The organism is uncultured Azonexus sp. (assembly GCF_937982035.1).
Lineage (GTDB): Bacteria > Pseudomonadota > Gammaproteobacteria > Burkholderiales > Rhodocyclaceae > Azonexus.
This window is the reverse complement of sequence record NZ_CALJNI010000008.1, coordinates 115,344-308,166: the sequence shown is the minus strand read 5'-3', so window position 1 is coordinate 308,166 and position 192,823 is coordinate 115,344. Positions and strand designations below refer to the sequence as shown.

191 protein-coding genes, 4 tRNA genes and 4 riboswitches (1 of these 199 running past the window's edge) are annotated in these 192,823 nt (G+C 64.7%); of the genes, 91 read left to right on the top strand and 104 right to left on the bottom strand.

Annotated features, from left to right (window positions below; translation table 11 throughout):
- Positions 1–173: 173 nt before the first annotated feature.
- A complete protein-coding gene (locus Q0799_RS07460) occupies positions 174–314 on the bottom strand; it encodes a hypothetical protein (RefSeq protein WP_298396454.1) in 141 nt (46 codons plus the stop codon).
- On the opposite strand from Q0799_RS07460, the gene Q0799_RS07455 reads away from it, so the two are divergent.
- Positions 313–2,295, top strand: a complete 1,983-nt coding sequence (locus Q0799_RS07455; protein ID WP_298396451.1) for a primosomal protein N' — start codon at positions 313–315, stop codon at positions 2,293–2,295. The genes Q0799_RS07460 and Q0799_RS07455 overlap by 2 nt on opposite strands.
- A 51-nt stretch (positions 2,296–2,346) precedes the next feature.
- Positions 2,347–3,330, top strand: coding sequence for a hypothetical protein (locus Q0799_RS07450; protein ID WP_298396448.1), 984 nt, complete (start codon positions 2,347–2,349; stop codon positions 3,328–3,330).
- Here the strand turns inward: Q0799_RS07450 and Q0799_RS07445 are convergent.
- Genes Q0799_RS07445 through Q0799_RS07430 form a run of 4 tightly spaced genes read right to left on the bottom strand, consistent with a single transcriptional unit; the run spans position 3,280 to position 6,757 of the window.
- Positions 3,280–4,497, bottom strand: coding sequence for a nitrate/nitrite transporter (locus Q0799_RS07445; protein WP_298396445.1), 1,218 nt, complete (start codon positions 4,495–4,497; stop codon positions 3,280–3,282). The genes Q0799_RS07450 and Q0799_RS07445 overlap by 51 nt on opposite strands.
- The gene (locus Q0799_RS07440; protein ID WP_298396442.1) at positions 4,494–5,195 is read right to left on the bottom strand and encodes an MOSC domain-containing protein; all 702 of its coding nucleotides are present in this window, start codon (positions 5,193–5,195) and stop codon (positions 4,494–4,496) included. The genes Q0799_RS07445 and Q0799_RS07440 overlap by 4 nt, the downstream gene beginning before the upstream one ends.
- 18 nt (positions 5,196–5,213) lie before the next feature.
- Positions 5,214–6,107, bottom strand: a complete 894-nt coding sequence (locus tag Q0799_RS07435; protein WP_298396440.1) for an ROK family protein — start codon at positions 6,105–6,107, stop codon at positions 5,214–5,216.
- Positions 6,107–6,757, bottom strand: a complete 651-nt coding sequence (locus tag Q0799_RS07430; RefSeq protein ID WP_298396437.1) for a hypothetical protein — start codon at positions 6,755–6,757, stop codon at positions 6,107–6,109. The genes Q0799_RS07435 and Q0799_RS07430 overlap by 1 nt, the downstream gene beginning before the upstream one ends.
- Before the next feature lie 303 nt (positions 6,758–7,060).
- On the opposite strand from Q0799_RS07430, the gene Q0799_RS07425 reads away from it, so the two are divergent.
- The 11 genes from Q0799_RS07425 (at position 7,061) to Q0799_RS07375 (ending at position 18,797) form a co-directional block, all read left to right on the top strand.
- Positions 7,061–7,960 (top strand): glutamate/aspartate ABC transporter substrate-binding protein, encoded by a 900-nt coding sequence (locus Q0799_RS07425; RefSeq protein ID WP_298396434.1) that lies wholly within the window; start codon positions 7,061–7,063, stop codon positions 7,958–7,960.
- Positions 7,961–8,047: 87 nt separating this feature from the next.
- Positions 8,048–9,112, top strand: coding sequence for an asparaginase (locus tag Q0799_RS07420; protein WP_298396431.1), 1,065 nt, complete (start codon positions 8,048–8,050; stop codon positions 9,110–9,112).
- 58 nt (positions 9,113–9,170) lie between these two features.
- A complete protein-coding gene (locus tag Q0799_RS07415; protein ID WP_298396428.1) occupies positions 9,171–9,908 on the top strand; it encodes an amino acid ABC transporter permease in 738 nt (245 codons plus the stop codon).
- Positions 9,909–10,592, top strand: a complete 684-nt coding sequence (gltK, locus tag Q0799_RS07410) for a glutamate/aspartate ABC transporter permease GltK (protein ID WP_298396425.1) — start codon at positions 9,909–9,911, stop codon at positions 10,590–10,592. It abuts the gene before it with no gap.
- 23 nt (positions 10,593–10,615) lie between these two features.
- On the top strand, positions 10,616–11,344 hold the full coding sequence (locus Q0799_RS07405) for an amino acid ABC transporter ATP-binding protein (RefSeq protein ID WP_298396420.1): 729 nt from the start codon (positions 10,616–10,618) through the stop codon (positions 11,342–11,344).
- 31 nt (positions 11,345–11,375) lie between these two features.
- Entirely contained in the window at positions 11,376–13,016 is a 1,641-nt protein-coding gene (locus Q0799_RS07400; protein WP_298396417.1) for a methyl-accepting chemotaxis protein, read from the top strand.
- Positions 13,017–13,018: 2 nt separating this feature from the next.
- The gene (locus tag Q0799_RS07395; protein WP_298396414.1) at positions 13,019–13,669 is read left to right on the top strand and encodes a MarC family NAAT transporter; all 651 of its coding nucleotides are present in this window, start codon (positions 13,019–13,021) and stop codon (positions 13,667–13,669) included.
- A 39-nt stretch (positions 13,670–13,708) separates the two neighbouring features.
- On the top strand, positions 13,709–15,109 hold the full coding sequence (locus Q0799_RS07390) for an aspartate ammonia-lyase (RefSeq protein WP_298396411.1): 1,401 nt from the start codon (positions 13,709–13,711) through the stop codon (positions 15,107–15,109).
- 108 nt (positions 15,110–15,217) lie between these two features.
- Positions 15,218–17,101: an ATP-binding protein gene (locus Q0799_RS07385; RefSeq protein ID WP_298396409.1), complete on the top strand. Its 1,884-nt coding sequence runs from the start codon at positions 15,218–15,220 to the stop codon at positions 17,099–17,101.
- Positions 17,101–18,420 carry a sigma-54 dependent transcriptional regulator gene (locus tag Q0799_RS07380; RefSeq protein ID WP_298396407.1) on the top strand — a complete coding sequence of 440 codons (1,320 nt, stop codon included), beginning with the start codon at positions 17,101–17,103 and terminating at the stop codon, positions 18,418–18,420. The genes Q0799_RS07385 and Q0799_RS07380 overlap by 1 nt, the downstream gene beginning before the upstream one ends.
- 41 nt (positions 18,421–18,461) lie before the next feature.
- Positions 18,462–18,797, top strand: a complete 336-nt coding sequence (locus tag Q0799_RS07375; RefSeq protein WP_298396404.1) for a DUF1840 domain-containing protein — start codon at positions 18,462–18,464, stop codon at positions 18,795–18,797.
- 9 nt (positions 18,798–18,806) lie between these two features.
- Here Q0799_RS07375 and Q0799_RS07370 read toward each other — a convergent pair whose 3' ends face one another.
- The gene (locus Q0799_RS07370; RefSeq protein ID WP_298396400.1) at positions 18,807–19,376 is read right to left on the bottom strand and encodes a hypothetical protein; all 570 of its coding nucleotides are present in this window, start codon (positions 19,374–19,376) and stop codon (positions 18,807–18,809) included.
- A 25-nt stretch (positions 19,377–19,401) separates the two neighbouring features.
- The gene (locus Q0799_RS07365; RefSeq protein ID WP_298396397.1) at positions 19,402–19,776 is read right to left on the bottom strand and encodes a cupin domain-containing protein; all 375 of its coding nucleotides are present in this window, start codon (positions 19,774–19,776) and stop codon (positions 19,402–19,404) included.
- 88 nt (positions 19,777–19,864) lie between these two features.
- Here Q0799_RS07365 and Q0799_RS07360 point away from each other — a divergent pair, with 88 nt between their 5' ends.
- Positions 19,865–20,584 carry an N-acetylmuramoyl-L-alanine amidase gene (locus Q0799_RS07360; RefSeq protein ID WP_298396394.1) on the top strand — a complete coding sequence of 240 codons (720 nt, stop codon included), beginning with the start codon at positions 19,865–19,867 and terminating at the stop codon, positions 20,582–20,584.
- Here Q0799_RS07360 and murB read toward each other — a convergent pair.
- The 10 genes from murB to metH form a co-directional block, all read right to left on the bottom strand.
- Positions 20,559–21,569, bottom strand: coding sequence for a UDP-N-acetylmuramate dehydrogenase (murB, locus tag Q0799_RS07355; RefSeq protein ID WP_298396391.1), 1,011 nt, complete (start codon positions 21,567–21,569; stop codon positions 20,559–20,561). The genes Q0799_RS07360 and murB overlap by 26 nt on opposite strands.
- A 41-nt stretch (positions 21,570–21,610) precedes the next feature.
- Positions 21,611–22,957 (bottom strand): sigma-54 dependent transcriptional regulator, encoded by a 1,347-nt coding sequence (locus Q0799_RS07350; protein ID WP_298396388.1) that lies wholly within the window; start codon positions 22,955–22,957, stop codon positions 21,611–21,613.
- A complete protein-coding gene (locus Q0799_RS07345; protein ID WP_298396386.1) occupies positions 22,947–24,764 on the bottom strand; it encodes an ATP-binding protein in 1,818 nt (605 codons plus the stop codon). Before Q0799_RS07345 ends, Q0799_RS07350 begins: the two co-directional genes overlap by 11 nt.
- Complete coding sequence (locus Q0799_RS07340) at positions 24,761–25,174, bottom strand: DUF1850 domain-containing protein (protein ID WP_298396383.1); 414 nt, start codon at positions 25,172–25,174, stop codon at positions 24,761–24,763. The genes Q0799_RS07345 and Q0799_RS07340 overlap by 4 nt, the downstream gene beginning before the upstream one ends.
- The gene (locus tag Q0799_RS07335; protein WP_298396379.1) at positions 25,171–27,240 is read right to left on the bottom strand and encodes a TRAP transporter permease; all 2,070 of its coding nucleotides are present in this window, start codon (positions 27,238–27,240) and stop codon (positions 25,171–25,173) included. The genes Q0799_RS07340 and Q0799_RS07335 overlap by 4 nt, the downstream gene beginning before the upstream one ends.
- 6 nt (positions 27,241–27,246) lie before the next feature.
- Entirely contained in the window at positions 27,247–28,191 is a 945-nt protein-coding gene (locus Q0799_RS07330) for a TAXI family TRAP transporter solute-binding subunit (RefSeq protein ID WP_298396376.1), read from the bottom strand.
- Positions 28,192–28,389: 198 nt separating this feature from the next.
- Positions 28,390–29,046: an HAD hydrolase-like protein gene (locus Q0799_RS07325; RefSeq protein ID WP_298396373.1), complete on the bottom strand. Its 657-nt coding sequence runs from the start codon at positions 29,044–29,046 to the stop codon at positions 28,390–28,392.
- 67 nt (positions 29,047–29,113) lie between these two features.
- The gene (locus Q0799_RS07320; RefSeq protein WP_298396369.1) at positions 29,114–29,938 is read right to left on the bottom strand and encodes an SDR family oxidoreductase; all 825 of its coding nucleotides are present in this window, start codon (positions 29,936–29,938) and stop codon (positions 29,114–29,116) included.
- Positions 29,935–30,147: a DUF3079 domain-containing protein gene (locus Q0799_RS07315; RefSeq protein ID WP_298396365.1), complete on the bottom strand. Its 213-nt coding sequence runs from the start codon at positions 30,145–30,147 to the stop codon at positions 29,935–29,937. The genes Q0799_RS07320 and Q0799_RS07315 overlap by 4 nt, the downstream gene beginning before the upstream one ends.
- Positions 30,148–30,160: 13 nt before the next feature.
- The gene (gene metH, locus Q0799_RS07310; RefSeq protein ID WP_298396477.1) at positions 30,161–33,820 is read right to left on the bottom strand and encodes a methionine synthase; all 3,660 of its coding nucleotides are present in this window, start codon (positions 33,818–33,820) and stop codon (positions 30,161–30,163) included.
- A gap of 74 nt (positions 33,821–33,894) precedes the next feature.
- A riboswitch (S-adenosyl-L-homocysteine riboswitch) is annotated at positions 33,895–33,965 on the bottom strand.
- A 292-nt stretch (positions 33,966–34,257) separates the two neighbouring features.
- Here metH and Q0799_RS07305 point away from each other — a divergent pair.
- From Q0799_RS07305 to Q0799_RS07295, 3 genes are all read left to right on the top strand, one after another.
- Complete coding sequence (locus Q0799_RS07305) at positions 34,258–34,461, top strand: cold-shock protein (protein ID WP_298396362.1); 204 nt, start codon at positions 34,258–34,260, stop codon at positions 34,459–34,461.
- Between the two features lie 128 nt (positions 34,462–34,589).
- Positions 34,590–34,766, top strand: a complete 177-nt coding sequence (locus Q0799_RS07300; protein WP_298396359.1) for a hypothetical protein — start codon at positions 34,590–34,592, stop codon at positions 34,764–34,766.
- A 67-nt stretch (positions 34,767–34,833) separates the two neighbouring features.
- Positions 34,834–35,196, top strand: a complete 363-nt coding sequence (locus Q0799_RS07295; protein ID WP_298396474.1) for a hypothetical protein — start codon at positions 34,834–34,836, stop codon at positions 35,194–35,196.
- Between the two features lie 35 nt (positions 35,197–35,231).
- Here Q0799_RS07295 and Q0799_RS07290 read toward each other — a convergent pair whose 3' ends face one another.
- Positions 35,232–37,229, bottom strand: coding sequence for a cache domain-containing protein (locus Q0799_RS07290; protein WP_298396356.1), 1,998 nt, complete (start codon positions 37,227–37,229; stop codon positions 35,232–35,234).
- Complete coding sequence (locus Q0799_RS07285) at positions 37,226–38,608, bottom strand: sigma-54 dependent transcriptional regulator (RefSeq protein ID WP_298396353.1); 1,383 nt, start codon at positions 38,606–38,608, stop codon at positions 37,226–37,228. The genes Q0799_RS07290 and Q0799_RS07285 overlap by 4 nt, the downstream gene beginning before the upstream one ends.
- 130 nt (positions 38,609–38,738) lie before the next feature.
- Here Q0799_RS07285 and Q0799_RS07280 point away from each other — a divergent pair, with 130 nt between their 5' ends.
- Positions 38,739–40,085 (top strand): DEAD/DEAH box helicase, encoded by a 1,347-nt coding sequence (locus Q0799_RS07280; RefSeq protein WP_028993963.1) that lies wholly within the window; start codon positions 38,739–38,741, stop codon positions 40,083–40,085.
- A gap of 9 nt (positions 40,086–40,094) precedes the next feature.
- Here the strand turns inward: Q0799_RS07280 and selD are convergent, their stop codons facing one another.
- Positions 40,095–41,153 (bottom strand): selenide, water dikinase SelD, encoded by a 1,059-nt coding sequence (selD, locus tag Q0799_RS07275; RefSeq protein ID WP_298396349.1) that lies wholly within the window; start codon positions 41,151–41,153, stop codon positions 40,095–40,097.
- Positions 41,154–41,216: 63 nt separating this feature from the next.
- Between selD and mnmH the strand changes: the two genes are divergently transcribed.
- From mnmH to mobA, 14 genes are all read left to right on the top strand, one after another.
- Positions 41,217–42,296, top strand: coding sequence for a tRNA 2-selenouridine(34) synthase MnmH (mnmH, locus tag Q0799_RS07270; RefSeq protein WP_051295234.1), 1,080 nt, complete (start codon positions 41,217–41,219; stop codon positions 42,294–42,296).
- 175 nt (positions 42,297–42,471) lie between these two features.
- Complete coding sequence (fdnG, locus tag Q0799_RS07265; RefSeq protein WP_298396345.1) at positions 42,472–45,537, top strand: formate dehydrogenase-N subunit alpha; 3,066 nt, start codon at positions 42,472–42,474, stop codon at positions 45,535–45,537.
- Positions 45,538–45,549: 12 nt separating this feature from the next.
- A complete protein-coding gene (gene fdxH / locus Q0799_RS07260) occupies positions 45,550–46,458 on the top strand; it encodes a formate dehydrogenase subunit beta (protein ID WP_298396343.1) in 909 nt (302 codons plus the stop codon).
- Positions 46,455–47,075 carry a formate dehydrogenase subunit gamma gene (locus Q0799_RS07255; protein ID WP_028993968.1) on the top strand — a complete coding sequence of 207 codons (621 nt, stop codon included), beginning with the start codon at positions 46,455–46,457 and terminating at the stop codon, positions 47,073–47,075. Before fdxH ends, Q0799_RS07255 begins: the two co-directional genes overlap by 4 nt.
- A 92-nt stretch (positions 47,076–47,167) precedes the next feature.
- Positions 47,168–48,085 (top strand): formate dehydrogenase accessory protein FdhE, encoded by a 918-nt coding sequence (gene fdhE, locus Q0799_RS07250; RefSeq protein WP_298396338.1) that lies wholly within the window; start codon positions 47,168–47,170, stop codon positions 48,083–48,085.
- Positions 48,086–48,129: 44 nt separating this feature from the next.
- Positions 48,130–49,527 (top strand): L-seryl-tRNA(Sec) selenium transferase, encoded by a 1,398-nt coding sequence (selA, locus tag Q0799_RS07245; RefSeq protein WP_298396335.1) that lies wholly within the window; start codon positions 48,130–48,132, stop codon positions 49,525–49,527.
- Between the two features lie 132 nt (positions 49,528–49,659).
- Positions 49,660–50,994, top strand: a complete 1,335-nt coding sequence (locus Q0799_RS07240) for an FAD-dependent oxidoreductase (protein WP_298396332.1) — start codon at positions 49,660–49,662, stop codon at positions 50,992–50,994.
- Positions 50,995–51,078: 84 nt separating this feature from the next.
- Positions 51,079–51,630, top strand: coding sequence for an NAD(P)H-dependent oxidoreductase (locus Q0799_RS07235; protein ID WP_298396329.1), 552 nt, complete (start codon positions 51,079–51,081; stop codon positions 51,628–51,630).
- A gap of 10 nt (positions 51,631–51,640) precedes the next feature.
- Positions 51,641–52,195: a dihydrofolate reductase family protein gene (locus Q0799_RS07230; RefSeq protein WP_298396327.1), complete on the top strand. Its 555-nt coding sequence runs from the start codon at positions 51,641–51,643 to the stop codon at positions 52,193–52,195.
- Positions 52,192–54,069: a selenocysteine-specific translation elongation factor gene (gene selB / locus Q0799_RS07225; protein ID WP_298396325.1), complete on the top strand. Its 1,878-nt coding sequence runs from the start codon at positions 52,192–52,194 to the stop codon at positions 54,067–54,069. Before Q0799_RS07230 ends, selB begins: the two co-directional genes overlap by 4 nt.
- A 5-nt stretch (positions 54,070–54,074) precedes the next feature.
- Positions 54,075–54,170: transfer RNA gene (locus Q0799_RS07220), tRNA-Sec, on the top strand.
- A gap of 143 nt (positions 54,171–54,313) precedes the next feature.
- Positions 54,314–54,748, top strand: a complete 435-nt coding sequence (locus Q0799_RS07215) for a glycine cleavage system protein H (RefSeq protein WP_298396323.1) — start codon at positions 54,314–54,316, stop codon at positions 54,746–54,748.
- Positions 54,741–55,106: a DsrE family protein gene (locus Q0799_RS07210; RefSeq protein ID WP_298396320.1), complete on the top strand. Its 366-nt coding sequence runs from the start codon at positions 54,741–54,743 to the stop codon at positions 55,104–55,106. Before Q0799_RS07215 ends, Q0799_RS07210 begins: the two co-directional genes overlap by 8 nt.
- On the top strand, positions 55,106–55,693 hold the full coding sequence (gene mobA, locus Q0799_RS07205; RefSeq protein WP_298396471.1) for a molybdenum cofactor guanylyltransferase MobA: 588 nt from the start codon (positions 55,106–55,108) through the stop codon (positions 55,691–55,693). Before Q0799_RS07210 ends, mobA begins: the two co-directional genes overlap by 1 nt.
- Here the strand turns inward: mobA and Q0799_RS07200 are convergent.
- Positions 55,690–56,172, bottom strand: coding sequence for a hypothetical protein (locus Q0799_RS07200; protein ID WP_298396317.1), 483 nt, complete (start codon positions 56,170–56,172; stop codon positions 55,690–55,692). The genes mobA and Q0799_RS07200 overlap by 4 nt on opposite strands.
- Positions 56,173–56,255: 83 nt before the next feature.
- On the opposite strand from Q0799_RS07200, the gene Q0799_RS07195 reads away from it, so the two are divergent.
- A complete protein-coding gene (locus Q0799_RS07195) occupies positions 56,256–56,648 on the top strand; it encodes a rhodanese-like domain-containing protein (protein WP_028993978.1) in 393 nt (130 codons plus the stop codon).
- On the opposite strand, the gene Q0799_RS07190 is transcribed toward Q0799_RS07195, so the two are convergent.
- Genes Q0799_RS07190 through Q0799_RS07180 form a run of 3 tightly spaced genes read right to left on the bottom strand, consistent with a single transcriptional unit; the run spans position 56,628 to position 59,571 of the window.
- Entirely contained in the window at positions 56,628–57,827 is a 1,200-nt protein-coding gene (locus tag Q0799_RS07190; RefSeq protein ID WP_298396314.1) for a multidrug effflux MFS transporter, read from the bottom strand. The two genes, Q0799_RS07195 and Q0799_RS07190, sit on opposite strands and share 21 nt — an antisense overlap.
- A 4-nt stretch (positions 57,828–57,831) precedes the next feature.
- Complete coding sequence (locus tag Q0799_RS07185) at positions 57,832–59,319, bottom strand: YifB family Mg chelatase-like AAA ATPase (RefSeq protein WP_298396312.1); 1,488 nt, start codon at positions 59,317–59,319, stop codon at positions 57,832–57,834.
- A gap of 6 nt (positions 59,320–59,325) precedes the next feature.
- The gene (locus tag Q0799_RS07180; RefSeq protein WP_028993981.1) at positions 59,326–59,571 is read right to left on the bottom strand and encodes an accessory factor UbiK family protein; all 246 of its coding nucleotides are present in this window, start codon (positions 59,569–59,571) and stop codon (positions 59,326–59,328) included.
- A gap of 247 nt (positions 59,572–59,818) precedes the next feature.
- On the opposite strand from Q0799_RS07180, the gene Q0799_RS07175 reads away from it, so the two are divergent.
- The 3 genes from Q0799_RS07175 to amt all read left to right on the top strand — a co-directional run bounded on the left by Q0799_RS07175 (position 59,819) and on the right by amt (position 62,436).
- Positions 59,819–60,613, top strand: coding sequence for a TorF family putative porin (locus tag Q0799_RS07175; protein ID WP_298396307.1), 795 nt, complete (start codon positions 59,819–59,821; stop codon positions 60,611–60,613).
- A 72-nt stretch (positions 60,614–60,685) separates the two neighbouring features.
- Positions 60,686–61,024 (top strand): P-II family nitrogen regulator, encoded by a 339-nt coding sequence (glnK, locus tag Q0799_RS07170; RefSeq protein WP_028993983.1) that lies wholly within the window; start codon positions 60,686–60,688, stop codon positions 61,022–61,024.
- Positions 61,025–61,035: 11 nt separating this feature from the next.
- Positions 61,036–62,436, top strand: a complete 1,401-nt coding sequence (amt, locus tag Q0799_RS07165; protein WP_298396303.1) for an ammonium transporter — start codon at positions 61,036–61,038, stop codon at positions 62,434–62,436.
- A gap of 106 nt (positions 62,437–62,542) precedes the next feature.
- On the opposite strand, the gene Q0799_RS07160 is transcribed toward amt, so the two are convergent.
- From Q0799_RS07160 to Q0799_RS07135, 6 genes are read right to left on the bottom strand one after another with little or no spacing between them, the layout of a single operon-like run.
- The gene (locus Q0799_RS07160) at positions 62,543–63,085 is read right to left on the bottom strand and encodes a hydrolase (RefSeq protein ID WP_298396300.1); all 543 of its coding nucleotides are present in this window, start codon (positions 63,083–63,085) and stop codon (positions 62,543–62,545) included.
- Positions 63,085–63,948 carry a formyltetrahydrofolate deformylase gene (gene purU / locus Q0799_RS07155; RefSeq protein ID WP_298396297.1) on the bottom strand — a complete coding sequence of 288 codons (864 nt, stop codon included), beginning with the start codon at positions 63,946–63,948 and terminating at the stop codon, positions 63,085–63,087. The genes Q0799_RS07160 and purU overlap by 1 nt, the downstream gene beginning before the upstream one ends.
- A gap of 5 nt (positions 63,949–63,953) precedes the next feature.
- The gene (thrH, locus tag Q0799_RS07150) at positions 63,954–64,565 is read right to left on the bottom strand and encodes a bifunctional phosphoserine phosphatase/homoserine phosphotransferase ThrH (protein WP_298396294.1); all 612 of its coding nucleotides are present in this window, start codon (positions 64,563–64,565) and stop codon (positions 63,954–63,956) included.
- A 43-nt stretch (positions 64,566–64,608) separates the two neighbouring features.
- Positions 64,609–66,624 (bottom strand): EAL domain-containing protein, encoded by a 2,016-nt coding sequence (locus Q0799_RS07145; protein WP_298396291.1) that lies wholly within the window; start codon positions 66,622–66,624, stop codon positions 64,609–64,611.
- Positions 66,621–67,481, bottom strand: a complete 861-nt coding sequence (locus Q0799_RS07140) for a phosphate/phosphite/phosphonate ABC transporter substrate-binding protein (RefSeq protein ID WP_298396288.1) — start codon at positions 67,479–67,481, stop codon at positions 66,621–66,623. Before Q0799_RS07140 ends, Q0799_RS07145 begins: the two co-directional genes overlap by 4 nt.
- Positions 67,482–67,536: 55 nt before the next feature.
- The gene (locus tag Q0799_RS07135) at positions 67,537–69,450 is read right to left on the bottom strand and encodes an ATP-binding cassette domain-containing protein (RefSeq protein WP_298396285.1); all 1,914 of its coding nucleotides are present in this window, start codon (positions 69,448–69,450) and stop codon (positions 67,537–67,539) included.
- Positions 69,451–69,490: 40 nt separating this feature from the next.
- Between Q0799_RS07135 and Q0799_RS07130 the strand changes: the two genes are divergently transcribed.
- The 3 genes from Q0799_RS07130 to Q0799_RS07120 are packed head-to-tail and all read left to right on the top strand — an operon-like array spanning position 69,491 to position 72,448.
- The gene (locus Q0799_RS07130) at positions 69,491–70,699 is read left to right on the top strand and encodes an HD-GYP domain-containing protein (RefSeq protein WP_298396282.1); all 1,209 of its coding nucleotides are present in this window, start codon (positions 69,491–69,493) and stop codon (positions 70,697–70,699) included.
- Positions 70,663–71,232: a hypothetical protein gene (locus tag Q0799_RS07125; protein WP_298396279.1), complete on the top strand. Its 570-nt coding sequence runs from the start codon at positions 70,663–70,665 to the stop codon at positions 71,230–71,232. Before Q0799_RS07130 ends, Q0799_RS07125 begins: the two co-directional genes overlap by 37 nt.
- A gap of 16 nt (positions 71,233–71,248) precedes the next feature.
- On the top strand, positions 71,249–72,448 hold the full coding sequence (locus tag Q0799_RS07120; protein ID WP_298396276.1) for an HD-GYP domain-containing protein: 1,200 nt from the start codon (positions 71,249–71,251) through the stop codon (positions 72,446–72,448).
- Here the strand turns inward: Q0799_RS07120 and mutY are convergent.
- Positions 72,420–73,457: an A/G-specific adenine glycosylase gene (mutY, locus tag Q0799_RS07115; protein ID WP_298396273.1), complete on the bottom strand. Its 1,038-nt coding sequence runs from the start codon at positions 73,455–73,457 to the stop codon at positions 72,420–72,422. The two genes, Q0799_RS07120 and mutY, sit on opposite strands and share 29 nt — an antisense overlap.
- Before the next feature lie 63 nt (positions 73,458–73,520).
- Between mutY and Q0799_RS07110 the strand changes: the two genes are divergently transcribed.
- Complete coding sequence (locus tag Q0799_RS07110; protein WP_298396270.1) at positions 73,521–74,012, top strand: flavin reductase family protein; 492 nt, start codon at positions 73,521–73,523, stop codon at positions 74,010–74,012.
- 9 nt (positions 74,013–74,021) lie between these two features.
- Here the strand turns inward: Q0799_RS07110 and Q0799_RS07105 are convergent, their stop codons facing one another.
- Complete coding sequence (locus tag Q0799_RS07105) at positions 74,022–74,483, bottom strand: hypothetical protein (RefSeq protein WP_298396267.1); 462 nt, start codon at positions 74,481–74,483, stop codon at positions 74,022–74,024.
- A 1,065-nt stretch (positions 74,484–75,548) separates the two neighbouring features.
- On the opposite strand from Q0799_RS07105, the gene Q0799_RS07100 reads away from it, so the two are divergent.
- The 7 genes from Q0799_RS07100 (at position 75,549) to Q0799_RS07070 (ending at position 81,779) form a co-directional block, all read left to right on the top strand.
- A tRNA-Gly gene (locus Q0799_RS07100) sits at positions 75,549–75,622 on the top strand.
- Between the two features lie 79 nt (positions 75,623–75,701).
- Positions 75,702–77,465: a site-specific integrase gene (locus Q0799_RS07095; protein ID WP_298396264.1), complete on the top strand. Its 1,764-nt coding sequence runs from the start codon at positions 75,702–75,704 to the stop codon at positions 77,463–77,465.
- Positions 77,466–78,012: 547 nt separating this feature from the next.
- A complete protein-coding gene (locus Q0799_RS07090; RefSeq protein ID WP_298396261.1) occupies positions 78,013–79,494 on the top strand; it encodes a SulP family inorganic anion transporter in 1,482 nt (493 codons plus the stop codon).
- Positions 79,495–79,504: 10 nt separating this feature from the next.
- Positions 79,505–80,371 (top strand): universal stress protein, encoded by an 867-nt coding sequence (locus Q0799_RS07085; RefSeq protein ID WP_298396258.1) that lies wholly within the window; start codon positions 79,505–79,507, stop codon positions 80,369–80,371.
- A gap of 161 nt (positions 80,372–80,532) precedes the next feature.
- Positions 80,533–81,117, top strand: a complete 585-nt coding sequence (locus Q0799_RS07080; RefSeq protein WP_298396256.1) for a hypothetical protein — start codon at positions 80,533–80,535, stop codon at positions 81,115–81,117.
- Between the two features lie 19 nt (positions 81,118–81,136).
- A complete protein-coding gene (locus Q0799_RS07075) occupies positions 81,137–81,415 on the top strand; it encodes a hypothetical protein (RefSeq protein WP_298396253.1) in 279 nt (92 codons plus the stop codon).
- Positions 81,399–81,779 carry a molecular chaperone DnaK gene (locus Q0799_RS07070; RefSeq protein ID WP_298396250.1) on the top strand — a complete coding sequence of 127 codons (381 nt, stop codon included), beginning with the start codon at positions 81,399–81,401 and terminating at the stop codon, positions 81,777–81,779. Before Q0799_RS07075 ends, Q0799_RS07070 begins: the two co-directional genes overlap by 17 nt.
- 258 nt (positions 81,780–82,037) lie before the next feature.
- On the opposite strand, the gene Q0799_RS07065 is transcribed toward Q0799_RS07070, so the two are convergent.
- Together Q0799_RS07065 and Q0799_RS07060 are read right to left on the bottom strand one after the other, a co-directional pair.
- Positions 82,038–84,560, bottom strand: a complete 2,523-nt coding sequence (locus Q0799_RS07065) for a DNA polymerase (protein ID WP_298396246.1) — start codon at positions 84,558–84,560, stop codon at positions 82,038–82,040.
- Between the two features lie 78 nt (positions 84,561–84,638).
- Entirely contained in the window at positions 84,639–85,025 is a 387-nt protein-coding gene (locus tag Q0799_RS07060) for a hypothetical protein (protein WP_298396243.1), read from the bottom strand.
- 192 nt (positions 85,026–85,217) lie between these two features.
- Here Q0799_RS07060 and Q0799_RS07055 point away from each other — a divergent pair, with 192 nt between their 5' ends.
- Positions 85,218–86,426 (top strand): MobA/MobL family protein, encoded by a 1,209-nt coding sequence (locus Q0799_RS07055; protein WP_298396240.1) that lies wholly within the window; start codon positions 85,218–85,220, stop codon positions 86,424–86,426.
- A 222-nt stretch (positions 86,427–86,648) separates the two neighbouring features.
- Here the strand turns inward: Q0799_RS07055 and Q0799_RS07050 are convergent, their stop codons facing one another.
- Complete coding sequence (locus Q0799_RS07050) at positions 86,649–87,602, bottom strand: LysR family transcriptional regulator (RefSeq protein WP_298396237.1); 954 nt, start codon at positions 87,600–87,602, stop codon at positions 86,649–86,651.
- Positions 87,603–87,706: 104 nt separating this feature from the next.
- Here Q0799_RS07050 and Q0799_RS07045 point away from each other — a divergent pair, with 104 nt between their 5' ends.
- Positions 87,707–88,663 carry a sodium-dependent bicarbonate transport family permease gene (locus Q0799_RS07045; protein ID WP_298396234.1) on the top strand — a complete coding sequence of 319 codons (957 nt, stop codon included), beginning with the start codon at positions 87,707–87,709 and terminating at the stop codon, positions 88,661–88,663.
- Positions 88,660–88,968, top strand: coding sequence for a hypothetical protein (locus Q0799_RS07040; protein WP_028993998.1), 309 nt, complete (start codon positions 88,660–88,662; stop codon positions 88,966–88,968). Before Q0799_RS07045 ends, Q0799_RS07040 begins: the two co-directional genes overlap by 4 nt.
- Here the strand turns inward: Q0799_RS07040 and Q0799_RS07035 are convergent.
- From Q0799_RS07035 to rapZ, 5 genes are read right to left on the bottom strand one after another with little or no spacing between them, the layout of a single operon-like run.
- Positions 88,965–89,576, bottom strand: coding sequence for an LON peptidase substrate-binding domain-containing protein (locus tag Q0799_RS07035; RefSeq protein WP_298396228.1), 612 nt, complete (start codon positions 89,574–89,576; stop codon positions 88,965–88,967). The genes Q0799_RS07040 and Q0799_RS07035 overlap by 4 nt on opposite strands.
- Before the next feature lie 19 nt (positions 89,577–89,595).
- Complete coding sequence (locus Q0799_RS07030; protein ID WP_298396225.1) at positions 89,596–90,207, bottom strand: flavin prenyltransferase UbiX; 612 nt, start codon at positions 90,205–90,207, stop codon at positions 89,596–89,598.
- A complete protein-coding gene (locus Q0799_RS07025) occupies positions 90,204–90,737 on the bottom strand; it encodes a Gx transporter family protein (RefSeq protein ID WP_281985598.1) in 534 nt (177 codons plus the stop codon). Before Q0799_RS07025 ends, Q0799_RS07030 begins: the two co-directional genes overlap by 4 nt.
- Positions 90,718–91,092, bottom strand: coding sequence for a NusG domain II-containing protein (locus Q0799_RS07020; protein ID WP_298396222.1), 375 nt, complete (start codon positions 91,090–91,092; stop codon positions 90,718–90,720). The genes Q0799_RS07025 and Q0799_RS07020 overlap by 20 nt, the downstream gene beginning before the upstream one ends.
- Positions 91,092–91,934, bottom strand: coding sequence for an RNase adapter RapZ (gene rapZ / locus Q0799_RS07015; RefSeq protein ID WP_298396220.1), 843 nt, complete (start codon positions 91,932–91,934; stop codon positions 91,092–91,094). Before rapZ ends, Q0799_RS07020 begins: the two co-directional genes overlap by 1 nt.
- A gap of 70 nt (positions 91,935–92,004) precedes the next feature.
- Between rapZ and Q0799_RS07010 the strand changes: the two genes are divergently transcribed.
- Positions 92,005–93,180: a M20 aminoacylase family protein gene (locus Q0799_RS07010; protein ID WP_281985591.1), complete on the top strand. Its 1,176-nt coding sequence runs from the start codon at positions 92,005–92,007 to the stop codon at positions 93,178–93,180.
- Between the two features lie 3 nt (positions 93,181–93,183).
- Here the strand turns inward: Q0799_RS07010 and Q0799_RS07005 are convergent, their stop codons facing one another.
- From Q0799_RS07005 to Q0799_RS06920, 18 genes are all read right to left on the bottom strand, one after another.
- Positions 93,184–94,797 carry a methyl-accepting chemotaxis protein gene (locus Q0799_RS07005; RefSeq protein WP_298396215.1) on the bottom strand — a complete coding sequence of 538 codons (1,614 nt, stop codon included), beginning with the start codon at positions 94,795–94,797 and terminating at the stop codon, positions 93,184–93,186.
- 59 nt (positions 94,798–94,856) lie between these two features.
- Entirely contained in the window at positions 94,857–95,771 is a 915-nt protein-coding gene (locus Q0799_RS07000; protein ID WP_298396212.1) for an MBL fold metallo-hydrolase, read from the bottom strand.
- Positions 95,768–95,950: a DUF1289 domain-containing protein gene (locus Q0799_RS06995; RefSeq protein ID WP_298396209.1), complete on the bottom strand. Its 183-nt coding sequence runs from the start codon at positions 95,948–95,950 to the stop codon at positions 95,768–95,770. Before Q0799_RS06995 ends, Q0799_RS07000 begins: the two co-directional genes overlap by 4 nt.
- Positions 95,947–96,138 (bottom strand): DUF1289 domain-containing protein, encoded by a 192-nt coding sequence (locus Q0799_RS06990; RefSeq protein WP_298396206.1) that lies wholly within the window; start codon positions 96,136–96,138, stop codon positions 95,947–95,949. Before Q0799_RS06990 ends, Q0799_RS06995 begins: the two co-directional genes overlap by 4 nt.
- Complete coding sequence (locus Q0799_RS06985) at positions 96,138–97,124, bottom strand: hypothetical protein (RefSeq protein ID WP_298396203.1); 987 nt, start codon at positions 97,122–97,124, stop codon at positions 96,138–96,140. The genes Q0799_RS06990 and Q0799_RS06985 overlap by 1 nt, the downstream gene beginning before the upstream one ends.
- The gene (locus tag Q0799_RS06980) at positions 97,121–98,026 is read right to left on the bottom strand and encodes a hydroxymethylglutaryl-CoA lyase (RefSeq protein WP_298396468.1); all 906 of its coding nucleotides are present in this window, start codon (positions 98,024–98,026) and stop codon (positions 97,121–97,123) included. Before Q0799_RS06980 ends, Q0799_RS06985 begins: the two co-directional genes overlap by 4 nt.
- Positions 98,023–100,023 (bottom strand): acetyl/propionyl/methylcrotonyl-CoA carboxylase subunit alpha, encoded by a 2,001-nt coding sequence (locus tag Q0799_RS06975; protein ID WP_298396201.1) that lies wholly within the window; start codon positions 100,021–100,023, stop codon positions 98,023–98,025. The genes Q0799_RS06980 and Q0799_RS06975 overlap by 4 nt, the downstream gene beginning before the upstream one ends.
- Positions 100,024–100,027: 4 nt before the next feature.
- Positions 100,028–100,813 carry an enoyl-CoA hydratase/isomerase family protein gene (locus tag Q0799_RS06970; protein ID WP_298396198.1) on the bottom strand — a complete coding sequence of 262 codons (786 nt, stop codon included), beginning with the start codon at positions 100,811–100,813 and terminating at the stop codon, positions 100,028–100,030.
- A 9-nt stretch (positions 100,814–100,822) separates the two neighbouring features.
- Positions 100,823–102,430, bottom strand: coding sequence for a carboxyl transferase domain-containing protein (locus Q0799_RS06965; RefSeq protein WP_298396195.1), 1,608 nt, complete (start codon positions 102,428–102,430; stop codon positions 100,823–100,825).
- A 54-nt stretch (positions 102,431–102,484) separates the two neighbouring features.
- The gene (locus Q0799_RS06960) at positions 102,485–103,084 is read right to left on the bottom strand and encodes a TIGR00730 family Rossman fold protein (RefSeq protein ID WP_298396192.1); all 600 of its coding nucleotides are present in this window, start codon (positions 103,082–103,084) and stop codon (positions 102,485–102,487) included.
- Positions 103,085–103,101: 17 nt separating this feature from the next.
- Positions 103,102–103,722 carry a 2-hydroxychromene-2-carboxylate isomerase gene (locus Q0799_RS06955; RefSeq protein WP_298396189.1) on the bottom strand — a complete coding sequence of 207 codons (621 nt, stop codon included), beginning with the start codon at positions 103,720–103,722 and terminating at the stop codon, positions 103,102–103,104.
- Between the two features lie 63 nt (positions 103,723–103,785).
- Positions 103,786–104,922, bottom strand: coding sequence for an acyl-CoA dehydrogenase (locus Q0799_RS06950; protein ID WP_281985567.1), 1,137 nt, complete (start codon positions 104,920–104,922; stop codon positions 103,786–103,788).
- Positions 104,919–105,833, bottom strand: a complete 915-nt coding sequence (locus Q0799_RS06945; protein ID WP_298396182.1) for a DMT family transporter — start codon at positions 105,831–105,833, stop codon at positions 104,919–104,921. The genes Q0799_RS06950 and Q0799_RS06945 overlap by 4 nt, the downstream gene beginning before the upstream one ends.
- Positions 105,834–107,024, bottom strand: a complete 1,191-nt coding sequence (locus Q0799_RS06940) for an acetyl-CoA C-acyltransferase (protein ID WP_298396179.1) — start codon at positions 107,022–107,024, stop codon at positions 105,834–105,836.
- A gap of 46 nt (positions 107,025–107,070) precedes the next feature.
- The gene (can, locus tag Q0799_RS06935; protein ID WP_298396176.1) at positions 107,071–108,213 is read right to left on the bottom strand and encodes a carbonate dehydratase; all 1,143 of its coding nucleotides are present in this window, start codon (positions 108,211–108,213) and stop codon (positions 107,071–107,073) included.
- A gap of 110 nt (positions 108,214–108,323) precedes the next feature.
- The gene (locus Q0799_RS06930) at positions 108,324–109,496 is read right to left on the bottom strand and encodes an isovaleryl-CoA dehydrogenase (protein WP_298396173.1); all 1,173 of its coding nucleotides are present in this window, start codon (positions 109,494–109,496) and stop codon (positions 108,324–108,326) included.
- The gene (locus Q0799_RS06925) at positions 109,493–109,969 is read right to left on the bottom strand and encodes a PaaI family thioesterase (RefSeq protein WP_298396170.1); all 477 of its coding nucleotides are present in this window, start codon (positions 109,967–109,969) and stop codon (positions 109,493–109,495) included. Before Q0799_RS06925 ends, Q0799_RS06930 begins: the two co-directional genes overlap by 4 nt.
- Before the next feature lie 53 nt (positions 109,970–110,022).
- Positions 110,023–110,412, bottom strand: coding sequence for a MerR family DNA-binding transcriptional regulator (locus tag Q0799_RS06920; protein ID WP_028994025.1), 390 nt, complete (start codon positions 110,410–110,412; stop codon positions 110,023–110,025).
- A 96-nt stretch (positions 110,413–110,508) separates the two neighbouring features.
- Between Q0799_RS06920 and Q0799_RS06915 the strand changes: the two genes are divergently transcribed.
- The 3 genes from Q0799_RS06915 (at position 110,509) to Q0799_RS06905 (ending at position 114,216) form a co-directional block, all read left to right on the top strand.
- Entirely contained in the window at positions 110,509–111,549 is a 1,041-nt protein-coding gene (locus tag Q0799_RS06915; RefSeq protein ID WP_298396165.1) for an MBL fold metallo-hydrolase, read from the top strand.
- Positions 111,550–111,565: 16 nt separating this feature from the next.
- The gene (gene phaC / locus Q0799_RS06910; RefSeq protein WP_298396162.1) at positions 111,566–113,401 is read left to right on the top strand and encodes a class I poly(R)-hydroxyalkanoic acid synthase; all 1,836 of its coding nucleotides are present in this window, start codon (positions 111,566–111,568) and stop codon (positions 113,399–113,401) included.
- A gap of 152 nt (positions 113,402–113,553) precedes the next feature.
- On the top strand, positions 113,554–114,216 hold the full coding sequence (locus Q0799_RS06905; protein ID WP_298396157.1) for an OmpA family protein: 663 nt from the start codon (positions 113,554–113,556) through the stop codon (positions 114,214–114,216).
- 39 nt (positions 114,217–114,255) lie between these two features.
- Here the strand turns inward: Q0799_RS06905 and Q0799_RS06900 are convergent, their stop codons facing one another.
- Genes Q0799_RS06900 through Q0799_RS06890 form a run of 3 tightly spaced genes read right to left on the bottom strand, consistent with a single transcriptional unit; the run spans position 114,256 to position 116,617 of the window.
- Positions 114,256–114,708, bottom strand: a complete 453-nt coding sequence (locus Q0799_RS06900) for an SCP2 sterol-binding domain-containing protein (RefSeq protein ID WP_298396154.1) — start codon at positions 114,706–114,708, stop codon at positions 114,256–114,258.
- Complete coding sequence (locus Q0799_RS06895) at positions 114,705–115,607, bottom strand: U32 family peptidase (RefSeq protein ID WP_298396151.1); 903 nt, start codon at positions 115,605–115,607, stop codon at positions 114,705–114,707. The genes Q0799_RS06900 and Q0799_RS06895 overlap by 4 nt, the downstream gene beginning before the upstream one ends.
- Positions 115,608–115,609: 2 nt before the next feature.
- Positions 115,610–116,617: a peptidase U32 family protein gene (locus Q0799_RS06890; protein ID WP_298396148.1), complete on the bottom strand. Its 1,008-nt coding sequence runs from the start codon at positions 116,615–116,617 to the stop codon at positions 115,610–115,612.
- Positions 116,618–116,742: 125 nt separating this feature from the next.
- Between Q0799_RS06890 and Q0799_RS06885 the strand changes: the two genes are divergently transcribed.
- The gene (locus Q0799_RS06885; protein WP_298396144.1) at positions 116,743–117,645 is read left to right on the top strand and encodes a response regulator; all 903 of its coding nucleotides are present in this window, start codon (positions 116,743–116,745) and stop codon (positions 117,643–117,645) included.
- A 6-nt stretch (positions 117,646–117,651) separates the two neighbouring features.
- Here Q0799_RS06885 and Q0799_RS06880 read toward each other — a convergent pair whose 3' ends face one another.
- From Q0799_RS06880 to Q0799_RS06855, 6 genes are read right to left on the bottom strand one after another with little or no spacing between them, the layout of a single operon-like run.
- Positions 117,652–118,566 (bottom strand): septal ring lytic transglycosylase RlpA family protein, encoded by a 915-nt coding sequence (locus Q0799_RS06880; RefSeq protein WP_298396140.1) that lies wholly within the window; start codon positions 118,564–118,566, stop codon positions 117,652–117,654.
- Complete coding sequence (gene rodA / locus Q0799_RS06875) at positions 118,563–119,666, bottom strand: rod shape-determining protein RodA (protein WP_298396138.1); 1,104 nt, start codon at positions 119,664–119,666, stop codon at positions 118,563–118,565. Before rodA ends, Q0799_RS06880 begins: the two co-directional genes overlap by 4 nt.
- A complete protein-coding gene (gene mrdA / locus Q0799_RS06870) occupies positions 119,653–121,584 on the bottom strand; it encodes a penicillin-binding protein 2 (protein ID WP_298396135.1) in 1,932 nt (643 codons plus the stop codon). The genes rodA and mrdA overlap by 14 nt, the downstream gene beginning before the upstream one ends.
- Positions 121,585–121,596: 12 nt before the next feature.
- Entirely contained in the window at positions 121,597–122,118 is a 522-nt protein-coding gene (mreD, locus tag Q0799_RS06865) for a rod shape-determining protein MreD (RefSeq protein ID WP_298396465.1), read from the bottom strand.
- A complete protein-coding gene (gene mreC / locus Q0799_RS06860; protein WP_298396132.1) occupies positions 122,118–123,032 on the bottom strand; it encodes a rod shape-determining protein MreC in 915 nt (304 codons plus the stop codon). Before mreC ends, mreD begins: the two co-directional genes overlap by 1 nt.
- 33 nt (positions 123,033–123,065) lie before the next feature.
- Positions 123,066–124,109 (bottom strand): rod shape-determining protein, encoded by a 1,044-nt coding sequence (locus tag Q0799_RS06855; RefSeq protein ID WP_028994038.1) that lies wholly within the window; start codon positions 124,107–124,109, stop codon positions 123,066–123,068.
- 104 nt (positions 124,110–124,213) lie between these two features.
- Between Q0799_RS06855 and gatC the strand changes: the two genes are divergently transcribed.
- The 4 genes from gatC to gatB are packed head-to-tail and all read left to right on the top strand — an operon-like array spanning position 124,214 to position 127,941.
- Entirely contained in the window at positions 124,214–124,501 is a 288-nt protein-coding gene (gene gatC / locus Q0799_RS06850) for an Asp-tRNA(Asn)/Glu-tRNA(Gln) amidotransferase subunit GatC (RefSeq protein ID WP_298396129.1), read from the top strand.
- The gene (gene gatA / locus Q0799_RS06845) at positions 124,498–125,955 is read left to right on the top strand and encodes an Asp-tRNA(Asn)/Glu-tRNA(Gln) amidotransferase subunit GatA (RefSeq protein ID WP_298396126.1); all 1,458 of its coding nucleotides are present in this window, start codon (positions 124,498–124,500) and stop codon (positions 125,953–125,955) included. Before gatC ends, gatA begins: the two co-directional genes overlap by 4 nt.
- Positions 125,956–126,477 carry a hypothetical protein gene (locus Q0799_RS06840; RefSeq protein ID WP_051295237.1) on the top strand — a complete coding sequence of 174 codons (522 nt, stop codon included), beginning with the start codon at positions 125,956–125,958 and terminating at the stop codon, positions 126,475–126,477.
- A 12-nt stretch (positions 126,478–126,489) separates the two neighbouring features.
- Complete coding sequence (gatB, locus tag Q0799_RS06835; protein ID WP_298396122.1) at positions 126,490–127,941, top strand: Asp-tRNA(Asn)/Glu-tRNA(Gln) amidotransferase subunit GatB; 1,452 nt, start codon at positions 126,490–126,492, stop codon at positions 127,939–127,941.
- On the opposite strand, the gene Q0799_RS06830 is transcribed toward gatB, so the two are convergent.
- Together Q0799_RS06830 and pyrE are read right to left on the bottom strand one after the other, a co-directional pair.
- Entirely contained in the window at positions 127,938–128,570 is a 633-nt protein-coding gene (locus tag Q0799_RS06830) for a hypothetical protein (RefSeq protein ID WP_298396119.1), read from the bottom strand. The two genes, gatB and Q0799_RS06830, sit on opposite strands and share 4 nt — an antisense overlap.
- Positions 128,563–129,204, bottom strand: coding sequence for an orotate phosphoribosyltransferase (pyrE, locus tag Q0799_RS06825; protein WP_298396116.1), 642 nt, complete (start codon positions 129,202–129,204; stop codon positions 128,563–128,565). Before pyrE ends, Q0799_RS06830 begins: the two co-directional genes overlap by 8 nt.
- Positions 129,205–129,246: 42 nt before the next feature.
- On the opposite strand from pyrE, the gene Q0799_RS06820 reads away from it, so the two are divergent.
- The 5 genes from Q0799_RS06820 (at position 129,247) to Q0799_RS06800 (ending at position 131,419) form a co-directional block, all read left to right on the top strand.
- Entirely contained in the window at positions 129,247–130,044 is a 798-nt protein-coding gene (locus Q0799_RS06820; protein WP_298396113.1) for an exodeoxyribonuclease III, read from the top strand.
- Between the two features lie 63 nt (positions 130,045–130,107).
- Positions 130,108–130,422, top strand: coding sequence for a DUF883 family protein (locus Q0799_RS06815; RefSeq protein WP_298396111.1), 315 nt, complete (start codon positions 130,108–130,110; stop codon positions 130,420–130,422).
- 4 nt (positions 130,423–130,426) lie between these two features.
- A complete protein-coding gene (locus Q0799_RS06810) occupies positions 130,427–130,831 on the top strand; it encodes a phage holin family protein (RefSeq protein WP_298396109.1) in 405 nt (134 codons plus the stop codon).
- The gene (locus tag Q0799_RS06805) at positions 130,828–131,118 is read left to right on the top strand and encodes a YqjK family protein (RefSeq protein ID WP_298396107.1); all 291 of its coding nucleotides are present in this window, start codon (positions 130,828–130,830) and stop codon (positions 131,116–131,118) included. The genes Q0799_RS06810 and Q0799_RS06805 overlap by 4 nt, the downstream gene beginning before the upstream one ends.
- A 1-nt stretch (position 131,119) precedes the next feature.
- Positions 131,120–131,419, top strand: a complete 300-nt coding sequence (locus Q0799_RS06800) for a hypothetical protein (RefSeq protein WP_298396104.1) — start codon at positions 131,120–131,122, stop codon at positions 131,417–131,419.
- Here Q0799_RS06800 and Q0799_RS06795 read toward each other — a convergent pair.
- The 3 genes from Q0799_RS06795 to Q0799_RS06785 are packed head-to-tail and all read right to left on the bottom strand — an operon-like array spanning position 131,403 to position 134,412.
- Positions 131,403–132,674 (bottom strand): AmpG family muropeptide MFS transporter, encoded by a 1,272-nt coding sequence (locus tag Q0799_RS06795; RefSeq protein ID WP_298396101.1) that lies wholly within the window; start codon positions 132,672–132,674, stop codon positions 131,403–131,405. The genes Q0799_RS06800 and Q0799_RS06795 overlap by 17 nt on opposite strands.
- Positions 132,674–133,285: a methionine biosynthesis protein MetW gene (gene metW / locus Q0799_RS06790; RefSeq protein WP_298396097.1), complete on the bottom strand. Its 612-nt coding sequence runs from the start codon at positions 133,283–133,285 to the stop codon at positions 132,674–132,676. Before metW ends, Q0799_RS06795 begins: the two co-directional genes overlap by 1 nt.
- On the bottom strand, positions 133,282–134,412 hold the full coding sequence (locus Q0799_RS06785) for a homoserine O-acetyltransferase (protein WP_298396462.1): 1,131 nt from the start codon (positions 134,410–134,412) through the stop codon (positions 133,282–133,284). Before Q0799_RS06785 ends, metW begins: the two co-directional genes overlap by 4 nt.
- A gap of 228 nt (positions 134,413–134,640) precedes the next feature.
- On the opposite strand from Q0799_RS06785, the gene Q0799_RS06780 reads away from it, so the two are divergent.
- A complete protein-coding gene (locus Q0799_RS06780) occupies positions 134,641–135,231 on the top strand; it encodes a PilZ domain-containing protein (protein ID WP_298396094.1) in 591 nt (196 codons plus the stop codon).
- Between the two features lie 10 nt (positions 135,232–135,241).
- On the top strand, positions 135,242–137,299 hold the full coding sequence (locus Q0799_RS06775) for a TonB-dependent siderophore receptor (RefSeq protein ID WP_298396090.1): 2,058 nt from the start codon (positions 135,242–135,244) through the stop codon (positions 137,297–137,299).
- A gap of 15 nt (positions 137,300–137,314) precedes the next feature.
- Here the strand turns inward: Q0799_RS06775 and Q0799_RS06770 are convergent, their stop codons facing one another.
- From Q0799_RS06770 to bluB, 7 genes are read right to left on the bottom strand one after another with little or no spacing between them, the layout of a single operon-like run.
- Complete coding sequence (locus Q0799_RS06770; protein WP_298396088.1) at positions 137,315–139,411, bottom strand: diguanylate cyclase; 2,097 nt, start codon at positions 139,409–139,411, stop codon at positions 137,315–137,317.
- Positions 139,408–140,301, bottom strand: coding sequence for an ABC transporter substrate binding protein (locus Q0799_RS06765; protein ID WP_298396085.1), 894 nt, complete (start codon positions 140,299–140,301; stop codon positions 139,408–139,410). The genes Q0799_RS06770 and Q0799_RS06765 overlap by 4 nt, the downstream gene beginning before the upstream one ends.
- A gap of 49 nt (positions 140,302–140,350) precedes the next feature.
- Positions 140,351–141,151: a cobalamin-binding protein gene (locus Q0799_RS06760; RefSeq protein ID WP_298396082.1), complete on the bottom strand. Its 801-nt coding sequence runs from the start codon at positions 141,149–141,151 to the stop codon at positions 140,351–140,353.
- Positions 141,152–141,158: 7 nt separating this feature from the next.
- On the bottom strand, positions 141,159–142,043 hold the full coding sequence (locus Q0799_RS06755; protein WP_028994054.1) for a cobalamin-binding protein: 885 nt from the start codon (positions 142,041–142,043) through the stop codon (positions 141,159–141,161).
- Positions 142,040–143,032: a threonine-phosphate decarboxylase CobD gene (cobD, locus tag Q0799_RS06750; protein WP_028994055.1), complete on the bottom strand. Its 993-nt coding sequence runs from the start codon at positions 143,030–143,032 to the stop codon at positions 142,040–142,042. Before cobD ends, Q0799_RS06755 begins: the two co-directional genes overlap by 4 nt.
- Complete coding sequence (gene cbiB, locus Q0799_RS06745; protein WP_298396077.1) at positions 143,025–143,939, bottom strand: adenosylcobinamide-phosphate synthase CbiB; 915 nt, start codon at positions 143,937–143,939, stop codon at positions 143,025–143,027. Before cbiB ends, cobD begins: the two co-directional genes overlap by 8 nt.
- Positions 143,936–144,676: a 5,6-dimethylbenzimidazole synthase gene (gene bluB / locus Q0799_RS06740; protein WP_298396074.1), complete on the bottom strand. Its 741-nt coding sequence runs from the start codon at positions 144,674–144,676 to the stop codon at positions 143,936–143,938. The genes cbiB and bluB overlap by 4 nt, the downstream gene beginning before the upstream one ends.
- 39 nt (positions 144,677–144,715) lie before the next feature.
- Positions 144,716–144,900: riboswitch (cobalamin riboswitch) on the bottom strand.
- A gap of 59 nt (positions 144,901–144,959) precedes the next feature.
- Here bluB and Q0799_RS06735 point away from each other — a divergent pair.
- Both Q0799_RS06735 and Q0799_RS06730 read left to right on the top strand, forming a co-directional pair.
- Entirely contained in the window at positions 144,960–146,435 is a 1,476-nt protein-coding gene (locus Q0799_RS06735) for a cobyric acid synthase (protein WP_298396070.1), read from the top strand.
- 56 nt (positions 146,436–146,491) lie between these two features.
- Positions 146,492–147,163 (top strand): class I SAM-dependent methyltransferase, encoded by a 672-nt coding sequence (locus Q0799_RS06730; protein ID WP_298396067.1) that lies wholly within the window; start codon positions 146,492–146,494, stop codon positions 147,161–147,163.
- On the opposite strand, the gene cobU is transcribed toward Q0799_RS06730, so the two are convergent.
- Positions 147,164–147,718, bottom strand: a complete 555-nt coding sequence (gene cobU / locus Q0799_RS06725) for a bifunctional adenosylcobinamide kinase/adenosylcobinamide-phosphate guanylyltransferase (protein ID WP_298396064.1) — start codon at positions 147,716–147,718, stop codon at positions 147,164–147,166.
- Positions 147,692–147,906, top strand: a riboswitch (cobalamin riboswitch). It overlaps the preceding gene by 27 nt.
- Before the next feature lie 73 nt (positions 147,907–147,979).
- Between cobU and cobT the strand changes: the two genes are divergently transcribed.
- The 3 genes from cobT to cobC are packed head-to-tail and all read left to right on the top strand — an operon-like array spanning position 147,980 to position 150,308.
- On the top strand, positions 147,980–149,023 hold the full coding sequence (gene cobT, locus Q0799_RS06720; protein WP_298396061.1) for a nicotinate-nucleotide--dimethylbenzimidazole phosphoribosyltransferase: 1,044 nt from the start codon (positions 147,980–147,982) through the stop codon (positions 149,021–149,023).
- Between the two features lie 2 nt (positions 149,024–149,025).
- Entirely contained in the window at positions 149,026–149,787 is a 762-nt protein-coding gene (locus Q0799_RS06715; RefSeq protein ID WP_298396058.1) for an adenosylcobinamide-GDP ribazoletransferase, read from the top strand.
- Positions 149,775–150,308, top strand: a complete 534-nt coding sequence (gene cobC, locus Q0799_RS06710) for an alpha-ribazole phosphatase family protein (RefSeq protein ID WP_298396055.1) — start codon at positions 149,775–149,777, stop codon at positions 150,306–150,308. The genes Q0799_RS06715 and cobC overlap by 13 nt, the downstream gene beginning before the upstream one ends.
- On the opposite strand, the gene Q0799_RS06705 is transcribed toward cobC, so the two are convergent.
- From Q0799_RS06705 to Q0799_RS06690, 4 genes are all read right to left on the bottom strand, one after another.
- A complete protein-coding gene (locus Q0799_RS06705; RefSeq protein WP_298396052.1) occupies positions 150,287–152,272 on the bottom strand; it encodes an LTA synthase family protein in 1,986 nt (661 codons plus the stop codon). The genes cobC and Q0799_RS06705 overlap by 22 nt on opposite strands.
- A 70-nt stretch (positions 152,273–152,342) precedes the next feature.
- Positions 152,343–153,662 carry a sensor histidine kinase gene (locus tag Q0799_RS06700; RefSeq protein WP_298396049.1) on the bottom strand — a complete coding sequence of 440 codons (1,320 nt, stop codon included), beginning with the start codon at positions 153,660–153,662 and terminating at the stop codon, positions 152,343–152,345.
- Positions 153,652–154,323 (bottom strand): response regulator transcription factor, encoded by a 672-nt coding sequence (locus Q0799_RS06695; RefSeq protein ID WP_298396046.1) that lies wholly within the window; start codon positions 154,321–154,323, stop codon positions 153,652–153,654. Before Q0799_RS06695 ends, Q0799_RS06700 begins: the two co-directional genes overlap by 11 nt.
- Positions 154,320–155,030: a PepSY domain-containing protein gene (locus Q0799_RS06690; RefSeq protein ID WP_298396044.1), complete on the bottom strand. Its 711-nt coding sequence runs from the start codon at positions 155,028–155,030 to the stop codon at positions 154,320–154,322. The genes Q0799_RS06695 and Q0799_RS06690 overlap by 4 nt, the downstream gene beginning before the upstream one ends.
- A 120-nt stretch (positions 155,031–155,150) precedes the next feature.
- Here Q0799_RS06690 and Q0799_RS06685 point away from each other — a divergent pair, with 120 nt between their 5' ends.
- Complete coding sequence (locus Q0799_RS06685) at positions 155,151–156,092, top strand: SdiA-regulated domain-containing protein (RefSeq protein ID WP_298396041.1); 942 nt, start codon at positions 155,151–155,153, stop codon at positions 156,090–156,092.
- Here Q0799_RS06685 and Q0799_RS06680 read toward each other — a convergent pair.
- The 7 genes from Q0799_RS06680 to polA form a co-directional block, all read right to left on the bottom strand.
- On the bottom strand, positions 156,058–157,434 hold the full coding sequence (locus Q0799_RS06680) for an ATP-binding protein (protein ID WP_298396038.1): 1,377 nt from the start codon (positions 157,432–157,434) through the stop codon (positions 156,058–156,060). The genes Q0799_RS06685 and Q0799_RS06680 overlap by 35 nt on opposite strands.
- A complete protein-coding gene (locus tag Q0799_RS06675) occupies positions 157,431–158,093 on the bottom strand; it encodes a response regulator transcription factor (protein ID WP_298396035.1) in 663 nt (220 codons plus the stop codon). Before Q0799_RS06675 ends, Q0799_RS06680 begins: the two co-directional genes overlap by 4 nt.
- The gene (locus Q0799_RS06670) at positions 158,094–158,735 is read right to left on the bottom strand and encodes a TRAP transporter TatT component family protein (protein ID WP_298396032.1); all 642 of its coding nucleotides are present in this window, start codon (positions 158,733–158,735) and stop codon (positions 158,094–158,096) included.
- A 32-nt stretch (positions 158,736–158,767) separates the two neighbouring features.
- Entirely contained in the window at positions 158,768–159,553 is a 786-nt protein-coding gene (locus tag Q0799_RS06665) for an SDR family oxidoreductase (protein WP_298396029.1), read from the bottom strand.
- Positions 159,544–161,667 (bottom strand): AMP-binding protein, encoded by a 2,124-nt coding sequence (locus Q0799_RS06660; RefSeq protein ID WP_298396027.1) that lies wholly within the window; start codon positions 161,665–161,667, stop codon positions 159,544–159,546. Before Q0799_RS06660 ends, Q0799_RS06665 begins: the two co-directional genes overlap by 10 nt.
- The gene (locus Q0799_RS06655; RefSeq protein WP_298396024.1) at positions 161,660–162,259 is read right to left on the bottom strand and encodes a thermostable hemolysin; all 600 of its coding nucleotides are present in this window, start codon (positions 162,257–162,259) and stop codon (positions 161,660–161,662) included. The genes Q0799_RS06660 and Q0799_RS06655 overlap by 8 nt, the downstream gene beginning before the upstream one ends.
- A gap of 85 nt (positions 162,260–162,344) precedes the next feature.
- Positions 162,345–165,044 carry a DNA polymerase I gene (gene polA, locus Q0799_RS06650; protein ID WP_298396021.1) on the bottom strand — a complete coding sequence of 900 codons (2,700 nt, stop codon included), beginning with the start codon at positions 165,042–165,044 and terminating at the stop codon, positions 162,345–162,347.
- Between the two features lie 28 nt (positions 165,045–165,072).
- On the opposite strand from polA, the gene Q0799_RS06645 reads away from it, so the two are divergent.
- Genes Q0799_RS06645 through Q0799_RS06605 form a run of 9 tightly spaced genes read left to right on the top strand, consistent with a single transcriptional unit; the run spans position 165,073 to position 170,663 of the window.
- Positions 165,073–165,777, top strand: coding sequence for a TIGR00730 family Rossman fold protein (locus Q0799_RS06645; RefSeq protein ID WP_298396459.1), 705 nt, complete (start codon positions 165,073–165,075; stop codon positions 165,775–165,777).
- A 31-nt stretch (positions 165,778–165,808) separates the two neighbouring features.
- The gene (locus Q0799_RS06640; protein ID WP_298396018.1) at positions 165,809–166,138 is read left to right on the top strand and encodes a DUF2782 domain-containing protein; all 330 of its coding nucleotides are present in this window, start codon (positions 165,809–165,811) and stop codon (positions 166,136–166,138) included.
- A gap of 3 nt (positions 166,139–166,141) precedes the next feature.
- Positions 166,142–167,068 (top strand): homoserine kinase, encoded by a 927-nt coding sequence (locus tag Q0799_RS06635; protein ID WP_298396015.1) that lies wholly within the window; start codon positions 166,142–166,144, stop codon positions 167,066–167,068.
- 9 nt (positions 167,069–167,077) lie between these two features.
- Positions 167,078–167,824 (top strand): BPSS1780 family membrane protein, encoded by a 747-nt coding sequence (locus tag Q0799_RS06630; protein ID WP_298396012.1) that lies wholly within the window; start codon positions 167,078–167,080, stop codon positions 167,822–167,824.
- Positions 167,825–167,827: 3 nt separating this feature from the next.
- Complete coding sequence (locus Q0799_RS06625; protein WP_298396009.1) at positions 167,828–168,601, top strand: BPSS1780 family membrane protein; 774 nt, start codon at positions 167,828–167,830, stop codon at positions 168,599–168,601.
- A complete protein-coding gene (gene nadD / locus Q0799_RS06620) occupies positions 168,594–169,247 on the top strand; it encodes a nicotinate-nucleotide adenylyltransferase (protein WP_298396007.1) in 654 nt (217 codons plus the stop codon). The genes Q0799_RS06625 and nadD overlap by 8 nt, the downstream gene beginning before the upstream one ends.
- Positions 169,247–169,612 carry a ribosome silencing factor gene (gene rsfS, locus Q0799_RS06615; protein WP_028994082.1) on the top strand — a complete coding sequence of 122 codons (366 nt, stop codon included), beginning with the start codon at positions 169,247–169,249 and terminating at the stop codon, positions 169,610–169,612. The genes nadD and rsfS overlap by 1 nt, the downstream gene beginning before the upstream one ends.
- Positions 169,609–170,079, top strand: a complete 471-nt coding sequence (gene rlmH / locus Q0799_RS06610; RefSeq protein ID WP_298396003.1) for a 23S rRNA (pseudouridine(1915)-N(3))-methyltransferase RlmH — start codon at positions 169,609–169,611, stop codon at positions 170,077–170,079. Before rsfS ends, rlmH begins: the two co-directional genes overlap by 4 nt.
- Positions 170,079–170,663 carry a nucleoside triphosphate pyrophosphatase gene (locus Q0799_RS06605; RefSeq protein WP_298396001.1) on the top strand — a complete coding sequence of 195 codons (585 nt, stop codon included), beginning with the start codon at positions 170,079–170,081 and terminating at the stop codon, positions 170,661–170,663. The genes rlmH and Q0799_RS06605 overlap by 1 nt, the downstream gene beginning before the upstream one ends.
- Here the strand turns inward: Q0799_RS06605 and Q0799_RS06600 are convergent.
- The gene (locus Q0799_RS06600; protein WP_298395998.1) at positions 170,638–171,717 is read right to left on the bottom strand and encodes a hypothetical protein; all 1,080 of its coding nucleotides are present in this window, start codon (positions 171,715–171,717) and stop codon (positions 170,638–170,640) included. The two genes, Q0799_RS06605 and Q0799_RS06600, sit on opposite strands and share 26 nt — an antisense overlap.
- A gap of 67 nt (positions 171,718–171,784) precedes the next feature.
- Between Q0799_RS06600 and Q0799_RS06595 the strand changes: the two genes are divergently transcribed.
- Positions 171,785–172,390 carry a cysteine hydrolase family protein gene (locus Q0799_RS06595; protein ID WP_298395994.1) on the top strand — a complete coding sequence of 202 codons (606 nt, stop codon included), beginning with the start codon at positions 171,785–171,787 and terminating at the stop codon, positions 172,388–172,390.
- 3 nt (positions 172,391–172,393) lie between these two features.
- Here Q0799_RS06595 and Q0799_RS06590 read toward each other — a convergent pair whose 3' ends face one another.
- Together Q0799_RS06590 and Q0799_RS06585 are read right to left on the bottom strand one after the other, a co-directional pair.
- Complete coding sequence (locus Q0799_RS06590) at positions 172,394–173,167, bottom strand: enoyl-CoA hydratase (RefSeq protein ID WP_298395992.1); 774 nt, start codon at positions 173,165–173,167, stop codon at positions 172,394–172,396.
- A gap of 126 nt (positions 173,168–173,293) precedes the next feature.
- Positions 173,294–174,916: a PAS domain-containing methyl-accepting chemotaxis protein gene (locus Q0799_RS06585; RefSeq protein ID WP_298395989.1), complete on the bottom strand. Its 1,623-nt coding sequence runs from the start codon at positions 174,914–174,916 to the stop codon at positions 173,294–173,296.
- A gap of 223 nt (positions 174,917–175,139) precedes the next feature.
- Here Q0799_RS06585 and Q0799_RS06580 point away from each other — a divergent pair, with 223 nt between their 5' ends.
- Positions 175,140–177,098 (top strand): acetoacetate--CoA ligase, encoded by a 1,959-nt coding sequence (locus Q0799_RS06580; RefSeq protein ID WP_298395986.1) that lies wholly within the window; start codon positions 175,140–175,142, stop codon positions 177,096–177,098.
- On the opposite strand, the gene Q0799_RS06575 is transcribed toward Q0799_RS06580, so the two are convergent.
- Positions 177,046–178,119 (bottom strand): acyltransferase, encoded by a 1,074-nt coding sequence (locus Q0799_RS06575; RefSeq protein ID WP_298395983.1) that lies wholly within the window; start codon positions 178,117–178,119, stop codon positions 177,046–177,048. The two genes, Q0799_RS06580 and Q0799_RS06575, sit on opposite strands and share 53 nt — an antisense overlap.
- Positions 178,120–178,160: 41 nt before the next feature.
- The gene (yegQ, locus tag Q0799_RS06570) at positions 178,161–179,453 is read right to left on the bottom strand and encodes a tRNA 5-hydroxyuridine modification protein YegQ (RefSeq protein ID WP_298395980.1); all 1,293 of its coding nucleotides are present in this window, start codon (positions 179,451–179,453) and stop codon (positions 178,161–178,163) included.
- Between the two features lie 36 nt (positions 179,454–179,489).
- On the opposite strand from yegQ, the gene rng reads away from it, so the two are divergent.
- The 3 genes from rng (at position 179,490) to Q0799_RS06555 (ending at position 182,337) form a co-directional block, all read left to right on the top strand.
- Complete coding sequence (gene rng, locus Q0799_RS06565) at positions 179,490–180,941, top strand: ribonuclease G (protein WP_028994089.1); 1,452 nt, start codon at positions 179,490–179,492, stop codon at positions 180,939–180,941.
- Between the two features lie 21 nt (positions 180,942–180,962).
- Complete coding sequence (locus Q0799_RS06560) at positions 180,963–181,838, top strand: dienelactone hydrolase family protein (RefSeq protein WP_298395975.1); 876 nt, start codon at positions 180,963–180,965, stop codon at positions 181,836–181,838.
- Between the two features lie 70 nt (positions 181,839–181,908).
- On the top strand, positions 181,909–182,337 hold the full coding sequence (locus Q0799_RS06555; RefSeq protein ID WP_028994091.1) for a ProQ/FINO family protein: 429 nt from the start codon (positions 181,909–181,911) through the stop codon (positions 182,335–182,337).
- 93 nt (positions 182,338–182,430) lie between these two features.
- Here the strand turns inward: Q0799_RS06555 and Q0799_RS06550 are convergent.
- The 8 genes from Q0799_RS06550 to metK form a co-directional block, all read right to left on the bottom strand.
- A tRNA-Lys gene (locus Q0799_RS06550) sits at positions 182,431–182,506 on the bottom strand.
- A gap of 15 nt (positions 182,507–182,521) precedes the next feature.
- Positions 182,522–182,597, bottom strand: a tRNA-Lys gene (locus Q0799_RS06545).
- 71 nt (positions 182,598–182,668) lie between these two features.
- Positions 182,669–183,505: an HDOD domain-containing protein gene (locus Q0799_RS06540; protein WP_281981888.1), complete on the bottom strand. Its 837-nt coding sequence runs from the start codon at positions 183,503–183,505 to the stop codon at positions 182,669–182,671.
- Between the two features lie 39 nt (positions 183,506–183,544).
- The gene (gene metF / locus Q0799_RS06535; RefSeq protein WP_298395969.1) at positions 183,545–184,369 is read right to left on the bottom strand and encodes a methylenetetrahydrofolate reductase [NAD(P)H]; all 825 of its coding nucleotides are present in this window, start codon (positions 184,367–184,369) and stop codon (positions 183,545–183,547) included.
- Positions 184,366–185,187: a TlyA family RNA methyltransferase gene (locus Q0799_RS06530; RefSeq protein ID WP_298395966.1), complete on the bottom strand. Its 822-nt coding sequence runs from the start codon at positions 185,185–185,187 to the stop codon at positions 184,366–184,368. The genes metF and Q0799_RS06530 overlap by 4 nt, the downstream gene beginning before the upstream one ends.
- Before the next feature lie 36 nt (positions 185,188–185,223).
- The gene (gene ahcY, locus Q0799_RS06525; RefSeq protein WP_298395963.1) at positions 185,224–186,624 is read right to left on the bottom strand and encodes an adenosylhomocysteinase; all 1,401 of its coding nucleotides are present in this window, start codon (positions 186,622–186,624) and stop codon (positions 185,224–185,226) included.
- A gap of 73 nt (positions 186,625–186,697) precedes the next feature.
- Positions 186,698–186,762: riboswitch (S-adenosyl-L-homocysteine riboswitch) on the bottom strand.
- Positions 186,763–186,782: 20 nt separating this feature from the next.
- A complete protein-coding gene (locus Q0799_RS06520; RefSeq protein ID WP_298395960.1) occupies positions 186,783–187,988 on the bottom strand; it encodes an HD-GYP domain-containing protein in 1,206 nt (401 codons plus the stop codon).
- A 63-nt stretch (positions 187,989–188,051) separates the two neighbouring features.
- On the bottom strand, positions 188,052–189,215 hold the full coding sequence (gene metK / locus Q0799_RS06515; RefSeq protein ID WP_298395957.1) for a methionine adenosyltransferase: 1,164 nt from the start codon (positions 189,213–189,215) through the stop codon (positions 188,052–188,054).
- Between the two features lie 159 nt (positions 189,216–189,374).
- Between metK and Q0799_RS06510 the strand changes: the two genes are divergently transcribed.
- The 5 genes from Q0799_RS06510 to xerC all read left to right on the top strand — a co-directional run.
- The gene (locus Q0799_RS06510) at positions 189,375–190,214 is read left to right on the top strand and encodes a lysophospholipid acyltransferase family protein (RefSeq protein WP_298395954.1); all 840 of its coding nucleotides are present in this window, start codon (positions 189,375–189,377) and stop codon (positions 190,212–190,214) included.
- A gap of 85 nt (positions 190,215–190,299) precedes the next feature.
- Positions 190,300–190,803, top strand: coding sequence for an N-acetyltransferase (locus Q0799_RS06505; protein ID WP_298395951.1), 504 nt, complete (start codon positions 190,300–190,302; stop codon positions 190,801–190,803).
- Between the two features lie 60 nt (positions 190,804–190,863).
- Entirely contained in the window at positions 190,864–191,694 is an 831-nt protein-coding gene (dapF, locus tag Q0799_RS06500) for a diaminopimelate epimerase (RefSeq protein WP_298395948.1), read from the top strand.
- On the top strand, positions 191,691–192,362 hold the full coding sequence (locus tag Q0799_RS06495) for a DUF484 family protein (RefSeq protein WP_298395945.1): 672 nt from the start codon (positions 191,691–191,693) through the stop codon (positions 192,360–192,362). Before dapF ends, Q0799_RS06495 begins: the two co-directional genes overlap by 4 nt.
- Positions 192,359–192,823: the 5' portion of a tyrosine recombinase XerC gene (gene xerC, locus Q0799_RS06490; RefSeq protein ID WP_298395940.1), read on the top strand. Its footprint extends 429 nt past the window's final position; only the first 465 of its 894 coding nucleotides appear in the window; its start codon is at positions 192,359–192,361; the stop codon falls past the right edge of the window. The genes Q0799_RS06495 and xerC overlap by 4 nt, the downstream gene beginning before the upstream one ends.

The following is a 192,823-nucleotide window of genomic DNA, read 5'->3' as shown; positions in this document are numbered from 1 at the left end:
CAGGGCGCGGAGTCATTTTTGCACGAAGATTTCCGCGCCCTGTCAAGCACAAAAATTCAGATTCAGGCTTGACTTATACACAACAAAGAGTTTCGCCCTGTTTTCACGCCGGAAACCCGCTGTTTATGCGGATAAAAACATAGGTCATTGAAAAACAACAAGTTTTAATCTGCCTATTGTTGGGGCAAAGCAGCAAAAATGCTTACGCGACGCAGGCTTGCAGCGCTTTCACCCACTTTTCCCACAAAGTTATCCACAGCTTTTGTGGACAACTGAAACGCGCCGACCGCCAAGCGTTTTTCCGGACCGATCATGCCTGTTCTGCGCGTCGCCCTCGATCTGCCCCTGCATCGCCTGTTCGACTACCGGGCCGACGATGCCACGCCTGCCGATGTCGGCCTGCGGGTGCGGGTGCCGTTCGGGCGGGGCGAGCGGATCGGCGTCATCGTTGCCGTGGTCGGACAGAGCGAATGGCCGGCCGGCCAGTTGAAAACGGCCGGGGAAATCTTGCGCGATCCCGGACCTTTGCCCGACGATTTCTTTGCCTTGTGCGAGTTTGCCAGTACTTACTACCAGGCTCCGCTCGGCGAAGTCCTCCTGCAGGCCTTGCCCGCCGGTCTCAAGCGCCTGTCGCCGCCGGAACGCCGCGCCGGGCGCCCGCGCAAACCGCCGCCGGCCCTGCCGGAGCCGGCGCTGACCGAAGAGCAGGCCGCCGCCATCGCGCAGGTCGACATCGACGGCGGCTATTCCGCCCACCTGCTGTTCGGCGTCACCGGCAGCGGCAAGACCGAGGTCTATCTGCGCCTGATCGACCAGGCACTGCAACTTGGCCGCCAGGTGCTGCTGCTGGTCCCGGAAATCAACCTGACGCCGCAACTGGAAGACCGCGTCCGCGGGCGTTTCCCGGACCGTTGTGTGGTCTCGCTGCACAGCGAACTGGCGGAAGCCGCGCGCGAGCGCAACTGGCGTAGCGCCTTTGCCGGTGAGGCTGATCTGGTGCTCGGCACCCGCCTGTCGGTGTTCACGCCGCTGCCGCGCCTGGGGCTGATCATCGTCGATGAGGAACACGACCCGTCATTCAAGCAGCAGGACGGCATGCGCTATTCGGCACGCGACGTCGCCGTGGTCCGCGCCCGCCAGTTGGCCGTCCCGGTGCTGCTCGGTTCGGCGACGCCGTCGCTGGAAAGCTGGGCCAACGCCCAAGGCGGGCGCTACAAGCTGCTGACCTTGAAGGAACGGGCCAATCCGGCGGCTCGCCTGCCGGCTGTGCATGTGCTCGATACCCGCCGGATGACGCTCAAGGAAGGCATCAGCGAACCCTTGCTGGCGGCGATCCGCGAACGTCTGGCGCGCGGCGAGCAGAGCCTGGTCTTCCTGAATCGTCGCGGCTACGCGCCGGTACTGGCGTGTGCGGCCTGCGGCTGGGTATCGCGCTGCCAGCGCTGCGCCGCCAACCTGGTGCTGCACCTGGCCGACCGCCGCCTGCGCTGCCACCACTGCGGCTTCGAGAACGGCATTCCGCGAGCCTGCCCGACTTGCGGCAACCAGGACATCCATCCCTACGGCCGCGGCACGCAACGGGTCGAGGAATGGTTGCAGGGCGAATTTCCCGACGCGCGCATCCTGCGCGTCGACCGCGATTCGGTGAAAAGCCGGACGCAATGGGAGACCATGCTCGAACGCATCCACGGCGGCGAGGCCGACATCCTGGTCGGTACGCAGATGCTGGCCAAGGGCCACGATTTCCCCAAGCTGACGCTGGTCGGCGTGCTTGGTGCCGACGCTGCGCTGTACGCCGCCGACTGGCGCGCCCCGGAGCGACTGTTCGCGCAACTGATGCAGGTCGCCGGCCGCGCCGGACGGGCCGAATTGCGCGGCGAGGTGCTGGTCCAGACGCAGTATCCCGATCATCCGCTGTTCGCGGCGGTGGCCAGCCACGATTACCCGGGTTTTGCCGCGACCCAGTTGCAGGAACGCGAGCAGGCCGGCTTTCCGCCTTACGCCTTCCAGGCCGTCCTGCGCGCCGAGGCGCCGGCGATGGCCGACGCCGTGGCCTTTCTCGAACTGGCGGCGGCGCTGCCGGTGGTCAAGGCGCACGATCAGGTCATGCTCTACGACCCGGTGCCGATGAAGATGGCCCGGCTGGCCAACCTCGAACGCGGGCAGCTGCTGGCCGAGGCCTTTTCACGACCGGCCTTGCAGGCCTTCCTGCCGCGTTGGCGGGAAGCCATCGAAGGCCTGAAAACCTCGAACAAATTGCGCTGGCACCTGGAAGTCGATCCGCTCGAACTTTGACGGGCATGTCCCTTGCAATGGCTTGAGCCCAATGACTGCAAGGAGTGCATCATGAGAATCCAGGAATCGGCCGTCGACATGACCGCCAGTCATACCGCAGCCAGCAGCCGCAGCGTGGCGATCGAGAGCGAACTGCGCTTTGACCAGCTTTTCCAGCGCCTGGCAAGCGACGAAACCGACAAGGGTGACAAGCTGCGCGAGCGGGTGCAGAAGATGCTCGAATCGCTGCTTGAGTCCATCCTGGCGGCAATGGATGGCCGGCAATGCCGGAAGGAAATTGCCGCCGACCTGCCCGCCGATGCCGATGGCGGCAGTCCGGAGCCCGGCCCGGCCCGGCAGATGCACTGGCGCCGCGCGGTGTACGAACGGGTCAGCGAATCCGAATCGACCCAGGTATGTGGCAGTGGGCTGGTCAAAACCTGTGACGGCCGGGAAATCGCCTTCAATTTCAAGGTCGACATGGCGCGCGCCTACACCTGGGAAAGCTCCGCCGAGGAATCGGGCAGTGTCGAGTTGCGCGATCCGCTCGTGCTCAACTTCGATGGCACTTACTGCCAGTTGGTGGACAGCCGCTTCTCGTTCGATCTGGACGCCGACGGTACGCCTGAGTGGTTGCCTGAATTGGCCGACGGCAGTTGCTTCCTGGTCTTCGATCGCAACGGCAACGGCCGGGCCGACGATGGCAGCGAATTGTTCGGCACCCGCAGCGGCAACGGCTTCGCCGATCTGGCCAAGCTCGACGAAGATGGCAATGGCTGGATCGACGAGGGCGACAGCGCCTTTGCCAGACTGGCCCTATGGTCCGGTGACAGCTTCCGCTCGCTGGCCGAGGCCGGGGTTGGGGCGCTATATACCCGGGCGGTCGATGCGCCGTTCTCGCTCAAGAACGCCGACAACGAACTGCTCGGGCAGATCCGGGCGGCTGGCGTGTACCTGATGGAGAGCGGCAGTGCCGGGCTGATGCAACAGGTCGACCTGGCGACCTCAGACCGCTCGCCGGGGACGCAGGAACCAGATCAGCGACAGCGCCTGTAGACCGAGCAGGCAGTAGAAGGCCGTCCGGTAAGCCGCAGCCGTATCCTGACCGGCGGCCTGCAGGGCATCGACGAAACCGCCGATGCCCCATTGCAGGCCGAAGGCGCCGAAGAAGACGAGCAGGTTCAGCGCGGTATTGGCGCGTCCCGACATGGTCGGCGGGAAGGCCTGGGCGACCAGCGAATAGGCAATGTTGGAAAGCGAGAAGCAGGCGCCGAGCAGGGGCCACAGCCAGTCGCCGGCCCAGCCGGGTTGCAGGCAGATTGCGGCGAAGGCCGCAAAAGCGGTGAGCATCGCCCAGCGGAACAGCTTGTCCAGCGGCACGCCGCGATGCACCAGCGCGGTGGCGAAAAAGCCCATGAACAGGAAACCGCCGAGCATGGCCACGCCCATCCAGGTCAGGCGGGCGGCGACAGCGGTGGCGTCCAACTGTTCGAGCACGTTCATCCAGCGCGAGGCCCACAGCCCCTGAACAGCCATGAAACCGCCGGTGAAGCAGAAACCCATCGGCGCGTAGCGCCAGAAATGGGCGCTGGCGAAAATCTGGCGGATGCCGGCCATCTGTTCGGCGAAGCTGGCGCTGTTGCCCGTGCTTGGTTTGTCCGGCACCAGCCGCCACAGCAGGGCGGCGACGAGCAGGGTGATGAGGGCCAGCGCGAGGACGATTTCCCGCCAGCCGGTGAAGCCGAGGGCGATTTCCAGCGGCTTGGCGGCGGCCAGCGCGCCGAGCCCGCCGGAAGCCATGATCCAGCCGGTCAGCGAGGCCTGGCGTTCGGGCGGAAACCACTGGGTGAAGGCCTTGAACGAAGCCATCAGACAGGCCGAGACGCCGAGCCCGATCAGGGCCCGGCCCAGCGTCAGCCCGCTGAGGCCGTCGGCCAGCGCAAAGACGGCGGCCCCGGCGGCGGCAACGCACAACAGCGCCGCTTCGACACGGCGCGGACCGAAGCGGTCGAGCAGCATGCCGAGCGGCAACTGGGCGGCGCCGAAGGCGAGGAAATAGGTGCTGGTCAGCAGACCGAGCGCGTTGTCCGGCAAGGCCAGTTCGCCGGCGATGACCGGGCCGAGCACGGCGTTGACCGTGCGGTAGAGGTAGGACAGGAAGTAGCCTGCGGCAAAAGGCAGGAACAGGCGCAGCATCAGGCTGCGCGGATCGGGGTGGCTCATGCCTGCTCCGGTTTCACGTGGAACGTTGCCGGCGCTGCGGCCGGGGTGTCGGGACTGCGCCTCAGCCAGGCGAGCCGTTGTTCGATTTTCTGCCGCCAGTGCTCGGCGATGCCCGGGGTGGCGGCCAGCCGCTCAAGTTCGTCGATGGCTGGGCGATGGTCTTGCCAGAGCAGCATGGCGGCTGCCAGCGTCGGCCCGCTACCGGTTTGCTCCAGCCGCAAGGTGTCACCGGGGGCGACCGTGCCCGGCGTCAGGACGCGCCAGTACCAGCCGGTCAGACGCTGTTCGGCAATGAACTGTGCCATGCCCTCGGTGGCGAAGCGCTCGTCGATCTTCCAGCAGGGATTGCGTGGCTGGCAGACCTGCAGGCGGGCGTCGCCGAGTTGCCAGATGTCGCCGATGCGCACACTGCTTTCGTCGAGTTCAGCGGTGGACAGGTTTTCGCCCAGACTGCCCGGTACCAGTTGCCCGGCGATTTCGGGAAAACGGGCGGCGAGCCGGGCGTAATGTGCGGCCGGGTAGAGATGGACGGCCTTTTCCGGGCCGCCGTGCACGCGCCGGTCAGCCTGGCTGTCGGCGAGAAAGCCTTCCGGGCCGAGCGCCAGTGGGCCGGTCGCCGGTTGTTTGTAGATGCCGGTCGGTCGCCCGGATTCGGGAAGCAGGCGGATGCTGCCGACAAAAAGGGAGATCTGTGCCATGGGACGGCGATTGTGCCATCAATTCCACAGCCATGCAGCGCCGCGTACCCCCGAGGAATCCCCGTGGGCGGGCGGCAGGATGCGGGTGCGCAGATCGTCGGAGAACACGTGGGGCCGGCAATAGCCCGGGAGCTTTTCGTAGAGCTGCGCCATCTGCGACAATCCGCCGCCGAGGACGACGACGTCGGGGTCGAGCAGGTTGATGACGCTGGCCAGCGCCCGCCCGAGACGGCGCGCGTGGCGGTCAAGGGTGGCCGCACAGGCGGCATCGCCGGCGGCTGCCTGTTGGGCAATCTCGACGGCGGAGAGGGCGATTCCGGTGCGGCGCTGATGGTCGGCTGCCAGGCCCGGCCCCGACAGCCAGGTTTCGTTGCAGCCGTCGCGGCCGCAGTAGCAATGCAGGGGCGGCAGCGGATCGAGCGGGTCGGCGGGCAGGGGATTGTGCCCCCACTCGCCGGCAATGGCGTTGGCGCCGACCAGTACCCGGCCATCGATGACGATGCCGCCACCGACGCCGGTACCGAGAATGACCCCGAACACGCAGGCGGTGCCGCGTCCGGCGCCGTCGATGGCTTCCGAGAGGGCAAAACAGTTGGCGTCGTTGGCCAGGCGGATTTCCCGCTGCAGCAGGTGCTGCAGGTCGGCGCGCAACGGCTGGCCGATCAGGCAGGTCGAGTTGGCGTTCTTGATCCGCCCGTCGATCAGCGATTCGGCGCCGGGAATGCCGATGCCGACGCTGCCGTACCGGCCCAGTTCTTTCTCGGCATCGGTGACCAGACCGGCGATGGCCTGCAGGGTGGCGGGATAGTCGCCCTGCGGCGTGGCGACGCGTCGACGCAACAGTTCGCTGCCGTCGTCGGCGAGGGCGGCAATCTCGATCTTGGTGCCGCCGAGATCGATGCCCAGCCGCATCAGACGCGGACGGCGACCGCCTTGACGTTGCCCCAGGTGGTGGTCATCGTGCGCAGGACGCTGGCGCCGGATTCGAGCAGCAGGAGGAAGAGGTCGCGCTCGGAATAGAGGCAGACTTCGTTGCGGATATCGTACTTGCGCGCCATCGCCGGGGACAGCTTGCTGTAGCGCTCGTAAATCGACTGTTCGCGTCCCGGATAGCCGTCGCCCAGTTCCGAATGCAGGCCGAGGATGGAAATGTAGAGCTTGCCGCCGATCTTCAGCTTTTGCATCAACTGGCGGATCAACTGTTTGCCTTGCGCGTAGGGCAGGCTGCACAGGCCGCGGCGCAACACGATGATGTCGAAGGGGGCACCGCTGTCGGTTGTGGGCGGTGCCGGCAGTTCGGTCGGCGTGAAATGGATGCTGCCGGTCAGGCCGGAGGCCAGGATGCGGCCTTCGATTTCGCGTTGCCGGTCGGCGACGTCGGCCACCGTGACCTGAGCGTCGAGCTGGGCAAAGCGCACGGCCAGCTTGCACTGTCCGGCCGGCAGTACGAGCACGGGGACGCTGTGATCGATACGCTGGCGCTTGGCACATTCCTCCAGCGCCAGTTGCTGGATGGCGTCGTTGTCCTCGGACCAAGGATTGGCATTTGTATTGTTGTGCACTGGCGTCTCCCCCTTTGGGACATTGTGCATGAGCGTTGATGCTCCTGGCAACCCGGCCTGTCGGGGAAAACCGCGATTGACCTTGGCGCGCTACCGGGCAGAATCGGTGCTGCCGTCGGAATTCCGAGGGCAGGTCGGCGAGGGACGTCGGTTTTCCGTGAGCCGGCCTGGTGTTGGTGGAGTCAAATTGCCAGAAAATCAATGGCTTGTTATTTTTGTCGGCGCTTGGAAACGCTGGCACATGGCTTGCGATGTATCGCCTGCCGAAGCCCGCTCGCGGCTTCCTTACCTTCAGGAGAAGACATGAAACGTATCGCCCTCGCCGCCGCCCTCGCCGCCGTGTTTTCCAGTGCCGCCATCACGCCGGCTTTTGCCCAGGAAGCTTCGACGCTGAAGAAGATCAAGGACACCGGCAGCATCACGCTCGGTCACCGTGAATCCTCGATTCCCTTCTCTTATTACGACGACAAGCAGCAGGTCATCGGCTACTCGCATGAGCTGATGCTCAAGGTCGTCGATGCGATCAAGAACGAACTCAAGCTGGCCAAACTGGATACCCGCCTGATGCCGGTGACGTCGGCCAACCGCATCACCCTGCTGCAGAACGGCACGGTCGATATCGAATGCGGCTCGACGACGAATAACCTGGAACGCCAGAAGCAGGTCGGTTTCTCGACCACCATCTTCGTCATCGGCACCCGCCTGATGACCAAGAAGGGTTCGGGCATCAACGATTTCGCCGATCTCGCCGGCAAGAACGTGGTCACTACCGCCGGTACCACTTCCGAGCGCCTGATCCGCCGGATGAACGAAGAAAAGCAGATGAAGATGAACATCATCTCGGCCAAGGATCACGGCGAAGCCTTCCTGACCCTGGAAACCGGCCGTGCCGTCGCGTTCATGATGGACGACGCGCTGCTCTACGGCGAAATGGCCAAGGCCAAGAAGCCGGGCGACTGGACCGTGGTCGGTACCGCCCAGTCCAAGGAAGCTTACGGCTGCATGCTGCGCAAGGACGACGCCGAGTTCAAGAAGGTCGTCGATGCTGCGCTGACCAAGGCGATGACTTCCGGCGATGCCGAGAAGATCTACAACAAGTGGTTCATGAACCCGATCCCGCCCAAGGGCCTGAACCTGAACATGCCGCTGTCGGCTGAAATGAAGGCCTTGTACAAGGCGCCGAACGACAAAGCGTTCGAGTAACCCTCCCCAATTTATTTGCTGTGCTGCCGGTGCCTCCTGAGTGAGGTACCAGGCCCGGCTCATCCCCAAAAAACAGAGGAGTTCACCATGTTCAAGAAAATTTTCACCCGCTGTGCGGTCTTCGCCGCCGGCTGCGCCGCCTCGCTGGCGGTCATGGCTGCCCAGCCCAACGTCGTCATCCTGGCCACCGGCGGCACCATCGCCGGTGCCGGTGCCGAAGCCACCAACAGCGCCACCTACCAGGCGGCGAAAGTCCCGGTCGACAAGCTGATCGCCGGCGTGCCGGAACTGGCCAAGGTTGCCGCGGTGCGTGGCGAGCAGGTCTTCCAGATTGCTTCCGAGAGCTTCACCAACGACCACCTGCTGGCGCTCGGCAAGCGCGTCTCGGCGCTGGTCAAGCAGGCCGATGTCGACGGTATCGTCATCACCCATGGCACCGATACGCTGGAAGAAACCGCCTACTTCCTGAATCTGGTGATCAAGAGCGACAAGCCCATCGTCCTGGTCGGCTCGATGCGTCCGGGCACCGCGATGTCGGCCGACGGCATGCTCAACCTGTACAACGCCGTTGCCGCCGCCGCGGCCAGGGATGCTCGCGGCAAGGGCGTGCTGGTGGCGATGAATGACGAACTGAACAGCGGCCGCGACGTCTCCAAGATGATCAACATCCAGACCGGCGCCTTCAAGAGCCCCTGGGGTCCGCTGGGCATGATCGTCGAGGGCAAGAACTACTGGTTCCGCCTGCCGGCCAAGCGTCACACCGTCAATTCCGAGTTCGACATCGACAAGATCGACAGCCTGCCGGCGGTCGGCATCGCCTACGGTCACGGCAACGTTGCCGACACCGCCTACAAGGCATTGGCCGCCAGCGGTGCCAAGGCAATCATCCACGCCGGGACCGGCAACGGCTCGGTGGCCAAGAATGTTGTCGCCGGCCTGCGCGAACTGCGCGGCCAGGGTGTGCACATCATCCGTTCGTCGCACGTCAATGCCGGCGGCTTCGTCCTGCGCAACGCCGAACAGCCGGACGACCAGTACGACTGGGTCGTCGCCCACGACCTCAACCCGCAGAAGGCCCGCATCCTGGCCACCGTCGCCCTGACCAAGACCGGCGACAGCAAGGAACTGCAGCGCATTTTCTGGGAATACTGATCCCGGCCCGCGGGCGGCCGAGCAAGGCCGCCCTTACTTTCCCTTTCAGGAGTTCCGCATGAATTACCAATGGAACTGGTCCATCTTCCTGCAGCCGACCGTGGTCGGTGACACGACCTACCTCGGCTGGATGTTCGCCGGCCTGCAGATGACGGTGATGCTATCGCTCAGCGCCTGGGTGCTCGCGCTGCTGCTCGGCGCCGTCGTCGGCGTTCTGCGCACCGTCCCGAACAAGCTGCTGAGCGGGCTGGCTACCGCCTACGTCGAGTTGTTCCGCAACATTCCCCTGCTTGTCCAGTTGTTCATCTGGTATTTCGTGATGCCGGAACTGGTACCGCAGAGCCTGGGCGACGCCTACAAGCAATCGCATCCGGTGCAGCAGCAGTTCCTGGCGGCGATGCTCTGCCTGGCGCTGTTCACCAGTGCCCGCGTGGCCGAGCAGGTCCGTTCGGGCATCAATTCGCTGCCCAAAGGCCAGAAAAACGCCGGTCTGGCGCTCGGCTTCACGTTGCCGCAGGTGTATCGCCACGTGTTGCTGCCGATGGCGTTCCGCCTGATCGTGCCGCCGCTGACTTCGGAGTTCCTCAACATCTTCAAGAACTCCGCCGTCTGCTCGACCATCGGCCTGCTCGAACTGGCCGCCCAGGGGCGCCAGCTGGTCGATTACACGGCGCAGCCCTACGAATCCTTCATCGCCGTCACCGTTGCCTACGTGGCGATCAACGTCATCGTCATGACGCTGATGAAGTTGCTGGAAGACAAGGTCCGCGTGCCGGGCTACATGGGGGGCAAGTAAATGGCTTACGAATTCGACTGGTCTTCGATTCCCGGCGCCTTGCCGATACTCTGGGACGGCATGGCGGTATCGCTGGAAATCACCCTGATCGCCATCGTCGTCGGCATTGTCTGGGGCACTCTGCTGGCGATGATGCGGCTGTCGTCGATCAAGCCGCTGTCGCTGTTTGCCGCCGGCTATGTGAACCTGTTCCGCGCCGTGCCGCTGGTCATGGTGCTGCTCTGGTTCTTCCTGATCGTACCGCGCTTCATCGCCGACCTGTTCGGTCTGCCGCCCAATACCGACCTGCGCCTAGCTTCGGCGATGATTGGCTTTGCCTTGTTCGAGTCCGCCTACTACTCGGAAATCATCCGTGCCGGCATCCAGTCGGTGCCCAAGGGCCAGATGGCGGCCTGCCAGGCGCTGGGCATGACCTACGGTCAGGCGATGCGGCTGGTGATCCTGCCGCAGGCCTTCCGCAACATGGTCCCGCTGCTGCTGACCCAGGCCATCATCCTGTTCCAGGACACCTCGCTGGTCTACGTGTCCGCGCTGGCCGACTTCTTCGGTTCCGCCTACAAGGTCGGCGACCGCGACGGCCGCCTGGTCGAGATGCTGCTGTTTGCCGGCCTCGTCTATTTCATCCTCTGCTTTGCCGCGTCGATGCTGGTCAAGCACCTGCAGAAAAAATACCAACCGGCCTGAGGCCGCGTTTCCAGGAGATAGTCATGATCCAGATTTCCCATGTCAGCAAGAACTACGGCACTTTCGACGTGCTCAAGGATTGCAGCACCACGGTCAGCAAGGGCGAGGTCATCGTCGTTTGCGGTCCTTCGGGTTCCGGCAAGTCGACGCTGATCAAGTGCGTCAATGGCCTCGAACCCTTCCAGTCGGGCGAAATCATCGTCAACGGCACCTCGGTCGGCGATCCGAAAACCAATCTGTCCAAGCTGCGCGCCCATGTCGGCATGGTTTTCCAGAACTTCGAGCTGTTTCCGCACATGAGCATCACCCAGAACCTGGCCATCGCCCAGGTCAAGGTGCTCGGTCGGAAGCAGGACGAGGCTGTCGACAAGGGCTTGAAGCTGCTCGACCGGGTCGGCCTCAAGGCGCATGCGCACAAGTTCCCCGGCCAGTTGTCCGGCGGCCAGCAGCAGCGCGTGGCAATCGCCCGGGCGCTGGCCATGGACCCGATCTGCATGCTGTTCGATGAACCGACCTCGGCGCTTGATCCGGAAATGGTCAACGAAGTGCTCGACGTGATGACCGAACTGGCCCAGGAAGGCATGACCATGATGTGCGTGACGCACGAAATGGGCTTTGCCAAGCGGGTTGCCAACCGCGTCATCTTCATGGACCACGGCCGCATCGTCGAGGACGACAGCAAGGAAGCCTTCTTCGCCAATCCGCGTTCGGAACGGGCGCAGCAGTTCCTGGCCAAGATCCTGCACCACTGATGGCCAGCCTGGACGCTAAGGAAAGCATGTCATGAAAGCCTTGTTCCGCCTGGGCATCGGTCCGCAACTGGCGATGGCATTTACCGTCGTCGTCGGCCTGTTTGTCGTTGTCGCCGGCTGGACGACGTTCAGTCTGGGGCGCGTCGATGCGGCGGCCGAGCGCATCGCCACGGTGTCTTTGACCAAGGACAGCCAGATTGCCGAGCTGGGCTATGCCTACGCCGGCATGCGCGAAAGCGTGCGCAACAACATCATTTTCACCGATGCCGAGGTGATGAAGGCGGAAGCCGCACGCTACGAGCGCGAGAAGGCGCGCTTCTTCGCCGCCCTCGGGGCACTGGAGAACATTGCGGTCGACCATGCCGTCGCCGGCGAAGGTGCCTTGCTGCAGCGGGTCAGGCAACAGGCGACGGCGGCCATCGAGATCCAGGACAAGGCGATGGCCGAGGCCATGCAGTTCCTGTCGACGGTGGCCATGGGCATCCTGCAGCAGGAAGCCGAGCCGCGCATGCAGGTGCTCGAAGCCAGCATCGCCGAAGCGCGCCAACTGGTGCAGGCGCAAAGCCGCGAACGGGCCGGCGACATCGTGGCCGAGTCGGCGAATACCCGTCGCCTGACGCTGATCCTGGTGGTCGTTGCCGTCCTGATCGCCGCCGTACTCGGTTATCTGCTGACCGGGGGCGTGCGTCGTCCGCTGGAAACGACAGCTCGCCTGATGGAAAGCATTGCTGCCGGCGACCTGACGCAGCGCATCGAGCCGAACGGCTTTGCCGAAATCCGCCGTGTCCAGGCGGCGGCGATGAAGACCACCCAGTCGCTGGCCGACATTCTGGGCGCCATCCGCCTGGAAGCCGGGCAACTCAAGCATGCCGTCACCGCGCTTTCCGGTTCGGCCGACGAAATGCGCGGCGGTTCGGAAGCGCAGGCCGCGGCCAGTGCCGCCATGGCCGAAACGCTGCAGACCATGTCGGTCTGCATCACGCATATCGCCAACCTCGGTCAGGAGGCCCAGGATCTGTCCGGCAAGGCCGGGCAGCAGGCGGCCGGTGGTTGCCAGACGATCCAGACCATGGTCGACGAGATTCGTCAGATTGCCGGGCTGGTCACCGATTCGGCGGCAACGGCAACGACGCTGGGGCAGGAGTCGGAGCGCATCTCGGCGATTACCTCGGTGATCCACGATCTGGCCGACCAGACCAACCTGCTGGCGCTGAATGCCGCGATCGAGGCGGCGCGGGCCGGCGACAGCGGTCGGGGCTTTGCCGTGGTCGCCGACGAGGTGCGCAAGCTGGCCGAAAAGACGACCGCTTCGGCCAGCCAGATCGCCGCCATGGTCAGCGCCATCCAGAACGGCGCGCGCTCGATGGCCGAACACATGCAGCGCTCGGTCAGCCGCGTCGACGAGGGCCTGCGCATGGCCTGTGCGGCCGGCGAATCGATGAGCGCCATCGAAAGCAGCAACCGCCACGTCGCCCGGGTCATCGAAGAGGTCTCGGCCAGTCTGCGCCAGCAGTCGTCCGGCGGCGAGGAGATCGCCGCCCGGGTCGAGCACATCGTCCGGATGATCCATGAAAACAATCGGGCCACCGCCAGCATGGCGACCACGGCGCGGCAACTGGACAATCTGGCGAGCAGTCTCGAATCGGGTATCGCCCGTTTCCGGACGGCCTGAAAATGACCATCGACGAGCACCTGCTCAGACTGCTGGTCAGTTTCTTTCTTGGCGGCCTGATCAGTCTGGCAACGATCACCAACCCCTTGTCGAAGATACCGCTCTTTCTCTCCCTCGCGGCCGGCCGAGCGGCGCCGGAGGCTACGCTGGAAGCCCGCCGGGCGTGTTTCTACGGCTTCCTGCTGCTGGCCGGCGGATTGTTCGCCGGCGTGATGATCCTCGAAGCCTTCGGCATCTCCTTCGGTGCCCTGCGCATCGCCGGTGGCCTGACCGTGTCCATCATCGGTTACCGCATGCTGTTCGGCACCAGCGATACGACGCTGACCGGCGGTGGCGGCAGCTTTGCCTTTTTCCCGCTGGCGATGCCGGGTATCGCCGGGCCGGGGGCGCTGGCGACGGTGATCGGCATTTCCTCGGAGATTGCCGAACTCGATAGCGGCATCAGTCGCTTGCTGGCCTATTCGGCGACGGTGGCGAGCATCGCCATGACCTGCCTGCTGATCTGGCTGGTGCTGCGCTCGGCGCGCTGGGTATCGCGCCGGTTGGGCAGCGAGGGCATCAACGTCGTCGCCCGCCTGAACGGCTTCCTGCTCGTCTGCATCGGCGTCCAGTTCGTCGGTTCCGGCATCCGCAGTTTTGTCGCCGGCACCTGAGCCGGCAACGCATCAACCACAACCATCAATGGAGACAACATGACCACACGACTCGAACACGATCTGCTCGGCGACGCCGAGGTACCCGCCGGCGCCTATTGGGGCGTGCATACGCTGCGCGCCATCGAGAACTACCCGATCACCGGCAAGAGCATCGGCAGCTATGGCGAACTGGTGCGCGCCCTGGCGCTGACCAAGCAGGCGGCGGCGCTGGCCAATGCCGAGCTCGGCCAGCTCGACCGCACGCGCGCCGACGCCATCGTCGCCGCCTGCCAGGAAATCGCCGGCGGCAAGCTGCACGACCAGTTTGTCGTCGACGTCATCCAGGGCGGCGCCGGTACCTCGACCAACATGAACGCCAACGAAGTCATCGCCAACCGGGCGCTGGAAATCCTCGGCCACCGGAAGGGCGACTACGCCCACCTGCACCCGCTCAACCACGTCAACATGTCGCAGAGCACCAACGACGTCTATCCGACGGCACTGCGCGTCGCGGCCTGCTTCGCCATCCGCGGCCTGCTGTCGGCAATGGCCGGGCTGCGCGAGGCTTTCGCCGCCAAGGCCGAGGAATTCAAGGACGTGCTCAAGATTGGCCGCACCCAGTTGCAGGACGCCGTGCCGATGACCCTCGGTCAGGAGTTCTCGACCTACGCGGTGATGCTGCAGGAGGATGAGCTGCGCGTCGCCGAAGCCATCGCCCTGATCCGCGAGATCAACCTCGGCGCCACCGCCATCGGCACTGGCATCAACACCGACATGCGCTACTCCAAGCTGGCCATCGACCACCTGTCGCGCCTCGCCGACCTGCGCCTGGAAGCGGCGCCCAACCTGATCGAAGCGACCCAGGACTGCGGCGCCTTCGTTCAGCTTTCCGGCGTGTTGAAGCGCGTCGCCGCCAAACTGTCGAAAACCTGCAACGACCTGCGCCTGTTGTCGTCCGGTCCGCAGGCCGGGCTCAATGAAATCAACCTGCCGCCGCGCGCCGCCGGCTCGTCGATCATGCCGGGCAAGGTCAATCCGGTGATCCCGGAAGTGGTCAACCAGATCGCTTTCGAGGTCATCGGCAACGACGTCACCATCACCATGGCGGCCGAAGGCGGCCAGTTGCAGTTGAACGCCTTCGAACCGATCATCGCCCACAGCCTGTTCAAGAGCATCGAACACCTGACCGCCGGCTGCCGCACGCTGACCGCCCATTGCGTACGCGGCATCACCGCCAACCGCGAGCTGCTGGCCGAGCGCGTACGTACTTCGGCCGGGCTGGCAACGGCGCTGAATCCCCATATCGGCTACGAGAACGCCACGCGGGTTGCTCAGGAAGCACTACGCAGCGGCCGCGGTGTCGCCGAGCTGGTCGAGGAGATGGGGCTGATGGACAAGGCGCAGCTGGCCGCCGTGCTGGCCCCCGAGGTGCTGACCGCGCCGCGCCGGCCGGGCTGAGTTGCCATGGCGGGCCGTGCCGTTGCCCGGCATTGCCGGGCAGCGAGCGTTTGATCATACAATGACCCATCCCTGAGCCCGCCTGTCATGCCGGAACCCGAGACCATCTTGCCATCCCCGCTGCCCAATCCGCACCGCGTGCTCGGTCTGGCGGGGTTGCTGGTGATTTTCCTGCTGCTCGGTCTCGCCTCCTACCGGATTTCCGAGCACTATGGGGTCGAAAGCATGCGCCAGGCAGCGTCGCATCAGCTCGACATCCTGGGCGCGGCGATCGACAGCGAGGTGACCCGGCATGCTTCGGTGCCCAGCGCGGTCGAGTTGAACCCCGATGTCGTGATGCTGCTGCGCGCGCCCAGCGAAGAGGCGGACATCCGCCAGGCCGAGGCCAATCGCTTCCTGCAGAAACTCAACGATCATCTGGGCGGGCCGGCGATATTCGTCCTCGATCTGAGCGGCCGCGTGGTGGCTTCGAGCGACTGGATATTCTCGGATAACCTGCTCGGTTCTGATCTCTCCTACATGCCGTTCTTTCGCGATGCGGTGCGCGGTACGCCGGCCCGCCATTACGCGGTTGATCATATCCGGCATGAACCGGGCTATTACTTTGCCTTGCCGATCCGCGACGAGAGTCGTGAATGGGCGATCATCGGTGTCGCCGTCGTCAAATCCGGCATCCGCGAAGTCGAGCGCCGCTGGCTGGCGCAGGAAGCGCCGGCCCTGATCGTCGACCGCAACGACGTGGTGCTGCTCGCCTCGCCGCCGGAATGGCGCTACGCGACGCTGCGGCGGCAGCCGCCGGAGGTGCTCGAACGCCTCGGCCGGCAGCAGTTTGCCGGTCAGTCGCTGGGAGCGATCAGCCTGGACATCGACCTGGCCGGCGCCGATGAAGGGCGCGTGGTACGCCTGCCCAAGCATCTGCGCGACGACGTGGCGCCGGCGCAGGGGGCGCGTCCTTATCTGGCGATGGCCCGGAATCTTTCGGGCACGGCCTGGCGCATCGTCGTCTTCTCCGATCTGCGCGCGGTCGGCGTCCAGGCGGCGACGCATGCCGCGCTCAGCGTGGCGGCCCTCGGTTGCCTACTGCTCGGTGTCTTGTACGCCCGCCAGCGGCGCCGCCTGGCGCGCGGGCGCGAGGAGGCGCGGGCGATGCTCGAACTGGCCAACCAGGAACTGGAGCGCAAGGTCGAGGCGCGCACCGTCGACTTGTCCGAGGCGGTCTCCGGTCTGCAGCGCGAGGTCCAGGAACGCCAGCGCGCCGAACAGACCTTGCGTGCCGCCCAGAATGAACTGGTCCAGGCGGCCAAGCTGGCCGTGCTCGGCCAGATGGCGACGGGGATTACCCACGAACTGAGCCAGCCGCTCGGCGCCATTCGTACCCTGTCGGCCAACGCCGCCGAATTCATGCGTCGTGGCGAGGCGGCGACCGCCGAACGCAATCTCGCCATCGTCGAGCAGTTGACCGAGCAGATGGGCAACATCATCGGCCCCTTGAAGACCTTTGCGCGTAAATCGCCAGCGGTTTCAAGCGCGGTCGATATCGGGCAGGCGGTGGATAGCGCGCTGTTCCTGTTCGAATCGCGATTGAAGAAGGATTCGGTGATTGTCGAGCGCCATTTTGCCCCCGGCGCCACGACCGCCTGGTGCGATCGCAACCGGCTGCAGCAGGTGCTGGTCAACCTGGTCGGCAACGCCCTTGACGCGATGCACGACGAGCCCGTCCGCCGCTTGAGTTTCAGCAGCGAATCCAGTAGTACGGGCAAGATCGCGCTGTCCATCGTCGATAGCGGTCACGGTTTTTCCGAGGAGGCGGTGGCGCATCTGTTCGAACCCTTCTTCACCACCAAGCAGCCCGGTGAAGGCCTGGGACTTGGCCTGACCATCTCGCGGGATATACTCCGCGATTTCGGCGGTGATCTGATGGCCGGCCCGGCACCCGGTGGTGGTGCCCGCTTCGTCGTCCTGCTACCGCCCCTGTCGTCGGGAAGCGCTTGATGAAAACATCCTTGCAGGTCCTGCTCGTCGAAGACGACCCCAATGTCCGCCTGGGGTGCGAACAGGCCATGCAACTGGCGGGAATTCCCGTGCTCTCGGTGGCTTCCGCGGAAGCTGCGGAAAAGTACCTGAAGCCCGATTTTGCCGGCATCGTCGTCACCGACATGCGGCTGCCGGGGGGTAGCGGCATGGACCTGCTGCGTCTGGTCAGGGAACGCGATCCCGATCTGCCGGTGATCATCATCACCGGCCACGGCGACGTCACGCTGGCGGTCGAGGCGATGCGCAACGGTGCCTACGATTTCATGCAGAAGCCGTTCTCCACCGACGATCTGGTCGATGTCGTCCGCCGGGCGCTGGAGAAGCGGGCGCTGGTGCTGGAAGTCGAGGCCCTGCGCCGGCGCCTGGATCAGCGCGACGACCTTGAATCCCGCTTGATCGGGCGTTCGCCGCAGATGCAGCAGGTGCGCCGGCTGATCCTCGACATCGCCGATGCCGGCGTCGATGTGCTGATCTACGGCGAAACCGGTACCGGCAAGGAAATGGTCGCCCGCTGCCTGCACGACCTGTCGCGTGCCGGTCAGGAAAACTACGTCGCCCTCAATTGCGGCGGCATGGCCGACAACATCCTCGACAGCGAATTGTTCGGCCACGAGGCCGGTGCTTTCACCGGGGCGCAGAAACGGCGTATCGGCAAGATCGAGTACGCCAGCGGCGGCACGCTCTTCCTCGACGAGGTCGAGAGCATGCCGATGAGCATGCAGATCAAGTTGTTGCGCGTGCTGCAGGAACGCGTCATCGAGCGGCTCGGCTCGAACCAGCAGGTACCGGTCAATTGTCGCGTGGTGGCGGCGAGCAAGGAGGACCTCAAGAGCTGGTCGGAACAGGGCAAGTTCCGCGCCGACCTCTATTACCGCCTCAATGTCGTACGTATCGAACTGCCGCCGTTACGCGAACGGCGCGAGGACATCCCGGCGCTTTACGATGCCTTCCTGCTGCAGGCGGCCAAGCGCTACAACCGGCCGCTGCCGGCATTGACGCCGGAGGTCCTGCAGCGGCTGATGGTCCAGGACTGGCCGGGCAACATCCGCGAATTGAAGAATGCCGCCGATTGCCATGTTCTCGGCATCGGCAAGGCCTGCAGCGGGATCGATCCGACCGTCAAACCGTCGCTGGCCGAGGCGGTCGAGAATTACGAGCGCCTGCTGATCGCCGACGAGTTTTCGCGTCAGGAAGGCAACATCCAGCGTACCGCCGACGTCTTGAGGACTGCCCGCACGACCTTGCACGACAAATTGAAGAAATACGGTCTGCTATAGTGCCTCTCCCTTGAGAGAGATGACGCGAACGGACAGATGCGATGATCGTTACCTTCGAATCCAGCGAAACCGGTGAATTGCTGATGTACGCCGAAACGGCGAAAACCTTGCTGGAAATTGTCGGCAAGGAAACCGGGGCGCGCGGTGTATTCACTCAGCCCGAAATGTTGCCGGCCGCCGCCAAGTTGCAACGCGCCGTCGATGAGGCGCGTCGTCAGATGGCGGGTGCGCCGGAACCGGACGATGAGGAAGAGCGGCAGAAACCGCCGCCGGTTGGCCTGCCGCAACGTGCTTGGCCGATGATCGATATGCTCGAGCGGACCGCGAAAAGCGGCCCGGAAGCACACATCGTCTGGGAAGCGGCGACCGACTTCTGAGCGTCGGGCTCAGAACAGCTCGATATCGTCGTTCTTTTCCTTCATCTCGGCCATGAAGCGTTCGACCGCTTCCTGAACCGGGATGCCCTGCATGACCGCGTCGAACATCGCGATTTCCTCGCGCGTCGAATATTTGGCCTTGATCCGGTCCTGCAGACCGACCCATTCGCCGGGGTTGTAGAGGCGGGCCGGTTCGGCGACCAGGTCGCTGAGTTCGCCCAGGCTCAGGCCGACGTGGGCCAGGCGCTGTACCAGCTTGTCGTAGAACTGGAAGGCGATGATCGCCTGGTGCACCATGCCGGAAACGTTGCCGGCAGCGCCGAGCAGTTCGGCCCGGGCAGTACCGGTAGCGCCGTCGGCGGGCAGGGCTTCGACCTTGCCGACGATTTCCTGCATGCAGCCGGCCATTGTGGTGAAGGACTGCGTCAGCACATCGACGGAGGCATTGCTGTCCTTCATCGCGTGCTCGATCTGCACGGCGGCAAGCTCGAGCATCAATACGGTTTCGCGGACCTGGCTCCAGTTGAGGTCCGGGGCGTGCGCGGTGGAGCCGCGCGGCGGAACGATCTTGTCGGTCATGGTGGTGTCCTGTTCTGGTCGGCGACTATAACCCACTTCCGGCTACCCGTTCCAGCACAACGTAATGCTTGCGGACGGCTTCGAGCACGGCGAAGGTGCCGGTGAATCCGGCCGGGATCACGCCGGCCTCGCCAGGACCGAATTCGGTCGCCTCGCCGTCGCTGTCGGTGATGCGGATACGGCCTTCGATGACGCAGAAGAACTCGTCCTTGCCCTCGGCAAAGGCGATGCGCCAGGCGCCCGGCTCGCAGGCCCAGATGCCGGCAACCAGATCGCCCTGCGGCGCCGCGAAATGTTCGTGCGTGGTGCGCAGCGGGTTGCCCTCGACCCGGCGGTCGGGACGCGGGTGATCGTAAGTCGCCGGTGGCGACTGACGGGAAAAGACGGTCAATTTCGGCATGACGTGATCTTGATGACTAAGGGCGCAATTTTACGGCGCGCCCCGGGTAATTGGCACCTGCAGTGCATTTTCACCGGATAATCCGCGCATGTCCGCTCTGTTTTCCCTGCTCGCAGCACTGTCGCTGCTGTTACTGCCGATCACGTCGCTGCAGGCCGCGCCTGAAATCGCCATCGACGTCGGCCACGGCGGGCGCGATACCGGCGCCATTTCGGCACGCGGGCGCAGCGAATTCGAGTTCAACCGGGATCTCGCGGCGCAACTGGCGCAGACCCTGGCCGAGCGCGGCCGGGGCGTACGCCCGGTCAATTTCGACGGCAATATCGGCAGTCTGGCCGCTCGGCCCGAGGCTGCGGTCGGCAGCGACTTCTTCGTTTCCATCCATCACGATTCGGTCGGTGAGGCCTGGTTGCTGCCGTGGACCTGGGAAGGCGTCGAGCGGACGCATACCGAGGTCAAGCGCGGCTACGGCATCTTCGTCTCGGGCAATAATCCGGACCCCGCGACCAGCCTGCTCTGCGCGTCGGCGATGGGCGCCATGCTGCGCCGCGCCGGCTTCGTGCCGAGCGACTGGCATGGGCGCAAGCACGCGCCGGCCGATGCGGAAAATGGCGTCTGGTATTTCGACAATCTGGTCGTCCTCTACCGGACGACGTTGCCGGCCGTGCTGTTCGAAGCCGGCGTGATCAAGCACAAGGACGAGGAGCTCGAACTGCTTGACCCCGGGCGTCAGGCGCGCATGGCCGATGCGCTGGCGACCGGGCTGGCCGCCTGCCTCCAGGTCACAGGAAAACCGGTTCCGGACTGAGATCGACGGCGAATTTCTCGCGCACGGCCGCCTGGACGGCCGCCATCGTGGCCCGTACATCGGCGCCGCTGGCGCCGCCGCGATTGACCAGCACCAACGCCTGTTTCTCGTACATGCCGACCGGGCCGAGATCCTTGCCCTTCCAGCCAGCCTGTTCGATCAGCCAGCCGGCGGCCAGTTTGACGCGCCCGTCGGCTTGCGGATAGTGCGGCAACTTGGGGTAGGCGGCGAGCAGAGCGTCGGCCTGCGTCCGCTCGACCACCGGGTTGTGGAAGAAGCTGCCGGCATTCGGCGTCACCGCCGGGTCCGGCAACTTGCGCCGGCGTACGGCGATGACGGCGTCGGCCACATCGCGCGCGCCCGGTTCGGCGATGCCGCGCTCGGCCAGTTCAAGGCGCAGGTCGGCGTAACCGATGTTCGGCCGGTAATTCCTGGGCAGGCGGAAAACCACCGAGACGATGGCGACACGGCCGTCGAGGTGCCAGCCTTCCTGCTTGAACAGGCTGTCGCGGTAGGCGAAACGACAGGCGGCGCGGTCGAGGGTGAACAAGGCTTGCCTGGCAAAATCCCAGGCCGTCACCGAATGCAGGCGCTCGCCGACTTCCAGCCCGTAAGCGCCGATGTTCTGCACCGGCGCGGCACCGACGGTGCCCGGGATCAGCGACAGGTTTTCCAGCCCGGGACAGCCATGCGCCAGCGTCCACTCGACGAATTCGTGCCAGTTTTCACCAGCGCCGGCCTCGATGTAGACGGCCTCGTCGTCCTCGCGCCAGACGCGCTTGCCGGCGATCGCCATGTGCAGCACCAGGCCGTCGAAATCGCCGGTCAGCACCAGGTTGCTGCCGCCGCCAAGGATGAAGCGGCGCTCGCCGGGGGCGACGGCCGCCAGTTGCCCCGGATCGGTGACCCTCAGGTAACGCGCCGCCTTGCCCGGCAGCGCGAGGGTGTTGAAGGGGGTGAGGTCGATGGCGGTCTGTACGGTCATGGCGCCATTGTCGCCGATCACCCGGTGGCTGGGAACCGTTGTCAGTGCGTCCGGAAGCTGTCGGCGCTGATGCCGTGGCGGGTCAGCTTGTCGTACAAGGTCTTTTTCGGCACTTGCAGCAGTTCGGCGGCCTGGGCGACGTTGCCGGCGCAGTGCTGGAGGGCGGTTTCGATGGCGCGGCGTTCGGCGGCGTCGACCTGGGCGCCGAGCGAAGCGGGCGGGGCTTCGGGGGTGCCGCTGAGGGCGTCGGACAGGCCGAGCGCCCAGCGGTTGGCGACGTTCTTCAGCTCACGCACATTGCCCGGCCAGTCGTGTGCCTGCCAGCGGGCGAGGTCGGCCGGCGTCCAGCTGGCCGGCGGGCGCTGGTAGCGCTGGGCGGCTTCCTGGAGGAAGGCGGCCATCAACAGCGGAATGTCGTCGCGGCGTTCGCGCAGCGGCGGCAGGTCGATGCTGACGACGTTGAGTCGGTAGTAGATGTCGGCGCGGAACTGGCCGGCGTCGGCCAGCGCCTTGAGGTCGGCCTTGCTGGCGGCGACGACGCGGCAATCGACGGCGATGCTGTGGTTGCTGCCCAGGCGTTCGATGCAGCGCTCCTGGAGCACGCGCAGCAGCTTGACCTGCAGGTTGAGCGGCATCGACTCGATTTCATCGAGGAACAGTGTGCCACCGCTGGCGTGTTCGATGCGGCCGATGCGCCGCTTGCCGGCGCCGGTGAAGGCGCCCGCCTCGTGGCCGAAGAGTTCGCTTTCGAAGACCGTTTCCGGCAGCGCCGAGCAATTGACCGCGACGAAGGGGCCGCGCCGGCCGCTGGCGTCGTGGATGGCGCGGGCGACGACCTCCTTGCCGCAACCGGTTTCGCCGTTGATCAGGATGTCCACGCCGGTCGGCGCGAGGGCGCCGATCAGCCGGCGGATGTCCTGCATCGCCGGGGTCTGGCCGATCACCGCGCTCAGGCCGGCGGCGTGCAGTTGCTCCTTGAGCTGGCGGTTCTCGACCAGCAGGGCGCGTTTGTCGAGGGCGCTCCTGACCGCCGCGATCAGGCGTTCGGAGGGAAAGGGTTTTTCGATGAAGTCGTAGGCGCCGTCGCGCATCGCCTCGACGGCCATGGCCACGTCGCCGTGGCCGGTCATCAGCAGCACCGGCAGTTCGCGGTCGAACTGGCGCAGTTCGCGCAACAGCGTCAGGCCGTCGCGGCCGGGCAGGCGGATGTCGCTGACGACCAGCGCGGGCCGTGTCGTCGCCAGCGCGGCAAGCATGCTTTCGGCGTCGGCGAAGGCGCGCACCGGGATGTCGGCGATGGTCAGCGCCTGCGCGCAACCCTTGCGCACGGCGCTGTCGTCCTCGATCAGGAAGACCGGCAGCACCGGTCGGCTGGCATCATCGCTCATCGTCGTCCTTGCCGGCAGCGGGCAGCGTCAGCACGAACACGGCGCCGCCGTCGGCCGCGTTGTCGGTGCGTAGTGTGCCACCGTAGCTTTCGACGATGGCCAGCGAGATCGCCAGGCCGAGGCCGAGGCCTTCGCCGGCGGGCTTGGTGGTGTAGAAAGGCTCGAACAGGTGGCTGCGTACTTCGTCGGCAATCCCCGGGCCGTGATCGCGCACGCTCAGGCGGACCTGGCCGGCGCTGCCGGTGACGGTGATTTCCAGACGGGGTGCGGGCTGGCCGTGCATGGCGTCGAGGCCGTTGAGCATCAGGTTGACCAGCACCTGTTCTAGGCGGCCGGCTTCGGCGACGACCTGCAACCCGCTATCGTTCTGGCTGACTTCGATGCTGGCCGCGGTGTCGCGGCGGCGCGGCTCGACCAGCAACAGCGCATGTTCGATCGCGCTGGCGACGCTGACCGGCTGCGGCGTCGCCGCTTCTTTACGGGCGAAGGTCTTCAACTGGCGGACGATGCGTCCGGTACGGCCGACCAGTTCGCCGATCATCTGCAGGTTTTCCGCGACTTCCTCGTGGCGGCCCCGGGCGAGCAGGGCGCTGGCGTTGTCGGCGAAGGTCTGCAGCGCCGCCAGCGGCTGGTTCAGCTCGTGGCTGATGCCGGCCGACAACTGCCCGAGGACGGCCAGCTTGCCGGCCTGTACCGCAGCGTCGCGGGTTTCGTGGAGGATTGCTTCGGTGCGTTGCAGTTCGGCGATCTTGGCGGTCAGGTCGGCGGTGCGTTCGGCGATCCGCTGTTCGAGTTCGCCGTGGATGCGCTGCAATTCCTCGCGCCGACGACGGCGATGACGCAGGTGGGCGGCGACGCCGATGGCGAAGGCGGCGGCGAAGACCAGCGCCGTGGCGCCGGAAAACGCTGCCGCCCGGGCTTCGTCGAGGCGGCCGAGCTGCACCACCTGCCAGCCGAAATTGCCGACCGGGCGGGTCACCAGCAGGTGCTCGCGCGGCATTTCGTCGGGCAGTGCCAGACGCAGGGGGGCGCTGGCTTCGAACGGCACGGGCCGGTCGGCCAGGGCGACGATGGCCTGGTTGCCGTACTGGCGGGTCTCCGCCAGGCGGGCCGTGGTCGCTGCCGGCAGCGGCGCCAGCGTGCGATAGCGCAGGCGGCGTTCCGACGACAGGAAGACGATGCCGTCGGCGTCGGCCAGCAGCAGGATGTCGCTGGCGCCGGCCATGGCCTGTTCCATGGCCTCCAGGCCGATCTTGAGGACGACGACACCGAGTATCTGCTGTCCGTCGCGGACTGGTGCGGCGATGAAGTAACCGGGTTCGCCGGTGGTCACGCCGACGCCGTAGAAGCGCCCCAGGCCTTGCGCGACGGCATCGGTGAAGTAGGGCCGGAAGGCGTAGTTGTGGCCGATGAAACTGCGCGGCTGGCGCCAGTTGCTGGCAGCCAGCGTCAGGCCGTTGGCGTCGATCAGGTAGGTGGCGGCCACCGCCGCCCCCTGTTGCGCGGCTTCGAGATAGGCGTTGGCCGCGTCGATCCGCTGTTTGTTGCCGGGGTCGCGCAGCAGCGCGGCCAGCGAGGGTTCGAGCGCAAGCAGGCCGGGCAGCGATTCGTGCCGGTTCAGCGTGGCGTCGAGCGACAGGGCGAAGGCGTCGAGACGCTGCGTGGCCAGCCGGCGTTCGTGGGCCAGGTTGTGGTCGAGCAGCAGGCGATAGCCGAGCAGGCCGATCAGCAGGCAGGCCAGCGTTGCCAGTACGGTCAGCAGCCAGGTGCGGGAAGGCGCTTTGGAAGGGATGACAGGACGGCTCATGGCCGCATCGTAACCAGTTTTTCGTGTTGCGGCGCAGGGGCCGGGCAGGCTTTCAGGTCGACCACGGTGTCGGCAGGCAGCGTCGGCAGCCAGTCCGGCAGCGGTCGGCAGTTACCGGCCGTACACACCACATAGGGCGCGACATGCGGCGAATGGCGCAAGCTCACCGCCGGCAGCAATGGCAAGGTGGGGGTGTAATGCCAGGCGCCGTCGCGGTAGACCGCGTCCGTCGGCGGTTCCATGCCGGCGCCGGTGCCTAGCACGCGGGCCGAAGTCAGCCGGAGTTGATCGCCCTGCAGGCGGTAGTCCTCCGCCCACAGGGTTTTCTGGATCGAGTGCGTCCATTGCAGCGTGACTGCCTCGCCGAGCGGCGCCACCAGCAGGCCGGCGACGAGGCAGATCACGTTCATGCCGGCTGCAGGCGACGGGTACGCAGCAGGTGCCAGCCAATGAAGGCGGCGCAGGCGGCGAAGCCGATCTCGTCGGTGAGCGGCATGGCGGCGACCAGCATGAAGGCGGCGGCCGCAGCCCAGACGCGTTCCCAGGCGGCCAGCGGTGCGCGCAGGTAGCCGATGCTGGCGGCGCCCCACAGCGTGATCGCCAGCAGCGCCTTGCCGACGATGTAGGCCACTGCCAGGGCCGACGGGTCGCCTTGCAGCATCAGCGCATTGTCGTACACCGCCATGAACGGGACGACGAAGCCGGCGATGGCGATCTGCACCGCCTTGATGCCGATCTTCATCGCCGGTTCCTTGGCCACCGAGCTGGCGGCGAAGGCGGCGAGTGCCACCGGCGGCGTCAGGTCGGCCATGATGCCGAAGTAGAAGACGAACATGTGGCTGACGATCAGCGGTACGCCGAGCTCGAGCAGCGCCGGGGCGGCGATCGAGCTGGTGATGATGTAGTTGGGAATGGTCGGGATGCCCATGCCCAGCACCAGGCAGATCAGCATGGTCAGCAGCAGCGAGACGAACAGGCTGTCTTCGCCGACCTTGAGGATGAAACCGGCGAAGTTGGTGGCGGCGCCGGTCAGCGTCAGCACGCCGATGATGATGCCGACGATGGCGCAGGCGACACCGACCGGCAGCGCCTGCTTGGCGCCATCGACCAGGCTGTTGCGCATCACCTGCAGCGTGTCGCGGCCGCCCTGGACAAACAGGCAGGCGACGATCAGTAGCGCAATGACGATCAGCACCGGATAGACCCCCCACTTGACCAGCGCCGAGGCGCCGAGACCGACCGCGATCCAGAAGACGAAGCGGAAGGCGGTGCCGGAAAGGCGGGCGGCGACGGCGGCGCCGAGGATCAGGATGGCGCACAGGGCGAGGCCGACCATGCCCGAGTACATCGGCGTGAAGCCGTTGAACAGCATGCCGACCAGGCCGACCAGCGGCAGCACCAGATACCACTGCTCACGGATCGCCCGCCAGGGGTTGGGGCAGTCTTCCTTGGCCAGTCCGCCGAGATTCTTGCGGCCGGCTTCGAGGTGCACCATCCAGAACACCGTCACGTAATAGAGGATGGCCGGGACCAGCGCCGCCTTGACGATCTCGATGTAGGGGACGTTGAGGTTTTCGGCCATGATGAAGGCGACCGCGCCCATCACCGGCGGCATGATCTGGCCGCCCATCGAGGCGGTGGCCTCGACGGCGCCGGCGAAGGTGCCGGAATAGCCGAAGCGTTTCATCAGCGGGATGGTGAACTGGCCGGTGGTCAGCACGTTGGCGACGCCAGAGCCGGAGATCGAGCCCATCAGACCGGACGAAACCACCGATACCTTGGCGGCGCCGCCCTTGGCGTGGCCAACGAAGCCGAGCGCCACCGAGTTGAACAGGTTGATCATGCCGGCGTGTTCGAGGAAGGCGCCAAAGAGCACGAAGAGGAAGATGTACATCGCCGAGACCATGGTCGGGATGCCGAAGATGCCTTCGGTGCCGAAAGCCAGCTGGTCGACGATCTGGGCGAAGTCGTAGCCGCGGTGGGCGAGGTCGCCCGGCAGATACTGGCCGAACAGGCCGTAGAGCAGAAAGAGGGCACAGATGGTCGGCAGCGCCAGGCCGAGGATGCGGCGGGCGGCCTCGAAAACGAGGACGATCATCGCCGTACCGACGATCAGGTCGGTGGTGCTCGGGTCGCCGGCGCGCATGATCAGGTCGACTTCGAAAACCCATTGATAGGCGGCGAGCGCGAAAGCGAGGCCGGCCAGCAGCCAGTCGCCGTAGGGAACGCGGTCAAGGCGACCGTTCTTGCGGATCGGGAAGAGGATGAAGGTCAGGGTCAGCAGGAAGCCGACGTGCAGCGCGCGCATGACCAGACTGGAGAGCGGATGGAAGGCCGCGATTGCCAGCTGGTAGATGGAAAAGCCGAGCGCGATGCCGGTCAGCACGAGGAGCGCGACGCCTCCGAGACGGCGCTGGGCGCCGTGCTCGGAGAACGTCTCCTGCTCGATGTTCGGCGGGGAGACGTGAGCCGTCATGATCGCTTACTTGAGCAGACCGGCTTCGCGGTAGTACTTCTCGGCGCCCGGGTGCAGCGGCACCGGCGAGCCGGTGGCCAGCTTTTCCTTCTTGATCGCCTTGGCGGCGGCGTGGGCGGTGGCCATCGCGTCGAGGTTCTCGGCCATCGACTTGGTCATCTTGTAGACGGTGTCGGCCGGCACGCCTTCGTGGGTGATCAGGTAGTTGGGCACGAGCACGGTGTTCACGTCGGTGGTCTGGCCGTTGTAGGTGTTGGCCGGGATGGTGCCGGACTGGTAGGCGGCGTCGCCGATCTTGGCGACCACATCGGCCGGGATCGGGATGACGACGATCTTCAGCGCGGTTGCCAGGTCACGCACGGCGGCGACGCCGAGGCCGGACGACAGCAGGGTGGCGTCGAGCTGGCGGTTCTTCATCAGTTCGACCGACTCCGAGTAGCCGAGGTATTCGGTCTTGGCGAAGTCCTGGTAGCTCATGCCGACGGCCTTGAGGATGTCGCGGCTGTTCAGTTCGGTACCGCTCTTCGGCGCGCCGACCGAAACGCGCTTGCCCTTGAGGTCGGCCAGCGACTTGATGCCGGAATCGGCGGAGGCCAGGAAGTGGATGTAGTTCGGGTAGATCGCGGCGACCGTGCGCAGCTTGTTCAGCGGCGCCTTGAAGCCGACTTCGGCGTTACCCTTCCAGGCTTCGGACAGGGTGTCGCCGAGCGTGAAGGCGATTTCGCCCTTGCCGGCCTGCAGCAGGTTGAGGTTTTCGGCCGAAGCCTTGGTCGCCTGCACCGACATCTTGGCATCGGGCAGCACCTTGCCGTAGATCTGGGTCAGCGAGACGCCGAGCGGGTAATAGACACCGCTGGTGCCGCCGGTCAGGACGTTGATGAAGCCGGATGCGTTGGCGGCAGTGGCGCCGACGGCCAGCGAAGCGGCGACGATCAGGGAACGCAGTTTCATATTATCTCCTCCGTGGAATTGGGACGCGCCGCAAGGCGGCAGCGGAGGAAGACATCGCAGGACCTGTGCCAGCCGCGTCGCCGGCTGGCAAATCATTGATTTATTGAAGTTGTTTTCTGGCTGACGATAACTGGCGACGGTCACTCAGTGCGGAATTCCGGAATCAGGCAAGGCGCCGGTGCGGAAATCCGCACAAGCTCAGTCGGCCAGCAGCATCGCGCCGAGCGCCGCCGGCTGTGCCGCCGCCCGCCAGCCAGCACGCATCTCGTCGGCGTTCAGGCTGCCGTAACCCCAGGTCACGGCGATGAAGGGCAGGCCGTTGGCGTCGGCCGACTCGCCGTCCTCGCTGCGGTCGCCGATGTAGATTGCCTGTTCCTTGGCGATACCCTGGTCGGCGAGCAGCCGGGCGATCATCGCCGCCTTGTTCGGCAGGCGCGGCGAAATCAGGTCGAGCGCATAGACATGGGTGAAATGCCCGCGCCAGCCGAGGTGGTCGAGGATCAAGCGGGTCGGGTGGATACGCTTGTTGGTGGCAATCGACAGCGTCAGCCCGGCCCCGGCGAGTTCGGCGAGCAGTTCGCCAACCCCGGCATAGGCGGCGGTTTCCCGGTACCCGGCGCCGTCGTAACTGGCCTTGAAGGCCTCGGCCAGCCGCCCGATCAACGCGGGATCGTCGCTACCCGACAGCAGTTGCAGGGTCTCGGTCAGCGGCGGGCCGATCACGCTTGCATCGATGGCGACAGCCGGTGCGATGCCGGTCTGCGCGAAAGCCGCGCGAAAACTGGCGAGGATGGCCGGGGCGGAGTCGATCAGCGTGCCGTCGAGGTCAAAAACGATGTGCGGGTAGCGGGGCATGGGGGAATGTACAGGCAAAGAACGAAGGATGGCCTGAGTATCGGTGCGCTTACGGCAAGAAACCGGCTCAGGATTTTGTGGACGCCGGTGCGGCGATGGCGCCTGCGAGTATGCCACCGTCGATGTTCAGCTCCGCACCGGTAATGTAGGTGGCTTCGTCCGAGGCGATCATCACCGCGACTGCCGCGACTTCCTCCGGCCGGCCAAAGCGGCGCAACGGACAATCCTGCACGAACTCACGCATCCGTTCCTCGCGTTCCGGACCGCTGCCGAGCAAGGGTTCCCACATCGGCGTCAGGATGGCTGCCGGATGAATCGAGTTGCAGCGGATCGGCAGTCCTTGCTCTGCGCAGTACAGCGCCACCGTCTTGCTGTGGTTGCGCACCGCCGCCTTCGAGGCAGCATAGGCCGCCGCCCCCGGAATGCCGACCAGGCCGGAGCGCGAGGAAATGTTGATGATCGAACCGGTGCACGCGGCTTGTCTCATTGCCTGGATGGCATGTTTGCAACCCAGAAACGTGCCATCCAGATTGGTCTGATGAACGGCACGCCAGGCTTCGAGGGAAGCATGCTCGGGGTCATGGACGAGATTGCCTTCCTCGAAGCCGGTGATCCCGGCATTGTTGACGAGTACATGCAGGCCCTGGCGTTCCTTGAGGATTGCCGTGGTGACCGACTGCCAATCAACCTCGACGCGCACGTCGAGATGCAGGTACCGGGCTTGCCCGCCAAGTTTTTCGGCAGTCGAGCGTCCGGTGACATCGTCGATATCGGTCAGATAGACGAATGCCCCGTTATCGACGAAGGCGCTTGCTATCGCCGCCCCGATGCCGCGTGCCGCCCCGGTGACCAGTGCGGTTTTGCCTTCGAGTCGTTTCATCTGCGTGCTCATTGAGTTTTCTCCCTCGTCGACGGGTCGTAGTCGTCCGGCGTTATGCCCCAGTCGCCCCAGGTATACCAGTCGTCGCCGAGCATTTCGGCGGGATGCATGGTGCGGCCGGAGCCGTTGCCGCATTGCAGGTCACCGGCCGGACAATATTTGTCGCACCCCCAGCAGATGCGCTCGGGGTGTTTGGGGTGGAGCGGGAAGCGCTTGGCCATCGCTCCTCCTCGCTTACAGCAGCGGCGCCAGCCAGCGTTCGGCTTCCTTGACGTCCATGCCCTTGCGTGCGGCCCAGTCTTCGAGCTGGTCGCGGCCGATCTTCGGGATGGCGAAGTACTTGGCGCCGGGATGGCCGATGTAGAAGCCGGAGACGGCGGCGGCCGGGGTCATGGCGCAGGATTCGGTCAGCGCCATGCCGATTGCCGGCGCGTCGAGCAGGGCGAACAGTTCGCGCTTGGCGGTGTGGTCGGGGCAGGCCGGGTAGCCGGGGGCGGGGCGGATGCCCTGGTATTGTTCGGCGATCAGCGCGTCGTTGTCGAGCTTCTCGCCGGCGGCATAGCCCCAGAACTCGGTGCGCACCTTCATGTGCAGCCATTCGGCGGCGGCTTCGGCGAAGCGGTCAGCCAGGGCCTTCAACATGATCGCCGAGTAGTCGTCGTGGGCGGCTTCGAAGGCGGCGACACGGTCGTCGATGCCGAGGCCTGCAGTGACGGCGAAGGCGCCGGCGTAATCCTGCTCACCGACGAAATCGGCCAGCGCGGTGTTGAAACGGCCGGCCGGTTGCTTGATCTGCTGGCGCAGGCCGACCCAGCGGGCGGCCTCGACGCTGCGCGACTCGTCGGTGTACAGCACGATGTCCTCGTTCTCGCCGCGGGCCGGGTAGAGGCCGAACACGGCTCTGGCGGTCAGCCATTTTTCGGCGACGATTTTCGCCAGCATCGCCTGCGCGTCGTGGAACAGCTGGCGGGCGGTTTCGCCGACGACGTCGTTGGTCAGGATGGCCGGGTAGCGGCCGGCCAGGTCCCAGCTCTGGAAGAAGGGCGACCAGTCGATGTAGGGGACGAGGTCGGCGAGCGGGATGTCCAGCGTCTGGCGGCCGAGTTGCGCCGGTTTGACCGGCGTGTGCGCTGCGTTCCACGTGAAACGGTTGGCCCGGGCGTCGGCCAGGCTGACCAGCGTGGCGCCCTTGCGGCCGGCGTGCTCGGCGCGCACGGTTTCGTATTCGGCGGCGATTTCGGCAACGTAGCCGGCCTTCTGGTCGGTCGATAGCAGCTTGGTGGCGACGCCGACGGCGCGCGAGGCGTCCGGCACATAGACCACCGGGCTGTCGGTGTTGCTGGCGATCTTGATCGCGGTATGGGCGCGGCTGGTGGTGGCGCCGCCGATCAGCAGCGGCTGGTTCATGCCGAGGCGTTTCATCTCGGCGGCGACGTGGGCCATTTCTTCCAGCGACGGGGTGATCAGGCCCGAGAGGCCGATGATGTCCACCTTGTGCTCGAGCGCCGCCTTGAGGATGTTGTCGCAAGGCACCATGACGCCGAGGTCGATGACGTCGTAGCCGTTGCAGCCGAGCACGACGCCGACGATGTTCTTGCCGATGTCGTGCACGTCGCCCTTGACCGTCGCCATCAGGATCTTGCCCTTGGAGCCGAGGCCGGTACGGGCCTTTTCGGCTTCGATGTAGGGCAGCAGGTGGGCGACCGCCTGCTTCATGACGCGCGCCGACTTGACGACTTGCGGCAGGAACATCTTGCCGGCACCGAACAGGTCGCCGACGACGTTCATGCCGCTCATCAGCGGCCCTTCGATGACCGCCAGCGGCGGCTTGCCTTCGCTTTCCAGCTTGACGCGGACTTCCTCGGTATCGGCGACGACGAAATCGGTGATGCCCTTGATCAGCGCGTGTTCCAGGCGCTTTTCGACCGACTGCTCGCGCCAGGAGAGGTCCGGGCCGGCGTCCTTGGCCTTGCCTTCCTTGACCGTCTGCGCGAAATCAACCAGCGCCTCGCCGGCGCCGGGGTTCTTGTTCAAAACCACGTCCTCGACCTTGGCGCGCAGCTCCGGCTCCAGGTCGTCGTACACGCCGAGCATGCCGGCGTTGACGATGCCCATGGTCATGCCGTTTTTAATGGCGTGGTAGAGGAAGACGGTGTGGATCGCCTCGCGCACCGGGTCGTTGCCGCGGAAGCTGAACGACACGTTGGAAACGCCGCCGGAAATGTGTGCGTGCGGCAGGTTTTCCTTGATCCAGCGCACCGATTCGATGAAATCGACGGCGTAGTTGTCGTGTTCCGGGATGCCGGTGGCGATGGCGAAGATGTTCGGGTCGAAGATGATGTCTTCGGCCGGGAAACCCATGCCGGTCAGCAGCTCATACGCCTTGCCGCAGATCTCGATCTTGCGTTCGTAGGTGTCGGCCTGGCCCTTTTCGTCGAAGGCCATGACGATGACGGCGGCGCCGTAGCGGCGGGCGAGTTTCGCCTGTTCCAGGAACCTGGCTTCGCCTTCCTTCATCGAGATCGAATTGACGATGCCTTTACCCTGGATGCACTTGAGGCCGGCCTCGATCACTTCCCACTTCGACGAGTCGATCATGATCGGCACGCGCGAGATGTCCGGTTCCGAGGCGATCAGCTTCAAGAACTTGTCCATGGCGGCGAGCGAATCGAGCATCGCCTCGTCCATGTTGATGTCGATTACCTGGGCGCCGTTCTCGACCTGCTGGCGGGCGACGGCGAGCGCGTCGTCGAAGCGGCCCTCCAAAATCATCCGCGCGAAGGCGCGCGAACCGGTGACGTTGGTGCGCTCGCCGACGTTGACGTAGAGCGAGTCGGCGGTGACGTTGAAGGCTTCCAGCCCGGACAGGCGCAGTGCCGGTGCGATGACCGGTTTCTGGCGCGGGGTGAGCGCCGCGACACGTTGCGCGATGGCGCGGATGTGCTCGGGCGAGGTGCCGCAGCAGCCGCCGACGATGTTGACGATGCCGCGCTCGGCCCAGCCGGCGATCTCGTCGGCCAGTTGTTCCGGGGTTTCGTCGTAGCCGCCGAAGGCATTGGGCAGGCCGGCGTTGGGGTGGGCCGAGACGTAGCAGTCGCAGACGCGCGACAGTTCCTCGACGTACTGGCGCAGCTCGCTGGCGCCGAGCGCGCAGTTGAGACCGAAGGAGAGCGGCTGGACGTGGCGCAGCGAGTTCCAGAAGGCTTCGGCGGTCTGTCCCGACAGCGTGCGCCCGGAAGCGTCGGTGATCGTGCCCGAGATCATCACCGGCCAGCGGCGGCCGGCGATGTCGAAGTACTTCTCGATGGCGAACAGCGCGGCCTTGGCATTCAGCGTGTCGAACACGGTTTCGACGAGCAGGATGTCGGCGCCGCCTTCGATCAGCCCGGTGGTCGCTTCGAAGTAGTTGGCGACCAGTTCGTCGAAAGTGACGTTGCGGTAGCCGGGGTCGTTGACGTCGGGCGAGATCGACGCGGTGCGTGAGGTCGGGCCGAGGACGCCGGCCACGAAGCGCGGCTTGGCCGGATTCTGCGCGGTGAATTCGTCGCACAGGCGGCGGGCCAGTGCGGCGCCTTCGAAGTTCAGTTCGTAGACGATCTCGGTCAGGTTGTAGTCGGCCTGCGAGACGGCGGTCGAGTTGAAGGTGCAGGTCTCGATCAGGTCGGCGCCGGCTTCCAGGTACTCGCGGTGGATGCCGCCGATGATGTCGGGGCGGGTCAGCACCAGCAGGTCGTTGTTGCCCTTTAGGTCGTGCGGGTGATCCTTGAAGCGCTCGCCGCGGTAGTCCTTCTCCTGCAGGCCGTGGCGCTGGATCATCGTGCCCATGGCGCCGTCGAGGACGAGCAGGCGTTGTTCGAGCAGGGCGTGGAGTTCGGCAGTACGGTCGGGCTGGATCATGGATTACCTCGGCAAAGCACCGGTGACGCCGCCAAAAAGCGAACGGCGCTGCAAACCGGCGGGAAACTTGGGGTTTGCGAGCGCCGTTGATCGTTGCCGAGCCTGGCCATTCACTGAAATGGTCGCAGCGCTCCTCGGCAGGGGGTGAAGTGTAGCCGTCGACGGGCCGAAAGCCAAGTTTTCCCTGCAAAAACAGTCGCTCAGCCTGTCTGGTCACGTGGCGGATGTGCCGTGGTCAGCATCCGCCATGACGATTTAGTTTGCTAAGGGATGCAATGCCGCGTATTGTGCACCGCAGCGATTTCTAGTTGTATTGTTATTTTGTCGGTTTAGTACCCGCAGCTCTGCGGCGCCATTCCCCCATCTTCGCTTTGCCCTCTTGATCTCGCCCCACCCAGGGGCATTCCGCCCCGCAATTTTCGGAGATTCAAGATATGGCAACAGGTAGCGTCAAGTGGTTTAACGATTCCAAGGGTTTTGGCTTCATTTCACCTGAAGGCGGCGGCGAAGATCTCTTCGCTCACTTTTCCGCAATTCAATCCAATGGTTTCAAGACCCTGGCCGAAGGCCAACGGGTGAGTTTCGACATCACCAACGGTCCCAAGGGCAAACAAGCCAGCAACATCCAGATCGCCTGATTCTCCAGGCCTTCTCTCTGACAGCCGCATTGGCGTGACTGTCAGTCCCTTCATGCCGACACCCATTGCCGGCATGAAGTCCCCGGATCGGCGCCTGCCGATTCCCGGGCAAACCTAGAAAAGAATCAATGAACATAGAAAAACAACGTGCCCTGGCGGAACGCCTGTGCGCCGAATCGGGTATTTCCGTCCTGCCCTACGGCAACGCCTGGTGGCTACTGGGCCGGGGCATCAACCGGGTGGTTGGCGAACTGGCCGGACTGTCCCATTCCGACCTTCAGCGCTATCAATTCATCGAGCGGTGAGATTCAGGCGGCTGGCCGAAAGCCTTCGGCCCAGTCCGTTCAAAACGACACGGAGAACAGCATGACCATGACCCACGCCATCCAGCGCAACCAGCTCAAGACTTTCTACTACACCCCGGTGCATTGCCCTTTCTGCGGCACCCGGGTGATGGGGGCCGATCCGGTGGACGAAACCTTGATCACCGCCTGTATCCATACCCTGTTCATCGCCCATGACATGGCTTTTGAATACCGCTCCGAGCGTTTCGACACGAATCTGTGCCTCAACGGCCTGAGCGAAAGGGAAGTCGAAGAGCGGTGGCTGAGGGAGACCGACGGCATCGACGGCCTCACCAACCAGGTCACCCTGGCAGACGCCATCAAGGTTGCCGCCTACGCGCCGGCGCCGTCGGCCTATGGTTCCTACTACGGGTTCGCGCCGACTGAATGAGCGGATTGCGGCGGCGTCACGGCTGAACCGCCGCCTCAGCCCAGCGGCTCGCAGCGCAGCCAGATCGTGAATACGGCGCCGCCCCCGTCTGGGGAGTCGACGGTGATGCGGCCGTCGTAGCGTTCGACCAGCGATTTGCTGACCCACAGGCCAAGGCCGTGGCCGCCGGGTTTGTGGGCGGTGTAGAAGGGCTCGAACAGGTGTTCGCGGTCGGCTTCCGGGATGCCCGGGCCGGAGTCGGCGACGCTCAGGCGCAGGCCGATCGGCATGTCGGCTTCGTCCCAGTCCTCGACCGCCAGCCGCAGCGTGCCGCCGTCGGGCATGGCCTGGATCGCGTTGGCCAACAAATTGATGACGACCTGCTGCAGCTCGTTCTTGTTGCAGGTGACCAGCCGCGCCGAATCGATCTGCTGTTCGATGGCGATATTGCCCTTGCGCAACAGGTGACCGACCAGCAGCAGGCAATCGTGGATCAGTTGCTGGGCGCCGACCGGTTCGAGGTAGCCGACGTATTCCTGCGGTCGGGCGAATTGCAGCAGCTTGGTCACGATCAGGCGGATGCGGTGCACCTGATCGAGGATCAGCCGGAATTCCGGCTCGACCGGTTTGGCTTGCTCGCCGAGCACTTCGCGGGCCATTTCCAGATTGCCCTGGATGACGGCAATCGGATTGTTGATTTCGTGGGCGACGCCGGCGGTCAACTGGCCGATGGCGGCCATTTTTTCCTGAGTGATCAGCTTGCCCTGCGTCGACCGCAGGGTTGCCAGCGCTTCCTGCAATTCGGCAGTGCGCTGGGCCACCTTGCCGTCCAGGGCTTCGCCCCAGCGTTGCAGGGCGAGCGCCTGCGCCTGCTGGCTTTCGAGCAGGCGGTCGAAGTGCCGGGCCAGGTCGCCGACCTCGTCGACATTGGGCACCGGGCCGACGCGGGCGGTGCCATCGCCGTTCTGGATGGCGTTCATGGTCGCGTGCATGCGCTCGATCGGATGAAAGACCTGGCGTGCCCAGAGCACGCCGAATACCGCAACCAGCAGCATGGTCAGCGCGAATAGCGCGACGATGCCGGACAGCGCCGAATTGCGGGCTTCGGCAAACGGCGTTTCGAGGAAACCGACGTAAAGCATGCCGATGCGCTCGCCGCGACTGTCGATCAGCGGGCGGTAGCCAGAGTAGTACCAGTCCTGGACGACGAAGGCGCGGTCGAGCCAGGTTTCGCCCGCGCCGAGCACGGCGTCGCGTACCGCCTGCGAGACGCGGGTGCCGATGGCGCGGCCGCCTTCGAACAGGCGGACATTGGTGGCAATGCGCACGTCGCCGAGGAAAAGCGTTGCCGTGCCGACGCTGCCGAGCATCAGTTCGCCATCGGGATAGACGATTTCGTTCAGGCGGTCGACGAATTCGAGATTGCCGTTGAGCAGCACGCCGCCGGCCAGCACGCCGAGCAGCTGGCCGTCGTGCGCGTAGACCGGTGCGGCGCTATGCACGACCAGACCCCGGTCTTCGGCCACACGCGGGTCGGGCGTCGCGTTCTGGGTCGGCAGCAGCGGCGTATGCGCGCGGCGGGCCAGGGCGGGGTCGATGGCGGCCAGCAAGCCGGGGGTGAAGATGTCGTTATCGGTCTGCGCCTGCCCTGAACGGGCGCGCTCGATGACCGGCCAGCCGGCGAAGCAGGGCTTGCCGGCGTAAGCGGGGGCGCAATCGTCGGCGTCGAGCAGGTGCAGGAAATCCAGCTTCAGGCGCTGTCGCTCCGCGTCCAGCCAGCGGGGCAAGGCATCCGGGTCGGCGGCGGCGGCGGCCAGGCGGGTCGACCCGGCCAGACCTTCAACGGCGGTACCGATGCCGGCGCTGACGCGTTCGTAGTAGCCGTTGGCGATGCCCAGATCAGCGCCGACCTTGGCCACCAGCAAGCGGTCGAGATAGGCGCTGCCCCACTGGGTGAGGATGATCAGCAGCAGCGGCAACACGACGCCCAGCGGCAACAGGGCCAGCGCCAGCAGACGTTGGCGGATCGACTGCCGCCGGGGTTTGTCGCTCACTCGCAGCCCCAGGCGGTGCACTTGCGGTCCAGCGTCTTGCGCGAGATGCCCAGGCGGCGCGCGGCTTCCGACTTGTTGCCGTGGCAGGCCTGCAGCGTGGCCAGGATGTGCCGTTTCTCGACGGCTTCCAGGCGCTCGCCGCTCGCGCTTTCACCGTCGTCGCCGCTGTCGTCGTCGGTACCCAGGTCGAACCAGCCGAGGATCAGCGAGCGTTCGATGAAATTACGCAGTTCGCGTACATTGCCCGGCCAGTCATAGGCGGCCATGCGGGCGAGGGCACGCGGCGTCAGGTCGAGCGGCGGCACGTTCAGCGCCTGCGCCATGCTGGCGATGAAATGGCGGGCGAGCAGGGCGATGTCGTCGGGGCGCTCGCGCAGGGCGGGCAGATTGAGTTCGACGACCTGCAGGCGGTAGTAGAGGTCCTGGCGGAAGCGCTGCTGGGCGACTTCTTCCTTGAGATTGCGGTTGGTGGCGGCGATGACGCGCACGTCGACCGGGATTTCCTGTTCCGAGCCGACCGGCCGGATGCGCCGCTCCTCGAGCACGCGCAACAGCTTGGCCTGGGCAGCGGCGGGCATTTCGGCGATTTCGTCGAGGAACAGCGTGCCGCCCTGGGCGTAGTAGAACAGGCCTTCGCGGGCGCTCTGGGCGCCGGTGAAGGCGCCCTTGACGTGGCCGAACAGTTCCGATTCGATCAGTTCGGCGGCAATCGCCGCGCAGTTGATCGGCACGAAGGGGCCGGCGTGGCGGCCGCTCATGCGGTGCAGGGCGCGGGCGGCGACTTCCTTGCCGGTCCCGGATTCGCCGGTGATCAGCACGGTGGCGTTGGTCGGCGCGATTCGCTTGAGCCGCTCGCAGATGCCCTGCATGGCATCGGACTGGCAGATGACGCCATCGACCGCCGTCGATCTTTCCTCGATCTCGCGGCGCAGCACGAAATTTTCCCGGCGCAGCCGCGAGCGTTCGAAACAGCGGGCGACGCCGTTGAGCATCTGGGCCACCGAAAAAGGCTTGAGCAGGAAGTCGGAGGCGCCGGCGCGCAGCGCGTCGATGGCCGTATCGAGGTCGGCGTAGGCGGTGATCAGGATGACGTCGCCGGCAAAGCCGTCGTCGCGCAGGTCGTGCAGCCATTCGATGCCGGAACGGCCGGGCAGCGAGATGTCGAGGATGATCAGGTCGTACAGCCGCCGGTGCAGTTGCGGCACCGCCTGTTCGACGCTGCCGGCCGTATCCACCTGGCCGTAACGCTGGGCCAGCGCCCGCTGCAGGAAACTGAGCATGCCCGGCTCGTCATCGACGACGAGGATGGAAAAGGGCGGCTGCCCCGCACCTGCCTGATCCGGGCTTGACTGAACGTTTCCCGGTTTTGTTTGATCCATGATTGACTCCGCTTTTCCGGCATCATCGCAAACCTGGGCCTTGGCTAGCAATTGCTACGCGATGCGGTCAATTGCCGGTGATCGGGATGCATGGGAGTAAAATCGCGGTTTTTCAACAGATTGCGATGCCATGACCTTTGCCGAACTGGGCCTAGCCGCCCCGCTGTTACAGGCGCTTGAAACCCTCGGTTACCAGACGCCGACGCCGGTTCAGCAGCAGGCCATTCCGCCGGTGCTGGCCGGCCGCGACCTGATGGCGGCGGCGCAGACCGGCACCGGCAAGACCGCCGCCTTCGCCTTGCCGCTGCTGCACAAGCTGGCCGCCGACGGCAAGAAGGTCGGCAGCAACGCGATCCGGGCGCTGGTGCTGGTGCCGACGCGTGAACTCGCCGAGCAGGTCAACGCCAGTTTCCGCGAATACGGTCAGGGCTTGTCGGTCAGTTCCTACGCGGCCTACGGCGGCGTCAGCATCAACCCGCAGATGATGCGCCTGCGCCGCGGCGTCGATGTGCTGGTGGCGACGCCCGGCCGCCTGCTCGACCTGTTCCGGCAGAATGCCGTGAAGTTCCGCGATGTGCAGGTGCTCGTGCTCGACGAAGCCGACCGCATGCTCGACCTCGGTTTTTCCGCCGAACTGGACACGCTGTTCATGGCGTTGCCGAAGAAGCGGCAGACGTTGCTGTTCTCGGCGACCTTCTCCGAACAGATCCGCAACATGGCGCGCGCCCGCCTGCGCGATCCGCAGACGGTCGAGGCCGGTCCGCGCAGCGTCACGGTCAAGGCGGTCAAGCAGTGGGTGGTGCCGGTCGACAAGAAGCGCAAGACCGAGCTGTTCCTGTTCATGCTCAAGGACCGCAAGTGGGGGCAGGTGCTGGCCTTCGTCAAGACCAAGAAGAGTGCCGACGATCTGGTTGCCCGCCTGCAGGCGAAAAAGATCGCCGCTGATGCGATTCACGGTGACCGGCCGCAGGCCTCGCGCCTGCGCGCGCTGGAGAGCTTCAAGGCGGGCGAGGTGCAGATCCTCGTCGCCACCGACGTGGCGGCACGCGGCCTGGACATCGACGATCTGCCGCAAGTGGTCAATATCGACCTGCCCATCGTCGCCGAGGATTATGTGCACCGCATCGGCCGCACCGGCCGGGCCGGCGCCACCGGCGAGGCGATCTCGCTGGTCTGTGCCGACGAGGCACCGTTGCTGGCGGCCATCGAGGTGCTGATCAAGCAGGTGCTGAGCCGCGAGGAAGAGCCGGGCTTCGAGCCGGATCACCGGGTGCCGGCAACCAACGGCGTGGTTGCCGCGCCGAAACGGCCGAAAAAACCCAAGCTCGGTCGCTCCGGCGGCACCCCGGGCAACTGGGTGGGTTACGACGACTATACGGTCGGCGACAAGCCGGTACGCCGCGGTACCGGCCAGCCGCTGGCCCGGACCCCGCCGCTGGCCGGCAAAAGGCCACCGGCCAAGGCACGCGGTCGTTGATGGCCGGCGTCAGCGAACGCTGACGCCGTTGCCTGCGCGCATCTGGCCGATCACCCGGGCTTCGCTGAAGCCGTCGGCGCGGAAGATGTCGAGCACCGCGTCCACGCAGTCCGGGGCGCAACTGACCAGCAGGCCGCCCGAGGTTTGCGGGTCGGTCACCAGCTTCTGCTGCCACGGGGCGAAGTCGGCCGGCAGTTCGACTTCCTCGCCGTAACTGGCCCAGTTGCGGGTCGAGGCGCCGGTGGCGACGCCCTGGCCGAGCCAGTCCAGCGCTTCGGCGATCACCGGCAGGTCGGCGAAATTGACGTCGGCGCCGAGGCCGGCACCCCGGCAGATTTCCAGCAGATGGCCGGCCAGGCCGAAGCCGGTGACGTCGGTCAGCGCGTGCACGCCTGCCAGTTCCGCGAGCTTGGGGCCGGGGGTGTTGAGCTTGGTCGTCCAGCGCAGCATCTCGGCGTAGCCGGCGGCCGACAGCTTGCCTTGCTTGAGCGCCGCCGACAGCACGCCGATGCCGAGCGGCTTGCCCAGCACCAGGCAATCGCCGGCCTGCGCGTCGCGATTCTTCTTGAGCTTGTCGGGATGGACCAGGCCGAGGGCGACCAGGCCGTAGATCGGTTCGACGACGTCGATCGAGTGCCCACCGGCGACCGGGATGCCGGCTTCGCGGCAGATGCTGCTGCCGCCTTCGATGATCTGGCCGATGACTTCCGGCGGCAGCTTGTCGATCGGCATGCCGACCAGGGCCAGCGCCAGGATCGGCTTACCGCCCATGGCATAGACGTCGGACAGGGCATTGGCGGCGGCGATGCGGCCGAAATCGCGCGGGTCGTCGACCACCGGGGTGAAGAAGTCGGTGGTGGCGACCAGCGCCTGCGTGTCGTTGAGGCGGTAGACGGCGGCGTCGTCCGAGGATTCGATGCCGACCATCAGTTCGGGCGGAATCAGGCCGCGGTCGACGTGCTTGAGGATGTTGCTCAGAACGGCCGGCGAGATCTTGCAGCCGCAGCCGCCGCCATGGGCGAACTGGGTCAGGCGCAGGGGGGGCGGGTTTGCGGAAGGTTTGTCCATGAGCTGATCCTGAACTTCGTTAAAATGCCGTCTTTGGCTTGAAAGGGCGAAGGATAAAGGAAAATGCGCGACGACAGGCCGCCGGCAAATCAACGACCGTCCTCGCGCAAGGGGATCGCCAGCCTCGACGCGCTGGCCGGTTTCGACGAGATCATCGACGTCCGTTCGCCGGCCGAATTCGCCGACGACCACATTCCCGGCGCGATTTCCTGCCCGGTTCTCGACGACGCGCAGCGGGCCGAGGTCGGCACGCTGTACAAGCAGGTCTCGCCCTTCGTCGCCAAGAAACTCGGCGCTGCCTACATCTCCGCCAATATCGCCCGTCATTTGCAGGAACGCTTTCTCGAGCGGGACAAATCCTGGCGGCCACTGATCGTCTGCTGGCGCGGCGGCATGCGTTCCGGCGCGATGACCACGGTGTTCCGCTCGGTCGGCTGGGATGCCTGCCAGCTCGAAGGCGGTTACAAGGCTTTCCGCAATCATGTGCTGGCCGAACTGGAGCGCCTGCCCGGCCTGTACCGTTTTCACGTCATCGCCGGGCCGACCGGTTCGGGCAAGACGCGCATCCTCCAGGCCATGGCCGGGCAGGGCGCCCAGGTGCTCGACCTGGAGGGCCTGGCCTGCCACAAGGGCTCGGTGCTCGGCGGGCAGCCCGGTCAGGCGCAGCCGGGGCAGAAATGGTTCGAGACCTGCCTGTGGCATGCGCTGGCCGCCTTCGATCCGGCGCGGCCGGTGTTCGTCGAGTCGGAGTCGCGCAAGATCGGCCGCCTGCGCCTGCCGGAAGCCCTGTTCCTCGCCATGCAGCAGGCGCCGTGCAGCGAAATCCGGGTTGCCCGCGACGACCGCGTCGCTTTCCTGCTGCAGGATTACCCGCATTTTCTGCACGATATCGGGGAACTGGCTGTGCGTCTGAACGGTCTGCGTGCACTGCTCGGCAACGAGCGTATCGACGACTGGCTGGAACTGGCCGGGCAGGGCGATTTTTCCCGTCTGACCGCTTCCCTGCTCGAACTCCACTACGATCCGCTGTACGGGCGCGCCCTGGGCCATCTGCGCGGCCCGCGCCGACAGATCGAGGCCGGCGCGCTGACGACAGAGGAAATTGCCCGGGTGGCGCAGCAGGTCCAGGCCTTGGCGCCCTGATTCGTGAATTGGGACATTTTGTCCATTCGCTCTGGCGGAGTGGACAAAATGTCCCGGTTTTCGCGCCGGGGCTCAAACCCGAAGTCTTTCGCCTCAGTGACTTGCGCCGAATGGCATGGTCGTTGCAGTGGTTTTTCCTTGCGACAGGGAGTCGCATTCAGGAGGAAAAAACACAATGAACATGAACAGGCGGCAGTTCTTCAAGGTCTGCTCCGCCGGGCTCACGGGTTCGTCCATCGCAGTGATGGGCTTCTCCCCGACCGCAGCCCTGGCGGAAGTACGCACCTTCAAGCTCGCCCGCGCCACCGAAACGCGCAATATCTGCCCGTATTGCTCGGTGTCCTGCGGGGTGCTCATCTACTCGACCGGGGACAAGTCCAAGAATTCCCAGTCCGAGATCATCCACATCGAAGGCGACCCGGATAATCCGGTCAACCGCGGTACGCTGTGCCCGAAGGGTGCCGGCCTGCGCGACATGATCCAGAGCAAGGACCGCCTGAAGTGGCCGGAAGTCCGCGAAGCCGGTTCCAGCGAATGGAAGCGGATTTCCTGGAACGAAGCGCTCGATCGCATCGCCGCCCACATGAAGGCCGACCGCGACGCCAACTTCATCGCCCAGAACGCCGACGGCCTGACCGTCAACCGCTGGCCGACGATGGGTGCGCTGGTCTCTTCCGCCTCTTCGAACGAAGCCGGTTACCTGACCGTCAAGACCCTGCGCGGTCTCGGCGTCACTGCGCTCGACACCCAGGCACGCATTTGACACTCCCCTACGGTGGCCAGTCTGGCTCCGAGTTTTGGGCGTGGTGCGATGACCAACCATTGGGTGGACATCAAGAACGCAGACCTCATTTTCGTCATGGGCGGCAATCCCGCCGAAGCGCATCCCTGCGGCTTCAAATGGGCGATCGAGGCCAAGAAAAATCGTAAGGCAAAGCTTGTCGTCGTCGATCCGCGCTTCAACCGCACGGCATCGGTGGCCGACTACTACGCGCCGATCCGGCCGGGTTCCGACATCGCCTTCCTCGGCGGCGTCATCAATTACCTGGTCAGCCATGACAAGCTCCAGCACGAGTACGTCAAGGCCTACACCAATGCCGCTTTCCTGATCGACGAAGGCTACGGCTTCGAAGACGGCATCTTCTCCGGCTACAACGAGGAGAAGCGCAACTACGACAAGTCCACCTGGAAGTACCAGATGGGCGAGGACGGCTTTGCCAAGGTCGACGAAACCCTGCAGGACCCGCGCTGCGTCTTCCAGCTGATGAAGGCCCACTATGCCCGCTATACGCCGGAAGTGGTGCAGCAGGTCTGCGGTACGCCGAAGGACGCTTTCCTCAAGGTGTGCGAGTACATTGCCTCGACCGCCGTCAAGGACAAGGTGATGACCAGCCTGTACGCGCTGGGCTGGACCGAGCACTCGGTCGGTTCGCAGAACATCCGCTGCATGGCGATGATCCAGTTGCTGCTCGGCAACATGGGTATGGCCGGCGGTGGCATCGGCGCCTTGCGCGGCCATGCCAACGTCCAGGGCATCACCGACATGTGCGCCTACTCGCAGAACCTGCCGGGCTACCTGTCTGCGCCGACCGAGGCCGACAAGGATCGCACCAGCTATCTGGAGAAGCGCACGCCCAAGGCGCTGCGGCCGAACCAGATGAACTTCCCGCAGAACTTCCCGAAGTGGTTCACCAGCCTGTGCAAGGCCTGGTACGGCAACGCCGCCACCCCGGAAAACGGCTTCGCCTTCGACTGGCTGCCCAAACTGGGCGGGCCGGGCGACACGCTGGCCATCTTCCACGCGATGTTCGAGGGCAAGATCAACGGCTTCATCTGCCAGGGCTTCAACCCGCTGTCGTCGGTGCCGAACAAGAAGAAGGTCGGCGATGCGCTGGCCAGGCTGAAGTGGATGGTTGTCATCGATCCGCTGGCCACCGACACCTCGGAGTTCTGGAAGCCGCACGGCGAGTTCAACGACGTCAAGCCGGCCGAAATCCAGACCGAAGTGTTCCGTCTGCCGGCCACGCTGTTCGCCGAAAACTCGGGCACCTTCACCAACTCCGGCCGCGTCATCCAGTGGCGCTGGAAGGCGGCGGACGGTCCGGGCGACGCCAAGGACGACACCGAGATCATCGCTGCCTTGTTCCTGCGTCTGAAGGCCATGTACGCCAAGGACGGCGGTGCTTTCCCGGATCCCATCCTCAACCTGACCTGGGCCTACACCCAGCCGGCCAAGCCGTCGCCCGAAGAACTCCTGCGCGAGATCAACGGCAAGGCGCTGGCCGACGTGGTTGATCCCAAGGACCCGACCAAGGTCCTGGTCAAGGCCGGCGAGCAGTTGCCGAGCTTTGCCATGCTGCGCGACGACGGTTCGACCGCCTGCGGCAACTGGATCTACTGCGGTTCCTGGTCGCAGGCCGGCAACAACACCGCGCGGCGCGACAACAGCGATCCGTCCGGCCTCGGCCAGACGCTGAACTGGGGCTTCGCCTGGCCGGTGAACCGGCGCATCCTCTACAACCGCGCTTCCGCCGACGTGGCCGGCAAGCCGTGGGATGCCCAGCGTACCGTGCTCAAGTGGACGGGCACGGCCTGGGGCGGCAACGACATTCCGGACATGCGTCCGAATGCCGCGCCGGAAGAGAACGTCATGCCCTTCATCATGACGCCGGAAGGTGTCGGCCGCCTGTTCAGCCGCGAGCTGATGGCGGAAGGCCCGATGCCGGAGCACTACGAGCCGTTCGAAAGCCCGCTGGACAACAATCCGATGCACCCGAACAACCCCAAGGCCAAGTCCAATCCGGCCGCTCGGGTGTACAAGGGCGACATGGAAGCGTTCGGCACGGCCAAGGACTTCCCGTACGTGGCGACGACCTATCGTCTGGTCGAGCACTTCCACTACTGGACCAAGTTCTCGCAGATCAACGCGATCATGCAGCCCGAGCAGTTCGTCGAGCTGGGCGAGGAACTGGCCAAGGAGAAGGGCATCAAGGCCGGCGACAAGGTCAAGATCCGCTCCAACCGCGGCTTCATCAAGGCGGTGGCGGTGGTGACCAAGCGTATCAAGACGCTCGATGTGGACGGCAAGAAGGTCCACACGGTGGGTATCCCGATCCACTACGGGTTCAAGGGGGCGACGAGGCCTGGCTTCATCACCAACACCCTGACCCCGTTCGTCGGTGACGCCAACACGCAGACGCCGGAATACAAGGCGTTCCTGGTCAACATCGAGAAGGCGTAAAGGAGAGCTGACATGGCATTGCAATCGCTAGACATCAAACAGCGCTCCGCCACCACGACGCCGTCCACGCAAGTGCGGCAGACGGTGGAGATCGCCAAACTCATCGACGTTTCCGCCTGCATCGGCTGCAAGGCGTGTCAGGTGGCCTGCTCGGAGTGGAACGACATCCGCGACGAAGTCGGCAACTGCCACGGCGTCTACGACAACCCGATGGATCTGTCGGCCAAGTCGTGGACGGTGATGCGCTATACCGAGGTCGAGCAGAACAACAAGCTCGAGTGGCTGATCCGCAAGGACGGCTGCATGCATTGTGCCGACCCGGGCTGCCTCAAGGCCTGCCCGGCGCCCGGCGCGATCATCCAGTACAGCAACGGCATCGTCGATTTCCACCAGGAAAACTGCATCGGCTGCGGCTACTGCGTCACCGGCTGCCCGTTCAACGTCCCGCGCATCTCCAAGGAAGACAGCAAGGCCTACAAGTGCTCGCTGTGTTCCGACCGGGTTGCCGTCAACCAGGCGCCGGCCTGCGTCAAATCCTGCCCGACAGGTGCGATCCAGTTCGGTAGCAAGGAGGACATGAAGGACTACGCCGCCAAGCGCGTCGCCGACCTCAAGGAACGCGGCTACGACCAGGCGGGGCTGTACGACCCGCAGGGCGTCGGTGGCACGCACGTCATGTACGTGCTGCACCATGCCGACAAGCCCGACCTGTACGCCGGTCTGCCGGCCAATCCGTCGATCAGCCCGCTGGTCTCGCTGTGGAAGGGCTTCGCCAAGCCGCTGGCAACGCTGGCCCTGGCCGGTGTCGCCCTGGGCAGTCTGTTCCACTACGTGACCAAGGGTCCGAACGAGGTCTCCAAGGAGATCGAGGACGAGATCGAGCGCGAAGATGCGTTGGCTAACAAGGAGGAAGCAAAATGATCCGCGATCCCAAGGACCTCAAGCGCTACACGGCGTCGGAACGGGCCAACCACTGGGTGGTGGGCATCAGCTTCATCCTCCTCGGTCTTTCCGGACTGGCCTTCTTCCACCCGGCGTTCTTCCCGCTGACACAGCTGTTCGGCGGGCCGGTGTGGACGCGCATCCTGCACCCCTACCTGGGGGTGATCATGGCGCTGGCCTTTGTCGTCATGTTCTTCCGCTTCAAGCACCTGAACAAGATGACACCGGCGGACAAGGAGTGGCTGAGCAAGGTCGACCAGATGGTTGACGGCGACGACCACAACATGCCGGAGCAGGGCAAGTACAACGGCGGCCAGAAGGTGATGTTCTGGGCACTGGCCATCAGCATGCTGCTGATGACCCTGTCCGGCATCGTCATCTGGCGGGCCTGGTTCGACCTGCCGGTGGACATCGTCCGCCTCGGCGCCGTCGTCCATGCCGCCGCCGGTGCCGTGATGATCGGCCTGATCATGGTGCACGTCTATGCCGCCATCTGGGTCAAGGGCACCATCCGCGCCATGTGGTACGGCACGGTCACCCGCGCCTGGGCCAAGCAGCATCACCGTGGTTGGTACCGTCAGGTAACGGGGAAATAATCCCGGTTCCCTGTTTCTAAAACGATTTACCTTGCGTTATCGGGGCTCTGCAGGAATATTCCTGCATCCCCGCTTTTTTCAAGATGGACCCCATGCAGAGCCAACCGATAGATTTTCATCCGCCCAGCGAAGAGGCGGCGCCCTACCTGTTGCCGGCGGCCGATGTGTTTGCCGGCCGCGCCCGTCGTTTCGAACACCTGGCCTGCGATCACAGCCTGGCTGAGTGGCTGCGCTTCCTGGCCCGCCTGAGCCAGGCCCAGCACGATGCGCTCAAGGCCATCCCCGAATTTCCGCTGCCGGATGCGCAGGCCCGCGAACTGGCCCGCAACCACGGCATGCCCCCGCTCAACCTGAGCGAACGTCCGGCGGTCTGGCGCGATGCCTTGCGCCAGATGCTCGCTGCCCTCGACGACGAGACCCTGCCCGAGGGGGCTCGCGCTACCTTGACCGGTCTGCAGTCGGCCGACGACAGCCGCCTGGAAAAACTCGCGGCGACCCTGCTCGAAGGCGAAATTTCCGCCGACCTGGCCGGCGAACTGCCCTTCATCGCCGCCGCCCTGCAGGTGACCTACACCGGCATGGCCCTGCGCCTCGATCCGGCCAGCCTGCAGAAACTCGACGCCCCGGCCGTCTGCCCCTGCTGCGGCAGCCCGGCGGTGGCCAGCGTGGTCCGTCTCGGCGCCGCCATCAACAACCTGCGCTACCTGCACTGCAGCCTGTGCAATACCGAATGGAACGTGCCGCGCGCCACCTGCACCACCTGCGAGGACGACAAGGAAGTCGCCCTGCAGGAACTCGAAGGCACAGCAGGGAAAAATGCAGGCGCCGTCCGTGCCGAAACCTGCGACGCCTGCAAGAGCTACCTGAAGATCGTCTATCAGGATAAAGACCCGAATGTGGACCCGGTCGCCGACGACCTGGCGACGCTCGCCCTCGACATGCTGGTCGACGAAGCCGGCTACGAGCGCAGCGGCCCGAATCTGCTGTTGATTGGTGCCTATAGCGGCTGATCCAGCCTTTCCCTCAACCTTTCTGCCCGGTCCGGGTGAAAGCCATGAACGAAAATCAACGTCTGCCCGCGGTTGACCGCGTCCTCAAACAACTTCCCGAGCTGATCGAAGCGCACGGCCGCCAGCCGGTGACCGCCTGCGTCCGCGCCGAGCTGGCTGCCGCCCGCGAGGGCGCGAAGCACGGTCTGCCATTGCCCGACGAGGCGACGCTGCTTGCCGCCATCCGCCGCCGCGCCGCCGATGCCGCCCGCGCCAATCTGCGGCCGGTGTTCAACCTGACCGGCACCGTGCTGCATACCAACCTCGGCCGCGCGCTATTGTCTGAAGAAGCCATCGCGCTGATGGTCGAAGCCGCGCGTTCGCCCTGTGCGCTGGAATACGACCTCGCTTCCGGCGGCCGTGGCGACCGCGACGATCTGGTGTCCGGCCTGCTCGCCGAACTGGTCGCCGGCGGCTCGCCGGACATTGCCGCAACCATCGTCAACAACAACGCCGCTGCCGTGCTGCTGACGCTGAACGCGCTGGCCCAGGGCAAGGAGGCGGTGGTCTCGCGCGGCGAGCTGGTCGAGATCGGCGGTGCCTTCCGTGTTCCCGACGTGATGCGGCGGGCGCAGGTGAAGCTGGTCGAGATCGGCACCACCAACCGCACGCACGAGAAGGATTACGCCGAGGCCATCGGCCCGAAGACGGCGCTGCTGATGAAGGTGCATACCAGCAACTATGTCGTCACCGGCTTCACCAAGACGGTCGACGAGCAGGCGGTGGCCGACATCGCCCACGCCGCCGGCCTGCCTTTCGTCGTCGACCTGGGCAGCGGTACGCTGACCGATTTCGCGGCGCTGGGCCTGCCGGCCGAGCCGACGCCGCAACAGGCGCTGGCCGCCGGCGCCGACATCGTCACCTTCTCCGGCGACAAGCTGCTCGGCGGGCCGCAGGCCGGGCTGATCGTCGGCCGCAAGGACCTGATCGCGAAGATCAAGAAGAACCCGTTGAAGCGTGCGCTGCGCGTCGGCAAGACAACGCTGGCGGCGCTGGAGGCGACGTTGCGCCTGTACCGCGACCCGGATCGTCTGTGCCAGCGTTTGCCGACGCTGCGCCTGCTGACCCGGCCGACGAGCGAGATCGCCGCCCTTGGCGAGCGCTTGCTGCCGTCGGTGCAGGCTGCCGTCGGTGCCGGCTTCGTGGTTGCGCTTGAGGACTGTGCCAGCCAGATCGGTAGCGGTGCCTTGCCGGTCGAGCGGCTGGCGTCGACCTCGTTGGTCCTGCGCTCGACCGCGAAGAAGCCGGGCAAGGCGCTGGCCGCGGTCGAAGCCGCTTTCCGCGGGCTGCCGCAACCGGTGATCGGCTACATCCGCGACGATGCCTTCCGGCTCGACCTGCGCTGCCTGGAAGCCAAGGATGAAGCGCGCTTCGTCGCGCAACTGGCGGCAGTGAAACTGTAGTTTTTCCGGAAATGGCCACGAGCGGCGGTCCGCGTACCGCCCGCCATTCCCGACCCCCGGCGCCTGGCGGCGCCACCCTGTAAATCCGGGCATCTCCGTGTCCGGGTGGTTCAACGCAATGGAGACGACAACATGAGCTTCAATCGAAGACAATTCCTCGCCGCTGGGGCGGCGCTCGGGACGACCGGTGCCATCGCCGCGCCGACCAGCCCGCTACCTTTCCTGATCCAGATGCAGTCCGACCCGCTGCTGCCCAAGGCCACCGGTAAACGTGTGGTCATCTGCGGTGGCGGCTGGGGCGGGGTATCCGCGGCCAAGCACCTGAAAGTGCTCGATCCCAGCCTTGACGTCGTGCTGCTCGAGCGCAACCCGGTCTTCTTCGCCTGCCCGATGAGCAACAAGTGGCTGGTCGATGTCGTCGATGCCCAGTTCCTCACCTTCAGCTACCTCGACGTCGCCCAGAAGTACGGCTACCACTTCATCCAGACTGAAGTCACCGCCTTCGAGCGCGACAAGAAGCGTGTCGTCACCGCCCAGGGCTGGATCGATTACGACTACCTGATCGTCGGCGCCGGCATCCGCTACAACTATGAAGCCTGGTTCGGCAACGACCGCAAGGCCGCCGAATACACCAAGGCGATGTTCCCTGCCGCCTACATCCCGACCGCCGAGCACTTCAAGCTGAAGCAGAACATCCAGAACTTCAAGGGCGGCGACCTGGTGATGACGCTGCCGCCGCCGCCGCATCGCTGCCCGCCGTCGCCCTACGAGCGCGCCTGCCTGATCGCCGACCTGTTCAAGCAGCGCAAGACCAAGGGCAAGATCATCCTCCTCGATCCCAAGCCGAGCATCATGCCGATCGGCGGCGGCTACAAGGACGCCTTCGAGGAGCTGTACAAGGACCAGATCGTCTACGTGCCCAAGGCGCAGATCCAGGAAGTCGATCCGTTCGCCAAGCGCATCAAGACCACGGCCGGCGACTTCAAGTTCGACCATTCCATCCTGATGGCCCCGCACCAGGCCGGCGACATGGCCTGGAAGGCCGGCGTCATCGGCCGCGACGCGGAAGGCAAGCTGACCGGCTGGGCCGGCGTCGATCCCTTCTTCCTGAACCTCAAGGACGATCCGGATACCTACGTGATCGGCGACGCCGTCGGCGTCGTCTCGCCGCTGTTCAAGTACTACCCGAAGGCCGGCCACGTTGCCAACGCCCACGCCAAGATCGTCGCCAAGTACATCACCGACCGCATCAAGGGCCGCGAACTGAAGCCGGCGCTGCCCGACAATCTCTGCTTCATGATGGTCAAGACCCAGCCGCAGGAAGCGATCGCCGTGCGCTTCAAGTACTGGGTCAACGACAAGGGCCTGATTGTCCAGGACCAGGACGACGACAACCTGCGCCGTCCCGAACTGGTGACCGAGGACTTCCAGTGGTTCGCCGGCAAGGTCGAGGACATGTTCGGCTGAACAACAGCCTGTGCTGGTGCGGTGGTTTCACGTGGAACCGCCGTGCCAGAATAGGCTTCTTTCCAAACCTACTGACATCGCAACATGTCCCGTTTCCTCTTTCTTGACGCCACCACCCGCGAACCCGGCCACACCGGCAACAGCGAGACACTCGCCCGTCACGCCGCGGCCAGCCTGCCGGCCGCCGCCGAACAACGCTGGCTGAAGCTGGCCGACCTCGATCTGCCGCCCTTCGTCGACCTGCGTCACACCGCCGGCAGCTATCCGCCGCCGGCCGGCAACCTGAAGACGTTGCTCGACGAGACCCTGGCCGCCACCGATCTCGTTTTCGTCTCGCCGGTCTACTGGTTCTCGGTGCCGTCGCCGCTGAAGACCTACCTCGACCACTGGAGCGCCTGGCTGCGCGTGCCCGGCGTCGATTTCAAGGCAGCCATGGCCGGCAAGCGACTGTGGGTGATCGCCACCAGCGGCAACCGGGAGAAGGCGCAGCCGATGTTCGACAGCTACCGGCTGTGTGCCGAATTCCTCGCCATGGAATTCCGGCCGCCGCTGTGGGGCAAGGGCGGGGCGCCCGGCACGGTGCTCGGCGATGCCGAGGCACTGGCCGCCGCCACAGCCTATTTCCAGTCGGCTTGAGTCGTTGGCGATGCGCGTCTCCGTCTTCATCGCTACCAGTCTCGACGGCTACATCGCCCGGGCGGACGGCTCGCTGGATTGGCTGGAGGCTCAGAACGCGCGTATTCCTCCCGGTGAGGACTGCGGCTACGGCGATTTCATGGCCGATATCGATGTGCTGCTGATGGGGCGTGCAACTTTCGACCAGGTCAGCACCTTTCCCGAATGGCCCTACACCGGGAAGCGAGTGATCGTCCTGTCGCACCGCCCGCTCTCGGGGCCTTATGCGAGTCACGTCGCTCGTCAGGCTGGCGAGCCGGGGGAAATACTGGCCGCGCTGCAGAGCCAGGGGGCTCGCCATATTTACCTGGACGGTGGGCAGACCATTCAGGCCTTTCTGCGTGCCGGTCTGGTGGACGATCTGGTCATTACTTGTGTCCCGGTGCTGCTCGGTGGCGGGCGTCGCCTGTTCGGCCAGTTGGCTGCGGATTTGCCGCTGGAAATCCTATCCAGCCGCAGTTACCCGTTTGGTTTCGTGCAGACCGCCTATCGCGTAGGGCGAGCGCTTCCCGGAGGCGGGTCATGATCGTCGGCACCGCCGGTCACATCGACCACGGCAAGACGACGCTGGTCAAGGCGCTGACCGGCGTCGACTGCGATCGCCTGAAGGAAGAGAAGGCGCGCGGCATCACCGTCGATCTCGGCTACGCCTACACGTCTACGCTCGGCTTCATCGATGTGCCGGGGCACGAGAAGCTGGTGCACAACATGCTTGCCGGCGCCACCGGCATCGACTTCGCGCTGCTGGTGATCGCCGCCGACGACGGGCCGATGCCGCAGACCCGCGAGCACCTGGAAATCGTCGAACTGCTCGGCATCCGCCGGGGGGCGGTGGCGCTGACCAAGATCGATACGGTTGCCGCCGACCGCGTCGAAGCGGCAAAAAGCGAAATCGAAGCGCTGCTCGCGGATACCGCGTTCGCCGGGGTGCCGGTGTTTCCGGTCGCCGCGGTCAGCGGTGCCGGCATTGCCGAACTGCGCGCGCATCTTGAGGCCGTCGCCGCCGGGCATGCCCGGCGCGAGGCTGCCGGCGGCTTCCGGCTGGCGGTCGATCGCTGCTTCACGCTCACTGGCGCCGGTACCGTCGTCACCGGTACGGCCTTCGCCGGCTGCGTCCGGGTCGGCGATCAGTTGCTGCTTTCGCCGAGCGGCAAGCCGGTGCGCGTGCGCAGCCTGCGCGCCCAGGATGCGCCGGCCGAATCCGGCCAGGCCGGACAGCGCATCGCGCTGGCACTGGCCGGCGTCGAGAAAGGCGAAGTCGAGCGCGGCCAGTGGCTGCTGGCGCCGCCCCTGCACCGGCCGCTGCGCCGTTTCGACGCCAAGCTGCGGGTGCTCGCCGGGCAGCCGGCCTTGAAGCACTGGACGCAGGTGCACCTGCACCTCGGCGCCATCGACGTGCCGGCGCGGGTGGCGCTGCTCGGCGCCGAGGAGATTCCGCCGGGTGGCGAACACTGGGCGCAACTCCACGTCGACCGTGACATCGGCGCGCTCGCCGGCGACCGCTTCATCCTGCGCGACGCCGCAGCCCGCCACACCATCGCCGGCGGCTGCGTCCTCGACAGCGCGCCGCCGACACGGCGCAAATCCAGCCCGGAACGCCTGGCGATGCTGGCGGCGCTGGCCGATCCCGATCCGGCGGTGGCGCTGGCGCTGGCCGCGCAACAGCAGCCGGCTGGTGTCGACCTGGCGGCGTACGCGCTCAACCGCAACCTCGACGCACCGACGCTGGCTGAAATCTGCCAGCGGCTGGGCCTGCGCACGGTCGGCGACACCGCCTTCGCCGCCGCTGGCTGGCAGGTCCTGGGTGAGCGCTTGCTCGCGACGCTGACCGCAGAACACGAGCGGGCGCCCGACCTCACCGGCGTCGAACGCGATCGCCTGCGCCGGCTGACGCTGCCGACGCTGGCCCGGCCCGCCTTCGACGCGCTGCTCGGCGAACGGCTGGCCAGCGGCGAGGTCGCCCAGAGCAACGCCTGGCTGTACCTGCCCGGCCATCGCGTCGAACTTGCTGCCGCCGACCGCGACCTGTGGCAGACCTTGCTGCCGCTGCTCGCCGCCGAGCCGTACAACCCGCCGCGCGTGCGCGATGTCGCCAAAGCCACCGGTATCGCCGAGGACACCGTGCGTGCGCTGTTCAAGCGCATCGCCCGGCACGGCGAAGCCTGGCCGGTGGCGCACGACCATTACTTCACCGCCGCAGCGGTGGCCGACCTGGCCCGCCACGTCGCCATGCTCAACGAACGCGACGGCTGTGCCCGTGCCGCGCCGCTGCGCGACGTGATCGGTGGCGGCCGCAAGGTGGCCATCCACATCCTCGAATTCTTCGACCGCATCGGCTACACTCGCCGGGTGCGCGATACGCACGTACTGCGCGGTGTACCGGAGCAATTCGGATCATGAACAACGGAAGGAATCGTTCCCCGGTGGGGCGGCCGGTCTTCAAAACCGGCAGGGCCTGTCAGACAGGCTTGGGTAGGTTCGACTCCTGCTTCCTTCCGCCATCGATCGCGCGTGGCGCATCCATGACTTTGTCGACTGCGCCTCGCCGTGCAGCAGCACTGTCTTCGGCTTGTCTTCGCGTCCTGAATGCACCACGCGCGCCGAATGCTCCGTAGAAATTTTGAATAGAAATTTTGAAGCAAGCATGGCTTACTTACCCTTCACCGGCACCATTCCCGACAATCTCCTCTACGACCCCGAGCACGACATGTGGGTGCGCGAGTTGCCGGGCGGCGAGCTGTTGGTCGGAGCGACCGCTTTCGGCATTCATCTGGCCGGCGAGATCATCGCCTTCACCAGCAAGCCGAACGGTGCCGAGGTGGCGCGCGGGCGGGGGATGGGGACGGTCGAGTGCCGCAAGACGCTGCTCGCGCTGCATGCGCCGCTGTCCTTCGTGCTGCTCGAAGGCAACGAGGCGGCCGAGGAGCGGCCCGGGCGGATCAACCGCGACCCCTACGGCGACGGCTGGATGGCCCGCGTGCGGCCGACCGACTGGGCCGGCGAACGCGGGCTGCTGGTCGATGCCGCCGCCTACCGGGCGCAGGTGCTGAAGCTCGATCCGGAGGCCCGCCTTGACTGAGCGCCTGGCCCTGCTGATCGGCTCGGCGCAGCCGGAACAGGTGGTGACGCCGCTGGTGCATGCGCTGGCCGCGCGCGCGCTGGATGCCGAGGTCGAAATCCACTTTGCCGGGCCGGCGGTGCGCTGGCTGGTCGCTGGTGCCGGCGAGGCGGCCTGGCCGACGCCAGCGCGGGAAAAGTCCATCGCCGCCTTCCTCGACGAAGCCGCCGCCGCCGGCGTTCGCTTCTACGCCTGCGGCATGGCCCGCGCTGCCTGGGTCGGCGCCGAAGAAACGCTGCGCGCCGATGCCGGCGCCGCCGGCGCCACTGCCTTTGTCGCCCGCACGCTCGATCCGGCGTGGCGGACGCTGGTGTACTGATGGCGCGCGGCGAGATCACCGGCGTCGTCCTGGCGGGCGGTCTCGGCCGGCGCATGGGCGGTGTCGACAAGGGCCTGCAGGAATTGGCCGGGCGGCCGCTGGTGGCGCACATCATCGAGCGCCTGCAGCCGCAGGTCGGCCCCTTGCTGATCAACGCCAACCGCAATGCCGAGGTCTATGCCCGTTTCGGCTGTCCGGTGGTCGCAGATGCCGTGCCCGATTTTGCCGGGCCGCTGGCCGGACTGCATGCGGCGCTGGCAGCTGCATCGACCCCGTGGGTGGTGACTGTGCCCTGCGATTCGCCCTTCCTGCCGGCGGATCTGGTGTCGCGCCTGGCCGGGGCGGCGGAGCAGGCATCGGCCGGGGTGGCGGTGGCGCGCACCGGCGACCAGGTGCATCCGGTGTTCTGCCTGTGCCGGCGCGAGTTGCGCGATCATCTCGGCGATTACCTGGCGCGCGGCGAGCGCAAGTTCACCGGCTGGTACGCCTCGCTGGCGACGGTGGAAGTGGCTTTCGACGATCAGCCGGCGGCTTTCGAGAACATCAACACGGTGGCCGAACTGGCGAGTTTTTCCCGGCCGCTTTAAGGCCTGGGCTGGATGCGCTGGCCGGCTTTCCTGACGGTGCCGTCGGCGAGGTCGAAGTGCACCGAAAAGAAGGTTTCCTCGGTGCGGAAATCGCCTTCGATCCGCCATTCCCAAACCGATTCGCCGAGGTTGTCGAAAGTCTGGCGGCTGGCCGGCTGGCCGAGCAGGCGCCGGACTTCGTCCTGCGTCAGACCCGGCGTGACGCGGGCGTAGGTCACCGGCGTCAGCACCTGGTCGAGCGCGGCAACGATTTCCTGGCGGTCGAAGCGGATCATGTAGCAGTGCACCCCGGCCGGTTGCCGGCTGTATTCCCAGGTCACCGTGCCGTCGTCGTTGCGGTGGATGAAGCCCGGTTCGCCCATGCGGCTGCGCACTTCGGCCTGGGTGGTGATGCCCGGCTTGATTTCCGGCAGATTGACCATGTCGCAGGCGGGCAGCAAGGCCGTCAGCAGTGCGGCGATCCAGGCGGGCAGTTTCATGGGGGCTCCTGTGGCGGGGACGGGTTTGGGCGTTTTGCTGCCTTGCTCGCATAATAGCGGCTCATCCAGTTATTGTTCATGCCATGCAGCATCTCGACCCCCAAGCCGCCCATGATTTCCTCCAGCAGACGCCGGAGGCCGTACTCGTCGATTGCCGCACGGAAATCGAGCACATGTATGTCGGCCATCCGGTCGGTGCCGAGCACGTGGCCTGGCAGGAGGCGCCGGATTGGGAAATCGATCCCGATTTCGCGCGCAAGGTCGGCCGCCTGGTCAAGGGCGACCTGAGCCGGCCGGTACTGCTCATCTGCCGTAGCGGCACACGCTCGATCTTTGCCGGCGAGGCGCTGGAAGCAGCGGGCTTCCAGCAGGTGATCAACATCACCGAAGGTTTCGAAGGGCCGCTCGACGACAATTTCCATCGCGGCACGCTCGGCGGCTGGCGCCTGCGCGGCCTACCCTGGCAGCAGTCGTAGCCGCCGGTGCGCCAGCGCGGCCAGGCCGCCGGCGGTGAGCAGGCCTGCCATGCCCAGCGCCAGGTGCAGGGTCGATCCCCACAATAGCGGCGCGATCAGCGCCGCCGACAAACCATTGAATCCGGACTGGAAGAACGTCTGGCAGGACGCCGCCAGTCCGCGTTTGTCGGGGAAAGGATCGAGTGCGAACAGCGTCAGATTGGGCATCGCCAGCGACATGCCGATGGTGTACACGAACAGGGGGGCGACGCTCCACGGCAGGCCGGGCGGCAGGCTGAGGTTGAGGCCGAGATTGAGCAGCGCGGCGGTGGCCATGATCGCGTAGGCGACGGCGATGGTCTTGCCCGGCGGCAGCTTGCCGGCCAGGCGCCCGGAAATCCACGAACCGCACATCAGGCCGGCCATCGCCGGGCCGAACAGCCAGAGGAAGGCGGTTTCCGGCAGGCCCAGGTGCTGCATCAGGAAGGCGGGCGCTGACAGTACATAGACGAAGAAGCCGCCGAAATTCAGCGCCAGCGCCGAACAGGCGAACAGGAAGCGCGGCGAACTCATGACTTCGCGATAGGCGCCGGCCAGGTAGGTCGGGCGCAGTGACTGGCGTTTCTCCGGTGGCAGGGTTTCCGGCAGCAGTTTCAGACAGGCCAGCCACAGCGCGGCCGTTGCCAGCACCAGGAAGGCAAAAATCGACCGCCAGCCGAAGGCAATCTGCAGCCAGCCGCCGATCACCGGGGCAATCGCCGGGGCGAGCGCGAACATCATGGTGATCTGTGCCATCAGCCGCTGGGCGGCGGCACCGTCGTAGAGATCGCGGACGATGGCGCGGCTGATGACGATGCCGGCACCGGCGGTGATCCCCTGCATCGCCCGCCAGAACCACAATTGCCCGATGCTGGTGGCGAGCATGCAGCCGAGCGAGGCGACGCCGAACAGCGCCAGCGCACCGAGGATCACCCGGCGGCGGCCGAAACGGTCGGCGATTGCGCCATGCCACAGGGTCATCGCGGCGAAGGACAGCAGGTAGGCGGACAGCGTCTGCTGGACCTCGAGCGGCGTTGCCCCGAGTTGCGCGGCGATGTCCGGGAACGACGGTAGATAGGTATCGATCGAGAACGGACCGAGGGCGGAAAGGCAGGCAAGCAGCAGGGCGATGCCGCGGGTGCTGCGGGCGGTGTGGGGCATGGGATCAGTCGCGGGCGAAGCGGCGGTACTGGATGGCTTCGGCAATGTGGGGTGCGCCGATGATAGCGCAATCGCCGAGGTCGGCGATGGTGCGCGCGACCTTGAGCACACGGTGCCAGGCGCGCGCCGACAAGCCCAGGCGCTGGGCGGCCTGTTGCAGCAGCGCCGATCCGGCCGCGTCCGGCTGGCACAGGGCGTCGATCTCGCGGGTGGTCAGGCGGGCGTTGGCCCGGCCCTGGCGTTCCTGTTGCCGCGTCCAGGCCCGGGCGACGCGTTCGCGCACGCTGGCCGAGGATTCGCCGTCCGGGCGTCCGGCCAGCGATTCGGGCGGCAATGCGGGGATTTCGATGACCAGATCGATGCGGTCGACGAAGGGGCCGGAGAGTTTGCCGCGATAGCGGGCGACCTGTTCCGGCGTGCACAGACAGCGCTTTTCCCCGTGGTAACCACAGGGGCAGGGGTTCATCGCGGCGATCAACTGGAATTCGGCCGGGTAGTCGGCGTGGCGGGCGGCGCGGGAAATGTGCACGCGCCCGGTTTCCAGCGGTTCGCGCAGGGTTTCCAGCACCTTGCGGTCGAATTCGGGCAATTCGTCGAGAAACAAGATGCCTTCGTGGGCCAGGCTGATTTCGCCCGGGCGCGGCGGATTGCCGCCGCCGACCAGCGCTGCCGCCGAGGCGGTGTGGTGCGGGCTGCGGAAGACGCGCTGGCCGTAGCGGGTCGGATCGAACTGGCCGACCAGCGACAGGACGGCCGCCGAAGCGCGTGCGGCGTTGTCGTCGAGCGGTGGCATCAGGCCCGGCAGGCGGGCCGCGAGCATCGACTTGCCAGCGCCGGGCGGTCCCAGCATCAACAGAGAATGCTTGCCGGCGGCGGCGATTTCCAGCGCCCGCCGCGCCTGCACCTGACCGCGGACCTCGGCCAGATCGGGATAGTCGATGGGGTTGCTGCATTCCGGCAGCGGCGGTGGCTGCAACGGGTTTTCGCCGGCCAGATGGGCGCAGACGGCGAGCAGCGAACCGGCGGCCAGAATGTTGTCCTGGCCGGTCAGCACCGCTTCGCAGGCGCTATCGTGGGGCAGGATGAAGGTCTTGCCGTCGCCGGCAGCGTTCAGTGCCATGGCCAGGGCGCCGCGTACCGGGCGCAGTTCGCCGGACAGCGACAATTCGCCGGCAAATTCGTGAGCAGCCAGTTTTTTACCCGGAATCTGGCCGCTGGCAGCGAGGATGCCGAGCGCGATCGGCAGGTCGAAACGTCCGGATTCCTTGGGCAGGTCGGCGGGTGCCAGATTGACGGTAATCCGCCGGGCCGGGTATTCGAAGCCGGAATTGACGATGGCGGCGCGCACCCGGTCGCGTGCCTCGCGCACTTCGGTATCGGGCAGACCGACCAGCGTCAGTCCGGGCAAGCCGTTGGCCAGGTGCACCTCGACGGTGACCGGCGGCGCGTTGAGTCCGTCCAGTCCCCGGCTCAGCGCAACGGCCAGTGCCATCGCAGCTTACTGTTTCCCGTCGCGGGCTTTTTCCAGCGCCTCGACGCGTGCTTCCAGCGCCTGCAGCTTTTCGCGGGTGCGGGCCAGCAGTTGTGCCTGGATGTCGAACTCCTCGCGGGTGACCAGGTCGAGCTTGCCGAAGACGCCGCTCATGACGGCCTTGGCGTTCTTTTCGATGTCTTTTGCCGGCGAATTGGCCAGCAGGGCGCTCATCTTGTTGCCGAATTCTTCCAGGATCTTGGGGTCGAGCATGATTTTCCTCCGTAGGCGGGCGAGTTTAGCACAGTGGAATTTATCGCGATTTACCGTCTCGCTCGTCGCTGGTGCGTGACGAAGTGTAACTGCACCGGATTGGTGCCCCGTAACGGTGCGCAGTCTTGAGTTAATTGTTTATCTATATGAATTCATTGAATAAAAACTTGCTGGCACAGCTCCTGCATTGCTGTGCTGCACAAAATACTGTTTTTTGCTTTTCAACTTTTCCTTAAGGAGAGAAACTATGAAGAAGTCCCTGATCGCCCTGGCTGTTGCCGGTGCCATTTCCGTTCCGGCCATCGCCCAGGAAGCTGCCAGCCCGCATACTTTCTCGGCCAATGTGAGCATGGCCACCGACTACATCTTCCGTGGTGTCAGTCAGACTGATCACAAGCCGACCATCCAGGGTGGTTTCGATTACAGCCACTCCAGCGGTTTGTATGCTGGTACCTGGGCCTCCAACGTTTCTTGGGTCGATAGCGCTTACAAAGACGACAACAGCATGGAGTGGGATTTCTATGCCGGTTACGCTGGTACCTTTGCTGAAGATTTCAGCTACGACGTTGGTGCCATCTACTACTACTACCCGGGTAAGAAGCAGGCTGGCGTCGAAACCCCGGACTCGATGGAAGTCTATGCCTCCATCGGCTGGAAGTTCCTGACCCTGAAGTACTCGCACGCTGTATCTGACAATCTGTTCGGCTGGCAGGGTTATGACAAGTCTTTGTCTGCTGCCAATACCAAGGATTCCAAGGGCAGCGGTTACTGGGACCTGTCGGCTGAATATGAATTCGCCGAGGGCTGGACGGTTCTGGGCCACGTTGGTCACCAGAAGATCAAGAACAATAGCGCTGCCTCTTACACCGATTGGAAGCTTGGTGTGAGCAAAGACGTTGGTTTTGGTGTCGTTGGCTTGACCTACACGGATACCAATGCCCGCGGTTGTGGCGATACCCACGCCCAGTACTGCTGGGGCAACCGTGCCAATGTCGATGTCTCGAAGGGCCGTACCGTTCTGTCTTTCAGCAAGTCCTTCTAATCACCTCAGATGTTCGCCCGGTGTCTCCGGACACCGGGAAGACGCAAGTCTCTACCTCATAGGGGAACACTCATGAAATTCGTTACTGCCATCATCAAGCCGTTCAAGCTTGACGAAGTGCGTGAGGCGCTGTCCGCCATCGGCGTGCAGGGCATCACGGTAACCGAGGTCAAGGGCTTCGGTCGTCAGAAAGGCCATACCGAGTTGTATCGCGGTGCCGAGTACGTTGTCGATTTCCTGCCCAAGGTCAAGCTCGAAGCCGCCGTCAAGGCCGAGCAGATCGACCAGGTCATCGAAGCCATCGAGAAGTCCGCCAGCACCGGCAAAATCGGTGACGGCAAGATTTTCGTCTTCGATCTCGAACAAGTCGTCCGTATCCGCACCGGTGAAACCGGTGACGATGCCCTGTAAGGAGTCCTGACATGAAACACGTACTCTCCATGCTGGCCCTGCTGGGCGCGGTGACCTTCGGGGCACCGGCCTGGGCCCAGGAAACAGCCGCCGCACCGGCTGTTGTCGAAGCTGCTGCGGCAGTGGTTGAAGTAGCTGCCGAAGCGGCTGCTGCGGTGGCGGAAGCTGCCGCACCGGCGCCGGTCGTTGAAAAGGGTGACGTTGCCTGGATCATGACCTCGACGCTGCTTGTGCTGTTCATGGCCTTGCCCGGTCTGGCACTGTTCTACGGCGGTCTGGTCCGTTCGAAGAACATGCTGTCGGTGCTCATGCAGGTCATGGTTGTCTTCTCGCTGATTTCCATCCTGTGGGTCTTCTACGGCTACAGCCTGGCATTCACCGAAGGGTCGCCGTATATCGGTTCGCTGTCCAAGCTCTTCCTGTCGGGCGTGACGCCGGATACGCTGGCCGACACCTTCTCGGACAACGTGAAGCTTCCCGAATACGCCTTCATCGCCTTCCAGTGCACCTTCGCCGGTATCACTTGCGCGCTGATCGTCGGTTCCTTCGCTGAACGCATGCGTTTCTCCGCCGTGCTGATCTTCTCGGTCATCTGGTTCACGCTGTGCTACCTGCCGATCGCTCACATGGTCTGGGGGCCGGGTGGTCTGCTGCTGGGCGACGGTGCGCTGGACTTCGCCGGCGGTACCGTGGTGCACATCAACGCCGGTGTGGCCGGTCTGGTCGGTGCCTACATGGTCGGCAAGCGTCTCGGCTACGGTCGCGAATCGATGGCGCCGCACTCGCTGACGCTGACCATGGTCGGTGCCTCGATGCTGTGGGTGGGCTGGTTTGGCTTCAACGCCGGTTCCAACCTGGAAGCCACTTCGGGTGCCACGCTGGCCTTCATCAACACCCTGATCGCCACGGCTGCCGCCGTGCTGGCCTGGAGTGCCGGTGAAGCCATGTTCAAGGGCAAGGCCTCGATGCTGGGTGCTGCTTCCGGTGCCGTTGCCGGCCTGGTTGCCATCACTCCGGCCTGCGGTACGGTTGGTCCGATGGGCGCCATCGTGATCGGCGGTCTGTCCGGCTTCATCTGCCTGTGGGGTGTCAGTGGCCTGAAGCGCATGCTCGGTGCCGATGACTCGCTCGACGTGTTTGGCGTGCATGGCGTCGGCGGCATCGTCGGTGCAATTCTGGTCGGTGTCTTCACCGCTCCGTCCCTGGGCGGCACGGGTGGCGACGACTTCAATATCGCCAGCCAGGTGTGGATCCAGACCTACAGCGTGATCATCACCATCGTCTGGTCTGGCGTGGTTGCCTTCATCGCCTACAAGATCGCCGATATCGTGGTCGGTCTGCGGGTGCCGGAAGAAGAAGAGCGCGAAGGTCTCGACCTCACCGCTCACGGCGAAAGCGCCTACCACCACTAAGCAGTTTCGTAGTCTCTCTCCCTTTGGGCACCTTCGGGTGCCCATTTTTTACGGGAAACAAAAAACCGCCGGATCGGCGGTTTTTTGTTTGGACGATTGATTAGGCTTACTTGATCAGCGGCAGCAAGGCGCGGAAATCGTCGGTACCGCCTTGTTCCAGCCACTCGAACAGGACCATTTCGGTGCTGACCACGTGGCCGCCGGCGTCGCGCAGACGCTCCAGGGCCAGCTGGCGGTTGGCCGGCGTGCGCGAGGAGGCAGCGTCGGCGACCATGAAGACCTGGAAGCCGGCGGCAAGCAGGCCGAGGGCGGTCTGCAGGACGCAGACGTGGGTTTCGGCGCCGGTCAGGATGACCTGGCGGCAGCCGGTCGCGCGCAGCATGTCGAGTACGCCCGGTTCGCTGGCGCAGGAGAAATGGATCTTGTCGAAGATGCGGGCGGCGCTGGCCGCCTCGCGGATGGCGGCGACGCTGTGGCCGAGTCCCTTGACGTAGTGCTCGGAGACGAAGGCCGGGATGCCGAGGTGGCGGGTGCCTTCAAGCAGCTTGACGCTGTTGCGGGTGATTTCGTCGGCTTCGAAGATCGCCGGAGCGAGCTTTTCCTGAATGTCGACGACGAGGAGGAGCGAGTCTTTGCGGGAAATCAGCATTAGCGGAACACCACCGTCTTGTTGCCGTGCACCAGTACACGGTCCTCAAGATGGTAGCGCAGACCGCGGGCGAGAACTGTCTTCTCGATGTCTTTTCCGTAGCGGACCATGTCTTCCGGCGAGTCCGAATGGTCGATGCGGATCACATCCTGCTCGATGATCGGGCCGGCGTCGAGTTCGCTGGTCACGTAATGGCAGGTCGCCCCGATCAGCTTGACGCCGCGCTGGAAAGCCTGATGGTAGGGCTTGGCGCCCACGAAGCTGGGCAGGAAGCTGTGATGGATGTTGATGATCTTGCCGGACAGCGCGTCGCACAGCTCCGGCGACAGGATCTGCATGTAGCGCGCCAGAACCATGGTGTCGCCGCGCACGTCATCGAAGATGCGCTGGATTTCGGCGTAGGCGGCGGCCTTGTTGTCCGGATTCACCGGTACCTGGATGAAGGGAATGCCGTGCCACTCGACGAAACCCTTGAAGGTGTCGTGGTTGGAGATGACGCAGGGAATCTCGATGTCCAGTTCCTTCGACTGCCAGCGCGCCAGCAGGTCGTAGAGGCAGTGTTCCTGCTTGGAAACCATGACCACGACGCGCTTCTTGACTGCGCTGTCGCTGATCCGCCAGTCCATCGCCAGCGGTTCGCCGATTTCGCGGCGGAAGCGGTCGCGGAATTCGGCGAGCAGAAAGGGCAGCGAATCGGCCTTGATCTCGATGCGCATGAAATAGCGACCGGTGACATCGTCCGCGTGGAAACTCGATTCGAGGATCCAGCCGCCGTGCTCGGCGATGAAGCCGGAAACGCGGGCGATGATCCCGACCCGGTCGGGGCAGGAGGCGGAGAGGGTGTAGAACCGGTCACGATGCATGGCGGTCAGGCGGCCTTGGCGAAAGCGAGGTCGATCTGGGTACGCAGTGCGTCGTAGTCGCGTACCACCGGGAACTGCGGGAATTCGCGGATGACGTTTTCCGGCGGGTGGAAGAGGATGCCGCCGTGGGCTTCGCCAAGCATCGCCGTGTCGTTGTACGAATCGCCGGCGGCAACGATGGTGAAGTTCAGTTCCTTGAAGCGCTTGACCGCCTCCTGCTTCTGGTTCGGCATGCGCAGGTGGTAGTTGACCAGCATGCCGCCGGCGTCGGCTTCCAGCGAGTGGCAGAACAGCGTCGGCCAGCCGAGCTGGCGCATCAGCGGATGGGCGAATTCGTAGAAGGTGTCGGACAGGATGATGACCTGGTAATCCCAGCGCAGCTGGTCGAGGAAGGCGCGGGCGCCCTGCATCGGGCCCATTTCGGCGATTACCTTCTGGATGTCCGGCAGGCCGAGCTTCTTCTCGCGCAGGATGTTCAGGCGGTAGGTCATGAGCTTGTCGTAATCGGGTTCGTCGCGCGTCGTGCGCTTGAGTTCCGGAATGCCGGTGCGCTCGGCGAATTCGATCCAGATTTCGGGGACGAGCACCCCTTCGAGGTCAAGACAGACGATTTGCACGGCGAAGCTCCCTGAGACGGCGAAAAAACGCGATTTTACCCGATTAAGTTGGCCGGATTACGGCTTCCGGGCGCGAAAGGTAGTAACCCTGTGCGTAATCGACACCGAGTCCGCGCAGGATTTCCAGCGTCTGGTCACTGCCGACGAACTCGGCCACCGTTTTCTTGCCCAGGCCGCGCGCGACTTCGACGATGGCGCGGACGAAGACCTGGTCGCTGGGGTCGTCGGCCAGGTTGCGGATGAACATGCCGTCGATCTTGAGCACGTCGGCGGGCAACTGCTTCAGATAGGCGAAGGACGAGAAGCCGACGCCGAAATCGTCGAGGCAGACGGTACAGCCGAGACGGTGCAAGTCGTCCATGAAGGCTTCGGCGTCGTGGATGTTGGCCAGGGCGCCGGTTTCAGTCAATTCGACGATGAGTCGCTGCGGCTCGACCTCGAACGCCGCCAGCTTGCTGCGGATCAGTTCGGCCAGTCCCGGTTCGCCGAAGGAGCGGGCGGAAATGTTGATGGCCAGCGCCGGCAGCTCGGGTTCTTCGGCGAGTACGCGGATGGCGTCGCCGATCACCCAGCGGTCGATGTCGAGAATGCGCCCGCTCTTTTCGGCGGCGGGGATGAAGTTGCCCGGCATCAGCAGCGAATCGGGACTGTCCGGATCGATCATCCGGACCAGGGCTTCGTAATGGGCGACGGCGCCGGTGCGCACCGAGTGGATGCCCTGGAAGTGGAGGACCAGGCGCCGTTCGTCGAGCGCGCGCTGGATGCGGTCGTTCCAGCCCAGCTGGTGGAGCATCTGCTCGGAGTCGTCGAGGTCGGGCCGGTAGATGCGCCAGCAGTTCTTGCCGCTGGATTTGGCCTGGTACATCGCGGCGTCGGCGTGGGAAACGATGTTCTCGCTGCTGTCGCCGTGCTCCGGGAAAAGCGCGATGCCCAGGCTGATGGTCAGGCCGAGCTGATGGCCGGAGAAATCGAAGGCGATGCTGCGTACGGCATTGACGATGCGTTCGGCCAGCGCCTGGGCACCGGCCCGGTCGGCCCCCGGGGCAAGGATGACGAACTCGTCGCCACCCAGGCGGGCGAGCATTTCGTCGGCGCGGACGATCTTGGCTATGGTGTTGGCAGCGCGCAGCAGGACGTTGTCGCCGGCGCGATGGCCAAAGGTGTCGTTGATCGTCTTGAATTCGTCGATGTCGAAGTAGAGCAGTGCACCGTGGTGTTCCGGGCCGCGATGCACATGCTCCAGCGCGCGTTCGAGTTCGGCCGAGAAGCGGGCGCGGTTGGCCAGTCCGGTCAGCGGGTCGCTCTCGGCCATGTAGAGCAGGCGCTCGGCCAGTTCGCGCTGGGTCAGTTCAGCCGCTTCGAGTTCTTCCATGCGGGCATGCAGGGCAGCCGCCATGGCGTTGAAGGCAGTCACCACGCGGCCGATGTCGTCACCGCCGCCGCCGGGTAGCGGCGAAAATCGATCGCCCTGGGCCAGGGCGCGGCTGGCGCTCGACAGGGCGCTCAGGTGGCGGGTCAGCCACAGCGCGATGGCGGTCAGCACGGCGGTGGTCAGCAGGATGCCGAACAGGGCGAGCAGGATGTTCTGGGTCAGGATGTCGCGCCGGGCGGTATTCAGGAAATGCAGGTCGAGTCCGATCAGCAGTTCGCCGTACTGCCGGCCCTCGATTTCCATGGCGATGTGAAAGTCCATGCGGCTGGCGTCCTCCGGCAGTCCGGAGAGAAATTCCAGGGCGCTTTGCCCGGGCAGTTCGCTGGCCGCCGCCGAGGCGATGCGCCGGTCTTCGTCGTCGAACATGACGAGGTAGCTCATGCCCTGCAATTGGCGGGCGTCGTTCAGGATTTCACTGACGGCAGCGTAGTCGTGCTGGGCCATGGCCGGCGCCAGGGCCGCCCGCATCAGGCGGCTGGTCTCGGCCCGGCGCAGCTCGAATTGCTGGAGCAGGTGGGTTTCCGCAAGGCGCTGGCTGTTCCACAGGATGGCCGAGATCATCACGACCTCGACGATGACGGTCAGGACGATCAGGCGTCCGCGCAGCGAGCGGGGGAGGAGGGTCATTGGTGCGCCGTTTCGCGCAGCAGCCGGCGGGTTTCGGGCAGCGCGCGCTCCAGCGTCTTGCGGTCGTCGGCGGTGAGCGCGCGGAAACCGCCCTGGGCCGTGGAGGTGAAGAATTCCCGGCCGGCCGGCGAGCGTTCGAAAGCTTGCAGCGCGGCGATTACCGCCTTGTAATCCTCGCCCAGGCGGGCATGGGCGATGTAGAACTGTCCCGGGAAAACGGCCAGATCACGCCAGACCTGGGTGCGCTGGCGAATTTCCGGCGGCGACAGGACCAGGCTGGTGGCATTGACCAGGGCGGCGCGGGTCTTGCCGGTAATCGCGTTGTGGATTGCGCTGGAATGTGAGACGGCGCTGACGAACTGGTAGTCCCGGTTCTCGACCAGTCCTTCGTCGGCCAGGGTCTGTGCGCCCAGGATGGCCATCAGTGCGCTGCGGTCGGTGACGGCAATGCTGGCGCCGCGCAAGTCGGCGATGTTGTTGACTGGTTGGTCGGTGGCACTGACCAGAATGCCGCGAATCGGGTCGCGGTGAACCAGCAGCGGCTGGAAACCGTGGTCGCGAATCGCCAGCCAGCCGTAATGCGGCGGGGTGATGGCAATATCGTAGTCGCCGGCGCGCAGGCGCTGGAAAAAACTCTGGTAATCGGGGGCGGTGCGTAGATTGATCGGGCGCTGCAGGCTGCTTTCCAGGCTCTTGGCCAGGGGGGCATGCGTGCGCAGCAGCATGCCGGTGCTCATGTAGGGAACGATGCCGACGGTCAGCGGGGCGCCGGATGGTTTTCCTGCCGCGCTGGCCGGTTGCAGGATGAGGCCCAGGGCCAGCGACAGGGCGCAGACGAACAAGCTCAGGTGGCGCATACGACAATCCGGAGACACATAAGCGCAGGATTATAGACCGTAAGACCTTCGGGGTTTATGCGGAATCGGCGGATGGCAGCGCTTCGAGTGCTTCGTGCAGTTCCAGCCAGCGCAGTTCGGCTTCGTCGATCTGCTCGCCAAGGGTATTGGCCTGGCGATGCATTTCTTCGCTTCTGGCGCGGTCGACCGTGACATAGAAGTCGGGATCGGCGAATTGCGCGTCGAGGGCTGCCTTTTCCGCCTGCCACTTGGCCAGCTTGCGGTCGATCTGCTCGATTTCCTTGCTCAGCGTGCGTCGCTGGGCGAGCAGGGCCTGCCGGTTGGCCTTGGCGTCGGCGCGTTGCTGCAGGCGCTCGCTCTTCTCGGCAGCAACGTCGGGGGCCGCCGTCTTCTCGGCGTTGCGCTGCGCCGCCAGCCAGGCGGCGTAGTCGTCGAGGTCGCCGTCGAAGGGCGTCGCCCGGCCGTTGTCGACGAGCAGCAGTTCGTCGGCGCAGGTGCGCAGCAGGTGGCGGTCGTGCGAGACGACGATCATGCCGCCCTCGAACTCCTGCATGGCGAAGGTCAGCGCCTCGCGCATTTCCAGGTCGAGGTGGTTGGTCGGCTCATCCAGCAGCAACAGGTTGGGCCTGGTGCGGATCAGCAGGGCCAGCGCCAGCCGCGATTTCTCGCCGCCGGAGAAGGGTTCGATGGCGCGCGTCGCCATCTCGCCGCGGAAGTCGAAACCGCCCAGGTAGTCGCGCAGTTCCTGTTCCGGCGTCAGCGGTTCGAGGCGCTGCAGGTGCTGCAGCGGCGATTCGTCGGGGCGCAGTTGTTCGAGCTGGTGCTGGGCGAAGTAGCCGATGTTGAGCGCCTTGGCTTCCTTGCGCTCCCCGCCCTGCTGGGCGACGGCGCCGGCGAGCAGCTTGATCAGCGTCGACTTGCCGGCGCCGTTGCGGCCGAGCAGGCCGATGCGGCAGCCGGGGCGCAGCGTCAGCGTGATGTTGTCGAGAATCCTGCGGTCGACGTAGCCGGCACCGGCATTTTCGATGACCAGCAGCGGATCGGGCAGGCTTTCCGGTTCGCGGAAGCTGAAGTGGAAGGGCGAGTCGACGTGCGCGGCGGCGACGATTTCCATGCGTTCAAGCATCTTGACCCGGCTCTGCGCCTGGCGCGCCTTGGTCGCCTTGGCCTTGAAGCGCTCGACGAAGCGGGTCAGCTTGGCGATCTCGCGCTGCTGCGCGGCGAAAGCCGATTGCTGGGCGGCCAGGCGGGCGGCCTTGGCGCGTTCGTAGTCGGAGTAGCCGCCCGTGGTCAGCGTCAGCTTCTGCTGGTCGATGGCGATGATCTGGCCGACCACGGCGTCGAGGAAATCACGGTCGTGCGAGATCAGCAGCAGCGTCGCCGGCGTCGTTTTCAGCCACTGTTCGAGCCAGAGCACGGCGTCGAGGTCGAGGTGGTTGGTCGGCTCGTCGAGCAGCAGGAGGTCGGCGCGGCAGGAGAGGGCGCGGGCGAGGTTGAGGCGGACCCGCCAGCCGCCGGAGAAATCGGCGACCGGCCGGGCGAAGTCGGCGTCGGTGAAACCGAGTCCGTGCAGCACCTCGGCGGCGCGGGCCTTGGCCGAATAGCCGTCGATGTCGGCGTAGCGGGTGTGCAGGTGGCCGATGGCCTCGCCGTCGCCGCGCGCCTCGGCCTCGGCCAGTTCGCGTTCGACGCGGCGCAGTTCGGTGTCGCCGTCGAGCACGAAATCGAGTGCGGCGTCGGGCAGGGCCGGGGTTTCCTGGGTGACGCGGGCGATCTGCCAGCTGGCCGGGATCTCGCAGTCGCCGGCTTCGGCGTGCAGTTCGCCGGCGAGCAGCGCGAACAGGCTGGATTTGCCGCAGCCGTTGGCGCCGACCACGCCGACCTTCCAGCCGGGGTGGATCTGCAGGTTGGCGTCGACCACCAGGGGGCGGGCGGCGCGGGCGAAGGTGAGTTGGCGCAGGGCGATCATCAGGGGGCGAATTATAGCGGCGGGCTGCTAGAATCCTCGCATGATCAAGCTGATTACCACCGACCAGCTCAAACCGGGCATGTACATCCATGACCTCAATTGCGGCTGGCTCGATCATCCCTTCCTGACCAACGCTTTCCACGTGCGCGACATGGCGACCGTGGACAAGATCGTCAAGCTCGGGATCAGGGAGGTATACATCGACACCGTCAAGGGTGCCGATGTATGGCAGGCGCGCAGCGCCAGCGAGGTCAGCGCCGAACTCGACCGGCGCCTGCAGGAAATTGCCGAGAAGAAATCCGACCGGCCGATCGAGGTCGACGTCAAGGACGAAGCGGCTCGGGCACGCCGGCTGCAGGGCGAAGCCAACAAGATCGTGCGCAACATGATGGATGACGTGCGCCTGGGCCAGCAGATTCATGTCGAGCGTGTCGAGCCGCTGGTCGAGGGCATTGTCGATTCGATCTTCCGCAACCAGGACGCGTTGCTGCCGCTGAACCGTCTGAAGAATCACGACGACTACACCTTCCAGCATTCGGTCAGCGTCTGTGCGCTGCTGGTCGCCTTCGGCCGGGGCATGAAGCTCGACAAGGCAGTGATCCGCGAACTGGCGCTCGGTGGCCTGCTGCACGACGTCGGCAAGGCGCGCATTCCCGACCGCATCCTGAACAAGCCGGGCAAGCTCAGCGACGACGAATTCGGCCACATGCAGCATCATGTCGATGAGGGCGTTAACCTGCTGCAGGAGTCCGGCGGCATCAGCGACATCGCCTTGCAGGTGACCGCCCAGCATCACGAGCGCTTCGACGGTTCGGGTTATCCCGGCGGCCTGGCCGGCGCGGGCGTGTCGTTGTACGGCCAGATGGCGTCGATTGTCGATGTCTACGATGCGATCACTTCCGAGCGCGTCTACCACAAGGGCATGGCGCCGACGCAGGCGCTCAAGAAACTGCTCGAATGGAGCAGCCACCATTTCGATCCCAAGCTGGTCCAGGCCTTCATCCGCTCGATCGGCATCTATCCCAGCGGCTCGCTGGTCATGCTCGAAAGCAAGCGCCTCGGCGTGGTTCTGGAGCAGAACGAAGGCAACCTGCTCGAACCCGTGATCCGGGTCTTCTATCACACCGGGCAGAAACACTACATTCCGCCGGAAATCATCGACCTGTCGAAGTTCCAGCAGGACAAGGTCGCCAGTTTCGAAAGCTACGAAAAATGGAATATCGATCCCCAACTCTGGTTGCCGGGCTGATCCTGGCGTTGTTCGGCGGCGCGGCGCTGGCCGACGAGGCCGATTGGGAACAGCGCCTGGCCCGGGCCGAGGCCATGCGGGCGGAGGCCGAGGCCCGCCTGACGGCCGCCAACGCCGAGTTCGAGCGCGAAAATCTCGCCTGCCAGAAGAAATTCCTGGTCAATGCCTGCGTCAACAAGGCGCGCGAAGCGCAGATCGCGGCAACCCGGGAAAGCCGGCAGCAGGAAATCGAAGCCAGTGCCGTCGAGCGTGAGGTCAGACGCGAGCAGTCTGCGGCCAGGGCGGCCCGGGTCGCCGCCGAGGAGCAACGTCGGGCGCAGGATCTGCCTGCCCGGGAACAGGCCGTGGCGGAAGAGCGGCGGCAGGCTGAGGAAGCGCGTCAGCAGGCGCTGGCCGACAAGCAGCGAAAAGCGGAAGCGCGGGCGCAGAAACGGGCGGAACAGGCCGAGGCGCATCGGCGCAAGGTGGCCGAGCATGAAGCACGCGTCGCCGAGCGCAAGGCGCGGGCCGCCAGGCGCGCTGCCGGGGACTGACAGGGCGCGGCCGGCGGTGATCCGCAAGATAGCCATCGGCGATTTGCAGCCCGGCATGTATGTCGTGGATCTGCACAAATCCTGGCTGGAACACCGCCTCTGGCGCAATCGCCTGATGATCCGGGATCAGGCGCAGATTGACCGTCTGCGCGAGGACGGCATCGTCGAAGTCAGCATCGATACCCGGCGCGGCAAGGATGTCCCGGTTCATGCGCCGATGGAGCCGCGTCGCTCTGTGCCGACGACGGTATTGCCGCTCCGGCCTGCGCCACGGGTCTCCCTGGGCGAGGAAAGGCGGCGTTCGGCCCGCCTGCTGAACGAGGGGGCGGTTTTGCTCGACGAGCTGACCGATGCGGCCCGGGCCGGGCAGCGGGTCGACGCATTGCGCCTGGAGCCGCTGGTGGCCCGGATGATCGAATCGGTGGCGCGCAATCCCGATGCGCTGGTTCCCCTGTCCCGGCTCAAGCAGATGGGCGAGTACGACAACGCTCATGCCGTGGCGACGGCGGCGCTGATCATTGCGCTCGGTCGTCAGCAGGGGCTGGCCGCGCCCGAAATCGAGAAAATGGCGCTCGGGGCCTTGCTCAAGGACATCGGGCTGGCGGCCATCGACACGCGCTTGGTCGACAAGTCCGGGCAGCTGTCGCATGCCGAGTATGTGCAGGTGCAGCGCCACGTCGAGGAGGGGCTGGCGGTGCTCGAAGCGACCGCCAGCCTGCCGGAAACGACGGTGGCGGTGGTCCTCGAACACCACGAGCGTTTCAACGGCAGCGGCTATCCCTACCGCATGGCCGGTGAAGGGATTTCACTGGCCGGCCGGCTGGCGGCGATTGTCGACAGCTACGACGCGATGACCTCCGACCGCCCCTACCGTGCCGCGCTGTCGCCGACGGTGGCGCTGCGACAGCTCTACGAGCAGGGTGGCAGCCAGTTCGATCCGGCGCTGGTCGCCGGCCTGGTCCGCACACTCGGCATTTACCCGGTCGGTACCCTGGTGCTGCTCGAAAGCGGGCATCTGGCGGTGGTCGAGCAGGTACATGCCGAGCAACCGTTGAACCCGGTGGTCAATGTCATCTACCACGCCGGGCGGCGCCAGTATTGCGCGCCGGTGCAGGTCGACCTGGCCAGGAAAGTCGGTAACCACTACGGGCAGATTGTCCGCGCCGAAAGCTTCCAGCGTTGGGGGCTCAGTCCGGAGCGCTGGCAACCAGCCTGATCAAGCGGGCAATCGGCGTCGGCACGCCAGCCGCAGCGGCCTCGCTCAGCGGCAACCACGCGCTGCCGGTCTCGCCGGTTGTCGCAGGCACCTGAACGCGGCAGACCACCGGTTGCAGGGTCAGCCGGAAATGCGTGAATGCGTGTTTCAGGTCTGGCAGCTTCCGCTGCGCCAGCGCGCACAGGCCGCGCGCCGCCAGCACCTGCTCCGGCTCGCCTTCCGGCGGCACCAGCAGGCCGCCCCACAGGCCGCTCGGCGGTCGCCGTTCGAGTAGCAGGCGCTGGCCGTCGGTGATCAGCACGAAGGTCGCACTGCGTTCGGGCACCGGCGCTCGCGGCCGGGCTTCCGGCAAGGTTTTCTGGCGCCCTTCGCGGCGGGCGACGCAGGCATCGGCAAAGGGACAGGCCGGACAGTGCGGCGTGCCGCGCGTGCACAAGGTCGCGCCGAGGTCCATCAAGCCCTGCGTGTAGGCCTCGATGCCGGTTTCCGGGAGCAGGCTTTCGGCGAGTTGCCAGAGTTTGCGTTCAACCGGAGCCGAGCCCGGAAAGCCGGCGATGCCGAAGACCCGGCACAGCACCCGCTTGACGTTTCCGTCGAGGATTGCCGCCCGCTCGCCGAAACTGAAGGCGGCGATGGCGGCGGCCGTCGACCGGCCGATGCCGGGAAGTTCGGCGAGTTCGGCCGCAGTTCTCGGGAAAGCCCCGCCATGCTGTGCGACGATCTGCTGGGCGCAACGGTGCAGGTTGCGCGCCCGGGCGTAGTAACCGAGTCCGGCCCAGTGTTCGACGACGCGCTCGATCGGCGCCGCCGCCAGCGCCACGACATCGGGAAAGCTGCTCAGGAAACGCTGGTAATAGGGGATCACCGTGGCGACCTGAGTCTGCTGCAGCATGATCTCCGACAGCCAGACCCGGTAGGGGTCGCGGCTGCCCTGCCAGGGCAGGTCGTGGCGGCCGGCAGCCTGTTGCCAGGCGATCAGTCGTTGGGCAAAGCTTTGTTCTTTCGGCAAATTTCGTCTCGACGCGGGAAGCGGGAGCCGGGATAATACGGCGTTTTTTCCGCAGTGAATGCCATGACCCAGCCGCAAACCGATACCCGCGCCCTGCGCAATGCCCTTGGCCGCTTTGCCACCGGCATCGCCATCGTCACGGCGATCGATCCGGACGGCCATCCGATCGGGCTGACGGTCAATTCCTTCTCGGCGGTTTCCCTGCAGCCGGCGCTGGTGCTGTGGTGTCTCGACAACGGCTCGCACAATCTGGAAGCCTTCCGCAAGGCCAGCCACCACGCGATCAACATCCTCTCAGCCGAACAGCAGGATCTCTCCAACCGCTTTGCCACCTGGCCGGCCGACCGCTTCGTCGGACTGCCCTGGCAAGCCGGCGTCGGTGGCGCACCGGTATTCCCCGGTTGCTGCGCCAGTTTCGAAGTCGCCAACGAGAGCGCGCTGCCGGGCGGCGATCACACGGTCTTCGTCGGCCGCGTCGAGAAGTTCAGCGAAGCCCCGGAACTGGCGCCACTGCTGTTCCACGCCGGCCAGTACCGCAAACTGGCCGGGGTCTGATCCGGCAGTTCAGTTAGGCAGTCCTGCCCGGTCCGATTCGCGTCGGCGGGGGTGATTGCCGGAGATGGGCAGGCCGCCCACGCCGTTGTCGCTGGTCCATTGGATCAGTGCTTCCCTGATCAGCCGTGCCTCGCCGGCGCTCAATTCGTCGTTGGCCAGGGCGATCCGCATCATTCCGCGCAGCAGGGTCTGCTGCAGGAAGGGATGGCTGACCTCTTCCAGCACCCGGGACAGGTCGCCGGCCGTCAGGCGCTGGTCGAGGGTACGGGTCATCGACTGACCGAGTTCGAGGTCTTCGTAAAACTCGCGGATCACCGCGTCGAGCAGCAGGCTGTCGATACCCAGGGCGCGCAGGATGTCGTCCTGTTCGATCAGTTTGTACTCTTCCGGTTCGGCCACGCCGTCGATCAGCATGCCGAGGGCGAGAATGCGGGCAATGGCCTTGGGGCTGTTGTGTGGGTAGTGGCGCATTTTTGTCTCCTGGGAATGGTTGGATCCTGCCGGGGGTTCCGGTCCGGCTGATTATGCTGTGCTTGCCGGAAGAAATGTGCTGGTCAGCACGATTGGCTACCATTCCTGATCAGATCGTTACAGATCGCAAGCAATTCAAACAAAATCGGACTGTCTGGTGCTGCGTCAGCGACTGACGGAAATCCTCTGGTCTGCATTGAATTGCCGGTGATCCAGGACTAGAATCTTGCCTTCACCGCCCGAGCGGGCGTCGTATAGTGGCATTACCTGAGCTTCCCAAGCGTGCGACGTGAGTCGTAGGTTAGCTGTAACCTTGCACCACGCTGATCCCATTGCGGGATCACCACCATTGCGGTGGGTAGTGCATTAACACAGCCGTATCTAAACTGTGCCTCACGGCACGGAACGGCGTAAGCCGTATAAGTAATTGTTCTGCCCTCCGAAAGGAGGTGACAGAACCCGGGGTTCAGCCCCCGGTAGTCTAGGAGCGGTGCGTCACTGGTAACGGTGGGGTGCTAAGCGCTCTGAAAATGTAGCCACCTTACGGGGTATGTCATATCCCGTGAGGGGTCTGGCATGATTTCGGGAGTTGCACCCGAATGAGGCGCTGGGCTGGGTTGGATGGTTAACGCAAGTGAACCGCTATTAAACGTCGTAAAGCTTGAAGAGCCAAAGGCAACTTGCAGTATCGGGCTCTGGCCAAAAAGGCATGTGACCGGTTATCCGCTTGCTTGGTGCGGATACGCTGACATGATGGTCACCGGCGAAAAGGCGGAACCTTCCCAACTCTGTTACTTATGCGGAACACGGTAAGCCCAACGTGGCGTCCGGCCTGTTTGGCGGACAAGGATGACCGCAAGGTCATCTGATGCCGTAGTGGGTAGAGGATGGTGGAAAAAGCGAATGCCTCTCTGTAATGGAGGGGATAGGGGAGAAATTCCCTGACGCGAAAGCGTGCAGACTTCCATCTGGTGATCTGTCGCAAGACAGGTCTGTAAATCGCATCCGGCGGGGATGATGTACAATCCCCGCGCGGGGCGAGTGCGTCTTCCCTCCCGGGACAGAGCGGGTGTAGTTCAATGGTAGAACTCCTGGTTCCCAACCAGATAACGTGGGTTCGATTCCCATCGCCCGCTCCATCTGCTATATAAATCAATAAGTTAACTCGGTTTTTCGGTATCTGGTGTCCGTAGACGTGTCCGATGACGTGTCCGAAACATGCCGAGAAAACCGTTATCTGCTCCCTACCTTTACCAGCGTGGCCGCTTGTTCGGTTTTCGTTGGACTTGTTCCCCGCGCCTGGCTGAACAGATCGGCCGCGCTGAGCTACGTCGCTCCCTGGGAACGGGGTATTTGGCCGTTGCTGTTCGCCGAGCCATCGAAATTGCTGCCAAAATCCGGGTTTTGGAAACAAAACTTGATTCTTGCGACATGCGCGAACTGAAACAGACCGACCTCCAGACCGTTCTCAACCATTATTTCCATACAGCCCTGGCTGATTCGGAGCAGTGGCGCACCGAAAGCAATGGCTTGACCCCGGCCGGCGTCGAGGCGGAACTGATCGCGTTGGAGTTCATGGCACGCGATACGCGAGAGCGCTTGAGTTTGCACCGAGCCGATGAACCCTATGACACCCTGAAAAAGGTGGCAGGCGATGCCGGCTTCGAAGTGCCTGCACCCGATTCCGCTATGGCAAAAGCTTTGGCGCGAGGTATTTTGCGCACCGATGCCCGGCTCATTGAAATGGAGTTGCGGCGAACGCGCGGAGACTACACCGACGAGCCGTCGTTCATGCAGCCGCTGGCCGCCCCGGCTGCATTTTCCGGGGCTGGCGCAAAGCGATTGTCGGAGTTGATCGCGCTGTTCAGTGACGAGCATCAGGGCGAATGGAATCACCGGACCCGGATCGACAATAGGGCGATTTTTCGTGACCTCCTCGAAATCATCGGTGATCCGCCGATTGGCCTGTTGAGCAAGAATGCGCTGATCGAGTATCGCGAAAAAACCCAGCGTTTACCGCCCAATCGCAATAAAACCCCGCGCTTCAAAGACCTGAGCATTGATGAGCTACTCAAGTTGCCAGATTTGCCGCAGTCAGCGCCGCACACCATCAATAAGCGATTCGTGCGCATCCAGCAGCTATTCACCTGGGCGGCTGCAAAGGGTTATGTCGCCGAGGGTGTCTGCCCAAAACTGACGATCCGCGAGACGCATAGAACCAAGCGCAGGCTACTGCGCGATACTTTCGACGCGGATGACTTGAAAGCCATTTTTCTGTGTGACGAGTATGTCAGTAACCGCATCTATAGCCAATACCGCACCCCCTACATGTTCTGGGTGCCGCTCCTGGCGCTGTTTGCCGGTGCGCGTCTTGAGGAAATCACGAGTCTGCGGACGAAGGATATTGTGATGGTCGGCGATGTCCTGTGTCTCGACATCAACCGCGAGTTGGACAAGCGTGAGATTTCCGCCGCCTTGACTGACCGACGTGGCAATCCGGTCGTCCAGGAGAAATTACTCAAAAATGATGATTCCGTGCGTGTCTGCGCCATCCATCAGACCGTACTTGACCTGGGATTCCTTGACTACGTGGAGTATCGACGTCAGCGCAGAGACATCCGGTTGTTTCCCGAAACCAAGGTACGAGCAGGGACCGGGCGGCATGGTGCAACCGCATCGAACTGGTTTGCGCGATACCTGGACCGGCAAGGCATCACTTCCCGGAAGAAGACCTTCCATTCATTCCGGCATACCTTCATCAATGCGCTGAAACAAAATGGTGTTGACCTGGAACTGGCCCGGGAGCTTGCCGGCCACCAGGGCGAATCAATCACGTATGCGCTCTATGGCAAGGATTTGATGCCCGTTGTTCAGCGAGAAATTCTGAAGCGACTGGATTTTTGGGGGATTGATTTTTCCCCGCTGGCGGGGAAGTGGACGGCGATGCTATCTGACTATGGGCGGCACGGCCGCAGTCGGTAGATAGGCCAAAACGTTACGCGAAGGGCTGCAACCGGCCAACTACGGACGGTCACCTATCCTAGCGAGGCGGTTTTCTGAACGTCCGTTTGGTTCCATAACCTGCCAGAACAGAACTTTCCAAAACTCATCCAAAAACTAGGCTTGAGCCTCAATCGATGGTAAATCCGTAAGAAAACTAACCAATGGCGAAACTGCAAAAGTCAGCTTTTTCTTGACTAGATCGATGTTGCGCCGCACAATAAAAGCCATGACTGTTACACATTTCGCCAAACCGAATGTTGCAACACGCTTCCTACCTAGCGCCGTTTTCGCTTTGAGCGTTTCGCCACAAGTCCACTATCGCGGCTCATCATTGCCGCGGGGCTTCTTCAGCTCAGTCACGCCTCCCTAGTCATTTCCAAACATCCGGGTTATGCGCCTTGAATCCTCAGCGATTCAGGGCCGGTTAGCTATTTTCTTTTGCGAACGTGCGTTTATCGCGCGGCAAGAGCTTTATCCCATTTGTTTCTATGAACTAAGCCATTAAGGCCAAGGCAAACATACATTTATGTCGCTACAAACAATCAAACAGGACTGGTTTTCCAACGTCCGCAACGATCTGCTGGCCGGCGTCGTCGTCGCGCTTGCACTGATTCCCGAAGCCATCGCTTTTTCCATCATCGCCGGGGTTGACCCCAAGGTCGGGCTGTACGCCTCGTTCTGTATCTCTGTGGTCATCGCCTTCGTCGGTGGCCGGCCGGGCATGATCTCGGCCGCTACCGGCGCGATGGCGCTGCTGATGGTCACGCTGGTCAAGAACCACGGCCTCGAATACCTGCTCGCCGCTACCGTGCTCACCGGCGTGCTGCAGATCATCGCCGGCTGGATCAATCTCGGCGCGCTGATGCGCTTCGTCTCGCGCTCGGTGGTCACCGGCTTCGTCAATGCCCTAGCCATCCTGATCTTCATGGCGCAACTGCCGGAGCTGACCAATGTCACCTGGCATGTCTATGCGATGACCGCTGCTGGCCTCGGCATCATTTACCTGTTCCCGTACATCACCAAAGCGGTGCCGTCGCCGCTGGTCACCATCGTCGTGCTGACCGCTGTCGCCCTAATCCTTGATCTCGACATCCGCACCGTCGGTGACATGGGGCAACTGCCGGACAGCCTGCCGATCTTCCTGATTCCAGACATTCCGCTCAATTTCGAAACGCTGCTCATCATCTTCCCGTATTCGCTGACGCTGATGGTCGTCGGCCTGCTCGAATCACTGATGACCGCAACCATCGTCGATGACCTGACTGACACGACCAGCAACAAGAACCGCGAATGCGTCGGCCAAGGCGTTGCCAACATCGCTTCCGGCTTCGTCGGCGGCATGGCTGGCTGCGCGATGATCGGCCAGTCGGTGATCAACATTAAATCCGGTGGCCGTGGGCGGCTGTCCACACTGGCATCTGGCGTCTTCCTGCTGCTGATGGTGGTTTTCCTCGGCGACTGGGTGGCGCAGATTCCGATGGCGGCGCTGGTCGCCGTAATGATCATGGTTGCCATCGGCACCTTCAGCTGGGGCTCGCTACGTAACCTGAAGGAACACCCGGCAAGTTCCAGCGTCGTCATGGTGGCTACAGTAATCGTCACCGTATTCACCCACGATCTGGCCAAGGGCGTCGGCGTCGGCGTGCTGCTTTCCGGCTTCTTCTTTGCCCACAAGGTCGCACTGCTGTTCCGCGTCCGTTCGAATTCGGAAGACGAAGGCCGCGCCCGTGTTTATCGCTTCTCCGGCCAGATCTTCTTCGCCTCGGCCGACCGCTTCGTCAATTGCTTTGATTTCAAGGAAGTGGTTGAAAAGGTCATCATCGACGTTTCCAAGGCGCACTTCTGGGACATCACCGCAGTCAGCGCACTCGACAAGGTGGTGCTGAAATTCCGCCGCGAAGGTGTCGAGGTCGAAATCGTCGGCCTCAACGAAGCCAGTTCAACGATGCTTGACCGCTTCGCCATCCACGACAAGGACGGCGCCGAAGACATGCTGTCCGGCCACTGAGGAAAAAATGATGACCAAAAATGAAAACAAGGTTCTCGCCTGCGTCGACCGCTCACATTTCGCCGACACCATCGCCGACGCTGCCGCCTGGGCGGCCAGCCGGATGAACGCACCGCTCGAATTCCTGCACATCCTCGACCGCCACCCGGAAATTGCTTCCGGTGAGGACCATTCCGGTGCCATCGGTTTCAATGCTCAGGAGCATCTGCTTCATGAACTGAGCGACAAGGATGCCGCAAAGACCAAGGCCATGCGCGAAAGCGGCCGGCTGTTCTTGAACGGCCTGCGCGAACGCGCCATCGCCGCCGGCGTGCCGGCACCGGACACCCGCCAGCGCTACGGCCACCTAGAAGAAAGCCTGGCCGAACAGGAAGCTGGCGTGCGCCTGTTCGTCCTTGGTCGGCGTGGCGAATCGGCAGAAACGAGCACGAAACTGCTGGGTAGCAACGTCGAAAACATCGTCCGCGCGCTGCATAAACCCGTCCTCACCGTCACCGAAAACTTCAAGGCGCCCGAGCGCTTCATGATCGCCTTCGACGGCGGCGAAGTCACCAAGCGTGGGGTCGAGATGGTAGCCAACAGCCCGCTGCTAAAGGGCATCCCTTGCCTGCTGTTGATGGCCGGCAAACCGGACCCGGAAGCGCCGAAAAAAATGGAATGGGCGCGGTCGACGCTGGAAAAAGCCGGTTTTTCAGTGACGACTGAAATCATCCCCGGCGACACTGAGACCGTCATCGCCCGGACCATCCAGGAACGCGACATCGACCTACTGCTGATGGGCGCTTTCAACCACTCGCCGCTGAAAAGCCTGCTGTTCGGTAGCCGCACGACCGAACTGTTGCGTTCGGCAAAGGTTCCGACGCTGCTGTTGCGCTAAATCACGACGGTCAGGCGGGCTCACCCTAAACAAAGGAGCGACGATACGATGCAACTACCCAAATCCATCGGATTGCCCAGTTTTGGTGAGCCCACTTATCGCGTCATTGAGGTATCCGCAGGAGAGAGTCTGGTTGGACGATTATCCGCACCAGCAGCGCCATGTCCTTCCTCTCCCAGCGACGGGAACTATTGGAGGAAGCCTACCCGGGCGACATCATCGGCCTGCCCAATCACGGCTTGCTGCAGCTTGGCGACACGCTAACCGAAGGCGAAAAGTTGCAATTCACCGGCCTGCCTTTCTTCGCCCCGGAGATTTTCCAGGGCGTTGAGGTGGCAGACCCGATGCGGGCGAAACAATTACGCATGGGCCTGCTGCAACTGGGCGAGGAAGGCGCCATTCAGGTTTTCCGGCCACACGATGGCGGCGGTTTGCTGCTCGGTGCCGTCGGCAATCTGCAGTTCGAAGTCGTGGCGCACCGGCTGCGCCACGAATACGGCGTCGATGCCCGCTTTGTGGCCAGTAAATATCGCCTAGCCCGCTGGATCACGGCGGACGACCCCGATGAACTGAAACGCTTCATCGAATTCAACCGCTACCGGATTGCCTTCGATGTAGTCGATGCGCCGAGGTTTCTGGCGACTTATCAAAGCGAATTCAATCTCACGGATCGCTGGAAAACCATTCATTTTCACGCCTTGCGCGAACACGCCGGCTTGATTTTCCAATCCAGACTCAGTGGCTAAAAGGGAACAGCAGACGATGATGACAAAACAAGAAACCGACATTTTTCAAGTTCAAATCGAATTGGCGCTGGCCAACATGATCGATGAACTCAACGATGACAAAACGCGTGCTTCCCGGCGCGAGATACTGACCCAGGAACAGCGGCGTTACGAAGCGGCGCAGGAGAGAATCGAACAGGGGCGCTGCGGCAAATGCTGCGCCTGCCACGACGATATTGAAATTCCATACCTGCAAGCCAACCCCGCAGCCCCGTTCTGCGAATACTGCCAGGAAGAGAGAGATGCACGCCGACAATAAGACGCCAACCGAGGCAATCGATCTGACCTATTTCCGCAATCGCATCAGCCTGGACTTGATCAAGCTCAACCAGGCGATTGAGGAATCCCGCCAGGCTTCGTCGACAGTTGAACTCGACCAGAGCAGCGTCGGCCGTCTTTCGCGCATGGATGCAATGCAGCAGCAGGCCATGGCGCAGAGCATGATGGAGCGCCTGCAATTGCAGAAACGCAAGCTGGAAGCTGCCCTGGCCCGCATCGACAGCGGCGGCTTCGGTCTTTGTTGCGCCTGTGGCGACGACCTGGAGCGCCAGCGCCTGCATGCCGATCCGTGCATTCTTTTCTGCCTGCCCTGCGTTGAAGAGCGAAGCGAAGAACTGAGATGATTACGCCATCCAACTCAGACCGAGGCACTATGGGCTGAAAGTTGTAGTGAGTCGCTGTATGGCAGCAAACGGTACATTGCTGCCCCATTTCTGGCCACAGGGCAAAGGTGAGCTTAGGCAATCGGCACTCTCTCAGTTCCGCGTACTGAATGACAGCTCAACTTAGAAACCTGCCGTAAGGCCATCGAGATGATGAATGTCTCTTGTGGGTCGTATCCTGACTTTTTAGCAACTCGCTTCAGATAGGCATCCGCAACACTACTCTGGCAGACATACCGCATTCCGCATCTGGTCATTCAGATTCAGTCCAAGCCGCTGGCAAATGTCAGTGGCAACCTTCTCAAACAACGGGCCACGTGGCAGCGTTTGTGGCCTAAATTCCCTGCGTTTGGCGTTCTTGAGGTCTTGAATCGTGACGCCAAGTTTCTTGGCGATTTCCGCATGCTTCAGCTTGCCCGGTGACCATCCGCCCGCGTGGTGCATTACCGCTCGCAGCAGCATGCGGCGAATGGTTTGCTCCGATCCTCCATGAATTTTGACGCCTGCCAGGTTCAGTTTCACAGCTTCCCGGGTCGCCCTGTTACCTCGTTTCCGGATAGTCGCCGCTGCCTCCCGGTGCCGGTAAATCTCGCCAATGTCCTCAAAGGGTTTTGAGCTGCCGTCTTCGAGCAGATCGCGTTTCCAGTCCCAATCGGTATTTGCCCGTCGTGCATCGGCTTTGCTCACCAGGTCCTTCGCTTTCCCGTCGGCGATGTCATAACAGCTAATCAAGCGCCGAAATTGAAGCAGGGAAGGTTTCTCTTCGGCGAAAAGCTCCTCCAGGACATCCTTGACCTCGTCGGGCATGCCGTCGATTTTGTGGCCCCCCTTTGCGATGAAGGTCTGTTTTCCGTTCTGGGCCAGGAAATAACCCCGCGTCTTGAATACTTCGTATTCGTCGCCGATGTGCTTGGCTTCAATCCAACCCTCCGGGTCAAGGCCTAGATTGATGCGTCCCTGCTGCATGGCCTTGATGGCGTGGTAGCGATGGGTGATCTGCCCATAGTCAGGAATCAGGTCCGCGAACGAGGGCATGGAAGTCGGGGAAAATTGCCGATTGTCTGTGACCTCAAAAACCCCCATGCAGCCATCCGTGGTGCTTGCCAGCAATTCCGCGCCAGCCAGTTGCATTGCCTCTTCCATGCTGCACAGTGCGGCACGTACCAGGGAGGTGGTCATCGCCGCATATACGACGTTGGTGATCTTCGATTCGGGGAGCTCGGCATAGTTGCCGGCGAGGTCGCGCACATTTCGTTCCTTGCTCCCCTGGGCGAGCTTGCCATACAGGCTGTTCGCGGCTTCTTTGTATAGACCGTTCTCAATCGACGATTTGTCGTATTTTGCGCGTTCCTGAACGATGACGCGCAGGTAGTCGCCAAAGGCAGAAGTGACTGAAACGTCATCCGTGAGCGGATGCCATTTGTAGAAGGAGCGCAATGTGAGTTTGGCCCCCCGCGCTTTAGCCAAAAGCAATTCCGGAAGCCCGCAATGGCTGATGCCAGTTCGGGGGTAAAGCAAGCCGTAGTCCGTCGATACGGGCAGACAAGGCTCGACACCGACCGGAAACTCGAATCCCACCTCGCCCAGTCCAATCGGCAGATAGGCGCCGTTTGCATCGGCGAAGAACGACATCAGCTCTGATTCATGCCTCACCAGCGTTGGCGGAATGCTGAAATCAATGGCTGGCAGCACTGCCATCGCGGCGGGGTAGGCGCCTGCCAAGTCGAAATCAACAACCATCTTGTTGCTGGGCAGTTTGACGTGATCATGCCGTGCGGCGTAATTCCTTCCTCCATGAAAGCAACTGATGGCGATCGTATCGCTGAGTTGGCGGTTCATGCTCTTGACCTTGATTTTTTCCTGCTTTCCGCGCTTGTCCAGAACCACCTTTTCCACATGGCCGTGGTAGGTGTCATACCCATAACCCGAATTATCGAGCCAGGCGCGGAAACCCGTCGCCGACATGCCACCCAGCGTCATCGGGAGCTTCGCCACCCCCGTGATGCGTTCGACCGTATTGCCGATTTTCACCAGGTATTCGAGGCCGGCGCGGGTATCGGTCATGGCGTATGCCTGGAACAGTTCCGGGTCTTCATGAAACAGGCGCAGCATGTCAGTCCGTGAGTGTCCGAATTTTTCCAGCTTCAGCTTGGGGACGCTACAAATGGCACTGGCTTTTTCGAGACTGCCACGGCCTGGGGTCAATAGCATGGTGTCCCGGAGGGTCAAGCTGACCTCGGTTGCGTGCTTGAAGGGGCGGGTGGCGGACAGTTGCAGATCGCGGGAGGTGATCAGTGTCTTGCCGATTGCGGTGAACGCTTCTTTCCACCTGTCCCGGTCGGCAAGCATCGCCCACTCAGCGACTGTGTAATGGGCAACCAGCAGCATTGGTACGGGTTTGTCGGTGCGGCGGGGAATTCCCGCCAGATCAAGCGCCCAGCCCGCGAGCTGCGAGAGCTTGGGTCGAGTGCCATCAGGACGTTTGAATTCCTCAAAATACGACCACTGATTTCCGTCGCGAACGAATAACGACATTTGCATCGAGAGCAGGAAATTGACCTTTTCCGGGTCGATGGACGTATCAAAGCCATCGTGAGAACAGTACTCGGTGTCATAACAAGCGATGATGCTGTAGGGCACCCAGACATCGCCAGTGGGATGTTCAAGCAAGTTGGCATCAAAAGGTGTCAAACGTCCGCTTTGGGGCGGTGCTGCCTCTGAATCCTCTTTCATAAGGGACATTTGAAACCTCCTGTAACGGCAAGCACTTCAAACCGAGTGGGTGGGCGTGACTTGTGCGTGAGCGCCCAAAAAATTGACCTACAAACCAAATAGCGACCGATCGGCTGGGTGGGTCACTTTCTGATCAAGAAGTTGCATTAGCGGTACGCGCCAGGTGGCGTCGTCGAGCATGCCTAAAACGACTGCGCCGGCGATGATCTTCCGCTTGCTGTCCAGTGCCCGCCGACGGGCTGCTTCGGTGCGTTGCACACGCAGCAAGGCGGATTCTTTTTGGCGAGCAAGTTGGGCCAGCTTGTCTGCGGCAATTGCTTTTCGAATCGTCAGCGTAATGAGCCGCTTGGCTGCTTCATCGGGCCAGTTCTCGTCCTGGGAGCGTTGAATCAACTGGTCGACATCCGCTTTGAGCTGATTGCCGATGGCGCTATCGATGAAATCTGGAAATTTTACATCCTGAAATTTGATCATATTCGCACTATTGATTTGTGGTTTTCGATTTAACTAAGCTATCATCATCGGTATGATGCTGTCGAGCAAAAACCGGGCATTAAGAAAAAACGTCACCACAACATACCCCTCCGGCAGGAGCGCACCTATGCATCACAAGTGATGCGTGCGCTCCTGCCGGAGGGAAACGACACGAATTCGTGAGGGGGCAAAATGGCAATTTTTCACCTGAACGCACGACCGATTCAGCGCCGCAAGGGGGGTACTGCGTCGGGACTCGGGGCTTATATGCTCGACGCTGAGATCGTTGATCCGTATGACGGCCGCCGGCACCGCCAACGAGGTCGTCATGGGCACGACATCACGGCAATGACGTTCTTTCCTGGTGGGGAGGATTTCTTTGATACACCGATGGCGGCCTTCCAGAGCATCGACGCTTTCGAGAAGCGAAAAGATGCCACTTTGGGACTTGAGGTCGAGTTTGCTTTGCCGCATGAGCTGGATCGTCAGCAGCAGATTGCGGTGGTGACCAACTATGCTGCCGCGATTGCCGAGCGTGATGGTCGCTATGTCGTCGCGAGCATTCATCACAAGCAAGGCAACGAACATTGCCATCTCTGGATTACCGATCGTCCGGTCGACCGGGATGTCTCGGGAAATGTGGTCTGGGGGAAGAAGGACAACACGCCACAGGCGAACCAGGAGCGTTTGCTTTTCTATCGGGAAGCCTGGGCGGCAGCGGCCAATCAAGCGCTCCAGCTCGCCGGGTGTGATACGCGGATCGATCACCGCAGCAACCGCCAACGTGGTATCGCTCAAATGCCGTTTCGCCATGAAGGTAAAACCCCCAGTCCGGAAGCTCTGGCTCACAACGAAGTGGTACGCGCAGATCGTGAATGGACATCCGCCCTCCAGGCAGGGCGTGAGATTGGCAATTCGATTTTTCAGGTAAAAAACGACGCGCGGCAAATTGATGAGGAGATTGATCGCGTACGGGGAAAGCTGAAAGACATTGCGCAGAAGCATCGGCCGCGACACTTGCGACAGGGGCCAGCATTTCGTGTGGCGGTTGCTGTCGGTGCAATCATGAAGCACCGCAAACACCACGTCACCGAAAGTTCAACGACACAGCCGGTGGGGCACAGTCCTCAACCCTCAAGCCAATCCCGCCGGAATGCGGATACACCTTGGGATCGCTTACTCGCCAAGGGATTGACGGAATTCGATGCGGTGTGTGCCGTATTGAGTCAGGGGTACAGCAATGAGGAACTTCTCGACATGCTTGGCTACGATCGCACAGGTGATTTGTACGAGCAGCGGCGTTTGCGCGGACACGATTGGCTGGTATTGCCGGCGCCAAGCCCCATGCGGGTCACTGCAACGTCGCCAGCACCATCGCCTTGGGATACGGGGCCGATTTAAAGTCATCGCATGGTGGTATCGCTGGAGGTGTCCAATCCAGTCTTTCGCGAGGCTAGTTCTGGTAGGGCAGCAGGGCTTTTCGGGACCACACCATGTGTCCGAAGAGCGGTACAATTACCGCTCCAATTCAACTGGGACGCTCTTCGGCACCTCCGTTAAATCAAGGACTTATTTTTTGGCGTGCATTGGAGTGTTTTCCCTTCGCCCGCTCCAGTCACCGGTTCAATCAGCCCCCTGCTTCGCGGAGGGCTTTTTTGTTTCCGGAAGCCCGGGAGCGCGGGATTCGCCGGCGGCTTCCAGCAATTCCCGGATGAAGGCCTGTGCCGGCAGTGACAGCACTTTTCCTTTCAGATGGACGATGGACCACGGCTGGCGGATCGGGAAATGTTCGACGTCGAGGATGGCCAGCCCTTGTTCGGCGGGGTCGGCGGCCAGCGAATGCCGCGACAGGATGGCCAGGCCGAGGCCGCTGGCGACGAGGTCGCGGATGGCTTCGTTGCTGGCGACGGTGAGGCGGACGGTCGGTGTCAGGCCGAGTTGCTGCAGGTGACGGTCGACGGCGGCGCGCGAGCCGGAGCCGGGTTCGCGCAGCAGGAAGGATTCGCCGGCCAGTTCGGCCGCCGTGCAGCGCCGGCCGGCGGCGGGGTGGTCGAGCGGGGCGATGACGACCAGCGGATTGTCGAGGAAGGGGCGGACGACGATGTCCATGTCGGCCGGCGGCAGCGACATGATGTAGAGGTCGTCCTCGTTGCCGCGCATGCGGGCGACGACGCCGGCGCGGTTGGTGATTTCCAGCTGGACGTCGATTTCCGGGTAGCGGCGGCAGAAGGCGCCGAGCATGCGGGGCAGGAAGTACTTGGCGGTGGTCACCAGGGCGACGCGCAGACGACCGCTGTGCATGCCCTGCAGGGCGCCGATGGCCGAGTCGAAACGCGCCCATTCGTCGTCGAGTGCCCGCACCGTTGCCTGCAGTTCCTCGCCGGCAGCGGTCAGGCGGATGTCGCGGCCGATCTGCTCGAACAGCGGCAGGCCGATCGTTTCGCTCAACTGCTTGATCTGGATCGAGACCGCCGGCTGGGTCAGGTGCAGCGTCTCCGCCGCACGCGAAAAGCTGCCGAGACGGGCGACGCTGGCAAAGGTTTCGAGCTGGCGCTGGGTAATGTGGCGGCGGTTCATATAAGTCCGGACAAATGGTTTGACGATAAAGTTTAATTGGATTTAATCGATCGAAAAAGGGATAGTCGCGCCGTCGCGGCCCAGCCGCCTGCCGGAATGTTTCCATGCCCTTCGAACCCGTCATCCTCTTCTTCCTGCTCGGCGCACTGGCCGGCCTGATCCGCTCCGACCTGCGCATTCCCGCCGTCCTCTACGAATCGCTGAGCATCTTCCTGCTGCTGGCGATCGGCCTGAAAGGTGGTGTCGAACTGGCGCGCTATCCGCTGGGCGACCTGGTTTTCGCGGCCGCCTGCGTGGTGCTGGCCGGGGCGCTGATTCCGCTGATCGCCTTTCCGGTGTTGCTGCGCGCCGGCAAGATGGCGCGTGCCGACGCGGCGTCGATTGCTGCCCACTACGGTTCGGTGAGCGTCGTCACCTTCGCCGTCGGCAGTACCTTCCTGGCCGGGCAGGGCGTCGAGGCCGAGGGCTACCTGACGGTTTTCCTGGTCCTGCTCGAATTCCCGGCGCTGATGATCGGTATCTGGCTGGCTCGCCGGGGCGAGGGTGGCGGTGAAAATGGAAGAGGCTGGGGCAAGGTGCTGCACGAGGTCTTTGCCGGCAAGAGCATCGTCCTCCTGCTGGGTGGCCTGGTGATCGGCTGGGTTGCCGGCAGCGAGGGCTTGAAGCCGCTCGACAAGCTGTTCTTCGACCTGTTCAAGGGCATGCTGGCGATCTTCCTGCTCGAAATGGGCCTGGTGGCTGCCAGCCGCATCGGGGACCTGCGCCGGGCCGGCTGGTTCCTGGCCGGCTTCGCCATCGTCATGCCGCTGGTGTCGGCCGGCATCGGCATCGCCACCGGCCTGCTGCTCGGCCTGTCGGTCGGTGGCACGACCTTGCTGGCAACGCTGTACGCCAGCGCCTCCTACATCGCGGCGCCGGCGGCGATGCGCATCGCCGTGCCGGAAGCCAATCCCGGCCTGTCGATCGGCGCCGCGCTCGGCATCACCTTCCCGTTCAACCTGCTGGTCGGCATTCCGGCCTATCATTGGCTGGCCACCACCCTGCATGGAGTTTTCGCATGAACCGCCCGCTGCAAACCCGCAAGCTGCTGACCATCGTCTGCGAGGCCGCGCTGGAAAAGCGCCTGGAGAAGGAACTGCCGCAGTTCGGCGCGCACGGCTACACGATTTCCGACGCCCGCGGCAGCGGCGCTCATGGTCGGCGCGACGCGGCCTGGCCGGCCAGCGCCAACATCCGGGTCGAGGTGCTGTGCGACGAGGCGGTGGCGGAAACCGTCATCCGCCACCTGGAAGCGCAGTATTTCACCAGCTACCAGCTGGTCGTCTTCCTGTCGGACGTACAGGTGTTGCGGGCGGAAAAGTTCTAGCCCAGCAGCTTGCGCTGATCGAGGAATTTTTCGAGGATTTCCAGCCGGCTCAGCGGGTCTTCGAGTTCCAGCAGCTTCTGCTTGGCCAGGTTCTGCACCGGCAGCACTTCGGTCAGACGGTAGCCGACCCAGGCCGCGTCGTCGTAACGGTGCGGTTCCGGCATGCGCGCCGGGCCGAGATCGCCGATCACGCGCTGGAGTAAAGGCAGCAGGCGCTCGCGATGCTGCGGCAGCGCCACCTCCGGCTCGGCGATCAATTCGACGCTGGCGATCAGCAGCTTGTCGGCGCCGACCTCGTGGTCGAGGATGCGGAAACGCCGGCCGCCGAGGGCATCGATCATCAGGATGCCGAGCTGCTCCATTTCCCAGTTGGCAATGCGGGCCAGGGTACCGACAGTGTGCGGCACGGCAGCTTCGCCGACTTCGGCGCCGGCGTCGATCAGGCAGATGCCGAAGGGCGTGTTTTCCTTGAGGCAGGCGGCGGCCATGTCCAGATAGCGTTGCTCGAAGATCTTCAGCGGCTGCACGCCGCCGGGGAAGAGCACGGTGTTGAGCGGGAACAGCGGGATGCGCAGGGTTTCGATGGCGGCGCCGTCGGGCGAACGCATGAAATCGAACCAGCCCATCTCAGTCGGCCTCGCCCCAGCGCCGCATCAGCGTGTGACCGACGCCTATCTGGTCGAGGACGCGGGCGACGACGAAATCGACGATGTCCTGCACGCTCTGCGGGTGCTGGTAGAAGCCGGGGCTGGGCGGCAGGATGACGGCACCGGCGCGCGACAGGCGCAGCATGTTTTCCAGATGGATCGCCGAGAACGGGGTTTCACGTGGAACCAGCACCAGCTTGCGGCCTTCCTTGAGGACGACGTCGGCGGCGCGTTCGATCAGGTTGTCGGAAAGGCCCTGGGCAATCGAGGCCAGCGTGCCCATCGTGCACGGACAGACGATCATCGCGTCGGGCGGGTTGGAACCGGAGGCGACCGGCGCAAACCATTCCTCGCGGCCGTATACCTGCAGGTTTTCCGGGTGGGCAACGTTGAAGCGGGCGAGCAGGGCAGTGCGCGCCTCGGCAGGCCGCGACGGCAGCTCGAAATCCATTTCCTGACGGGCCACGATCTGCGCCGCCTGCGAATACAGCAACTGCACGCGACAGCCGGCGGCGAGCAGGCATTCGATCAGGCGCAGGCCGTAGGGCATGCCCGAGGCGCCGGTCAGGGCAAGGCAGACGGTTTGGCTCATCGTGGGGAATCCGTGGCAGGCGTATCAGCCAGCAGTTTAGCCGCGATCAGGCCGTTGATGGTGCCGAATACCAGCGCCGCGCCGGCAAACACCGGGGTGAGCAGGAAGACGCCGTCGTGCGGGATCAGCCAGGCGCGGGCAAGCAGCAACTGGCCGCCGATGTGGGCAAAGGCGGCCAGGATCGACAGGCTGACCGGGCCGAACCAGCGGGCCGGTAAATGGCGGGCCAGACCGAGCGTGAGCAGGCTGAGCGTGGTTCCGGTCAGCGACAGGAAGAAGCCGGGGGCGAGGAAGTAGCCGAGCAGCAGGCTGCCGGCCAGCACGCGCAGGACGCTGACCCAGACCGCCGTGCCCCAGCCGTAGCGCAACAGCACGACCAGGGTGACGATATTGGCCAGCCCCGGCTTGACGCCGGGCAGCGGCGAGGGAATTGCCGCATCGACCAGCGACAGGCCGACGGCGGCGGTGGCCAGCCAGGCGACGCGCCGGTCCTCGGCGGTGACGGTCAGTTCAATAGCTGATCGAGTCATAGACACGGGTTCGGCCGGTGATCTGCAGGCTGACACGATTGGGGGCGCAGATGGCGATTTCGCCGGGGCGCATCAACCAGCCTTGCTTGACGCAGTACTGGCGCGGGCCGGGGTCGGAAACGACACGGGCGCGGCCGGGCTCGACGGCGATCAAGGTGGTGCCGAGCGGACCGGGGACTTCGATCTGCTTCCTGGCTTTGAGGTCGATATCGGCAAAAATCTGGCCCTCCTGGCGGATGATTGCCCGGTCGGCCAGGCCGCCCTGCCAGAACATCGGGATGCTCAGTCCGACCAGCACGGCGGCCAGTCCGATGATCAGCCAGTCGCCGGGCAGCAGCAGCGCCAGCCAGCGCATCAGCCGGCCAGGGTGCGGTGACGGACCAGGGCGCGGGCCTGGCCGGCGAATTGCCGGGCCAGGGTCTCGGCCAGGTAGACCGAACGGTGCTGACCGCCGGTGCAGCCGATGGCGACGGTCAGGTAATTGCGGTTGTCGCGCACGTAGCTGGGTAGCCAGTCGCCGACGAAGCGGGCGATGTCGTCGCGCATGCGGGCAACTTCGGGCTGAGCCTCGAGAAATTCGATGACCGGACGGTCGCGCCCGGTCAGCGGGCGCAACTCGGGATCGTAGTGCGGGTTGGGCAGGCAGCGTACGTCGTAGACCAGGTCGGCGTCGAGCGGCAGCCCGTGCTTGAAGCCGAAGGACTGGAACATCAGCGTCAGGCCCTGGCCGGGTTCGGTCTCGATGAACTGGCGTACCCACTCGCGCAGCGCATTGGCCTTGAGGTTGCTGGTGTCGATGCGGTGGCCGAGGTCGGAAATCGGCGCCAGCATCTCGCTTTCCAGGCGGATCGACTCAGCCAGCGTGCGGTTGTCGCCGCCCAGCGGGTGGCGGCGGCGGGTCTCCGAATAGCGCTTGAGCAGCGTTTCCTCGCTGGCGTGCAGGAACAGGAAATTGTGCCGAACGCCGTCCTCGGTGAGTTTCTTGAGCTTCTCCGGGAGCAGGCCGATGCCGCCGCCGGAGCGGGCATCGATGGCCACCGCCACCTTGCGCACCTTCTCCTCGCGCAACATGCCGGCGAGCACCGTGAGCATCACCACCGGCAGGTTGTCCACACAGTAGTAACCGGCGTCCTCGAGCAGGTGCAGGGCGACGGACTTGCCCGAACCGGACAGGCCGCTGATGAGAATGAGTTCCATGGAGACAGAGCATAATCAACGGGGCGGCAGCCGGCAAGCCGCGGCATAATAGGAAAAAAAGGAGACAGGCATGACCCCCACCATCCCCCTTCCCGATTTGCCTTTCCTCGCCGAACTGACGGCCCTGCGCCGCGATATCCATGCGCATCCGGAACTGGCTTTCGACGAATACCGTACCGCCGACATCGTCGCCCGCGAGCTTGAGCGCTACGGCCTGGCGGTGCATCGCGGCCTGGCCCGTACCGGCGTGGTCGGTGTGCTCAAGGCCGGCAACTCGTCGCGGATGATCGGCCTGCGCGCCGACATGGACGCCCTGCCGCTGGCCGAGATGAACGAATTCCCGCATCACTCCAAGCACCCGGGAAAGATGCACGCCTGCGGCCACGACGGCCATACCGCAATGCTGCTCGGGGCGGCCCGTTACCTGGCGAGTCATCCCGATTTCGATGGCACCGTCGTCTTCATCTTCCAGCCGGCCGAGGAATCCGAGGGCGGCGCGGCGGTCATGATCGAGGACGGTCTGTTCGAGCAGTTCCCGGTCGAGGCGGTGTTCGGCCTGCACAACTGGCCGGGAATCCCGGTCGGCGAGATGATGGCGATGCCGGGGCCGGTGATGGCCGGGACCTGCGGATTCGAGATTCATGTGCGCGGTCACGGCTGCCACGCGGCGATGCCGCACCAGGGCATCGACGCCATCGTCACCGGTTCGCAACTGGTGCAGGCGCTGCAGACCGTGGTCAGCCGCACGCTGCATCCCTGCGACGCCGCCGTGGTCAGCGTCACCCAGTTCCATGCCGGCGAGGCCTGGAACATCATCCCGGAAGAAGTGGTGATGCGCGGCACCATCCGCACCTTCAAGCCCGAAGTCCAGGAGGCCGTCGAGCGTGCCATCGAACGCCTGTGCAGCGGTATCGCCTCGGCCAACGGGGCGCAGATCAGCGTGCGTTTCGACCATCGCTATCCGCCGACAGTCAACAGCCCAGCCGAGGCCCGCTTCTGTCAGCAGGTGGCGGCCGAGGTGTTCGGCGAGGACAAGGTCTTGCGCGACACCCTGCCGTCGATGGGCGCCGAGGACTTCGCCTACATGCTCAAGGAAAAACCGGGCTGCTACGTGTGGCTGGGCAACGGCCCGGGGACGGGCGGTTGCACCCTGCACAACCCGCATTACGACTTCAACGATGAACTGTTGAAACTGGGCGTTGCCTACTGGGCGCACCTGGTCCGGCGCGCCCTGCCGAAAAGCTGAGGCTTACAGCCGGAAGCGGGAAATCGATTCGTTGAGCGCCCGCGAAACGGCGTTCAGGCGGGCAGCGTTGTCGACGACATCGTTCAGTGCCTGATCGTTTTGCGCGATCAGGTTGCGCACCTGCTCGACGTGCGATTCGATCAGCCGCTCGTTTTCGTTCTCGACGGTGACGGCCTGGGCGATCCGGCGAACCACGGCATTGACCTCCTGCGAACCGGCGTTCATCCGGTCGAAGGCTTCGCGTGACTGGTTCGACAACTCGACGCTTTCACCGACCTGCAGCAGGCCGGATTCCATGCCCTGCACCGCGCGCTGGGTACCGGACTGGATGCTCTCGACCATGGCCGAGATTTCGGCCGTCGATTGCGCGGTCCGTTCGGCCAGCTTGCGCACTTCGTCGGCAACCACCGCAAAACCGCGGCCCTGTTCGCCGGCACGTGCTGCTTCGATGGCGGCGTTGAGGGCGAGCAGGTTGGTCTGGCTGGCAATGTCGGAAATGACGCCGAGAATGGAACTGATCTTCGCCGACTGCGCGCCCAGATCCTGGATATGGGCCGCCGTTGCCTTGACCGAGCCTGCCATGGCCTCGGTTTCGGCCGCCGCACGGCTGGCCAGCTCGGCACCGCTGCCGGAAGTCTCGCTGGACTCGCCGACGATGCGCTCGGCTTCGCCGACGGCCTGCATGACGCTGCCCAGCCCGGCGGCGAGCTGGTGCACATTGTCGACCATGTCCTGGGCGTAGTTCAGTTGCTGCCGGCTGCCTTCGGCAACCTGCTGGGTGGCCTTGCCGACCTGGCCGGCACTGCGCTCGACATCGCGCGCATGTTCGGCCAGGGTGCCGACCAGTTGCCGCAGTTGCGACTGCATGCGGGCCAGCGCGGCGAGCAGGCTGTTCTGCTGCTCGGCATCGACATGGATGGTCTGGCTGAGGTCGCCGGTGGCCACGGTGCTGGCGACTTCGCGGGCGTAGGCCGGCTCGCCGCCAAGCTCGCGACGGACGTACGCGAGCGTGGAAAAGACGCTGACGGCGCCGATCAGGATGGCGAGGGCGGTCAGCGCGAGGGTGATCATCTGGCGATTTTCTGCGGCGGCCGCGACCCGGCTGCGTTCTTCCTGGGTCTTCTGCTTGAGGACTTCAAGATCGTCGAGCAGCGCCTGCTTGAGCTTGCGCCAGGCTGGAGTTTCCTTGCTGTTGATCAGCGTCTTGGCTTCCTCGACGTTGCCGGCCTTGAGCGCCGCCATGACCAGTTTCTGGGCTTCCGACTGTTCGGCGGCCAGGGCTTCCAGCGCGGCCAGCGAGGCGCTGAAGCCGTCTACGGCTTTGGCGCTGGCCAATGCCGATTGCCGGGCGGCGGCGAAATCCTCGCGCGCTTTTTCGAGGTTCTTGTAGGCCCGCGGGTTTTCCGGGTCGAGCGTGATGTTGCGTAGCGCCTGGCCCATCTGTAGCCCCTGGGCGTACATTTCGCTGTAATCCTGGCGCAGTGCCCCGGTGCCGTCGAGAAAGTCGCCAAAGCTGCTCGAGGTGGCACGCAGGCCACTGTAGGCGACGACGATGGCCGCGACGAAGGCGGCGATGATCAGGGCCATGCCCAGCATCAATCGGTTACGAAAGCTCATTGAATTCCCCCCTTATTGTTCTATAAGGGTTTCATTGTAATCGGCTGTCGTTTTTTTTGTCAGCGGCTGGCCAGCATCTCGTCGATGCGGCGGATGGCGCCGGCTTGCAGCAGTTCCTGCTGCAGCCTCGCCGACAGTTCGTCATCGGCAATGGCCAGGTAACGCTGGTTCAGATCGATGACGATGGGCAGGCTGGCGACGAAGGCGGCAAAGTCCCTGGCCGGCATGGGCTGCCGTTCCATCAGGGCGAAGGTGGTGATCACCTTGATGGCATGCCAGGCGAGCTTGTCGATATTGGCGCTGAAATGGTCGAGTCGGCCGAAAGCGCGTTGCAGGGCGCCGGCCGCATCGGCAAACGGGGCGCCGTGGCCGGGGATGACGATGTCGATCGCCAGCCGCGACAGCGCTTCCAGCGTTGCCCGCGTGGCCGCCAGTCCGTCGGCGGTGCCGAGCAATTCCGGGAAGACCACGCCGAAGCCGTTTTCCCAGAGCGCATCGCCGGAAATCAGGATGCGCCGTTCGGGGTTGTAGTAAGCCAGCGCATCCATGTCGTGTCCGGGAACGGCGATGGCCCCCCAGTTGAGGCCGCCGAGTTCGAGTTCGTCGCCGGCGTGGATCAGCGCGTCGTGGCGGAAGATCGCGGCCTGCTGGCCGAGCGGCGACAGCAGCAGGGCGGCTTCGTCCCATTCGGCGATGGTCGCCTGCATGCCGGCCGGAACCACGATTTCGCAATCGAATGCCGTTTTCAGCGCGGCGTTACCGCCGATATGGTCGGAATGCGAGTGGGTGTTCACCAGCCGCGTCAGTTGCCGTCCGTCCAGCGCCTGCCGGACCAGGGCCAGGGTTTGTTCGGCATGGGTGACGTAGCCGCTGTCGATCAGCGTGGCCCGGTCGTGATCGATGCACAGGACGTTGTTGGCCGACAGCCAGCCGCGTTCGAGAACCTGCAGGCTGTCCGGAAGCCGGAGCGTCACGCTGGCGTATCCGGGTCGGTCAAGCCGCTCGGCTGGGTGGCGACCACGACCGGCTGGAGTTCGACCACGACGTCCGGAACGCTTTCCGGTGGGCGCCCGCAGCCGAGGCAGTAGCCGGAATCCGGGTCGGTCATGCAGATGCCGACGCACTGGTAACGGGGTTCGTTTGCCTCGTTCATGGCTTTCCTGCAGCGGCGGGCGCCTGCCGGCGTTCGGCGACCCGTTCGAGGACCGTCAGCCGGGTTGCGTTGTCGAAAGCGGCCCAGCCGGCGATTTCTTCAATGGTGCGCAGGCAGCCGATGCACAGTCCGCTGTGCGGGTCCATGCGGCAGACGTTGATGCAGGGGGAGGCGGGGGGCGTGCTCATTAGATGATGATGTAGCGCTGCTGGTTGTTGCGGGATCTCTCGACGGCTGCCCTGGCTTCGTCGCGCGAGACGCGAACGAGGGTCGCCAGATGCTGACGCCGGTCGCGGCTGGAAAGTTCCGGGAAACTGATGGTCTGCGCATCGTCGTCGGCGTTGGCGTCGTGCACGATGCCCAGGCGGTCGATGCGGATGCTGACCGGGGTCAAGCTGAGTGCGCTTTCCGGGTGGCGCAGGAAATCGGCGAGCAATTCGACCAGGTTTTCCGGCATCAGCGCCTCGTCGTCCCGGCGCAATTGCATGTCCAGTTCGACCAGATGCCGGGTATGTTGCTCGTGTTCGGCAAACGGGTGGGCTTGCTGCCAGGCCGCCAGCTGGGCGTGCTCCGCCGACAGGTCGGCGCGCAGGCCCTGGCGTTCGCGGCGCAGGGCCTCGACATGGGCGTTGAAGGTCTGCAGCAGGCTTTCCAGTGCCCGCGCTTGCAGCCGCGAACGTGTCATTTCCAGGTCGCAGCAGGGTTCGATCAGTGTCTGGTCCGAGAAATAGAGGACTTCCTGCGGCACGTCGGCGCGGATGATGTTGCCCTGCTGGGCCATGCCGAAATGCTTCTTCTGCTGGCGACGTGCCGCCAGCATCGCGCAGAAGCAGTCGCTGCGCCAGCATTCCGGCTTCTCGAGAAAATCGCGGACCGCCTGGCTGCGCCCGAGCATGTCGTCGATGTCGTTGGCGGTGGCGAACAGCGCATGGACCAGCGCATCGCGGCCGAAAGCCTGGCGGTTGATCTGGATCGGGCCGGGCAGTGCGGCGACCAGTCCCTGGCAGTAGCCCAGCGCGTGTTCGACGGCGCCCAGCAGATGTTTGTCCAGCCGGGGCGCCGCGCGGACCAGCGGGTCCACCATCCCGATCACCCGGTCGAGCGCGGCCGCCACCGCGGGGTCGGGTGGTGCGGCCGGTTTCAGGAGATCGGTGATGGCGCTGAGAAAGCTCACTCGTCGGCAGTACACAAGGCCCGGCCGGCGCGGGCGCCGTTCGGTCGGTTGAGGGCGCGGGAAATCCAGTCGCCGGTAGCCGCCAGTTTAGCCAGATCGATGCCGGTTTCAATGCCTAATCCATTGAGCAGGTAGACCACGTCCTCTGTGGCGACGTTGCCGGAGGCGCCTTTCGCATAGGGACAGCCGCCGAGGCCGGCGACCGAGGCGTCGAAAACCGCCATGCCCTGCATCAGGGACGCGTAAATGTTGGCAATCGCCATGCCGTAGGTGTCGTGATAATGCCCGGCGAGCTTTTCGATCGGGACGACGCGGGCGCAGGCTTCGATCATCCGGGCAATCGAGCGGGGATTGCCGACGCCGATCGTGTCGCCGAGCGAGACCTCGTAGCAGCCCATGCCGTAGAGGATGCCGGCAATCTCGGCCGCCTTCTCCGGCGCCACCTCGCCCGAATACGGGCAGCCGACGACACAGGACACGTAGCCGCGCACCGGGATTTCCAGCGCCGAAGCGGCTGAAACCACCGGCTCGAAGCGCTTCAGGCTCTCCGCAATCGAACAGTTGATGTTCTTCTGCGAGAAGGCTTCCGAGGCGGCGCCGAAAATCGCCACCTCATCCGCGCGCGCCGCGACGGCGCCGTCGAAGCCCTGCAGGTTCGGCGTCAGCGCGGCGTAGGTCACACCCGGCCGGCGCTTGATGCCGGCCAGCACGGCAGCGTTGTCGCCCATCTGCGGTACCCATTTGGGCGACACGAAGGAAGTCGCCTCGATCACCGGCAGCCCGGCATCGGCCAGGCGTTCGATCAGTTCGATCTTGGTTTCACTCGGGACGACCTGCTTTTCGTTCTGCAGCCCGTCGCGCGGGCCGACTTCGACGATCTTGACCTTGCCTGGCAGCATCAGGCGTCTCCTTCGAACTCGACCAGCGCCGCGCCGTCGGTCACCTGTTCGCCGGCGGCGTAGCAGAAGGCCTTGAGCGTGCCGGCGGCGGGGGCGGTGATGGTGTGTTCCATCTTCATCGCTTCGAGGATCAGCAGCGGTGTGCCTTTTTCCACCTTCTGGCCGGGCTGGGCGAGCAGGGCGACGACCTTGCCGGGCATTGGCGCGGTCAGGCCGCCGCCGTGGCTGTCGCCGGCATCGACGCGGTGCAGCGGGTCATCGCGCAGGAGTGAGTACGTGCTCCCTTGCAAAAACACTGTGCGCTTGTCGTCGACGGCGACGACGCTGGCGATCAGCCGGCGGTCGTCGAGTTCGACGGCGAAGCGGTCGCCTTCCAGCTTCCTGCCGCTGGCCACGGTCGTTTCGCCGCCGAGCGAGATTTCCCAGCGTTCGCCGAGATAGCGCACGCGGGCTTCGACCAGCGTCTCCCCGTCCATGAAACTGATCGTGCGAGCCGCCGACAGGTTCATGCGCCAGCCGTCGCGCGCGTGCCAGGGCGAGAACGGGTCACCGCTGTGCTGCGCGGCCTGTTTGGCGGCGTGCTGTTCCCAGAGGAGTTCGCCGACCGTGGCGACCAGCAGCGCGTCGCGCGGCACCGGCTGGGCGGCGGGGAAGAGGAAATCCTTCTGTCGTTCGATCAGGCCGGTGTCCAGATCGGCCTTGGCGAAGGCGGGGCAGGCGACCAGGCGGGAGAGGAAGTCGATGTTGGTGGTCAGGCCGGCGACGCGGTAATCGGCCAGCGCCTTCCGCATGCGCGCCAGGGCACCGTCGCGGGTTTCGTCCCAGACGATCAGCTTGGCGATCATCGGGTCGTAGAAGGGCGTGATTTCGTCGCCTTCCTCGACGCCGGTATCGACGCGGACGTTGATCGATTCGGCCGGCGGCACCAGGCGCACCAGCTTGCCGGTGGCAGGCAGGAAACCCTTGTTCGCGTCCTCGGCATAGATGCGCGCTTCCAGCGCGTGGCCACGGATTTCCAGCTGTTCCTGACGGAGCGGCAGCGGCTGGCCGGCGGCGACGCGCAATTGCCATTCGACCAGGTCCTGGCCGGTGATCATCTCGGTCACCGGGTGTTCGACCTGCAGACGGGTGTTCATCTCCATGAAGAAGAAGCTGCCGTCCTGGTTGGCGATGAATTCGACGGTGCCGGCGCCGACGTAGCCGACGGCCTTGGCCGCAGCGACCGCTGCCTCGCCCATCTCGCGGCGGCGCGCCTCGGTCATGCCTGGCGCCGGGGCTTCTTCGAGCACCTTCTGGTGGCGGCGCTGCACCGAACAGTCGCGCTCGAACAGATAGACGCAGTTGCCCAGCGTGTCGGCGAAGACCTGGATTTCGACGTGGCGCGGCTTGGTGATGTATTTCTCGATCAACACATGGTCGTCGCCGAAGCTCGACAGCGCTTCGCGCTTGCACGACGCCAGCGCGTCGGGGAAGTCCTCGGATTTCTCGACCAGGCGCATGCCCTTGCCGCCACCGCCGGCCGCCGCCTTGATCAGCACCGGGTAGCCGATCTTCTCGGCCTCGGCGTGCAGCAGCGTCGGGCGCTGGTCGTCGCCGTGGTAGCCCGGCGTCAGCGGCACCTTGGCTGTGCCCATCAGCTTCTTGGCTTCCGACTTCGAGCCCATGGCACGGATCGCCGAAGCAGGCGGACCGATGAAGACGAGGCCGGCCGCCGTCAGCGCTTCGGCGAAGTCCTCGTTCTCGGACAGGAAACCGTAGCCCGGATGCACGGCCTGGGCGCCGGTGCGCTGGCAGGCCTCGATGATCTTGTCGGCGACCAGATAGGACTCGCGCGCCGCCGCCGGGCCGAGCAGCACGGCCTCGTCGGCCAGACGCACGTGACGGGCGTTGGCGTCGGCTTCGGAATAGACGGCGACGGTACGGATGCCCATGCGGCGGGCGGTTTTTATTACCCGGCAAGCGATCTCGCCGCGATTGGCAATCAGAATCTTGGTGAACATCGTTTTACGCCTCCATCCAGTTGGGCGAACGTTTTTCGAGGAAGGCGGCAATACCCTCGCGCGCCTCCGGCGTCGCCCGCAGATGGGCGATGCGGTGGGCGGTTTCCTCGACCAGGGTGTGGTTGACCGGCTGGTGATCGACGGCGCGAATCAGGTCCTTGGCGGCGGCCTGCGCGTTGGGGCCGCCGGCGAGCAGGGCGGCGACGATCTCGGCGACTTTGGCATCCAGTGCCTCCGGTTCGGCGACCTCATGCACCAGCCCGATTTCGCGGGCGCGGGCGGCATCGATGCGCTCGGCGGTCTGGAAGTAGCGCGTCGCCTGGCGGGCGCCGATGGCGCGCAGCACGTAGGGCGAAATCGCCGAGGGGATGATGCCGAACTTGACCTCGGAAGTGGCGAACACGGCCTTGGTCGAGGCGACGGCGATGTCGCAGGCCGATGCCAGGCCCATGCCGCCGCCGAGCGCGGCGCCCTGCACGCGGGCGATGGTCGGCTTCTTCATTTCGGCCAGGGTGCGCAGCATGCCGGCCAGGGCACGGGCGTCGTTGAGGTTCTCATCGATGCCGTTGTTGGCGGCACGGCGCATCCAGTTGAGGTCGGCACCGGCCGAGAAACTCTTGCCGCGCCCGCCGAGGACGACGACGCGCACATCGGCATCCCCGTCGAGGGCGATGCAGGCGGCGGTCAGTTCGGCGATCAGGGTTTCGTCGAAGGCGTTATGCAGGTCGGGCCGGTTCATCCAGATCGTGGCGACCGGGCCGGCGAGTTCGATTTCCAGGGAAGTAAACATGGTGGCTCCTTACATCCGGAAAATGCCGAACTTCGTTTCCTGCGCCGGCGCATTCATCGCCGCCGACAGTCCCAGGCCGAGCACGCGCCGTGTATCGGCCGGATCGATGATGCCGTCGTCCCACAGCCGCGCCGACGCGTAGTAGGGGTGTCCCTGCGTCTCGTACTGCTCGCGGATCGGCGCCTTGAAGGCTTCTTCCTCTGCTGGCGACCAGTTGCCGCCCTTGGCTTCGATGCCGTCGCGCTTGACCGTGGCCAGCACGCCGGCGGCCTGTTCGCCGCCCATCACCGAGATGCGCGCGTTCGGCCACATCCACAGGAAACGCGGGCTGTAGGCGCGACCGCACATGCCGTAGTTGCCGGCGCCGAACGAGCCGCCGATGACGACGGTGAATTTCGGCACCTTGGCGGTGGCGACGGCGGTCACCATCTTGGCGCCGTCGCGGGCGATGCCGCCGTTCTCGTATTTGCGGCCGACCATGAAGCCGGTGATGTTCTGCAGGAAGACGAGCGGGATGCCGCGCTGGGCGCAGAGTTCGATGAAATGCGCGCCCTTGAGCGCCGATTCGCTGAACAGGATGCCGTTGTTGGCGACGATGCCGACCGGATAGCCGAAGATGCGGGCGAAGCCGCAGACCAGCGTCGTGCCGTAGCGCGCCTTGAACTCGTCGAAGTCGGAGCCATCGACGATGCGGGCGATGATCTCGCGCACGTCGAAAGGCTTTTTGGTGTCGGTCGGAATGACGCCGTAGAGCTCTTCCGGGCTGAACAGCGGGGCGCTCGGGGCGGTCAGGGTGACCGGCGGCGTCTTTTTCCAGTTCAGGTCGCGGACGATGCGCCGGGCGATGGCCAGCGCGTGCGCGTCGTTCTCGGCCAGGTGGTCGGCGACGCCGGAGATGCGCGTATGCACGTCGGCCCCGCCGAGGTCTTCGGCGGTGACGACCTCGCCGGTCGCCGCCTTGACCAGCGGCGGACCGCCGAGAAAGATCGTGCCCTGATCACGGACGATGATCGACTCGTCGCACATCGCCGGCACGTAGGCGCCGCCGGCCGTGCACGAACCCATGACCGCGGCGATCTGCGGGATGCCCTGGGCCGACAGGTTGGCCTGGTTGAAGAAGATGCGGCCGAAGTGTTCCTTGTCCGGGAAGACCTCGTCCTGCATGGGCAGGAAGGCGCCGCCGGAGTCCACGAGATAGATGCACGGCAGGCGGTTTTCCAGCGCGATTTCCTGGGCGCGCAGGTGCTTCTTGACGGTCAGCGGGTAATAGGTGCCGCCCTTCACCGTCGCGTCGTTGGCGACGATCATGCATTCGACGCCCTCGACGCGGCCGATGCCGGCGATTACCGACGCTGCCGGCACGTCGCCGCCGTACATGCCGTAGGCCGCAAACTGGCCGATCTCGAGGAAGGGCGTGCCCGGATCGAGCAGGGCGCTGACCCGCTCGCGCGGCAGCAGCTTGCCGCGTGCCAGGTGCTTCTGGCGGGCCGCTTCCGGGCCGCCGAGAGCGATCTTCTCGACCTTTTCATGCAGGTCGGCAACGACCGCCTGCATGGCCGCCGCGTTGGCCTGGAAGTCGGCCGAACGCGGGTTTAATTGGGATTTCAGGATGGTCATGTCTCCTCGCTTCTTTTGTGTGTGCGTTACCTGAAAACGGAAAAATGGAAGGCCCTACAACTGCCTTTCCTCCTTGAGCCATTTGCTGACCGGTTCAGGCCGGTAATCGGCCATCGTCGCCAGCAATCTTTCGATATCGGTGTCGGCCAGTGCCATCGCCCGGTTCTGCGGGCGCAGGAAGCCGTCGCTGACGGCGCGGTCGAACATCGCCAGCAGCGGGTCGTAAAAACCATTCACGTTGAGCAGGCCCATCGGTTTCACGTGGAACCCGAGTTGCCCCCAGGTGAGGATTTCGCAAAATTCCTCGAAGGTGCCGAAGCCGCCGGGCAGTGCGACGAACCCGTCGGACAACTCGGCCATGCGTGCTTTACGGGTGTGCATGGAATCGACGACTTCGAGCCGGGTCAGCGCCCGGTGATCGACGGCACGACCGGCGACTTCCTTGCCCACCAGCGCTTCCGGAATGATGCCGATGACCGTGCCGCCGGCTTCCAGGCAGGCATCGGCGACGGCGCCCATGAGGCCGATGTTGCCGGCACCATAGACCAGTTCGATGCCACGCGCGGCGAGCAGTCGCCCGAGCTTTTCGGCTTCGGCGCGGTAGATTGCTTGGCTGCCGGCGTTCGAGCCGCAGAAGACGCAGATTCTTTTCATGTTTCTCTTGGCTTGATTCAGAAACCGCCGCTTTCCAGCCAGTGCTCGATCTGCGGCAGGCGGTCGGCGCCGAAGAAGTGTTCGCCGTCGATGATCACGTGCGGTGAGCCGAAGACGCCGGTCGCCAGCGCCTGCTCGCATTCGTCCTTGAGCCGGGCCTTGATTTCCGGGCTTTGCAGCGCGGCGGCCAGGGTTTCACGGTCGACACCCAGTTTTCCGGCAATGTCGAGCACGGTGTCGGGCGAGGAAATGTCGAGGTCGTCGACGAAAAAGCCGCGATAGACGGCATGGGCGAACTGGCGGGCCAGTGCGCAATCCTGACCGTGCAGCCAGTAGTAGGCGCGGGCTGCGTTCTGCGTCGGCAGCGGGAAGCGGCTCGGCGGATTGTAGGGAACCCCCATGTGGCGGGCGGAGCGATGGAAATCGCGATAGACGTATCTGGCCCTGGCGCTGCTGCCGTCGGCAGGCGGCCGCGAGCCGGTGGCCTGGAAGATGACGCCGAGCAGGATCGGGTGCCAGCGCACCTTGCGACCGAAGCGGGCGGCGACATCGTCGATCTTCTCGGCCATCAGGTAGCCGTAGGGGCTGGAAAAATCGAACCAGAAATCGATCGGGTTCTTGTCGGTGGTTTCGCTCATTTTTGTCTCCTCGGGGTTGGGGGCGGTCGCCGGAATTCTCTGTCCGGTCGACCGCGGGTTGGCTTACTCGGCAGCGATCGAACGACCGATCACCAGTCGCTGGATGTCGTTGGCGCCTTCGTAGATCTGGCAGATGCGTACGTCACGGTAGATGCGCTCGACCGGGAAATCGCTGGTGTAGCCGACGCCGCCGTGGATCTGGATGGCGTCGGAAGCGATCTTCTCGGCGGCTTCGGAGGCGAACATCTTGGCCATCGACGCTTCCTTGAGGCAGGGCTTGCCGGCGTCCTTCAACTGGGCGGCGCGCCAGACCATCAGGCGGGCGGCGTCGAGCAGGGTGTTCATGTCGGCCAGCTTGAAGTTGACCGCCTGGTGCTCAATGATCGGCTGGCCGAAGGTGACGCGCTCCTTGGCGTAACGCACAGCCGCTTCGAACGCGGCGCGCGCCATGCCGATGCTCTGGGCAGCGATGCCGATGCGGCCGGCTTCGAGGTTGGAGAGGGCGATCTTGTAGCCTTCGCCTTCCTTGCCGAGCAGCGCCGAGGCCGGCACGCGGCAGTTTTCCAGGATGATCTGCACGGTGTCGGACGCGTGCTGGCCCATCTTGTCTTCGGTGCGGCCAACGATGAAACCCGGGGTATTGCATGGGATCAGGAAGCAGGAAATGCCCTTCTTGCCGGCGGCCTTGTCGGTCACCGCGAAGACGATGGCCATGTGGGCGTGCTTGCCGGTGGTGATGAACTGCTTGACGCCGTTCAACACGAAATGGTCGCCATCCTTGTCGGCGCGGGTGGTGATGGCGGCGGCGTCGGAGCCGGTGTGCGGTTCGGTCAGGCAGAAGCAGCCGAGTTTTTCGCCGCGGGCGAGCGGCTTCAGCCATTCTTCCTTCTGCGCGTCGGTGCCGTACTTCTGCGTGATGCCGCAGGCCAGCGAGTTCTGCACCGAAACGATGGTTGAGGTGGCACCGTCGCCGGCGGCAATTTCTTCCAGCGTCAGCACCAGCGACATGTAATCCATGCCGGCGCCGTCCCATTCCTCGGGCACGCACATGCCCATGGCGCCGAGCTCGCCGAGTTCCTTCAGGGCGTCGGCCGGGAAGGTGTGGTTGCGGTCCCATTCGGCGGCGAAGGGCGCGAGGCGCTCCTGTGCGAAGGCGCGCATGGTGTCGCGGATCATTTCCTGTTCTTGCGTCAGAATCATGCTGTTTTCTCCAGAGTTGTTTTTTGTAGGGTGGTCAGCCAGACGCCGGCAATCACCAGCAGGCCGCCGAAAAGCACCGGCAGGCCGAGGCGCTCGTCGAGCAGGACGGCGGCCTGCAGCACGGCAAAGACCGGTACCAGGTTGATGAAAACCGAGGCGTGGCCGGCGCCGAGTTGCTGCACGGCGGCGGTGAACCAGGTGTAGGCGATGGCGGTGCCGAAGACGGCGAGGAAGAGCATGCCGGTCCACACCCGCCACGACCAGGCGGCCGGATCGATGTCGCCCTGCACCAGCGCTGCCAGCCCGAGCAGGATGGCGCCGGTCAGGCAGGCGTAGAGCGTGGTCGCCAGCGCCGAGAAGCGGCCGGTGGCGCGCCAGCCGATGAAGGTGTAGGCGGTCCAGCTCAACACGCAGCCGATGATCAGCCATTCGCCGATGCCGACCTCGCCTTGCAGCAGGGCCAGCGGATCGCCGTTGCCGATCACCGTCAGGCAGCCGGCCAGCGCGATGATGCTGCCGACCGCTTTGCGCGGGTTCATGCCTTCCTTGCCGGTCAGCCAGGCGAGCAGCACGATGACCACCGGATTGAGCGCGACGACCAGCGCGCCGCGTCCGGCCGGGATGTGCTGCAGCCCGAAAAAGAAGCACAGGCCGTAAAGGAAGATGCCGAAAAAGCCCAGCGCCCAGACCAGCGCCCATTCCTGCCGACCCTGGGGCAGCGGGATGCCGCCACCGGATATCAGCATGACGCTGCCGACCACCAGGCCGGCAATGACGAAGCGCAGCGAGGCGACGGCGAGCGGCGCACTGAGTTCCTGGGCGATGACCCGCCCGGCAATCCAGGTGCCGCCCCACATCGCCATTGCTGCCACCAGCTTGGCGTAGGTCAGGGTCCGGGCCTGTTGCGGCACTTAGAGCATTTCCACCGCGAGGGCCGTGGCTTCGCCACCGCCGATGCACAGCGAGGCGACGCCGCGCTTCTTGCCGTACTTCTTCAGCGCGCCGAGCAGGGTGACGACGATGCGGGCACCGGAAGCGCCGATCGGGTGACCCAGTGCGCAGGCGCCGCCATGCACGTTGACCTTGGCCGGATCGAGCTTGAGGTCGTGCAGCGCGGCCATGGCGACGACGGCGAAGGCTTCATTGACTTCGAACAGGTCGACGCTGTCGGCGCTCCAGCCGGTCTTGGCGAACAACTTCTGCATGGCGCCGACCGGGGCCGACGGGAACAGTGCCGGCACGCCGGCATGGGTGGTGTGGGCGACGATGCGGGCAACCGGCGCCAGACCCAGCTTGGCGGCCTGCGATTCGCGCATCAGCACCATGGCGGCGGCGCCGTCGGAAATCGACGAAGAGTTGGCGGCGGTGACCGTGCCGTCCTTCTTGAACGCCGGCTTCAGGGTCGGAATCTTGTCCACGTTGACTGCGAACGGGCCTTCGTCCTTGTCGATGACGACATCGCCTTTACGGCCGGCGACGGTGACCGGCGTGATTTCCCAGTCGAAGGAACCGTTGTTGCTGGCTTCGATGGCGCGGGTCGTCGATTGCACGGCGTAGGCATCCTGCGCTTCGCGGGTGAAGCCGTAAGTGGCCGCACACTCTTCGGCAAAAGTGCCCATCAGGCGGCCGCGGGTCTCCTTGCCGTAGGCATCCTCAAGGCCGTCGAGGAACATGTGGTCCAGCAACTGGCCGTGGCCGAGGCGGTAGCCGCCGCGTGCCTTGGGCAGCAGGTAGGGGGCGTTGGTCATCGACTCCATGCCGCCGACCACGGCGGCGCCGTAGGAGCCGGCGAGGATGCCGTCGTGACCGAGCATGGTGGCCTTCATTGCCGAACCGCAGACCTTGTGGATGGTGGCGCAGCCGGCCGACAGCGGCAGGCCGGCCTGCAGCGCGGCTTGACGGGCCGGCGCCTGGCCCTGGCCGGCCTGGAGGACGCAGCCCATCAGGACTTCTTCGATCAGGTTGGCGTCAATGCCGGCGCGGGCGACGGCGGCCTTGATGGCTTCGGCGCCGAGATTGGCGGCGGTCAGGCCGGCGAAGCCGCCCTGGAAGCTGCCCATGGCGGTACGGGCGGCGGAAACGATGACGATCGGGTCTTGCATGCTGTTTTCTCCTTGCGGTTTGTTATGGGAATGGGGTTAAGGGGGCTCAGGCGTCGAGTGCCAGCAACGCCGCCTCGTAGCGGGTCGGCAGGTCGGTCGGGGTGTCGATGGTGATGCCGAGGTCGTGCATGTGACCGTCCTTGAGGCCGTAGATCCAGCCGTGCACGGTCAGTTTCTGGCCGCGCTGCCAGGCGTCCTGGACGACCGGGTTGTGGCAGACGTTGACCACCTGTTCGAGGACGTTGAGTTCGCACAGACGGTCGTGGCGCTTTTCCGGCGGCAGCGAATCGACGGCGGCGAGGTGTTTGTTGTGCACATCGTGCACATGGCGCAGCCACAGGTCGACGACGCCGACGCGGGCGCGGTTCAAGGCGGCAAGCACGCCGCCGCAGCCGTAGTGGCCGACGACCATGATGTGTTTGACCTTGAGCACGTCGACCGCGTACTGGATCACCGACAGGCAGTTGAGGTCGGTGTGCACGACGACGTTGGCGACGTTGCGATGGACGAAGACCTCGCCCGGCAGCAGGCCGACGATCTGGTTGGCCGGTACGCGCGAGTCGGAACAGCCGATCCAGAGGAATTCCGGGTTCTGCAACTGCGCCAGCTTGTCGAAGTAGGTCGGGTCGATCTCGCGCATCTGGCGCGCCCAGGCGCGGTTGTAGTCGAACAGGTGGCAGAGGTTCTCGTTGCAGTTTTCCTCTTCCGACCAGTTATCGAGGTCGAGGGCGAGAAAGATGGTGTTCTCGACCGGCGTCGGGTAATAGGCCGGCACTTCGTTGAAGCCGAGTTCGCGGTAGAGCTTCACCGCCATGCGCATGTTCGGCAGGGTGTCGAGCAGCAGGCGCTTGTAGCCGATTTCCTTGGCCGCCTTGATTGCTGCCAGTGCCAGCGCCCGGCCGACGCCGAGGCCGCGTCGCTCGGGATCGACGTAAAGGCGCTTCATTTCGCAGACGCCTTCGGAGAACGGACGCACCCCGACGCAGCCGGCCGGTCGGCCGTCGACCTCGGCGAAGAACAGCCGGCCTGCCGGCGCCGCGTAGGCGCCGGGCAGCGAGGCCATTTCCTGGTCGAAGTTCTGGAAACAGAGGTCGACGCCCAGCCAGGCCGCGTAATTGCGGAAATACTGGCGGACCTGTTCGATGGCCTCGGTGTCGGCGGCGGAAAGCGTGCGCAGGGTGATCTTCATGCTGTGTGGCTCCTGGTAGGCGAAGGCGGGATACCGCTTCGCATTTTTTACGTTGTCCCCGGGGTGGCCGGGGACAATCGCGCATTCTACCTGTGCCGGTAATTATGAATTCAGCGTGTCTCCGCCATCAGTTCGCGACCAATCAGCATGCGGCGGATTTCCGAAGTGCCGGCACCGATCTCGTAGAGTTTCGCATCGCGCCACAGGCGGCCGGTCGGGTACTCATTGGTGTAGCCGACACCGCCCAGCGTCTGGATTGCCTCGCCGGCCATCCAGGTCGCCTTTTCGGCGGAGTAGAGGATGGCGCCGGCGGCGTCCTTGCGCAGCGTGCGCGAATGATCGCTGCTGTCGCAGGCGCGGCCGACGGCATAAACATAGGCGCGGGTGGCTTGCCAAGTCGAGTACATGTCGGCAACCTTGCCCTGCATCAACTGGAAATCGCCGATCGGCTGGCCGAACTGCTTGCGTTCGTGCAGGTAGGGCACGACCACGTCCATGCAGGCGGCCATGATGCCGAGCGGCCCGCCGCAAAGCACGGCGCGCTCGTAGTCGAGACCGGACATCAGTACCTTGGTGCCGTTGCCGACGCCGCCGAGCACGTTTTCTTCCGGCACTTCACAGTCATCGAAGAACAGCGGGAAGGTGTTGGAACCGCGCATGCCCAGCTTGTCGAGATGGGTGCCGTGGCTGAAACCCTTCATGCCCTTCTCGACGATGAAGGCGGTCATGCCCTTGGCACCGGCCTCCGGATCGGTCTTCGCGTAGACCACCAGGGTATCGGCGTCGCCGCCGTTGGTGATCCACATCTTGGCGCCGTTGAGCACGTAGCGGTCGCCCTTCTTCTCGGCGCGCAGTTTCATCGAGACGACGTCGGAGCCGGCATTCGGCTCGGACATCGCCAGCGCGCCGACGTGTTCGCCGGAAATCAGCTTGGGCAGGTATTTCTGCTTCTGCGCTTCGCTGCCGTTGCGACGGATCTGGTTGACGCACAGGTTCGAGTGGGCGCCGTAGGACAGGCCGACCGAGGCCGAGGCGCGCGAGATTTCCTCGAGCGCGACGATGTGCGCCAGGTAGCCCATGTTGGTGCCGCCGTACTCCTCGCCGGCGGTCATGCCGAGCAGGCCCATGTCGCCGAATTTCCGCCACAGGTCGGCGGGGAATTCGTTGACGCGGTCGATCTCGGCGGCGCGCGGCGCGATCTCGGCGTCAGCAAACGCCTTGACGGCGTCGCGCAGCAGGTTGATGTCTTCGCCAAGGGCGAAGTCGAGGCTGGGAATGTTCATTGGTTTGTCTCCGGTTTGTTGTTGGTTGTCTTGCTGTCCGCTTTTCCGTGCATCGCCATGATCGTCTGCTGCATCAGCGCACACAGGGTTTCTTTACCGTCCTTGACGGCGAAGACTTCGGCCTGGGTAACGATCAGCGTGCGGCCGGCACGGACGACCTGGCCGCGGGCGATCAGTTTTTCACCGTCGGCCGGGGCGAGCAGGTTCATCTTGTATTCGACGGTCAGCACCGAGGCGCTGGCCGGTACCGTGGTCATCGCCGCGTAGCCGGCGGCCGAATCGGCAATCATGCCGACGACACCGCCGTGCACGTAGCCGTGCTGCTGTTCGATCCCGTCCCAGTGCGGCACGTGGATTTCCGTGATGCCGTATTCGATCCGCGGCAGCGCCGCGCGGATCAGCGCCATCGCGCTCTGGCGCTGGAAACTGGCGAGGACGCGGGCAGCGAAATCGGGATCGGTGGGCTTGTGCATGGCAGTCGATTTATCTTACGTTGACGTTAACGTAAACCAATCGGCAAAAAAAATCACGCGTTTTTCCTGCGCGTCAGTTCCTTTTCACACTGCTGCTCGAACTGGCCGATTTCGGCGAGCATCGCTTCGATGTCCTCGCGCTGCTGTTCCAGGGCTTCCCGCCGCTTGGACATGACGCGCAGGCATTCCATCAGTTGCGGCGTCTCGTCCTCGGTCGAGTTGTACATGCCGATCAGGTCCTTGATCTCGGCCAGGCTTAGGCCCAGGCGCTTGCCGCGCAGGGCCATTTTCAGGCGGGCGCGGTCGCGGCGGGTGAAAATGCGTTTCTGGCCCTCGCGCTGCGGGGCGAGGATGCCCTGGTCTTCCCAGAAGCGGATGGTGCGCGGGGTGATGGCGAATTCCCGGGCAAGGTCGGAAATGCTGAAAGTGGCCGGCTGGCTCATGATGTCTCCAAGATTGCCGCGAAGTTAAGCAGATGACGGGGCTTTTTTCAATCCGCTACCGTATGGTAACTTGTACAAAAAACGAAACGGAACAGCATGTCCCTCGATTATCCCTTCACAGAGATTCCCGCCGCCGGGGAAGTGCGCGAAGTCGCGCCCGGCATTTTCTGGCTGCGCATGCCGCTCCCGTTTCAGCTCGATCACATCAACCTGTGGCTGATGCGCGACGGCGCCGGCTGGACCATCGTCGATACCGGTTTCCCCGACGATGCCGTGCGCGAAGCCTGGCGCGCCATCCTCGACCGACTCGACGGGCCGGTGACACGCCTGATCGTTACCCACTTCCATCCCGATCACCTCGGACTGGCGACCTGGCTGCTGGCCGAGACCGGTGCCGAGCTGTGGATGACCGCCGGCGAGTTTCTGACCGCCCATGTCGTGTGGAACGAAGTCGGTGGCCACGGCGCGCGTTTCATGGTCGAACAGTTCCGCCAGCACGGGCTCGACGGCGAGCATCTGGCCCGTTTCGAGAAGCGCGGTTCGGGTTATCGCAAGGCGGTGCCCGGCTTGCCGGAACACTATCGGCGGATCAAGTCCGGCGATGCGATCCGGATTGGCTGTCACACCTGGAAAACAATCATCGGTTATGGTCATGCGCCGGAGCATCTGGCGCTTTACTGTGCCGAACTCGGCGTGTTAATTTCCGGAGACATGTTGTTGCCAAGAATTTCCACCAACATCAGCGTTTTTGCGGCGACGCCGGACGCCGACGCCCTGCGTTGGTATCTGGCGTCGCTGGACCGGATGGCTGAGGAAGTTCTGCCGCAAACCCTGGTTTTACCATCACACGGCCTGCCCTTCACCGGGGTGCAGGCGCGGGTGGGTGCATTGCATGCGCACCACGAAGAACGATTGCATGCGCTTGAGAACAGCTGTGAACACGCGCCGCAGAGCGCAGCCGGGTTGCTCGACGTGTTGTTTGGTCGGGTGCTCGATACACACCAAACGATGTTCGCGATGGGCGAAGCAATTGCCCACCTGAACTATCTGGAACAAGCCGGTCGGCTGTCGCGTAGCATCGACGCCGACGGGGTGATTCGCTATTCGCGGTTGCAGCACCAACCCGCCGCGCACTGACAGAGGGAGTTTCAAGATGTCGCAGCAAACCGAAGACCAGGGCCTGAACCTGCCCAACCCGGCCGAAATGGCCAAGACCTATGCCGAGGTGGCACAGCGCGCCTCGCGCATCATCACCCAGTACATGGAAAAGAAGGCCAAGGACGGCGTCGAGGCACCGGCCGACGAACTCGGCGTGGCCAAGGCCTTCATGGACCTGTCGGCGCGGCTGATGGCCAACCCGTACAAGCTGGCGCAGACCCAGATGAACATGATGTGGGACTACTTCTCGCTGTGGCAGGGTTCCATGATGAAGATGATGGGCATGCCGGGCGCCGCGCCGGTTGCCGAGCCGAAAAAGGGCGACAACCGCTTCAAGGACGAGGAATGGGAACAGCATTTCCTGTTCGACTTCATGAAGCAGTCCTACCTCATCGCCGCCCGTCACATCCATGACACGGTGGCCGATACCGACGGTCTGGACGAAGCGACCCAGCAGAAGGTGAATTTCTTCACCCGCCAGTACATCGACGCGCTGTCGCCGTCGAACTTCGCGCTGACCAACCCGGAAGTCTTCCGCGAAACGGTCAAGAGTCACGGTCAGAACCTGATCAAGGGCCTGAACAACCTGCTGCACGACGTCGAGGCCGGCGACGGTCAGCTGCGCATCCGGATGACCGACACCTCGGCTTTCGAAATGGGCAAGAACGTTGCCACGACGCCGGGCAAGGTGGTCTTCCAGAACGAACTGTTCCAGCTGATCCAGTACGATCCGAAGACCCCGGATCAGTACAAGAAGCCCTTCCTGATCGTGCCCCCGTGGATCAACAAGTACTACATCCTCGACCTGCGCGAGAAGAACTCCATGGTCAACTGGGCGACCAGCCAGGGCCACACCACCTTCATCATGTCCTGGGTCAACCCGGACGAGAAGCTGGCACAGAAGTCCTTCGAGAACTACCTGCTCGAAGGTTCGCTGGAAGCCATCAACCAGGTCTGCGCCCACACCGGCGAAGACAGCGTCAACCTGGCCGGCTACTGCCTGGGCGGTACGCTGACCATGACCACGCTGGCCTACATGACCGCCAAGAAGGACAAGCGCGCCAACTCGGCCACCTTCTTCACGACCATGCTCGACTTCTCCGAGCCGGGCGAACTCGGTGTCTTCCTCGATGAAGGCGCGGTCGCCGGGCTGGAAAAGAAGATGGCCGAACGCGGCTTCCTCGAAGGTTCGGAAATGGCCGGCACCTTCAACATGCTGCGCGCCAACGACCTGATCTGGTCGTTCGTGGTCAATAACTACCTGATGGGCAAGGATCCGTTCCCGTTCGACCTGCTGTACTGGAACTCGGACTCGACGCGTATGCCGGCAGCGATGCACAGTTTCTACCTGCGCAACATGTATTTGGCCAACCTGCTCAAGGAACCCGGTGGCATCACGCTGGGCGGCGTCAAGATCGACATCTCCAAGGTCAAGACCCCGTGCTACTTCATCTCCACGATCGAAGACCACATCGCGCCGTGGAAGAGCACCTACATGGGCGCCCGTCTGCCTTCCGGCAAGACCAAGTTCGTGCTCGGCGGCTCCGGCCACATCGCCGGCATCGTCAATCCGCCGGCAGCCAACAAGTACGGCTACTGGACCAACGATGCCACCGACGGCAACCTGCCGGAAAGCCCGGAAGAGTTCCTGGCCGGCGCCACCCAGAATGCCGGTTCGTGGTGGACGCACTGGCATGAGTGGGTGACCAGCCTGCCGGGTGGTTCGGCCAAGGTGCCGGCCCGTCAGCCGGAAGCCGGCACGCTCAAGGTCATCGAACCGGCGCCAGGCAGCTACGTCAAGTTCCGTCTGGACGCCCAGAAGAAGGACTGACCGGTTTTCTGCCGAGATCATGGGGAGGGCTGCGGCCCTCCCTTTTTTCATTGTGAAAAGGCGTTTGCCATTTGTTACATATCTCCGGCGTGGCTTTCCGTAGCGCGTGCTAACCTGATTCGGTACTCGTCGAACAAGCAAGGAGAGAGAAAATGAAAAACACGATTCTGATGTTCAGTGCAGCCACTCTGGTGCTCACGGGCTGCGCCAACATGGATGAAACCCAGCGTCACACCGGAACCGGTGCGGCGATTGGTGCGGTTGCCGGCGCGGTCATCGGCGCAGCCACGGCCAGCAAGTCTGATCGCGGCAAGGGGGCGGCCATCGGTGCGGCAGCGGGCGCGGCCATCGGCGCCGGCGGCGGTTATCTGTGGTCGAAACGGATGCAGGAGCAGAAAGCGGCGATGGAGCAGGCGACCGCGGGCACCGGTATCGACGTGACGCAGACGGCCGACAATCGCCTGAAGCTGGAAATCCCCAGCGATGTTTCCTTTGATTCCGGTCGCTACGACATCAAACCGTCCTTGCGTCCGGTGCTCGATAAACTGGCGCAGGGGCTGACCCAGCATCCGGTGACCCGGGTGACCGTTGTCGGCCATACCGACAGCGTCGGGTCCGATGCGGTCAATAACCCGCTGTCGGTGAATCGCGCGGCCGCCGTGCGCGATTATCTGGTGCCGCGCGGTGTGGCATCGTCGCGGATTGCCATCGATGGTCGCGGTTCGCGTGAGCCGATTGCCGATAACGCGACGGCCGAAGGCCGGGCGATGAACCGCCGGGTCGAGATTTTCATCGCCGAAACCAGCGCCAACTGATTCGGCCTCACCCCATCCAGCCCGCCGAGTGCGGGCTTTTTAACGTCCGGGCAGAGGCAGTTGCGGTAGGGCCGGCCATTCGACGGCATCGAGCATGTTCTTGACGATCAAGCCCAGCTCGGTGTCACCGGTAATTTCCAGTTCGCGGTTGAAGAACAGGGTATCTGGATCTTCCTGGCGGGCGAGCAGTTGCAGGTAGGCCGACAGGTTGGCGGCAAAGGCCAGGTCGGGTTCGCGCTGGGCCTGGAACACCGGGCGGAACAGACCGTTGCGGAAGGTATAGCTGGCTTCACCGCCGGTATCGAGGACGCGGACGCGGAACAGCTTGTCTTCCAGTGCTTTCAGTTCACTCTCCGGCAGCAGCCTGAGCTTGAGGGCGGCGTTCAGTGCGCCGACCAGGGCCAGCGTGTGCGGCCATTGCGGCAGCTTGTGGCCGACGCGGGCGATGAAGGCGGGCAGGCGGAAGCGGGGAATGACGAAGTTCGGGCTCATGCGATGACTCCGGGAAGTTCGTTGGCGGAATGTACCGCAATACCGGCGTCGCCGTGCCAGTAGCCGTTGACCAGGCCGCTTTCGCTCCAGGCCGAGGTGTCGGGGGCGGTGGCCTGTCCGGTTCCGGCGGCGGCAAAGGCGGCGATGATTTCGGTCATGTGCTTCTTCTGCGGGCTGAGGCGGACGATGTCGATACCGATCGCGCGCAGTGCCGGCATCTCGCCGAGCAGGCTGTAGGTCTGCGCCGACATCGTCTGGATTCCGTTGATGGTCAGGAAATCCTGGCCTTCGCGGGTGCGCAGGGTCAGGCCTTCTTCATGGTCGAGGCACTTGAACTGGCAGTCGTCCTTGTTCAGGTCGTAATGACGGGCGGTGAAGCAGCGTGCGGAAAAGGCCAGCGGCAGTTTGCCGAAGGCGAAGACCTCAGTCTCGACGCCAGCCGGCCGGTAACGATGCAGGTGCTCGATCATCTGGCGTGAGGCTTCCAGCGGCGGTACCCAGCGGCACATGCCGTAGCGCGCGAAGGTGGCCAGCGTTTCCTCGTTGTAGATGTTCAGGTGCGGCCCGGCGACAAAGGGCTTGCCGCAAACCAGATTGACCGCGCCGAGGTCGTTGGCCTCGACCTTGCAACCGGCGTCGTCGACCAGGCGGCGCAGGGCCTTAAGGTCGCTTTCCGATTCGAGCAGGGCCTGCGCCGAAACGATGACTTCTTTGCCGGCGTCGGTCAGGTCGCGGGCCAGGCCAATCCAGTCGCTGGTGCGCAATTGCTGGCGCCGCGAGCAGACGACTTCGCCGACATGGATGATGTCGAGGGCCGGGTTTTCGGCCATTCCCGCGTAAAAGGCCATGACTTCGGCCTTGGGCCAGAAGTAGAGCAGGGGGCCGAGCGACAGTTTCATGCTTACCTCCACGGCCGGTTATAGGCGCCAAGCGTCGCCTGGCTGCCTTCGGAAACCTTGGCCAGTTCGCTCTGCCAGGCCGGTTTGACGTGGTAGCGCGCGTCGCCTTCGCGCAGCGCATCGAGTGCGGCGCGCAGGGTTCGGGTTACCTGGGTGACGTAGGTCGGGCTGCGCTGCCGGCCTTCGATCTTGATCGCGCGCACGCCGATCTTGAGGATGTCGGGCAGGATGGAGAGGACGTTGAGGCTGGTCGGCTCCTCGAGCGCGTAATAGGTTTCGCCCTGGACGTCGAAGCGGCCCTTGCAAAGCGTCGGATAACCGGCCGGTTCGTCGTCGCCGAAGCGGTCGATGAGGATGCCGTTGAGCCGGGTTTCCATGGCGCCGGGCTGCTTGTCCCATTTGACGTACTTGGCCGGCGAGCAGGCGCCGACGGTATTCGGCGACTCGCCGCAGGCGTACGACGACAGCCAGCAGCGACCCTCGTTCATGACGCACAGGCTGCCGAAACCAAAGACCTCGATCTCGACGCTGGTGTTCCGGATCACGTGTTCGACCTGGGCCAGCGTCAGCACGCGCGGCAGGACGGCGCGGCGGATGTTGAATTCCCGCTGGCAGAAATTGATCGCCTCGTAGCTGGTCGCCGAGCCCTGGACCGAGAGGTGCAGGCGCTGTTGCGGATGACGGCGGGTGGCGTAATCGAGCAGGCCGACGTCGGCCAGGATGATCGCGTCCACGCCCAGGTCGACCGCGGCGTCGACCGCCTTGCGCCAGTCGTCGGTACGCCCGGCCTGCGGAAAGGTGTTGATCGCCAGCAGGACCTCGCGACCTTTGCCATGGGCGTAGCGGATACCTTCGCTCATGCCTTTCTGGTCGAAGTTCAGGCCGGCGAAATTACGCGCATTGGTATCGTTCTTGAATCCGAGATAGACGGCGTCGGCGCCATTATCCACGGCTGCCTTGAGCGCCGGCAGGCTACCGGCGGGGCAAACGAGATCGGGCAAAGTGGGCATGAGAAACATTCATTCCGGAGAAGGGGGAAAGTATAGCCAGTGCGTCGGGGCAGCCATTGATCCTCATCAAAACCCCGGCTCGTGCTAGGATTCCGGCAACATTCCCGTACCGGCATTCAGCATCCATGTCCCAGAATCATGTCCTCGTAGTCGACGATGAAGCCATCAACCTGATGCTGATCGAGGATTTCCTCGAGCAGGAAAAACTGGCGCTGGAATTGTTCAGCGATCCCTTGCAGGCCTGGCAGCGACTGGCCGAGCCGAACAGCGATTTTTCGCTGGTGGTGCTCGACCGGATGATGCCCGGCATGGACGGGATGGAACTGTTGCGGCGAATCAAGGCCGACCGCCGCTTCGAGGATGTGCCGGTGATCATGCAGACGGCAGCGTCGGCACCGGAACAGGTGCGCGAGGGGCTGGAGGCCGGCGCCTACTACTACCTGACCAAACCGTATGCGCCGGAAGCGCTGATTTCCATCGTCCGTGCCGCGCTCGACGATCGCCGGGCCCGGGCTTCGTTGCGTACCCGGGCGGCCCGTCTGGAGGAAGCGCAGAAGCTGCTGCTCGGTGCCGAGTACGGTTTTGCCACGCTGGAGGAAGTCTCCTGTCTGGTCCCGGTCCTGGCCGCCCTGTGCCCGGATCCGGACCGCGTGGCACCGGGCCTCTCGGACCTGATGCTCAATGCCGTCGAGCATGGCAACCTGGGCATCACCTACCGGGAGAAGTCGCTGCTCAAATGGGATGGCGACTGGGAGGCGGAAATCCGCCGCCGGCTCAATATCGCGCCGTTCAGCGGTCGGCGGGCGACGATTCGGGTGACCCGCAACAGCGAGGCGATCAGTTTCCGCATCACCGATGAGGGCGAGGGCTTCGACTGGCGAAAATTCCTCGATTTCGATCCCGAGCGGGCGTTCGACCCGAACGGGCGCGGCATCGCCATGGCCCGGCTGACCAGTTTTTCTAGCCTTGAATATGAAGGCCGCGGCAACGTCGTGACGGCCAGCGTCAGTCTGTCGCCGCGGCCCTGATATTTCTCAGCGCAGGACGACGGTCGGCTTGTAGCCGAGGGCGTTGCGGATGCGTTCGGCGACGTTTTCGGCCGCCGGGCGCGTGGCATAGGGGCCAAGCTGCAGACGGTGCAGGCCATTGGCCCGGACGATGTGCATTTCTTCCCTGACCCAGTCGAGTTCGCCGACCAGGTGGCGCTTCAGGTTGTCGGCATTGTCGGCGTTGGCGAAGGCGCCGAGCTGCAGGTAAACCCCTGCCGGCAGGGTGTTTTCCACCACAGGTTGAGCCACTGCCGGCTGCGGCGGCGGTGCTACCTGGGCATAGCTGGTGCTGCTGCCGGTCGGGACGATAGCCTCGACTTCAACCTCGGCGCTGCCGTTGCGGACGATGTCCAGCTTGTGCGCGGCGGTGTAGGAGAGGTCGATGATGCGTCCGGCGTGGAAGGGGCCGCGATCGATGACGCGAACGACGACCGAGCGTCCGTTGCGCAGGTTGGTGACGCGGACGTACGAAGGCAGGGCCAGCGTCGGGTGGGCGGCGGTCATGGCGAACATGTCGTAGGGTTCGCCGATCGAGGTCTTCTGGCCGTGGAACTTCTTGCCGTACCAGCTGGCCAGACCGCGGGCCTTGTACGGGCGGACCGAGGTGTTCGGTTCGTAGCGTTTGCCGAATACTTCATACGGCCGCAGCGCAGGCCGGTGCAGCGGTTCCCAGCGCGGCACGGCGTCGGGGATCTGGTCCAGGTTATCCGGGATCTCGCTGGCCGGGCCGTCATCCTTGTAATAACCGCCGCCGCGCGGGGTGGCAACCGGGGGCGGGGCTGCCGGGCGGCTGGTGCCGGCAGTCGGCGTGCCGCTTGCCGGCCGCTCCGGCTGGCTGCCGCAGGCGGCCAGCAACAGGGTGAAAGTCAGGGGGGCCAGCAGGCGAAGGGAAGCGGTCATTTCTTTACCAGCATGCGGTGGGTATGGATGCTCATCAGGATGCCGACGCCCAGCATCAGGGTCAGCAGTGCCGTGCCGCCATAGCTGATGAAGGGCAGCGGAACGCCGACCACCGGCAGGATACCCGAGACCATGCCCATGTTGACGAAGGCGTAGATGAAGAAGACCAGGGTCAGGGCGGCAGCCAGCAGGCGCGAGAACATGGTCGGCGCAGCGGCGGCGATCATCAGCCCGCGGCCGATCAGCAGCGTGAACAGGATCAGTAGGATGCCGTTGCCGAGCAGCCCCCATTCCTCGGAAAAAACGGCGAAGATGAAATCGGTGTGTTTTTCCGGGATGAATTCCAGGTGGGTCTGGGTGCCGTTGAGATAACCTTTGCCCAACCCGCCGCCCGAGCCGATGGCGATCGTCGACTGGATGATGTGATAACCGGCGCCAAGCGGGTCCGAGGTTGGGTCGAGCAAGGTCAGCACGCGACGTCGCTGGTAGTCGTGCAGCATGTTCCAGGCAAAGGGCATGGCGGCGCCGGCAGCGGCACCCAGGCCGAGCATGATCTTCCACGGCAGACCGGCGAAGAAGATGACGAAGAAGCCGCCTGCGCCGATCAGCAGCGAGGTGCCGAGGTCGGGTTGCTTGAGCACGAAGATGATGGGGACGAGCAGGATGGCGGTGGCAATGGCGAAATGCCGGGCCCTCAGCATCGATTCGTGCTTGTGGAAGTACCAGGCCAGCATCAGCGGCATGGCGATCTTCATGATCTCGGATGGCTGGATACGCATCAGGCCGAGCGAAATCCAGCGGCGCGAGCCATTCACCACGATGCCGAACAGCGCGACCCCGAGCAGCAGTACGACACCGATTACGTAAAGCGGAACGGCAAAGCGCATCAGCGTCTGGGGCGGCGTCCGGGCTACCAGCAGCATGACGGCCGTAGAGGCGGCGATGTTGATCAGTTGCTTGTCCAGCTTCCAGAAACCGTCGCTCGATGTTGCCGAATAGATGGTCATCAGGCCGATACCCATCAATGCCATGACGATCAGGAAGAGCGGCATGTCGAGGTGGGCAAAGATATTCTGGATGATGCGCTTAATCAGCTTCATCGGTGCCCTCCTGGATCAGTTCGTGGGTTTCCTCTTCGTCCGGACTGTCGACTTCAGGCGCCGGGCCGCCCGGCCGCTTTCCGGTCAGGTGGTAGTCGAACAACTGGCGGGCGATCGGTGCCGCCGACTGGGCACCGAAACCGCCGTTTTCGACCATCACGGCGACGACGATCTTGGGATCGTCCACCGGAGCGAAGGCGACGTACCAGGAGTGGTCGCGCAGGCGTTCGCGGACCTGGCCGGCGACATATTTCTGGCCGCTCTTCAGGCTGAATACCTGGGCCGTCCCGGTCTTGCCGCCGGATTCGTAGGCGGCGCCGGCAAAGACGCGGGCACCGGTGCCCTCCTTGACGACCCCGGCCATGCCGCGCTTGACGACCTCGACATGCTCGCGCTTGAGCGCGATCTGGCGAATCGGCTGCGGTTCGACCATGCGTACCTCGCCGGTCGTCGGATTGGTGATCGAATGGACCAGATGCGGCCGGAAGACCTGGCCGTAATTGAGCACATTGGCCAGGGCATGGGCCATGTGCAGGGTCGAATAGGCGTTGTAACCCTGGCCGATGCCGATGGAAATGGTCTCGCCCGGATACCATTTCTGTTGTTCGCGTTTCTTGAAGCGTCGCTGCTTCCATTCGGGCGAGGGGAGGATGCCGGTCGCTTCGCCCGGAATGTCGATTTCCGTCCGCCGGCCGAGACCGAGGTCGCCCATGAAGCGGGCGATGTTGTCGATGCCCATGTCGTTGGCGAGGACGTAGTAATAGGTGTTGCACGAGACGACGATGGACTTGTGCATGTCGACCATGCCGTGACCGCCGACCTTGTCGTCCATGAAGCGGCGGTTGCCGAAGTTGAAGAAGCCGGGGTCGGCGATGGCCTGGCCGGGGGTGCGCTTGCCCGTGGTCAGCGCGCCCAGCGCCATCAGCGGCTTGAAGGTCGAACCCGGCGGGTAGGTGCTGTAGATGGCGCGGTTGAGCAGGGGTTTGTCCGGATGATTGTTCAGTTCATCCCAATCGTCGAAGCGGATGCCGTCGACAAACAGGTTGGGGTCGAAGGCGGGCGAGGAGACGAGGGCGAGAACCGCGCCGTTGCTCGGATCGATGGCAGCCAGCGAACCGCGGCGGCCGCCGAAAGCCTGCTCGGCGACCCGCTGCAACTCGGCATCCAGCGTCAGTTTCAGGTTGTTGCCGGGGGTCGGCGGCGTTTGCGAGAGGACGCGCACGGCGCGCCCGCCGGCATCGACCTCGACCTGTTCGTAACCGGCGGTGCCGTGCAGTTCGAATTCGTAATGGGCTTCCAGGCCGATCTTGCCGATATGCTCGGTGCCCTTGTAGTTCGCGTCATGCCCGCTGGCCTCGATCATCTCCTTGTCCTTGGCGTTGATCCGGCTGATGTAGCCGATCGCATGCGCGGCCAGCGAGTTTTCCGGATACTGGCGGAACAGCCTGGCCTTGACCTCGACGCCGGGGAAGCGATAGCGATGGGCGGCAAAGCGGGCGACTTCCTCGTCGGTCAGGCGGGTACGGATGGGAATGGATTCGAAGTTTTTCGACTCCTCAAGCAGGCGTTTGAAGCGCCGCCTGTCCTTGAGCTGGATTTCGACGATCTCGCCCAGCTGGTCGATGGTCTCTTCGAGGCCCAGGGTTTTCGACGGGGTGATTTCGAGCGTGAATGCCGAATAATTGCGCGCCAGAATGACGCCGTTGCGATCCTCGATATTGCCGCGGTTGGGCATCACCGGCACCAGCGAGATGCGATTGCTTTCGGCACGCGTCGCGTAATACTCGTGCTGCAGCACCTGCAGATAGAAAAAGCGTCCGAAGAGCAGGGCAAAACATAGCAGGACGAAGCTGCCGGCGATGACGAGGCGGTTGCGGAAGCGATCCGAGTCCTGTTCGCTGTGATGGAAGTCGTTCATTGCCGACGGCGGTCAGAGCGGACGGTTTTCGTCCCGCTCGACTGGCTGGTATTGCGGCAGCAGCAGCAGGAAGGTGGCGGGAATCCACAGGAAGGTGGCGATCAGCGGACCGATCAGGAAACCCCAGCCGGGGAAGTCGGCGCCGGCCAGCATGCGCATGGCGAGCTGGATGAACTGGCTGGCCAGCAGCATGGGCAACACCTGCAGGGCCTGCTGGGCCAGCGGAAACCACAGGATGCGCCGGGACTGGCTGGCGGCGATATAGGCCAGCAGGACGTAAGCCAGGCAATGCTGGCCGAGCGCGGCGCCATCGGCGACATCCATCATCAGGCCGAGGACGAAAGCCCAGCCCATGCCGACCCGACGGGGCTCGCGGATGCTCCAGAAGCACAGCACCAGTGCCACCCAGTCGGGAATGCCGGGCCAGTGGGCGGTCGGCAGGAAATTCAGCAAGAGGGCTGCGAGCAGGCTGAAAACGATGAACCAGGGCCGGACCGGCAGCAGGATGCGCGATGAGGAGAACGTTGGCTGCATCATTTATCTCCGGACTTGACCGGCGCCCCGGTGTTGCCGATGCGTCCCGAGGCTTCCGGCGGGCGCGGCGCCTGTGCCTGGCGCGGCGACAGGACCAGGACTTCGCCGAAGTTCTCGACGGCGGCAACGGGGGCGCACAGGATGCGGGCGAAGGCGTAGGAGTGTTCCCTTTCGATGCTGACCACGCGGGCAACCGGAAAACCGGGCAGGTAGACGCCGTCGAGTCCCGAGGTGACGAGCAGGTCGCCTTCCTGGATGTCGGCGTTGGCCGGAATGTAGCGCAATTCGAGTTGACCTTTGCCCAGGCCGAAGACCACCGAGCGCTGACCGCTGCGGACGACCTGGACGGGCACCGTCTGATCCTTGTCGGTGATCAGGGTGATTTCCGACGAGAACGGGAAGGTTCGGGTTACCTGGCCGACCACGCCGGATTCATCGATGGCCGGCTGGCCGGCAACGATGCCGGATTGCTGGCCCTTGTCCACGATGATCTTGTGCGAGAAGGGATCGCGGGCCGTGTACATGATCCGGGCCACTTCGCCCTTGGCTTTTTCCCGCTCCTTGACCGCCAGCAGCTTGCGCAGGCGCTCGTTCTCGCTTTCCAGGTGTTCCAGGCGCTGCAGGTTCGGCGCGGTCTGCAATTGCGTCTGCTTGAGGCTGGCATTTTCTTCAAGCAGGTCGTCCAGCCCGCGCAGGTAGCCGAGCGCGTTGTCGACCAGACTGCCCGGTGTCTGGGCGATACGCTGGATCGGGTCGGTGACCAGGGCGATGCTCTGGCGCAGCAGGTCGAGGCTTTTCAGTCGCAGGTCGACGACGAACAGCGCCAGCGAGATGGCGACATAGAAAGTCAGAAGGGCCAGCGGTGCTGGCCCTCGCTTGAAGAAAGGCGGTGGAGCGTGGTCGGTGCCGGCCATCGCGATCAATCCTGCAATGTTGCGGTCGACGCGTTAATCCGAGGCAAAGATGCTGCCCAGCTTGTCCATCTTTTCCAGCGCCATGCCGCAACCGCGGGCGACGCAGGTCAGCGGTTCGTCGGCGACGATCACCGGCAGGCCGGTTTCTTCCATCAGCAGGCGGTCGAGGTCGCGCAACAGGGCGCCACCGCCGGTCAGGACCATGCCCTTCTCCGCGATGTCGGCACCGAGTTCCGGCGGCGTCTTTTCCAGGGCCGACTTGACGGCGGAAATGATCTGGTTGAGCGGGTCGGTCAGCGCTTCGAGGATTTCGTTCGACGAGATCGTGAACTTGCGCGGGATGCCTTCGGCCTTGTTGATGCCGGAGACTTCCATTTCCTTGACTTCGGCACCGGGGAAGGCCGAGCCGATGGTCTTCTTGATGTTTTCGGCGGTGTTCTCGCCGATCATCATGCCGTAGTTGCGGCTGATGTAGTTGATGATCGCCTCGTCGAGCTTGTCGCCGCCGACGCGCACCGAACCGGCATAGACCATGCCGCCGAGCGAGATGACGCCGACTTCGGTGGTGCCGCCGCCGATATCGACGACCATCGAGCCGGTCGCGTCGGAAACCGGGAGGCCGGCACCGATCGCGGCAGCCATCGGTTCCTCGATCAGGTACACCTGGCTGGCGCCGGCGCCGAGGGCCGATTCGCGGATCGCGCGGCGTTCGACCTGGGTCGAGCCGGACGGCACGCAGATGATGATCCGCGGGCTCGGCGAGAACAGCTTGGAATCGTGCGCCTTCTTGATGAACTGCTTGAGCATCTGCTCGGTGACGGTGAAGTCGGCGATCACGCCATCCTTCATCGGCCGGATGACGGTGATGCTGCCGGGGGCCTTGCCAAGCATTTCCTTGGCCTCCTTGCCGACGGCCTGGATGGTTTTCTTGGCGTTGGGGCCGCCTTCGAGGCGGATCGCAACGACCGAAGGCTCATCGAGGACGATCGAGCGGCCACGCACGTAAATCAGCGTATTGGCCGTGCCGAGGTCGATGGCGAGGTCGTTGGAAAAATACTTGGAGAGGAATCCGAACATCTGTTGAGCTCCGCGCGGGGGATGCGGTAGGTAAAGCTTTTATGATACCTTACAACGCTTTCGTTTTTAAGACTTTGTGCGCCGCAAAAAGTCTTTTTCAAGCCATGTCGCTTACTCCAGAACAGGTTAAACGGATTGCCCATCTCGCCCGCATCGAGGTCAGCGAATCCGAGGCCCTGACCACCCAGGGTCATCTCAACGGCATCTTCGAACTGATCGAGCAGATGCAGGCCGTCGACACCACCGGTGTCGAGCCGATGGCGCACGCGCAGGACGTCTCGCAACGCCTGCGTCCCGACGCCGTCAGCGAGGTCGACCGGCGTGCCGCCTACCAGGCCGTCGCCCCGGAAACCGAGGCCGGTCTCTATCTCGTGCCGAAGGTGATCGAATGATCGACAAGACACTCAAGCAACTGTCGCAGGCACTGGCGTCCAGGGAAATCTCCAGCGTTGAACTGAGCACGCTGTTCCTCGACCGGATCGAGCGCTTGAACCCCGACATCAACGCCTTCGTCACCGTCGACCGCGAAAAAACGCTGGCCATGGCCGCTGTGGCCGATGCCCGCATTGCTGCCGGCACGGCCGGTCCGTTGACCGGTATCCCCATCGCCCAGAAGGACATCTTCTGTGCCGAAGGCTGGCGCACCACCTGCGGCTCGAAGATGCTTGCCGACTTCGTTGCGCCCTACGACGCGACGGTGATCGAAAAGATGCATCGCGATGCCGGCCTGGTTTCGCTGGGCAAGACCAACATGGACGAGTTCGCCATGGGCTCGTCGAACGAGACCTCGTTCTTCGGCCCGGTGAAGAACCCCTGGGACCGTACACGCGTTCCCGGTGGTTCATCCGGCGGTTCGGCGGCGGCGATCGCCGCCCGCCTGGCGCCGGCGGCGACCGGCACCGACACCGGCGGCTCGATCCGCCAGCCGGCGGCGCTGTGCAACCTGACCGGCCTCAAGCCGACCTACGGCGTCGTCTCGCGCTACGGCATGATCGCCTACGCCTCGTCGCTTGATCAGGGCGGCCCGATGGGCGCCACCGCCGAGGATTGCGCGCTGCTGCTCAACACCATGGCCGGTTTCGACGCGCGCGATTCGACCTCGCTCGAACGCCCGGCCGAGGATTACACGCGCAGCCTCGAGCAGCCGTTGGCCGGCCTGCGCATCGGCCTGCCCAAGGAGTTCTTCGCTGCCGGTTGCGACGCCGGGGTGATGGCCGCAGTGCAGGAAGCCATCGACGAATACCGCCGGCTCGGCGCGACCATCGTCGACGTCTCGCTGCCCAACTCGCACCTCTCGGTGCCGGCCTACTACGTCATTGCGCCGGCCGAGGCGAGCTCGAACCTGAGCCGTTTCGACGGCGTCCGCTACGGCTACCGCGCGCCGGACTACGGCAACCTCGACGACATGTACATGAAGACGCGGGCGCAGGGTTTCGGCGAAGAGGTCAAGCGCCGCATCCTGATCGGTACCTACGTCCTCTCGCACGGCTACTACGACGCCTACTACCTGCAGGCGCAGCGTATCCGCCGGCTGATCGCCAACGATTTCGTCGACGCCTTCAGGTCCTGCGACGTGATCCTCGGGCCGACCTCGCCGACGACCGCGTTCAAGCTTGGCGAAAAGTCTGCCGACCCGGTGCAGATGTACCTCTCCGACATCTACACCATCGCCGTCAACCTCGCCGGCCTGCCCGGCATGGCCCTGCCTTGCGGTTTCGCCGGCGGCCTGCCGGTCGGCCTGCAACTGATCGGCAATTACTTCGACGAGGCCCGCCTGCTCAATGTCGCGCACCGCTACCAGCAGGCGACCGACTGGCATCAGCGGCGTCCTCAGGGCATCGAGTAAATGCGCAGCACCATATTCGCGCTGATCGGCGCCGCCCTGCTGGCAGCTTGTGCCTCGCCGCCGCCGGCGCCCGAGCCGGTGCCGGAACCGGCGCCGCCGGTGGCCGAGGAGACGCCGAAATTCAAGAACTCGACCTTGAAGTACCTGGCCAACCGCAACCTGAAGCCGCAGCCGACCCGGCCGCTCAACGTCCGCTCGCGCTGCTCTCACCGTGATGCGATAGGTACCGTCACCCGGCTCAACCTGCTGGTCAAGGAGGCCGAGGTCAAGAGCTTCGATGCTCAGGTCAGCATGAAGGGGCGCGGTGTCTGCAACTTCAACATCAAGGACTTCGCGCAGGACGCGAAGCTGCCGCAGGTCCTGCTCCGGCACAAGAAGGAAAGCGCTTGCACCGTGCGCATGTGGGAACAGGGCAAGGAAGTCACCATCGCCTTCAACAGTTGCCAGCAATCCTGCGAAGGCAAGGCTTTCGATTATCTGTGGCCGGTCGTCGTCGACGCGAAGACCGGGCGCTGTCATTGAACGGATGAAACCATGAATCAATGGGAAGTTGTCATCGGCATCGAGACGCACGCACAACTGGCGACCGTCTCGAAAATTTTCTCGGGCGCTTCGACTGCCTTCGGCGCTGCACCGAACACCCAGGCCTGCGCGGTCGACCTGGCCCTGCCCGGCGTGCTGCCGGTGCTCAACCGTCAGGCCGTCGAATGTGCGATCCGCTTCGGCCTGGCCATCGGTGCCCACGTTGCGCCGAAGTCGGTGTTTGCGCGCAAGAACTACTTCTACCCCGACCTGCCCAAGGGCTACCAGATCAGCCAGTTCGAACTGCCGGTGGTGCAGGGCGGCGCGATTACCGTCCAGGTCGGCAGCGGCGACAAGGCTTACGAAAAAACGGTCAACCTGACCCGCGCCCACCTCGAGGAGGATGCCGGTAAGTCACTGCACGAGGATTTCCACGGCAAGTCAGGCATCGACCTCAATCGTGCCGGCACGCCGCTGCTCGAAATCGTCACCGAGCCCGACATGCGCTCGTCCGACGAGGCCGTCGCCTACGCCCGTGCCCTGCACGCGCTGGTGCGCTGGATCGGCATCTGCGACGGCAACATGCAGGAGGGTTCGTTCCGCTGCGACGCCAACGTTTCCGTGCGTCGTCCCGGTGCGCCCTTCGGTACCCGCCGCGAGATCAAGAACCTGAACTCCTTCCGTTTCCTCAAGGAGGCCATCGACTACGAAGTCCAGTGGCAGATCAACGAGATCGAGGAAGGCCGCACGATCCAGCAGGCAACCGTGTTGTTCGATCCGGACAGCGGTGAGACGCGCACCATGCGGACCAAGGAAGACGCACACGACTACCGTTACTTTCCCGACCCGGATCTGCTGCCGCTGGTCATCACCGATGACTGGATCGCGCGGGTCAAGGGTGAATTGCCCGAACTGCCGGTGCAGAAGCGTCAGCGTTTCATGGACCAGTTCGGCTTGTCCGCCTACGATGCGACGACGCTGACCGCCAGCCAGGAAATCGCCGATTTCTACGAGGCGACCGTCGGTGTTGCCGGGCAGGGCGCGGCCAAGCCCTGTGCCAACTGGGTCATGGTCGATCTTGCTGCCCGCCTGAACAAGGACGGCCTGGAAATTGCCCAGTCACCGGTCTCCCCGGAGCAACTTGGCGGCCTGGTGGCGCGCATCGCCGACAACACCATCTCCAACAACATCGCCAAGAAGGTTTTCGAAGCGCTGTGGAATGGCGAGGGCGCGAGTGCCGACGAGGTCATCGACAAGCAGGGCCTGACGCAGATTACCGACAGCGGTGCCATCGAAGCGTTGGTTGACGAGGTGCTCGCGGCTAATGCGGCCAATGTCGCCGAATATCGCGCCGGCAAGGAAAAGGCGTTCAACGCGCTGGTCGGTCAGGTGATGAAGGCCGCGAAGGGTAAGGCCAATCCGCAGCAGGTCAACGAACTGCTGAAGAAGAAGCTGGAGGCTTAAGGTTCGACGGGCTGGGCGCTTGAGCGCCCGGTCAGCTGGAAGTAGCGCTGGCGGTCGTTGTCGTACTTGGTGCGGACGGCTTCCAGCTCCTTACGCTTGAGCTGGATCAATTCCTGTTGCAGCCGGATTTCGTGGCCGACGGTGCGCAGCTTGGTATCGAGTTCGGGCGGCATCGCCTTGCGTTTGTAGAACTCGGCTTCTTCGGCCAGCTTGCGTTGCGCTTTCTGCAACTCGGTGATCTTGGCCGTGGCATTCTGGATGGTCAGTTGCACATCGCCTTCGGCCTTGCGCTGGGCCAGGTCGATGTCCTCGGCCGTGGCATAGGTGGTTAGCAGGGCCTGGTCGATGCGGCGTTGTTCGAGGCGCTTTTCTTCTTCCTCTTTCTTGCGCTGCGCTTCGGCAGCGGCGGCTGCCTTCTGCTCCGGTGTCAGCGGTGCGGCCACGTTGCGGATCGGGTTGCCGGCCCGGTCGAAGACCCGGTAGGCCAGGCCGCGACATTGTTGCGGCAGCATGTCGGCGCAGATGCGGCGACCGCTGGCGGGGTCGGTGCAACAGAAAAGTTCTCCCGCCGCCGCCCATGCTGGGGCGGTCAGCAGACTCAACACGAGTGTGGCGACGGCCCTAGACATCGACCCCGTATCGTTCGCGGTAGGCGGCGACGGCGTCGCGATGCCCGGCGAACTCGGCGTGGTGTTCAAGGTAGGTCATCAGGTCGCGCAGTCCGGCGACGGCGATCACGGGAATGCCGTAGTCGCGCTGGACTTCCTGAACGGCGGACAGCTCGCCCTGGCCGCGCTCCTGGCGGTCGAGGGCAATCAGGACGCCGGCCGGCGTGGCGCCGGCGGCACGGATCAGTTCGACCGACTCGCGCACCGAAGTGCCGGCCGAAATCACGTCGTCGACGATCAGCACGCGGCCGCTCAGCGGGGCGCCGACGATGGTGCCGCCTTCGCCGTGATCCTTGGCTTCCTTGCGGTTGAAGGCGAAAGGATAGTTGCTGCCTTCAGCGGCCAGGGCGATGGCGATCGCGGCGACCAGCGGAATGCCCTTGTAGGCCGGGCCAAACAGCATGTCGAACTGGACGCTGCCGGCCTTCGCCGCTTTCGCGTAGAATCCGGCGAGACGCCCGAGGGACGCGCCATCGTTGAACAGGCCGGCGTTGAAGAAGTAGGGCGACAGCCGCCCGGCCTTGGTCTTGAATTCGCCGAAACGCAACACCTCGCATTTCAGGGCGAACTCGATGAAATCCTGACGAAAATCCATAAATCCCCAGTTCTTGTCTGGAAAACGACTGATATTCGCGCAATGTTACGCATCATCTCACTGAACCTCAATGGCATCCGCTCGGCCTGGAGCAAAAATCTGCTGCCCTGGCTGCAACAACAGCAGGCCGACATCGTCTGTCTGCAGGAACTGAAAGCCCAGGCAGCCGACCTGAATGCCGAGATGCGCGCCCCCGATGGCATGCACGCCGCCTATCACTATGCCGAGAAAAAAGGTTACAGCGGCGTCGGCGTCTGGAGTCGGATGGCGCCGGCAGTCGTGACCGAGGGGTTCGATGGTGGTGAGTTCGATGCCGAAGGCCGCTATCTGCGCGTCGATTTCGGCAATCTGTCGGTGATCTCGCTTTACCTGCCGTCCGGTTCGTCGTCGCCGGAGCGGCAGGAAGCCAAGTTCCGCTTTCTCGATGTCTTCCTGCCCCGGATGCAGGCGTTGCGTGCCGAAGGTCGGGAAATCGTGCTGTGTGGCGACTGGAACATCGCACACAAGGAAATCGATCTTAAGAACTGGAAGTCGAACCAGAAGAATTCGGGTTTCCTGCCTGAGGAGCGTGCCTGGATGACCCGGGTGTTCGATGAACTGGGCTGGGTCGATGTCTATCGCCAGCTTCATCCGCAGGCGACCGGCGAGGCCTACACCTGGTGGAGCAATCGCGGTCAGGCCTGGGCGAACAATGTCGGTTGGCGCATCGATTACCAGATCGCCACCCCCGGTGTGGCAGCGACGGCTAGGCAGGCGTCAATCTACAAGGACAGCCGCTTCTCCGATCACGCGCCCTTGATCATCGACTACGACTATCTTCTGGCCACCAATGCGAATTGATTTACGCCGCTGGAAGGGCTAACCTGTAATCCCTGAACAACCGCTCGCAGACGAGGTTACAAAATGTCAGAACAAATGACTGCCGCCAACAAGGACAAGCTGGTTTCCGACCTGAAGGTCGTGATTGCCGATACCGAGGAGCTTTTGCGTGCCACCACCGGCGTTGCCGGGGAGAAGGTCGGCGAACTGCGCGAGCGCCTGTCGGTTCGACTGCGCGACGCCAAGGAGCGCATCATCGATCTCGAACATGTCGTCATCGACAAGACCAAGGCTGCCGCCCGTGCCACCGACGACTTCGTCCATGACGAACCGTGGAAGGCCGTTGGCGTTGCTGCCATCGTCGGTCTTGCCCTGGGTGTGCTGATCGGTCGCCGCTAAGCGGATGAGCACCCAGTTGCCGCCCGAAGACGCCGGGCGTCCGGGGCTCTTCGCCGCGCTGAAGAACATTCTCGCCACGCTCCTGTCGATTGGCAGGACGCGGGCGGAATTGCTCGCCGTCGAGATCGAGGAGGAGAAATATCGCCTGATCGCGATGTGGGCCAAGGCCATCGGCGCGGCATTCCTGATCGCGCTGGGTGTCATCATGGCCGTGTTCAGCCTGGCGCTGGCCTTCTGGGAGCAGCGGGTGCTGGTTTTCGGGCTGTTCGCCGCCCTGTTCTTCGTCGGTGCCGCCGTGCTGGTGCTGTCGTTGCGGCAGCAGGCAAAAGCGCCGAGCCGGCTGTTCCGCAGCAGCCTGGCGGAGCTGGACGCCGACATTGCGGAATTGCGCGGCAGTACGCGCGAATGAACGAAAAACGACTTGAACTTGCCGCTAGGCGGGGCGCTCTTGGCGCTCGCATCGCCGCGCAGCGGCAGAAGCTGGCGCGTGAAGCCGACGCGCTGAGCGGCGTGTTTTCTGCCGGCGATGCCGTGTTGCGCGGCGTCGACTGGCTCAAGCAACATCCGCTGGCCGTCGGTGCTGCCGTTGCCGGTGCCGTGGTTGTCCGGCCCCGCCGGGCCTTGCGCTGGGCCCAGCGCGGCTTCTTCGTCTGGCGTGGCTGGCGGGCGATGCGCAACACGCTTTCCCGCCTCTAGCATGGATCGCCTGGTTCTGCCCCTGCCCGGCTGGTGGCGGCAGTTGCTGTCGTCGCAGCGGCGCGAAGTGCAGCGGGTGCTCGGCGAAGTGATGGCCACTCGCGGCATGATGCCGCTGCTGATGAAGGCCCGCAACGGCGGGCAGTGGACTGCCGAAGAGCGTCGCGAACTGCTGATCCACCTACGCCGGATCGCGCATCTGTCGCCCTATCTGATCGTCCTCTTGCTGCCCGGCTCGGTATTGATCCTGCCGGCCTATGCCTGGTGGCTGGACCGCCGCCGTCTCAGGCGACAGGACTAGTCCGTTCGCCATTCTCCCGCCACGGTGCCACCTTGAGCAGCAGCAGCATGCCAGGTACGGCGAGGAAAAAGCACAGCCAGAAGAACTGCGTCCAGCCCATGGCCTCGACCAGCCAGCCGGCGGTGGCGTTGATGAAGGTGCGCGGCACCGCCATCAGGCTGGTGAATAGCGCCAGTTGCGTGGCCGTGTAAGCAGGGTGCGTGGTCCGCGCCATGAAGGCGACGAAGGCCGTGGTACCCAGTCCGGCGCCGACGGCTTCGCCCGCGATGACGATGGCCAGGGTCGCCAGACGCAGCGGCGTCGATTCTCCGGGGCCGATCCAGGCCATCCAGACGAAGCCGAGGATGGTGACGATCTGGGCGACGCCAAAGAGCCATAGCGCCCGGTTGATGCCCAGCTTGAGCATCCAGATGCCGCCGAGGATGCCGCCGATGACCATCGGCCACAGGCCGGCATTCTTCGCGATGATGCCGATCTCCGTCTTGCTGTAGCCCATGTCCAGGTAGAACGGGGTGGCCAGCGCGGTGCACAGTGAGTCGCCGAGCTTGTAGAAGAACAGGAAGGCAAGGACCAGCAGCGCCGATTGCACGCCGTGGCGGCCGAAGAATTCGCGGAAGGGTTCGACCACGGCATCGCGCAGCGTACGCGGGGTCCCGGTGGCGGCCAGCGGCTCCTTCACCAGTAAGGTCATTGCCAGGCCGGGAATCATGAAGGCAGCGGTGATTACGAAGACCTGGTTCCACGGCAGATGATCGGCCAGGATCAGCGACAGGGAGCCTGGTATCAGACCGGCGATCCGGTAGGCGTTGACGTGAATGGCGTTGCCCAGGCCGAGTTCATGGTCGGGCAGGATTTCACGGCGGAAGGCGTCGAGGGCGATGTCCTGAGTGGCCGACAGGAAGGCGAGCAGGGCGGTCAGGCCGACGACCAGCGACAGGTGATCGACTGGCGACAACTGGCCGAGCCAGCCGATGGCGGCGACCAGGCCGATCTGCGAGACGAACATCCAGCTGCGCCGACGGCCGAGCCAGGGCAGGATGCCGTAGCGGTCGAGCAGCGGCGCCCACAGGAATTTCCAGGTGTAGGGAAACTGGATCAGCGCGAAGGCGCCGATGGCGCGTAGCGACAAGCCCTCGGTCTTCAGCCAGGCCGGCACCAGATTGAGCAGCAGGTACAGTGGCAGGCCGGAAGCAAAGCCGGTGAAGATGCAGATCAGCATCCGGCGGTTCCACATCGCGTTCAGCCAGGCGGGCATCAGCGCGGACGGGTCAGGCGGTAGACGGCCAGGCTGCCGAGGAAATTCAGGTCGCGCGGCGACTCGGCCTGGACGATTTCGCCGGCTTCGTCGAGCACGCGGCGTTCGACGATGGTCAGTCCCATTTGCGCGCACAGCGCTTCGAAATCGAGCAGGGTGAAGAAGCGGACGTTGGGCGAGTCGTACCACTGGTAGGGCAGGTCTTCCGACACCGGCATGCGGCCGTCGAGCACCGAGCGCAGATTTTGCCAGTAGGCGAAATTGGGGAAGGACACGACCGCTTCGCGGCCGACGCGCAGCATTTCACGCAGGATGTGCTCGGTGTGGCGCACCGTCTGCAGCGTGCGCGACAGCACGACATGGTCGAAAGCATCGTCGGCGAAGTCGGCGAGCCCCTTTTCCAGGTTGCTCTGGATCACGTTGATGCCGTTGCGCATGGCGGCGAGCACGTTGGCGTCCTCGATATCGACGCCCCAGCCCTTGACGTTGCGGGTCTCGATCAGGCGCTTGAGCAATGCGCCGTCGCCGCAGCCGAGGTCGAGCACGCGATGTCCCGGCTCGACCCAGCCGGCGATGACGTCGAAATCGGGGCGTCCCAGCGTATTGGTCATAAGGCGATGTTCCCCAGGAAGGCGGCAACCAGGCCGTGGTAATGCGGGTCTTCCATCAGGAAGGAGTCGTGGCCGAAGTTGAGGTCGATCTCGGCGTAGGAAACCTTGCGCCCGTTGGCCAGCAGCGCCGCGACGATTTCCCGGGAGCGCGCCGGCGAGAAGCGCCAGTCGGTGGTGAACGAGGCGACGAAGAAATTGGTGTCCGGATGCGTGCGGGCCATCGTCCTGACCAGATCGCCGTCGTCAAGCCGGGCCGGGTCGAAGTAATCGAGCGCCTTGGTCATCAGCAGGTAGGTGTTGGCGTCGAAATAGCCGGCGAACTTGTCTCCCTGATAGCGCAGGTAGGATTCGACCTCGAACTCGACGTCGTAGTCGAAGGCAAACGAGCCGTTGCGCAGCTCGCGGCCGAATTTCTCGCCCATCTGGTCGTCGGACAGGTAGGTGATGTGGCCGAGCATGCGGGCCAGGCGCAGGCCGCGGACGGGGCGCGTGCCGTGTTCGTAGTAATGGCCGCCGTGGAAATCGGGGTCGGTCAGGATGGCCTGGCGGGCGACGTCGTTGAAGGCGATGTTCTGCGCCGTGAGTTTGGGTGCGGAAGCGATGATCAGCGCGTTGCGCACCCGTTCCGGGTAGGAAATGCCCCAGCGCAGCGCCTGCATGCCGCCCAGGCTGCCGCCCATGACGGCGGCCCAGCTGTCGATGCCGAATTTGTCGGCCAGGCGGGCCTGGGCGTTGACCCAGTCGCTGACGGCAATGATCGGGAAATCGGCACCCCAGGGCTTGCCGGTGGCCGGGTTGATCGACGACGGGCCGGTCGAACCGTGGCAGCCGCCGGGATTGTTCAGGCCGACGATGAAGAACTTGTCGGTGTCGAGCGGCCGACCCGGGCCGATGATGTTGTCCCACCAGCCGATATTGTCCGGCGCATCGGCGTAATGTCCGGCCAGATGATGGTGGCCGGACAGTGCATGGCAGACCAGGATGGCGTTGGAGCGGGCGGCGTTGAGCGTACCGTAGGTTTCGACGGCCAGGTCGTAGGCCGGCAGGATGCCGCCGCTACGCAGATGGAGCGGTTCGCTGAAGTGGATGCGCTGTGATTCGACGACGCCAATACCCGGCATGATGATTCCAGAAACAAAAAACCCAGTTGGCCAAAACGCGAACTGGGGTCCCCGCTTTAGCGGCATTTCTAAGGCGCCCGCAATCTGAGATAAATCGGCGCCGCCGGAGGTTTCCGACGGCCTTGAAGATACCCAGCGGTCGTCGAAAAGTCAATTCGTGCCATCGGCCTGCGAATGTAAATGGGACTTTGGTACTATTCGGGCTAGTCAAACGAACAATAGCAAGGGGCTGGCATGCTCGAACAGCGACGACATCAACGCATCCGTTTCGGGGTTCAGCCCAGGGTCAAGGTGGGTTTCGGCGGCAAGATCGGGGAAGGTTGCATCGAAAACCTGTCGATGTCCGGCCTGATGATGCACTGCGACATCCCGCTCGAGATCGGACAATCCGCCGGTTGTGAGTTCTCGCTGTTCGGCTCGCCGGTGATGGATGTCTCGGTGACCGTGGTCAGCCGTCTCGGCGATCTTTACGGCGCCCGTTTCCAGGCCGGCCTGATCAACCAGGTGGTGATCGAGGATGCCATCCGCGGTGCGCTGGCCTCAGGCAAGGCTTCCATACTGTCGGTGCACGAAGTCTGCGGGCGCAAGGTCATGCGCATTGCCGGCGGTCTCAACGGTTCCTTGCGCAACGATTTCATGCATGCGCTGACGCGCGTCGGCATCGACGAAATCGACCTGGCCGGTGTCACCCAGGTCGAACAGGCCGGACTGGCCTTGTGCGTGGTGGCGACGGAACGGCATGGCGCAAATATTGGCGAGCAATCGGCGTGTTTCGCCGAGGCCTGGAAAATGGCCCAGGTGCGGCCGGGTAGCGTGACTGCGTAGAATCGCGCTGATGAAATCGCCTCATTTCACCCCGCTTCTCCTGCTTGCGCTGTTGTCCTCGGCAATCGCCGACGACGAACTGTTCTTCGCCGATCTCCCCGTGGTCGCCTCGGTCAGTCGCCTTCCTCAACGACTGGATGACGCACCGGCGTCGGTGACGGTGGTTGACCGGGAAATGATCCGCGCTTCCGGCGCCCGTTCGTTGAACGATATTTTTCGACTGGTTCCGGGCTTCCAGACTTTCGCGCACAGTGACGTCCCTGCCCGGGTCAATTATCACGGGATTACCGACGACAACGATTTTTCTCCTCGGGCGCAGGTGCTGATTGATGGACGATCGCTGCATTCGCCGCTGTTCCGTGGCGGGGTCAACTGGGCGCTGATACCCGTAGCGCTTGAAGATATTGAACGGATCGAGGTGGTCCGTGGCAGTAACAGCGTGTCCTATGGCACGAATGCTTTTCTTGGCGTGGTCAATATCATCACGATCGATCCTTCGTTGGTGCGGGGCGTTTCGGTTTCCGCCGGTCGCGGTAGCCAGGGGGTCAGGGATTACACCGTGCGCGGCGGTGGCAAGTTTGGTGACGATGGGAATTTCCGGCTGACCTACCAGCAGGTCCGTGATGATGGACTCGATGGAAGTTATGACTGGGAGGACAGTTACCTCAACCGGCGCTTCGAGGCACGCCTCGGTTACGCCCTCAATTCACGGGACAACCTGGAGCTTGCGCTGGGCCAGGTGCAGGGGCGTTTCCTGTCCGGTTCGCTGGATCGGGTGACGCGTTTGTCCGACCCCTGCGATGACCCGCTGCGCAATCGTGATGAGTCGTCGACATGGCTGCAGGGGCGCTGGTTGCGCTCGCTCTCCGGAACCGCCGACTTTTCGTTGCGTTACACCTTCAGCGAGGATCGAGGCGACAATGCTTATCGCATCGATCCGGCAAGATGTGGCGCGGAGCCCTATCCCGATGTGAACGAGGCCGGCGATTGGGGCCGGCGACATGAAATCGAGGCTACCCACAATTTTGTCCCGATGCCGAATACCCGTATGGTCTGGGGGGTGAGCTGGCGATACGATGCGATGGCTTCCGAGACCATGATGCGGGGCAGGGGCAAGGAATCGCGCCAGGTGTGGCGAGCCTTTGCCAATGGAGAGTGGAAGCCGGTCGTCTGGTTGACGGCCAATCTGGGCACTTCCAGCGAATACGATACCCTGGCGGGCAACCACCTGTCGCCGCGTGCCAGCGTGGCATTTCACCTGAACCCGCAAAATACCGTACGTTTCGGTTACACCCAGTCCTGGCGGACGGCGAGTATCCTCGCTTATCGTGCCAATCATCTGGCAGCGGACGGAAGTCCTGAACTGGCGGGCAATCCCCATTTGCCGGCAGAGCGTCTGGACAGCTGGGAGATCGCATATCTCGGCAACTGGCAGGATTGGCGGATGAGTCTGGACGTGCGGCATTTTCAAGAGGTCATCACGGACCGTCTGATGGCGGTGCGAACGGCCGCGGGGGCCGCGGACTCAGAGCAGTCTATTCAGGACTTGCATATCCAAGGTTATGAATTTCAGTGGAAATGGCAGCCGCTCGACGGTACGCGCTTGCTGTTGAACCATGCCAGCATCAATGTGGATAGTCGCCTGTCGGGGAATGGCTGGATGCTTGCCGCCACGCCCGGCAGTCATTTTGAGGGGGTGGCCGTCGGGGCCACTGGCGTGCTGGAGCCTGAGTACGAGGTCTATCAACGGTTGGCCGAATCCTCTGCGCCGCGGCGTTCGACGTCGTTGATGTGGATGCAGAAACTGCCGGGCGGACTGGACTTTTCGCTGATGAAATACTGGGTCGATGCCATCAAATGGACCCGCAACACGGAATCCGAGGGCTATCGGCGCACAGACGCGCGTCTGGGCTACAACTTCAGGTTCGGCGGACAGAAAGGGGAACTGGCTTACACTGTCCAGTCACTGGACGGGAGTCATGCAGAACAGCGCAAGCACAGTTCCAGAAGGCCGAATGGCCGTTTCGTTGACCGACGCCACTGGGTCTCGCTGCGTCTCGATTTTTGATGCGCTGACGCGGTGTCAGCCCCTGCTACCGCGCATCACCACGCCTTCGAACCAGGCGTCGAAAGGTTCGCGCGGGGCGATGGCCTTGCCGTGGGCGTAGGCGATTCCCAGTCGATGCAGATGTTCCAGCAAGGGCGTGTCGTCGACTGCCTCGGCAATCGGGTAGATCTGCTGCTCGCCGGTGATTTCGAGGATGGCCCGCAGCAGCGCGGTCGAGGTCATGCCGTCGCCGATGTCGCGGGTCAGGCTCTGGCTCAGGCGAACGTGGCTGGGGGCCACGGTGCGCAGTTGCGTGAATGAGGAAATCGCGCCGCCGAATTCGGTCAGGACAATCTGGCAACCCAGTTCGCGCATGCGACGGGAAAATTCGATCAACTGGCTGGTCTGGTGAGTGCTGACATCCTCGGAGAACATCAGGTACAGGCCGTCGCCGGTGATGGCGTGTTCGGCGAGGCGGGCGGCGATGTACTCGCCGGTTTCCGGGGTGCTGATGGCGGCGCGGGATAGCGGAATCATGCAGGACATCGGTAGATTCTGCCTGCTGGCGCGCGCCAGGGCGCGGATCGCCGTATCCAGGAAATGCTGGTCGAAGCTGCTCGACATGTCGTAGCGCTCGGCGGCATCGATCAAGGCACTGAGGGCAATCGGTGCTTGGCCGGGTTCGTTGAGACGGGCACTCAGTTCGGCCATCGGTCCGCCGGGGATGCCTGGCTGCAGGGCCCGGATGGGAATGGCCTCGATCGTCAGGCGCCCCTCCGACAGGGCGTTGGCCAGGCGTCCGGCCCAGTTGCCGCGATCGCGCCGACGTTCGGTCTGGGTGGCCGGGGCCATTTCGCAAACCTGGTTGCGCCCGAGTTCCTTGGCGCGCAGGCAGGCCGCATCGCTGAGCGCGAAGATGTCCTGGACCTCGCGCACGTCGCGGCTGACCGGGGTCAATCCGATGCTGGCGCCGATGGCGAAAATCCGGTCCTGCCAGACGAAACGGTACTCCGCCGACAGGGCGCAGAGATCCTGGGCGACCTGGCGGGCTTTGGTCAGGCCGCAATTGGCCAGCATGATGCCGAATTCGTCGCCGCCCAGACGCGCCAGCGTGTCCTCTTCGCGCAGCCGTCCCTGGAAGAGCAGGGCGATCTGGCGCAGGAGTTCGTCGCCGGCAAGGTGGCCGCAGGCATCGTTGACGGCCTTGAAGCGGTCGAGGTCGATGAACAGGACGCTGAATTCGTCGCCGCCGGCATGGACGTTGGCCAGCGCCTTGTCGAGTCGGAGCTCGAACTCGCGACGATTGACCAATCCGGTCAGCGCATCGTGACGAGCCTGGAAGACAAGCTGGGCGGTGGCTTCCTCGATGCGCGATTGCATCGACTGGTGGGCGCTCTCGATGTGATTGGCCATGTCGTTGAAGCCATCCTCAAGGATGCGCAGTTCGCCGCTCGATGAGGCCGGAATACGGGTGCCGAAATGGCCTGCCGACATCTGCCTGACGGCGGCAGTCAGACGTTGCAGGGGCTTGGCCAACTGATCGGCCATGGCAATGGCCAGCGCGCCCATCAAGCCCAGACCGGTTAGGACGGCGATCAGGCCTTGCAGGATCAGGTCACGCTGACGCTCGATCAGGTCCAGCTTGTCGAGTTCGATGAAGGCATGACCGATGGTTTCCTGCGGGTTCTCCTCGTCGAGCCCGGCGATGTCGAACAGCGGGTCGCTGTCGCTTTGCGTGCGGATGACAGGGGCGCCAAAGGCGATCCAGGTTTCGGTTTCGGCGACCAGAGCCGGCTTGTCGAGGTGCTGGCGGATGATTTCGGCGGGCAGCGAGACGCGACCGCTGACTGCCAGCGTACGCCCCTTCGGGTTGACGATGATGGCGGCCTTGACGCCGGGTTCCTGCATGGCGGCCTGGACCAGGCCGTAAATGCCGTCCATCTGCCCGGCAATGATGCCGTACTCGCTGACCGGCGCGAGGTAACGGACGGTGGCCAGGCCTTTGCCGCGCAACTGGTCTTCGATGGCGTTGATGCCGGTCATCGAGAAATAGAGCACGAGCAGCGTGGTGATCAGGGCGCTGGGCAGCAGCGTGAGGATCAGTAGTCGCTGGCGTAATGTCAGGTTGTTCATTCTTCAGTCCCGCTGGTGAGCAGTTTCTGCAAGAGATCGGTTTCATCCGGCAGGCGCAGGCCGAAGGCATCGGCGACGCTCTGGTTGATGGTCAGCGAATATTCGGCAGGCGGTCGTGGCGACGGCAGGCGATTGCCATGGGTCGAGATCAGCGCACCGGCCTGCCGGCCGATCTGGGCCGGGGTCGAATACAGTGCGGCGAGCGCCCCGGCCTTGGCCAGTGCGGCGGAGAAGCCGATGACCGGGCGCTGGAAGCGGTAGGCGGTGATCAGCAGCGGGCGGATGCTGCTGCGCGAGTAGATCAGTGCATCGGGGACGGCGAGCAGGACTTCGCTGCGGGCCAGCAGATTTTCCAGGGCGGGAAGGATTTGTTGTTCGCTACTGACCTGCTCGGTGAGCAACTGCATGCGCTGGAGCACCATGGCCGAGCGGAACGGGGCAATCTGCTGGGGCGACTGGTCGCTGACCAGCAAACCGACGCTGCGCAACTCCGGGAACAGCAGCCGCAACAGTCGCGCCTGACGTCTGGCCGGCTGGTCCAGGTAGATTGCCGAAACCAGCGGTGGCGCACGTGCTTCGACAAGTGCGGCCTTGTAACTGTATTCGGGCAGCAGGGTGGCCAGGATCGGTGTTTTCGGATTGGCTGCGAGGGCAGTACGCAGGGCGCCGCTACCGGCGGTGACGATGAGGTCGACCGGAGGCCGGTCGGTCGGCCGGAGGCTGTTGTCCGTGTAAGCAATTTTCCAGCCGGCCTGCAGGTTTTTTTGCAGGCTGCCCGCGAACTCGCGGTAGGGCGCACTGTCATCGGCCACGATGAGCGCAATTTCGCCGGCCCAGACTTTCGTATGGAGCAGGAAAAACAGCAGGAGGGTCAGTGCGAGCCGCAGCATGCCCGTCACTATAGGGGCTGGCGACATGCCAGGGCAATACGCGTTTGCCCTAGGCAGCTTCAGGCCAGAGAATATCGAGCAGCAAAGGCAGTCCTTCGCTGATGGCAACCGGTCCCGGTGTCAGGATGATCGCCGACTTGATCTCGTGCATGCGCCCCTGGCTGACCGCCGGAACGGCCTCCCAGCCAGGCCGGGCGGCGACGCGTTCGGGGCGGAAATGCTTGCCGCACCAGGAACCGATGATGATCTCCGGCGCCGTCGCGATCACTTCCTCCGAGGTCGGCCGACGGTCGCGGGACAACGGCGAGCGTGCGCGTTCGGCGAAGACATCTTCGCCGCCGGCGATCTCGATCAATTCGGACGCCCAGCGCAGGCCACTGATCAGCGGATCGTCCCATTCCTCGAAATAGACGCGTGGGCGGCGGCCGTGCTGGGCGATACGCGCTTCGGCAATTGCCCGGGCCTGGGCGATCTGCGCTTCCAGTCCGGCGACCAGCGCCTGCGCGCGATCCTCGGCGCCGACCAGGCGGCCGACCGTTTCTATCATCGCCAGAATGTCGTCGACGCTGCGCATGTTCAGCGCGTAGACCGCGATGCCGGCCTTGATCAGGTCACGGGCGATGTCGGCCTGGAGGTCGGAGAAAGTCAGCACCAGGTCGGGTTTGACGGCGAGGATCTTCTCGATGTCGCCGGTGGTGAAGGCGAAGACCTTGGGTTTTTCCTTGCGCGCCTGCGGCGGCCGAACGGTGTAGCCGCTGATGCCGACGATGCGGTCCTGCTCGCCGAGGGCGTAGAGGACTTCGACGGTTTCGGTGGTCAGGCAGACGATGCGTTGGGGCAGGCGGGGCATGGTGTTCTCACTTGGGGCGACGGCTGCGTGCGACATCGAGGTGGTCGCAAAGTTTCGCCGTGCCGTCGAGGATGCGCGGCGTGTGCCGCTGCATGATGTCGGGATTGATGTGGAAAAGGTTGCCGCGCTGGACCGCGGTCATGCGTTTCCACTGATGCCAGTCGTCCAGCCATTCGGGCTTGGCGTCGCCCATGCCGGTGGCGACGATGGCTTCCGGGTCGGCCTCGATCACCGACTCGATGCCGACGCGCGGCGCCATCTGCGTCAGGTGGCCGAAAATGTTTTCACCGCCGCAGATGCGCATCGCGTCGCTGATGATCTGCGGGCCGCCGACGGTGACCAGCGGTGCCTTCCAGATCTGGTAGAAGGTGCGCACCTTGGGCTTGCCGGCGTTGGCCGTGCGCAAGGCCGCCATGCGTTCGCGGAAACGCCGCGCCTCGGCATTGGCAACGGCTTCCGTGCCGGCCAGCCGACCGTAGCGTTCGACCTGGCCGGCGATGTCTTCCATGTGGTTGGGCTGGGAAACGAAAACGGTCAGGCCGAGCGCCCGCAGTTTGTCGGCCTGCGCCATGTTGTTGCCGCTTTCCCAGGCCAGCACCAGGTCCGGTTTGAGGGCGACGACCGCTTCCAGGTCGATGCGCGAATAGCCGCCGACCCGTCTGACCTGCTTGGCGGCGGGGGGATAGTCGCTGTACTCGACGGTGCCGACCAGCTTGTCGCCGGCACCGGCAGCAAACAGCGTTTCGGCAATGTGCGGGGCGAGGGCGACGATGCGCTGCGCGGGTTTGGTCAGCCTGACTTCGCGGCCGGTATCGTCCTTGATCAGCAGTTCGGCGTGGACCATCGGGCTCAGGGCGAAGGCTGCCAGTACAGCAAGCAGGTGGATTTTCATGCGGGCTTCCAGTCGGCAAGGGCTGCCTTCAGACACTGCCAGCCGGCCTCGTCGGGTGGCAGGCCGACACGCAGCAGCGGATTCGATTCGTAGCGGCGGGTGAGGATGGCGCGGCGCGCCAGGTATTCGTGCAGTTCGGCGGTGGCCGGTGCGTTCAGCGTCGCGAACAGCGGCGTTGCCTTGACCTCGCCGAGCGGTGCCAGCAACTGGCGCAGGCGTTCGCCGTCGGCGTGCAGGCGCTGGCGCGTCGCCGCCTGCCAGGCGCTGTCGGCCAGTGCCAGCGTTGCCGCGGCGCGCGACGGGCCGGCGACGCTCCACGGGCCGATTGCCTCGGCCATCTTTGTCAGCAGTTCGGGGGCAGCGAACAGGAAACCGACGCGCAGCCCGGCCAGGCCGAAGAACTTGCCCAGCGAACGGAAGACGATCAGGTTCGGCGCGTCCGCCGTGCCGGCCAGCGGCGTCAGGCTGTGCTCGGGCGTGGCGTCGATGAAGGCTTCGTCGACGATCAGCCAGCCGCCGCGCTTTTTCAGTTGCGCCGCGGCGTCGACCGCCAGTTCGCGCGGGTGGCGGTCGGCGGTCGGGTTGTTCGGGTTGCACAGCAGCACGTAGGGCGTCGCCGCCGCCAGCGCGCGCGGCAGCGTCGCGTTCTGCAGGAAGCGCAGCTTGTGGCCGGCGCGCTGCCAGGCCTGCGGGTGTTCGTTGTAGAGCGGCGCGATGCAGGCCACGGCGGCGCGCGGCAGCAGCGCCGGCAACCACTGGATGGCGGCCTGCGAACCCGCGACCGGCAGGAGGTTGCTATTGCCGTAGTAGGCGGCAGCGGCGGCCTCCAGGCCGTCGTTGTCTTCCGGCAGGCGTTGCCAGACTGCGGCCGGCAGCGGCGGCACCGGCCAGCCCTGCGGGTTGATGCCGGTGGACAGATCGAGCCAGTCGGCGAGCGGGATGTCGTAGTGGGCCGCGGCTTCGCGCAGGCGGCCGCCATGGTCAAGCATGCAGGGCTCCGATCAGGAAAAGGACGGCCAGCCACAGCCACAGGCTGCGCCGGATCAGCGTGATCGCCCGGCCGAGGTCGGCGGCGACCGGCGCCGGGCCGCAGCCGAGCGGTGGGCGGATTTCCTCGCGGCCGTGGTAGATGGCGGCGCCGCCGCACTGTACGCCGAGGCTGCCAGCGCCCGCCGCCATCACCGGGCCGGCGTTCGGGCTCTCCCAGCCGGGCGCCTGGGCGCGCCAGCAAGCCAGCGCGTCGCGCCAGCGGCCGAGCAGGGCGTAAGTCAGCGCGGTCAGCCGGGCCGGCAGCCAGTTGAGCGCATCGTCAACGCGGGCGGCCCAGCGGCCGTACAGGTTGTAGCGCTCGGTCCGGTAGCCCCACATCGCATCGAGCGTGTTGGCCAGCCGGAACAGCAGGGCGCCGGGGCCGCCGAGCAGGGCGAACCAGAACAGCGCGCCGAAGATCGCGTCGTTGCCGTTTTCCAGCACCGATTCGACGCCGGCCTTGGCGACGCCGGCCTCGTCGAGTGCTGCGGTATCGCGGGAAACAATCCAGCCGACGCGCTGCCGCGCCTCATCAAGGCGTCCCTCGCTCAGCGGCCGGGCGACCGCTTCTGCGTGTTCGCACAGGCTGCGCGCGCCGAGCGAAAAATAGAGCAGCAGTACGTCGACCGCGAACGGCGCCAATGGCCGTAAAGCCAGTGCCAGCGCCACCCAGGGCAGCACCGCCAGCGCCCAGCCGAGCACGCCGCCGGGAATCGTGCGCCGGTTCAGTCGTTTTTCGATCGCTGCCGCCAGCGTGCCGAAGCCGACCAGCGGGTGAAAGCGCCGGACTTCGCCGAACAGGCGGTCGAGCAGCACGGCGGCGAGCGCCGCCAGCGGCATGGCGAAGGGGCCGTCGATCAGGGTCATCCGGGGAAGCGCCCCTGTTCCTGGGCAATCCGGTGCATGTCGGCCAGTGTGGCGCTCAGGCTGTCTTCCCGCTTGGGGTCGCTGCTCCCCCATTGTTCGAAATAGAGCAGGTCGGCGGCCGGCAGGCGCGGCAGCCAGCCGGCTTTCTCCAGTTCGGGACGGTCGTTGAAATGGCTGACGTGGCCGATGCACAGATAGGCAATCGGCACGATGTGATGCGGAATGCCGAGCGCGTCCTGCAGCGCCTTCTCGTGGAAGATGCTGACCCAGCCGACGCCGAGGCCCTCGGCGCGGGCGGCCAGCCACAGGTTCTGCACGGCGCACACGCTGCTGTACAGGTCCATGGTCGGCATGTGCGTGCGGCCGAGCACCACCGGGCCGCTGCGCGAGCGGTCGCAGGTGATGCACAGGTTGACCGGCGCGTCGAGGATGCCCTGCAGCTTGAGCTTGCTGTAGATCTCGCGCTTCTCGTCGGGGAACATCCGCTCGGCTTCGGCATTGGCCTCGCGGAAGATGTCATGAACCCGCTGTTTCACGTCCGCCGAGCGGACGACGAGGAAATTCCACGGCTGCATGAAACCGACCGATGGCGCGTGGTGCGCCGCCATCAGGATGCGCGCGAGTTGCTCGTCGGCGACCGGGTCGGGCAGGAACTGGCCGCGCACGTCGCGGCGGCTGAAAATGGCGTGATAGACGGCGGCCCGTTCGGCGTCGGAAAAAGCGTGCTGGTTTTCCATGGATTCCCCTTCTGGAAACGCGAAGGCACCCGTCCACGGTGCCGAATTACGTCTCCCGGCCGGTCTTCTGACTCGGATTCACCCGGACGATGCGCCTTCCCGCCGCAGCAGTGGCCTGTGCATCGCCCGTCATCCTCACAGCGTTGGGCACGTGGCGGAATCGCACCGCCTTCCCGATTCTCCTGCCGGCAAAGCCGGAAGGCACCGGGAGACAAGTTTCCGATTCGCATCGGAAGGCAGCGATGGTGCCATAATTACGGCCTTTTTTCACGGGTTTGCACGCATGATAGGCAACGCGCTGATGGTTCAGGGAACGACGTCCGACGCCGGCAAATCGACGCTGGTCGCGGCGCTGTGCCGGATTCTCAAGCGTCGCGGGGTGCGCGTGGCGCCGTTCAAACCGCAGAACATGGCGCTCAATTCGGCGGTCACCGTCGATGGCGGCGAGATCGGCCGGGCGCAGGCGCTGCAGGCGCTGGCCTGCGGTCTCGAACCGCATACCGATTTCAACCCGGTGCTGTTGAAGCCGACCACCGACCGCAAGGCGCAGGTGATCATCCACGGCAAGGTCGCCACCGACCTCGACGCCAAGGCTTACCACGACTACAAGCCGCGGGCGATGGGCGCGGTGCTCGAATCCTGGGGCCGGCTGACCGCGCACTACGACTGCGTGCTGGTCGAAGGCGCCGGCTCGCCGGCCGAGATCAACCTGCGCGACCGCGACATCGCCAACATGGGCTTTGCCGAGGCGGTCGATTGCCCGGTGATCATCGTCGCCGACATAGACCGCGGAGGCGTCTTCGCCCATCTGGTCGGTACGCTGGAACTGCTGTCAGCGTCCGAGCAGGCGCGCGTCGTCGGCTTCGTCATCAATCGTTTCCGTGGTGACATTGCGTTGCTTGAACCCGGTCTCGACTGGCTCGAACAGCGCACCGGCAAGCCGGTGCTCGGTGTGCTGCCCTACCTGCACGGGCTGATGCTCGACGCCGAGGACGCGATCGCGACGTCCACGGTCGACGGCAAGAAAACGGCAAGAATCCGCGTCGTCGCGCCGGCCTACCCGCGCACCTCCAACCACAACGATCTCGATCCGTTGCGCCTGCATCCGCAGGTCGATTTCCGCTGGATCGCGCCGGGCGAAGCCTTGCCGCCGGCCGACCTGATCGTCCTGCCCGGTTCCAAGGCAGTGCGTGCCGACCTCGACTGGTTGCGCGCCCACGGCCACGATCAGGCCATCGCCCGCCACTTGCGCTACGGCGGCAAGGTGATCGGCCTGTGCGGCGGCTACCAGATGCTCGGGCGCAGCATTGCCGACCCGCTCGGTCTCGAAGGACAGCCGGGAACGACGGCGGGCCTCGGTTTCCTGGCGGTGGACACGACGCTGGAAAGCGAAAAGCAGTTGCGCAATGTCAGCGGTCATCTGCATCTCGAAGGACAACCGGCGATGACCGGCTACGAAATTCACCTCGGCGTCACCCAGGGCGATGGCTTGACACGGGCCGCCGTGCAGCTGGCCGATGGCCGTGCCGACGGCGCCATCTCGGCTGACGACCAGGTGCTCGGCACCTACTGCCACGGCGTTTTCGACCATCCCGAGGCCCTGGCTGCATTGTTGAACTGGGCCGGTGCCGGCGAGGTCGACAGCGTCGATTTCGCCGCCCGCCGCGAAGCTGATCTCGACCGCCTGGCCGATTCGGTCGAGGCGGCGTTCGACTGGGAAAAGCTCAGGCCCTGGCTGGCCGCCGTTAGCCTGCGTTAAGAATCTGTTTAGACAGTACCGCCGACAATAGGGCTTCCTAAAGGAGGAAGTAGGCCATGGCAGGGAAAGCACCAATCGAACTCGAGTTTTCACGCAAGTATGACCGCGAGCACGCGCAGCACTATTTTTACAAGCATCGGTCCGGGCTGATGCGTCGTCTTTCCGACTGGCGCGAGCAACAGATCGCGCGGGCGGCGTTGGCGATGGCCGGCGATCCGGCGAGCGTCCTTGATCTGCCTTGCGGCGCAGGGCGTTTTTGGCCGATGCTGTCGGAAAGGCAGGATCGCCGCATTCTCGCTGCCGATAACTCGGCCGACATGATTGACGTGGCCCGCGCCACGCAGGCCCCGGAGATCGTTGGCCGCGTCGAGGCCTTCCAGACTTCGGCCTTCGCCATCGATCTAGCCGGCGATGCCGTGGATTGCGTGTTCAGCATGCGTCTGCTGCATCATATCGCTGAGCCGGCGCATCGGCTGGCGATGTTGCGCGAGTTTTACCGGGTTTCCCGTCAAACCGTCGTGCTTTCGCTGTGGGCGGATGGCAATTTCAAGGCTTGGCGGCGGGCCCGGCTGGAGGCAAGGCGGCCGGTTAACAACAACCGCTTCGTCGTGCCGCGCCGGGTCATTGAGGCCGAGTTTGCCACGGCCGGCTTCGACATCGTCGGCTACAGGGATTTTCTGCCCGGCTATGCGATGTGGCGGGTCTATACGCTGCGCAAGCGCGCCTGACTACTTCAGCGTCAGCGGCAGGCCGGCGGCGACCAGCGTCACCTGATCGCAGACTGCGGCGACGTGCTGGTTGAGCCGGCCCTGTTCGTCGGCGAACAGGCGCGAGACCGGGTGCATCGGCACGATGCCCCAGCCGACCTCGTTGGAGACCAGGATGATCCGCCCGGGCAGTTGCGGCAGCGTTTCGATCAGTGCCGCTGTCTCGCCGGCGAACAGCGGGCAGTCGACGGCCTCGCCGGCGTCGGCCTGGGCGGCAGCGCGGCCGGCGAAAAGCAGGTTGGACAGCCACAGCGTCAGGCAATCGACCAGGATGCAGGTGTCGGGCGCCGCCAGTTCGCGCAGGCGCGCGGCCAGGTGCAGCGGCTCCTCGACGCAGCCCCAGTCGGCCGGGCGGCGTTCGCGGTGGTGGGCGATGCGGCGCGCCATCTCGCCGTCGCGCGATTCGGCGGTGGCGACATAGACGACCCGCTGGCCGGATTCGAGAGCGCGTTGCTCGGCATGGCGGCTCTTGCCCGAACGGGCGCCGCCGAGGATCAGTTCATTCATGGCCGCCATTGTATAATCAGCGCGTTCGACAAAACGGAACCCGGTGCGAGACAACTCTATTCCGGGGCGGGCCCGCCGCTGTAACCGGGGACGGCCGCTGCACGATGCCACTACGCAGGGAAACAGACCTGCCGGGAAGGCGCAGCGGATCGGACGATCCGGAAGCCAGAAGACCTGTCGGACATCTTCATTTTGAAGCCTGTGGACAAGGGCTTCGCGACTGCGTTGGCCAAACGTCGTCGCGAGGCCCTTTCGCTTTTGGAGAATCGGATGCATTCGTTCGCAATCACCGCCCCGGACCGGGGCATGGAAAATTCGCTCAAGCACAAGGTCGACCGCAAGACCAAGCCGCCCGGCTCGCTCGGCCAGCTGGAGGCGTTGGCGGTGCGCATCGGCCTGATCCAGCAGACGCTGACGCCGTCGCTCGACCGGCCGCAGATGCTGGTCTTCGCCGGCGATCACGGCGCGGCCAAGGCCGGCGTCTCGGCCTATCCGCAGGATGTGACCTGGCAGATGGTCGAGAACTTCCTCGCCGGCGGCGCGGCAATCAACGTCTTCGCGCGCCAGAACGGTCTCGGCCTGTCGGTGGTCGATGCCGGAGTCGCCCATGATTTCGGCGGTCCGCGTGAAGGCCTGATCGATCTCAAGGTGGCGCCGGGCACGGCCAATTACCTGGAATCCCCGGCGATGACGGCGGCGCAGTGCGCGCAGGCCATCGAGCAGGGCGCCGGCGTGGTCTTCGGCCTGGCGGCAGCCGGCTGCAAGGTGGTCGGATTCGGCGAGATGGGCATCGGCAACACCGCCTCGGCGTCCTTGATCACCCACTGCCTGACCGGCGTGCCTCTGGCCGATTGCGTCGGTCGCGGCACCGGTCTCGACGACGCCGGGCTGGCGCGCAAGCAGGCGCTGCTGGAGCAGGCGCTGACCCGCTACCGCAACGCCGGCGGGGCCGACGACGCCTTTGCCGTGCTCGCCGAGTTCGGCGGTTTCGAGATCGCGACCATGGTCGGCGCCATGCTGGCGGCGGCGGAAGCGAAGATGGTGCTGCTCATCGACGGTTTCATCGTCGGTTCCGCGGCGTTGGTCGCCGCGCGCCTCGAACCGGCCTTGCTCGACTACTGCGTCTTCTGCCACCGTTCGGCCGAGCCCGGCCACCGCGCGCAGTTGCAGGCGTTGCAGGCAGAGCCGCTGCTTGATCTGGGCCTGCGCCTGGGTGAGGGCACCGGCGCCGCGCTGGCTTTTCCGCTGGTCCAGGCGGCGGTCGCCTTCCTCAACGAAATGGCCAGCTTCGAGTCGGCCGGCGTCGCCGGTTAGCCATGCTGCGCCGCGAGCTCGACTACTTCCTCGGCGCCGTGCGTTTCTTCACGCGGCTGCCGGTGCCGGCCTGGGTCGGCCATTCGGCTGAAGCACTGAACCATTCGGCGCGCTGGTTTCCGGCGGTCGGCCTGGTCGTCGGCGGCATTGCCGCGCTGGTCTGCCTGGCCGCGCTGCAGTTCTGGCCGCAGCCGGTCGCCGTGCTGCTGGCGATGGCGGCAACGCTTTACGCTACCGGCGCCTTCCACGAGGACGGCCTGTCCGATACCGCCGACGGTCTCGGCGGCGGCTGGGACAAGACGCGCATCCTGGCGATCATGAAGGATTCGCGGGTCGGCAGTTACGGCGTTGTCGCGTTATGGCTGGGGCTGACCGGCAAGTTCGTCTTGCTGGCGGCGCTCGATCCGGCACTGGTGCCGGCGGCGCTGCTCGCCGGGCATGCCGGGTCGCGCGGCTGTGCGACACTGCTGCTGGCAACCTTGGACTACGCGCGCGACGACGCGCAGTCCAAGGCCAGGCCGCTGGCCCAGCGGCTGGCGCCGGGGGCATTGCTGTTCGCCTTGGCATTCGCGCTGGCGCCGCTACTCTGGCTGCCCTGGCAACAGGCAGTGGTAGGGCTTGTGCTGGCGCTGCTGGCCACGGCCTGGCTGGCGGCCAAGTTCCGCCGCTGGCTGGGCGGTTATACCGGCGACTGCCTGGGCGCCACCCAGCAGCTTGCCGAAATCGCCTTCTACCTGGGGCTGCTCGCGCAATGGCCGCGCTGACGCTGTACCTGGTGCGCCACCCGCGACCCTTGATCGCGCCCGGCGTCTGTTACGGTCAACTCGACGTCGCGGCCGAAGATTCGGTGCCTGTCGCCGAGCGCCTGCGTCGCGAACTGCCACCCGAATTGCCGGTGTGGAGCAGTCCGTTGCAACGCTGCCGGACGTTGGCTGAAGTCCTGCAGCCGGCACCGCGCCTCGACGCGCGGCTGATGGAACTGGATTTCGGTGCCTGGGAAGGTCGTTCGTGGGACGACATCGCGCGTGCCGAACTCGATGCCTGGGCTGCCGACATCGACGGCTACGCGCCGCCCGGCGGCGAGTCGCCGCGTCGGTTGCAGCAGCGCGTGCTTGCCTTCGTCGACGAACTACCGGCCGGAGCGCATCTGCTGGTCACCCACGCTGGCGTGATCCGTGCGCTGCTCGTGGCGGCGGCCGGCGAGACGCTGGCGGCGGCCCTGAATCGGCCGGCGCCGGAGTATGGCAGCCTGACCCGGCTCGATTATTCTTCGGGCAGCCGGTAGCGCTGCTCGCGGTATAGCCAGGCCGGCAGCAGCGCGTGCGCCAATGCCCGTCTGGCGAGTGCCTCGCCGTCGGTGGGCGGGGCCTCGGCGGCGCTCAGGCGCTTCGTCTGGCGGTCGTAGTGGGCGAAGGCGGGTTCCTTTTCCGGGCGCAGGACGACGACCTGGTTGCCTTCCATCCAGCCATAGTTCTGTTCGTACTGCATCATCGCGCGACCCGGCAGGTTGTCGGCTTCGCGGGTCAGGTCGCGGCCGGGCATCGGGTGTTTGGCATCGACGCCAATCAGCGAGAGCAGCGTTGGTGCCAGGTCGATCTGGCTGGCGACCGTTTTCACCCGCTTGGGCTGGATGTCGGCGCCGAGGATCAGGCCGGGGATGTGAAAGCGCTCGACCGGTACCATGCTGTCGCCGCGCACACGGATGTCGTGGTCGGCGACGACGACGAAGATCGTGTCCTGCCAGTAGCTGCTGGCCTTGGCCTTGGCGATGAATTCGCCGAGTGCGTGGTCGGTGTATTTGACGGCGTTGTTTTCGGTCTGCTTGGGCTGCTCGTGCAGTTCGATGCGGCCGTCCGGAAACTCGAAGGGGGCGTGATTGGTCGAGGTGAATACCAGCGTGAAACTGGGTTGCCCCTCGGTGTGCTTGGCCTGCAAGCGCTCGTGCGTCTTGTCGAACAGGTCTTCGTCGGAAACGCCCCAGCTGGCGACGAATTTCGGGTTCTTATAGTCCTTCTGCTCGGTGATCAACGAAAAACCATTACCGGTGAAGAAACTGCGCATGTTGTCGAAATGCGCTTCGCCGCCGTAGATGAATTCGGATTCGTAGCCGTGCTGGCCGAGAATTCCGGCCAGCGTGGCAAAGTTGCGCTGGGCCAGCGACAGCTTGACCACAGCCTGCGCCGGCGTCGGCAGGAAGCCGGTGGTGACCGCCTCGATGCCGCGGATCGAGCGCGTGCCGGTGGCGTAGAGCTGCTCGAACCACCAGCCTTCGTGCTTGAGTTTTTCCAGGTTGGGCGTCACCGGCACGCCGCCCAGCGATTCGACGAAGGTCGCGCCCAGGCTTTCCTCGAGGATGATCACCAGATTCAGCGGCTTGGCCCGGCGCACCGTCGCCTTCTGGTCAACCAGGGTCGGAATCTCCGCATCGTCGAGCAGCGGATGCGGGCTGCCGAAGCTGGCGCGGGCCTGACGGAATTCGGCAAGGATGTCGGCGGGTTCCATCTTGCCGTAGATGTCGCTGGAATTGGCTTCATGCTGCATGCCGTAGATCGCGTGCGTGACCGACCAGGCGGAATTGAGGATCAGCGTATTGACCATCGGGTCGGCGGTCAGTGCGAACATCGCCGGGTTGGCCGGGCGGTGCTGGAGGCTGGAGCGGATGGCCAGTGCACAAATCAGGAACAGGATCGGCCAGGTCAGCCAGAGTTTCCATCCCGACCAGGGGGCTTCCCGTTGCTGCCAGTTGCGCATCACCCGCCAGGCGATCCAGCCGGCGAGGCCGGTGACCAGCAGTCCGCCGACCAGGTGCAGGCGAAAGCCGTTCCACAGCATGGCGACAACTTCGTTGGGATACTTCAGGTATTCGACGAACAGCCGGTTCGGCCGGCTGTCGTATTCGCTGATGAAGGCCGGCGAGGCGATTTCCAGCAAGGTCAGGGCGGCGATTGCGAGCGTGATCCAGGCGACGTTCAAGCGGCGCCATGCCGGCCACAGGCGCTTGCCGGCGAGCAATGGTGCAAGCAGCAGCAGCGGCAGGGCGAGCAGCGAAAGCTGGATGATGTCGACACGGATGCCCTGCAGCAGCATGGTCGGCCAGATGCCGGTGGCAGCGACGCGTTCCGATTGCCACAGCATCAGCGCGCTGCGCGACAGCGTGAGCATGGGCAGGCCGAGCAGGAAAAGCATGGCGATTCCGGCGTAGGGGCCGCAGGGATCGATACGTTGGAAAACGGAAGAACTGGAGCGCATGCGGACTTCGGCAAATGAACAGACCCGAAGTCTGGCGCAAGTCGATTAAACGGAACTTAAACGGGAAGATTCAGGCCGGCAGTTTCAGGCAGACGTGCAGTCCGCCGCGTCCGGATGCACTCAACTTGATTTCACCGCCGTAGGTTTCGGCGATGTCCCGGGCGATGACCAGGCCGAGGCCGCTGCCCTCGACGCTCTCGTCGAATCGCTGGCCGCGTCTCATGCAGGCGAGCAACTGGGTCGGCGACATGCCTGGGCCGTCATCGTCGATATCGACCACCAGATTGCCGGCATCGATGCCGGCACGGATGCAGACCGTGCTGGTCGCCCATTTGCCGGCGTTGTCCAGCAGGTTGCCCAGCATTTCCTCGAAGTCGGTGGCTTCGCCGCGCCAGTGAAGCTCGGGCGGGATCGTTGCCTGCCAGGTCAACTGGCGACCCGCATGCAGACGCTGCATCAGGGCCAGCAGGCTGCTGACGCGCTCGCCGACGGCAATCGCCCGGATGGCACCGGCGCCGCTGCCGGCGCGGGCCAGATGGCGGTCGATCAGCTGGGTCATGTGATTGACTTGTTGCCGGAGCATGGGGTGGTCCTGGATCGTGCTTTCCGCGTGCAGCAGCGTCAGCGGTTTTTTCAGGGCGTGGCTGAGGTCGGCAGCGTGCCCGCGGGCTCTTTCGACGATGCGCGCATTGCGGGCGAGAACGGTATCCAGCTCCCTGGCCAGGGGGTCGAGCTCGGGTCCGTAGCCATCGCCGACGTTGTCGCTGCGGCCCTGACTGACCAGGCCGAGACGTTCGCGCAGGCGATGCAAGGGGCGCAGGCCAAGATGCACCTGCACCGCACTGCTGATCAGGAGCCCGGCGAGCAATGCCATCTGAGTGATGAACAGGGTTCGATCCAACTGGTCGAGTGCCGTCGTGATCTCCCCGGCCGGGCCGTACAGGTGCAGGACGGCGGTCAATCCGTCAATCTCGATCGTCTGGCGGATGCCGATCAGTTGCTGTGCCTGGGGCCCTGGCAAGCCGAGCAGCGTCGAGCCGTCGATGCCGCTTGTCCTGGCCGTGTCGAGTGTGCTGTCCCAGAGCGAGCGCGACGCCAGCAGCGCGTCGGCGTATTCCAGCTGCCAGTACCAGCCGGAGAAAATGCGTCCGAACTCATCGTTGCTCCTGCCGACCCAGCGGATTGCCGTTTCATCGGCGGACCGGAAAAAGCCGGCCTGGATCCGTTCCAGTTTTTCCTCGAGGCGCTGCTGGTGGCTATTGAGCAAGCTGGCCTGAACGCTTTGCCGCAACAGGCTGCCGCCGACGGCGGTAATCAGCAGTGCGGCGAGGGCGCCGAGCGCGAACAGGCGTAGCGCCAGCCCGGCTTGCCAGCGTTGCTCAGTCGCCATCGCCGGCTTCCCTGAGGCAGAAGCCGCGGCCGCGTTCGGTATGGATCAGCGGCAGGCCGAGCTTGCGGCGGATGCGGCCGATCAGGACGTCGACGGTGTTCGAGTCGGGGTCAAGGTCGCGGGCGTAAACATGTTCGCTGATCTCGCTGCGCGTCACCACCCGTCCCTTGCGCTGGATCAGGTAGGCGAGGATGCGCTGTTCCTGGGCGGTCAGCACCAGCGGTGCGCCGTTCAGGGTAAACCGGTCACTGTTGGTATCGTAGTGCAGGGGACCCGCTTCGATATGGGGCACGCTGTGGCCCAGCGCCCGGCGATGCAGGGCGCGCAGGCGCAGGACAACTTCCTCGTGCAGGAAGGGCTTGGTCAGGTAGTCGTCGGCGCCGGCGTCGAAACCGGCCAGCTTGTCGCTCCAGCGGCCGCGTGCGGTGAGGATCAGGACCGGCAGGTGGCGGCCGCTTTCCCGCCAGTGTCGCAGGACCGAAATGCCATCCTGTCCGGGTAGGCCGAGATCGAGGATGGCTGCGTCGTAATCCTCGGTGCAACCGAGGAAGCCAGCCTGCTCGCCGTCGCCGACGATCTCCGCAATCATGCCCGCCTGCGCCAGACTGTCGGCGATGCTCCGGGCGAGTTGGGCGTCGTCCTCGACGACCAGAACCCTCAACGCTCGACCTCCTCGCCGTTGAGCACGGCACCGGTGATGGCGTCGATATCCAGTTCGTAAACCCGGCCGTCGGGCAGGCTCACTTCGATTTCGTAGAAGTAACGGCCATCCTGGTCGTATTCCAGTTCGATCTCCCGGATCACGCCGCGATATCGGGCGGGCAGGCGGTCGAGCAATTCCGGCAGCGGACGCAGGCGCTTGAGCACTTCCTGGCGGTGCCCGCTGTCGCTGAGCAATTCCCCGCTGTTGGCGTCGATGACCAGTTCGCGTAGGCGGCCGTCGTGTTGTATGACCTGGATTTCATAAATCATCCGCTGCGCCGCACCGGGTTTGAGTTCCAGTTCGAGGATGTTGCCTGGATAGCGTGCCAGCAGCTTGCGTAAAGCCTGCGACAAGTTGATCCGGGGTTTGAACGAATTGTCGTCAACCAGGACTTCCTGGCCATTGACCGCGTCGACATAGAGCTTGGCGCGTTGACCGTTCGGCTTGAGCAGGGTGATTTCGTATACCCGGCGCCCACTGCGGTCCCTTTCCAAATCGACATCAAGCACCTTGCCGGCGTGGCGGGCTTGGATATTGCTCAGGATGTCGGACAGCGGTTGCAATTCGCCGGCCTCGACGGCACGACGGATCACGTATTGCTCTTCAGCGGCCAGGGTTGGTGGCAGCAGGGTGATCAGGAACAGGGCAAGGAGATGAGAACGCATGGGGACGTCATGCTGGCAGGATGATCTTAAACGGTTCATGAATTGTAGCGTCAGGATACGTTTAAGCGGCCTTGCCCAGAATCCGCTTCGTCAAAGTTCTTTACGGATTACGGAGTGTCAATGCACCTGGCGGATCAAGTCTTGTTTCCCGTGCGCCAACGCTTGCTGCTGGCAGGGGCAGCGCTCTTGCTGGCCTTGATGTTCTGGGCTGGCCGAACGCTGTTGCCGGGCTGGCAGCTTTTCTGGCAGCAGAACTTCGCTTCGGCGCAACTGCGCGAGGCGGCAGTGTGGCTGCCGGATTTCCAGGTCGACATCGATGCCCTGCCGGTTGCCGCCGACCTGGCCAACTTGTCCGGGCTGACCTTCGATCCCGACCGTCGGACCCTGTTCGCGATTACCAATAGTCATCCGGAAATTCTCGAACTGAATCTGGACGGCCGGGTGCTGCGGCGGATTCCCGTTGCTGGCCTGGAGGATCCGGAAGCCATCGAATATCTTGCGCCGTCCCTTTATGTCGTTGCCGACGAACGCAAGCAGGCCCTGTTTGCGGTGCGCATCGACGCGCAGACCAGCCGCCTGGATTTCTCCGGCATCCCGGAACTGGCCATCGGCATCGGCCGCAACGGCAACAAGGGTTTCGAGGGGCTGGCTTACGATCATCGGCAAGGCCGGCTGTTCGTCGCCAAGGAGCGCGATCCGCGAAAGATATTCGAGGTCGAAGGATTCCCGGCGCTGTCCGGTGCGTCAACGGGCTTGCGCGTCGCCGACGATCCCATGCGCGACGATGCGCTGCCGCTCAAGGACCTGTCGTCACTGCATTTCGACGCCGCCAGCGGGCACCTGCTGGCGCTGTCCGACGAGTCGCGCCAGATCGTCGAACTCGATCGCCAAGGGCGCCCGGTGAGCCGTCTGAGCTTGCGCGGCGGCCGTCACGGTCTGCAGGCGACCGTTCCCCAGGCCGAAGGCATGGCCATGGACGACCAGGGACGCCTTTACGTCGTCAGCGAGCCTAACCTGTTTTATCGCTTTACCCGTCCGTATTCCGCAGGTTCTGGAGGGTGACGGAAAAACCGCCGCCGGGAAGATTTTCGGCCGCCAGGCGGGCGCCGTGCAATTCGGCGATGCGGGCGACGATGGCCAGGCCGAGGCCGTTGCCGTTGCCGGCTGCCTGTCCGGCGCGGAAGAAACGTTCGCCCAGTCGCTCGAGGGCGCTGGCCGGGACGCCGGGGCCGTTGTCGCTGACCTGCAGGTGGCTGGATGTTCCCGATTGTCGGAGCGAAATCCGGATGGTGCTGTCGGACGGGGTGTAACGCAGCGCGTTATCGAGCAGGTTTCTCAGCGCGATGTCCAGCAGGCTGGCATCACCCATGATCGCCCGTGGCGTCTCGGGCAGTTCGACATGTATCCGCGTCGATCCCGGCAGGGCCTGAGCGATGGCGGCAACGCAGTCGTCGATCAGCCGCCTGGGATCGATGGCCTGATTTTCCGGCGGGGCGTTCAGCGGGTCCAGGCGGGCCAGGCGCAACAACTGGTCGATCAGGTGCCCGGCGCGGTCCACCCCGAGCCCGATCTGCTGCAGTGCGCGCTCGCGTGCCGGCGTGTCGCCGCTGAGCAGCGCGACCTGGGCCTGGACCTTGAGCGCGGCCAGCGGGGTGCGCAGTTCATGCGCGGCGTCGGCGGTGAACCGGCGTTCGTTGTCGAGTGTCCGGCCGACGCGCACGAACAGCCGGTTGATGGCCTTGACCAGCGGCTGGGCCTCGGTCGGAATGCGTTGCTCGGGCAGTGCGGCCAGATTGTCCGGGGTACGCGCGCTGACTTCGCCGGCCAGGCGCTCCAGCGGTCGCAGGGCGCGCTTGATCGACAGGTAGATGAACAGGATCAGGACCGGCACGATCAATACCAGCGGCAACAGGGTCTGGATGGCGACTTCCAGCGCCGCCCGGTCGCGCAGGTTGATGGACTGGGCGACCTGAACGCGATACAGGCCGTCGTCGGAAACCGCATTGAGCAAGCGCCAGGATTCATCGTGGCGGATGATGTCGCTGTAGCCTGCAACGCCGAGGATCGGCAGCTCCGGCGCATCCGGCGAGCGCGCGAGGATGCTGCCGTCGCCGCGTCCGATCTGGAATTCCAGCGGTGGCTCGTAAATGTCCTCGGCCCCGCGGACGGTGGCCAGGCGGCCGGCGAGTTCGATCAGGTCGTCCTCGTTGTCGTGGATGATCGCCAGCAGCATGCGGGCGGTTTGCGCCAGGCTGCCGTCCATCAGTTCCTCGGCTTCGTGCTGGGCCTTGGTGTAGCTGAACCAGCCGGTCAGCAGCCAGGTCGTCATGACGACTGCGCCGATCGCGGCGAGCAGGCGCCAGCGCAGCGAATGGATGCGGTCGTGCGAAATCGTCGATGTCATGCGTCGTCGGCCAGTTGGTAACCGAGACCGCGCACCGTCCTGATGAAGTCGGCGCCGAATTTCTTGCGCAGGTGGTGAATGTAGACCTCGACGGTATTGCTGCCGGTTTCGTCGCCCCAGGCATAGAGGCTTTCTTCCAGCTGGCTGCGGCTCCTGATGTGACCGGGTTGGCTGATCAGTGCGTGGAGCAGTGCGTATTCGCGGGCAGATAGCGGGACTTCCTGGCCGTTGAAGCTGACCCGCTTGCTGGCCGGATCCAGGCTGACGCCGCGATGTTCGAGCAACGGCTGGGCCTTGCCGCCAGCACGGCGAAGCAGGGCGCGGATGCGCGCCTGCAGCTCGCCCAAGTCGAAGGGCTTGGTCAGGTAATCGTCGGCGCCGTGGTCGAGTCCGGTGATCTTGTCTTCCGGCGTGTCGCGGGCGGTCAGCAGCAGTACCGGCGTCTGGTCGCCGCGCGAGCGCATCTCGCGCAGCACGGTCAGGCCGTCCTTGCCGGGCAGGCCGAGGTCGAGGACGCAGGCATCGTAGCTGTGGTCGGCCAGTGCCAGCAGCGCCATCTTGCCGTCCTGCACCCAGTCGACCGCGTAGGCCGCAAGCATCAAGCCGGCGCGGATGCCGTCGCCGAGCAGCGCGTCGTCTTCAACCAGCAAAAGTCTCAATTAGCGTACATCCCCGGCTGTTTTTGCGAGTAGGGCACGTGCTTCCTGGCGTCGGCCCTGGTCGGCCAGTTCGCGTCCCGGACGGGCTGGCGCGACGAGGGCCTTTTCCAGGTAGCGGCGGCCTTCGGTAACGCGATCCTGATCGATCAGATACTCGCCGTAAAAGAAATTCGGGTCAATCCCGTCCGGATTGACGGCCAGCGATTTCCGGAACAGTGCTTCGGCCTTCTCCTTGTCGCCGAAGCCGAGCGGCCAGCGCGGCACCTTGGCGTAGAGCGTGGCCAGGCTGGTGTAGGCGGAACCGTTGAGCGATTTCTCGTCGAGCTTCAGGCTCTCTTCAAGCAAGGCCCTGGCTTCCTTGGCCAGCGACAGGCCGCCGAGGCCGCCACGGACACCGGCTTCGCTGGAGACGACGATGGCTTCCCAGATCAGTGCGGCGGCAAGATTCGGATTGGCCTTGGCGACCTGCCTGGCCTGGACGGCGAGTTCGCGATAGAGGTCGGCTTGCCGGTCTTCCGGCTGGCGGTACTTGATTTCTGCCCAACGGTCCTGGATCGGGCGGATCAGGTCGTCGGGGGCGGCCTGGAGCAGCGTCGAAAAACCGACGCCGAGGGCGAAAAACAGGGATTTCAAGCGGGACATGATGGCTCCTTGGGTGTGAGTCTGGGTGTGATTCACGCCTTGGTGGCGTGTTGTCTGATGATGGCGAGCTTGCCGCGGATGCCCCGGTCGACGAGACCGGGCGCGAAACCGTTGAGCCAGGCGAAAAAGCGCTCCGGGAAGCCGATGTGGCCTTCGGCGACATCGTTGGCGAGCATGGCGACGATGTGCCGGGCGACTTGTTCCGGGCTGTCGGTGGCGCTGCCCAGGGCACGGTTCAGCGCGCGCACCGCCGGCGGATTGATTGGCGTGTCGATGGCGCGCGGCGCGACGTGGATGACGCGCACCCGGCTGTCGGCAAGTTCGCGCCGCAGGGCCTGGGAAAAGCCGCGCAGCCCGGCCTTCGCCGCCGAGTAGGCGGTGAAGCCGGCGAAGGGCACGCTGCCGAAGGTCGAGCCGATATTGACCACCGCCGCCTCCGGTTGCTGCGTCAGCCAGGGCAGCAGGGCCTGGGTCAGGCGGATCGGTGCGCCGAGGTTGGTCGCCAGGATGCGTTCGACGTCGTTCCAGTCCTGCTCGGCGAGCAGGCCGAAGCTGGCGACGCCGGCGTTGTTGATCAGGATGTTGGCGCCGAAGCTGCGGGCGGCCTGGACCGTGCTCTCGATGCCGCCGCCGTGCGTCAGGTCGGCTTGCAGCAACTGGTAGTCGCAACCGGCCGGCAGGTCGATGCGAGCCAGCGCCGCCGGGTCGCGGCCGGTCAGCAGCAGGGCGGCACCGGCGTTCGCCAGTTCGCGCGCGAGCACCCGGCCGAGGCCGCCGTTGGCGCCGGTGAGGACGATGCGGGCGCCTTTCAGTTGCATGCTGCGACCTCGACCGGCAGGGCGTGGAAAATGTCGCCGTAGAGCTTGAAGAAGACCTTGGCGGCGTGCAGCACGTCGGCCTGATCTTCCGGCGTCATCAGGTCGAGGATGTTGGCCAGGTGTTGCGTGTGTTCCTGGTCGAGGGTGCCGTGCGAGCGCAGGTAGGAGAAGGCCGCGTCGGGCAGGCCCAGCGCCGCCTGGATGCGGTCGGCGGCGTTCAGCGCGAGGTCGACGCTGGTGCCTTCGAGGACGAAGACCATGCCGAAGAAACCGGCCGGGTTGCCGCGGTTGATCAGGTCGTAGGCGTAGGCGACCATCAGTTCGGCCGGCAGGTCGGGGCGACTGTTGCGCACTGCGTCGGCGTCGCCACCGGCGGCGGCGATGTCGTTGAGGATCCATTCCTCGTGGCCGATTTCCTCCTCGATGTACTCGGCGACGCCGGCGCGCATCCACGCCAGGCGCTCGGGCAGGCGGCCGCCCAGGGTCATCAGCAGCGGCGTCGTGTGGCGCACGTGGTGGTAGGCCTGGGTCAGGAAGGCGAGATAGCTGTCGAGGCTGGCGCGGCCTTGCAGGCATTCGCTGATGATCGGTGCGGAGAGCAGGTAGGCACGGTCGTTTGCGGTTTCGAACTTGAGCGTGTCGTAGAAGGACATCGGGGACTCCTTGGAGGAATGAAGAGCCGCCAGGGCGGCACGGTGATGGTCGATGACGGCTTGCCGGCGTGGCCGGCCGTTGCCGGTGGCCAGCCCGTTGCCCGGGGTGAAGGCGGGGCTGGCGATGAAGTGGGCGATCCGCGCGTAATCCGGCAGGCCGGCGTTGGCGCGGGCGATGGCCTCGCCGAGTGCGCCATCCGGGATGCCGGGCAGCGGCACGACGATGGCGGTGAGCGCCGGCTGACCGTCGCCGGTGACGATCGCCTGGACGATCTGCGGCTGGGCGAGCAGCGCCGCCTCGACCCACTCGGGCGAGACGTTGCGGCCGAACGAGGTGATCAGCAGGTTCTTGCGCCGGCCCTGCAGGTGCAGGTGACCGTTGGCGTCGAAGCTGGCGAGGTCGCCGGTCGGGAAGGCATCGTCGGTGCTTGCGGTCTGCCCGGTGTAGCCGAGGAAGGCGCGGGTGCGCACGGTCAGTTCGCCGTCCTCGATGGCCAGTCGGGCGTGGCCGAGCGGGCGGCCGACGCCGTTGGCGTCGTCGCCGGGGCGGTTGATCGCCAGCACCGAGCCGCCTTCGGTCAGGCCGTAGCCCTGGTAGGCGGGAATGCCGAGGGCGCGCGCACCGGCCAGCAACTCCGGGGCGACGCGGGCGCCGCCGACGGCAACGAAGCGCAGCGTGGCCGACGGCTGGTTGCGCGTGAAACCGAGGTAAGTCGCCCAGGCCTTGAGCAGTTCGGGCACCAGGATCACGCTGCCGGCGCCGGTTTCCCTGACCTTGCGGTCGAGCGCGGCCGGGTCGAAACCCTGCCTACCGGCCCAGCCGAGTTCGGCCAGCGGCGGCAGATGCACCGGCATGCCGCGCAGCAGCGGCGCGTAGACGCCGGCGACGTTTTCCAGCAGCAGGGCCAGCGGCAGGACGGCCAGATGGCGTTCGAGCGGCAGGTCGGCGAGGCGCTCGTGCACCGCACGGGCGGTGTCGAGCAGACCGTCGCGGCTCAGGCAGACGCCTTTGGGGGCGCCGGTGCTGCCCGAGGTGAAGGAAATCTTGGCGGTGCCCGGCGGCAGCGCGACCGGTTCGACCACTCGGCGCATCCAGGTCAGCCCCTGCCAGCGGCCGGTGATGGCGAACCCGAGGTCGAGGGCGCCGATGCGTTCCGGCTGGTCGGTGAGCACGGTATCGGCGCTGGCCTGTTCGAGTGCATTGCGCAGTTGTTCGCCGTGGAAGAAGGCGGGCAATGGCAGATGCACGCGGCCGCCGTCCTGGCAGGCGAGGTCGGCGATGATCCAGGCCGGGCTGTTGTCGGCGAGGACGCCGACGACGCGGCTGCCGGCCAGGCGTTCGCGCAGGTTGAGCAGTTCGGCGACGATCTCGCCGGCATTCCAGCTGCGCTGGCTGTCGCGCAGCAGCGGGGCATCGGCCGGGCGGGCAGCGAGTTCGGCTTGCCAGGAAAAATCAGCCATGGCGCTTCACCATTTCCAGTGCCAGGGCGATGCGGCCGGCGACGACAATCGGCCGGCTGTCGTAGTAGCTGCCCCAGTCGGCGGCATCGGCGCCGAGACGGTCCGGGTCGGCCGGCGCCAGAGCCAGCGGCGGCAGCCCGAGGCGGCGGAAGATGCCGATCAACTCGCTGGTAGCGGTGAAGGCGACCCATTCGTAGCCGAGCCGGTCGAGGTGGCGGGCCAGGTTAAGGATGACATCGACGCTGCCGCCGGGGCGGTCGGCGGCGAGGTTGCCGACTTCGACGATCGCCTCGCGCCGCACCGGCTGGCCGGCGAGGCGGGCGACGGCGGCTTCGATCGGTTCGTCGAGGTAGGTTTCGAGGAACAGGCGGTCCTCGCCGGCGCAGCGCCAGCCGGCAGCCGCGGCGATGCGGCCGGCGTCTTCGAGCAGCATCAGGTTGGGGGCGAAGCTGCGGACCTCAGCGCCGTAGTGGCGGCGGAAGATGTCGGCGATGAAGCTTTCCGCCGCCATCCGTTGCGGCGCGCCGACGACGGTGTGGCGAACCGTCGGCAGCGGCCGGCGGGTCTGGAGAATCTTCTGGATGGCAGCCATCTTGGCCTCCTTGGAGCACGATATGGCACCAAGGATGCGACTGCCAAATTAAAGGAAACTTAAGCCTTTCCTTTTATTGTGATTCTCAGTGGGCGGCTTCCCAGTTCGGCCCGATGCCGACTTCGACCACCAGCGGTACCTTCAGCTGCGCCACCTGGGTCATCAGGCGCGGTAGCTGCGTGCGGATTTCCATCAGCTCGGCGTCCGGCACTTCCAGCACCAGTTCGTCGTGTACCTGCAGGACCAGTTTCGACTGGCGGGCGGTCTGTTCCAGCCAGCCCTGGACGGCGATCATGGCGAGCTTGATCAGGTCGGCTGCGGTGCCCTGCATCGGCGCGTTGATCGCCGCGCGCTCCGCCGCCTGGCGGCGGTTGCCGTTGCTCGAACGGATTTCCGGCAGCCACAGGCGGCGACCGAAGACGGTTTCGACGTAGCCGTGCTCGCGCACCGTCGCCCGCGCTTCTTCCATGTAGCGGGCGACGCCGGGGTAACGGGCGAAGTAGCGGTCGATGTAGGTCTGCGCGGCGCTGCGCTCCAGACCGAGCTGGCGGGCCAGGCCGAAGGCGCTCATGCCGTAGATCAGGCCGAAGTTGATGCTCTTGGCGACGCGCCGTTGATCGGGGCCGACTTCCAGCGGCGTGACGCCGAAGATCTCGGCGGCGGTGGCGCGGTGCACGTCCTCGCCGTGGGCGAAGGCGTCGAGCAGGCGGGCGTCGCCGGAGAGGTGGGCCATGATGCGCAGTTCGATCTGCGAATAGTCGGCCGAGACGATGCTGCTGCCTGCGGGGGCGATGAAGGCGGTGCGGATTTTTCGCCCTTCGTCGGTGCGCACCGGGATGTTCTGCAAGTTGGGTTCGCTGGACGCGAGCCGGCCGGTGACCACCGAGGCCTGCGAGAAGTGCGTATGTACTCTGCCGGTGTCCGGGTTGATCATGCGCGGCAGCTTGTCGGTGTAGGTGCCCTTCAGTTTCGACAGGCTGCGGTGTTCGAGCAGCAGCTTGGGCAGCGGGTAGTCGAGCGCCAGTTCGGAGAGCACTTCCTCGTCGGTGGAGGCGCCGCCGGAGGCGGTTTTCTTCTTCACCGGCAGGCCGAGCTTGCCGAATAGGATTTCGCCCAGTTGCTTGGGCGAAGCCAGGTTGAACGGCTGGCCGGCGAGCTCATAGGCCTGTGCTTCCAGCGCCATGATCTTCTGGCCGATCTCGTGGCTCTGGCGGGCGAGCGTGTCGCCGTCGATCAGGATGCCGGTGCGCTCCATCTGCCAGATGACCTGGCGGGCCGGCAGTTCGATCTCGTGGTAGATGCGGGAGAGGCCCGGCGCCTTGCCGAACTGCGGGTGCAGCACGTCATGAACGCGCAGCGTGACGTCGGCGTCCTCGGCGGCATAGGTGGCGGCGCGTTCGATATCGACCTGGTCGAAGCCGATCTGCTTGGCGCCCTTGCCGCACAGGTCTTCGTAGGCGATCGTGGCAAGGCCGAGGTGGCGGCTGCACAGTTGGCCGAGGTCGTGGCCCTTGTCGGATTCGATCACGTAGCTCTGCAGCATCGTGTCGTGGGCGATGCCGGCCAGCGCGATGCCGTGGTTGGCGAAGACGTGCTGGTCGTACTTGGCGTTCTGCAGCACTTTCCGGCGGTCGGCGTTTTCCAGCCAGGGCTTCAGTTTCGCCAGCACCTCGTCGCGCGGCAACTGCTCGGCGACGCCGGGGCCGTTGTGGGCGAGCGGGATGTAGCAGGCCTCGCCGGGCGTCACCGACAGCGAGATGCCGACGATGCGCGCGGCGAAGCTGTCGAGGCTGGTGGTTTCGGTGTCGAGCGCGGTCAACGAGGCGGTTTCGATCTTTTGCAGCCAGTGCTCGAACTGTTCCCAGGTGAACACGGTTTCGTAGCGGACCTCGCTCGGTGCGGCCGGCGGCGCGGCGGTTTCTTCGCTGGCCGACGGCGCATCGTTGTCGAGTTCGCGCGTCCAGGTGCGGAAGTTGTAGCGCGTGTACAACTCGCGCAGCGTGTCGCGGTCGCGCGCCGTGGCGGTCAACGCCGTCGGCGCCGGCAAATCGGGCAGGTCGCAGACGACGGTGACGAGCTTCTTGCCGAGCGGCAGGAAGTCGAGGTGGTCGCGCAGGTTCTGGCCGACCACGCCGCTGATCTTGTCGGCGTTGGCGACGATGGCGTCGAGCGAGCCGTATTGCGTCAGCCATTTGACGGCGGTCTTCGGTCCGCATTTGGCGACGCCGGGAACGCCGTCGACAGTGTCGCCGACCAGCGCCAGGTAATCGACGATCAGCGAGGGCGGGACGCCGAACTTGGCTTCGACGCCGGTCGTGTCGAGCATTTCCTCGCTCATCGTGTTGTACCAGCGGACATGCGGACCGACCAGTTGGGTCAGGTCCTTGTCGCCGGTGGAAATCAGCGTGTCGATGCCGTCGGCGGCAGCTTTCGTCGCCAGCGTGCCGATCACGTCGTCGGCTTCGACGCCGTCGATGCACAGCACCGGCCAGCCGGCGGCGGCGATGGCGGCGTGGATCGGCTCGATCTGGGCGCGCAGGTCGTCGGGCATCGGCGGACGATGTGCCTTGTACTCGGGATACCAGTCGTCGCGGAAGGTCTTGCCCTTGGCGTCGAAGACGACGGCCTTGTAGTCCGCCTTGTGGTCGCTTTCCAGACGACGTAGCATGTTCAAAACCCCGTACAGCGCGCCAGTCGGCTCGCCGGCCGGATTCCGCAGGTCGGGCAGGGCGTGATAGGCGCGGTACAGATAGGACGAACCGTCCACCAACAACAAGAGAGGCATGGCAATGACCGAGAGCGAAAAACTGGTGATGGGCATCGAGACCGAGGCACTGCTGAAAAGCGCGACAGCCCGCGAATCCTGGCGGATTTTCGGCATTATGTCAGAGTTCGTCGAAGCTACCGACCGCCTGGCGGCGATCAAGCCGGCGGTGACGATCTTCGGTTCGGCCCGGGTCAAGGAAGGCACCCCTTATTACGAATTGACCGAACGCGTTGCGCGTTTGCTGTCCGATTCCGGCTTCTCGGTGATCTCCGGCGGCGGCCCCGGCATCATGGAAGCGGCCAACAAGGGCGCCTTCCACGGCAAGTCGCCGTCGGTCGGCCTCAACATCCAGCTGCCGCACGAACAGCAGAGCAACCCCTATCAGGACATCTCGCAGACTTTCCGCCACTTCTTCGCACGCAAGTACATGTTCGTCCGCTTCGCCAGCGCCTATGTCGTCATGCCCGGCGGCTTCGGCACGCTCGACGAACTGATGGAAGCGCTGACCCTGATCCAGACCGGCAAGGCGCGCAAGATGCCGATCATCCTGGTCTGTTCCGATTTCTGGAAGGGCCTGGTCGACTGGTTCAAGGACACGCTGGTGCGCGAGAAGATGATCGACGCCGAGGACATGCACCTGATCCAGATCATCGATGAGCCGGAAAAGGTGGTCGAGGCCATCTTCAAGCATTACGAAGCGCGGCCGTTCAGCCCGCTGCCGAACGAGCGGGAGATGATGCTCAACCTGTAATAAAATGGCAGCGAACCCGAAAGGAAACATCATGCGCCGTCTCTTACCGATCCTGCTGCTTGCCGCGCTGCCCGCCTGGGGCCAGCAGGGCGATCTGCAGCCCCTGCCCGCCGTACCGCCGCCTCCGCCGGAAATGGAGCCGTTCGATGCTGCGCTCGAACCGCAGGTGACCATCGTCCGCAATGCCAAGGAAACCCGCGAGGAATTCCGCATCAACGGCAAGCTGTACATGATCCGGGTCACCCCGGCCGTCGGCAAACCCTATTATCTGGTCGACCGTCAGGGCGACGGGGTGATGCTGGAAAGCGACGTCAATCCCAATCCGGTGCGCCCGCCGATGTGGGTCATTCACAGCTGGTAAGCCTTGTCCGTCTATACCACGGTCGGGCGCGCCGAACTCGCCGCCTGGCTGGCGCCGCTGGAGCTGGGCGCGCTGCTTGATCACGCCGGCATCGCCGCCGGCATGCAGAACTCCAATTACTTCGTGACCACCGACGGCGGTCGTTTCGTGCTGACCCTGTTCGAGGCCACGGACCCGGCTGCGCTCGATTTCTACCTGCGCCTGCAGGCGCATCTGGCCGATGCCGGTCTGCCCTGTCCGCGTCCGGCGGTCGATGCCGCCGGTCGTTTGTGGCGCCCGCTGTGCGGCAAGCCGGCGGCCCTGCTCAGCTGCCTGCCCGGACAATCGATTGAAACGCCTGAGGCCGAACATTGCCGCGTGGTCGGGGCGACGCTGGCCCGTCTGCATCTGGCCGCGGCCGGGCTGAGCGAGGCGCCGGCCAATCCTTGCGGCGCCGCCTGGCGGCAGACGGTCGGTGAGCGCCTGCTGCCGCTGCTGCCGGCTGATGAAGCCGCCTTGCTGGCCGACGAACTGGCCTTCCAGGCCGGCCAGGACTGGTCATCGTTGCCGCAGGGCGTGATCCACGCCGACCTGTTTCGCGACAACGTGCTGTGGCAGGACGACGCGCGTCTGGGTGGCCTGCTCGATTTCTACTTTGCCGGGGTCGACGCCTGGCTGTTCGATCTGGCCGTCGTTGCCAACGACTGGTGCCCGGATGACGGACGGCTGGCGGCTTTGGTTGACGGTTACACCGGCGTTCGCCCATTGACTGCCGACGAGCGTGCCGCCTGGCCGGCGGTGCGACGGGCAGCTGCCCTGCGTTTCTGGTTGCTGCGACTGGAAGCGCGGCACATGCCGCGGGCCGGCGAAGTGGTCACGGTCAAGGATCCCGGCGACTTCCGCCGCCTGCTGGATCAATTCCGCCTTGCCCCGGCGGCGCTCCCCGGCTAGCATCCGCGCATGAGCGAAACTCCCCAATTCCCGATGGCCCCCGCAGCCTTCGACGGCGAAAGCCGCGAGGTCGATGCCGGCGCCTGCTTCGACTGGCTGGCCCAGGGCTGGGCCATGTTCATCGCCCATCCCGGCATCTGGCTGGGCAGCAGCGTCTTGCTGCTGGTCATTTTGATGGCCATTTCCATCGTCCCGATCTTCGGACAGGTCGCCGCCCACCTGCTGGTGCCTCTGTTCGGCGCCGGCATGCTGCAAATCTGCCGGACCGTCGCCAACGACGGCGAGCCGCAGATCGGTGAGTTGTTTGCCGGTTTCCGCCAGCATGCCGGACAACTGGTGATGGTCGGCGTGTTCTTCGCCATCGGCGTGTTCGGCATTGCCCTGCTGGCCTTCCTGCTGATCGGCGGCGGCGTGCTCGGCGGCGCCATCACCGGGCGGGTCGGCGGCATCGGCATTGCCTTCGGCGGCTTCCTGCTAGCCGTCCTGCTGGTGCTGCTGCTGTCGGTGCCGGTCATCATGGCCACCTGGTTCGCACCGGCGCTGGTGTACTTTCACGGCATGCAGCCGCTGGCGGCGATGAAGGCGAGTTTTGCCGCCGGCGCCAGGAACTGGCTGCCGATGATCATTTTCGGCATCTTCCTGATGGTCGCCGGGTTCTTCGCCATGCTGCCGGTCGGCCTGGGGCTCCTGTTGTTGCTGCCGGTGTTTTCGGCGGCGGTTTACGCGTCGTATCGCGACATCTTCACGGGAGCCTGAGCGATGCGCGCAGTCAATCTGCCGGCGCGCGCCGGCTGGCAGTGGGTTAGCGGCGGTTTCGCCATCTACCGGCGCAATCCGCCCGTGCTGTCGATCCTGGTCATCAGCTACTGGTTCGTCGTCGTCTTTCTCAACCTGTTTCCCTTCATTGGCGCGCTGGCGGCTTCGGCGGTCATTCCCGGCCTGTCGGTGGGGCTGATGCAGGCGGCGCGCAACATCGAGCGTGGCCAGTCGGCTAGCATCCAGACCCTGTTCAGCGGCTTTCGCGACAACGTGCGCACGCTGATCGCCCTCGGCGTCCTTTATCTGGTGGCGACGCTGGCGGTACTCGGGCTGTCGACGATTGCCGACGGCGGCGACCTGCTGCGCTACATGCTGGCCAGCAGCCGGGCCGAACGGGCCTTGCTCGAAGAAGCGGATTTCACGCTGTCGGCGATGGTGGTGGCGATTTTCATGGTGCCGGTGCTGATGGCCTGGTGGTTTGCGCCGGTGCTGGCGGCCTGGCATCGGCAGCCGCTGGGCAAGGCGCTGTTCTTCAGTTTTGTCGCCTGTGCGATGAACTGGCGGCCTTTCCTGGTTTACGCCGTCGGCTTGATGCTGGTTGCCGTGGTTCTGCCCGGCCTCGTCCTCGGCCTGTTGCTGATCGCCCTGCCGGCGCTGCAGGGCTTTGCCACGCTGGTGGTGATGGTGACCATGGGCCTGGTCGTGGCGCCGACCGTATTTGCCAGCTTCTATGTCGGCTATCGCGACATCTTCGGCATTTCCGAAATTGTCTGACCCGCTCGGGATCTTCGGCGGCACCTTCGACCCGGTCCATTACGGGCATCTGCGTCTGGCCGAGGAATCGATGGCCCATCTCGGGCTGGGCGGCGTGCGCTGGATTCCCGCCGGTAATCCGCCGCATCGCGACACACCGCAGGTGACCGCCGCCCAGCGCCTGGCCATGGTGCGGACGGCGACGCAAGACAATCCGCGTTTCTCGGTCGATCCGGCCGAGGTCGAGAGTCAGGCGCCGAGTTATACCGTGCAGACGCTGGAACGTCTGCGCGAGGAACTGGGCGCGCAGCAGTCGCTGGTCCTGCTGGTCGGTGCCGATGCCTTCGCCGGGCTGGCGAGCTGGCACCGGTGGACCGAAATTCTCGACCTGGTCCATGTCGCGGTATCGCATCGCCCGGGTTTTCCGGTCGAAGCGGCGAGCTTGCCGGCGGCATTGTCGGCGCAGTTTTCCCGCCGGCGCGTGCTCGACGTCGCCGCGCTAAAAGCCTTGCCGGGTGGGGCAATCGTCACTTTTGCCATGACCCAGCTGGCGATTTCGGCGACCCAGATCCGCAAGCTGCTGGCCAACGACCTGTCGGCGCGTTATTTGCTGCCGGATAGCGTTCTCGACTATATTTCGTCCCATTCCCTTTACAGAAACCCCTGATGGACATACGCAAGCTGCAAAAAATCGTCGTTTCCGCCCTTGAAGATATCAAGGGCAAGGATATCGAAGTCATCAACACCACCAAGCTGACCTCGATGTTCGACCGGGTCGTGATCGCCACCGGCGATTCCAACCGGCAGGTCAAGGCACTGGCCAACAACGTGGTCGAGAAGGTCAAGGAAGCCGGCGGGGAAATCATCTCGACCGAAGGGGAAGACGGGGGCGAATGGGTGCTGGTCGATATCGGTGACCTGGTCGTGCACGTCATGCAACCGACCGTCCGCGCCTACTACAACCTCGAAGAGCTCTGGCAGGCCACCCCGGCCCAGCGCCGCAAGCTGGCGGAGCAGGCCACCGGCGAATGAAGCTGCTCGTCGTCGCCGTCGGCCATCGTCAGCCGGCCTGGGTCGACGACGGCTGCGCCGAATACCTCAAGCGCATGCCGCGCGAAGCCGCGGCCAGCGTGGTCGAGATCAAGCCCGAGCCGCGCGGCTCGAAAACCCGCGAACAGTTGCTGGCGGCCGAGAAGTCGCGCATCGACGAGGCCTTGCCGTCGTCGTGCCGGCTGGTCGTGCTCGACGAGAAGGGCGACGACCTGACTACGCTCAAGCTGTCCCGACGCCTTGAGGCCTGGATGCAGGACGGTCGCGACGTCGCGTTGCTGATTGGCGGCGCCGACGGCATCGACGAGGCGCTCAAGCAGCGCGCCGCCGAGAAGATCCGCCTGTCCAGCCTGACCCTGCCGCACGGCATGGCGCGCCTGCTGTTGTGCGAACAGTTGTACCGGGCGGTCAGCGTCTTGAAGAACCACCCTTATCACCGGGAAGGATGATGCGCATCTATCTTGCTTCACGCAGCCCGCGCCGCCGCGAATTGCTGCATCAGATCGGCGTCGATTTCGAAACCCTGATCGCCGAAGTCGAAGTCGACGAAACGCCGCTGGCCGGCGAAGCGCCGGCCGTCTACGTCGAACGGGTGACCCGTGCCAAGGCGGCGCAGGGCCTGCAGATCATCCACGAGCGCCGGCTGATCGCGCATCCGGTGCTGGCGGCCGACACCACCCTCGAATTCAACGGCGAGATCATCGGCAAGCCGGTCGATGCCGCCGACGCGCAGGCCATCCTGCAACGCCTGTCCGGCCAGGTCCATCGCGTCATCACCGGGGTGGCGGTGTGCGACGAGCAGCGCTGTGCCTACGTGCAGTCGATCAGCGAAGTCCGCTTCCGCGCCATCGACGAGGACGAAATCCGGCATTACGTGCTTTCCGGCGAACCGATGGACAAGGCCGGCGCCTATGGCATCCAGGGTAAAGCGGGACTGTTCGTCGCCCATATTGCCGGCAGCTATACCGGCATCATGGGCTTGCCGGTGTGCGAGACCGGCGAACTGCTCAAGGCGTTCGGCTGGCGTTTCTGAGCGCGGGATCGAGCCAGTCGAGAATCCGCCTCGCTGCCTGAATCGCCCCCTGCGGGAGCGGTAACGGCGGGGTCGGGGTGTTCAGCAGGCGGGTCAGTTCCTCGTCGAATTCACCTGCGTGCAGGCGCTCGGCGGGGAGTTCCCGGCAGCGGCCGTGGGTCTGCAGCCAGTCGATCAGATAATCCTGCTCCGGCCAGTTGTCCCGGCGCAGGTAGAGCACCGGCGTACCATTGCAGGCGGCTTCGGCGAACGTGCCGTAGCCGGGCTTGGTGATCACCGCGTCGACCGAGGTCAGCAGGTCGGTGAAACTCAGTCCCAGGTGTTCGAAGGCGATGGCGTCGGGATGCCGGCATTGCCAGTCGGCGGGGACCAGCCAGCGGGTGCCGGGAAATCGTGGCCAGCGTTCGACCGGCAGGCGGTGCGCGAAGCCGCCGAGGGCGATCAGGATGTTGCGTCCTTCACCCAATCCGAGCTCGTGCCGTGTTCCGCATGCGGCAATGGGGGCGATCGCTTCGCCCTTGTCCAGTTTGGGCATCGGCATGCCCGGCATCGGGCGCAGGAAAACGTCGGCGTCGCGGTAGGCGGCGAGGATCTGGGCATGGATGGCCGCAGACCAGGGCTCGCCGGCAAAAAAGTGTTCGAACAGGTCGGCCCAGTTGAGCGGACAGATCGCCAAGGCCGGGATGCCGGCCCGTTTGGCACCGGCCAGCGGCAGGTAGGCGACGTTGCTCAACACGGCATCCGGGGCCAGTGTGCGCAGAAATTCGGTTTCCTCCGCAACGCGCTGCGACCATTCGGCGTGGGCGGCCCGATAGGCGTGGGTGCTGGCCTCCCGGTCGACGGCCAGGGCGTCATGCATGATGAAGCCGAAATCGCTGGCGGCTTCGATCAGTTCGAATGGCGCGGCGATCCGTTCGCGCAATTTGCTCGTCGGCAGCCGGCTGCGCACGGTGATGCGCAAGCCGGGCGCGAGTATCGCCAGGGCGTTCAGGACCGGCGCGCTGATCGCCAGATGGCCGAGGCCGTGAGCCGAGATGTCGGTGAATAGATGCATGCCGTGGGTGCGGGCAAATCCCGTGAAAACCGATTATCCTGCCTTCCTTGCCATTTGGGAGAAGCGCATGTCAGTTACCGACGAACCTTTCACCATCCTGCAGTTGATCGGCGCACCGGGCGGGCCGTCGCGCCTGGCCGAGAGCGTGCTGCTGATCATCGATGCCCAGCGCGAATACGTCGACGGCAAGCTGGCCCTGCCGGGGATTACCGAGTCGCTGGCCGCCGGTGGGCGCTTGCTGGCCCGTGCCCGGGCGCTCGGCGTCCCGGTCGTGCATGTCCTGCACCGGGGTGCGGGGCCCATCTTCAATCCGCAAACGCCGGCCTACCAGCCAGCCGAACCGCTGTTGCCACAGTCAGGCGAGGCGGTGGTCGAGAAAACCCAGGCCAACGCCTTCGCCGGCACCGGCCTGCAGGAAGTGCTGGCCGCCACGGGCCGGAAAAACCTGATCGTGATCGGCTACATGACGCACAACTGCATCAGTTCGACCGTGCGCGCCGCGACCGAGCGTGGTTTCCGCTCGACGGTAGTGGCTGCGGCCAGCGGTACGCGGGCCTTGCCGGATGGCCGGGGTGGGGTGTTGTCGGCCGAGTTGCTGCATGCCGCCAGCCTGATCGGCTTGAGCGACACGCAGGCAGTGATTGTCCAGGCGGCGGAAGATATCCCGGACTAAGTCTCAGCGGTTCTTGAACGCCGGCTTGCGCTTCTCGACGAAGGCGGCCATGCCTTCCTTCTGGTCTTCGAGGGCGAAGGCCGAATGGAAGACGCGGCGTTCGAAGAGCAGGCCTTCGTTGAGCGAGGACTCGAAGGCGCGGTTGACCGATTCCTTGATCATCATGATCACCGGCAGCGAATAGCCGGCGATGGTCGTGGCGGCCTTCAGCGTCTCGTCGAGCAACTGATCGGCGGGAATCACCCGGGCGACCAGGCCGGACTTTTCGGCTTCGGCGGCGTCCATCATGCGCGCGGTCAGGCACAGGTCCATCGCCTTGGCCTTGCCGACGGCGCGCGGCAGGCGCTGGGTGCCGCCGGCGCCGGGCATGGTGCCGAGGCGGATTTCCGGTTGACCGAACTTGGCCGTATCGGCGGCGAAGATCATGTCGCACATCATCGCCATCTCGCAGCCGCCGCCCAGCGCAAAGCCCGAAACGGCGGCGATCACCGGCTTCCGGGTCGTCTTGATGCGTTCCCAGTTGCGGGTGATGAAGTCCGTTTTATAGGCGTGCATGTAGTCGAAGTCCTTCATGAAGCCGATGTCGGCGCCGGCGGCGAAGGCCTTCTCGTTGCCGGTGAGGACGATGCAGCCGATGTTCTCGTCGGCTTCGAAGGCGTCGATGGCGGCGGCGATGCCGTCGACGACTTCGTTGTTCAGCGCGTTCATCGCTTCCGGGCGATTGATGCGGATCAGGCCCACTTTGCCGTGGACTTCGTTGAGGACGACGTTGCTCATGCTGTTCTCCAGGTTCGTTATCGTTGTGTCCGCACGTACGGCAGTCGCACGGCGGAGCCGACATATTAGCGATAGCGGTCGCGCCGGCCTAGTGGCGGCCGGCGTTCCCTGCCTGGATTGCGCCGTTCAGCGCATGAAGCGGAAGTAGCCGATCAGTTCGCGCAGGCGGCTGGCGGTTTGCTTCATGTCCTCGCTGCGCGCGCCGACTTCCTGGATGGTGCGCGAGGTCTGGTTGACGCCGCTGACGATGTCCTCCATCCGGATGGCGATCTCGTTGCCGGCGGCGGATTGCTGCCGGGTGCCGTGGGCAATGTGCTGGGCCAGCTCCTGCACCTTGCCGCCCTGGGTGGCAACCGCGTCGAGACCGTCGCGGGCCGAGCCGGCAGCGGCATTGGCGTCGCCGACATGGTCGGCGGCGTCGCTCATGGTCGCGATGGCGGACTGCGTGCTGCCCTGGATGCGGCGGATGCTGGCGGCGATCTCGCCGGTCTGCTTGCTCGAATTCTCGGCCAGTTTGCGGACCTCGTCGGCAACCACGGCGAAACCACGGCCGGCTTCGCCGGCACGGGCGGCCTCGATGGCGGCATTGAGCGCGAGCAGATTGGTCTGATCGGCGATCTCGCGGATGACCTGGCTGACCCGTTCGATGGCCGAGATCGAGTGGAACAGTTCATCCATCGTGCTGCCGGCCGAGCGGACGGTGGTGACCACGTTGTCCGATGCCTCCTGGCTCTGCTCCATGCGTTGCGAGGCGGCGGCCAGCAATTCGTGCGAGGCGAGGACGGCGGCGGAAGCCTGCTGGGCGTCGTCGGCGATCTCGTTGACCGAGGTCACCAGTTGCTCGACGGCAGCGGCAATGCTGCTGGCGGCGGCCGACTGGGCGGCGGTCGAGCGGCGTGTCTCGTCGATTTCCCGGGTCAGCGCTTCAGCGTCGCCTGTGACATTGGTGCTGGCCTCGGCAATTTCGGCCATCATCGCCTTCAGGTGGGTCTGCATCGTCACCAGGGCATCGTTCAGGCGGCCCAGTTCATCGACCCGGTGCAGCGGGATCTCGTCGGTCAGGTCGCCCTGGGCGATGTGCTGCAGGCGCCCGGTGATCCGGTTGATGATGGTCATCAGGCTGCCCTGGAGCAACATCAGCGCAATGCCCGCGCCGATGCCGAGCAGGCTGAACAGGCTGGCCAGCCAATTGGTCATGCCGGTGCTCAGGCCGAGTTCGCCGGTGAAGGCCTGCAGGCCGGCGCCGAGCACCTGGACGACGATCATCCCGATGACCAGCGCGCTCAGTTTGGTCTTCAAGGAAATGCGCGCCCAGGCCGAAGCCTTTGGTGTCTTTGCCTGGCCGGCGGCGAGCTTGCCGTACAGTGCTTCGGCATCGTTGATCTGCTGCCGCGTCGGCTTGGTCCGCACCGACATGTAGCCGATCTTGCGGTTGTCCTTGAGCACCGGCACGATCAGCGCATCGACCCAGTAGTAGTCGCCGTTCTTGCAGCGGTTCTTGACCAGGCCGCGCCACGGCCGGTCGGCCTTGATCGTTTCCCAGGCCCAGGCGAATGCCGCCGGCGGCATGCCGGGATGGCGGACGATGTTGTGGCTGCTGCCGATCAGCTCCTCGCGCGAGAAGCCGCTGATTTCGACGAAGGTATCGTCGGCGTAGGTGATGACGCCTTTCAGGTCGGTGCGCGAAACGATGTACTTCCCGTCCGGGAAGGGTTGTTCAACGTTCGTCACCGGCGAGTTGATCTTCATTCCCGATCCCCTTTATCGGTTTGATGACGGTTCTCATTTCCGGAGAAACTCCCTGCCGCCATTCTAGGCAAAACCCTAGAGGTATAGAAGAAGTTTCTATGACTTTCGGCATATGATGATTCGCTAATGGATTGGCTGGACTGACCAATGTCCGGCGGGCGACAATCTGTCGCCGCCGACTCCTGTTATCTTTCGCATCAACGAAAAAAATACAGGAGACAAGATGAGCTACGCCATCGACACCACCCCGTTGTGGTCCCCGAATCCCGCCACCGTTGGCGATACGCGCATGGCGCAGTTCATGCAGGCGACCGGTTACGGGCGCTACGCCGATCTGTGGCAATGGTCGGTCGACCGGCCCGAGGAATTCTGGCCGCAGGTCTGGCGTTTCTGCGGCGCCATCGGCGAGCGCGGCGAGACGGTGCTTGAGGATGGCGGCAGGATGCCCGGCGCGCGCTGGTTCCCGCAGGCCCGTCTGAACTACGCTGAAAACCTGCTGCGCCACGACGATGACGGCGAGGCGCTGGTGTTCTGGGGCGAGGACAAAGTCAAGCGGCGCATGAGTCGGCGCGAACTGCGGCGCGAAGTCGCGCGCTTCCAGCGCTTCCTGGTCGAGGCCGGGGTCGGCGAAGGCGACCGCGTCGCCGGTTACCTGCCCAACCTGCCGGAGACGCTGGTCGCCATGCTGGCGACGACGGCACTCGGTGCGATCTGGTCGTCGGCGTCGCCGGATTTCGGCGTCCAGGGCGTGCTCGACCGTTTCGGCCAGATCGAACCCAAGGTGCTGGTCTGCGTCGATGGCTACTGGTACAACGGCAAGCCGGTCGACTGCCTGGCCAAGAATGCCGACGTGGTGGCGCAGATGCCGTCGCTGCTGAAAACCGTGGTCGTGCCCTACCTGGCCGAGGCACCGGAAATCGGCGGCATTGCCAATGCCCTCAACTGGTCGGCGCTGCCGGCGGCCGATGCCGGCGCGTCGCCGGCCTTCCGTCGCGTCGCCTTCGATCATCCGCTGTTCATCATGTTCTCCAGCGGCACCACCGGCGTGCCCAAGTGCATCGTCCATTGCCACGGCGGCGTGCTGCTGCAGCACCTCAAGGAGCATGTGCTGCACAGCGACGTGCGTTCGGGCGACCGCCTGTTCTACTTCACCACCTGCGGCTGGATGATGTGGAACTGGCTGGTTTCCGGCCTCGCTGCCGGCGCCACGCTGCTGCTCTACGACGGCTCGCCGTTTGCCGCCGCTAGCACGGTGCTGTTCGACTACGCCGAGGCCGAGCGCATGACTCACTTCGGCACCTCGGCCAAGTTCATCGACGCCGCCGCCAAGGCCGGGCTGACGCCGGGCAAGACACATGACCTGGCCGCCCTGCGCGCCATGTTCTCGACCGGCAGCCCGCTGTCGCCGGAAGGCTTCGACTGGGTCTACCGCGAGGTCAAAGCCGACCTGCTGCTGGCGTCGATTTCCGGCGGCACCGACATCATTTCCTGCTTCGTCCTCGGCAACCCGGTGCTGCCGGTCTATCGCGGCGAAATCCAGTGCCGCGGGCTGGGCATGGCGGTCGAGGTGTTCGACGAGGAAGGCCGGCCCGTGCGCGGCGAGAAGGGCGAACTGGTCTGCGTCCGTCCGTTCCCGGTGATGCCGGTCGGCTTCTGGAACGATGCCGACGGCAGCAAATATCGCGCTGCCTATTTCGAACGCTTCGACAACGTCTGGTGCCACGGCGACTTTTCCGAGCTGACCGCGCACGACGGCATGATCATCTACGGCCGTTCGGACGCGACGCTCAATCCGGGCGGGGTGCGCATCGGCACGGCCGAGATCTACCGCCAGGTCGAGCAGTTGCCGGAAGTGCTGGAGTCGCTGGTGATCGGCCAGGACTGGCCGCCGGGACGCAACGACGATGTGCGTGTCGTGCTCTTCGTCAAACTGGCCGAGGGGGCGGTGCTCGATACGGCGCTGGTGGCGCGCATCAAGCAGCAGATCCGCGCCAACACGACACCGCGGCATGTGCCCGCCAAGGTTGTCCAGGTGGCCGACATTCCGCGTACCAAGTCGGGCAAGATCGTCGAACTGGCCGTGCGCAACGTGGTGCACGAGCGGCCGGTGAAGAACGTCGAGGCGTTGGCTAATCCGGAAGCGCTGGATTGCTTCCGCGCCCGCCCCGAACTCGCCGACTAGCCGGCAGGCGCCATTTTCCCGCCGGTACCTCGATCCAGCGATGGAAGACGAGGCCGGCGTAAAGGCAGCTGACCCAGGTGAACAGCATCCACCAGGCAACCGCCGCCGGGTCATCGGCCGGGTGGGCGGCGAACAGGGCGTTGATCAGCAGCAGTACCGGGAAATGGATCAGGAAGACCGAGTAGGAAATGCGCCCGAGGAAGTCGGTGATCCGGCTACCCGGCCACTGCTCGCGCCAGCCCGACAACCGGACAAAGCCGAGCAGCATGGCGGTAGCCTGGGCAATCGCGATGCGCGGGCGGAAATCGACGAGCAGCGCAGTCGCGGCGACGGCGGCTGCGAGCAGCAGCCAGCCTAGCGTGCCACGGCGCGTCGACGCCCACCAGGCAGCGGCGCCCAGCCCGTAGGCACCGAAGAAGTAGATCGCCCAGTTGTCGAGGCTGCTGTCGCGGTTGAACCAGAACAGCGAGACGGTGGCCAGGCCGAATGCCGCCAGCCAGGCAAGGGTCGCCGTGCGGCCCAGCCAGAGCAGCAAGGCCAGCAGGGCGAACAACTGGAAGTCGATGGCGACGTACCAGACGCCCGCCGACAGGGATTCGCTGCCGAGCACGCCATGCAGCAGCAGCGCATGCGCCAGCCACTGGCCCGGGGTGGCGAGTTCGGGAATCGCCGGGTCGTCGAGCCACAGGTCGGCCAGTACCGAGGTGGCAACGGCGAGGCTGATCGCCGCGACGAAGGGCAGCACCAGGCGCAGGTAGCGCCGGCCGATCAGCGGCAGCGGATTGTCGGCCAGCGCGCCGCCGGTCGGCGACAGGCTGCGGGCGGCCAGAAAACCGCCGATGACGAGGAAAACCTGCACGGCCATCCGCCCGTAGTCGACCAGCCACTCGGCGAGATCCGGAAACGCGGTGGCGACGGCCAGCGACAGCGGCCCGTAGAGCGCGAGGTGGTGAAGCAGGATGATCTGCGAAGCGACGCCCTTGAGGGCGTCGATCAGCGGCATGCGGGCGGCGTTGGCCATGGCGGCATACGCGCCCGATAGGCGCGCGGGTTACTGGCGATTCAGAAGTAACGCGCGACGAAGGAATCGGTGTACCGCTCGGGCAAATCGATCCATACCCGGTGGCCGCTGCCCGGTGCGACGCTGACTGGCTGACCGTCGGCGTTTTCCATGCGGCCGATGGTGGCGTTCAGGTTGCCCTGCGGATGCACGCATTCGATGCGGTCGCCCAGCGCGAAGCGATTCTTGACCTCGATCTGCATCAGGCCGCGCGCCGCGTCGAAGGCGACGGCGTCGCCGACGTACTGGCTCTTGTCCGATTCGGAATGGCCGCGCAGGTAGTTCTGGTAGTCGGCGTCGTGGTGGCGCTGGTAGAAGCCGTCGGTGTAGCCGCGGCTGGCCAGGTTTTCCAGTTCGCCGAGCAGGCGCGGGTCGAACGGGCGGCCGGCGACGGCGTCGTCGATGGCCTGGCGGTAGGCCTGGCAGGTGCGGGCGACGTAGTAGGGGCTCTTGGTGCGGCCCTCGATCTTCAGCGAATCGACGCCGATTTCGGTCAGTCGGTGCACGTGCTCGATGGCGCGCAGGTCCTTCGAGTTCATGATGTAGGTGCCGTGCTCGTCTTCCTCGATCGGCATCAGTTCACCGGGGCGCTGGCGTTCTTCGAGCAGGATTTCCTGCTCCGGGCTGCTGTAGAAGTTGACCGGCTGGCCGGGGGGCAGGGGGGCGCCGTCGGACGTCGACACCTTGTAGTCCCAGCGGCAGGAATTGGTGCAGGTACCCTGGTTCGGGTCGCGGTGGTTGAAGTAGCCGGACAGCAGGCAACGGCCGGAGTAGGCGATGCACAGCGCGCCATGGACGAAGACTTCAAGCTCGATGTCCGGGCATTGCTGGCGGATTTCGGCGACTTCGTCGAGCGATAGTTCGCGCGACAGGATGACCCGGCTGACGCCCACCTTCTGCCAGAAGCGCACCGCTGCCCAGTTCACGGTGTTCGACTGCACCGACAGGTGGATCACCTGTTCCGGCCATTGCGTGCGCACCATGTCGATCAGGCCGGGGTCGGACATGATCAGCGCGTCCGGCTTGAGCGCGACGACCGGCGCCATGTCGTCGAGGTAGGTCTTGAGCTTGGCGTTGTGCGGGAAGATGTTGCTGACGACGAAAAACTGCTTGCCGGCGGCGTGTGCCTCGGCAATCGCGCCGCCGAGTTTTTCCAGGTCGCCGAACTCGTTGTTGCGCACGCGCAGGCTGTAGCGCGGCTGGCCGGCGTAGATGGCGTCGGCGCCGAAGGCGAAGGCGGTGCGCATCATGTCGAGCGAACCGGCAGGGGCGAGGAGTTCGGGCGCCTTGCGCATAGTAGAATCCAGCAAAAACCGAGAATTGTAGAGACTATGTCCGAAGAAATCCTGATCAATTTCACGCCGCAGGAGACTCGCGTTGCCGTCATGCAACAAGGGGTTGTCCAGGAGCTGCACATCGAGCGCACCGCCAGCCGCGGTCTGGTCGGCAACGTCTATCTCGGACGCATCGTCCGCATCCTGCCCGGCATGCAGTCGGCCTTCGTTGATGTCGGGCTGGAACGTACAGCCTTCCTCCACGTCGCCGACATCTGGCAGCCGCGCGAAACGGCGCAGGAACGGCCGATCGAGAAAATTCTCGCGGAAGGCCAGAGCATCGTCGTCCAGGTCGTCAAGGACCCGATCGGGACCAAGGGCGCCCGCCTGTCCACGCAGATTTCCATTGCCGGCCGCATGCTGGTGCACCTGCCGCAGGAGAAGCATATCGGCATCTCGCAGCGCATCGAGGCCGAAGCCGAGCGCGAGATGCTGCGCGAGAAGATCACCCGTCTGGTGCCGGCCGACGAGCCGGGTGGCTTCATCGTCCGGACCATGGCCGAAAACGCCAGCGACGCCGAGTTCGCCACCGACATCGCCTATCTGCGCAAGACCTGGGCCGACATCCGCGACAAGGCGCGGACCAGTGCCCCGCCCAGCCTGCTCTATCAGGAGTTGTCGCTCGGTCAGCGCGTGCTGCGCGATTTCGTCAATCCGGAAACCTCACGCATCGTCATCGACTCGCGGGAAAATTTTCAGAAACTCAGCGCTTTCGCCCAGGAATACACGCCGGCGGTCGAGTCCATGCTCGAGCATTACACCGGCCTGCGGCCGTTGTTCGACCTGCACGGCGTCGAGGACGAAATCCAGAAGGCGCTGGCCCGCCGCGTTGACCTCAAGTCCGGCGGCTACCTGATCATCGACCAGACCGAGGCGATGACCACCATCGACGTCAATACCGGCGGTTTCGTCGGCGTGCGCAACTTCGACGACACCATCTTCAAGACCAACCTCGAGGCGGCGGTCACCATCGCCCGCCAGCTGCGTCTGCGGAACCTTGGCGGCATCATCATTGTCGATTTCATCGACATGGAGAACGAGGAGCACAAGAAGGCGGTGCTGGAAGAATTCAACAAGGCGCTGTCGCGCGACCATACGCGGCTGACGGTCAATGGCTTCACCCAGTTGGGGCTGGTCGAGATGACCCGCAAACGTACCCGCGAATCGCTGGCGCACGTGCTGTGCGAACCCTGCCCGACCTGCGACGGTCGCGGCGAGGTCAAGACGGCGCGTACCGTGGCCTACGAAATCCTCCGCGAACTGCTGCGCGAGGCGCGCCAGTTCAATGCCCGCGAGTACCGCATCCTGGCCGGCCCGGCGGTGGTCGACCTGTTCCTCGACGAAGAGTCGCAGGCGCTGGCGATGCTCTCCGACTTCATCGGCAAATCGGTTTCCCTGCAGTCCGAACCCAGTTATTCACCGGAGCAGTACGACATCGTTCTGATGTAAACCCCCACCGAGGAGACAAACATGGACAACAAGGCAGAATTCGACAGCCTAGTACCCCCGCAACATTTCAACCGCCGCAGCTTCCTGGTCACCAGCCTGGGCGCCGGTTTCGCCCTGGCGACGCTGCCGGTCGCCGCGCAGACGGCGATTCACACCGATGCCGCCGGCCTGATCGAAGGCGAGGTCAAGGTGCCGGTGCACGACGGCGAGATGGTCGCCTACCGCGCCGCACCGGCCGGTCTGGCCAAGCCGCCGGTGGTGCTGCTGATCTCGGAAATCTTCGGCGTCCATGAATACATCCGCGACACCGCCCGCCGCCTGGCCAAACTCGGCTATTTCGTCATTGCCCCGGAACTGTTCGCCCGTCAGGGCGATCCGCGCAAGATCGAGAGCGTCGCCGAAATCATCGAGAAGATCAGCGGCCGTACGCCGGACGCGCTGGTCATGAAGGATCTCGACGCCAGCGTCGCCTGGGCGGCAAAGCAGGGCGCCGATACCGCTCGCCTGGCGATCACCGGTTTCTGCTGGGGCGGCCGCATCACCTGGCTGTACGGCGCCCATAATCCCGGCGTCAAGGCCGGGGTGGCGTGGTACGGTCGCTTGGTCGGCACGGTCAACGAATTCACGCCGCGTCATCCGACCGATCTGGTCGGTGAACTCAAGGCGCCGGTGCTCGGCCTCTATGGCGGTGTCGACACCGGCATCCCGATCGAAACCGTCGACGCCATGGAAGCGGCACTGAAAAACGGCAGCCCGGCCGCCAAGGCCTCGGAGATCGTTCTCTACGACAACGCACCGCATGCCTTCCACGCCGATTACCGACCGAGCTACCGCAAGGAAGAAGCCGAGGACGGCTGGCGCCGGATGCTCGCCTGGTTCCGTCAGAACGGCGTCTGAACGCCATTTCTGCGGGCGCGAAGGGGCATTCCGTGCTAACCTTCGCGCCTCGATTCAGTCCGCCAACATCATGACCTCTGCCGAATCCGCCACCCCCGCCGCTACCGAGAAGCCGACCGACATCCGCGTCCTGCTCAAGGACCTGCAAACCCGCTTCGATGTCTTCCGCAATTACAGCCCGCTGGCCATCGGTATCGACAAGCAGTTGTTCGCCGCGCTGCCGGAACTGAGCAAGAAATCCATCCGCCTGGCGATGCGCAGCCACACCATGGCAACGCGCTACCTGCGCGAAATGGAAAAGGCCAGCCACCGCCTGAATCTCGACGGCAGCCAGGCCGGTGAAGTCACCGACGAAAACCGCCAGCACGCCGCCGAACTGCTCAAGGAGCGCTTCAAAAAGCAGGCCGAACAGCGCAAGGCCGTCGAAGCCGCCAACAAGGCCGAGGCGCTCAAACAGCAGAAGCTGCAGCAGCTGACGGAGAAGTTCGGTCGCAAGTAAGACCGGCCGCGGAAAACAAAAAGCCAGTCTGCGGACTGGCTTTATTTTGGGCAAATGAAAAAGGCCTGTACCGGAGTACAGGCCTTCGAATTCTGGTGGGTCGTGAGTGATTCGAACACTCGACCTACGGATTAAGAGTCCGCTGCTCTACCAACTGAGCTAACGACCCAGAATTTTTCCACTTTGGTGGGTCGGGCGAGATTCGAACTCGCGACCAACGGATTAAAAGTCCGCTGCTCTACCGACTGAGCTACCGACCCGGCCCACACGGGAAGCGCGCATTATAGGCAAGCAGCCGGCCGGCGTCAACGCAGGATGGAAAATTAACGTATTAGAAGCGCAAGGCGTCGACCAGTGAGGCGACTTCGCTGGCCGATTCTTCGAGGATGCTGCTGAGCATCGCGTCATCGACCAGGGCGTCGATGACCGGGGCCATGTCGGGGGCGCGGGGGGGCTGGTCCTGATACAGGGGGGAGGCGACCGGCGCCAGTTCGTTGGCCAGCAGCAGGGTGTCGCCGAGGGTCACCGGCGGCAGCGAGAGCAGGCCTTCCCAGAGGTTATCCAGCGAATCGGTGACGGCTTGCGGGGTGCCGATGCGGGTGAGGATGGCGCGGGCGATGCGCGGTTCGCTTTCCTCGGTCCAGTCGGCCGGGTCGCCCGACAGCAGGGCGGGATTTCCGGCGGCCCGGGAGATCAGGTAAAAACCGGCGATTTCATGGACGATGCCGGCGAAGAACGCGGTTTCCGGGTCCTGGTGCGTGATCCGGCGGGCGATGGTCTGCGCCAGGGCGGCGACGTGGGCGGTGTGCTCCCACAGTTGCCGGGTCAGCTTGGCGATTTCCGGCGATGCCGACTGGCCGGCCATCTGCTGGGTGGTGATGGCCATGGTCAGGGTGCGGGTGGTACGCAGCCCGATCCGCGAGATGGCCGTGCGCAGATCGGTGACCGCCTGCCCGGAACGGCTGTAGGCGGCACTGTTGGCGACCGCGACGATGCGGGCCGCCAGCAGCGGGGCGCCCTTGACCAGTTGCACCGCCTGGTCGACGTGGCAATCGGGGTCGTCCAGTTGCTGCAGCAACTTGAGCGAGACATCGACCCCGGTGGGGAAGACGAGTTCGCCGATACCGGCTTGGTCGGCGAGTTCCTGCAGGGCGAGTTTGCGATCCATCGGCAAATCTTACCCTGCGCCCCGCGTTCTGTGTGCTGCTCAGCCCAGGCGACGACAGATTTCGCTGGTCAGCGCCGACTGGTTCATGCTGTAGAAGTGCAGGCCCGGGGCGCCGCCCTTGAGCAGGCGTTCGCACAGCTCGGTGACCAGATCGAGGCCGAAAGCACGGATCGACTCGCTGTCGTCGCCGAAGCTCTCGAACTTCTTGCGCATCCAGCGCGGCAGGTCGGCGCCGCAGGCGTCCGAGAAGCGGGCCAGCTTGGTGAAGCCGACGATGGGCATGATGCCGGGCACGATGGGGATGTCGACGCCGAGCGCGCGCGCTTCGTCGACGAAGTGGAAGTAGGCGTCGGCGTTGTAGAAATACTGCGTGATCGCCGAATTGGCACCGGCCTTGACCTTGCGCGCGAAGGCGTCGAGGTCGTCCTTCGGGCTGCGTGCTTGCGGGTGCCATTCCGGGTAGGCGGCGACTTCGATGCTGAAGTGGTTGCCGGTTTCGGCGCGGATGAATTCGACCAGTTCGTTGGCGTAGCGGAATTCGCCAGCCTCGGCCATGCCCGACGGCAGGTCGCCGCGCAGGGCGACGATGCGGCGGATGCCGGCGGCCTTGAATTCGGCCAGGATTTCGCGGATCGACTCACGCGTCGAGCCGATGCATGACAGGTGCGGCGCGGCGTCGAAGCCTTCGCTGGCGATTTCGCGGACGATGGCGAAGGTGCGCTCGCGGGTCGAGCCGCCGGCGCCGTAGGTGACCGAGAAGAACTCGGGTTTCAGCTTGGCCAGTTCGGCCCGGGTGGCGCGCAGCTTGTCGACGCCTTCGGGCGTCTGCGGCGGGAAGAATTCGATCGAGATATTGGTGTTCATTTTTTCAGCCAGATAAAGAATTCGCGGTTGCCGTCGCCGCCGGTGATGGGGCTGTCGAGCCAGGCTTTTGCCATCAGGCCGAGTTGCCGGGCAAGATCAAGGAAGCGTCCTTCGACCTCGCGGTACAGCGACGGGTCGCGCACGATGCCGCCCTTGCCGATGTTGTGCGGGCCGACCTCGAACTGCGGCTTGATGAGCAGCAGCAGGTCGCCGTCGGCGGCGAGCAGCGCCGGTAGTTGCGGCAGCACCAGGGTCATCGAGATGAACGAGACGTCGCCGACGATCAGGTCGAAACCGCCGGTCGGCATGGCGTCGCCGAGATCGGCGGCGGTTAGCGCGCGGCAGTTGATGCCTTCCAGTGCGCTGACGCGCCCGTCGTTTTTCAGCTTGGCGTGCAGTTGAGCATGACCGACATCGACGCCGACCACTTTTGCGGCGCCGGCCTGCAGCAGGCAGTCGGTGAAGCCGCCGGTGGATTGCCCGACATCGAGGCAGATCCTGCCGGTGACATCGAGACCGGTGTGCGCCAGGGCGCCGGCCAGCTTGAGGCCGCCGCGCGAAACGTAGCGGTCGCTTTCGTCTTCGACAACGGTGAGGCTGGCGTCGGCAGGCAGTTCCAGCGACGGCTTGGCGATTGCCTTGCCGTCGACGAGTACCCGGCCTTCGCCGATCAGTCGCTGCGCCTGCGTGCGCGACGCCGCCAGTCCGCGCTGGACCAGCAGTGCGTCGGCGCGCAGCAGGCCGTGACGATCGACCGGCGTCTTGACCGGTTTCTCGTCACGTTGCCGACCGCCCTGGCGGGCATGGAAGGAGTTCATGCTTATCGGGGCGGCCTCGGTGGCAGCTGCGGACGATCAGTAGCGGTAGTGGTCGGCCTTGTACGGGCCTTCCACCGGCACGCCGATGTAGTCGGCCTGTTGCTGCGTCAGCGTCGTCAGTTGCACGTTGAGCGTCTTCAGCTGCAGGCGGGCGACCTTTTCATCCAGGTGCTTGGGCAGCGTGTACACACCGACCGGGTAGTCGGCGGTCTTGGTGAACAGCTCGATCTGGGCGATGGTCTGGTTGGCGAACGACGAGGACATCACGTAGGACGGGTGGCCGGTGGCGCAGCCGAGGTTCACCAGGCGGCCCTTGGCGAGCAGGATGATGCGCTTGCCGTCCGGGAAGATGACGTGGTCGACTTGCGGCTTGATCTCTTCCCACTGGTACTTTTCCAGCGACGCGACGTCGATTTCGTTGTCGAAGTGGCCGATGTTGCAGACGATGGCGTTGTTCTTCATCTTGACCATGTGGTCATGGGTGATGACGTGGAAGTTGCCGGTCGTGGTGACGAAAATGTCGGCCTTGTCGGCGGCGTATTCCATGGTGACGACGCGGTAGCCTTCCATCGCGGCCTGCAGCGCGCAGATCGGGTCGATCTCGGTGACCCAGACCTGCGCCGACAGCGCGCGCAGGGCCTGGGCGGAACCCTTGCCCACGTCGCCGTAGCCGCAGACGACGGCGATCTTGCCGGCGACCATCACGTCGGTGGCGCGCTTGATGCCGTCGACCAGCGATTCGCGGCAGCCGTAGAGGTTGTCGAACTTGGACTTGGTCACCGAGTCATTGACGTTGATCGCCGGGAACTTGAGGTCGCCGCGGGCATGCATCTGGTACAGGCGATGCACGCCGGTGGTGGTTTCTTCGGTGACGCCCTTGATCTGGGCCAGGCGCACCGAGTACCAGGTCGGATCGACGGCCAGTTTGGCCTTGATCGCGGCGAACAGGATGGTTTCTTCTTCCGAACCCGGCTTGGCCAGCACCGAGATGTCCTTCTCGGCCTTGGCGCCGAGGTGCAGCAGCAGTGTTGCGTCGCCGCCGTCGTCGAGGATCATGTTCGAGTAACCGCCGTCGGTCCATTCGAAGATGCGGTGGGTGTAGTCCCAGTAATCGACCAGGGTTTCGCCCTTGACGGCAAAGACCGGGATGCCGGCGGCAGCGATGGCGGCGGCGGCGTGATCCTGGGTCGAGAAGATGTTGCACGAGGCCCAGCGGACTTCGGCGCCGAGCGCGGTCAGCGTCTCGATCAGCACGGCGGTCTGGATGGTCATGTGCAGCGAACCGGTGATGCGTGCGCCCTTGAGCGGCTGGGTCTTCGCGAATTCTTCGCGAATGGCCATCAGGCCCGGCATTTCGCCTTCGGCGATGCGGATTTCCTTGCGACCCCAGTCGGCAAGGTTGATGTCGGCAATGACGTAGTCTTGGGTATTAGCCACAGTAAGCTCCTGAATAACTGTGACGGGGAGGGGCGGTGTTCAACTCACCGAACCCCCTGCGCCCGGCAGGGTTGGACAGTGAGCGCAGTTTTGAACCGAGCCTGAGAGATAGGGTCTCTTGCAGCGCTCCTCGGTAGGTAGCGGATTATAAACCGTTTTCAGACTGTTTCGGCAGCCCAGTAGCGGTCCACATCCTTGATTCCCCATTTTTCGGCATCTTCGCGGCCGGCAATCTTTTCGGCGCTGCGCGCCAGGTCGATGATTTCCGGCTTCAGATAGCTTTGCGAGCGGGTCGAGAAAAATACCTTGAGCCGCGGTTTGAGCAGCGATTGCCCATTCTGTTCGACGACCACGCCGAGCTTGCCGGATTCGAGCCGGACCAGCGAACCGACCGGGTAGATGCCCAGGCTCTTGACGAAGGCCTGGAAGATGGCCGGATCGAAATGCCCCTTCCATTCGGCCATCCGCCGGATCGATTCGGCAGGGTCCCAGCCGGCCTTGTACGGGCGGTTGGAGGTGATTGCGTCGTACACGTCGCAGACCGCGCCCATGCGCGCGTAAAGACTGATCGCCTCGCCGGACAGGCCGGCCGGATAGCCGCTGCCGTCGAATTTTTCATGGTGGTGCAGGCAGACGTCGCGGGCGATTTCGCTGGCGCCGTTGCCGGCCAGCAGAAGCTTGTGGCCTTCTTCCGGGTGGGTCTTGACCACGGCGAATTCGGCGTCGGTCAGCTTGCCGGGTTTGTTGAGCACGGCGCTCGGCATCATCGCCTTGCCCAGATCGTGCAGCAGACCGGCCATGCCGGCTTCGCGCGTTTGTTGCTCGTCGAGTCCGAGCTGGCGGGCCAGCGCGATCATCAAGGCGCAGACGGCGACGGAATGCAGGTAGGTGTAGTCGTCCGCCGTCTTCAGGCGGGCGATGCTGACCAGCGCACCGGGGTTGCGCAGCATCGAGTTGGAGATTTCCTCGACCAGCGGTGCCGCAGCTTCGGCCTCGATGGCCTTGCCCATGCGTGCTTCCTGGAACATCGAGACGACGGCTTCACGGCCTTTGGCAACGATGCGCGAGGCGCGTTTCACTTCGTCGGCAAAGGCGGCCTTGGGCTGAACGACGGGCGGTGGCGGGGGGATTTCCTCGATGGTCTGGAATTTTTCCTCGCTGCGGGTGCGGTCCGCTTCGATATCGATGCCCTTGTCGATGTCGATCCACACTTCGCGGATGCTGCTTTCCCGGATCAGGACCAGATCCTGCGCATCCTTGAGGACGAAGCGGGTCCGCCAGAACGGATGGTCCAGCCAGTCGCCACAGAAGGCCTGAAGGTGCATGCCGAGCCGCAGATGCTCGACCGGGATTTTTTTCAGCATATGTGGCAATAGTAACAAAAATAAAAGGGGCCGAAGCCCCTTTTGTCTTGCTGTTGTTGCCGATTACAGGCCAGCGTCGCTTTTCAGCAAATTGGCGCGGTCGGTGGCTTCCCACGAGAATTCCGGCTCGTCGCGGCCGAAGTGGCCGTAGGCGGCGGTCTTCTGGTAGATCGGGCGCAGCAGGTCGAGCATGTTGACGATGCCCTTCGGGCGCAGGTCGAAGTGCTTGCGGACCAGCGCGGTCAGCGTTTCGTTGCTGACCTTGCCGGTGCCGTAGGTCTCGACCATGATCGAGGTCGGCTCGGCGACGCCGATGGCGTACGAAACCTGCACCAGGCACTTGCTGGCCAAGCCGGCGGCGACGATGTTCTTGGCGACGTAGCGGGTGGCGTAGGCGGCCGAGCGGTCGACCTTGGACGGGTCCTTGCCGGAGAAGGCGCCGCCGCCGTGCGGTGCGGCCCCGCCGTAGGTGTCGACGATGATCTTGCGGCCGGTCAGGCCGCAGTCGCCCTGCGGGCCGCCGACGACGAAGCGGCCGGTCGGGTTGACCAGGAACTTGATGTCGCCCTTGATCAGCTCCTTCGGCAGGACCGGCTTGATGATCTGCTCGATGGTCGCTTCGCGCAGGTCTTCCAGGCTGATGTCCGGCGAATGCTGGGTGGACAGCACGACGGTGTCGATCGAGTGCGGCTTGCCATCGACGTAGCGGATGGTGACCTGCGACTTGGCGTCCGGGCGTGCCCACGGCAGGCGGCCGTCCTTGCGCAGCATGGCCTGGCGCTCGACCAGGCGGTGCGACAGATAGATCGGCAGCGGCATCAGCGACGGGGTTTCGTCGCAGGCGTAGCCGAACATCAGGCCCTGGTCGCCGGCGCCTTGGCCGAGGTTGTCGTCGTAGGCGGCGTTGACGCCCTGGGCGATGTCCGGGCTCTGCTTGTCGTAGGCGACGAGCACGGCGCAGCCCTTGTAGTCGATGCCGTAGTCGGTGTTGTCGTAGCCGATACGCTTGATCGTGTCGCGCGCGATCTGGATGTAATCGACGTTGGCGTTGGTGGTGATTTCACCGGCCAGAACGACCAGGCCGGTGTTGCACAGGGTTTCGGCGGCAACGCGGGAATGCTTGTCCTGCGACAGGATGGCGTCGAGGATGGCGTCGGAAATCTGGTCGGCGACCTTGTCCGGATGGCCTTCGCCAACGGACTCCGAGGTGAACAGGTAATCGCTCATGGAATGCTCCAGTGGTCCTTGGGTCCGGCGTTACCGGCTTCGGACCACGAGCAGGCGACGCTTTAGCGGATTTTGTGAATCGCCCCGCAAGTTGTCTGTTTAACTCGGCGATTCCATAATGATAGGCCTTTGCCGATTTCTTTCAACCCCCGGGGTCTCATGGTTTTCCTGTTCCGTCTGCTGTCGCATCTGCCGCTGTCCTCGATTCACCGGCTGGGTGGCTGGCTCGGGCGTCTGACCTATCTGCTGTCGCCGACCTACCGGCGCAACCTGCGCGGCAACATGGCGCAGGCCGGCATCGACCCGGCGCTGAACCTGCCGGCCGCGGCCGAGGCCGGCAAGCAGATGCTGGAGCTGTCGCGCATCTGGATGCGCACGCTCGACGAAGCCAATGCGCAAGTCGTGGACGTGGTCGGCCGGGCGCATCTTGAAGCCGCGCTGGCGGCCGGCAAGGGCGTCGTTTTCCTGACGCCGCATCTCGGTTGCTTCGAAATCACCGCGCAATACCTGTCTTCGTTCGGCGACATCACCGTGCTTTACCGGCCGCCGAAATCCGCCGCCGCCCAGGAGCTGATCCTGATGGGGCGCAAGCGGGCTCAACTGCATCTGGCGCCGGCCGACCTGTCCGGCGTCAGGGCGCTGATCAAGGCGCTGAAGAAAGGGCAGATGGTCGGCATGCTGCCAGATCAGGCGCCGAAGACCGGCGAGGGCGTGTGGCTCGATTTCTTCGGTCGTCCGGCCTATACCATGACCCTGGCCGCCCGTCTGACCGAGACCGGCGCCGCAGCCCTGATGACCTGGGGCGAGCGCTTGCCGGGCGGGCGCGGTTACCGCATCCATTTCCAGTTGCCGACGCAGCCGCTGACCGGCGACACCGTCGCGCGGGCGCAGCAGATCAATCACGAGATCGAGACGCTGATCCGCCAGTGCCCGGCCCAGTACCTGTGGGGTTACAACCGTTACAAGCAGCCGCGCGGGGCTGAGCCGCCGCCGGCTTGAGCTATGATATGACGCCTGTCAGCCAGGGCCGGGCGGCAGGGGTTTGAAAAATTCCGGACCAAACGGAGAACAAGGGTTTATCACCATGAGCAGCCTCAATATCGAAATACGTCCCGTCACCCCACCGGATGTTCCGGCGATCGCCGCACTGGCCCGCGAAATCTGGCAGGCGACCTATCCGGGGATCATCACTCAGGAACAGATCGATTTCATGCTCGAGCAGCGTTACGGGCACGAACGTCTCTATGACGATCTGGAAGACCTGCACAAATGGCTGTTCCAGGCCTTTCACGATGGCCGGCGCGTCGGCTTTGCCTTCAGCGAACTGAGCAAGGGCGAGTTCAAGCTCGACAAGCTCTATATCCATCCCGATGTCCAGCGTCGCGGTGTCGGGGGGCAATTGATCGAGCATGTCGCCGAACTGGCCCGCAAACAGGGTCATTCTTGCGTGATCCTGCAGGTCAACAAGCGCAACGAGAAGGCGATCAACTCCTACATGAAGTATGGTTTCGTCGTGCGTACCTCGACCGTTGACGATATCGGCCATGGTTACGTCATGGATGACTTCGTGATGGAGAAAAAACTTTAGGAATTTGAGATAACTTACTGTCTCTGCTATTCTTTTTTGAACTCAACGGCGGAGCGATTCGTGAAGCTCAAATTTTCCAAGATGCACGGTCTGGGCAACGACTTCGTTGTTCTCGACGGCGTGCGTCAACAGTTTTCCCTGACCCCGGAGCAGTTGCGCTACCTCGGCGACCGGCATTTCGGGGTCGGTTGCGACCAGATTCTGGTGGTTGAAAAGCCGACTCAGGCGGGTGTCGATTTCCGTTACCGCATCTTCAATGCCGACGGCGGCGAGGTCGAGCAGTGCGGCAACGGCGCCCGCTGTTTCGTCCGTTTTGTCCATGAGCAGGGGCTGACCGACAAGCGCGAGATTCGTGTCGAGACGATGCGCGGCATCATTTCGCCGCGTCTCGAAGGGGACGGCAATGTCACGGTGGACATGGGGGTGCCGCGCTTCTCGCCGCAGGAAATTCCTTTCCTGCACGACGACGATGTCGTCATCTATAACCTTGACGTGGCCGACGAGACGCTGGAGATCAGCGTCGTCTCGATGGGTAATCCGCACGCCGTGCAGGTCGTCGATTGCGTCGATCAGGCGCCGGTCGGTGAGCACGGGCCGCTGATCGAGTCGCACGAACGTTTTCCGCAGCGGGTCAACGCCGGCTTCATGCAGATCGTCGACCGGCATGCGATCCGCCTGCGGGTCTATGAGCGCGGTGCCGGCGAAACCCTGGCTTGCGGCACCGGCGCCTGTGCGGCTGCCGTGGCCGGCATCCGGCGCGGCCTGCTTGAGTCGCCGGTGCGCGTGACGACGCGCGGCGGCGACCTGACCATTGCCTGGGGCGGCGAAGGCCGTCCGGTCATGATGACCGGCCCGGCCGTGACTGTCTTCTCCGGAGAAATCGAATTATGAGCGCCATGTTTCCCGACGAAATCGCCGACTACCTGAAGAACAACCCCGGCTTCTTCGAACAGTACGCCGACTTGATGGCGCAGATCTTCGTGCCGCATCCGCACGGCGGCCGGGCGGTTTCGCTGGCCGAGCGGCAGATGCTGACCCTGCGCGAGAAGAATCGGGCCAGCGAGAGCAAGCTGGCCGAACTGATCGCCTTCGGCGAGGAAAACGACAGGATTTCCGAAAAGGTCCATCGCCTGGCGGTCGGCCTGATCGCGGCCGAAACCTTCCAGGCGGTGATCCACCTGCTCAATTTCCACCTGCGCGACGATTTTTCGGTGCCGCACGTGGCCCTGCGTCTGTGGGACAAACCGGCCGGCATCGAAGATTTGCCGGAATTTGCTGCGGTCAGCGAGGAACTCCAGGTTTTCGCCGAGACGCTGGCGCGTCCCTACTGCGGGTCGACCGCCGGTTTCGGCACCGCCTCTTGGTTCGGCGAGGCCGCGCCGCATATCCGCTCGCAGGCGCTGATCGCCCTGCGTAACGGCGGCGGCACCATCGGCATGGTCGCCCTCGGCAGCGAGGAAAACCAGCGCTTCTACGCCGACATGGGCACGCTCTACCTCGAGCGCATCGGCGAGATGGTTTCGGCGGCGCTGGCGCGGGTGACCAAGAGCACGCTGTGACCCCGGCCGAGGCCGTCGCTGCGTATCTCGACGAACTCGCCGAGCAGCGCCGGCTGTCGCCACACACCGTTGCCAATTACCGGCGCGACCTGGCGCAACTGCTGACCGCCGCCGAAGGGCAGCCGCTTGACCGGTTGCTCGTCCATCACATCCGCCGTTTTGTCGCCAGCCTGCACGCCAAAGGCTTGTCCGGGCGTTCGCTGGCGCGGCTGCTGTCGGCCTGGCGCGGCTTTTTCGCCTGGCTCGGCGAGCGCGGACTGGTGAAAGTCAATCCCTGCGACGGCATGCGTGCGCCGAAGTCGCCGCGCCGCTTGCCCAAGGCGCTGTCGGTCGACGAGGCGGCGCGCCTGCTCGAACCTGCCGACGACGGCGACAGCCGGCTGGAAGCCCGCGACGCGGCGATGTTCGAGTTGCTCTATTCGTCCGGCCTGCGTCTGGCCGAGCTGGTCGGTCTCGACCGC

What these genes read in the sequence shown, in the direction of transcription:
- rodA (WP_298396138.1), bottom strand. Translation starts at nt 119,666, where the DNA reads ATGAAGCTGATTAAGCGCATCATCCAGAATATCTTTGCCCACCTCGAC.
- gatB (WP_298396122.1), top strand. Translation starts at nt 126,490, where the DNA reads ATGAATCAATGGGAAGTTGTCATCGGCATCGAGACGCACGCACAACTG.
- Q0799_RS07135 (WP_298396285.1), bottom strand. Translation starts at nt 69,450, where the DNA reads ATGATCGCCCTGCGCCAACTCACCTTCGCCCGCGCCGCCCGCCCCCTG.
- cobT (WP_298396061.1), top strand. Translation starts at nt 147,980, where the DNA reads ATGCATTCGTTCGCAATCACCGCCCCGGACCGGGGCATGGAAAATTCG.
- Q0799_RS06730 (WP_298396067.1), top strand. Translation starts at nt 146,492, where the DNA reads ATGGCAGGGAAAGCACCAATCGAACTCGAGTTTTCACGCAAGTATGAC.
- Q0799_RS07240 (WP_298396332.1), top strand. Translation starts at nt 49,660, where the DNA reads ATGAGCTTCAATCGAAGACAATTCCTCGCCGCTGGGGCGGCGCTCGGG.
- Q0799_RS07185 (WP_298396312.1), bottom strand. Translation starts at nt 59,319, where the DNA reads ATGGCACTGGCCGTTGCGCTGAGCCGGGGACTGGACGGACTCAACGCG.
- can (WP_298396176.1), bottom strand. Translation starts at nt 108,213, where the DNA reads ATGAAGATCACCCTGCGCACGCTTTCCGCCGCCGACACCGAGGCCATC.
- Q0799_RS07365 (WP_298396397.1), bottom strand. Translation starts at nt 19,776, where the DNA reads ATGCCGAAATTGACCGTCTTTTCCCGTCAGTCGCCACCGGCGACTTAC.
- Q0799_RS07065 (WP_298396246.1), bottom strand. Translation starts at nt 84,560, where the DNA reads ATGTCCCTTATGAAAGAGGATTCAGAGGCAGCACCGCCCCAAAGCGGA.
- Q0799_RS07420 (WP_298396431.1), top strand. Translation starts at nt 8,048, where the DNA reads ATGTTCAAGAAAATTTTCACCCGCTGTGCGGTCTTCGCCGCCGGCTGC.
- murB (WP_298396391.1), bottom strand. Translation starts at nt 21,569, where the DNA reads ATGACCGTACAGACCGCCATCGACCTCACCCCCTTCAACACCCTCGCG.
- Q0799_RS07195 (WP_028993978.1), top strand. Translation starts at nt 56,256, where the DNA reads ATGCAGCATCTCGACCCCCAAGCCGCCCATGATTTCCTCCAGCAGACG.
- rng (WP_028994089.1), top strand. Translation starts at nt 179,490, where the DNA reads ATGTCCGAAGAAATCCTGATCAATTTCACGCCGCAGGAGACTCGCGTT.
- Q0799_RS06940 (WP_298396179.1), bottom strand. Translation starts at nt 107,024, where the DNA reads ATGCAAGACCCGATCGTCATCGTTTCCGCCGCCCGTACCGCCATGGGC.
- Q0799_RS06990 (WP_298396206.1), bottom strand. Translation starts at nt 96,138, where the DNA reads ATGAGCACGCCCCCCGCCTCCCCCTGCATCAACGTCTGCCGCATGGAC.
- Q0799_RS06915 (WP_298396165.1), top strand. Translation starts at nt 110,509, where the DNA reads ATGTCCCTCGATTATCCCTTCACAGAGATTCCCGCCGCCGGGGAAGTG.
- selA (WP_298396335.1), top strand. Translation starts at nt 48,130, where the DNA reads ATGAACGAAAATCAACGTCTGCCCGCGGTTGACCGCGTCCTCAAACAA.
- Q0799_RS07050 (WP_298396237.1), bottom strand. Translation starts at nt 87,602, where the DNA reads ATGAACCGCCGCCACATTACCCAGCGCCAGCTCGAAACCTTTGCCAGC.
- metW (WP_298396097.1), bottom strand. Translation starts at nt 133,285, where the DNA reads ATGACCAATACGCTGGGACGCCCCGATTTCGACGTCATCGCCGGCTGG.
- fdhE (WP_298396338.1), top strand. Translation starts at nt 47,168, where the DNA reads ATGCAGAGCCAACCGATAGATTTTCATCCGCCCAGCGAAGAGGCGGCG.
- polA (WP_298396021.1), bottom strand. Translation starts at nt 165,044, where the DNA reads ATGCCTCTCTTGTTGTTGGTGGACGGTTCGTCCTATCTGTACCGCGCC.
- Q0799_RS07070 (WP_298396250.1), top strand. Translation starts at nt 81,399, where the DNA reads ATGCACGCCGACAATAAGACGCCAACCGAGGCAATCGATCTGACCTAT.
- Q0799_RS07400 (WP_298396417.1), top strand. Translation starts at nt 11,376, where the DNA reads ATGAAAGCCTTGTTCCGCCTGGGCATCGGTCCGCAACTGGCGATGGCA.
- Q0799_RS06645 (WP_298396459.1), top strand. Translation starts at nt 165,073, where the DNA reads ATGGGCATCGAGACCGAGGCACTGCTGAAAAGCGCGACAGCCCGCGAA.
- Q0799_RS07040 (WP_028993998.1), top strand. Translation starts at nt 88,660, where the DNA reads ATGAACCGCCCGCTGCAAACCCGCAAGCTGCTGACCATCGTCTGCGAG.
- mnmH (WP_051295234.1), top strand. Translation starts at nt 41,217, where the DNA reads ATGCGCGACGACAGGCCGCCGGCAAATCAACGACCGTCCTCGCGCAAG.
- Q0799_RS07330 (WP_298396376.1), bottom strand. Translation starts at nt 28,191, where the DNA reads ATGAAACTGCGTTCCCTGATCGTCGCCGCTTCGCTGGCCGTCGGCGCC.
- Q0799_RS07145 (WP_298396291.1), bottom strand. Translation starts at nt 66,624, where the DNA reads ATGACCCTCCTCCCCCGCTCGCTGCGCGGACGCCTGATCGTCCTGACC.
- Q0799_RS07405 (WP_298396420.1), top strand. Translation starts at nt 10,616, where the DNA reads ATGATCCAGATTTCCCATGTCAGCAAGAACTACGGCACTTTCGACGTG.
- Q0799_RS06880 (WP_298396140.1), bottom strand. Translation starts at nt 118,566, where the DNA reads ATGACCGCTTCCCTTCGCCTGCTGGCCCCCCTGACTTTCACCCTGTTG.
- Q0799_RS06920 (WP_028994025.1), bottom strand. Translation starts at nt 110,412, where the DNA reads ATGAGCCAGCCGGCCACTTTCAGCATTTCCGACCTTGCCCGGGAATTC.
- Q0799_RS07255 (WP_028993968.1), top strand. Translation starts at nt 46,455, where the DNA reads ATGATCCGCGATCCCAAGGACCTCAAGCGCTACACGGCGTCGGAACGG.
- gatC (WP_298396129.1), top strand. Translation starts at nt 124,214, where the DNA reads ATGTCGCTTACTCCAGAACAGGTTAAACGGATTGCCCATCTCGCCCGC.
- Q0799_RS06755 (WP_028994054.1), bottom strand. Translation starts at nt 142,043, where the DNA reads ATGAAAATCCACCTGCTTGCTGTACTGGCAGCCTTCGCCCTGAGCCCG.
- Q0799_RS07350 (WP_298396388.1), bottom strand. Translation starts at nt 22,957, where the DNA reads ATGAGCGATGATGCCAGCCGACCGGTGCTGCCGGTCTTCCTGATCGAG.
- Q0799_RS07030 (WP_298396225.1), bottom strand. Translation starts at nt 90,207, where the DNA reads ATGAGCCAAACCGTCTGCCTTGCCCTGACCGGCGCCTCGGGCATGCCC.
- metF (WP_298395969.1), bottom strand. Translation starts at nt 184,369, where the DNA reads ATGAACACCAATATCTCGATCGAATTCTTCCCGCCGCAGACGCCCGAA.
- Q0799_RS07460 (WP_298396454.1), bottom strand. Translation starts at nt 314, where the DNA reads ATGATCGGTCCGGAAAAACGCTTGGCGGTCGGCGCGTTTCAGTTGTCC.
- Q0799_RS07020 (WP_298396222.1), bottom strand. Translation starts at nt 91,092, where the DNA reads ATGCGCTGGCTGGCGCTGCTGCTGCCCGGCGACTGGCTGATCATCGGA.
- fdxH (WP_298396343.1), top strand. Translation starts at nt 45,550, where the DNA reads ATGGCATTGCAATCGCTAGACATCAAACAGCGCTCCGCCACCACGACG.
- Q0799_RS06595 (WP_298395994.1), top strand. Translation starts at nt 171,785, where the DNA reads ATGTCAGTTACCGACGAACCTTTCACCATCCTGCAGTTGATCGGCGCA.
- Q0799_RS07390 (WP_298396411.1), top strand. Translation starts at nt 13,709, where the DNA reads ATGACCACACGACTCGAACACGATCTGCTCGGCGACGCCGAGGTACCC.
- Q0799_RS06795 (WP_298396101.1), bottom strand. Translation starts at nt 132,674, where the DNA reads ATGCCCGCCTGGCTGAACGCGATGTGGAACCGCCGGATGCTGATCTGC.
- Q0799_RS07380 (WP_298396407.1), top strand. Translation starts at nt 17,101, where the DNA reads ATGAAAACATCCTTGCAGGTCCTGCTCGTCGAAGACGACCCCAATGTC.
- Q0799_RS07175 (WP_298396307.1), top strand. Translation starts at nt 59,819, where the DNA reads ATGAAGAAGTCCCTGATCGCCCTGGCTGTTGCCGGTGCCATTTCCGTT.
- Q0799_RS07360 (WP_298396394.1), top strand. Translation starts at nt 19,865, where the DNA reads ATGTCCGCTCTGTTTTCCCTGCTCGCAGCACTGTCGCTGCTGTTACTG.
- Q0799_RS06505 (WP_298395951.1), top strand. Translation starts at nt 190,300, where the DNA reads ATGAGCAGCCTCAATATCGAAATACGTCCCGTCACCCCACCGGATGTT.
- purU (WP_298396297.1), bottom strand. Translation starts at nt 63,948, where the DNA reads ATGCATCGTGACCGGTTCTACACCCTCTCCGCCTCCTGCCCCGACCGG.
- mobA (WP_298396471.1), top strand. Translation starts at nt 55,106, where the DNA reads ATGGCGCGCGGCGAGATCACCGGCGTCGTCCTGGCGGGCGGTCTCGGC.
- Q0799_RS06660 (WP_298396027.1), bottom strand. Translation starts at nt 161,667, where the DNA reads ATGGCTGATTTTTCCTGGCAAGCCGAACTCGCTGCCCGCCCGGCCGAT.
- Q0799_RS07415 (WP_298396428.1), top strand. Translation starts at nt 9,171, where the DNA reads ATGAATTACCAATGGAACTGGTCCATCTTCCTGCAGCCGACCGTGGTC.
- amt (WP_298396303.1), top strand. Translation starts at nt 61,036, where the DNA reads ATGAAACACGTACTCTCCATGCTGGCCCTGCTGGGCGCGGTGACCTTC.
- phaC (WP_298396162.1), top strand. Translation starts at nt 111,566, where the DNA reads ATGTCGCAGCAAACCGAAGACCAGGGCCTGAACCTGCCCAACCCGGCC.
- Q0799_RS07375 (WP_298396404.1), top strand. Translation starts at nt 18,462, where the DNA reads ATGATCGTTACCTTCGAATCCAGCGAAACCGGTGAATTGCTGATGTAC.
- Q0799_RS06590 (WP_298395992.1), bottom strand. Translation starts at nt 173,167, where the DNA reads ATGAGCAACGTCGTCCTCAACGAAGTCCACGGCAAAGTGGGCCTGATC.
- Q0799_RS06955 (WP_298396189.1), bottom strand. Translation starts at nt 103,722, where the DNA reads ATGAGCGAAACCACCGACAAGAACCCGATCGATTTCTGGTTCGATTTT.
- Q0799_RS07005 (WP_298396215.1), bottom strand. Translation starts at nt 94,797, where the DNA reads ATGAGCTTTCGTAACCGATTGATGCTGGGCATGGCCCTGATCATCGCC.
- Q0799_RS06560 (WP_298395975.1), top strand. Translation starts at nt 180,963, where the DNA reads ATGGACAACAAGGCAGAATTCGACAGCCTAGTACCCCCGCAACATTTC.
- Q0799_RS07055 (WP_298396240.1), top strand. Translation starts at nt 85,218, where the DNA reads ATGGCAATTTTTCACCTGAACGCACGACCGATTCAGCGCCGCAAGGGG.
- Q0799_RS07180 (WP_028993981.1), bottom strand. Translation starts at nt 59,571, where the DNA reads ATGCTCGACCCCAAGATCCTGGAAGAATTCGGCAACAAGATGAGCGCC.
- Q0799_RS07450 (WP_298396448.1), top strand. Translation starts at nt 2,347, where the DNA reads ATGAGAATCCAGGAATCGGCCGTCGACATGACCGCCAGTCATACCGCA.
- Q0799_RS06715 (WP_298396058.1), top strand. Translation starts at nt 149,026, where the DNA reads ATGCTGCGCCGCGAGCTCGACTACTTCCTCGGCGCCGTGCGTTTCTTC.
- Q0799_RS07200 (WP_298396317.1), bottom strand. Translation starts at nt 56,172, where the DNA reads ATGAAACTGCCCGCCTGGATCGCCGCACTGCTGACGGCCTTGCTGCCC.
- Q0799_RS07435 (WP_298396440.1), bottom strand. Translation starts at nt 6,107, where the DNA reads ATGCGGCTGGGCATCGATCTCGGCGGCACCAAGATCGAGATTGCCGCC.
- Q0799_RS06780 (WP_298396094.1), top strand. Translation starts at nt 134,641, where the DNA reads ATGCTCGAACAGCGACGACATCAACGCATCCGTTTCGGGGTTCAGCCC.
- Q0799_RS06580 (WP_298395986.1), top strand. Translation starts at nt 175,140, where the DNA reads ATGAGCTACGCCATCGACACCACCCCGTTGTGGTCCCCGAATCCCGCC.
- Q0799_RS06685 (WP_298396041.1), top strand. Translation starts at nt 155,151, where the DNA reads ATGCACCTGGCGGATCAAGTCTTGTTTCCCGTGCGCCAACGCTTGCTG.
- Q0799_RS07285 (WP_298396353.1), bottom strand. Translation starts at nt 38,608, where the DNA reads ATGGATCAAACAAAACCGGGAAACGTTCAGTCAAGCCCGGATCAGGCA.
- Q0799_RS07340 (WP_298396383.1), bottom strand. Translation starts at nt 25,174, where the DNA reads ATGAACGTGATCTGCCTCGTCGCCGGCCTGCTGGTGGCGCCGCTCGGC.
- Q0799_RS06925 (WP_298396170.1), bottom strand. Translation starts at nt 109,969, where the DNA reads ATGCACAAGCCCACCGATCCCGATTTCGCTGCCCGCGTCCTCGCCAGT.
- Q0799_RS07345 (WP_298396386.1), bottom strand. Translation starts at nt 24,764, where the DNA reads ATGAGCCGTCCTGTCATCCCTTCCAAAGCGCCTTCCCGCACCTGGCTG.
- Q0799_RS07035 (WP_298396228.1), bottom strand. Translation starts at nt 89,576, where the DNA reads ATGCGTTCGCCCGACGGCGCCGCCATCGAAACCCTGCGCATCCCGCTG.
- cobD (WP_028994055.1), bottom strand. Translation starts at nt 143,032, where the DNA reads ATGCTTGACCATGGCGGCCGCCTGCGCGAAGCCGCGGCCCACTACGAC.
- Q0799_RS07455 (WP_298396451.1), top strand. Translation starts at nt 313, where the DNA reads ATGCCTGTTCTGCGCGTCGCCCTCGATCTGCCCCTGCATCGCCTGTTC.
- Q0799_RS07130 (WP_298396282.1), top strand. Translation starts at nt 69,491, where the DNA reads ATGATCAAGCTGATTACCACCGACCAGCTCAAACCGGGCATGTACATC.
- Q0799_RS06805 (WP_298396107.1), top strand. Translation starts at nt 130,828, where the DNA reads ATGAACGAAAAACGACTTGAACTTGCCGCTAGGCGGGGCGCTCTTGGC.
- gltK (WP_298396425.1), top strand. Translation starts at nt 9,909, where the DNA reads ATGGCTTACGAATTCGACTGGTCTTCGATTCCCGGCGCCTTGCCGATA.
- Q0799_RS07235 (WP_298396329.1), top strand. Translation starts at nt 51,079, where the DNA reads ATGTCCCGTTTCCTCTTTCTTGACGCCACCACCCGCGAACCCGGCCAC.
- Q0799_RS06585 (WP_298395989.1), bottom strand. Translation starts at nt 174,916, where the DNA reads ATGAAGATCAACTCGCCGGTGACGAACGTTGAACAACCCTTCCCGGAC.
- Q0799_RS07425 (WP_298396434.1), top strand. Translation starts at nt 7,061, where the DNA reads ATGAAACGTATCGCCCTCGCCGCCGCCCTCGCCGCCGTGTTTTCCAGT.
- Q0799_RS07325 (WP_298396373.1), bottom strand. Translation starts at nt 29,046, where the DNA reads ATGCCCCGCTACCCGCACATCGTTTTTGACCTCGACGGCACGCTGATC.
- Q0799_RS06540 (WP_281981888.1), bottom strand. Translation starts at nt 183,505, where the DNA reads ATGGATCGCAAACTCGCCCTGCAGGAACTCGCCGACCAAGCCGGTATC.
- Q0799_RS07010 (WP_281985591.1), top strand. Translation starts at nt 92,005, where the DNA reads ATGACCCCCACCATCCCCCTTCCCGATTTGCCTTTCCTCGCCGAACTG.
- Q0799_RS07440 (WP_298396442.1), bottom strand. Translation starts at nt 5,195, where the DNA reads ATGGCACAGATCTCCCTTTTTGTCGGCAGCATCCGCCTGCTTCCCGAA.
- Q0799_RS07105 (WP_298396267.1), bottom strand. Translation starts at nt 74,483, where the DNA reads ATGCGCCACTACCCACACAACAGCCCCAAGGCCATTGCCCGCATTCTC.
- Q0799_RS07370 (WP_298396400.1), bottom strand. Translation starts at nt 19,376, where the DNA reads ATGACCGACAAGATCGTTCCGCCGCGCGGCTCCACCGCGCACGCCCCG.
- selD (WP_298396349.1), bottom strand. Translation starts at nt 41,153, where the DNA reads ATGGACAAACCTTCCGCAAACCCGCCCCCCCTGCGCCTGACCCAGTTC.
- Q0799_RS07090 (WP_298396261.1), top strand. Translation starts at nt 78,013, where the DNA reads ATGTCGCTACAAACAATCAAACAGGACTGGTTTTCCAACGTCCGCAAC.
- Q0799_RS07305 (WP_298396362.1), top strand. Translation starts at nt 34,258, where the DNA reads ATGGCAACAGGTAGCGTCAAGTGGTTTAACGATTCCAAGGGTTTTGGC.
- gatA (WP_298396126.1), top strand. Translation starts at nt 124,498, where the DNA reads ATGATCGACAAGACACTCAAGCAACTGTCGCAGGCACTGGCGTCCAGG.
- Q0799_RS06815 (WP_298396111.1), top strand. Translation starts at nt 130,108, where the DNA reads ATGTCAGAACAAATGACTGCCGCCAACAAGGACAAGCTGGTTTCCGAC.
- Q0799_RS06520 (WP_298395960.1), bottom strand. Translation starts at nt 187,988, where the DNA reads ATGCTGAAAAAAATCCCGGTCGAGCATCTGCGGCTCGGCATGCACCTT.
- Q0799_RS06800 (WP_298396104.1), top strand. Translation starts at nt 131,120, where the DNA reads ATGGATCGCCTGGTTCTGCCCCTGCCCGGCTGGTGGCGGCAGTTGCTG.
- Q0799_RS07335 (WP_298396379.1), bottom strand. Translation starts at nt 27,240, where the DNA reads ATGACGGCTCACGTCTCCCCGCCGAACATCGAGCAGGAGACGTTCTCC.
- Q0799_RS06975 (WP_298396201.1), bottom strand. Translation starts at nt 100,023, where the DNA reads ATGTTCACCAAGATTCTGATTGCCAATCGCGGCGAGATCGCTTGCCGG.
- Q0799_RS06700 (WP_298396049.1), bottom strand. Translation starts at nt 153,662, where the DNA reads ATGGCGACTGAGCAACGCTGGCAAGCCGGGCTGGCGCTACGCCTGTTC.
- Q0799_RS06655 (WP_298396024.1), bottom strand. Translation starts at nt 162,259, where the DNA reads ATGGCTGCCATCCAGAAGATTCTCCAGACCCGCCGGCCGCTGCCGACG.
- Q0799_RS07080 (WP_298396256.1), top strand. Translation starts at nt 80,533, where the DNA reads ATGTCCTTCCTCTCCCAGCGACGGGAACTATTGGAGGAAGCCTACCCG.
- selB (WP_298396325.1), top strand. Translation starts at nt 52,192, where the DNA reads ATGATCGTCGGCACCGCCGGTCACATCGACCACGGCAAGACGACGCTG.
- Q0799_RS06820 (WP_298396113.1), top strand. Translation starts at nt 129,247, where the DNA reads ATGTTACGCATCATCTCACTGAACCTCAATGGCATCCGCTCGGCCTGG.
- Q0799_RS06950 (WP_281985567.1), bottom strand. Translation starts at nt 104,922, where the DNA reads ATGATTCTGACGCAAGAACAGGAAATGATCCGCGACACCATGCGCGCC.
- Q0799_RS06905 (WP_298396157.1), top strand. Translation starts at nt 113,554, where the DNA reads ATGAAAAACACGATTCTGATGTTCAGTGCAGCCACTCTGGTGCTCACG.
- Q0799_RS06735 (WP_298396070.1), top strand. Translation starts at nt 144,960, where the DNA reads ATGATAGGCAACGCGCTGATGGTTCAGGGAACGACGTCCGACGCCGGC.
- Q0799_RS06555 (WP_028994091.1), top strand. Translation starts at nt 181,909, where the DNA reads ATGACCTCTGCCGAATCCGCCACCCCCGCCGCTACCGAGAAGCCGACC.
- Q0799_RS06530 (WP_298395966.1), bottom strand. Translation starts at nt 185,187, where the DNA reads ATGAACTCCTTCCATGCCCGCCAGGGCGGTCGGCAACGTGACGAGAAA.
- metK (WP_298395957.1), bottom strand. Translation starts at nt 189,215, where the DNA reads ATGAGCGATTACCTGTTCACCTCGGAGTCCGTTGGCGAAGGCCATCCG.
- Q0799_RS07280 (WP_028993963.1), top strand. Translation starts at nt 38,739, where the DNA reads ATGACCTTTGCCGAACTGGGCCTAGCCGCCCCGCTGTTACAGGCGCTT.
- Q0799_RS06605 (WP_298396001.1), top strand. Translation starts at nt 170,079, where the DNA reads ATGCGCATCTATCTTGCTTCACGCAGCCCGCGCCGCCGCGAATTGCTG.
- Q0799_RS07160 (WP_298396300.1), bottom strand. Translation starts at nt 63,085, where the DNA reads ATGCTGATTTCCCGCAAAGACTCGCTCCTCCTCGTCGTCGACATTCAG.
- rlmH (WP_298396003.1), top strand. Translation starts at nt 169,609, where the DNA reads ATGAAGCTGCTCGTCGTCGCCGTCGGCCATCGTCAGCCGGCCTGGGTC.
- Q0799_RS06670 (WP_298396032.1), bottom strand. Translation starts at nt 158,735, where the DNA reads ATGTCCCGCTTGAAATCCCTGTTTTTCGCCCTCGGCGTCGGTTTTTCG.
- Q0799_RS07085 (WP_298396258.1), top strand. Translation starts at nt 79,505, where the DNA reads ATGACCAAAAATGAAAACAAGGTTCTCGCCTGCGTCGACCGCTCACAT.
- cbiB (WP_298396077.1), bottom strand. Translation starts at nt 143,939, where the DNA reads ATGACCCTGATCGACGGCCCCTTCGCCATGCCGCTGGCGGCGCTCGCC.
- Q0799_RS06665 (WP_298396029.1), bottom strand. Translation starts at nt 159,553, where the DNA reads ATGCAACTGAAAGGCGCCCGCATCGTCCTCACCGGCGCCAACGGCGGC.
- Q0799_RS06765 (WP_298396085.1), bottom strand. Translation starts at nt 140,301, where the DNA reads ATGCTGCGGCTCGCACTGACCCTCCTGCTGTTTTTCCTGCTCCATACG.
- Q0799_RS06895 (WP_298396151.1), bottom strand. Translation starts at nt 115,607, where the DNA reads ATGAAACTGTCGCTCGGCCCCCTGCTCTACTTCTGGCCCAAGGCCGAA.
- Q0799_RS06930 (WP_298396173.1), bottom strand. Translation starts at nt 109,496, where the DNA reads ATGAACATTCCCAGCCTCGACTTCGCCCTTGGCGAAGACATCAACCTG.
- Q0799_RS06810 (WP_298396109.1), top strand. Translation starts at nt 130,427, where the DNA reads ATGAGCACCCAGTTGCCGCCCGAAGACGCCGGGCGTCCGGGGCTCTTC.
- Q0799_RS06830 (WP_298396119.1), bottom strand. Translation starts at nt 128,570, where the DNA reads ATGTCTAGGGCCGTCGCCACACTCGTGTTGAGTCTGCTGACCGCCCCA.
- Q0799_RS07230 (WP_298396327.1), top strand. Translation starts at nt 51,641, where the DNA reads ATGCGCGTCTCCGTCTTCATCGCTACCAGTCTCGACGGCTACATCGCC.
- Q0799_RS06625 (WP_298396009.1), top strand. Translation starts at nt 167,828, where the DNA reads ATGCGCGCAGTCAATCTGCCGGCGCGCGCCGGCTGGCAGTGGGTTAGC.
- Q0799_RS06770 (WP_298396088.1), bottom strand. Translation starts at nt 139,411, where the DNA reads ATGAACAACCTGACATTACGCCAGCGACTACTGATCCTCACGCTGCTG.
- Q0799_RS06575 (WP_298395983.1), bottom strand. Translation starts at nt 178,119, where the DNA reads ATGGCCAACGCCGCCCGCATGCCGCTGATCGACGCCCTCAAGGGCGTC.
- cobC (WP_298396055.1), top strand. Translation starts at nt 149,775, where the DNA reads ATGGCCGCGCTGACGCTGTACCTGGTGCGCCACCCGCGACCCTTGATC.
- Q0799_RS06680 (WP_298396038.1), bottom strand. Translation starts at nt 157,434, where the DNA reads ATGACATCGACGATTTCGCACGACCGCATCCATTCGCTGCGCTGGCGC.
- Q0799_RS06760 (WP_298396082.1), bottom strand. Translation starts at nt 141,151, where the DNA reads ATGCCCCGCCTGCCCCAACGCATCGTCTGCCTGACCACCGAAACCGTC.
- Q0799_RS06890 (WP_298396148.1), bottom strand. Translation starts at nt 116,617, where the DNA reads ATGCCCACTTTGCCCGATCTCGTTTGCCCCGCCGGTAGCCTGCCGGCG.
- mrdA (WP_298396135.1), bottom strand. Translation starts at nt 121,584, where the DNA reads ATGAACGACTTCCATCACAGCGAACAGGACTCGGATCGCTTCCGCAAC.
- Q0799_RS06885 (WP_298396144.1), top strand. Translation starts at nt 116,743, where the DNA reads ATGTCCCAGAATCATGTCCTCGTAGTCGACGATGAAGCCATCAACCTG.
- Q0799_RS07110 (WP_298396270.1), top strand. Translation starts at nt 73,521, where the DNA reads ATGACCCAGCCGCAAACCGATACCCGCGCCCTGCGCAATGCCCTTGGC.
- rsfS (WP_028994082.1), top strand. Translation starts at nt 169,247, where the DNA reads ATGGACATACGCAAGCTGCAAAAAATCGTCGTTTCCGCCCTTGAAGAT.
- Q0799_RS07095 (WP_298396264.1), top strand. Translation starts at nt 75,702, where the DNA reads ATGCCGAGAAAACCGTTATCTGCTCCCTACCTTTACCAGCGTGGCCGC.
- Q0799_RS06690 (WP_298396044.1), bottom strand. Translation starts at nt 155,030, where the DNA reads ATGCGTTCTCATCTCCTTGCCCTGTTCCTGATCACCCTGCTGCCACCA.
- Q0799_RS07320 (WP_298396369.1), bottom strand. Translation starts at nt 29,938, where the DNA reads ATGAGCACGCAGATGAAACGACTCGAAGGCAAAACCGCACTGGTCACC.
- Q0799_RS06960 (WP_298396192.1), bottom strand. Translation starts at nt 103,084, where the DNA reads ATGAAAAGAATCTGCGTCTTCTGCGGCTCGAACGCCGGCAGCCAAGCA.
- Q0799_RS07025 (WP_281985598.1), bottom strand. Translation starts at nt 90,737, where the DNA reads ATGACTCGATCAGCTATTGAACTGACCGTCACCGCCGAGGACCGGCGC.
- Q0799_RS07140 (WP_298396288.1), bottom strand. Translation starts at nt 67,481, where the DNA reads ATGCGCCACCTGAGCTTGTTCGTCTGCGCCCTGTCGCTGGCCCTGGGC.
- Q0799_RS06840 (WP_051295237.1), top strand. Translation starts at nt 125,956, where the DNA reads ATGCGCAGCACCATATTCGCGCTGATCGGCGCCGCCCTGCTGGCAGCT.
- Q0799_RS06510 (WP_298395954.1), top strand. Translation starts at nt 189,375, where the DNA reads ATGGTTTTCCTGTTCCGTCTGCTGTCGCATCTGCCGCTGTCCTCGATT.
- cobU (WP_298396064.1), bottom strand. Translation starts at nt 147,718, where the DNA reads ATGGCGGCCATGAATGAACTGATCCTCGGCGGCGCCCGTTCGGGCAAG.
- Q0799_RS06775 (WP_298396090.1), top strand. Translation starts at nt 135,242, where the DNA reads ATGAAATCGCCTCATTTCACCCCGCTTCTCCTGCTTGCGCTGTTGTCC.
- Q0799_RS06705 (WP_298396052.1), bottom strand. Translation starts at nt 152,272, where the DNA reads ATGCGCTCCAGTTCTTCCGTTTTCCAACGTATCGATCCCTGCGGCCCC.
- yegQ (WP_298395980.1), bottom strand. Translation starts at nt 179,453, where the DNA reads ATGCGCAAGGCGCCCGAACTCCTCGCCCCTGCCGGTTCGCTCGACATG.
- Q0799_RS07395 (WP_298396414.1), top strand. Translation starts at nt 13,019, where the DNA reads ATGACCATCGACGAGCACCTGCTCAGACTGCTGGTCAGTTTCTTTCTT.
- Q0799_RS06855 (WP_028994038.1), bottom strand. Translation starts at nt 124,109, where the DNA reads ATGTTCGGATTCCTCTCCAAGTATTTTTCCAACGACCTCGCCATCGAC.
- Q0799_RS06970 (WP_298396198.1), bottom strand. Translation starts at nt 100,813, where the DNA reads ATGTTTACTTCCCTGGAAATCGAACTCGCCGGCCCGGTCGCCACGATC.
- Q0799_RS07075 (WP_298396253.1), top strand. Translation starts at nt 81,137, where the DNA reads ATGACAAAACAAGAAACCGACATTTTTCAAGTTCAAATCGAATTGGCG.
- Q0799_RS07315 (WP_298396365.1), bottom strand. Translation starts at nt 30,147, where the DNA reads ATGGCCAAGCGCTTCCCGCTCCACCCCAAACACCCCGAGCGCATCTGC.
- rapZ (WP_298396220.1), bottom strand. Translation starts at nt 91,934, where the DNA reads ATGGAACTCATTCTCATCAGCGGCCTGTCCGGTTCGGGCAAGTCCGTC.
- Q0799_RS06630 (WP_298396012.1), top strand. Translation starts at nt 167,078, where the DNA reads ATGAGCGAAACTCCCCAATTCCCGATGGCCCCCGCAGCCTTCGACGGC.
- Q0799_RS07045 (WP_298396234.1), top strand. Translation starts at nt 87,707, where the DNA reads ATGCCCTTCGAACCCGTCATCCTCTTCTTCCTGCTCGGCGCACTGGCC.
- Q0799_RS07445 (WP_298396445.1), bottom strand. Translation starts at nt 4,497, where the DNA reads ATGAGCCACCCCGATCCGCGCAGCCTGATGCTGCGCCTGTTCCTGCCT.
- pyrE (WP_298396116.1), bottom strand. Translation starts at nt 129,204, where the DNA reads ATGGATTTTCGTCAGGATTTCATCGAGTTCGCCCTGAAATGCGAGGTG.
- glnK (WP_028993983.1), top strand. Translation starts at nt 60,686, where the DNA reads ATGAAATTCGTTACTGCCATCATCAAGCCGTTCAAGCTTGACGAAGTG.
- Q0799_RS06640 (WP_298396018.1), top strand. Translation starts at nt 165,809, where the DNA reads ATGCGCCGTCTCTTACCGATCCTGCTGCTTGCCGCGCTGCCCGCCTGG.
- Q0799_RS07125 (WP_298396279.1), top strand. Translation starts at nt 70,663, where the DNA reads ATGGAATATCGATCCCCAACTCTGGTTGCCGGGCTGATCCTGGCGTTG.
- bluB (WP_298396074.1), bottom strand. Translation starts at nt 144,676, where the DNA reads ATGGAAAACCAGCACGCTTTTTCCGACGCCGAACGGGCCGCCGTCTAT.
- Q0799_RS07060 (WP_298396243.1), bottom strand. Translation starts at nt 85,025, where the DNA reads ATGATCAAATTTCAGGATGTAAAATTTCCAGATTTCATCGATAGCGCC.
- Q0799_RS07215 (WP_298396323.1), top strand. Translation starts at nt 54,314, where the DNA reads ATGGCTTACTTACCCTTCACCGGCACCATTCCCGACAATCTCCTCTAC.
- Q0799_RS07295 (WP_298396474.1), top strand. Translation starts at nt 34,834, where the DNA reads ATGACCCACGCCATCCAGCGCAACCAGCTCAAGACTTTCTACTACACC.
- Q0799_RS06495 (WP_298395945.1), top strand. Translation starts at nt 191,691, where the DNA reads ATGAGCGCCATGTTTCCCGACGAAATCGCCGACTACCTGAAGAACAAC.
- Q0799_RS07190 (WP_298396314.1), bottom strand. Translation starts at nt 57,827, where the DNA reads ATGCCCCACACCGCCCGCAGCACCCGCGGCATCGCCCTGCTGCTTGCC.
- Q0799_RS06965 (WP_298396195.1), bottom strand. Translation starts at nt 102,430, where the DNA reads ATGACCATCCTGAAATCCCAATTAAACCCGCGTTCGGCCGACTTCCAG.
- mreD (WP_298396465.1), bottom strand. Translation starts at nt 122,118, where the DNA reads ATGCAGCCAACGTTCTCCTCATCGCGCATCCTGCTGCCGGTCCGGCCC.
- Q0799_RS06900 (WP_298396154.1), bottom strand. Translation starts at nt 114,708, where the DNA reads ATGAGCCCGAACTTCGTCATTCCCCGCTTCCGCCTGCCCGCCTTCATC.
- mreC (WP_298396132.1), bottom strand. Translation starts at nt 123,032, where the DNA reads ATGGCCGGCACCGACCACGCTCCACCGCCTTTCTTCAAGCGAGGGCCA.
- Q0799_RS06600 (WP_298395998.1), bottom strand. Translation starts at nt 171,717, where the DNA reads ATGCATCTATTCACCGACATCTCGGCTCACGGCCTCGGCCATCTGGCG.
- Q0799_RS07300 (WP_298396359.1), top strand. Translation starts at nt 34,590, where the DNA reads ATGAACATAGAAAAACAACGTGCCCTGGCGGAACGCCTGTGCGCCGAA.
- Q0799_RS06995 (WP_298396209.1), bottom strand. Translation starts at nt 95,950, where the DNA reads ATGAACGAGGCAAACGAACCCCGTTACCAGTGCGTCGGCATCTGCATG.